Origin of the sequence: Microvirga pakistanensis, from assembly GCF_004458765.1 — a bacterium.
Classification (GTDB): domain Bacteria; phylum Pseudomonadota; class Alphaproteobacteria; order Rhizobiales; family Beijerinckiaceae; genus Microvirga; species Microvirga pakistanensis.
On record NZ_SPJX01000167.1, the window covers coordinates 111,854 to 337,746 of the forward strand.

General features: G+C 64.1%; 207 protein-coding genes, 2 tRNA genes, 1 other RNA gene and 4 pseudogenes (2 of these 214 running past the window's edge). 95 read left to right on the forward strand and 119 right to left on the reverse strand.

Annotation, left to right across the window (positions count from 1 at the left end; all coding sequences use genetic code 11):
- Positions 1-184, forward strand: the 3' portion of a protein-coding gene (locus E4K09_RS06515) for a hypothetical protein (RefSeq protein WP_134495943.1). The gene continues 131 nt to the left of window position 1, outside the view; only the last 184 of its 315 coding nucleotides appear in the window; its start codon lies beyond the left edge, outside the window; it ends in the stop codon at positions 182-184.
- 164 nt (positions 185-348) lie between these two features.
- Here E4K09_RS06515 and E4K09_RS06520 read toward each other — a convergent pair whose 3' ends face one another.
- The 4 genes and pseudogenes from E4K09_RS06520 to E4K09_RS06535 all read right to left on the reverse strand — a co-directional run bounded on the left by E4K09_RS06520 (position 349) and on the right by E4K09_RS06535 (position 4,746).
- Positions 349-1,257 carry a hypothetical protein gene (locus E4K09_RS06520; RefSeq protein ID WP_134495944.1) on the reverse strand — a complete coding sequence of 303 codons (909 nt, stop codon included), beginning with the start codon at positions 1,255-1,257 and terminating at the stop codon, positions 349-351.
- 4 nt (positions 1,258-1,261) lie between these two features.
- A pseudogene (locus E4K09_RS06525) lies at positions 1,262-3,263 on the reverse strand (protein-L-isoaspartate(D-aspartate) O-methyltransferase).
- A 69-nt stretch (positions 3,264-3,332) separates the two neighbouring features.
- Positions 3,333-4,265: an NADP-dependent oxidoreductase gene (locus E4K09_RS06530; protein ID WP_134496143.1), complete on the reverse strand. Its 933-nt coding sequence runs from the start codon at positions 4,263-4,265 to the stop codon at positions 3,333-3,335.
- A gap of 76 nt (positions 4,266-4,341) precedes the next feature.
- Complete coding sequence (locus tag E4K09_RS06535; RefSeq protein WP_134495945.1) at positions 4,342-4,746, reverse strand: DUF6496 domain-containing protein; 405 nt, start codon at positions 4,744-4,746, stop codon at positions 4,342-4,344.
- A gap of 243 nt (positions 4,747-4,989) precedes the next feature.
- On the opposite strand from E4K09_RS06535, the gene E4K09_RS06540 reads away from it, so the two are divergent.
- Together E4K09_RS06540 and E4K09_RS06545 are read left to right on the forward strand one after the other, a co-directional pair.
- Positions 4,990-6,024 carry an SDR family oxidoreductase gene (locus E4K09_RS06540; RefSeq protein ID WP_134495946.1) on the forward strand — a complete coding sequence of 345 codons (1,035 nt, stop codon included), beginning with the start codon at positions 4,990-4,992 and terminating at the stop codon, positions 6,022-6,024.
- A gap of 128 nt (positions 6,025-6,152) precedes the next feature.
- The gene (locus tag E4K09_RS06545) at positions 6,153-6,551 is read left to right on the forward strand and encodes a cupin domain-containing protein (RefSeq protein WP_134495947.1); all 399 of its coding nucleotides are present in this window, start codon (positions 6,153-6,155) and stop codon (positions 6,549-6,551) included.
- A gap of 47 nt (positions 6,552-6,598) precedes the next feature.
- Here E4K09_RS06545 and E4K09_RS06550 read toward each other — a convergent pair whose 3' ends face one another.
- Positions 6,599-6,832, reverse strand: coding sequence for a hypothetical protein (locus tag E4K09_RS06550; RefSeq protein ID WP_134495948.1), 234 nt, complete (start codon positions 6,830-6,832; stop codon positions 6,599-6,601).
- Positions 6,833-7,009: 177 nt separating this feature from the next.
- On the opposite strand from E4K09_RS06550, the gene E4K09_RS06555 reads away from it, so the two are divergent.
- Positions 7,010-7,195 carry a hypothetical protein gene (locus tag E4K09_RS06555; RefSeq protein ID WP_134495949.1) on the forward strand — a complete coding sequence of 62 codons (186 nt, stop codon included), beginning with the start codon at positions 7,010-7,012 and terminating at the stop codon, positions 7,193-7,195.
- 388 nt (positions 7,196-7,583) lie between these two features.
- Here E4K09_RS06555 and E4K09_RS06560 read toward each other — a convergent pair whose 3' ends face one another.
- Positions 7,584-8,243, reverse strand: coding sequence for a YoaK family protein (locus E4K09_RS06560; protein ID WP_134495950.1), 660 nt, complete (start codon positions 8,241-8,243; stop codon positions 7,584-7,586).
- 139 nt (positions 8,244-8,382) lie between these two features.
- Between E4K09_RS06560 and E4K09_RS06565 the strand changes: the two genes are divergently transcribed.
- The 6 genes from E4K09_RS06565 to E4K09_RS06590 all read left to right on the forward strand — a co-directional run bounded on the left by E4K09_RS06565 (position 8,383) and on the right by E4K09_RS06590 (position 16,183).
- Entirely contained in the window at positions 8,383-10,635 is a 2,253-nt protein-coding gene (locus E4K09_RS06565; RefSeq protein ID WP_166802197.1) for a xanthine dehydrogenase family protein molybdopterin-binding subunit, read from the forward strand.
- Between the two features lie 667 nt (positions 10,636-11,302).
- On the forward strand, positions 11,303-11,626 hold the full coding sequence (locus tag E4K09_RS06570) for a hypothetical protein (protein WP_134495952.1): 324 nt from the start codon (positions 11,303-11,305) through the stop codon (positions 11,624-11,626).
- Between the two features lie 305 nt (positions 11,627-11,931).
- Positions 11,932-13,692: a thiamine pyrophosphate-dependent enzyme gene (locus tag E4K09_RS06575; protein WP_134495953.1), complete on the forward strand. Its 1,761-nt coding sequence runs from the start codon at positions 11,932-11,934 to the stop codon at positions 13,690-13,692.
- Between the two features lie 90 nt (positions 13,693-13,782).
- Positions 13,783-13,992, forward strand: a complete 210-nt coding sequence (locus E4K09_RS06580) for a hypervirulence associated TUDOR domain-containing protein (RefSeq protein WP_134495954.1) — start codon at positions 13,783-13,785, stop codon at positions 13,990-13,992.
- Between the two features lie 121 nt (positions 13,993-14,113).
- Positions 14,114-15,298, forward strand: coding sequence for an SMP-30/gluconolactonase/LRE family protein (locus E4K09_RS06585; protein WP_134495955.1), 1,185 nt, complete (start codon positions 14,114-14,116; stop codon positions 15,296-15,298).
- Positions 15,299-15,322: 24 nt separating this feature from the next.
- Positions 15,323-16,183: a glucose 1-dehydrogenase gene (locus tag E4K09_RS06590; protein ID WP_134495956.1), complete on the forward strand. Its 861-nt coding sequence runs from the start codon at positions 15,323-15,325 to the stop codon at positions 16,181-16,183.
- A gap of 102 nt (positions 16,184-16,285) precedes the next feature.
- On the opposite strand, the gene E4K09_RS06595 is transcribed toward E4K09_RS06590, so the two are convergent.
- The 10 genes from E4K09_RS06595 to E4K09_RS06640 form a co-directional block, all read right to left on the reverse strand.
- Entirely contained in the window at positions 16,286-18,523 is a 2,238-nt protein-coding gene (locus E4K09_RS06595) for a xanthine dehydrogenase family protein molybdopterin-binding subunit (protein WP_134495957.1), read from the reverse strand.
- An 11-nt stretch (positions 18,524-18,534) separates the two neighbouring features.
- Positions 18,535-19,551 (reverse strand): FAD binding domain-containing protein, encoded by a 1,017-nt coding sequence (locus E4K09_RS06600; protein ID WP_134495958.1) that lies wholly within the window; start codon positions 19,549-19,551, stop codon positions 18,535-18,537.
- The gene (locus tag E4K09_RS06605; RefSeq protein ID WP_134495959.1) at positions 19,548-20,063 is read right to left on the reverse strand and encodes a (2Fe-2S)-binding protein; all 516 of its coding nucleotides are present in this window, start codon (positions 20,061-20,063) and stop codon (positions 19,548-19,550) included. Before E4K09_RS06605 ends, E4K09_RS06600 begins: the two co-directional genes overlap by 4 nt.
- Before the next feature lie 196 nt (positions 20,064-20,259).
- Positions 20,260-21,057 carry an SDR family NAD(P)-dependent oxidoreductase gene (locus E4K09_RS06610; protein WP_134495960.1) on the reverse strand — a complete coding sequence of 266 codons (798 nt, stop codon included), beginning with the start codon at positions 21,055-21,057 and terminating at the stop codon, positions 20,260-20,262.
- 20 nt (positions 21,058-21,077) lie between these two features.
- Positions 21,078-21,527 (reverse strand): DUF1440 domain-containing protein, encoded by a 450-nt coding sequence (locus E4K09_RS06615; protein ID WP_166802198.1) that lies wholly within the window; start codon positions 21,525-21,527, stop codon positions 21,078-21,080.
- Between the two features lie 404 nt (positions 21,528-21,931).
- Positions 21,932-22,207 carry a hypothetical protein gene (locus E4K09_RS06620; protein WP_134495962.1) on the reverse strand — a complete coding sequence of 92 codons (276 nt, stop codon included), beginning with the start codon at positions 22,205-22,207 and terminating at the stop codon, positions 21,932-21,934.
- A gap of 271 nt (positions 22,208-22,478) precedes the next feature.
- A complete protein-coding gene (locus E4K09_RS06625) occupies positions 22,479-24,167 on the reverse strand; it encodes a hypothetical protein (RefSeq protein ID WP_244610390.1) in 1,689 nt (562 codons plus the stop codon).
- A gap of 544 nt (positions 24,168-24,711) precedes the next feature.
- Positions 24,712-25,800 carry a sensor histidine kinase gene (locus E4K09_RS06630; RefSeq protein WP_134495963.1) on the reverse strand — a complete coding sequence of 363 codons (1,089 nt, stop codon included), beginning with the start codon at positions 25,798-25,800 and terminating at the stop codon, positions 24,712-24,714.
- 1 nt (position 25,801) lies between these two features.
- Positions 25,802-27,298 (reverse strand): ATPase domain-containing protein, encoded by a 1,497-nt coding sequence (locus tag E4K09_RS06635; RefSeq protein WP_134495964.1) that lies wholly within the window; start codon positions 27,296-27,298, stop codon positions 25,802-25,804.
- Complete coding sequence (locus E4K09_RS06640; protein ID WP_134495965.1) at positions 27,288-27,638, reverse strand: HigA family addiction module antitoxin; 351 nt, start codon at positions 27,636-27,638, stop codon at positions 27,288-27,290. Before E4K09_RS06640 ends, E4K09_RS06635 begins: the two co-directional genes overlap by 11 nt.
- Before the next feature lie 455 nt (positions 27,639-28,093).
- On the opposite strand from E4K09_RS06640, the gene E4K09_RS06645 reads away from it, so the two are divergent.
- Positions 28,094-28,321, forward strand: a complete 228-nt coding sequence (locus E4K09_RS06645; RefSeq protein ID WP_134495966.1) for a hypothetical protein — start codon at positions 28,094-28,096, stop codon at positions 28,319-28,321.
- A 31-nt stretch (positions 28,322-28,352) separates the two neighbouring features.
- Here the strand turns inward: E4K09_RS06645 and E4K09_RS06650 are convergent, their stop codons facing one another.
- Together E4K09_RS06650 and E4K09_RS30130 are read right to left on the reverse strand one after the other, a co-directional pair.
- Positions 28,353-28,892: a sulfite exporter TauE/SafE family protein gene (locus E4K09_RS06650; protein WP_244610399.1), complete on the reverse strand. Its 540-nt coding sequence runs from the start codon at positions 28,890-28,892 to the stop codon at positions 28,353-28,355.
- Positions 28,787-29,056, reverse strand: a complete 270-nt coding sequence (locus tag E4K09_RS30130; protein ID WP_244610407.1) for a hypothetical protein — start codon at positions 29,054-29,056, stop codon at positions 28,787-28,789. Before E4K09_RS30130 ends, E4K09_RS06650 begins: the two co-directional genes overlap by 106 nt.
- 251 nt (positions 29,057-29,307) lie before the next feature.
- Here E4K09_RS30130 and E4K09_RS06655 point away from each other — a divergent pair, with 251 nt between their 5' ends.
- Both E4K09_RS06655 and E4K09_RS30135 read left to right on the forward strand, forming a co-directional pair.
- Positions 29,308-30,039 carry a Crp/Fnr family transcriptional regulator gene (locus E4K09_RS06655; RefSeq protein ID WP_134495968.1) on the forward strand — a complete coding sequence of 244 codons (732 nt, stop codon included), beginning with the start codon at positions 29,308-29,310 and terminating at the stop codon, positions 30,037-30,039.
- A 92-nt stretch (positions 30,040-30,131) separates the two neighbouring features.
- Positions 30,132-30,260 (forward strand): annotated as a pseudogene (locus E4K09_RS30135) (type II toxin-antitoxin system ParD family antitoxin); the annotation flags it as partial.
- Positions 30,261-30,502: 242 nt separating this feature from the next.
- On the opposite strand, the gene E4K09_RS30140 reads toward E4K09_RS30135, so the two are convergent.
- Positions 30,503-30,760, reverse strand: coding sequence for a DUF2934 domain-containing protein (locus E4K09_RS30140; RefSeq protein WP_244610400.1), 258 nt, complete (start codon positions 30,758-30,760; stop codon positions 30,503-30,505).
- 1,168 nt (positions 30,761-31,928) lie between these two features.
- On the opposite strand from E4K09_RS30140, the gene E4K09_RS06670 reads away from it, so the two are divergent.
- Positions 31,929-32,906 (forward strand): SDR family NAD(P)-dependent oxidoreductase, encoded by a 978-nt coding sequence (locus E4K09_RS06670; RefSeq protein WP_204985701.1) that lies wholly within the window; start codon positions 31,929-31,931, stop codon positions 32,904-32,906.
- Position 32,907: 1 nt separating this feature from the next.
- On the opposite strand, the gene E4K09_RS06675 is transcribed toward E4K09_RS06670, so the two are convergent.
- Positions 32,908-33,297 (reverse strand): response regulator, encoded by a 390-nt coding sequence (locus tag E4K09_RS06675; protein WP_134495970.1) that lies wholly within the window; start codon positions 33,295-33,297, stop codon positions 32,908-32,910.
- A 220-nt stretch (positions 33,298-33,517) separates the two neighbouring features.
- Between E4K09_RS06675 and E4K09_RS06680 the strand changes: the two genes are divergently transcribed.
- The gene (locus E4K09_RS06680) at positions 33,518-33,847 is read left to right on the forward strand and encodes a hypothetical protein (protein ID WP_134495971.1); all 330 of its coding nucleotides are present in this window, start codon (positions 33,518-33,520) and stop codon (positions 33,845-33,847) included.
- Here E4K09_RS06680 and E4K09_RS06685 read toward each other — a convergent pair.
- From E4K09_RS06685 to ftsH (E4K09_RS06700), 4 genes are all read right to left on the reverse strand, one after another.
- A complete protein-coding gene (locus tag E4K09_RS06685) occupies positions 33,813-34,364 on the reverse strand; it encodes a sigma-70 family RNA polymerase sigma factor (protein WP_134495972.1) in 552 nt (183 codons plus the stop codon). The two genes, E4K09_RS06680 and E4K09_RS06685, sit on opposite strands and share 35 nt — an antisense overlap.
- The gene (locus E4K09_RS06690; RefSeq protein ID WP_134495973.1) at positions 34,354-34,593 is read right to left on the reverse strand and encodes a NepR family anti-sigma factor; all 240 of its coding nucleotides are present in this window, start codon (positions 34,591-34,593) and stop codon (positions 34,354-34,356) included. The genes E4K09_RS06685 and E4K09_RS06690 overlap by 11 nt, the downstream gene beginning before the upstream one ends.
- Before the next feature lie 190 nt (positions 34,594-34,783).
- The gene (locus E4K09_RS06695; RefSeq protein WP_134495974.1) at positions 34,784-35,038 is read right to left on the reverse strand and encodes a DUF2934 domain-containing protein; all 255 of its coding nucleotides are present in this window, start codon (positions 35,036-35,038) and stop codon (positions 34,784-34,786) included.
- 470 nt (positions 35,039-35,508) lie between these two features.
- Positions 35,509-37,413, reverse strand: coding sequence for an ATP-dependent zinc metalloprotease FtsH (gene ftsH / locus E4K09_RS06700; RefSeq protein WP_134495975.1), 1,905 nt, complete (start codon positions 37,411-37,413; stop codon positions 35,509-35,511).
- A 418-nt stretch (positions 37,414-37,831) separates the two neighbouring features.
- On the opposite strand from ftsH (E4K09_RS06700), the gene E4K09_RS06705 reads away from it, so the two are divergent.
- The 8 genes from E4K09_RS06705 (at position 37,832) to E4K09_RS06740 (ending at position 42,303) form a co-directional block, all read left to right on the forward strand.
- The gene (locus E4K09_RS06705) at positions 37,832-38,326 is read left to right on the forward strand and encodes an Hsp20 family protein (RefSeq protein WP_134495976.1); all 495 of its coding nucleotides are present in this window, start codon (positions 37,832-37,834) and stop codon (positions 38,324-38,326) included.
- 95 nt (positions 38,327-38,421) lie between these two features.
- The gene (locus E4K09_RS06710; RefSeq protein ID WP_134495977.1) at positions 38,422-38,946 is read left to right on the forward strand and encodes an Hsp20/alpha crystallin family protein; all 525 of its coding nucleotides are present in this window, start codon (positions 38,422-38,424) and stop codon (positions 38,944-38,946) included.
- A gap of 74 nt (positions 38,947-39,020) precedes the next feature.
- Positions 39,021-39,413 (forward strand): hypothetical protein, encoded by a 393-nt coding sequence (locus E4K09_RS06715; protein ID WP_134495978.1) that lies wholly within the window; start codon positions 39,021-39,023, stop codon positions 39,411-39,413.
- 92 nt (positions 39,414-39,505) lie between these two features.
- Positions 39,506-39,796 carry a hypothetical protein gene (locus tag E4K09_RS06720; protein ID WP_134495979.1) on the forward strand — a complete coding sequence of 97 codons (291 nt, stop codon included), beginning with the start codon at positions 39,506-39,508 and terminating at the stop codon, positions 39,794-39,796.
- Between the two features lie 15 nt (positions 39,797-39,811).
- Positions 39,812-40,144: a hypothetical protein gene (locus E4K09_RS06725; protein WP_134495980.1), complete on the forward strand. Its 333-nt coding sequence runs from the start codon at positions 39,812-39,814 to the stop codon at positions 40,142-40,144.
- Between the two features lie 12 nt (positions 40,145-40,156).
- Positions 40,157-40,903, forward strand: coding sequence for an NADH dehydrogenase ubiquinone Fe-S protein 4 (locus tag E4K09_RS06730; RefSeq protein ID WP_134495981.1), 747 nt, complete (start codon positions 40,157-40,159; stop codon positions 40,901-40,903).
- Between the two features lie 345 nt (positions 40,904-41,248).
- The gene (locus tag E4K09_RS06735; RefSeq protein ID WP_134495982.1) at positions 41,249-41,971 is read left to right on the forward strand and encodes a Crp/Fnr family transcriptional regulator; all 723 of its coding nucleotides are present in this window, start codon (positions 41,249-41,251) and stop codon (positions 41,969-41,971) included.
- 68 nt (positions 41,972-42,039) lie between these two features.
- Complete coding sequence (locus E4K09_RS06740) at positions 42,040-42,303, forward strand: DUF6894 family protein (RefSeq protein ID WP_193557258.1); 264 nt, start codon at positions 42,040-42,042, stop codon at positions 42,301-42,303.
- Between the two features lie 44 nt (positions 42,304-42,347).
- Here E4K09_RS06740 and E4K09_RS06745 read toward each other — a convergent pair whose 3' ends face one another.
- The 5 genes and pseudogenes from E4K09_RS06745 to E4K09_RS06765 form a co-directional block, all read right to left on the reverse strand.
- Positions 42,348-42,593, reverse strand: coding sequence for a molybdopterin-binding domain-containing protein (locus E4K09_RS06745; RefSeq protein ID WP_134495983.1), 246 nt, complete (start codon positions 42,591-42,593; stop codon positions 42,348-42,350).
- On the reverse strand, positions 42,590-43,051 hold the full coding sequence (locus tag E4K09_RS30825; RefSeq protein ID WP_342211340.1) for a Crp/Fnr family transcriptional regulator: 462 nt from the start codon (positions 43,049-43,051) through the stop codon (positions 42,590-42,592). The genes E4K09_RS06745 and E4K09_RS30825 overlap by 4 nt, the downstream gene beginning before the upstream one ends.
- 2 nt (positions 43,052-43,053) lie before the next feature.
- Positions 43,054-43,335 carry a cyclic nucleotide-binding domain-containing protein gene (locus E4K09_RS30830; RefSeq protein WP_342211341.1) on the reverse strand — a complete coding sequence of 94 codons (282 nt, stop codon included), beginning with the start codon at positions 43,333-43,335 and terminating at the stop codon, positions 43,054-43,056.
- Positions 43,336-43,538: 203 nt separating this feature from the next.
- Positions 43,539-44,033, reverse strand: a pseudogene (locus E4K09_RS06755) (response regulator); the annotation flags it as partial.
- A gap of 561 nt (positions 44,034-44,594) precedes the next feature.
- A complete protein-coding gene (locus tag E4K09_RS06765) occupies positions 44,595-44,885 on the reverse strand; it encodes a hypothetical protein (protein ID WP_134495985.1) in 291 nt (96 codons plus the stop codon).
- A gap of 193 nt (positions 44,886-45,078) precedes the next feature.
- On the opposite strand from E4K09_RS06765, the gene E4K09_RS06770 reads away from it, so the two are divergent.
- The 5 genes from E4K09_RS06770 (at position 45,079) to gmtX (ending at position 55,182) form a co-directional block, all read left to right on the forward strand.
- Positions 45,079-46,872: a sensor histidine kinase gene (locus E4K09_RS06770; protein WP_166802200.1), complete on the forward strand. Its 1,794-nt coding sequence runs from the start codon at positions 45,079-45,081 to the stop codon at positions 46,870-46,872.
- Positions 46,873-47,209: 337 nt separating this feature from the next.
- The gene (locus tag E4K09_RS06775) at positions 47,210-48,793 is read left to right on the forward strand and encodes a DUF6351 family protein (RefSeq protein WP_134495987.1); all 1,584 of its coding nucleotides are present in this window, start codon (positions 47,210-47,212) and stop codon (positions 48,791-48,793) included.
- A 1,329-nt stretch (positions 48,794-50,122) separates the two neighbouring features.
- Positions 50,123-51,175, forward strand: a complete 1,053-nt coding sequence (locus E4K09_RS06780) for a hypothetical protein (protein ID WP_134495988.1) — start codon at positions 50,123-50,125, stop codon at positions 51,173-51,175.
- Positions 51,168-54,290, forward strand: coding sequence for a VPA1269 family protein (locus E4K09_RS06785; protein WP_134495989.1), 3,123 nt, complete (start codon positions 51,168-51,170; stop codon positions 54,288-54,290). Before E4K09_RS06780 ends, E4K09_RS06785 begins: the two co-directional genes overlap by 8 nt.
- Before the next feature lie 169 nt (positions 54,291-54,459).
- A complete protein-coding gene (gene gmtX / locus E4K09_RS06790; RefSeq protein ID WP_134495990.1) occupies positions 54,460-55,182 on the forward strand; it encodes a gamma-mobile-trio protein GmtX in 723 nt (240 codons plus the stop codon).
- Between the two features lie 365 nt (positions 55,183-55,547).
- Here gmtX and E4K09_RS06795 read toward each other — a convergent pair whose 3' ends face one another.
- The 4 genes from E4K09_RS06795 to E4K09_RS06810 all read right to left on the reverse strand — a co-directional run bounded on the left by E4K09_RS06795 (position 55,548) and on the right by E4K09_RS06810 (position 60,087).
- A complete protein-coding gene (locus E4K09_RS06795; protein ID WP_134495991.1) occupies positions 55,548-56,312 on the reverse strand; it encodes an adenosine kinase family protein in 765 nt (254 codons plus the stop codon).
- Positions 56,313-56,629: 317 nt separating this feature from the next.
- The gene (locus tag E4K09_RS06800; RefSeq protein ID WP_134495992.1) at positions 56,630-58,669 is read right to left on the reverse strand and encodes an ORC-CDC6 family AAA ATPase; all 2,040 of its coding nucleotides are present in this window, start codon (positions 58,667-58,669) and stop codon (positions 56,630-56,632) included.
- Complete coding sequence (locus E4K09_RS06805; protein WP_166802201.1) at positions 58,669-59,922, reverse strand: metallophosphoesterase family protein; 1,254 nt, start codon at positions 59,920-59,922, stop codon at positions 58,669-58,671. Before E4K09_RS06805 ends, E4K09_RS06800 begins: the two co-directional genes overlap by 1 nt.
- Positions 59,923-60,011: 89 nt before the next feature.
- Positions 60,012-60,087: transfer RNA gene (locus E4K09_RS06810), tRNA-Glu, on the reverse strand.
- 291 nt (positions 60,088-60,378) lie between these two features.
- Between E4K09_RS06810 and E4K09_RS06815 the strand changes: the two genes are divergently transcribed.
- Both E4K09_RS06815 and rpoH read left to right on the forward strand, forming a co-directional pair.
- The gene (locus E4K09_RS06815) at positions 60,379-61,377 is read left to right on the forward strand and encodes an RluA family pseudouridine synthase (RefSeq protein ID WP_134495994.1); all 999 of its coding nucleotides are present in this window, start codon (positions 60,379-60,381) and stop codon (positions 61,375-61,377) included.
- A gap of 197 nt (positions 61,378-61,574) precedes the next feature.
- A complete protein-coding gene (gene rpoH / locus E4K09_RS06820) occupies positions 61,575-62,474 on the forward strand; it encodes an RNA polymerase sigma factor RpoH (RefSeq protein WP_134495995.1) in 900 nt (299 codons plus the stop codon).
- 88 nt (positions 62,475-62,562) lie between these two features.
- On the opposite strand, the gene E4K09_RS06825 is transcribed toward rpoH, so the two are convergent.
- Positions 62,563-63,795, reverse strand: a complete 1,233-nt coding sequence (locus tag E4K09_RS06825; RefSeq protein ID WP_244610391.1) for a histidine kinase — start codon at positions 63,793-63,795, stop codon at positions 62,563-62,565.
- On the reverse strand, positions 63,792-65,084 hold the full coding sequence (locus tag E4K09_RS06830; protein ID WP_134495996.1) for an adenylosuccinate synthase: 1,293 nt from the start codon (positions 65,082-65,084) through the stop codon (positions 63,792-63,794). The genes E4K09_RS06825 and E4K09_RS06830 overlap by 4 nt, the downstream gene beginning before the upstream one ends.
- Positions 65,085-65,357: 273 nt before the next feature.
- On the opposite strand from E4K09_RS06830, the gene E4K09_RS06835 reads away from it, so the two are divergent.
- Positions 65,358-65,723, forward strand: a complete 366-nt coding sequence (locus E4K09_RS06835; RefSeq protein ID WP_134495997.1) for a hypothetical protein — start codon at positions 65,358-65,360, stop codon at positions 65,721-65,723.
- 38 nt (positions 65,724-65,761) lie between these two features.
- On the opposite strand, the gene E4K09_RS06840 is transcribed toward E4K09_RS06835, so the two are convergent.
- A complete protein-coding gene (locus E4K09_RS06840; protein WP_134495998.1) occupies positions 65,762-66,625 on the reverse strand; it encodes a type 1 glutamine amidotransferase in 864 nt (287 codons plus the stop codon).
- Between the two features lie 75 nt (positions 66,626-66,700).
- On the opposite strand from E4K09_RS06840, the gene E4K09_RS06845 reads away from it, so the two are divergent.
- Positions 66,701-67,603, forward strand: a complete 903-nt coding sequence (locus tag E4K09_RS06845; protein ID WP_134495999.1) for a DMT family transporter — start codon at positions 66,701-66,703, stop codon at positions 67,601-67,603.
- A gap of 135 nt (positions 67,604-67,738) precedes the next feature.
- On the opposite strand, the gene purU is transcribed toward E4K09_RS06845, so the two are convergent.
- The 3 genes from purU to E4K09_RS06860 all read right to left on the reverse strand — a co-directional run bounded on the left by purU (position 67,739) and on the right by E4K09_RS06860 (position 71,638).
- Positions 67,739-68,611: a formyltetrahydrofolate deformylase gene (gene purU, locus E4K09_RS06850; RefSeq protein ID WP_134496000.1), complete on the reverse strand. Its 873-nt coding sequence runs from the start codon at positions 68,609-68,611 to the stop codon at positions 67,739-67,741.
- A gap of 127 nt (positions 68,612-68,738) precedes the next feature.
- Positions 68,739-70,331: a phosphoglycerate dehydrogenase gene (gene serA, locus E4K09_RS06855; protein ID WP_134496001.1), complete on the reverse strand. Its 1,593-nt coding sequence runs from the start codon at positions 70,329-70,331 to the stop codon at positions 68,739-68,741.
- Between the two features lie 134 nt (positions 70,332-70,465).
- Positions 70,466-71,638 (reverse strand): phosphoserine transaminase, encoded by a 1,173-nt coding sequence (locus tag E4K09_RS06860; RefSeq protein WP_134496002.1) that lies wholly within the window; start codon positions 71,636-71,638, stop codon positions 70,466-70,468.
- A gap of 249 nt (positions 71,639-71,887) precedes the next feature.
- Here E4K09_RS06860 and E4K09_RS06865 point away from each other — a divergent pair, with 249 nt between their 5' ends.
- Complete coding sequence (locus E4K09_RS06865) at positions 71,888-73,138, forward strand: efflux RND transporter periplasmic adaptor subunit (protein ID WP_134496003.1); 1,251 nt, start codon at positions 71,888-71,890, stop codon at positions 73,136-73,138.
- Positions 73,139-73,198: 60 nt separating this feature from the next.
- Complete coding sequence (locus tag E4K09_RS06870; protein WP_134496004.1) at positions 73,199-76,348, forward strand: efflux RND transporter permease subunit; 3,150 nt, start codon at positions 73,199-73,201, stop codon at positions 76,346-76,348.
- 127 nt (positions 76,349-76,475) lie between these two features.
- On the opposite strand, the gene E4K09_RS06875 is transcribed toward E4K09_RS06870, so the two are convergent.
- The 6 genes from E4K09_RS06875 to pal all read right to left on the reverse strand — a co-directional run bounded on the left by E4K09_RS06875 (position 76,476) and on the right by pal (position 83,717).
- Positions 76,476-77,213, reverse strand: a complete 738-nt coding sequence (locus tag E4K09_RS06875; RefSeq protein WP_134496005.1) for an outer membrane protein — start codon at positions 77,211-77,213, stop codon at positions 76,476-76,478.
- A 220-nt stretch (positions 77,214-77,433) separates the two neighbouring features.
- Positions 77,434-78,789 carry a phosphoglucosamine mutase gene (gene glmM / locus E4K09_RS06880; RefSeq protein ID WP_134496006.1) on the reverse strand — a complete coding sequence of 452 codons (1,356 nt, stop codon included), beginning with the start codon at positions 78,787-78,789 and terminating at the stop codon, positions 77,434-77,436.
- A gap of 244 nt (positions 78,790-79,033) precedes the next feature.
- Positions 79,034-80,956: an ATP-dependent zinc metalloprotease FtsH gene (gene ftsH, locus E4K09_RS06885; protein ID WP_134496007.1), complete on the reverse strand. Its 1,923-nt coding sequence runs from the start codon at positions 80,954-80,956 to the stop codon at positions 79,034-79,036.
- A gap of 153 nt (positions 80,957-81,109) precedes the next feature.
- Positions 81,110-82,060: a tRNA lysidine(34) synthetase TilS gene (gene tilS, locus E4K09_RS06890; protein WP_244610392.1), complete on the reverse strand. Its 951-nt coding sequence runs from the start codon at positions 82,058-82,060 to the stop codon at positions 81,110-81,112.
- Positions 82,061-82,150: 90 nt separating this feature from the next.
- The gene (gene ybgF / locus E4K09_RS06895) at positions 82,151-83,110 is read right to left on the reverse strand and encodes a tol-pal system protein YbgF (RefSeq protein WP_134496009.1); all 960 of its coding nucleotides are present in this window, start codon (positions 83,108-83,110) and stop codon (positions 82,151-82,153) included.
- Between the two features lie 109 nt (positions 83,111-83,219).
- Positions 83,220-83,717 carry a peptidoglycan-associated lipoprotein Pal gene (gene pal / locus E4K09_RS06900; RefSeq protein ID WP_134496010.1) on the reverse strand — a complete coding sequence of 166 codons (498 nt, stop codon included), beginning with the start codon at positions 83,715-83,717 and terminating at the stop codon, positions 83,220-83,222.
- Between the two features lie 223 nt (positions 83,718-83,940).
- Here pal and E4K09_RS06905 point away from each other — a divergent pair, with 223 nt between their 5' ends.
- Together E4K09_RS06905 and E4K09_RS06910 are read left to right on the forward strand one after the other, a co-directional pair.
- Positions 83,941-85,452, forward strand: a complete 1,512-nt coding sequence (locus tag E4K09_RS06905) for a phospholipase D-like domain-containing protein (RefSeq protein ID WP_134496011.1) — start codon at positions 83,941-83,943, stop codon at positions 85,450-85,452.
- A gap of 71 nt (positions 85,453-85,523) precedes the next feature.
- Positions 85,524-86,144, forward strand: coding sequence for an HdeD family acid-resistance protein (locus tag E4K09_RS06910; RefSeq protein WP_134496012.1), 621 nt, complete (start codon positions 85,524-85,526; stop codon positions 86,142-86,144).
- 235 nt (positions 86,145-86,379) lie between these two features.
- On the opposite strand, the gene tolB is transcribed toward E4K09_RS06910, so the two are convergent.
- The 13 genes from tolB to ssrS all read right to left on the reverse strand — a co-directional run bounded on the left by tolB (position 86,380) and on the right by ssrS (position 96,652).
- On the reverse strand, positions 86,380-87,654 hold the full coding sequence (tolB, locus tag E4K09_RS06915; protein ID WP_244610401.1) for a Tol-Pal system beta propeller repeat protein TolB: 1,275 nt from the start codon (positions 87,652-87,654) through the stop codon (positions 86,380-86,382).
- Positions 87,655-87,741: 87 nt separating this feature from the next.
- Positions 87,742-88,890, reverse strand: a complete 1,149-nt coding sequence (gene tolA / locus E4K09_RS06920; RefSeq protein ID WP_134496014.1) for a cell envelope integrity protein TolA — start codon at positions 88,888-88,890, stop codon at positions 87,742-87,744.
- A 28-nt stretch (positions 88,891-88,918) separates the two neighbouring features.
- Entirely contained in the window at positions 88,919-89,362 is a 444-nt protein-coding gene (locus E4K09_RS06925) for an ExbD/TolR family protein (protein ID WP_134496015.1), read from the reverse strand.
- 17 nt (positions 89,363-89,379) lie between these two features.
- Positions 89,380-90,105: a protein TolQ gene (gene tolQ, locus E4K09_RS06930; protein WP_134496016.1), complete on the reverse strand. Its 726-nt coding sequence runs from the start codon at positions 90,103-90,105 to the stop codon at positions 89,380-89,382.
- A 281-nt stretch (positions 90,106-90,386) separates the two neighbouring features.
- Positions 90,387-90,845, reverse strand: a complete 459-nt coding sequence (gene ybgC / locus E4K09_RS06935) for a tol-pal system-associated acyl-CoA thioesterase (RefSeq protein WP_244610393.1) — start codon at positions 90,843-90,845, stop codon at positions 90,387-90,389.
- Positions 90,838-91,884 carry a Holliday junction branch migration DNA helicase RuvB gene (gene ruvB, locus E4K09_RS06940; protein ID WP_134496017.1) on the reverse strand — a complete coding sequence of 349 codons (1,047 nt, stop codon included), beginning with the start codon at positions 91,882-91,884 and terminating at the stop codon, positions 90,838-90,840. Before ruvB ends, ybgC begins: the two co-directional genes overlap by 8 nt.
- Before the next feature lie 97 nt (positions 91,885-91,981).
- A complete protein-coding gene (gene ruvA, locus E4K09_RS06945; protein ID WP_134496018.1) occupies positions 91,982-92,599 on the reverse strand; it encodes a Holliday junction branch migration protein RuvA in 618 nt (205 codons plus the stop codon).
- 230 nt (positions 92,600-92,829) lie between these two features.
- Positions 92,830-93,333 carry a crossover junction endodeoxyribonuclease RuvC gene (ruvC, locus tag E4K09_RS06950; protein WP_134496019.1) on the reverse strand — a complete coding sequence of 168 codons (504 nt, stop codon included), beginning with the start codon at positions 93,331-93,333 and terminating at the stop codon, positions 92,830-92,832.
- 105 nt (positions 93,334-93,438) lie between these two features.
- Positions 93,439-94,185 (reverse strand): YebC/PmpR family DNA-binding transcriptional regulator, encoded by a 747-nt coding sequence (locus tag E4K09_RS06955; RefSeq protein ID WP_134496020.1) that lies wholly within the window; start codon positions 94,183-94,185, stop codon positions 93,439-93,441.
- Between the two features lie 125 nt (positions 94,186-94,310).
- Positions 94,311-95,000 (reverse strand): exopolysaccharide biosynthesis protein, encoded by a 690-nt coding sequence (locus tag E4K09_RS06960; RefSeq protein WP_166802202.1) that lies wholly within the window; start codon positions 94,998-95,000, stop codon positions 94,311-94,313.
- A 74-nt stretch (positions 95,001-95,074) separates the two neighbouring features.
- The gene (locus E4K09_RS06965; RefSeq protein WP_134496022.1) at positions 95,075-95,896 is read right to left on the reverse strand and encodes a TIGR00282 family metallophosphoesterase; all 822 of its coding nucleotides are present in this window, start codon (positions 95,894-95,896) and stop codon (positions 95,075-95,077) included.
- Positions 95,850-96,491, reverse strand: coding sequence for a 5-formyltetrahydrofolate cyclo-ligase (locus E4K09_RS06970; RefSeq protein WP_134496023.1), 642 nt, complete (start codon positions 96,489-96,491; stop codon positions 95,850-95,852). Before E4K09_RS06970 ends, E4K09_RS06965 begins: the two co-directional genes overlap by 47 nt.
- 4 nt (positions 96,492-96,495) lie before the next feature.
- A non-coding RNA gene (gene ssrS, locus E4K09_RS06975) (6S RNA) lies at positions 96,496-96,652 on the reverse strand.
- A 204-nt stretch (positions 96,653-96,856) separates the two neighbouring features.
- Between ssrS and E4K09_RS06980 the strand changes: the two genes are divergently transcribed.
- On the forward strand, positions 96,857-97,135 hold the full coding sequence (locus E4K09_RS06980; RefSeq protein ID WP_134496024.1) for a hypothetical protein: 279 nt from the start codon (positions 96,857-96,859) through the stop codon (positions 97,133-97,135).
- Positions 97,136-97,153: 18 nt separating this feature from the next.
- Here the strand turns inward: E4K09_RS06980 and E4K09_RS06985 are convergent, their stop codons facing one another.
- From E4K09_RS06985 to E4K09_RS06995, 3 genes are read right to left on the reverse strand one after another with little or no spacing between them, the layout of a single operon-like run.
- The gene (locus E4K09_RS06985) at positions 97,154-97,924 is read right to left on the reverse strand and encodes a GNAT family N-acetyltransferase (protein ID WP_134496025.1); all 771 of its coding nucleotides are present in this window, start codon (positions 97,922-97,924) and stop codon (positions 97,154-97,156) included.
- A 53-nt stretch (positions 97,925-97,977) separates the two neighbouring features.
- Complete coding sequence (locus E4K09_RS06990) at positions 97,978-98,358, reverse strand: cell division protein ZapA (RefSeq protein WP_134496026.1); 381 nt, start codon at positions 98,356-98,358, stop codon at positions 97,978-97,980.
- Between the two features lie 3 nt (positions 98,359-98,361).
- Positions 98,362-98,655: a DUF4164 domain-containing protein gene (locus tag E4K09_RS06995; RefSeq protein ID WP_134496027.1), complete on the reverse strand. Its 294-nt coding sequence runs from the start codon at positions 98,653-98,655 to the stop codon at positions 98,362-98,364.
- A 399-nt stretch (positions 98,656-99,054) separates the two neighbouring features.
- Between E4K09_RS06995 and tkt the strand changes: the two genes are divergently transcribed.
- The 9 genes from tkt (at position 99,055) to E4K09_RS07040 (ending at position 109,285) form a co-directional block, all read left to right on the forward strand.
- Positions 99,055-100,989, forward strand: a complete 1,935-nt coding sequence (gene tkt / locus E4K09_RS07000) for a transketolase (protein WP_244610403.1) — start codon at positions 99,055-99,057, stop codon at positions 100,987-100,989.
- A gap of 43 nt (positions 100,990-101,032) precedes the next feature.
- Entirely contained in the window at positions 101,033-102,040 is a 1,008-nt protein-coding gene (gene gap / locus E4K09_RS07005) for a type I glyceraldehyde-3-phosphate dehydrogenase (RefSeq protein WP_134496029.1), read from the forward strand.
- 14 nt (positions 102,041-102,054) lie between these two features.
- Positions 102,055-103,245 (forward strand): phosphoglycerate kinase, encoded by a 1,191-nt coding sequence (locus E4K09_RS07010; protein ID WP_134496030.1) that lies wholly within the window; start codon positions 102,055-102,057, stop codon positions 103,243-103,245.
- Between the two features lie 163 nt (positions 103,246-103,408).
- Positions 103,409-104,497 (forward strand): class II fructose-bisphosphate aldolase, encoded by a 1,089-nt coding sequence (gene fba / locus E4K09_RS07015; protein WP_134496031.1) that lies wholly within the window; start codon positions 103,409-103,411, stop codon positions 104,495-104,497.
- A gap of 104 nt (positions 104,498-104,601) precedes the next feature.
- Positions 104,602-105,252, forward strand: coding sequence for a thiamine phosphate synthase (locus E4K09_RS07020; RefSeq protein WP_134496032.1), 651 nt, complete (start codon positions 104,602-104,604; stop codon positions 105,250-105,252).
- Complete coding sequence (locus tag E4K09_RS07025) at positions 105,252-106,151, forward strand: tetratricopeptide repeat protein (RefSeq protein WP_134496033.1); 900 nt, start codon at positions 105,252-105,254, stop codon at positions 106,149-106,151. The genes E4K09_RS07020 and E4K09_RS07025 overlap by 1 nt, the downstream gene beginning before the upstream one ends.
- Before the next feature lie 237 nt (positions 106,152-106,388).
- Entirely contained in the window at positions 106,389-107,183 is a 795-nt protein-coding gene (locus E4K09_RS07030; protein ID WP_134496034.1) for an inositol monophosphatase family protein, read from the forward strand.
- Between the two features lie 117 nt (positions 107,184-107,300).
- Entirely contained in the window at positions 107,301-108,260 is a 960-nt protein-coding gene (locus E4K09_RS07035; protein WP_134496035.1) for a MotA/TolQ/ExbB proton channel family protein, read from the forward strand.
- Positions 108,260-109,285 carry a peptidoglycan -binding protein gene (locus tag E4K09_RS07040; protein WP_134496036.1) on the forward strand — a complete coding sequence of 342 codons (1,026 nt, stop codon included), beginning with the start codon at positions 108,260-108,262 and terminating at the stop codon, positions 109,283-109,285. The genes E4K09_RS07035 and E4K09_RS07040 overlap by 1 nt, the downstream gene beginning before the upstream one ends.
- Before the next feature lie 22 nt (positions 109,286-109,307).
- On the opposite strand, the gene E4K09_RS07045 is transcribed toward E4K09_RS07040, so the two are convergent.
- Positions 109,308-109,487, reverse strand: a complete 180-nt coding sequence (locus E4K09_RS07045) for a DUF3606 domain-containing protein (protein WP_134496037.1) — start codon at positions 109,485-109,487, stop codon at positions 109,308-109,310.
- 86 nt (positions 109,488-109,573) lie between these two features.
- On the reverse strand, positions 109,574-111,373 hold the full coding sequence (locus E4K09_RS07050) for an ABC transporter transmembrane domain-containing protein (protein ID WP_134496038.1): 1,800 nt from the start codon (positions 111,371-111,373) through the stop codon (positions 109,574-109,576).
- Positions 111,374-111,536: 163 nt separating this feature from the next.
- Between E4K09_RS07050 and rpmE the strand changes: the two genes are divergently transcribed.
- The gene (gene rpmE, locus E4K09_RS07055; RefSeq protein ID WP_193557260.1) at positions 111,537-111,776 is read left to right on the forward strand and encodes a 50S ribosomal protein L31; all 240 of its coding nucleotides are present in this window, start codon (positions 111,537-111,539) and stop codon (positions 111,774-111,776) included.
- 153 nt (positions 111,777-111,929) lie between these two features.
- On the opposite strand, the gene rcdA is transcribed toward rpmE, so the two are convergent.
- The gene (gene rcdA, locus E4K09_RS07060; protein WP_134496040.1) at positions 111,930-112,463 is read right to left on the reverse strand and encodes a protease adaptor protein RcdA; all 534 of its coding nucleotides are present in this window, start codon (positions 112,461-112,463) and stop codon (positions 111,930-111,932) included.
- A gap of 267 nt (positions 112,464-112,730) precedes the next feature.
- Positions 112,731-112,937, reverse strand: coding sequence for a DUF1192 domain-containing protein (locus E4K09_RS07065; protein WP_134496041.1), 207 nt, complete (start codon positions 112,935-112,937; stop codon positions 112,731-112,733).
- Positions 112,938-113,036: 99 nt separating this feature from the next.
- Between E4K09_RS07065 and E4K09_RS07070 the strand changes: the two genes are divergently transcribed.
- Both E4K09_RS07070 and E4K09_RS07075 read left to right on the forward strand, forming a co-directional pair.
- Positions 113,037-114,038 carry an NAD(P)H-quinone oxidoreductase gene (locus tag E4K09_RS07070; protein ID WP_425293820.1) on the forward strand — a complete coding sequence of 334 codons (1,002 nt, stop codon included), beginning with the start codon at positions 113,037-113,039 and terminating at the stop codon, positions 114,036-114,038.
- A 150-nt stretch (positions 114,039-114,188) separates the two neighbouring features.
- A complete protein-coding gene (locus E4K09_RS07075) occupies positions 114,189-114,902 on the forward strand; it encodes a DUF1013 domain-containing protein (RefSeq protein WP_134496043.1) in 714 nt (237 codons plus the stop codon).
- A gap of 125 nt (positions 114,903-115,027) precedes the next feature.
- Here the strand turns inward: E4K09_RS07075 and E4K09_RS07080 are convergent, their stop codons facing one another.
- Positions 115,028-116,941 (reverse strand): propionyl-CoA synthetase, encoded by a 1,914-nt coding sequence (locus tag E4K09_RS07080; protein ID WP_134496044.1) that lies wholly within the window; start codon positions 116,939-116,941, stop codon positions 115,028-115,030.
- A gap of 107 nt (positions 116,942-117,048) precedes the next feature.
- Between E4K09_RS07080 and E4K09_RS07085 the strand changes: the two genes are divergently transcribed.
- A complete protein-coding gene (locus E4K09_RS07085) occupies positions 117,049-117,807 on the forward strand; it encodes a sulfite exporter TauE/SafE family protein (RefSeq protein WP_134496045.1) in 759 nt (252 codons plus the stop codon).
- Between the two features lie 73 nt (positions 117,808-117,880).
- Here the strand turns inward: E4K09_RS07085 and E4K09_RS07090 are convergent, their stop codons facing one another.
- Positions 117,881-118,063, reverse strand: a complete 183-nt coding sequence (locus E4K09_RS07090; RefSeq protein WP_134496046.1) for a YdcH family protein — start codon at positions 118,061-118,063, stop codon at positions 117,881-117,883.
- Between the two features lie 187 nt (positions 118,064-118,250).
- On the opposite strand from E4K09_RS07090, the gene E4K09_RS07095 reads away from it, so the two are divergent.
- From E4K09_RS07095 to E4K09_RS07115, 5 genes are all read left to right on the forward strand, one after another.
- A complete protein-coding gene (locus E4K09_RS07095; protein WP_134496047.1) occupies positions 118,251-118,451 on the forward strand; it encodes a YdcH family protein in 201 nt (66 codons plus the stop codon).
- A 98-nt stretch (positions 118,452-118,549) separates the two neighbouring features.
- Positions 118,550-119,041: a 5-(carboxyamino)imidazole ribonucleotide mutase gene (gene purE, locus E4K09_RS07100; RefSeq protein WP_134496048.1), complete on the forward strand. Its 492-nt coding sequence runs from the start codon at positions 118,550-118,552 to the stop codon at positions 119,039-119,041.
- Positions 119,042-119,047: 6 nt separating this feature from the next.
- Positions 119,048-120,127 (forward strand): 5-(carboxyamino)imidazole ribonucleotide synthase, encoded by a 1,080-nt coding sequence (locus tag E4K09_RS07105; RefSeq protein ID WP_134496049.1) that lies wholly within the window; start codon positions 119,048-119,050, stop codon positions 120,125-120,127.
- Between the two features lie 167 nt (positions 120,128-120,294).
- A complete protein-coding gene (rpsU, locus tag E4K09_RS07110) occupies positions 120,295-120,528 on the forward strand; it encodes a 30S ribosomal protein S21 (RefSeq protein WP_134496050.1) in 234 nt (77 codons plus the stop codon).
- Positions 120,529-120,871: 343 nt separating this feature from the next.
- On the forward strand, positions 120,872-121,738 hold the full coding sequence (locus E4K09_RS07115; protein WP_134496051.1) for a tetratricopeptide repeat protein: 867 nt from the start codon (positions 120,872-120,874) through the stop codon (positions 121,736-121,738).
- A 51-nt stretch (positions 121,739-121,789) separates the two neighbouring features.
- On the opposite strand, the gene E4K09_RS07120 is transcribed toward E4K09_RS07115, so the two are convergent.
- The 8 genes from E4K09_RS07120 to E4K09_RS07155 form a co-directional block, all read right to left on the reverse strand.
- Complete coding sequence (locus E4K09_RS07120) at positions 121,790-122,269, reverse strand: GNAT family N-acetyltransferase (RefSeq protein ID WP_166802203.1); 480 nt, start codon at positions 122,267-122,269, stop codon at positions 121,790-121,792.
- Between the two features lie 96 nt (positions 122,270-122,365).
- Entirely contained in the window at positions 122,366-123,793 is a 1,428-nt protein-coding gene (locus E4K09_RS07125) for an NAD(P)(+) transhydrogenase (Re/Si-specific) subunit beta (RefSeq protein WP_134496053.1), read from the reverse strand.
- A gap of 4 nt (positions 123,794-123,797) precedes the next feature.
- Positions 123,798-124,238, reverse strand: coding sequence for a proton-translocating transhydrogenase family protein (locus E4K09_RS07130; RefSeq protein WP_134496054.1), 441 nt, complete (start codon positions 124,236-124,238; stop codon positions 123,798-123,800).
- Positions 124,239-124,259: 21 nt separating this feature from the next.
- Positions 124,260-125,396 carry a Re/Si-specific NAD(P)(+) transhydrogenase subunit alpha gene (locus E4K09_RS07135; RefSeq protein ID WP_134496055.1) on the reverse strand — a complete coding sequence of 379 codons (1,137 nt, stop codon included), beginning with the start codon at positions 125,394-125,396 and terminating at the stop codon, positions 124,260-124,262.
- Positions 125,397-125,458: 62 nt separating this feature from the next.
- Positions 125,459-125,752 (reverse strand): aa3-type cytochrome c oxidase subunit IV, encoded by a 294-nt coding sequence (locus tag E4K09_RS07140; RefSeq protein WP_134496056.1) that lies wholly within the window; start codon positions 125,750-125,752, stop codon positions 125,459-125,461.
- Positions 125,753-125,863: 111 nt separating this feature from the next.
- A complete protein-coding gene (locus tag E4K09_RS07145) occupies positions 125,864-127,081 on the reverse strand; it encodes a glycosyltransferase (RefSeq protein WP_166802204.1) in 1,218 nt (405 codons plus the stop codon).
- A 60-nt stretch (positions 127,082-127,141) separates the two neighbouring features.
- Complete coding sequence (locus tag E4K09_RS07150; RefSeq protein ID WP_134496058.1) at positions 127,142-128,509, reverse strand: ABC1 kinase family protein; 1,368 nt, start codon at positions 128,507-128,509, stop codon at positions 127,142-127,144.
- Between the two features lie 88 nt (positions 128,510-128,597).
- Positions 128,598-130,442: a M3 family oligoendopeptidase gene (locus tag E4K09_RS07155; protein WP_134496059.1), complete on the reverse strand. Its 1,845-nt coding sequence runs from the start codon at positions 130,440-130,442 to the stop codon at positions 128,598-128,600.
- 169 nt (positions 130,443-130,611) lie between these two features.
- Between E4K09_RS07155 and E4K09_RS07160 the strand changes: the two genes are divergently transcribed.
- From E4K09_RS07160 to E4K09_RS29625, 3 genes are all read left to right on the forward strand, one after another.
- Entirely contained in the window at positions 130,612-131,646 is a 1,035-nt protein-coding gene (locus tag E4K09_RS07160) for a sigma-54-dependent transcriptional regulator (RefSeq protein ID WP_134496060.1), read from the forward strand.
- 106 nt (positions 131,647-131,752) lie between these two features.
- Positions 131,753-133,531: a L,D-transpeptidase family protein gene (locus E4K09_RS07165; protein ID WP_134496061.1), complete on the forward strand. Its 1,779-nt coding sequence runs from the start codon at positions 131,753-131,755 to the stop codon at positions 133,529-133,531.
- 139 nt (positions 133,532-133,670) lie between these two features.
- Positions 133,671-135,362 (forward strand): peptidoglycan L,D-endopeptidase MepK, encoded by a 1,692-nt coding sequence (locus E4K09_RS29625; protein ID WP_342211342.1) that lies wholly within the window; start codon positions 133,671-133,673, stop codon positions 135,360-135,362.
- Between the two features lie 33 nt (positions 135,363-135,395).
- Here the strand turns inward: E4K09_RS29625 and E4K09_RS07175 are convergent, their stop codons facing one another.
- A complete protein-coding gene (locus E4K09_RS07175; RefSeq protein ID WP_134496062.1) occupies positions 135,396-136,256 on the reverse strand; it encodes an urea carboxylase-associated family protein in 861 nt (286 codons plus the stop codon).
- 281 nt (positions 136,257-136,537) lie between these two features.
- Here E4K09_RS07175 and E4K09_RS28915 point away from each other — a divergent pair, with 281 nt between their 5' ends.
- Positions 136,538-136,678, forward strand: a complete 141-nt coding sequence (locus E4K09_RS28915; protein ID WP_166802205.1) for a hypothetical protein — start codon at positions 136,538-136,540, stop codon at positions 136,676-136,678.
- Between the two features lie 124 nt (positions 136,679-136,802).
- Positions 136,803-138,515: a PAS domain S-box protein gene (locus E4K09_RS07180; protein WP_134496063.1), complete on the forward strand. Its 1,713-nt coding sequence runs from the start codon at positions 136,803-136,805 to the stop codon at positions 138,513-138,515.
- Positions 138,516-138,580: 65 nt separating this feature from the next.
- Here E4K09_RS07180 and E4K09_RS07185 read toward each other — a convergent pair whose 3' ends face one another.
- The 9 genes and pseudogenes from E4K09_RS07185 to E4K09_RS07225 all read right to left on the reverse strand — a co-directional run bounded on the left by E4K09_RS07185 (position 138,581) and on the right by E4K09_RS07225 (position 150,168).
- A complete protein-coding gene (locus E4K09_RS07185; RefSeq protein WP_134496064.1) occupies positions 138,581-140,344 on the reverse strand; it encodes an ABC transporter substrate-binding protein in 1,764 nt (587 codons plus the stop codon).
- A gap of 90 nt (positions 140,345-140,434) precedes the next feature.
- Positions 140,435-140,716, reverse strand: coding sequence for a DUF2160 domain-containing protein (locus tag E4K09_RS07190; protein WP_134496065.1), 282 nt, complete (start codon positions 140,714-140,716; stop codon positions 140,435-140,437).
- Positions 140,717-140,728: 12 nt separating this feature from the next.
- Positions 140,729-141,505: a carbohydrate ABC transporter permease gene (locus E4K09_RS07195; RefSeq protein ID WP_244610405.1), complete on the reverse strand. Its 777-nt coding sequence runs from the start codon at positions 141,503-141,505 to the stop codon at positions 140,729-140,731.
- A 104-nt stretch (positions 141,506-141,609) separates the two neighbouring features.
- On the reverse strand, positions 141,610-142,506 hold the full coding sequence (locus tag E4K09_RS07200; RefSeq protein ID WP_134496067.1) for a carbohydrate ABC transporter permease: 897 nt from the start codon (positions 142,504-142,506) through the stop codon (positions 141,610-141,612).
- On the reverse strand, positions 142,503-143,603 hold the full coding sequence (locus E4K09_RS07205) for an ABC transporter ATP-binding protein (protein ID WP_134496068.1): 1,101 nt from the start codon (positions 143,601-143,603) through the stop codon (positions 142,503-142,505). Before E4K09_RS07205 ends, E4K09_RS07200 begins: the two co-directional genes overlap by 4 nt.
- Positions 143,604-143,613: 10 nt before the next feature.
- The gene (locus tag E4K09_RS07210) at positions 143,614-144,702 is read right to left on the reverse strand and encodes an ABC transporter ATP-binding protein (RefSeq protein WP_134496069.1); all 1,089 of its coding nucleotides are present in this window, start codon (positions 144,700-144,702) and stop codon (positions 143,614-143,616) included.
- Positions 144,703-144,713: 11 nt separating this feature from the next.
- Positions 144,714-146,241 (reverse strand): annotated as a pseudogene (glpD, locus tag E4K09_RS07215) (glycerol-3-phosphate dehydrogenase).
- 155 nt (positions 146,242-146,396) lie between these two features.
- Positions 146,397-147,182 (reverse strand): DeoR/GlpR family DNA-binding transcription regulator, encoded by a 786-nt coding sequence (locus tag E4K09_RS07220; RefSeq protein WP_134496070.1) that lies wholly within the window; start codon positions 147,180-147,182, stop codon positions 146,397-146,399.
- A 142-nt stretch (positions 147,183-147,324) separates the two neighbouring features.
- On the reverse strand, positions 147,325-150,168 hold the full coding sequence (locus E4K09_RS07225; protein ID WP_134496071.1) for a sensor domain-containing protein: 2,844 nt from the start codon (positions 150,166-150,168) through the stop codon (positions 147,325-147,327).
- Positions 150,169-150,431: 263 nt separating this feature from the next.
- Between E4K09_RS07225 and E4K09_RS07230 the strand changes: the two genes are divergently transcribed.
- Both E4K09_RS07230 and E4K09_RS07235 read left to right on the forward strand, forming a co-directional pair.
- Positions 150,432-152,498: an NAD(+) synthase gene (locus E4K09_RS07230; RefSeq protein ID WP_134496072.1), complete on the forward strand. Its 2,067-nt coding sequence runs from the start codon at positions 150,432-150,434 to the stop codon at positions 152,496-152,498.
- Between the two features lie 135 nt (positions 152,499-152,633).
- Entirely contained in the window at positions 152,634-153,998 is a 1,365-nt protein-coding gene (locus E4K09_RS07235; RefSeq protein WP_134496073.1) for an aminotransferase-like domain-containing protein, read from the forward strand.
- 39 nt (positions 153,999-154,037) lie between these two features.
- Here the strand turns inward: E4K09_RS07235 and E4K09_RS07240 are convergent, their stop codons facing one another.
- The 7 genes from E4K09_RS07240 to E4K09_RS07265 form a co-directional block, all read right to left on the reverse strand.
- Positions 154,038-155,003, reverse strand: coding sequence for an alpha/beta hydrolase family protein (locus tag E4K09_RS07240; RefSeq protein WP_134496074.1), 966 nt, complete (start codon positions 155,001-155,003; stop codon positions 154,038-154,040).
- A 9-nt stretch (positions 155,004-155,012) separates the two neighbouring features.
- The gene (locus tag E4K09_RS07245) at positions 155,013-155,801 is read right to left on the reverse strand and encodes an isocitrate lyase/PEP mutase family protein (protein WP_134496075.1); all 789 of its coding nucleotides are present in this window, start codon (positions 155,799-155,801) and stop codon (positions 155,013-155,015) included.
- Positions 155,802-155,860: 59 nt separating this feature from the next.
- Entirely contained in the window at positions 155,861-156,259 is a 399-nt protein-coding gene (locus tag E4K09_RS07250) for a VOC family protein (protein ID WP_134496076.1), read from the reverse strand.
- An 18-nt stretch (positions 156,260-156,277) separates the two neighbouring features.
- Entirely contained in the window at positions 156,278-156,427 is a 150-nt protein-coding gene (locus E4K09_RS28920) for a hypothetical protein (RefSeq protein ID WP_166802206.1), read from the reverse strand.
- Positions 156,428-157,158: 731 nt separating this feature from the next.
- Positions 157,159-157,419, reverse strand: a complete 261-nt coding sequence (locus E4K09_RS07255; RefSeq protein WP_134496077.1) for a DUF2312 domain-containing protein — start codon at positions 157,417-157,419, stop codon at positions 157,159-157,161.
- A 63-nt stretch (positions 157,420-157,482) separates the two neighbouring features.
- A complete protein-coding gene (locus E4K09_RS07260) occupies positions 157,483-157,788 on the reverse strand; it encodes a DUF1244 domain-containing protein (protein ID WP_134496078.1) in 306 nt (101 codons plus the stop codon).
- A 15-nt stretch (positions 157,789-157,803) separates the two neighbouring features.
- Positions 157,804-158,637, reverse strand: coding sequence for an N-formylglutamate amidohydrolase (locus E4K09_RS07265; protein WP_134496079.1), 834 nt, complete (start codon positions 158,635-158,637; stop codon positions 157,804-157,806).
- Between the two features lie 104 nt (positions 158,638-158,741).
- On the opposite strand from E4K09_RS07265, the gene E4K09_RS07270 reads away from it, so the two are divergent.
- The 3 genes from E4K09_RS07270 to pyk all read left to right on the forward strand — a co-directional run bounded on the left by E4K09_RS07270 (position 158,742) and on the right by pyk (position 161,781).
- The gene (locus tag E4K09_RS07270; RefSeq protein WP_134496080.1) at positions 158,742-159,677 is read left to right on the forward strand and encodes a DMT family transporter; all 936 of its coding nucleotides are present in this window, start codon (positions 158,742-158,744) and stop codon (positions 159,675-159,677) included.
- Between the two features lie 203 nt (positions 159,678-159,880).
- Entirely contained in the window at positions 159,881-160,348 is a 468-nt protein-coding gene (locus tag E4K09_RS07275) for a DUF1036 domain-containing protein (protein ID WP_134496081.1), read from the forward strand.
- On the forward strand, positions 160,345-161,781 hold the full coding sequence (pyk, locus tag E4K09_RS07280; protein ID WP_134496082.1) for a pyruvate kinase: 1,437 nt from the start codon (positions 160,345-160,347) through the stop codon (positions 161,779-161,781). The genes E4K09_RS07275 and pyk overlap by 4 nt, the downstream gene beginning before the upstream one ends.
- Here the strand turns inward: pyk and E4K09_RS07285 are convergent.
- From E4K09_RS07285 to cpdR, 5 genes are all read right to left on the reverse strand, one after another.
- Positions 161,772-162,755 carry an alpha/beta fold hydrolase gene (locus E4K09_RS07285; protein ID WP_134496083.1) on the reverse strand — a complete coding sequence of 328 codons (984 nt, stop codon included), beginning with the start codon at positions 162,753-162,755 and terminating at the stop codon, positions 161,772-161,774. The genes pyk and E4K09_RS07285 overlap by 10 nt on opposite strands.
- Before the next feature lie 13 nt (positions 162,756-162,768).
- Positions 162,769-163,380, reverse strand: coding sequence for a tetratricopeptide repeat protein (locus E4K09_RS07290; RefSeq protein WP_134496084.1), 612 nt, complete (start codon positions 163,378-163,380; stop codon positions 162,769-162,771).
- Positions 163,381-163,449: 69 nt separating this feature from the next.
- Complete coding sequence (gene ykgO, locus E4K09_RS07295; RefSeq protein WP_009763379.1) at positions 163,450-163,575, reverse strand: type B 50S ribosomal protein L36; 126 nt, start codon at positions 163,573-163,575, stop codon at positions 163,450-163,452.
- 43 nt (positions 163,576-163,618) lie between these two features.
- A tRNA-Val gene (locus tag E4K09_RS07300) sits at positions 163,619-163,693 on the reverse strand.
- A 91-nt stretch (positions 163,694-163,784) separates the two neighbouring features.
- Positions 163,785-164,141: a cell cycle two-component system response regulator CpdR gene (gene cpdR / locus E4K09_RS07305; protein ID WP_134496085.1), complete on the reverse strand. Its 357-nt coding sequence runs from the start codon at positions 164,139-164,141 to the stop codon at positions 163,785-163,787.
- A gap of 174 nt (positions 164,142-164,315) precedes the next feature.
- Between cpdR and E4K09_RS07310 the strand changes: the two genes are divergently transcribed.
- Positions 164,316-165,206 carry an N-formylglutamate amidohydrolase gene (locus tag E4K09_RS07310; protein WP_134496086.1) on the forward strand — a complete coding sequence of 297 codons (891 nt, stop codon included), beginning with the start codon at positions 164,316-164,318 and terminating at the stop codon, positions 165,204-165,206.
- 291 nt (positions 165,207-165,497) lie between these two features.
- On the opposite strand, the gene E4K09_RS07315 is transcribed toward E4K09_RS07310, so the two are convergent.
- Complete coding sequence (locus tag E4K09_RS07315; protein WP_134496087.1) at positions 165,498-166,757, reverse strand: MFS transporter; 1,260 nt, start codon at positions 166,755-166,757, stop codon at positions 165,498-165,500.
- A 113-nt stretch (positions 166,758-166,870) separates the two neighbouring features.
- Here E4K09_RS07315 and hisN point away from each other — a divergent pair, with 113 nt between their 5' ends.
- Positions 166,871-167,653, forward strand: a complete 783-nt coding sequence (hisN, locus tag E4K09_RS07320; RefSeq protein ID WP_134496088.1) for a histidinol-phosphatase — start codon at positions 166,871-166,873, stop codon at positions 167,651-167,653.
- Here the strand turns inward: hisN and E4K09_RS07325 are convergent.
- Entirely contained in the window at positions 167,573-168,646 is a 1,074-nt protein-coding gene (locus E4K09_RS07325) for an alpha/beta fold hydrolase (RefSeq protein ID WP_134496089.1), read from the reverse strand. The genes hisN and E4K09_RS07325 overlap by 81 nt on opposite strands.
- Positions 168,647-168,824: 178 nt before the next feature.
- On the opposite strand from E4K09_RS07325, the gene E4K09_RS07330 reads away from it, so the two are divergent.
- Entirely contained in the window at positions 168,825-169,283 is a 459-nt protein-coding gene (locus tag E4K09_RS07330; protein WP_134496090.1) for an Hsp20 family protein, read from the forward strand.
- Between the two features lie 191 nt (positions 169,284-169,474).
- Here the strand turns inward: E4K09_RS07330 and E4K09_RS07335 are convergent, their stop codons facing one another.
- A complete protein-coding gene (locus E4K09_RS07335; protein WP_134496091.1) occupies positions 169,475-170,551 on the reverse strand; it encodes a threonine aldolase family protein in 1,077 nt (358 codons plus the stop codon).
- A 617-nt stretch (positions 170,552-171,168) separates the two neighbouring features.
- Here E4K09_RS07335 and gltB point away from each other — a divergent pair.
- On the forward strand, positions 171,169-175,869 hold the full coding sequence (gene gltB / locus E4K09_RS07340; protein WP_244610406.1) for a glutamate synthase large subunit: 4,701 nt from the start codon (positions 171,169-171,171) through the stop codon (positions 175,867-175,869).
- 18 nt (positions 175,870-175,887) lie between these two features.
- The gene (locus tag E4K09_RS07345) at positions 175,888-177,309 is read left to right on the forward strand and encodes a glutamate synthase subunit beta (RefSeq protein ID WP_134496093.1); all 1,422 of its coding nucleotides are present in this window, start codon (positions 175,888-175,890) and stop codon (positions 177,307-177,309) included.
- Between the two features lie 71 nt (positions 177,310-177,380).
- On the opposite strand, the gene E4K09_RS07350 is transcribed toward E4K09_RS07345, so the two are convergent.
- From E4K09_RS07350 to galE, 3 genes are all read right to left on the reverse strand, one after another.
- On the reverse strand, positions 177,381-178,616 hold the full coding sequence (locus E4K09_RS07350) for an SGNH/GDSL hydrolase family protein (protein ID WP_166802207.1): 1,236 nt from the start codon (positions 178,614-178,616) through the stop codon (positions 177,381-177,383).
- Positions 178,617-178,670: 54 nt separating this feature from the next.
- Complete coding sequence (locus E4K09_RS07355; RefSeq protein WP_134496095.1) at positions 178,671-179,903, reverse strand: lytic murein transglycosylase; 1,233 nt, start codon at positions 179,901-179,903, stop codon at positions 178,671-178,673.
- 94 nt (positions 179,904-179,997) lie between these two features.
- The gene (gene galE, locus E4K09_RS07360; RefSeq protein ID WP_134496096.1) at positions 179,998-180,984 is read right to left on the reverse strand and encodes a UDP-glucose 4-epimerase GalE; all 987 of its coding nucleotides are present in this window, start codon (positions 180,982-180,984) and stop codon (positions 179,998-180,000) included.
- A 317-nt stretch (positions 180,985-181,301) separates the two neighbouring features.
- On the opposite strand from galE, the gene E4K09_RS07365 reads away from it, so the two are divergent.
- Positions 181,302-182,168, forward strand: coding sequence for a UTP--glucose-1-phosphate uridylyltransferase (locus E4K09_RS07365; RefSeq protein WP_134496097.1), 867 nt, complete (start codon positions 181,302-181,304; stop codon positions 182,166-182,168).
- Between the two features lie 49 nt (positions 182,169-182,217).
- Entirely contained in the window at positions 182,218-183,213 is a 996-nt protein-coding gene (locus E4K09_RS07370) for a KpsF/GutQ family sugar-phosphate isomerase (protein WP_134496098.1), read from the forward strand.
- A 69-nt stretch (positions 183,214-183,282) separates the two neighbouring features.
- Here E4K09_RS07370 and E4K09_RS07375 read toward each other — a convergent pair whose 3' ends face one another.
- The 3 genes from E4K09_RS07375 to E4K09_RS07385 are packed head-to-tail and all read right to left on the reverse strand — an operon-like array spanning position 183,283 to position 185,390.
- Positions 183,283-183,936, reverse strand: a complete 654-nt coding sequence (locus E4K09_RS07375; RefSeq protein WP_134496099.1) for a glutathione S-transferase family protein — start codon at positions 183,934-183,936, stop codon at positions 183,283-183,285.
- Positions 183,937-183,954: 18 nt separating this feature from the next.
- Positions 183,955-184,404, reverse strand: a complete 450-nt coding sequence (locus E4K09_RS07380; RefSeq protein ID WP_134496100.1) for an NfeD family protein — start codon at positions 184,402-184,404, stop codon at positions 183,955-183,957.
- Positions 184,401-185,390, reverse strand: coding sequence for an SPFH domain-containing protein (locus tag E4K09_RS07385; protein ID WP_134496101.1), 990 nt, complete (start codon positions 185,388-185,390; stop codon positions 184,401-184,403). The genes E4K09_RS07380 and E4K09_RS07385 overlap by 4 nt, the downstream gene beginning before the upstream one ends.
- 116 nt (positions 185,391-185,506) lie before the next feature.
- On the opposite strand from E4K09_RS07385, the gene E4K09_RS07390 reads away from it, so the two are divergent.
- Positions 185,507-186,223, forward strand: coding sequence for an alanyl-tRNA editing protein (locus E4K09_RS07390; protein ID WP_134496102.1), 717 nt, complete (start codon positions 185,507-185,509; stop codon positions 186,221-186,223).
- On the opposite strand, the gene hemH is transcribed toward E4K09_RS07390, so the two are convergent.
- The 3 genes from hemH to E4K09_RS07405 form a co-directional block, all read right to left on the reverse strand.
- Positions 186,224-187,285, reverse strand: a complete 1,062-nt coding sequence (hemH, locus tag E4K09_RS07395; RefSeq protein WP_134496103.1) for a ferrochelatase — start codon at positions 187,283-187,285, stop codon at positions 186,224-186,226. It abuts the gene before it with no gap.
- Positions 187,286-187,408: 123 nt separating this feature from the next.
- Positions 187,409-189,628 carry an HWE histidine kinase domain-containing protein gene (locus tag E4K09_RS30145; protein WP_244610396.1) on the reverse strand — a complete coding sequence of 740 codons (2,220 nt, stop codon included), beginning with the start codon at positions 189,626-189,628 and terminating at the stop codon, positions 187,409-187,411.
- 154 nt (positions 189,629-189,782) lie between these two features.
- A complete protein-coding gene (locus E4K09_RS07405; protein WP_244610397.1) occupies positions 189,783-191,291 on the reverse strand; it encodes a bifunctional metallophosphatase/5'-nucleotidase in 1,509 nt (502 codons plus the stop codon).
- Between the two features lie 178 nt (positions 191,292-191,469).
- Between E4K09_RS07405 and ung the strand changes: the two genes are divergently transcribed.
- Together ung and E4K09_RS07415 are read left to right on the forward strand one after the other, a co-directional pair.
- Entirely contained in the window at positions 191,470-192,177 is a 708-nt protein-coding gene (gene ung, locus E4K09_RS07410) for a uracil-DNA glycosylase (protein WP_134496104.1), read from the forward strand.
- A gap of 97 nt (positions 192,178-192,274) precedes the next feature.
- A complete protein-coding gene (locus E4K09_RS07415; RefSeq protein ID WP_134496105.1) occupies positions 192,275-193,474 on the forward strand; it encodes an amino acid aminotransferase in 1,200 nt (399 codons plus the stop codon).
- Positions 193,475-193,534: 60 nt separating this feature from the next.
- Here E4K09_RS07415 and E4K09_RS07420 read toward each other — a convergent pair whose 3' ends face one another.
- Entirely contained in the window at positions 193,535-194,290 is a 756-nt protein-coding gene (locus E4K09_RS07420; RefSeq protein ID WP_134496106.1) for a DUF2243 domain-containing protein, read from the reverse strand.
- 96 nt (positions 194,291-194,386) lie between these two features.
- Positions 194,387-197,890: an indolepyruvate ferredoxin oxidoreductase family protein gene (locus tag E4K09_RS07425; RefSeq protein WP_134496107.1), complete on the reverse strand. Its 3,504-nt coding sequence runs from the start codon at positions 197,888-197,890 to the stop codon at positions 194,387-194,389.
- 214 nt (positions 197,891-198,104) lie between these two features.
- On the opposite strand from E4K09_RS07425, the gene E4K09_RS07430 reads away from it, so the two are divergent.
- The 3 genes from E4K09_RS07430 to E4K09_RS07440 all read left to right on the forward strand — a co-directional run bounded on the left by E4K09_RS07430 (position 198,105) and on the right by E4K09_RS07440 (position 200,509).
- Entirely contained in the window at positions 198,105-198,755 is a 651-nt protein-coding gene (locus E4K09_RS07430; protein ID WP_134496108.1) for a DUF1007 family protein, read from the forward strand.
- Positions 198,746-199,774, forward strand: a complete 1,029-nt coding sequence (locus E4K09_RS07435) for a nickel/cobalt transporter (RefSeq protein ID WP_134496109.1) — start codon at positions 198,746-198,748, stop codon at positions 199,772-199,774. The genes E4K09_RS07430 and E4K09_RS07435 overlap by 10 nt, the downstream gene beginning before the upstream one ends.
- Before the next feature lie 114 nt (positions 199,775-199,888).
- Entirely contained in the window at positions 199,889-200,509 is a 621-nt protein-coding gene (locus E4K09_RS07440) for a YitT family protein (RefSeq protein ID WP_134496110.1), read from the forward strand.
- Between the two features lie 17 nt (positions 200,510-200,526).
- Here the strand turns inward: E4K09_RS07440 and E4K09_RS07445 are convergent, their stop codons facing one another.
- Positions 200,527-202,122 carry a gamma-glutamyltransferase family protein gene (locus tag E4K09_RS07445; RefSeq protein ID WP_134496111.1) on the reverse strand — a complete coding sequence of 532 codons (1,596 nt, stop codon included), beginning with the start codon at positions 202,120-202,122 and terminating at the stop codon, positions 200,527-200,529.
- Between the two features lie 156 nt (positions 202,123-202,278).
- Here E4K09_RS07445 and E4K09_RS07450 point away from each other — a divergent pair, with 156 nt between their 5' ends.
- A complete protein-coding gene (locus E4K09_RS07450) occupies positions 202,279-202,461 on the forward strand; it encodes a hypothetical protein (protein WP_134496151.1) in 183 nt (60 codons plus the stop codon).
- Between the two features lie 15 nt (positions 202,462-202,476).
- Here the strand turns inward: E4K09_RS07450 and E4K09_RS07455 are convergent, their stop codons facing one another.
- The 3 genes from E4K09_RS07455 to E4K09_RS07465 form a co-directional block, all read right to left on the reverse strand.
- A complete protein-coding gene (locus E4K09_RS07455; protein WP_134496112.1) occupies positions 202,477-202,839 on the reverse strand; it encodes a DUF1850 domain-containing protein in 363 nt (120 codons plus the stop codon).
- Entirely contained in the window at positions 202,836-205,136 is a 2,301-nt protein-coding gene (locus tag E4K09_RS07460) for a TRAP transporter permease (RefSeq protein ID WP_134496113.1), read from the reverse strand. Before E4K09_RS07460 ends, E4K09_RS07455 begins: the two co-directional genes overlap by 4 nt.
- A gap of 92 nt (positions 205,137-205,228) precedes the next feature.
- Complete coding sequence (locus tag E4K09_RS07465) at positions 205,229-206,194, reverse strand: TAXI family TRAP transporter solute-binding subunit (protein WP_134496114.1); 966 nt, start codon at positions 206,192-206,194, stop codon at positions 205,229-205,231.
- Positions 206,195-206,351: 157 nt separating this feature from the next.
- On the opposite strand from E4K09_RS07465, the gene E4K09_RS07470 reads away from it, so the two are divergent.
- The 8 genes from E4K09_RS07470 to E4K09_RS07505 all read left to right on the forward strand — a co-directional run bounded on the left by E4K09_RS07470 (position 206,352) and on the right by E4K09_RS07505 (position 214,052).
- Positions 206,352-207,929 (forward strand): OpgD/OpgG family glucan biosynthesis protein, encoded by a 1,578-nt coding sequence (locus tag E4K09_RS07470; RefSeq protein ID WP_134496115.1) that lies wholly within the window; start codon positions 206,352-206,354, stop codon positions 207,927-207,929.
- 253 nt (positions 207,930-208,182) lie between these two features.
- On the forward strand, positions 208,183-208,932 hold the full coding sequence (gene aztA, locus E4K09_RS07475; protein ID WP_134496116.1) for a zinc ABC transporter ATP-binding protein AztA: 750 nt from the start codon (positions 208,183-208,185) through the stop codon (positions 208,930-208,932).
- Positions 208,907-209,809, forward strand: coding sequence for a metal ABC transporter permease (locus tag E4K09_RS07480; protein WP_134496117.1), 903 nt, complete (start codon positions 208,907-208,909; stop codon positions 209,807-209,809). The genes aztA and E4K09_RS07480 overlap by 26 nt, the downstream gene beginning before the upstream one ends.
- A gap of 23 nt (positions 209,810-209,832) precedes the next feature.
- Positions 209,833-210,759, forward strand: a complete 927-nt coding sequence (locus E4K09_RS07485; protein ID WP_134496118.1) for a metal ABC transporter substrate-binding protein — start codon at positions 209,833-209,835, stop codon at positions 210,757-210,759.
- 151 nt (positions 210,760-210,910) lie between these two features.
- Positions 210,911-211,873, forward strand: a complete 963-nt coding sequence (locus E4K09_RS07490) for a CobW family GTP-binding protein (protein WP_134496119.1) — start codon at positions 210,911-210,913, stop codon at positions 211,871-211,873.
- Positions 211,874-212,226: 353 nt separating this feature from the next.
- Positions 212,227-213,231 (forward strand): WD40 repeat domain-containing protein, encoded by a 1,005-nt coding sequence (locus E4K09_RS07495; RefSeq protein ID WP_134496120.1) that lies wholly within the window; start codon positions 212,227-212,229, stop codon positions 213,229-213,231.
- Between the two features lie 8 nt (positions 213,232-213,239).
- Positions 213,240-213,512 carry a hypothetical protein gene (locus E4K09_RS07500; RefSeq protein ID WP_134496121.1) on the forward strand — a complete coding sequence of 91 codons (273 nt, stop codon included), beginning with the start codon at positions 213,240-213,242 and terminating at the stop codon, positions 213,510-213,512.
- Between the two features lie 21 nt (positions 213,513-213,533).
- Positions 213,534-214,052, forward strand: coding sequence for a DUF2937 family protein (locus E4K09_RS07505; RefSeq protein ID WP_134496122.1), 519 nt, complete (start codon positions 213,534-213,536; stop codon positions 214,050-214,052).
- Positions 214,053-214,054: 2 nt separating this feature from the next.
- Here E4K09_RS07505 and E4K09_RS07510 read toward each other — a convergent pair whose 3' ends face one another.
- Positions 214,055-214,393 (reverse strand): hypothetical protein, encoded by a 339-nt coding sequence (locus E4K09_RS07510; protein ID WP_134496152.1) that lies wholly within the window; start codon positions 214,391-214,393, stop codon positions 214,055-214,057.
- A gap of 112 nt (positions 214,394-214,505) precedes the next feature.
- A complete protein-coding gene (locus tag E4K09_RS07515; protein ID WP_134496123.1) occupies positions 214,506-215,936 on the reverse strand; it encodes a homospermidine synthase in 1,431 nt (476 codons plus the stop codon).
- Between the two features lie 251 nt (positions 215,937-216,187).
- Between E4K09_RS07515 and E4K09_RS07520 the strand changes: the two genes are divergently transcribed.
- Complete coding sequence (locus tag E4K09_RS07520) at positions 216,188-217,396, forward strand: MFS transporter (protein WP_134496124.1); 1,209 nt, start codon at positions 216,188-216,190, stop codon at positions 217,394-217,396.
- 24 nt (positions 217,397-217,420) lie between these two features.
- On the opposite strand, the gene E4K09_RS07525 is transcribed toward E4K09_RS07520, so the two are convergent.
- Together E4K09_RS07525 and E4K09_RS07530 are read right to left on the reverse strand one after the other, a co-directional pair.
- A complete protein-coding gene (locus E4K09_RS07525; protein WP_134496125.1) occupies positions 217,421-217,993 on the reverse strand; it encodes a GNAT family N-acetyltransferase in 573 nt (190 codons plus the stop codon).
- 128 nt (positions 217,994-218,121) lie between these two features.
- Complete coding sequence (locus E4K09_RS07530) at positions 218,122-219,276, reverse strand: type III PLP-dependent enzyme (RefSeq protein WP_134496126.1); 1,155 nt, start codon at positions 219,274-219,276, stop codon at positions 218,122-218,124.
- 634 nt (positions 219,277-219,910) lie between these two features.
- Here E4K09_RS07530 and E4K09_RS07535 point away from each other — a divergent pair.
- The 7 genes from E4K09_RS07535 to E4K09_RS07565 form a co-directional block, all read left to right on the forward strand.
- Positions 219,911-221,485, forward strand: coding sequence for an OpgD/OpgG family glucan biosynthesis protein (locus E4K09_RS07535; RefSeq protein WP_134496127.1), 1,575 nt, complete (start codon positions 219,911-219,913; stop codon positions 221,483-221,485).
- Positions 221,486-221,597: 112 nt separating this feature from the next.
- The gene (locus tag E4K09_RS07540) at positions 221,598-222,608 is read left to right on the forward strand and encodes an ABC transporter substrate-binding protein (RefSeq protein WP_166802208.1); all 1,011 of its coding nucleotides are present in this window, start codon (positions 221,598-221,600) and stop codon (positions 222,606-222,608) included.
- Between the two features lie 34 nt (positions 222,609-222,642).
- Entirely contained in the window at positions 222,643-223,419 is a 777-nt protein-coding gene (locus E4K09_RS07545; protein ID WP_134496128.1) for an ABC transporter ATP-binding protein, read from the forward strand.
- Positions 223,416-224,231, forward strand: coding sequence for an ABC transporter permease (locus E4K09_RS07550; RefSeq protein WP_134496129.1), 816 nt, complete (start codon positions 223,416-223,418; stop codon positions 224,229-224,231). The genes E4K09_RS07545 and E4K09_RS07550 overlap by 4 nt, the downstream gene beginning before the upstream one ends.
- Before the next feature lie 91 nt (positions 224,232-224,322).
- Positions 224,323-224,850, forward strand: a complete 528-nt coding sequence (locus E4K09_RS07555; RefSeq protein ID WP_134496130.1) for a MarR family winged helix-turn-helix transcriptional regulator — start codon at positions 224,323-224,325, stop codon at positions 224,848-224,850.
- 103 nt (positions 224,851-224,953) lie between these two features.
- Positions 224,954-225,259: a TfoX/Sxy family protein gene (locus tag E4K09_RS07560; protein WP_134496131.1), complete on the forward strand. Its 306-nt coding sequence runs from the start codon at positions 224,954-224,956 to the stop codon at positions 225,257-225,259.
- 17 nt (positions 225,260-225,276) lie between these two features.
- On the forward strand, positions 225,277-225,893 hold the 5' portion of the coding sequence (locus E4K09_RS07565; RefSeq protein ID WP_134496132.1) for a 2-hydroxyacid dehydrogenase. 361 nt of this gene lie beyond the right edge of the window; only the first 617 of its 978 coding nucleotides appear in the window; it begins with the start codon at positions 225,277-225,279; the stop codon falls past the right edge of the window.

The following is a 225,893-nucleotide window of genomic DNA, read 5'->3' on the forward strand; positions in this document are numbered from 1 at the left end:
CATCGTGGCTGCCGCTGGCGCTGTCGCATCTGTCCTGATGAAGAAGCGACCGAGTGCCGATCAGGTAACCCAAGCCGGTGAAACGATCGTCAATACGGGGGCTGAGGCCGCCTCAGCCACAAAGGATCTCGCCCAGACGGCCGCGGGAGCTGTCACCGAAGTCGTGGCCGACGCTGCGCGATAGATCCTACCCGGCTCGCTCACAGGATCTGCCAAGAACCCGACCAGCGCTCGTGCCCGCAGGCAAACCCGTTGCGGGCAACAGTCAGATGAGGAAACCTGAAGGATCAAGCGAACACCGACCCACGAAATATGGGAGATGAGTTCCGCGTTTCGGCATTCCTCAGCTCAGCGCGGTCCTCCCGCTGGACTAATGAATGCACCCGGAAGATGGGACGTACACGCCATCACCCAGGTGATCGCCTCGCGATCGTATTCATCCCCCGAGCGCCAAGCCTCGAAGAAGGCGTTGAGGCGCTCGACACGCTCCGGCCAGAGCCCTGCTGCCTGCAAGCCTAAGGAAATCCCGTAGTTGGTAAAGGCGAACCTGGTGTTCGGCAACCATGGGGCACGGCAGAAATAGCCGGGTGGATCGATCCACATCGTCTCCAGCGTTGCCAACGCACGTTTCGTCTGCACCTTGGCCCATGGCTCGCCGGGAAAGAAATGGGCCAGCCACAGCATCATCCCGAGACCCAGATCCTGATCGATCTCCAAGGTGCGCCAGTCCCGCTCCATCAGGTCATGCATCTGCGCGACCTCCGGCGCCAACGCCTCTTGGTCCAGCATCCGGTAGGCGACATAGCCGTCATAGGCATCCATCGCCCCAAGGCCGTAACCCGGGTACGGTTCGCTCAAATCCTCCTTCAACTTCCAGATGACGCCACGCCCAGGACGCACGAACGCGGGGTGGATCTCCCGCACAAGGGCGATGCCACGCTGGCGGTATTCGGGCTTGAGATCGCCCAACCGTGCCAGTGCGAACAGCCACATGGCGAGATAGTGGAAGTACTGCCCGTCCCGGTCCGGCGCCTCGCCGATGCGAAGCCCGCGCGGACGCCCGAGCACTCGCTCGACCTCGGCGACCAACCGTTCGGCTTCGTCCAGCCAGCGTTCCTCACGAAGTTCATGGTAGAGTGAGACATAAAGAACGAGGCCAAAGGCATCGGTCCAGAGATAGCGCAGGCCGTTGGGCCAGATCCGCTCGGTTTGCATCCAGTCGAGTTTGTTCAGGACATATTCGACCTGCCGGAGCATGGCGCTAGAGCCCGAACGGGTAAGTCTCGGGCATGCCGGCTTTGGCATGCTCCGGCCCCAGCGGCGTCACAGCCGATGTCTCATCAAACCAGACATAGGCATCGAACTGCTGCGGCATGGACGCATCGGAGTAGTGGCTCAACAGCTCGGTGTCAGGCCGGTAGATCACCCCGATAAACCGCTCCAGCCGGGGTTCGAGCAGACGACGGCGCAGCGCCTCGTGCTCGCCAGGGCGAAGATCCAGGAGGAAATGGACAACGTCAGCCTCATGACAGAGCTGCTCGTAGCTGTCGCGGTGGGACGGCCGCACACGTTTGACCTCCATGTCGCCACCCCAATCGGATGCCGCGGCAACCGTGCCGGTATGCGTGCCGAAGCCGATCAGAGCCGCCTCGCCGCCGAAGCGCTCCCGGCAGAGCTGGCCGATGTTGAGCTGCTCGCGCACCACGCCCATGTGGGTATGGCGGGCATCGCCAATGTGGGAGTTATGCGCCCAGACGATTGCCTTGGATTGGAGTCCCTTCGCCTCCAGCAGATGCTCGAGCGTCTCAAACATGTGCGTGTCACGCAGGTTCCAGGATTCCGCGCCCCCATAGTACATGATGCGGTAGTAGCGCTCGGCCGAGGCAATCAGCCGGGCATTCTGCGCCGCATCCAGGAAGCTCTCGCCGTCCTGACCGGCATAGTCCAGCCGCCGCTGCAGCAGTTCCCGGCATTGGTCGATCACGGCCTGCTCGCATTTGGCATAGCTCGCCCGCAGCACCGCGCGCCCATAGGTGGCGGGGTTCTTCTGCCAGGGCGTCAGACAGCCGTAGCGCTCCCGCGCCACGGCCGCGGCTTCGGGATCGGTCCTGTCGAGGTATTCGAGCACGGCGGCAATCGAGCCGCTCATGTTGTAGATGTCGAGGCCATAGAAGCCTGCCCGAGCGCTGAGCTCGGGAATGGTCTCGTTGTGCTCGCGCATCCAGCCGATGAGGTCTGCGATGTCGGTGTTGCGCCACATCCAGGTCGGGAAGCGCTGAAACGGCGGCTCGGCGCGGTCCGGACCGGGGCGAAGCCGCACATAGCGGTCCACAACTGCGGCATCGGGCCAGTCGGCCTCGACGGCAACAATCGTGAAGCCGTGCTCTTGGATGAGGTGGCGGGTGATCGCGGCTCGCGCCCGGTAGAACTCGGAGGTGCCGTGGCTGGCCTCGCCGAGCAGCACGACGCGTCGTCCGGCAAAGCGGTCGAGCAACCGCCCGAAGGCAGGATCGTCGAGATCAGGCAAGGGTTCAGCCGCCTCCGCGATCAGTTCCGGCAGGCTCTGCCCACGTGACTGGCCGGGCACGTGATTGGAGGCTGAGCGCCGGCCATCCTCGGCCCAACCCTGCTCGCCGATCAGCGGCACGAACATGACGCCGCCGAGATTCTCCTCCTCGTATTCCGTCTGGCTTGTCCGCGTCACCTTGAGTAGGGTCTGCTCTCTTTCTTCGCCACCGACCGGAATCACCAGCCGACCGCCGATCGCGAGCTGCTCCTTGAGTGCCTGCGGCACTTCGGGTCCACCAGCCGCCACCAGAATGGCGTCGAAGGGAGCAGCATCCGGCCAGCCGAGCGTGCCGTCACCGACGCGCAGGTCAATATTGTCGTAATCCAGCCGCCTGACCCGCTCCTGGGCGGATGCGCCCAGGGACGGGTGTCGCTCGATGGCATGAACTCGCTCGACAATCCGGCTCATGACGGCGGCGGCGTAGCCCGACCCTGCGCCCACTTCGAGCACACGCTCACCGGGCTTGACTTCAGCGGCTTCGATCATCAGGGCGACGATGTAAGGCTGTGAGATCGTTTGGCCTTCGCCGATCGGCAGCGGCCCATCCTCATAGGCAAATTCCTCGAAACCGGGCTGAACAAAGGCCTCGCGCGGTACCTGGCGCATGGCATCCAGAATGTGAAGGGTCACGAATCCCGCGCTTTGCGATCTGGACATCAACCATACGGTCACGAGCACGGGAGAGGTCAGGCATGGGAGGCTGGCTCCATTCTATCGTGTTCCTGGTTGCCGAGGCTTTCAGCGTCAACCCTCAGGGGCCTCATCAGGTCTCATCAGAGACCCGCAGGACGACCTTCCCGCGGACGTGTTCCTGCTCGAGGTAGTCCTGGGCCACTCCTGCTTCAGTAAGTGGGAAGATCCTGTCAACCACAACCCGCACCTGACCATCATCGATCAGCCGTCCGATCTCGCTCAGCTGCGCCGGGTTCGGCTGCGCTCGATAACCGGTGGCTTGGACGTTGTGCTGGGCTGCTTTCCCGGCTGGGGGCTGGCCCAACGTCGAGACCAGGATGCCGCCCTCCTTCAAAACACCCCAGGAGCGATCCTGCGTGTCCCCGGAGACCAGATCAAACACCAGATCAACATCGCTCACGCGGTCCTCAAAACGCTCGGCCTCGTAGTCGATGACTTCGTCGGCTCCCAACCCGTGCACGAAATCAAGATCCGAGCCTGACGCAGTCGTCAGAACATCTGCCCCTTTCGCCTTAGCGAACTGCACCGCCAGATGCCCCACGCCTCCGGCTCCACCGTGAATGAGAACGCGCTGTCCTGCCTGCAAGTGGCCATGGTCGAACAATCCCTGCCAAGCCGTGAGGCCCGCAAGCGGCACGGCGGCCGCCTGCACGTGGTCGAGCGAGTCTGGCTTGGCGGCCATCTCCATCGCCTTGACCACGACATACTCGGCGTAAGCTCCCCGATCCATGCCAATGAAGGCAAAGATCGGATCGCCTGCCTTGAGGGTGTGAGCGCGTGTTCCTAGAAGCTCGACCGTGCCCGACAGATCGCGACCAAGCGTGTACGGAAGTTGATCCTCCTTCACCGAGTAGGATCCGCCTCGGATCTTGTAGTCGACCGGGTTCACGCTCGCCGCGTGCACCCGCACCAGGACCTCATCGTCCTTCGGCTGCGGCCAAGGCACGTCGTCGAGCGTCAGAACCTCAGGTCCGCCGAAGCGATGAATGCGTATCGCCTTCATTGTTGTCATGGAGATCTCCGGAACGAACTGGCACTCCGAGGTGCGCTGATCTCAGGTGTGGGCTGTTACGCCATCGCTACCGATCAAGGGAGCGCTCCAGTTCACCCTTGCTCATCCGGGAACGGCCTGGCAGATCCCGCCGCTTGGCCTCGGCATAGAGTTCTGCACGAGTCTGTGCCCGGCCGGCTTTTGATGCTTTGCCGCCAAGCCGTTCACGAGGTGACGCCGTTTTCTTGGAAGCGCTCTTCTTCGATGCTGTCTCGCCACGATGCTCTTTGGCTTTGGTCTTGCTCAAGTTCTCCCGGTTTTTCTTTGGGCTCTCCTGGTTCGAAGCACCCGCCTCACGTAAGGCGATGGCAATCGCTTGCTTTGGGTTCTTAACCTTGGGACCAGAGCCACGGATCTTGAGCTTGCCCTCTTTGAACTCGTGCATCACCCGATGCACCGTGTCCTTCTGCGCCTTTGACTGCTGCCGGGCCATACTCCTGCTCCTTCACTAGAGGATCAAAAACCTGAGAGCGTTCGGGCTCTGTATGCAACGCCTGAGCCTCGGGAGCGTTCAAGCGGTGAGCGGAACCTAACAAAACGCAGCTCGTGCCTATCCAGGCGGGATCCTCCGCTAGTGCTAAAATCTCTCCGGACAGGCTTCTCTTCGAAGGAAAGCAAGCAGCCGCATCGGCAGCGGTTGTGGTTCTCACGACAATCGGATTTACAGGAGACAACTATGGACCAGAAGGATGCACCTTCGCGCCGCTTCTTCGTCAACGGGTTAGGAGTCGGTCTGGTCGCAGCGCCAGGGGTGCTGACAGCCATCGGGCCGGCTCTCGCCCAGCAAAGTAGCGCATCTTCCAGTGCCTCAAGTCAGGCGGCTGGCACACCTGCCCTGCAGAACCCGGTCACCGAATACCCCAAGCCGCCCTTCCCCCGCCAGACGCAGGAATGGCCAGGCTTGGCTTCGAAGATGGATCCGAGGCCGGACCACGGCGAGACGAGCTACAAAGGCTCTGGCCGGCTAGCGGGCCGCAGGGCGCTGGTGACCGGTGGGGATTCCGGCATCGGTCGGGCAGCCGTCATTGCCTACGCCCGTGAAGGTGCAGACGTTGCGATCAACTACCTGCCAGCCGAGGAGTCGGATGCCCGGGAAGTTGTCGGTCTCATCAAGGCCGAAGGCCGCAAAGCGGTGGCCATTCCTGGAGACATCCGGGACGAAGCCTTCTGTCAGCGTCTGGTTACGGATGCCGTGGCTCAACTCGGTGGGCTCGATATCCTGGTCAACAATGCGGCGCGGCAGGCGGCCCAGCCTTCCATCGAGGCAATTACAACCGAGCAGTTCGATGCGACGCTGAAAACGAACCTCTATGCCATGTTCTGGATCACGAAGGCCGCCGTGCCGCACCTTCCAGCCGGTGCGACGATCATCAACACGGCTTCCGTCGTTGCCTACAATCCGCCGGAGGCCCTTCTCGATTATTCCACCACCAAAGCCGGCATCGTGGCGTTCACAAAATCCTTGGCCAAGCAATTGGCCCCAAAGGGCATTCGCGTCAACGCCGTCGCTCCCGGGCCGTTCTGGACACCGTTGCAGCCGAGTGGTGGGCAGATGCCGGACAAGCTGCCACAGTTTGGCGCCGACTCTCCCATCGGACGCCCTGGCCAACCGGTCGAGTTGGCACCTGTCTACGTGATGCTCGCCTCACAGGAGTCCAGCTATGCGACCGGTGGTGTCTTCGGTAGCACCGGAGGCAATGTCGGTCCCTAATCGCCTCCTAGGCTGCCGTGATACCTCGACATCGGCTCCGACCCACTCCGGTATAAAGACGGGCTGTCGACGCTTTCGGAGCGCGGCAGCCTCTCCTGGATTTGAGCCCGACAGAAACGGACAGGACCATGCGCTACAAATATCAGCTGAACGTCAATGAGGAGATCGGCCGTCCGAGCGTCCGCGGCCATCCCTATGTGAGCGCATCCGATTTCGAGCGGCTTGGTTGCGGGCTGTTCGTGACGGAGACACGCCACGGCAAGATCAAGAATGTTGCCTCGGACCGTCTGTATCTCGTCCTTGAAGGTCAGGGCCGGTTTACGGTCGGTGATGATACCTTTCCGGTCGCGCCCGGAGACGTCGTTATTGTCCCACGCAACACGCCTTACGATTATGAGGCGCGCCCTCACTCTCAGCTCAAGGTTTTCCTGGTGCATGCGCCGGCAAACATCGACGAGGCCGACATCAGCCTTGAGGATCCGCCAGAGCCCGATCAGGCGCCGGAAGCATCTGACAGAGCCTTGTAGAATGCCTGATGGCGATGCATACGCCCACAGAACCGCTCAGGACAATCCTAGTCTTGGGTTGAACCGAACACAGCCAGTCTGACGAGCTCTGCCGCAGTATTGCGAACGTCATCCTCGGAATAGTCTGAAGCAGTCGTCTGAGCCTGTGATACGGTTGGCTCCGAGATTTGCCCATTGGAGTCGCGTGAGAACGTATAGGTGCAGCCTGTAGGCGTGAACGTCACGACGACATCATCGCTCTGCTTCTCCAACCGGAAATCATCGGTCTTTGGTGCGTTCATCATGTCTCTCCTTCACACAGAGACACAACGCATGCATTCGGCGATGGACCAAAGCGGTTTGCCGCTACGCTCCAGCCGGCAACGCCCAGGCTCCCTCGAATCTGGTGTCATCCGACGTTTAGAGAGGAACCACTGCTCAGCGTGCTCGTTCGGCTTGTATCCTATCTGGAGGTTCTCATGGCCGAGAAGCGTGACACCAAGCACGATCCTGCTGCCAGCGGCCGCCCAGCCGCTCACCGTCCTGATCATCAGGGTGGCGATGCCGTTCAAAACGCCGAGAAGTGGGGCGGCGGCAGTTCCGGATCCAAGGGTGGAGCCAAATCGTCGCGCCATCAGAATCCGAATTCGAGCCAGAAGACCTGAGGTCGGCACAGGGCTCCTCGCGCCGGGCTTTTCTGGCTGTGTTGCGGCCTCCGAGCTCAAAGGCTTGCTGTACGGCCGCGACATGGTTCACAAATAAGGAGCGGGTCGTAGCCCGCTCCGTATCATGCATGAATCAGTGTCAGCGCTTGCCGCTGCATCGAGAGGTTTGCAGCGGTGCCTCAGTTGCTGCATAGGTTTTGTCTCGACCGACCTCCCATCGAACGCGCCGAAGACCGAGTACCGACATGCGAGCATCCAAGCGGTGTGCCGGCACTGCTCCTGACTGTCCGCCAGTCGAGCCTGAATGTTTCCGCTGTCGGTTGTTGTTGCTGAGGCACGGGGATCCCGACTGGGGAGATCGCAAGCCCTGTGACTGAACCTCGTGTACCTAGGGCTGGTGGATGGTTTCGGTTTTGGAGCTCTCCCACCACTTCCGCATCAATGCCAAGCCGGTTAGCAAGACCGCCGCTGCCAGCGGAATAGCAAGCGCCCAGCGGCTGCTTTGCCCGTGCATCACGACACCCCCTGCTGCCCCTGCCATCAGGCACAGCCAGACCAGGAGGTGCAGAAGCCATTTCCAGCGAGGTCCCCGGCCCAGCACGGCCGCTGCAAGATCCTGGCCTGCACTGAACAGCGTGCCTGTGACATAAGTCGTACCCGCACGAACGCCATTGACCTGCAGCAAGGCTGCATTCTGAGCTCCCATAGCCCCGGCTAAGATCAAGCTCGGGCCATGGAGGCCTCCCCCCTGGTCGAAGAACCAGAATGCAATTCCCAGGAGGGAAGAGACTGTTCCGAGGACTGCCGGCAGGCACCAGCGCCCTGCCAGCAAAGACAGCAGATTGCCTGTGAAGGCTCCGGCAAAGAATGCAGCCACAAGGCCCAAGGGCAGGATGATCGCGGCTTCATCTACCTGCCCGAGGCCGACACCAAGCTGAGTGGTGTTGCCGCTCATGAAGGACGTGTAGAATCCACCAAGCTGCAGAAAGCCGATGGCGTCGACCCAGCCTGCTACGGCCGTAAGAAGAAGTCCGAAGAAAAGCCGCATGACACCTCAGTTCTGCACGAGCGCTTCCCGATCCCGGCCTGGCAACGGTCAGCCATCCTAGGGAACATCCGGCAGCGGCCCTGGTTCTCAGACGGCGCACGGGAGACCGTTTCCAAATGCTTATGCCCAGGAGATGCGGATGCCCGACCGCCCGTTCACCGCACCTCTGATCGGTCCGCCGCTCAACCGGCTTGACGGGCATGCCAAAGTCACGGGATCCGCCCGGTATGCAACGGATCAGGTGTTCGAAAACCTGGCGCATGGCGTCTTTGTCGAGAGCTCGATCACGGCTGGCCGGATTAGGTCCATTGACATAGCACCCGCCCAGGCCGTCGCCGGGGTCCTGGCGATCCTCACTCACGAGAATGCACCTCGCTTGCAGCAGGTTGGCCAGCAAGGCCAGTCCGGACGCCCTGGGCAGTCCCACATGGTCCTGCAGGACGAGCGCATCTTCCATGCCGGCCAGTATGTCGCGCTCGTGCTTGCGGAGAGCATTGACGTTGCAGAATATGCGGCCACGCTCATCCGGGTTGCGTACCAACCTGAAGTCCACCAGGTTCTGTTCGAGGATCATCTCGATCAAGCCTATGAAGCCCCCCGGATCCCCCTCATCGGGACGCCACCGGTCACCTCAGAGCGTGGTGATCCGGACACGATCTATGGCCGAGCGCCTGTTCGCCTCGATCTCACCTACAGGACTCCCGTTCAGCACCACGTGCCGCTGGAAGCGCATGGGACCACGGCCGTTTGGAATGGCGACGAGGTGACGATCCATGACTCGACCCAGCACGTCTATGGCGTGCGAAGCGTCGTGGCGAAGTATCTTGGGATCCCCGAGGACAACGTGCGGGCGATCAGCACCTTTACGGGCGGAGCGTTCGGCTCAAAGGGATCGTCTTGGCCGCATATCACGTTTGCGGCTGTTGCGGCCCGGCAGGTCGGCAGACCGGTTCGGATATGGCTCAGTCGACGACAGAGCTTCGTTGGAGCGGGCCACCGTGCGCCGACCCTGCAGCAGATCCGGATCGGAGCCGACCGGGATGGGCGCCTGCTTTCCCTGGTCCATGAGGCGACGGCCCATACATCGCCTTACGACGAGTTCTGCGATGCCATCGCCGTGACGACACGGACCCTCTATTCGTGCCCCAACCTGCGCACGGCCCATCGTCTCGTGAAGGTGAATATCAACACGCCTACGGCCATGAGGGCTCCAGGTGAGGCGCCAGGCCTGTTCGCGCTTGAATCTGCCATGGACGAGCTCGCACACGCGGTCGATCTCGATCCGCTGGAGCTACGTCTGCGCAACTATGCCAAAACCGATGAGGACGAGGGAAAGGCCTACACCAGCAAGGCCCTGCTTGCCTGCTATGGGGCGGCTGCCGAGCGGTTCGGCTGGTCGGCGCGCCCACGGCAGCCGCGCTCCCTGCGCGACAGCCGCTGGCTGATCGGCCAGGGCATGGCAAGCGCCGTCTATCCTGGGAAGCAGTCCCCGGCGTCCGCCCGCGTCAGACTGCTTCCCGATGGGCGCGCCGAGGTGGCCAGCGCCACGCACGAGCTCGGCACGGGCGGCTGGACAGCCATGACAATGATTGCGGCCGAGACGCTCGGCCTTCCGGTCGACAAGGTCACCTTCCGCTATGGCGACACACACCTGCCCAACGCACCGGTCTCCGCCGGCTCGCAAAGTGTTGCCTGCGTCGGATCGGCCATCAAGCTCGCGGCGGACAAAGCACTGGCGCAGGTGATCGCGTTGGCGGTTGCCGATCCTTCATCGTCACTCTATCAGGCTGATCCTGCGACAGTCGAAGTACGGGGGGCTGACCTCATCGCAAGAGGCTCAACCCAGAAAGAAGCATGGCCAGTCATCCTGACGCGGCTCGGCTCCCGTGGCGCAATCGAAGGGGTCGAAGCGAACGCCACCTACCAGCCACCCAAGCCCGACGAGCGGCCCAACTCGGCTCATGCCTTTGGCGCCCACTTCTGCGAGGTTCGAGTGGCGGAGGACACCGGCGAGGTCCAGGTGTCGCGCTGGACAGCCGGGTTCGGCTGCGGCCGGATCATCAATGCCAAGACGGCGCACAGCCAGCTCATCGGAGCCATTGTCTGGGGGATCGGGATGGCGCTGCACGAGGAAACCAGCCTGGATCCACACCTCGGCCGGTTCATGAATCGGGATCTTGCTGAGTACCTTGTACCCGTGAGCGCGGACATCCCACTCATCGATGCCTTCTTCGTCGAGGAGGACGGTCCGGCGGTTGATCCCATCGGCGCCAAGAACGTTGGGGAGATCGGAATCTGCGGTGCAGCCGCAGCCATTGCCAATGCTGTTTATCACGCAACAGGCAAGCGGGTGCGCGACCTTCCCATCAGGATCGAGAGCATTCTCGGATGACCTATGGACGTACTGGCAATCGTGGGCGCTAGGGCGAAATCCTGGAACATCTGCACGAGGCATCCGTTGGGCCAGTGCTTTTCTTCACTCCACGGCAGGCAGACTCGGAGATCGGCGATGAAGCGATCCGAATTCGACAAGCAAGGAAAAGGTCCCGAGGACTCCCAAAAGGCCAAGCATGGTGGCAATCGCGCAGGCGATCACATGAAGAGTTCCGGTGAAGGGGCAGCCAAGAGCAGCCAGGCGGCTGGAAAGGATCCGCACCGTAGTAGTCGCTAAAGGCATGCTATTATTGCCATGCCGATCCTACCACGACTGGGCGTGATCATGATCACAGCTCCTGCCTTGCGGCAGAACGGCTCGGCGAGACGTGCATGAGGTTGCCGTCATCGCAGCAAATCCGGCGAGCACTGGTTTCCAAGCACACTGAAGGTGCCCCTTCGAAGGAGAACTCCAATGTTCAAACTTATCAGGAATATCGTTGTCCTGAGGCAGGTCTGGAAACTCCTCAGGCGCAAGCATTGAACGCTTGATCTTAGGAAACTGCCGCCTTTCGATGCGACGACTGCTCGAACTCGGGGAACTATGCCATTCTTCCCCTCGCTGAGTCGCAGCCTTCATGACAGCTGATCTTCAGCCGCGGCTACAATATAAAAGGCTTAGTGACATGGGAGGCCAAGGACGGGAAACGCTGGAGCTGGCCTACAAGGAACTTGAGCATGAGCTGCCGGACCGTACGACACGAGCGCTCCGATGGCTGCGGGATCCGAACTCCCGCTGGATCCGCATTCCCATCGGAGGCCTGCTGATTCTGTCCAGTGCCTTATGGTTCCTGCCCGTGCTCGGTATAGAGTTCCTGACGCTTGGTCTCCTGCTCATCGCTCAGGACGTCCCGTTTCTACGAAAGCCGGTGGGACTTGCGGTGATCTGGCTGGTGCGGAAGTGGATCGCCTTGAAGCGGTGGTGGCAAGGCAAACGAAGCCCTGGTTAGATGCCGTGAGATCGAGGCATTGTCACCCTGCTACGTCAAGCCCAATCAAGCGCTGCGCCCCTCGTTCGTCTCAGGACCGCCAACCAATCGGGACGCCTGATCCGATGGCACATCCGCGTGATCAAAGATGAGATAGGCAGCGATGACAGATCTATTCCTCTGGTCCTGCCAGACGGACTCGATCCAAGGACCGGAACAACGCAAGTGCGCACGAGTTCAGCTGTGACGTGACAGGGTCCTTCAAGGGTCTCTCGGCCCATCCTACACCAGTCGAGCTGGCCTACATTTCCAACACGGAGCCTACGATGTCCCGCAACGGAGCCGATGTTCTGGTCGAGAGCCTGATCGCCTGGGGAGTTGACGTGATATTCGGGATGCCGGGAGATGGCATCAACGGGGTGATGGAAGCGATCCGGACGCGGTCCGATCGCATCCGCTTCATTCAGGTCAGGCATGAGGAATCCGCCGCCTTTATGGCCTGCGCCTATGCCAAGTTCACAGGTAAGCTCGGCTGCTGTCTCGCCACCACCGGCCCAGGCGGCATCCACCTGCTCAACGGGCTCTACGATGCCAAGTTCGACAAGGCTCCCGTGCTTGCGATCACCGGCCTGCCCTATCACGATCTCATTGACACCTTCACGCAGCAGGATGTTGACCACACCAAGCTGTTTCAGGATGTAGCTCTCTATACGGCTCGGATCATGAGTCCCATGCAGGTGGAGAACACCGTCGAGCTGGCCTGCCGCATGGCCTTGGCCCATCGTGGTGTTGCCCATGTGGCAATCCCCGTGGACGTGCAGGAGGAGCCGGAGGCGACGGTGAAACCCTCCGACCGCAACGTTCCGCACCACGCCTCCTTCGCGCAGACGCAATCGACCGGGATCCCTGATCCCGACGCCATCGCCCGCGCGGCGGAGATCCTGAACGCGGGGCGAAAGGTGGCGATCCTGGCCGGTCAGGGTGCCTATCAGGCCCGCGACGAGTTGATCCGAACGGCGGAGCTTCTGGGCGCACCTATCGTCAAGGCCTTGCTCGGAAAGGCTGTGGTGCCGGACGATCACCCCCTAACCACCGGCGGCATCGGTCTCCTGGGTACCCGCCCCTCGCAGGAGGCCTTCGAGCAATGCGATACGCTCCTGATCGTGGGCTCGACCTTCCCCTACATCGAGTACTATCCCAAGCCGGATCAGGCTCGTGGCGTGCAGATTGACAGAGATCCGACCCGCATCGGCCTGCGCTTCCCGGCGGAGGTGGGGCTCGTGGGAGACGCCCGGGCTGCACTCGAAATGCTCAACGCGCAGCTCACCCGCAAGGAAGATCGCAGCTTCCTGGAGCAGGCCCAGCAGGGTATGGCCGAGTGGCGTAGGCTGCTGCACGATGCGGTCGAGAAGGACCAGCGCCCCATGAAGCCGGGCCGGATTGCCCGCGATCTCAACGAGCGTCTCGACGACAATGCCATCGTGGCGTGGGACTCGGGGCACAACACCGGCCTCCTGGCACGCTACGTGGAAGCGCGCGGGGAACGGATGTTCTCCGGCTCGGGCCTTCTCGCCTCCATGGGCTGCGGCATTCCCTACGCCATTGCGGCGGCGCTGGCTTTCCCCGGCCGGCAGGTGGTGGCCTTCGTCGGTGACGGCGGCTTGAGCATGCTGTTGGGCGAGCTTGCGACCGTGGTCCGCTACCGGCTTCCGATCAAGATCGTGGTGGTGAAGAACAACACGCTTGGTCAGATCAAGTGGGAGCAGATGATGTTCCTCGGCAACCCCGAATACGAATGCGATCTCACCCCTATCGATTTCGCCAAGGTAGCGGAAGGATTCGGCATTCGCGGCTTCCGGGTCGAGGATCCGCAGCAATCCGGTCCCATTCTCGATCAGGCCTTGGCCGAGCCTGGACCGGCGCTGGTGGAGGCGATCATCGATCCCAACGATCCGCTCCTGCCACCCAAGCGCATGGAGAAATACGCCAAGAACCTGGAGAAGGCCCTGCGGGCCGGCACGCCCGGCCGCGAGGAGATCGAGCGGGCGTTGGCCGAGGAGCCAGCCCACACCATGCTGCAGGGCTGAAAACCCTAACCCCTCGCCACCATGCTCGTCGGAACGCAATCGGCGGGCCTGAGTTGCCGATGGATATCGCTCATCCGGAAGGAACTCGTTATGGCAAAGTCATTGAAGGCCGGCGACAAGGTCTCCTGGGATTCGTCGGGAGGGCACAGCACCGGCAAGGTGGTGAAGAAGCAGACCAGCTCTACGCAGATCAAGGGCCACAAGGTAGCTGCCTCAAAGGACAATCCCGAGTACATCGTGAAAAGCGACAAGTCGGGGAAGATTGCGGCCCACAAGCCGGATGAACTCAAGAAGGCGTGAACGGATCCTGGGCTGCCAATGTGGCACGGCTCCTTTTGGAACGAGGAGGTCCTCACCCGGTTGATGGGCCATGGGAGATGTGCGCGGCACCTCCCCTCCACCGCATCTCACGGGAGGCTCCATGCGCTACGCCCCTCTTCACGCGACGCTTCTGCTTGGCGTCTGCTTATCGGCTTCCGCAGGCTTTGGTTCCGCCATGGCCCAGACATCCCCATCCCAGCCCTTCGAGCAGGTCGCCGCCTTCGAGCATCAGGTGACAGGCGTGGCCGTTTCGCAGGATGGACGCATCTTCGTGAACTTCCCCCGTTGGACGGAGGATGCGCCTGTCTCAGTCGCCGAGGTGATGAAGGACGGTTCCCTTAAGCCTTACCCGGACCAGCGCTGGAACGAGTGGCGCAATGCGAAGAAGGACGAGATGGCGCCGCAGGACCACTGGGTCTGCGTGCAGAGCGTCGTGGCGGACCAACAGGGCAATCTTTGGGTGCTTGATCCGGCAGCCCCGGCTCAGGACAAGGTCGTCGCTGGCGGCCCCAAGCTCGTGAAAATCGACCTGAAGACGAACCAGCCGGGCCAGACGATCTCTTTCTCCGAAGACGTTGCGCCGCAGGGTTCGTATCTCAACGATGTCCGCTTCTCCCCCGACGGGCGCCACGCCTACATCACGGATTCTGGCGTCAAGGGCGCACTCGTTGTGGTCGACCTGCAAAGCGGCAAGGCGCGCCGCGTGCTCGACGGCCATCCGAGCACGCAGGTCGAGAAGGACGTGCAGGTAAAGGCAGACGGTCAGGTGCTGCGTCGCCCTGACGGACGCGGTGTGGAATTTGCCGCCGATGGCATCGCCCTCACCCCCGACGGCCGCCATCTCTACTGGCAGGCAATCAAGGGCAAGACGCTCTACCGGATTGCGACCGACACTCTGGAGAATGCCCAGGCCTCCGACCGCGATGTTGCCGCCAAGGTCGAGACCGTGGGCGAGAACGGTGTCGCTGACGGCCTGCTGATCACGCGTCGCGGCGACAGGATGATCGTGACGGCACCGGAAGAGGATGCCCTCAAGGTGCGTGTCCTCAGCGGCCAGCAGGGCAGCCGCCCGACCATCCTCGTGCAGGACAAGCAGCTGCGCTGGCCGGACAGCCTCGCCGAAGGACCGGACGGCATGCTCTACTTCACCACGTCGCGCATCCAGGACTCGGCCACCTACAAGCCGGATGCCCCCAAGAGCCTGCCGACTCAGCTCTGGCGCATGAGGCTCGACAGCGCCGAAGCGACCGGCTCCCTCAACTCGCCGACGCAGCCGCAGCAATAACGCCCATTTGTAAGGACCGCCACGATGACTCAGGACTTTCCAAAGCCGCCTTTCCCCGACCAGAAGCAGCCTATGCCCGGCAGCAGTGCCGCCATGGACCCGCAGCCGGATTATGGCGAGGAGAGCTACAAGGGCTCCGGCCGGCTGGCTGACAAGAAGGCGATCATCACCGGCGGGGACAGCGGCATCGGACGCGCCGTGGCTCTGGCCTATGCCCGCGAAGGGGCCGACGTGCTGATCAGCTACTACAATGAGGACGAGGACGCCCGCGAGACCCAGCGCCTTGTGGAAGCGACTGGTCGCAAGGCCGTGCTCATGTCCGGCGACATCAAGGATCCGGCCCATTGCCGCGCTATCGTGGACCGCGCCGTGAAGGAATTTGGGCGCATCGACATTCTCGTCAACAATGCTGCCCACCAGGCGAGCTTCACCGACATCGAGGAGATCAGCGACGAGGAGTGGGACGTCACCTTCCGCACCAACATCCATGCGATGTTCTATCTCTGCAAAGCGGCCGTGCCGCACATGCCGGAGGGCAGCGCCATCATCAACACCACCTCGGTGAACGCCGACACGCCGAGCCCGCAACTTCTGGCCTATGCCACGACCAAGGGCGCCATCCAGAACTTCACCGGCGGCTTGGCACAGCTGCTGGCTGAGAAAGGCATCCGCGTGAACTGCGTGGCGCCCGGCCCGATCTGGACACCGCTCATCCCCTCCACCATGCCGTCTGAGAAGGTGAAGGAGTTCGGCTCGCAGGTGCCGATGAAGCGTCCTGGCCAGCCGAAGGAACTCGCATCGGCCTATGTGATGCTGGCGGAGCCGAATTCGAGCTACGTGTCGGGCGCGACCATCGCGGTGACCGGCGGTAAGCCGATCATCTAAGCTCCACAGAGGCGGGCGGATCCAGATCAGTTCGGATCTGCCCGCTTGGTCTGCGATGCCTTAGGATCCACACAAGGTCAGAGCTTTTTCACTGCAAAGACTTCACCCGAGCAGCTTGTCGACGGTGATTGGATACTCGCGGACGCGCTTGCCGGTGGCGTGATAGATGGCGTTTCCGATGGCCGCTGCCGTTCCGACGACGCCGATCTCGCCCAAGCCCTTGATCCCCAGAGGGTTCAGCATCTCCTCATGCTCGGACACGAAGATCACGTCGATATCGTAGACGTCGGCATTCACCGGCACATGGTACTCGGCCAGATTGTGGTTCATGAAGCGCCCGAGATTGTGGTCGAGCATGGACTCCTCCTCCAGCGCCATGCCGATCCCGAACACGACGCCACCGATGATCTGGCTGCGCGCCGTCTTGGGGTTCAGGATGGTTCCTGCCGCGATTGCGTTCACAATGCGGGTCACCCGCACGCGGCCCAGGTCTTCATCGACCTTCACCTCGACGAAGACGGCGGAATGCGAGTAGCCGGAGTGCCGCAGGCTCGTCAGCATGCCGGGACTGGCCTTTTCCTCCGCCTCGATCCGCTCGACGCCACCTGATTGCATGGCTTCGGCAAAGGTGACACCGGCGTTCGGATCGTTCATCAAACAGACTCGCCCATCGGCGAACATCACCTGCTCGATGCTGGCATTGGCGAGAGGCGAGTTGTCCATCTGGCGGGCGTATTTGAAGAGCTGCTCCCGAACCGAGAGGCAGGCATTCTGCACGGCGGAACCTGCGGAGGCCGCTGTCCATGACCCGCCCTGAACGGGTGATTTCGGCAGACTTGAATCGCCGATCTTCGTCGCCACCGCGGCCATGGGCAGGCCGAGGGTCTCCGCGGCGATCTGCGTCAGGATCGTGTAGGTGCCGGTGCCGATATCCGTGGTGGCGGACGCGACCTCGAGGTTGCCGTCCAGGGTGAGAACCGCGCGTGCAGCGGTCTTCTGCATGATGGCTTCCCACACGCCGCTCGCCATGCCCCAGCCGACGAGTTCGCGCCCGTCGCGCATGGAACGGGGCGCGGGGTTGCGCCCGGCCCAGCCAAAGCGCTCGGCCCCGAGCTGGTAGCAAGCGCGGAGTTCCTTGCTGGTAAAGGTCTTCTTGTCGGCTTCGTCCACCTCCGCATAATTCCTCAGGCGAAGCTCGACCGGGTCGATGCCGGCCGCATAGGCGAGTTCGTCCATGGCGGTTTCGATGGCCGTGACACCTAGGGCAGCACCGGGCGCACGCATGTCGATAGGGGTGTAGGTGTCCACCTGTGCCAACTGGTAGGTCAGCTTGACGTTGTCGCAGTGGTAGAGAAGGTTGGACCAGTTCACGACCACCTCCTGGTAATCCTCCCAAGGCGAGGTCGTCTGAATGGCATCGTGCATGATCGACACGAGCTTCCCGTCCGGGTTCGCTCCTAGGGAGATCGTTTGGATCGTCAGCGGCCTGTAGCCGAAGGTGAACATCTGGTCGCGGGTCAGCACCACCCGAACCGACCGCTTGAGTTCGAGCGCCGCCATGACGGCAAGAAAAAGCTGGTACTGAGGCCGCAGACCCGAACCGAAGGCGCCGCCGATATAGGGGGACACGACGCGCACCTGACCGGTGGAGAGGCCGAAGACACTCGACACGTAACTCTGGCTGTTCTGAGCCCCTTGGGTCTTGTCGTGGATGGTGAGCGTGCCGTCTTCCTCGTAGACCACCGTCGAGGCATGGGTCTCCATCGGGTTGTGATGCTCGATGGCCACTCGGTACTCGGCATGGACCTTGACGGGCGCCTGCGCGAAGGCGCCCTCGGCATCGCCGCGCGGACTCGGAGGCGGCTTCACGTTGGAACGTTTCTTCGGCGGCACATAGGCCTCGCTGCGCCTGAGGTCGAGATCCGTCATATGGGCATCGGTCTCGTACTCGACGCGCACGAGGGAGGCCGCATGGGCGGCAAGCTCGAACTCCTCGGCGACAACCAGCGCGATGGGCTGGCCGCTGTAGACGATCTTGTCATCGTAGAGCGGCCGGAACGGTGAGCCTGGAGGTGCGGTCTCGTCGCGGAAATTGCGGTCGAACCACGCCGTCCGGGCCCGGTTCTCGTGTGTGAAGACCTGCAGCACGCCCGGCACGGCGAGCGCTGCGGATGTGTCGATGGACGCGATGCGGCCCTTGGCAATGGCGCTTGAGATGACGATCCCATAGGCGAGATCCGGAGCCTCGAACTCCGCCGCGTACTTCGCCCCGCCCGTGACCTTGGCTCGCCCGTCCACCCGGTTCTGCGGCGTGCCGATGTAAGCGTTTGTCTGCTGCATGGCCTCGTTCCTCACTGAATCCGCTTGTCGGTTTGGGACTGGGGTGTGCCAGCGGCCGCTTGGGACAGAGCCCGAATGATCGCCCGCTTGGCGAGGTCGATCTTGAAGGCATTGTCTTCGTAGCCTCTGGCATCCTTCAGGATGTGGTCGGCGACAGCGGCAAACCGGTCTTCCGAAGCCGGATGCCCGTGCAGCAGGGTTTCGGCTTCAGGATCGCGCCACGGCTTGTGAGCGACGCCGCCCAGCGCCAGCCTTGCCTCCGCAATGGCGTCTCCATCTATCCGCAGAGCGACCGCGACCGAGACGAGCGCAAAGGCATAGGAAAGGCGGTCGCGCAGCTTGAGATATGTGTAGTTCCGGCTGAAGTCGGCCGCCGGAAGCTCCACCGCCGTGATGATCTCACCATGCCGGAGAGTGGTGTCGATCTCAGGATGGTCACCCGGCAACCGGTGGAAGTCGGACAACGGGATCGCCCGCTCGCCATCGGGACCCGTCACGTGAACGACCGCCTCCAAGGCCGCGAGCGCGACCGCCATGTCGGAGGGATGCGTGGCGATGCAGTGCTCACTTGTGCCCAGGATAGCATGAATCCGATTGCGTCCGGTGGCCGCCGGGCAGCCTGTGCCCGGCTCACGCTTGTTGCAGGGCGTGCCCGGGTCGTAGAAGTAGTAGCAGCGGGTGCGCTGGAGGAGATTGCCACCAGTCGTCGCTGAATTACGCAATTGCGCTGAGGCGCCGGCCAGGATGGCGCTGGAGAGCAGAGGATACCGGTCCTGAACGCGAGGATCGTAGGCCGCCTCGTCATTGGTCACCAGAGCGCCGATCCGTAGACCGCCGCTGTCCGTCTCGTCGATCTGGTTCAGCGGCAGGTGCGTGATGTCGATGAGCCTTGCCGGCTGCTCCACATTGTACTTCATCAGGTCAATGAGATTGGTGCCGCCGGCGATGAAGCGGGCCGCCGGATCGGACGCTGCCTCACGCACGGCTTCATCGACGCTTGAGGCCCGCAGGTAAGAAAAGCGGTTCATCGTGCAGCCTCCTCGTTCGATCCGATCACCTGCTCGATGGCATCGACGATGTTGGTGTAGGCTCCACAACGGCAGATGTTGCCGCTCATGAATTCGCGGATCTCGTCGCGCGTCCGTGCCCGGCCCTCTTCGATGAGGGCGACCCCGGAGCAGATCTGTCCCGGCGTGCAATAGCCGCATTGGAAGGCGTCGTGATCGATGAAGGCCTGCTGCAGGGGGTGCAGCACTCCATCCTTCGCCAGACCTTCAATTGTGGTGACGTTCGCGCCATCCTTCATCACTGCGAAGGCCATGCAGGAATTGATCCGCCTGCCGTCAACGATCACCGTGCAGGCTCCGCATTGCCCGTGATCGCAGCCCTTCTTGGTACCGGTCAGGGCCAGATGATCCCGCAGCAGGTCGAGCAGAACAGTCCAGGGCAGCACGTCCATCTGCCTGGCCTCGCCATTAACCGTGAGGGTGATAGCAATTCTCTCGGGCAGGGCTGCCGCGCCACCTTGGCCTGCACTCATCCGGACCTCCTTCGGAACAATGAGCCCAACGGCTCTCACTGGGGATACACTAGGCTGAGGCACAACCGCCGCCTCGCTGAATCGCGGCCGGTTGGCGGCCACACAAGCAGTACTCAGCACGGGAGGTTGTCTAACTACTCGGCTTAGCCAAGGTTCCTGCCGGTCCGCAGGCCACGGCGGACCAGTATGTTGCCGCTCACGCGCCGGCGGAGCCAGGCTCTGCCCTCTTTCGATGCTGCTCGGCCTTGGTTGTCTCCGGCAGGATTTTGTTCAAGGCGCCTTCGAGCTTGGTCTTCATAGAGGCGGCGATCACATGGTCTTTTCCGGCCATCAGCGCCTCAAACCCCTGCCGGGCGACATCAGCCGGATCATTGGTGTGCTTCTCCTGCGAGCCGACCTTGGTGTCGTCCATGCCGGCGCGATGAAAGAAGTTCGTGTCCGTCGGGCCGGGCATGAGAGCCGTCACGGTGACACCCGTATCCTTCAGCTCATTACGCGTCGCCTCGGCAAAGGACAGCACGAAAGCCTTGGAGGCGCCGTAGACGGCCTCGTAGGGAGTCGGAAGCGTGGCCGAAATGGACGCCGTGAACAAAACCCGCCCCTGGCCGCGCTCCACCATGTCCTTCATGATGCGCTTGGCCAGGTGAACGGTCGAGACAACGTTCAGCTGAATCAAGTGAAGCTCGTCCTTGAGGCTCGTCTCGTGGACGAAATCACCGCCGAGGCCGACACCGGCATTGATGGCGATGGCGTCAACCGGACGTCCCGTGGACTTGATGGCCTCATAAAGCGCTTCGACACCCTCGTAGGTGGACAGATCCGCCTGAACGGTTTGCACATCAGCTCCAACGTTTCGAAGCTCCACGGCAGCGGCGTCGATGGCGGGACCGGTTGCGGTGATGAGCAGGTCGAAACTGTTTTGCGCAAACTGCCTGGCAAGCTCCAAGCCGATGCCTCTTGATGCGCCTGTCACGACAGCAAAAGGTTTATTCATAACTCGATTTCCAGGCAGGCTCAGGCCAACAGATTGCGTGTATTGCGCCGCACGACTTCTGCCGTCAGACCAAAGACAAGGTGGGAAGCCAGCGAATAGAGGTGTGTCGAAGCGGGAGACTCCCACGGCGGTCCCGACAAGCCAGCGGCAGGGACGACAGCTTCATCCAGCACGGCGGCGACAGCAACTCCGAAGGGGACACCCGTGCCCGTTGTCACGCGAGGCTCAAGCTCGGCGGCTACGCCATAGAACCCGCCGAGCATCGCGCCGACAACATAATGCACCGCCGGATCGGCTATATCCTTTTGACGCGGAGAGAGGCGATGACGGAGAACATTCTCGGACAACATGGAGGCAGCTTTGACCGTGGTCGGATCGGCGTCGTCATACCCTTGTGTCCTCCTCTTGGGCTTTCGCCGAGGCTCAGCAGGCTGCGTCAGGCGGCCGGCAGCTGACTGGAAGACGTTCATTGCATAGGATGCCGCGAGTCCCGCCACGAGACCAGCCGCGAGACCTCGCAAGATGTCGCCATCTGGATGGTGACCAGCTCTTCCGTCCATTGTCATAAGACTTTCCTTACGAACGCGCCGTTCTGGCAAACGCCATCGCGACAGATCGGTTTCGACGCCTGCTTATCGGCGAAATGCCTGGCACCGCCTCAGACCTTCCCGGTGCATATGATCGAGAAGGTTCCCGCCAATCGTCTTGGCTGAATCGATCAGAACAAGAGAAACAGGAGAATGATGATAGGGATCGGAATGCCGATGAGCCAAAGGAGTGCGCCTTTGAACATGGTAGTCTCCTGGTTTCGTGCGCTGGGGCTGTGGATGCAACTCCGACGCGACCTCTTGGTTCAAGCCGGTGATCTATCGCCTCACTTTGTCTTCAGGTTGGAGAACATCAGCACCTTGCGCTCAAGGTCAAAAGTCGTGTGATCACTCAGACGAAACAGCCTCAACATCGGCTCAAGGTCGTCGGCGTCTGGCTGAAGGATGTATTCCTCAACGCCATTGTCGAGAATAAGCTGGACCGTGAACTTACCCGCCTCGCCGCGCCCCTGCTCGGTCCAGGACGCCTGGATGTCCGTGACCTGCCGCACCTTATAGTGCCGCTCCAATTGCTCCGATTGCCTCTCGTTCTGGTCTGCCATGGTGGGCTCCGTTTGCTGCTGACTGTTGCGAGTTGCGAGGTAGGGCTCGCCAGCCTGTAAAGAGGTGTACATCGGCCGTGTTCCATTAAGTTTTTTCTGACGCCCTTACAGCTCCGACACCGCCTGGTCGTCTCAATGTGCTCACCGAGGGAAAGGTCCGGGAATGGGCAAACTCCCTGGCCTCCAAGACAGGGGATCGCGTTCTGACCGCGACGGACCAGCCTCGCTCCGACAAATCTGCGCGATGCTCATATCATCTGCTCGTCGCGGTTCAGATCGAGAGCTCCTCGATGCTTCGCGGCTCCGTTGCGGGGCGGCCGTTCTCCTGGCGGCGTGCATTGCCTCGGATCTCGTACGCCTTCAGGCGCGCGCGCATGATTGAGCCGAGCGGCCGGTGAGCGGCCAGGCTGTGCGAGGGACAGAACAGCAACTCCTCGTCCAGGGATTGGCGCTTGGCGTCGAAGGCATCCTGCGGTGGCAGGACCAGGCGGGCGACGGGCCGATACGGGCTCTCCTCCTCCGGCCACTCGACATTGGCATTCTCCACCGGCATGCGCTCCAGATCGGTGCAGAGCTGAATGCCGACTTCGTATTCGGCCGGGTTGTCGCGGAAGTACTCCACAACGGCCGTTCGAAGACCGTTCTCGTCAGCGGGCGTGAAGCCTGCTCTCACCAGTTCGTTCAGGCGGGGCATGTCGGGCCGGACCCGGAGCTTGGCGATGTAGTCGCCATAACGGAACGGGCATTGGCTGTAATAAGCCTCTGCCAACGGATGGTTGAATGGGTGACCGTAAAAGTCGAGGTTGGCGCTGTCCAGTCCGACCGCGTTGAGCGCTGCATTGGCCACGCGGGATGTCGTTGAGACCGCTTGCTTCACGCCCTCCGGCAGCGGCATGGCCGCTTCTGTCGCGGTGATCTGGGCCAAGAACACCTTGGCGGTGGGAGCGATGAACACCTTGCCGGTGTCGAGCACCCAATCCTGGGTCACCTCACCCTGATGGCCGGGCAGCATCTCGCCTTCCACACCGATGACTTTGAGCGCCATGCCGCGCGGGGTGGACACCCGGCGGTCGTCGAGGAACTCGCCCGGCACCTGGGCGAGGCGCACAACAACCGGGTAGGTCCGAGGTGCCGCAAACAACCCCTGACGCAGCTCGGAGGGTAAATTCTCCAGAACCCGCAACTCGCCCCGCACAATCCCGTGCGCCTTGGCATGCGAGGTGCGGACAGAACGGCCGTAGCGCTCCCGCGTGGTCCGGCCACCGCTGGCCATCACCTCGATGATCCTGTCGGTTGTCTCCTGTTCGTCCGGCCCGATCTCCTCGACATCGTCTCGGTAGCGAACGAAGGAGGGCTTTGCCGTGGAGCGTCTCTGATCATGCCCTTTCCTTGAAGGCAGCCGTGGGTCGCGAGTGTCAAAGGATACGGTGAAGGCCCGGCAGAGGGCATCGGTCACAAGGCCATAGGCCAAGTGGGCGACAAGGCCGCGGGCGTGGGCGGTCCAGGGATAATCCTGCGGCCTGCCGGACAGGCCCAGAGCGGCATTGATCCCTTCGTCCTTGATGAGAAACAAGCCCAGCCCGAACAGGCTGCCCCTGCCCGCATCGAGGTAGCCGATGCGCCCGCGCAGGGCGCCATAAAGCGCCCCGGGCACCATGCCCAGCCCGTAGTGCACGGCGAGGCCGGCCGTATCGAGCTGGCGTCGCGTCAGGGTCTGTCCGGCCCGGTCTGCGGTTTCCACGGCCACAACTTGGGCCGGATCCATGCCTCGGGGACGGGCCCGCCGGGTCTGCTGGCGTGTCCGGCTGTTGTCGAGGCCACCCCGGAAGTTGAACCAGTCGATGCGGTCCATCACCCAGACGGCCGCCAATCCTGCCGCCGCGCCTGCCAGGGCATCCAGAACGATGTCCGCGGATCCGGAAGAAGGTGCGTCGGCTCGGTCTCGTGCGGGTTGTGGCATGACAGGTCCTTCCCGTGGTGGTGCGCCTGTGAGCGAGGACCACGCGTGGGTCTCGCGCCCTGACCTCCAATCGGAAAACGCATCGAGTGTTCCAGCTTCGCCATTCGTCAGTATGCCTGTTCGCACAGCACATGGTGTCGGAACCGAGGCTGCGGCCGGTCATTGACGACGGAGGCAGCCTCCGGCCCGATCCCGGCAAGCAGTTCCGGATCGCTTCGATGGTCCAAGAGACGATGTATCAGTGACAGTTTTAGATCCAGCGTCACCCGCTCATAGGAGGAACTCCCTCTGGGCCGCAGTTGATCGTGCTCCGGCCGATCTAACGACTCCAATGGATCATCCACTGCCAATCCCATGACCTCTAGGAACGTCCGATATTCCTGGCGAGAACAGACTCTGGATTTGCTTCCGAGAGATGCCAGGAGGCGACATTTGGATTTTACGCCGTATCTCCTCCCGTCTCTCCCCCAAGTTCTTTAGAGCGACTTTCGAAGACGGGCATCGAACGGAACCGTTGCACAGGTTCCAGCCCGCAGTCGCAGATCTACGCCACAGGGGCTTCGACAGTGCACACGACGCCGGTGGGAGGAAAGGCAATCGCCACCTGACCATCCAGATCCTGCGCCAGGGTGCGTTCGATCAGACGTGACCCGAAGCCCCGCCGGCTCGGAGCCACCACCGCCGGCCCCCCGGCCTCGATCCAGCGCAAGCTCAGGCGCGGTGGCGCGGTTCCGTTTTGCAGATCCCACGACACCTCAATGGTGCCGGTCTTGTTGGACAAGGCCCCATACTTCACAGCATTGGTCGCCAGCTCATGCAGCGCCATCGCCAGCGCCAGCGACATGCGCGGCGTGATCCGCACATGCGGCCCTTTGATGTGGAAACGGCTCTCCCCTGAGTTCTCATAAGGTCTAAGGGCATTTGCGACCACTTCGACCAGGTCTGCGCCTTCCCAGCTCTCGCGGGTGAGCACGTCGTGGGCCCGGGACAGAGCCAGCAGACGCTTCTCCAACGCCTCACGGGCGTCCGCTTTCGTTTCCGCGGTACGCAAGGTCTGGGCTGAGATGGATTGTACGGTTGCGAGCGTGTTCTTCACCCGATGGTTCAACTCATTGATGAGTACCCTCTGATGCTCGGCCGCGCGCCTTTCCTTGTCGAGCGCCGCTCTCAGCCGCTCCTCGCCATCGTGCAACTCCTCCAGCCGGGCCCGTGCCTCGTATTGCCGACGCCGTCCCCGCAAGGCGGAGCGGGCGACGCTCACCAGCGTGCCGGCATGAAAAGGGCGTTCCAGAAAGATCACGTTGCCGAGAACGTCGGAGAGACGCGCCAGGGCCGGATTGCGCTCAACCCCACCGCCGCGACGGGTGAGGAGCACGAAGGCGAAGTCAGACCAGGGGGGTTGGTCCGACAGCCAACGGGAAAGCTCCTTCAAATCGGTGGTGCGGAAAGCTTCGTCGGTGATGAGCGCAAAGCCCGCACCCCGCGCGATCTCACGTACCAGCGCGGGCAGGTCGGGGCAGATCTCGGCCGCGAGCCCCGCAGCTTGCAGGATGTCCGCCGCAACAGCCGCATCCCGTCCATGCGGCGCCAGGATGAGCGCCCGCTCCGAATGGAGGTGAAGTGTTTCGCTCATGTCAGCGGTCTTCGAGCAGCCGGGCGCGGTCCCCATTGGCCAAGACCGGAGTGCCGCGCAGAACACCCTGGAAGCCCTCCAGGGGTCCGCCGATGGCAATGCCTCTGCGGTCGATCCGGATCTCCCGGATGGTGTTCTCGTGCGTGCCGAACCGCTTCTTGATGATCGAGATCGCCCGACGAACCTGGCCGAAGGCCTCGAAATAGCGCAGCAGGATCACCGTGTCGGCCAGGTAGGTGATGTCGACGGAGGACTTCATGTCGCCGACAAGGCCATGCTGGGCGAAGGTCAGGAAGGTCGAGGCACCCTGCCGGTTCAGGTACTGCAACAGCTCATGGATATGCAGGATGAGAAAGTTCTCGTCCGGCATGGCGGATTGGTAGCCGTTGAGGCCGTCGATCACGACCGTCTTGACGCTGTTGCGATCAACCCTTGCCCTTACCCTGTGGGCAAATTCTCCCGGCGATAGCTCGGCGGCGTCAACCTGCTCGATGAACAGGTGCCCGCTGGCACGCAACGCGTCGAGGTCGATGCCCATCAGTTTGGTCCGGTCGATCAGGAGACCGAGTTCCTCGTCGAAAATGAACAAGGCGGCCTTCTCTCCACGTAATGCGGCAGCGACCGCGAACTGCACGGTCAGCAGGGATTTGCCCGACCCGGCCGGCCCCATGACCAGCGTGCTGGAGCCCTGCTCGATGCCGCCGCCGAGGAGTTCGTCGAGTTCACCGATGCCGCTGGTGAGCACGTTGCGGGCAAAGCCGGTCTTGTGCTCGCCGGAAACCAGCCGCGGAAAGACCTGGACGCCACCCTCAGTGATGATGAAGTCGTGGAAGCCGCCCCGGAACGACTGGCCGCGGTACTTGATCACCCGCAGGCGGCGGCGCTCGGCTCCATAGGTTGGGGTGAGCTCCTCCAGGCGGATCACCCCATGGGCGAGGCTGTGAACAGTCTTGTCGTTTATGTCGGTGGTCAGGTCATCCAGCATCAGCACCGTCGCACCCCGCTGCGCGAAGTAGTGCTTCATGGCCAGGATCTGACGGCGGTAGCGCAGGGAGCTCTGCGCCAGGAGCCGGATCTCGGACAGGCTGTCGATCACGATCCGGACCGGCTGGGTCCGGTCGATGGCTTCGAACACGGCCTTGGTGGTCTCGCCGAGCTCAAGATCGGACGAGTAGAGCAGGCTCTGCTGGTGCTCGTCATCGAGCAGGTTCTCCGGCGGCACGAGCTCGAACACCTGAACGCCGTCGCTGATGGTCCAGCCATGCGAGGCCGCACCCTCGCGCAACTCCCGCTCCGTCTCCGACATGGTGATGTAGAGCCCGATTTCTCCGGCCCTGGCGCCTTCAAGCAGGAACTGAAGCGCAATGGTGGTCTTGCCGGTACCGGGGCTGCCCTCCAGCAGGTAGACATGTCCAGGGGACAAACCTCCAACGAGGATGTCGTCTAGCCCCGCAACCCCGGTCCGTGCTTTCGGGGAGGCCTGCGGTTTAGCGGTCATGACGAAGTCCAATCTCTTTCTGAAGAGCGGCCGGAAGAGTGTGGGTCGGGATCAACCCGAGCACGCCAGCGAGCGCCTGTTCGGCGTGCCAGAGGTCGTACTGTTGCTGGCGGCCAAGCCAGAAGTGCGGTGTCGTGCCCGAGAGCCGCGCCAGACGGGTGGCCATCTCGGGACTGACCGCAGCCGTGCCAGCGAGAACCCGGTGCAGCGTTTGACGTGCGATGCGAAGCTCGCGAGCGGCTTGGCTGACGGAGAGGCCAAGGCCAGGCAGAACCCGGTCACGCAGGATCCACCCCGGATGAGGCGGAGCGACGGGGAGAGACTCTCGGGAGCGAACCATGATCTTGGCCTAGCCTATTCAACTGTAGCGTTATGGGCGACAGGCCTCCAAAAACAAGAGCTGCCACAGATCTCAGCAGAGTCAATCTGGCCGCTTACCCCGCAGACCGTTCAAAAAGGCCTCGTGCCCCCTCATCATTCCAGGGGCGGGAAGGTCGGCAGCGGGTCATCCTCTGCCGATCCCCTGACCTCCAGGAACGTCCGGTGTTCCTCGCGAGAGCAGACTTTGGGTCTACTTCCGAGAGGTGCCATTTTGAGGCGTTCCGGTCTCACAGCATGTCGTAGTCCGAATCCTCGGCTGCTTGCCTTAGAATTTCGCAGAAGCCCGTCTGCGGAATGGCCAAGCCCGATCTATGTGAAAGACCCTGAGCTCCACCAAGCATATTGTGGAGATCTATCCCCTGGGTGTCGGCCATTTGGCAATTGACCTTTCGCCCCAATCGGAAGGCGAAGTTTATGCCTCTCGACATCTCGTTTATGCCTATGAGCGTGCTCATCGACGGCTATGATACTGACGGCAGGCTCGTCCTCGCAGACAACCAGCTTGCCGCCGTGTTCGTGCGCCTCGACGGGACGCACCATGACGCCCAGCACAAGGGGTGGTGGCACCTGGAAGCCGGGTTCGGCAAGTGCAACAGCCAGAGAGCGCTCCTGTTCAGGACGCCTGAGGAGGCCGCAGCCTGAGTGGGACAAACCCTGATGGGCAGGACCCCAGTCAACACCTAAAGGACGACGGGGCTGGTGACCTCAGCCCTCGATCTCGCCACCGAAGAGATACTGCTGGCGAATGGGGAGCGGCGAGCGCTCCACCAATGATCAGGCCGAGAACGACGGTTCCATAGCGGCTCAGATCGAGACTGAAGAGGAACGTGACCGATACCGCCATGGTCACGAAGAACTCGCAGACACTGACCGAGCCGATGCTGTGGCGGGCGCTTTCGCCACGGGCGATCAGGGTCGAGTTAACCATCGGTCCCCAGCCACCGCCGCCGATCGCATCCAGGAAGCCGCCACCGAGTCCAATCGGGAGGATGCCGATGAAGCGTATCCCGGCTGACTTCCCGGTGAAGATCCGCCGCGTGATCAACAGGGTCATGCCAGCCAGGTAGACTACCACAAACACCTTGACGGCATTCTCCGGCAGTCCCGTCAGGATGAAGGCTCCGACGATCCCACCCGCCACGCCAGCCGGAGCCAGCCGCATGACCAGCCCCCAATCCACGTTGCGGTTCCACGCATGGGACGCACCGGCCAGCCCGGAGGTGACACACTCGGCGGCATGGACGCTGGTGCTGGGGAGGCACCGGAGGCCAGGAGAGCCGAGGTCGCAATCAGGCCGTAGGCCATCCCGAGCGCCCCATCGATCAACTGGGCCACGAAGCCGAGCACGAGATAGAAGCCGAAATCGTAGGACAGCATCACGTGCTCCGCGCAAGGTCGACATCGCGGCACAACGTACAGCCTGGACCTTGGTTGCAGCGCAATGGAGAACAAGAGTGTTTAGGGACACACCTGTCATAGGAGGGGCTAACCGCCTCTCCAGTGGCTGGGCTTCGAGCGGCGAGAGATGGGCGTGTCCAAGAACGCTTCGCCGTCTACCCACTACGAGAGGATGATGGGACAAAGGCGCCCTCCGGACGTTCTCTCCGGCGGAACCCGGAGAACCTGCCATGGCGTTTTCGGCGTTGACGGCAGACCATCGCAGAAACTGGCTCCTCGCAGCTCTGGAGCCTGAGGATCTTGCCTACCTCGAGCCGAACCTAGAGGTCGTGATCCTGCCGAAAGGGACGATCCTCTATGAGCCTGGTGATCGCATCCGCTACACCTACTTCCCGCACGACTCCATTGTCGGCCTGATCAACATCCTGGAAGAGGGCCAGTTCGTCGAGGTGGCGTCCTTCGGGCGCGAGGGGCTGTTCGGCCTGATCAGCGCCATTGTCTCGCGCGAGGCCTTCGGGCGCTACAAGGTGCAGGTGCCGGGCACCGCCTCCCGGATCGCCATCGACCGGATGCAGGAGGTGATGCGCGCGTGCCCTAAGATCCAGCGGCTGGTGCTCAGCTACAGCGAAGCGCTCTTGGCCCAGACCTTCCAGACGGTGTCCTGCAATGCCATTCACACAGTCGAGGCGCGCTGCTGCAACTGGATCTTGAGCACGCGGGACCGAATTGATGAGGACCTCCTGCCCCTGACCCATGCGGATCTAGCCGAATTGCTCGGGGTGCAGCGTTCCACGGTTAGTACCATCCTGCGGACGTTCCAGACGCAGGGGCTGATCACGCAGCAGCGCGGCGGCATTGTCATTGCAGATCGCCCTGGCCTCCAGGACCTCGCCTGCGAATGCTACGGTAAGATCCGCCAGACCTTCGCACGCTTGCTGCCCGTGCCGTCATCCTGGACCTGACTGGGTTCCGTGGCATTAATGCCGGAAACCTAGCCTACAAGTCGGCACGTGTGACACAGCTTGACACTCTTCCTTCTCCTAGCTGGCAGGTTATGCCAGTCCGCAGAACCGTGAATGTTTCCATTACCCCGGAGCTGGAACAGTTCGTTGCAGCCCGTGTGGCCTCAGGACGGTATCAGAGCGCAGGTGAGGTCGTCCACGCGGCTCTGAGGCTGCTGGCGCCGGAAGAGATGATCAAGAAAGCTCCCGCCGAGCGCCCGGTCATGCACGACAAAAATCCTGAGTCGTTGGACCGGAGCGCCCCGCTTCAGCGCCTCGAAGAAACGCTCCAGCGTCTTGAAAGGATGAAGCAGGAAAACCAAAGCCTGCGAGCTCAGCTGAAGGCGCAGCGCACCCAAAGCGACGCCACTGGTGGAATTTCCGTAAGCGTTTGTGGAACGCTGGAGACCATCAAAGGCTGCGGTCAACCCTTCGACGACCGGGGTGAACGCTTGCCTTTCGCAGGGCTGCCGCTGGCGGCCTCAAGGGCTTCCACAGCCTCAACAGGAGGTGCCTCCTCAACCGTCGCTTCAGAGCGATCCGCTGAGGTCTCTCTCGGCTGCCCCTCGGCCTTGAGCTCGCGCTCGCCCTCAAACCAGTGATCGTCCGGACTGCCAGAGTGCCCCTGACGCTCCCAGATCTCATACGCCCTCGTCCGGATCTTCTCTTCTTTGTCGTCCATGACTCGCCTCCTGTCGGCAGTTGTCTCTAGTCGTATCCACTCTGAGGTATCCGCTGGCCAGCGGAACCACGCACTGACTGAAGGGCACAGCCGTCTAGCCCTTTCAGGCAAGGTGCTGGGCGATCCGTCCCGAACGTCTGTCTTGCCTGGGCAAAAAAATAGCGCCTCCTCTTCCTGAGGGGCGCTAAGGTCCGATCCGTAGGGGCAAAAAGGTATCGGTGCAGCCTTCGTACGCAATCCGGCCCCTCTTGTCTGTCGGATACCCTACCAACAAACCGTGACAACTCGTACCTGTCTGCGTCGTCGGCATGAAGGGCTCTCACGGCCCCGGCTCAGCCTGTGAAAGCGGACCATCGCACGAACCGGCTTCTGGCCGCACTGGTGCAAAATCCGACGCGACGATCCGGTCCGAAACTGCCGCCACGTTTCACTTGGGTGGAGGCCATGCTCCTGCGGAGAGCACATTCTCATGATTGCAGATTGGTTCCTTTTGGCCACTGGCATCAATCCGCCTCCAGGATCGGTGAAGTCTTGGATCGAGAGAACTCCCTCGTCGGTTGCCCCCCGGCGGGGGAGTTTTTACGTCGGCCGCAGGTCCGAGCACGGATCCGGCCACTATCTCCTGTCACGTTTAACTTAGGTGATGAGGCATTGGGCGCAGAGACATAGGCTTCCGAGTGTTCCTCCAGTGCATCCTCCCTCTGGCTCTGGACCCTGCTCCCTCCTGGCTTCCAGCCGGCGAGGGAGCTTTTTTTGCACAGAGGTGAGAGGGTGGCGCCAACGGCATGCCGAGGCATCCCAGCACCGAGCCAACCACCAGATGATCCGAAGTGGGTGCCAGGTGGAAGGTCTGTTCAGGGTCAAAATTTCACGTTCCAGCCTATTAGCGAATATCGGCCCTTGAATGTCAAAGCGGACTAAGCGCTTACGTCTTAGGAGTGCCATAAGCAGCCCGTTGTCTGTCTGCCACCCGCACTTGCCGCTGCCGTGCCGGTGAAGCTTGCCGTGGGACTCAGGTATCCTTTAGCGTTGTTGGCTCTGGGTGTCTGGCCGCGCGGTGAGTCGTGCCACAACACGTCCGGCTGCCACAAGCCATGCATCGCTGCACGATGAGGGTCGAGCGGCCATGTTCCGACGAGAGACGTTTCTGGCAGTCCTGGCGATGGTAATGCTGGCTGCATCTGTAGGAGGATGCGCGGCCCCGACACAGCTCATGCACCCCGAACGGCAGTGGTTGGTGGGCCGCACCTACGTAGTCACCGGCGCCTCCAGCGGATTTGGACGCGGCGTTGCCCTCAAGCTGGCCAGCCATGGCTCCAACGTCGTCCTTGCTGCCCGCCGGACGGAGGTTCTCAAGGAGGTTGCGGCCGAGGTTCGTGCCGCAGGCGGCACGCCGCTGGTTGTGACCACAGACGTCAGCCAATCGGCGGATATGGATCGGCTCGCCAGGGCTGCGGTCGACCGGTTCGGTCACATCGATGTGTGGATCAACAATGCAGGCGTTGGAGCAATCGGCCGGTTCGAGGACGTGCCGCTTCGGGATTACGACCGGGTGATCGACGTCAACCTCAAGGGGGTGGTCTATGGCAGCCACACGGCGATGCGCCTGTTCCGCCAGCAGGGCTTCGGCACGATCGTCAACATCTCCTCAGTGGAGGGCGAGGTGCCGCTGGCCTATCAGGCGATCTACTCGGCGTCGAAGCATGCCGTGAATGGTCTTGGTGCGGCTCTGAACCAGGAGATCAGGCTCAATCGCCTGGATAATATCAAGGTTGTGACAGTCATGCCCTGGGCTGCCGATACGCCGTTCTTTGAGCATGCGGCGAACTATAGCGGCGGCACGCCTCGCATGGTTCTGATGGACGATGCCCAAAAGGTGGTGGACACCATCGTCTGGGCCTCGATCCACCCGACCAAGGAGGTTGCAGTCGGGTGGAAGGCTCAGACGGCCGTCACGGCCCACCGGCTCCTGCCCGATCTGACCGAGCACGTCGCCGGGGATATCTACCACAGGGTCCAGATTGAGACGGCGCCCCCGGCTCCTCCGACATCAGGGACGTTGCACCAGCCAATGCGCTCCGGCACGACGGTGGAAGGTGGCGTCAGGGAACGGATGAGACGAGAGGACCAGGGAAGAAGCCGATAAGTCACGAACCACAACGATCCGCAGCATCCTGGTGGCACGCTGCCGCTACTGCTTCAGCAAAGTCCTGCTGGCTGAAGGGCTTCTGGAGCGTTGGGCAGTCGCTGAACCTGTCGAGCAGTCCATCTGTGCCGTAGCCAGTTGCAAAGATCACTGGAATGCCGCGCTCGCGGATCACTTCGGCAATGGGATAGCTGAGGGTACCATTCAGGTTGAGGTCGAGAACCGCGACCTCGAACTCTGCCTGATGAGCAAGCTCAAGAGCATCATCAAACTTGGCGACCGGACCTACGATCTCGGCGCCACAGTCCAGAACCATGTCCTCAAGCAACATGCTGATCATCGCTTCATCCTCCACAACGAGAATGTGGCGCTTACGCTCGCTGGTCGGCATGGACGGGCTTCCGAGGCTATAGATCACTGTGCTTCCTGATTTCTGATACTTAAGGCGAGGCACAGTGGAGTTAACAGATTGTTAACTTTTATTCGGGCGGCTGACTTCAGGCATTAACCCATGTAACCGAGCCTCGGCCTTTGCTGGCGGCTGTTCACAGCGAAACCGGCCGAATAACAACGATCAGACCCCTCTATCCCGGCGTCTCATGGGGAGCGAAATGGACGACAGCTTCTCCCGGACTGGCTTGATCTATGGCATGGCCTTGGTGCTGGCGATCGGCAAGGCCTGCACCCTGCTGATCTGGCGTACGCTTCCGAAGCCCAGACCGCCCGTGCGGCAGGAACTGGCTGAAGCGTGGCGTCGTCGCAGAACCCGCATGCAGGTTGACGCGAAGGCTGCGTCAGCACCCCAAGATCCGCATCCTGTTGCCAATGACGGAATGGCCGATACCAGTCAGACCGAGAACATGTTCAGGCCAAGCACCTCTGCTCCCGGCCAAGCTCTTCACGGGACTACGAAGCTGAGTGCACGAATAGCGCCGCCTTGACCAGACGGTCAGGGCCAAGGTCCTCCTCAGCATCGAGGGACAGGAGTTCCGCCAGGCGGGTGCGGGCCCGGTTGATGCGGCTCTTGATCGTGCCCAGGTTAGTGCCGCAGATCTGGGCCGCCTCCTCGTAGGACACGCCCTCGGCACCCACCAGCAGCAGCGCCTCGCGCTGCTCCACGCTGAGCTTGGCAAGAGCCACCTGCATGTCGGTGAAGTCCAGCCGTGCGCCCTGCTCCGGCATGATCGCCAGCTTGCCGGCAAGCGCCCCTTCCGGGTCGTCCACCTCCCGGCGACTGCGGCGCATATCGGTGTAGAACTGGTTGCGCAGGATCGTGAAGAGCCAAGCCTGCATGCTCGTGCCGGGCTGGAACTTGTCGAGGTTCTCGAGCCCACGCAGAAGCGCCGCCTGCACGAGGTCATCGGCGTAGATCACGTTGCCGGTGAGCGAGATGGCGAAGGCGCGCAGGTGCGGAATGGCATCCAGCATCGCCTGGCGGACAGGATCCTCACTCGCCATCGTGGCTCTTCTTTTTCCCATCCAGTTGCTGAAGGAGCTGGACGAAGCGTTCAGGCACCGGCTCGTTCATCAACTGGGCGTAGTAGGCCTGGAGTTGCTCACCCAGGAAGGTCGCCACATCAGGCGGCAGGGTCGGCTCCGGACCGGGATCACCGGTGACGGTCAGGAGGTCCTCAAGCGTGTCTGGCTCTTCCAGCGCAGTGCTGTTGGTGAGGTTGTTTGTGGTCACGCTCGTTTTCTCCAGACGCAGCCAGGCTGCCCTCCGGCCTTGTGGCGTGTGGAGGACGTCCTGGCTTTACGTCACCGGAGGCGTGCTGCCATTAACCTGTGATAGTCGTATGTGGAGGCGCAGGACAGGCTGAGGCATGTCCTACCACCTCAGGAGGATACGGTCAGGCTTTCCTAAGGTGTCCGAACGGCTATTCCGCAAACCGCTCGTCAGGGATTTCGCCAGAGGCAGCAGAGCTAGCTTCAGCCGCAGCGGCCGGGGGAGCATTCTGCACCGTCGCATCCGAGCGTTCCTGCCCCTGATCATCAAGCTCCCGCTGCGCCCTGAACCAGTGGTCCTCGGGATTGCCGGTGCGGCCTTCCCTCTCCCAGATCTCGTAGGCGCGTTGGCGGATCTTCTCATCCTGGCTTGTGGCGATGGCTGCGGCAGACAGCGTGTCAGACATGATCGTCTCCCTTTGCTTCGACTAGGAGATCAATAATCAAGCCGGGAAGAGGTTCATGCAAACGTCAGGGACGAGCATGGCCCACCGGTGCTCTCGGTAGCAGCTTCGATGACTGTGCGCCTGGAGGACCTGGCGACGCACCGGCAATCCAGAGTCAGCTCAGGGTCATGCAGTAACGATCCCCTGCCCTCCGGGAATGTCCGCTGTTCCTTGCTAAAGCAGACACTCGGTCTACTTCCGAGAAGTGCCATGAACGGACCTACGCACATCAATTGCTGAGGGCCGCTGGTGCTCCCTGAGAGAAGACGTGGCGGCAGCACGACGAAGCGGCCACATAAGTCATAAAAAAGTGGCATGATGTCAGGCATGATCTCGCAGGCCTCCCAGCGGTCCGAATTGATGGAGGTGTGCGAGCCCGCCGCGGGTGCGCCCGAAGGCTGCTGGTGCCATCCTACCGCTCTCCGCCACGGTCATGTGTGGTCGGATTCCGAAGCGATGCGTCCACCCCGCACCCGCTGGTCCCGGTCGATCTCGACGACTGAAGCTGGGCGCCGGGACAGCGATGCGCCTGCAAGCTGCTGAAGTTCGGCCTCGTCGAGGGTTTCCTTCTCCAGCAGGCGCCGGGCTGTCCGCTCCAGGACATCCCGCCTCTCCCGCAGGAGCGCAACGGTCCGCTCGAACACCCGGTCCACAATGGCCCGCACCTCGTCGTCAATCGCGGACGCCGTCTCGTCCGAGTACGAGCGCTCCTGAGCGCCGTTGGCGAGCGGGTTCGGGCTCAGGAACGAACGGCTGTCCTTTTCCAGCGCCACGTTCCCGAGCTTTTCCGACATGCCGTAGCGGGTCACCATCGAGCGGGCGATGTCAGTCACGCGCACCAGATCATCCGACGCGCCGGTAGAGAGATGATTGAAGACGATCAGCTCGGCGGCGCGCCCGCCCAGCAGCACCGCCATCTTGTTCTCAAGCTCCTCGCGGGTCATCAGGAAACGGTCCTCGGTCGGCCGCTGGATCGTGTAGCCCAGCGCCCCCACCCCTCGCGGGATGATCGACACCTTGTGCACCGGATCGACGCCGGGGAGCGCCAGGGCGACGAGAGCATGGCCCATCTCATGGTACGCCACCACCTCGCGCTCCTTCGGGTTCAGGAGCCGGTTGCGTTTTTCCAATCCCGCGACGATGCGCTCGATGGCGTTGTTGAAGTCCGCCATCGTGACCGCGTCCGCTCCGCGCCGGGTGGCGAGCAGAGCCGCTTCGTTGACGAGGTTGGCCAGATCCGCACCCGTGAAGCCCGGGGTAAGGGCCGCCACGTTCTCGGCATCCACATCGGGCGCCAGCTTCGCCTTGCGCATGTGCACCTGCAGGATCTGGACGCGGCCCTTCTTGTCGGGCCGGTCCACCAGCACCTGGCGGTCGAAGCGCCCGGCGCGCAGCAGGGCCGGATCCAGGATCTCGGGCCGGTTGGTGGCGGCAAGCAGCACCAGGCCAGTGCGGGAGTCGAAGCCGTCGAGTTCCACCAGGAGCTGGTTCAGCGTCTGCTCCTTCTCGTCGTGGCCTCCGGCCAAGCCGCCCATGCCGCGGGCACGACCAAGGGCATCAAGCTCGTCTATGAAGATGATCGCAGGGGCTTTCTCGCGGGCCTGCTGGAAGAGGTCGCGCACGCGCGCCGCGCCGACGCCGACGAACATCTCGACAAACTCCGAGCCCGAGATGGAGAAGAACGGCACCTTTGCTTCACCGGCCACTGCCTTGGCGAGCAGGGTCTTGCCGGTGCCGGGTGGGCCGACGAGCAGCACGCCTTTGGGCATGCGCCCGCCCAGCCGGCCGTACTGTTCCGGGTTCCTGAGGAACTCGACGACCTCCCGCAGCTCGTCCTTGGCTTCATCAACACCCGCGACATCCTCGAAGCGCACGCCTGTATCCGCCTCGACATAGATCTTGGCCTTGCTCTTGCCGATCTGCATCAGGCCGCCGCCCAGCCCGCCCTTCCCAACCATCCGGCGCATCAGGAAGGCCCAGACGCCAAAGAAGATGAGGACAGGAAGGACCCAGGACAGGATGTCCCGCAGGAACGTGCTTTCGATCTGACCCGTGTAGGTGACACCATACGGCTGGAGTTCCTGAGCGAAGGTCGGATCAACCCGCGTGGTCGCAAAGCGGGTCTGGCCGCTGGGCAGGGGTTCCTTCAGCCGTCCCTGGATGAAGTTCTCCGAGATCCCGATCTCGGCCACCTTTCCGTTCCGGAGCAGTTCCTGGAACTGGCTATAGGGAATGGGCGCGATCTGCTGGGCTGCACTGAAGAAATACTGGATCAGCAATATGCCAAGGAACGCCGCGACCCAGTACCAAGTGTTGAACTGTTTGCTCTTGTCCATCGGGGTCTCTCCGCAGCAGATCGCCCACCGGGCTCAAGCCCTCAGCCGGATCAACGCGAGGCGGCAGTCCTGGTTCGATCAGAACCGCGGCGGTGGCGCCACGCGTCCCGGTCACTGCCACCTGCATCACCCCAAGGTCCAAGACGGCCGTCTGCGATGCATCATCGGCAGGGCTCACGGGACCCGTGTCTCCCCGCGCGCCAGTCGTTCCATCATGGTGGCGCCTTGTTGCGCTGCCTTGGAAACCCTCTGCCAACTGGGCTCTCGAACAGTGCAATCAGGAGCGCTCGGAAGGGTCTTGACGACGCAAAATCTCGTTCCTAACTCGAAGGGTGCCAAGGCTTAAATGAGCTTGGCACTCGGGCGCCGGCGGTGTCCGGCGCTCTCGGATCCATGTTGCTCTCAAGAGGATGTGGCTATGAGAACTTTCGACATTTCCCCCCTGTATCGCTCCACGGTTGGCTTTGACCGCCTGTTCGACATGCTCGACCAGATGGGCCGGGTGGAGCCGATGACCAATTGGCCGCCCTACAACATCGAAAAGTCAGGCGACGACCAGTACCGGATCACCATGGCGGTGGCGGGCTTTTCCCCTGACGAGATCGAGCTCACCCAGCACGAGGGCACCTTGCTCGTGACCGGCAACAAGCATTCCGAGTCTGAGGGGACGCAGATCCTGCATCGCGGCATCGCGACCCGCGCCTTCAAGCAGACCTTCAGCCTTGCCGATCATGTGAAGGTGAAGGGGGCAAGCCTGGAGAACGGCCTGCTGATGATCGAGCTCGTGCGCGAGGTGCCTGAGGAGCTCAAGCCTCGCCGCATCGAGATCTCAACCGGCAGCCAGCCCAAGGCTCTGGCGCAGGACAACGCCAAACAGATCGAGCACGAGGCCAAGACCAGCAAAGCCGCGTAACACCAGGAACGTGCGGAGGTATGGCGGTGCCGAGGGGATCCTTGGCACCGGACGCTTGCGTGCGTCCGGTTCAACCGAACAGACAGGAGGTATCCATGAACATGCGTGATCTCATTCCGTGGGGCCGCAATGAGCGGTCCTCTTCGGTCCCGGGTGCTTACCGCGGTGAAGAGGTCAGTCCGTTCCTCACGCTGCACCGTGAGATGAACCGGCTGTTCGACGACGTCTTCAGCCGCTTTGACAGCACCATGCCGTCCGTCTTCAACCAGATGTCGGCCTGGCCAAGTGTGGAAGTGGTCGAGACGGACAAGGACATCCGGATCGCGGCGGAGTTGCCGGGTATGGACGAGAAGGATGTTGAGGTCAGCGTCAGCGACGACGTCCTCACCATCCGCGGCGAGAAGAAGGCTGAGATTGACGACAGGGAGCGCGCCTTCAGCGAGCGCTACTACGGCCGCTTCGAGCGCCGCATTCCGCTACCCTTCGAGGTGGAGGACGACCGTGCAGAGGCTTCGTTCGAGAATGGCGTCCTGACCGTGACCCTGCCGAAGTCACCCAAGGCTGAAGCCAAGACGAAGCGCATTGCCATCAGCGGCAAGGCCAAGGACAGCAAGCACTGATCATCACGCAGTGCCTCCGGGCAGGCCCTCCGTGGCTGCCCGGAGCTATCTTCGCTCACCTGAGGGAGGTCAGTATGGAGATTGCAACCCAGCACACCCTTGAGCGCCCAGTGGCTCGTCTCCGAGATGAGAGCCAATCCGCTCCTTCATTTGTCGAGGCGCTGGTCGATCCCGTGACCGTCTTCGATCACCCGCGCGAGGTGGTGGAGCATCCGGGGTTCACGCACCAGGAGAAGCGCACGATCCTGCTCTCCTGGGCACGCGACGAGCTCGTAGCGGAGCAGGTTACGTCCCGGCTTGCGCCCGAGTTGGGAATTCGGTCGCGCATCGATGCCGTGGTGGAGGCGCTCGCCACCTTCGATAGCGCCGCCGCTGCCGAGTACACTTCCGCCGTGGCGCTGATCCGCTCCAGGCGCGGCAAGCGTCGTCTTGCACACCACTCGGAAGGTCGGGAGGTGCTGTCATGACCCCACAGGCTGCTGATTACCCAACCGGCTTGCGTCCTGAGCTGCTCCCGCCGAGTCCTTCGCCTTGGGAGGTCCTTACTAGGGCAAGCCAGGTGTTTGCGCATCCGCACAACGTTGTCACAGCGCCTGATCTGAGCCGGGAGGAGAAGCGGGCCATCCTGGCCTCCTGGGCGTCCGACGCCTGGGCCGTTGAGTCGGCGCCTGGGCTGCGGCACTGCCCCGGACTGGCTGGCCACATCGTGCCCGTCGATGCTGTGCTCGACGCACTTCGGTCCCTCGATCCTGAGGCGGCCGAACAGGCCTGTGAGCGGCCCGAACCGGCTCGCGGCACGCGGAAGGCGGGCGTGCGCTGGCTCACCCAGAGGCTATCGCGAATGGCCTGAGAGCGGGAGGCTGCGATGGCTGTCTTTGATCCGAATGATTGGTGGGAAGGTGGATCCTGGCTCAAGCCAGCGGATCAGGATCGCCGCCCGCCGGAGGAGATCAATCGCGAGGTGGTCTCGCGCTGGCTGGCTGCAGTCGCGCTCTGCCTGTGCTTTGCGGCGCTCGCACCTGTCGAGCACCTCCAAGGTGCCTTTGCGGTCTTGCTCGTTGGGGCGGGCGTGGCATCGGCTGGGCTGGCACTGATCCGCCGGGAAGCCTTTTACAATCCCCATCATCTCACGGCTTGGGATGAAGCGATGCTGTCGCTGGCAGCAGGGCTCGCGCTCTTTCTTTGGAATGGCTCATAGGAGAGGACTGCCATGAACGAACACATTGCCGGGATTGGGCACAACAACCCGCCGCAGCCGGTGTGCCCGCCGTGGCTTGCAGGAGCCGAGGCGCGCATTGCCCGGCGCGAGCGGGCGGTCACGACCTCCGGGCGGGCACGCACGCATCAATGGGTGCTGCGCTTTGAGCGCCGCTCACCTCCTGTGATTGAGCCGCTGATGGGCTGGACAAGTGGGGACGACACGCTCGCAACCCAAGTCGAGGTGACGTTCGATACGTTGGAAGAGGCTCTGAGCTATGCGGAGCGGCAGGGCCTGTCCTACCGCATTCAGAACGAGCCGTTGCGAGAAACCTCTCGGCAGCAGGATACACGTGGTCGTGAAATCAACGACGGCCCCTCCTTCGATGAGGACCAGGTCAGGGCCATCATCTGGCTCACTTCGTTACAGGCGGCTTACGGGCGCTGCGAGCTGTCGAGCATGCCTGATCTGGAGAAGGCGCTGGTCCATCCGGCAGCGGTGTTCGCAGATCCGGATCATGTTGTGCGCCATCCCTTGCTCTCACTCGATTGCAAGCGCGAAATCCTCTGGCGCTGGGCCTGGGACGAGTACCTCGTCGACCTCGCCGCCGCTGAGGGCATGGCTGACGGACCGCCCTCCCGCCTGGATGAAGTCAGGTCTGCCTTGGTTCGTCTCGGCCATGACTGGCGCCCTCATCCGGCGGCACCGGCAGCGTTTGTGGTTCGCTATGAAGTCCAGGAGAATGCCTTGGCGGCATGAGGAGGTGGCGAAGGCATGAACATCGGCATGATCCGGATTAACCGACCTCATTTCCTCGCCGATGATGCACTGCTGTACTTTCTAGGTCAGGCAACAAGTTCCTCTGCCCTCCGGGAACGTCCGCTGTTCCTTGCTGGAGCAGACCCTCGGCCTACTTCCGAGAAGTGCCAATTTGAGACCTTCCGAGCCCGGATCCCATTGCATGCTATATCCATCAATGGCTTGCGACGCGAATTCCGGGTAAGGCCGTGTGGAACGGAGTTAGGGCATAGCTCAGCCCTGCTCGTCATCCCGTGCCATCTAGGCTAGGCTATTGCCAGCTCCGACGCTTCCTCAGGAAAACTCATGCCAGCCGCTGCTCTGATCCGGAAGTTTGAACAGTTTGACCGCATCTCAGACAGGGAGCGACAGCTCCTGGAGGAGATCATTGTCCGCCAAAGGGCCGTGAGCCGGGGCGAGGACATGCTCCGGGAGGGGGACCGCCCAACCGAAAGTACGGTCCTCATCACGGGCTTTGCTGTCCGTTACAGCCTCCTGCGGAACGGCAAGCGCCAGATCACGGCCCTTCACGTGCCCGGCGACTTCGTCGACCTCCATAGCTTCCTGGTGAAGAAGATGGACCACGCCGTCATGGCGATCACACCCTGCACGGTCGGCATGGTCCCCCACGAAACTCTCCATGGTATCTCCGAGAGCCACCCTCATCTGGCTCGTCTGCTGGCGGTGAACATTGCCGTGGATGGAGCCATCCACCGCCAGTGGATCGTGGCCATGGGCCGCCGCTCGGCCCTGGAACATACCGCTCACCTGCTGTGTGAGCTGTTCCTTCGCCTTCAGGTCGTCGGTCTCACCGAAGGCTACAGCTTCAAGCTCCCTCTGACCCAGGCAGAGCTGGGCGACTCTCTTGGGCTCTCAACCGTCCACGTGAACCGTGTGCTCCAGGACCTCCGGAAGGAGAACCTGATCACATGGCGTGGGGAAACGGTCGTCATCACGGATTGGCCGCGCCTGCAAGAGGTCGCCGAGTTTGACCCGACCTTCCTGAGCCTGGAAGTCCAGCCGCGATAACGCGCAGGATGGAATGGCATACAAACCATTCCGCCCTAGGTGGTAGTCACCAGCTTGAGGAGGTCAGGGTGCCTCGTTTCTACTTCGACGTGCGGGAGGGGGCGCGCTTCGCCCCCGATGAAGAGGGCCTTGAGTTCGACGGCTTGGACAAGGCTGAATATGAGGCCGCCTGTATGGCGGCTGAGGTCGGACGGGACCGGCTGCCGACGGGTGACAGCCGCGCGATCACGGTCGAGGTGCGCAACGAGCATCGCCAGCGGGTGCTGACCATCACGGTGTCGATGCAGGTCGACCGCGTGGAGCCTCCGCCCCCCGCGCACGTGAGCAGATAGTCCGCGACTTGCGCGTAAGGCCGTTCATGGAGTTGCAGGCCGTCTCAGTGCCGTCTGCCAAGGCGCTGGGCGATGGCTTCTTGGGCGGCATCCAGATCGCGGTATGTGGGCTGACCCAGCCCTTCCAGCACGCCGAACTTGGCTTCCAGGAACCAATGCCCGGATAGACCGTCATACCGGTCCGAGAGATGCGTCAACACCGCCACCAGCCGCTGCTCCTCGTCGAAGACCAGCATACCTTCCTCGTCGAATCCGGTCGCCACGCGGGTGGGATGAAAGGTCAGGGTCATGCGGCGGCCCGATCGCTCTCCAGGTGCAGGTAGGTCGGGTCGAACTCGCCCACTTCCTTCAACTTCTCCCAATCGGGAATGTTCAGCCGCTCGCCGCTCAGCTCGATCAGGCCCTCGGCCCGCATCTGCTGCAGCACCCGGTTGACGTGAACCGTGGTGAAGCCGAGCGCGTCGGCGAACTCGCGTTGAGTGATGGGCAGGTCACAGGCATGGTCCTCGACCAGGTCCACGGCCCTTAGGCGCACCATCAACTCACCGAGCACATGGGCCATGCGGCTCACGCCTTCGCGGTGACCGACATTCATCACCCACTCCCGGAAGATCGAAGCGTCGATCAAGGTCTCGCGCCAGAAGGCGGCGGTGATGCGCGGATAGCGGATACAGAGATCCCACAAGGCCTCATGGGTAATGAACCCCACCCGGCATTGGCTGATAGTGCCGACGCTGTTGTCGAGCACCTTCAGGTGCAGGCTCTGGAGGTCGGGAATGTCACCGGGCAGTTGAAGGAGACGATCTGGCGCTTGCCGGCTGCGGTGACCTTGTAGGTGCAGGCAAAGCCGCTGAGAAGCAGGCAGGACCGGGAGGGCCGGTCGCCTTCGCGCACGATGTCCTGGTCGGCCTTGAGGACGGCTATCTGCATCGGCAGACTTTGAAGAGCCTGCCGCTCGTCGTCCGTGAGCGTAAACACGCTCTCCAGCTTGCGGATCATCGGGTTGTAGTCGGAATGAAACGGTGAGTGCATGACGGCGCTCCCTCAGTTGCAGGCGGGAGCACGTCGTATCTCTCAGGTATCAGCGCCCAAGATCAGTGGCTGATAATGAGACCACCTTGGCATACAAACGAACGCCCATCACAGATCCTTCTGAGCAAGAAGCCATAGACTCGATCTGCGCTGAATATCATGCCACGTTTCACTTAGATGATAGGTAGTGCTCCTAAAGCGGGCTATCCAGAGAATGGATCTGATGAGGATCCGCTCCTGAGAACTGAAGTCAATCTCTTCTTCCTTCTGAGACTGTTGCTGATCATCTCCAAGGCTCCCTGCCCCTCTTCGGCCAGAACGTGGCTGTAGCCGGAGGTCAGCACCACGGGCAGGTTCGGGTACAGCCGCCGGATTTCACGTCCGAGCTCGACGCCACTCATACCCGGCATCACCACATCCGAGAACACCACGTCGAAGCGGGCGTGGTCCTCCTCCAGCAGCTTGAGGGCCTCCGTGGCGTTGGCCGCCCAGGTGGTCTCGTAGCCGACGTCCTGGAGAAGCTGGGTCGAGAACCGACCAACCTCGATGTTGTCCTCGACCACCAGCACGCGACGGCCGCGACCGTCCTCGTGCTGTCCGCCTCCTCGGGCATCGTTCTCAGCCGCTTCTGAGGCAACATCTCGCTCGACCTTGGGCAGGTAGAGGGTGAAGGTGGTGCCCCTCCCGGGTTCGCTCTCCGATGCTTGTGCACGAGGATCTCGGCATAGGCATCATTGTAGAGCAGCGTGCGGTCCGGCCCCCAGGCGATGAACATCGGCTGGTTCGATCCCAGCATGACCCCGACCAGGGTCTTGAGCCCATGCGACCAGCCGTCCGGCGGACCGAGCGGCGTCGTCGCCCAGTCGTGGGCGCGGATGAGTGCGCCCATCTCGCCGCCGCCCATGAGGAAGTCCAGTCTGCTGTTCGGTCCAAGGCTGCCGTGCATCGTGTTCGGTCTCGTTGGTGGGACTCATGACAACGGGTCATGGCCTGCCCCTCGAAGGGTCAGGCACGGCGTTTGGGATGACTTCGTAGGAAGGAACTGTGAGATAGGGACCCTGCGGGCTGCCGTAAAGACTGCAAGCCGATCAATGGACCCAGGCAATCGATCACCCTGCGCAAGCGCCTGAGCTGCCTGAGGAGCGGTAGTCGGAGACCATGAGGCAGTATGCCGACCCGAAGCCCGCACGGCAGTCATTGGGCCGTCAGGACCTGGATGATCCGGATGACCTCGGACATCCGGCATAGCGCCTGCGGGCTCAGGACGCGCCGGGCGGCGCGAAGAAGCAAAGAATCCGCCCGGCCGTGGTCTCGCACAGGTGAAACCGCCCGTCCGGCGACGGACGGGCCTTCTCCCGGTCGACGGTCCGGCCGTCCCAGAGCTCGAACCGCCCTGCCGCGTCCAGGACGGTCTCGCCCATGGCCTCGACCAGGGCACGGCAGTCCCGCTCGCTACAGCACGATGCCGGGTACCAGTCGTGGGCGAGCGACGGTGTTGAAGGGATGACGAGCAGGGCGAGTACGAGCAGCGGTCCGGGCGAGCGGGGCATGGCAACCTCCGGCGGGATCGATCATGGTTGCGCGGGAGCGCGGCCTTTGTTTGTCGGTGCACGACCCGTGAGCCAGGTGTCGCGAGCGGGAACGCCGTTGCCCTCACGGATGGCATGGATGTCATTGTTGCAGGCTATCGCGAACCCAACCGATGCCTTAAACTCTGCCGTGTTCAGTTAAAGGGGTATGCGGATGATTGCGGGCCACAGGCTGTCGCTGAGGCTGGTGTTCGCAGTCACCATTGCGGCCATCGCGCTCCTGGCCACGGCTTTCGTCACAGTTCTGGCCAGTCGGGAGACCAGCGAACGCCTGCGCCGCGATATCGGGGCCGACCTGGCGGAACTCGCAACCCACATGGCCGACAAGCTCGACCGGGGCATGTTCGAGCGCTGGCGCGACATCCAGGTTGCCGCCTCCCTTGATACCATGCGCGACCCGAACGTCGCCATGGACGCAAAGAGCATCGTGATTGAGCGCCTACGCTCGACCTATCCTGAGTATGCGGCCGTCGCCTTCATGAGCCCGGACGGACAGGTCAGAGCGGCCACGGTCCCGCAGATGGTGGGCGCCAATATCGCGCAGCGCGACTTCTTTGTGGAAGGGAGCAAGGCGCCGTTCGTGGGTGACGTGCATGACGCCATCCTGCTGGCCAAGATCCTCGGCAACGATCCCGCGGACCCGCCGCGCTTCGTCGACCTTGCTGCACCAGTGCGCGCTGCTGATGGATCCCTTGTGGGCGTTATCGGTGCTCATCTGTACTGGACCTGGGCTCAGGAACTGGAACAGGCGCTGCGCAGCGCCGCACGGGAGCGCTACCCCGGCATCGAGGTGCTAGTCCTGGCTCGCGATGGCACGGTGCTGCTCGGCCCCAAGGATCTGTTGAAGACCTCACTCCAGACCGCTGGAGCAAAGAGTGCCACAGGCGGAGCCCGCGGGTCGAACGTCGAGACTTGGCCTGACGGACGCGAGTACCTGAGCGGCTTCACCAGGACGACGGGGCACCGGGACTACCCGGGATTGGGATGGTCCGTTCTCGTCCGACAGAATGCCGACACCGCATTCGCACCCGTCAGTGCAATCCAGCGGAGGATCGCCGGATGGGGGGCTCTCGTGGCGCTTCTGATTGGCGTCCTCGCCTGGTTTGCGGCGGAGTTGGTCGCTCGCCCTCTGCGGGTCCTCGCCGGTTCGGCGCAAGCGCTCGGGCGGGGAGAACCGATCCGGGTGCCGCAGCGTGCCCCAAGTGAGGTCGGGCAAGTGGCCGACGCTCTGGCGGCAGCCTCGCGGAAGCTTGCCGAGAAGGACCGGCGTCAGACCCTTCTGATCAACGAATTGAACCACCGGGTGAAGAACACACTGGCCACCGTGCAGACGATGGCGCGGCTGACGGCGCGGTCAGCACCGGATCATGAGGCTTACAAGGAGAGCCTTGAGGCGCGGATCCTGGCGCTTTCGAAGACCCACAACCTGCTCACTGAGGCGGCCTGGGAGACGGTGTCCCTGCGGGACGTTATGCGGGCCGAGCTGGAGCCTTACGATGACGGTTCAGGCACTCGGGTTGTGCTGGACGGCCCACCGGTGCCGCTGGCGCCTCGGGTGGCGGTTGCGCTCGGGATGGCCGCGCACGAGCTAACGACGAATGCCGCCAAGCACGGCAGCCTCTCCGTGCCGGAAGGCAGGGTTCGCGTACGCTGGGAGGTGACCACAAGCGGGGACGGCACCCATCTGCACCTGAGCTGGAAAGAGACAGGTGGCCCCACTGTGAGGCAGCCGTCCCGCACGGGCTTCGGCTCGCGCCTGCTCCAGCAGGGAATTGCCCGCGATCTGGATGGTGAGACCCATCTCGACTTTGCCGTTGAAGGCTTGGGATGTCGGATGCTGGTGTCGCTCCACGAGCTTCAGGCGGTCTCACCCCCTGCTGATGTGGATCCCCCGAAACCATCCATGCCGATTTACGCGAGTGCCGCCTCGGGTACCAGGGTAGGATGAGGAAAGTCTGCTCAGGGTCATTCTCTGCCGATCCCCTGCCCTTCGCGAATGTCCGGTGTTCCTCTCTTCTGCGGACCCTCGTCCTACTTCAGCTCCGTGCCAACAGATCACTGTTAGGGGCTCCACTTGGATCGGCTCAGGGAAGATTTGAAACATCATTCGGATGGTCATACCTCTCCGCTTCATGGGGTAGTGGTGTGATACCCAGCCAAATGTGCGGTTTGTCCAATCCATTGCGTATTTGATCCATTGAGAAGCATACGCAGCCCTCTACCCTCTTTCCTCCTGAATATGGACAAGCGGCGATGATGGCTGCAGCCAAGGGAGAGAAACGCGCATGAACGCCTTCGAACGCCCGCTTCTCACGGCCGCTGTGCTTTGGGCTGGCATCATCCCGGTTCACGCACAGAACGCCTCCAGCTTCACCGCGGCACCGTCCGATGCCCCATTTCGCTCCACGCCGGTATCCCCGCAGGTGGCCTGCACGGCCATTGAGCGGCTGGTGCTTCCGGAGGTGTCCTTCCTCAAATCGAGATCTGTGGAGGCGACCGACCGGCACCCTGCTCATTGTCAGGTCACGGGCGTGATCCAGCCGGAGATCCAGTTCGAGATCACTCTTCCGGATACCTGGAACCGGCGGCTCTACATGTTCGGCAATGGCGGCTATGCTGGCGAGAATCTGGCAGAAGCCAGCCGGCAGGACACCCGCAACGCCGCTCTGCGGCAGGGCTTTGCCGTGGTGCAGCAGAACAGCGGACACGATGCCCGGGCTGAACCGCTCGGCAGCTTCGCCGAGAACAACCTTGGCAAGCTCGTGGACTATGCCTCCCGCGGGGTCCACGTGACCGTCACCAGGGCGAAGGACCTGATCCAGGCCTACTATGATCGTCCTCCCTCCTACTCCTACTGGGATGGCTGCTCCACGGGTGGGCGTCAGGGGCTCATGTCCGCTCAGCGCTACCCGAGCGACTTCGACGGCATCCTCGCCGGCGCCCCCGTTCTCGATTTCACCGGAACCCAGCTCTGGGGCGTGTGGAACGCTCAGGCACTAGCAAAGGCGCCGATCTCGATCCGGCAACTCCCCGCGATTGCCAAGGCCGTGCTGGACAAGTGTGACGCCGTAGACGGTGCCAAGGACGGTCTGTTGACCGATCCGCGCCAATGTCCCTTCACCCCAGCTCAGGACCTGCCGAAATGCACCGAAGGCCAGACCGGTGATCAGTGCTTCACCCAAGCCCAGGTCGAGACGCTTCAGACCATTTATGGCGGCGTGAAGAGCAAGGGCGAGGTCATCTTCCCGGGCCAGCTTCCGGGTGCGGAGCCGGCGGATGCCAGCGGCGCGAGCGGGTGGAAGGAGTGGATCGTCTCTGAGGGACCAAAGAGCCGTCAGCTGGCCTATGGCGAGAGCTTCCTCAAGTACTTTGCCAATGCTCCAAGCTCGCAGCCTAACCTGGATTGGAAGCAGTTCAACTTCGACCGGGATGTCGAGCCCATCTCCCGGATCCGGGAGATCCTTGATGCCACCAACCCGGATCTGTCAGAGTTTGAGAAGCGCGGCGGGCGCCTCATCACCTACTTCGGCTGGGCCGACCCTGCCCTGAACCCGATGATGGGGGTGAACTACTATGAGCGGGTCCGTCGGACGATGGGAGAGGACCGGACGAGCAACTTCTACCGGCTGTTCATGGTGCCTGGCATGTTCCATTGCCGCGGTGGCTTCGGCCCCGACCGCTTCGACGCCATGACGCCGCTCATCAACTGGGTCGAGAGCGGCAAAGCCCCGGGTTCCCTTCAGGCGCGGCAGATGGCAGGCTCGCAGGTCGTGCGATCCCGCCCGCTGTGCCCGTATCCGCAGGTGGCGAAGTACTCTGGCACCGGGAACATCGACGAGGCTGCGAGCTTCAGCTGCGCCCACCCATAGGAGATCACAGAAGGTCGCGGCGCTTCTGTTAAGCCCGCTAGGCCGTGATCATGGCCTGCATCATTGAGATACCCACGCACACCGCCGTTGGAGATCCAGAGTGGATCAAAGCCACAGGTCGGTGAGCCCGCAGCAATGTCCGATAATCCCTACTTATCGGACATTGGCCGGACATCGACGTTCAAATCACCAATTAGTTCCGTCCGTAGTGGACAGCTTAAGCAACTAACCATTCAGAAAACCAGGCGATCCACACCAACTCGCCCTTGTCACAGTTAATCACGAACCTAGTCCAGCGATTTCTCTTTCCTTCAAATGCAGGGATCCGGCGCTCAATCCATGCGCAGCGATGACAAATGAAGGATTACACTTTCAATCCTTTCTCGTTTCCTTTCAATGGGTTAGCCCGCTTTGAGACTCGACATTTCACACATCTCGGTCTAGCTTCAATTGACCGAGTTCGGGTCCAGGATCCAAGGGATATGGACGTGGGCGCGTATGGAAAGGACCCCGCAAGTTGGAGAGGTGGGACTTGAAACAGAAGTTTTCAGCACGCCCTCATTCACGGACGGAGCCACCACGCGGGCTTCCGTTGCCAACGACACCCACTCCAATCACTCAACTACGTTTTCGAATGATGGTGGAGTCGATTCTCACCGGGTATGGGACTTCGCAGCCTGAACTGCGGCAGGTCATATTTTCTCAATTATTCGCAAAACCCAATTCACGCCCGGATGCGGACCCATCTCGCCATCAGACGGTACATCGGCATCGCACTGACATGTGAAAGCCTCGGAGTGACAAGTGAGAGTTCCTCAAGCGCTATACCACGCTTCGATGGCCATGTCGGTCGACGGAATGCCTCACGGGTGGACAGCCCGAGTACTGATACTTCGAAAGCAGGACGGCTCTACCGAGCCATATGCCCGCCTAATCGAATACATGAAAGCCTTTCAACATCGGGGACCGACTTGGCAAGACACAGTTGTTCGTGGACTTGGCCTACTGTGGGATTTTTGCCAAGCAGTAGGCCCAAAGATTGCAGCAGAGTCACCCGCGAACTTCCAAAGGACTCTGTTTCGGCGGTTCGCGCACGCCCTACAAAGTGGGACTATCAGCCCGGACGGCATCGATGAATCTGGCCTCTACTGGCCAATGATGGGTTGGCGTCGGACCCGAGAATTGGTCCATAGCATCGAGCACTATGCTCAGTGGTGCTATGAGGAAATTGATCCAAATCCATTTGAGCCAGCCGCTCATAAGAGAGCCCCATCCAAAGGGATCGACATCACCGCGACCTTGGTCTGGAGCCGAATCCGACAGGTATCGATGTTAGTGCACATCGATCAGGAACCTAAAGAGAAACGGCGCAAGAGCTGGGTTGAAACCGGACGCAATCCCGTCGGAGTTAGCGTTGAGCCTGTCAAATACTTTCCACCGGAGTACGTGGAAAGCCTTCTCTGGGAGGGATATAAGCGACCAGGCCGCGACCGCGAGATCAACCCCTTCTTGCGGTACAACAGCAGGGACATGATGGTGGGCCTGCTAGACGGCTGGGGTGGTCTACGCCGCGCTGAAGGCTTCCACCTCTGGATTCAGGATGTCGTCGAGGAGCCTGGTAAACCGGGACATGCACTGGTAGTATTAAATCACCCTTCAGAGGCGATGCTACAGTACTTCGATAAAGTTACCGGTCGCGAATTGAGGCTCTCTCGTCAAGAAGTCCTAAAGCGCCGTTACCCACCATACATGCCACGGCATAAGGTAACCCGAGGACGCTACCGAGCGGGTTGGAAGGGTATAGATCTTAACCGAGAGCATCAGGCCTTCGTCTTTTGGATTGATCCCAATGCAGCCGCTCTCTTTTGGATTCTTTATCTCGGCTACATCCGATATGTTCGGACACCTATAATGAAACACCGCCGAGCGCTCGGCGGCGCCGACCATCCATTCCTATTCGTCACCGAGGGTGATGATCGGCGCGAGGGAACCGCTATGATCGGTGACCCATATACGCCGAAAGCTTATGAGCGGAACCATGAAGCAGCAGTTCGCAGAATTCAGGTCGACGGTGGCACCTATCTCGAGCACAGCAAATACCACGGCACCACAACGCATGGTTTGCGGCATCTATACGGTCAGACCTTAGTGAGTCTTGGCGTCGCCCCTCAAGTGATCCAAAAAGGCCTTCACCACAGACATTATCTTTCCCAAGCTCCATACACCGCACCTGATCGCGATCGAACGAACCAAGTCCTGAACAATGCATATGCTCAATTAACGGGTCGGCATGTCGAGCCGCTAGCTCCGTTGGGACACGAGTCGTCGCAAGCAATTTTGCGGCTCAAGGAGTTCATTGCCAGCGGAGGTCCGCGTGTCTGAGTTTATCCATTCGATCGCGGCAAGTACTCAAGTAGCAGGTGAATGGTTCAACATACATCCAGAAAAGTTCGCCTTGGTACCGAATGAGGATGGCACAATTGATGATGAGATTGGGCACCTTGTCGACGATCTTGTCGAGCAATACACAACCGTGAGAGAACGCAACGGCGGTTCGTCAAATGCACTTGGAGAGCTGCTTGAACTTCATGCGGCAGGGTTGATCCTCTGGCCAATAGCCTTCCTTTGGGATCAATCGGGCCTAGGGAAGATGCATGAGAAGAGATTCAATCGGATTGCAGCGGAATACAATGAAGATTTAGTCGCGATGCAGGTAGAGATCCAAGAGTTGGAATCTTTCAAGAGAGCTGTTCCTAGGGACGGAGGGGGCCGGGATTTTCGGGCTCGCAGCTTCGCTTACTGGAAGATCGCCGCTAGCATAGCGCTGTCCTCAACTAACGTGACGTCTATAGACGACCTCAAGAGTGATCATTTCGACTACATTGCCTCGGTTTTTATGCCAGAGGGTGAATGGGCTGATTGGGCTGCGGGCTGGACCCGGAAGACGTTTCGGTGGTTCGTGGACATTCTGGGCAAGGAGCGACAGGATCCAAACTTGGGGAGAAGCTTGCTTGCCAATCCTCTAAAGCAACTGCGTAGATCTACTCGCAACATTAGCATCGTCGCTTCCAAGCCGCATTTGAGTTGGATTGATACTGAGTACGAGCGTTTTCTCGATGAGGGGAGATATCTGCAGAAAAGAGCTCCCCGCTATGGGAAAAACCTTCTTCTCGACTATTTTGGTCAGCTTTCAACTGAGGCGGGATCAAGCCCTGAGAAGGCATTTTCGCGATCCAATATGTTAGGCCTCCTAACATACGTGAAGATATGGAGCACTGCACCAAAGCAGCAACTTTTCGTAATTGGAAAGGTTCGCGATTTCGCACAGTGGATGGTCGAGGAAAGTCGCGATGAGAATGGGTATCCGACACTGCACACCGGCATCACGGATAAAGATGTTGAGAAACTAGCAAGAGAGATGCCGCCCCAAGGCGGAACATCCAAGCACACCGATGTCGCCGCGCGTCCTATGCCTACTAAATATCACCTCGCCTTGAAGCAACTGATAAAGGAGGATGATTTTGCGTGGCCGAAATCTCTAGTTGATGGGAAAACTGGTCGGCCGTTGCACTGGTGTACCTACACCAAGCCCGATAGCTCAACAGGTCTCGTTTTTTGTGAGGTACTCCCCCGCCTTTTACTGCTTCTACTCGACTTGCCCCTGAGGACCGTGCAAGCCCGCCGCCTTGATAGTGGTGAGGGCGACGCGCGAACATGGCAACCGGGAAAAGGTTGGTCGGCTAGTATCAACGCAAATGCCAATTACTGGGAAAGGATGGGAGCAAGAAACCCAACCCGAGGTGTCTTCCGCGAAATCACAAGCCGCAATGGAGCTATCACGGGCTTCTGGATCAACTCTAATAAGACCGCCGACGCTGCCACACGCTTCGACGAAACTTCTGGTTATTTGATCTCGTGGCAACTTGATGAGCAGCTTGAAAACCTCTTCGAAATGAGGAAATGGCAGGAGACCTACAATCCCGTATCCGCGCCATTGGAGTTCGATGATATTCCCTCGGGGATATTCGAAGACGATCCCTCGGAAAGTCTGAAACACCTGATTCCGGCGCGCTTCTTTCTATTTCGTTATCCTCAGAATTCTGGCGCACGAGGAAAAGAGGCTCCCCCAACTTACAAGGTTCTTCTGCAATTCTTCTATGACGCACTTGATGAATTGGAAAGGCGCCTGAACAAAGAAGATCCTGAGAACAAAATCTGTTTGATCACACAGCGTGACAAATCTGGAGCACCCAAGAAGGCGATCTTCAATATGCACGGCATGCGGTCCGCAACTTTGACCGCCCTGTATGAGGAAGGTGTGTCGGTCGAAGTTCTTAGTAAGATTGTGGCGGGTCATGCGAGCATTCTGATGACACTCAAGTACCTTAAATTCGACCCGGCACATGTTAGCCAAATCCTCACGGACGCACGGCGGAAGGCGCTAACCAAAGCACGCTCGGAGTTTCCGAACTTCCTTCGGAACGCCACCTACGAGCAGGCGGCTCGCATGACCGCCCGGCTCAGCGACGATGGCTTGCACCAGTTGTACGGGAAGTTTTCGGAACCCAGCGCTTGGCTCCAAACTGACTGTGGCATATGCCCAAACGGAGGAACTCTATGTAATATAGGTGGGAAACTCAAAATTAAGCGGCATGACAAAGGTCGGGACAAGTCTACATATGGACCAGTACCGGGCGGTCCGCGAAACTGCACTCGGTGCCGGTTCTTCATCACTGGCGTGCCGTTTCTTATCCCACTCTGGACCCATGCTAATGTGCTCTCGGCTATTTGCGATCAGCTAGCTCTCCGGATCGATGCCGGTCAGCGCACCGTCGAGCGGCTTAAGCAGGAAAGACGAGAGCTTACTTCAGTTGGATCACCTGTCCCACCTGAACTCCGTGAGGCCATCATGATCAATGAGGAGGTGTGGCTCGCTGATATTGAAGCGCGAGACCAAGTTCTCGCAAATTTTCATTCTACCATGATTTTAACTGATAAGATCAGAGCAATCCGAGCATACCTAAAGTCAGCGAAGCAGCAGATTGATGAAAAGATCAGCATCCCAATACTTTTGGCTGATGAGGAATTTCCTGAGATGACAGGGCGGGAATCTACACGATTTGAGCTCATTGATGCGGTAGTTCAAGCGTCGCGTTGGTTTCCGTCTATCAACGCCGACGACCTCGAACGAGAGCGAGACGAATTCCTCGACAAAGTTTTATATGGAAATGGCTATCAACCCATCAGACTTGCCCCTCTTACTCCCGAGGAACGCCGCGACTCCGCAGATGCTATGGCTGCATTTCTTCTAATCAAGTTAGGAGCTGAGGAAACACAAAATGTAATCGAAGGCCGGAAGTCGCTTTCGGAACTTGGCCTTGACTACCCTCTTGAAGAAACATACCGACGCTATGTCGGAAAAGAACTACCCCGTAGCGTTTTACCAACTGTTCGACCGCCACCACGGCCTCCTGTACTTGAAGGCTCTTTGGCTTAGCTAGTTGAAAGTCATCCAGCTGCTTAGTCTTGTGGCACTGGCGTTATAAGCTCTCAACCGCGGCGGTGCAAGGCACCCCGGCGTCAGTCCGCGGAGTGAAGATTATTTCCGCCCAAAAGCGGATCGAAATAGCTCATTACCTTAGATCGAGCCCGACGGGACCTGGAAAATGAAGCCTGAGATTAAGGAAGCGCTAGAGCACATGGAACGGAGGCTCAACCAATATACTCTCGATGCTCATACTGTTGTAATCTCGACGAAGCTCCGCAATCTGAGCCAAATTTGCCGGGAGTTGATCGTCGACGCACGGCAACGCCTCACGGTGCCATCTGTTCTGCGTCGTTATACGGCCCGATTTCCGGATCCCTCTGTGAGCCTCGCGGAGTCTTCAATCCGCAACAAACGTGCGGGTGCCAATAAGTACAAGTTGCTCTATGACGACTGGGACCAAATTGCTGAAGTGATCCTCCAAGCTCAGGCGACTCCCTCGAGGCGTGAGTTTGGCGCCGAAATCATCACTGATGCGGAGATCCGGAGGATCGATGACGATATCGTGCGGCACCAAGTTAGCCTGCTTAAGGTAAGAGCTAGGAGTCTGGAGAGTCAGATCAACATCTTACAAAGATACCGAGGTGGACCAGTCATTCAGATCAAGGGTGAATTCCCATGCGGTGGTGAAATTCCATTGCTGCCTCAGGAAGCAAATGATCTCGCTCTAAACGAGGCCGAGGTAGAGTCACTAAAGAATTTCATAGATGCACGCCTTATCAAAGTCCGCGGGCTCAGACGATCCTCCGACGGCTCTATCGAGAGCACGAATGGACGCCGCCTCTCGGACCCATGCTTCCTCGACGCAATCGAAAAAATTATAAAGAGCTACAGGGACTCCTAAAGTACGGGTCGCATTTGAATCCGTGAATCTCGGATGTATCATCTGTCGACTCCAATTATCCATGCTTAATCGCAGGGACGCTCACTGCGAGAAGATGAACAACTAGACCTGTCTGATGGCCTGATTGTCCGCAGGTCTTGACGCAAGAACGCGATCTTCACCACTGTAGCGAAGTCCAGGGCCAGCTTTTCGTGCCTGGTCCATCTGACTTGCATCGAGGAGCGGGTGCGCCGCAGCCCAAAAATTTGTTTAAATCGGCTCGGCTAAAGGGGCTTGCTTTCACAGCCGGACGCATGGAAGCCGAAGAACCCTTGTAGGCTTAGCCGCCTTTTGCTGATATGCCATTCGAGGTGGTTCATAGTATTTCAAGCCAACTCCGCGAACGCTGATGTTTCCAATGTTAGATCCAGTGAACTGCGGTCTTGAATTCTGAACACCCATGAAGACCCTGTAGCCGCCGTTTCATTCTCGGGGTATTGGGCTGGCACGCGGCAAATCACGGTAGCCCGCTTATTAATCAGTGCATGCACTCCCATTCCAACGGCGTGGGGTTTTGTCCCTAGACTCATCAACGTGTCGCTAAACCCCTTCGGAGTTTTAAGCTCCGTATCGAGTAGTCGAGCCATGTTTGAAGCACTGCCTGCCGGACAGTGGTAGATCTCAGTTTCTGGGACATCTAGCTCTCTTGCCAGCATCTCACCATCCCGAGTGCCAATTTCCTCGTATTCCGGGCTATGACTTGGGAAGGGTAGGATCACTGCATACTTATCGGCTTGGTAGGTTCGAATAAATTTCCGAGCCTCTAAAGTCTCAAATCCAAGTGAAGCAACAATCCGGCTCTTGTTTTCAAGTGCGAGCTCACCTTCGAAATAGGGAATCGCTAAAGGCCGCCATTCACCCATTGAGAATCTATAGGCATTACTCCCCTCGTTCCCGTTCGCGCCGAGATGTACGGGGCTATATAGCCCCTCGGCGTAGAAAAGTTGCATCTCGCTTACAAGTGAGTTCTCAAAGGAAAGCCCGATGAGGTACAAAATATAATGCTTTGGCAGGCATGAAGTATCGATCGCTACTCTAACAGGCCGGCCGAGTTGGGATCTAATACTGGTTAGCAAGCTTTCAAACTGCACAGTCCATCCTCGAAAATCGAGGATGGATAGTGGGCCAAAGTCGATTAGCTGCGTGTTATCATTCGAAAGAATGGATACGGCTTGACTATCATGAAGCTCTCTCCGCCCGGTTACACCGCGTTCAGAGAATCTGACTACGGCACCAAAACGGAACTTGTCCCGAGCCGCACGAAAGACCTCTAAGCACCTCGGCTCAGAACTTGTAGTCGCGATTATCAAGTCGCCGCCCAAGCGTAGCCTTTCAGTAGCGGCTCGTCGCTCCACCAACTGAATGAAAGCACGTGAGTAATGATCGTTCGCTTGGTCCATCTCGAAACTCACAGCAACAGCGTTGATTGTCCAGGAATGGAACTACCGATCTTACCGTAGACTCGCTCAACCCACTCGTTTGCAGCGATCCCTGAGGGACGCTCACATAGTGCTGCAAAATCCTCCATCGGCATAGTCACGGGCTCATAAGGTCCACGCTGCGAGAAGCGAAACAGCGCCGCAAACCTTCTATGTAACCTGTAAGAGAGAGTGCTCGGCACTTTCCTGCCCGCGATGTCGCCGCTTTCATCAGCTTGAGGACTGGACGCCCGAACTGGCTCAGGACGCAACAAACCGTCGGCCTCACATCTTTGGAAAATGCGAACGATCTGCGCCTTCCGATCAGCAATGTGCTTCTCACTTGAGCCCGGTATATTACTCAAGTTGAAAACGAATATTCCCCGCTCCGGCGTCGCAAGACTGTCGGTGTTTCGATGATCAGACTGCAGTTTCGCGCAGAGCATCCCGAGGCATTCAATGACTTTCATCACCTCGATCCAATCCTGCTCAAGATTATTCTTGATCCCATCAAACTTGCTTCGGCTGGCAGCCTTGATGCCCTCTCTCTGAGAGACAAGCGATAGAGGAGTTCTGCGGTAGGCGAAACCATCCGCCGAAGAAATCTCCCTTCGCTTCAGAGCCTCTTCTAGTATTGCTGCAGCAATCTCAAGATAATCGCGAACACACAGATCGCTCATGGATATGATAGTGCTTGCCCCAGCATATGGCACATTTGCGATCCTGAACTCCGAGCAGATATTCAACAGGGCCGCACGCTGCTTGCGACGTAGGTATGCTTGAATATTTCTCGACCGGCGACGGCTATGCATGTCAGCATGATTAATACCCAATTTTTCAATCAAGTATGCCTGCCATATCGGAGGAACGTCTTCCGAATCAACGTCGCTTTCGCCATCAATCTTTTGCCGAATAGCACTCGCCCGTTCCTTTAGCTGGGAGAAAGCAGGAGAAATGCTATTCTTTGTCGTCTCGATTAGGAGTGTATTGATGCTTCTGGCGCCAAATACTTGGTCGAGTGTGAAGAAGTTTGACGGCAATTCACGAAATGAGGTAGCGCTACTCAGCTGTGTGTTCGAGTAATATAGCCTAAGCGCCGAAACCTCCTCACAGAGCCGTCGGAAATCCTTCTCGCTTTCATTGTTCAGGTCAATTTGCCGACGGTCCGCATCTGTGAGGCTCTGGTTTTGAATGATGGTTGATGTCGAGTCATAGTCAGTAGACACATAGCTGACGACCCAGAAAAGAGGGTTCTTCGAAGTCCTGACCAAGGTATTTAGAAACCTCTGCTGACGCGGATGCAAAGTTTCACAATCGTCTATACACACCTTGATATGAAAGTGCGGGGGGCACATGTCGTGACCGCTTTCGCAGGCAAGTGTGCGCACTCTCGCCGCTAGATCGTTGACGAACACTCCCGGCTCTGTCTCAGGAAGCGCCCCATCAAGCCTATCAATCAAACCACGGGTGACGGCGAGATTCATTTTTCGCTGAAGACCTCTGAACCATTTGGATAGCTCGTCCAGTCCGATCAGCCGATCCGCTCCGTCAAACACGTTTGGATGTTCGGAGCACAATTCCTGGACCACCTCCGCTTCCTGTGTGGGCGAGTAGCCGAACTTTCCAGCTGAACGTAGTCCGGCAAACGCCTCACAGATGAGCTGCGCCGAAATCACCTCAATCAACTTTGAGAAATAATCATGCTCTACCCGCTCAAGGTCCGGAGCGCGCGGGAACCAGTGTTCCCAATCGACTGAGCCAAAGGCGCTAGATATGTAGTCAGGCAAGCGGAAGTATACAGCTACATAATCCGGTTGATCATCATCCGAAATTTGATCCCGCAGGGTTTTGTTATTTAATCTCTCGCGCCAATTAACGGCCTGTAGAAGACTGGTTTTTCCGCTTCCACGTGTCCCGGCGATATAGAGTGACTTCAGCCCCTCCAAATACTTTACGTTTGGCGACAGCCAAATAAGTGGATGTTCCTGATGCTCGAATCGTGTCGGGCGGAATGGATTGTTATCAGCCATTAGATTGCTCGCGTCACACGCCAAAGATCCGGCGCGCTTTCTGCGTTAAGAATTTCAACCAATCCAAGCCACCGAAGCTCGATGATGGAAGCTTGCATTTCTTCCCGACTACACCCCACAGCGCGGGCGAGATCCGAGCAGTAGTGAATATTGTTTGAACCTAGCTGTGCCATCAGCTCTCGGCTATGCCGGGTTGCATTCTCAATACCGGCCAGGGTCGTCCAAAAGGGGATATCAATAGCGGCCTTCTTCTCGATCTGATTACCCGTACGGCGATATGGAGTTACGTTGATGCCGAGAGGAAATCCCGCGTCGTTATAGGCGATCTCGACCACATTGAAGCCATCCCGTAGGAGCGGAGCCGAGATCGAGATGATGCCGGACTTTCGCCAGACGGGAGATCTGATCACCTCATACGGATCTTGATGAATGTGCCCGTGGAGGAACACCACAGGTCTGTTGAGGGACAAGAGACTGCCTCGGAAGGAGCCCCCATTTAACAGCTCCGCATAAGGTGCGATCCGGGGCGTAGCCTGAGGCAGCAGATTGTGATGGGCGCAGATAATCGGCACTGCTGTATTAGGCAGCGCTGCAGCACGTTCTAGAAGCTCAGCAATGGCTTCTTCACTGACAGCTGGCGTATCAATGCTCTCTATCAGCTCGTCGAGCAGATGAGGGTTGGCCCCATTCGCAACAAGCTCGTCCAAGGCCCTGCTCACAGGCTCCTTGATCGTCGCTGGCAGGAAACGCGTCTCCCCACAACCGAGGCAGCTGTTTATGCCAAAAACCTCCGCTCTCCCGACCGTACCATTCCATGTCAGCCTCGTAGGTTTTGAGGCAGCGGCCTCTGGAAAGCCGATATTTCGGAGGGCCGCATTCACATCCTCAAACCGTTGTTCAGGGCTAGCTTTGCTGAACCGGTCTATGTCGTGATTTCCGATGAGGAACACGGAGCTGGATGCGACCTTGCCGCTCCACGAGACGGGGATCACCCGCTGAACATAGCTCAAACAGTCTGACAGGCCAGTTGCATCGCCTCGGGTCGTGTAATCCCCCATAAACGCAAGGACGTGCGGATCCTGCTCCTCGATCAACGTCGAGAGTTTTTTCGTAACAGTCTGAAGAGGAGCTATGCCAACCGTGCCTGTGACTCTGCTTGGGAATGCAGAATCCTTGTCATCAACGGGTGGTGTTGAATTTTCTTTGTCGGGGTAGTGAACGTCGCCCACTTGCAGGAGGCGGAAGATCTCCAAGGCTCTCCCCAACGTCGCGGCTTATAAGGAAAAACCAGCGACAACATCGCTGCCCAGGCGCCGCACCTGAAGCTAAGTTCTTGAAACTTTGGCGCTCCCTAGGGGACTCGAACCCCTGTTTTTGCCGTGAGAGGGCAACGTCCTAGACCGCTAGACGAAGGGAGCAACTTTGTTACATATCGTACTCGTATGACCTATTACCAGCTGTTTTCCCTCCTGCCTAGAGGCACCGAACAGAAACCTACCACCCCGCTCATTTCTGAGCTTGTTTGGTAGGCCTACCACTCTCGAACCCTTATCACCACTCGCGTGGTAGGGTTGGAGGGGGGTCCTGACGTCCTAGACCGCTAGACGAAGGGAGCTAGCAAGGTTGAGGCCGCTCGTATAACCACCATTGCGAATCCCTTCAAGCCCTTTCTCCGAAAAAAGAGCGGGCCAGGCAGAAACGAGGACGTGGTGGACGACAGGACCCTGCAGGAATGGACCCTTGACGATGGAACGGCGGCCGAGCGGCTCGACCGCGTGCTGGCGCGGCTCGCGAGCGATCTGTCGCGCAGCCGCCTGCAGGCCCTGATCCGCGAAGGCCAGGTGACCGTCGACGGCGCACCCGTGCTCGATCCGGGCCGCAAGGTCGGCGCGGGCGCGCGGATCGCCCTGCAGGTTCCCCCACCCGTGCCCGCGGAGCCTCAGGGCGAGGCCATGGACCTGTCCATCGTCTATGAGGACGATGATCTGATCGTCATCGACAAGCCGGCGGGGCTCGTGGTCCATCCGGCGGCGGGTCATGAATCCGGCACGCTGGTGAACGCGCTCATCGCCCATTGCGGCGAGAGCCTGTCGGGCATCGGCGGGGTGAAGAGGCCCGGAATCGTGCACCGGCTCGACAAGGACACCTCGGGCCTTCTCGTGGTGGCCAAGAACGACTTGGCCCATCAGGGGCTGGCGGAGCAATTCGCCGACCATGGCCGCACCGGCCCCCTGGAGAGGCTCTATATCGCCCTCGTCTGGGGCGTTCCGGAGCGCCGGCGCGGCACGGTGGAAGCCGCGCTCGCCCGCAGCCAGCACAACCGCGAAAAGATCGCCATCGTGTCCGATGAGAACGAACGGGGCCGTTACGCCATCACCCATTACGAGGTCCTGGAGCCCCTGCCCTCCGCCAATCCGATCGCCTCTCTCGTCCAGTGCGAGCTCGAGACCGGGCGCACCCACCAGATCCGCGTTCATATGGCCCATATCGGCCACCCGCTCCTCGGCGACGCGGTTTACGGTTCCGGGTTCAAAACGAAGGCGAACCGCCTGACACCGGACCAACAGCAGGCTCTGAGGGCTCTGGACAGGCAGGCCTTGCACGCGGCGGTCCTCGGGTTCGAACATCCCAGGACAGGCGAGTTCCTGCGTTTCGAGAGCCCTGTGCCGGCGGACTTGGCCGCGCTCCTGGAGAGCCTGAAGGCCTAGGCGCTGAGCGTCAATGCGTCGCAAAATTCTGCCACGCTGGCACCCTTGCGATCGTGGAGCGTTCACCAGGTCTTGAACCCTGGCGCCTCTATCCGGACAAGGTTGAACCGCTTATATAAGGATGTTGGGCGGCCGGCCATCGAGGGGGCCGCCTCAGGCTTGCCTCACGGAACGAGGGAGCCAAAGGAGGAGAAGATATGGCTGCAGCGCTTCCAGTGCTTGCCAATGAAGGGGGCCTTTCCCGCTATCTCGACGAGATCCGTCGATTCCCCATGCTTGAGCCGCATGAGGAGTACATGCTCGCCAAACGCTGGCGTGAGCATGGAGATCGCGAGGCTGCCCACAAGCTCGTGACATCCCACCTGCGCCTCGTCGCCAAGATCGCCATGGGTTACCGCGGCTACGGCTTGCCGATCAGCGAGGTGGTCTCCGAAGGCAATGTCGGCCTCATGCAGGCCGTCAAACGCTTCGAGCCCGACAAGGGCTTCCGCCTCGCCACCTATGCCATGTGGTGGATCAAGGCGGCGATTCAAGAATACATCCTGCGGTCCTGGTCGCTCGTGAAGATGGGCACCACCGCGAACCAGAAGAAGCTGTTCTTCAACCTGCGCAAGGCCAAGGGCCGCATCTCGGCTCTGGACGAGGGCGACCTGCGCCCGGACCAGGTGAAGCAGATCGCCACTCAGCTCGGCGTGACCGAGCAGGACGTGGTCGACATGAACCGCCGCCTCGGCGGCGACGCCTCCCTGAATGCGCCCCTGCGCGACGAGGGCGAAGGCGGCGGCGAGTGGCAGGACTGGCTGGTCGACCAGAGCGAAAGCCAGGAGCAGGTGCTCGTCGAGGAGGAGGAAGGCCAAAACCGGCTGACGGCGCTGCGCAACGCCCTCACGGTTCTCAACTCGCGCGAGCGACGGATCTTCGAAGCCCGTCGCCTCTCGGACGACCCGATCACGCTTGAGGAACTCTCGACCGAGTTCGGGGTCTCCCGCGAGCGCGTGCGCCAGATTGAGGTCCGGGCCTTCGAGAAGGTGCAGGAAGCGGTGAAGAAGAACCTTACCCAGATCGAGCAAACCCCGTCGGCCGAGGCTTCGGCCTGAGGGCGATTACGGCCTCATGAAAATGCCGGCCCCATGAAGAATGCCGCGCCCTTCAGCGCGGCATTTTTGTCGGCTTGCTGGCCTCGCCTCACTGCCACTGGCTGAAGGCGTTGTTCAGCACCTGCTCGCCCGAGGCGCCCTTCTCGAAGCTCAAAATGGCGCGCTGGCCCGAGGCCATGCGGACCGGCAGGTCGATCCAGTTGCGGCGCACGAAGAGTTCGGTGTTCCGCTCCACGTCGCCCTGCAGGTTGGAGAGGCCGATCAGGAACAGATTCTCGCGGACGGGAACGGGGAGACCGGCGATCGGCGTGCCGCGTGCCGCCTCCTCGTTCTTGAACTGCAGGAGCCCCACGTCACGGATCACGCGTCCGCTGTCGCCCTGGCGCGTGGTGAACGTCAGCTCGACCGTGTGCGAAGCCGGTAGCGTCGTATCCAGGTTACGGCGCAGCACCAACCTCATGGCCAGCCCTGCATCGGCGACCTCGACATTGGCCGTGACCGCTTTCTCGAGCGGCTGTCCTTGTCCGGGATTCACATCCTCGAGCCGCCAGACCACGCGTCCCACATGAGCCTTCGGTGTCTGAGGGTTGGTGGCGTCCTCCTCGTAGAAGACGGCGCGATGCGCCACGCCGATCGCCTGGCCGGCGTTGGGAGAGACGGCCGGTGCCTGTCCCCCGACCCGCTCGTCGATCTTGGTCTTCTCGTTGTTGGCCGGCGCCTCCCGAGGAGCTTCGGCGACGGGCGTCTCGGGGATGGGAGCATCGGAGCGGCTCTGCCACCAGGCCAAGCCCCCGATGACCAGGATCACCAGGATGATGGCCGCGCCAAGCAGGATGGACCGCATCTGCCGGTTGCTCTGCATGGCCGGATGCGGGCGGCTGTCGACCCGCGGACGGACGGTCGTGGTGTCCTCAAGGGCCTGGGGGTCCGGTCGGCGCTCAGGCTCGCTCTGAGAAGGCGCCCGAAGGCCCTGCCGCGGCGGCACCACGCTGCGCAGACGATCGGCCGGACTTTGCGGCGGCTGATCCTCCGCCAGCATCTCGGCGAAGGCATCCGGGTCGAAACCTGCCGGAGGCGGCGCATGATCGGCCTCGACGCGGGTGATGGCCTCGTCGAGGGCAGCGCATTCCCTCTGAATATCCGCTTCCTGCAGAGGGGGATCGAGAGAGCGCAATTGAGCGACCAGAGCCGTCCGGGCCCGCTCGTAAACGGCGTGCCGCGAGGCCGGCGTCTTGTCTGTCAGGCCTTCGACGGCCCTTGCGATAAGTGGGTAATAATCTGCCATTTCCTTGGGAATGACCCGGAGCGGCTTCGCCGTCAACCCTCAAAGGGGTTCTTCATGAGGATTGTATCCTCGCGCTCGGGCGAAGTGGAAAGCACAGCGACGGGCGCGCCGATCAACTCCTCGATGCGGCGGACATACTTGACGGCCTGCGCCGGAAGATCCGCCCAGGAACGCGCGCCCGCCGTGGAGCCGCTCCACCCCTCGAACTCCTCGTAGACGGGCTCGACCCTCCCTTGAGCGCCCTGGCTCGCCGGGAAATAGTCGATAATCTGCCCATCGAGCCTGTAGCCGACGCCGATCTTGATGGTGTCGAAACCGTCGAGGATGTCGAGCTTGGTGAGCGCGATGCCGTCGATGCCGGAGGTGCGCACCGTCTGGCGCACCAGGGTGGCGTCGAACCAGCCGCAGCGGCGCTTGCGGCCCGTCACGACGCCGAACTCCTTGCCCTTCTGGCCGATCAGCTCGCCGGTCTCGTCGTTGAGCTCGGTCGGGAACGGCCCCTCGCCCACGCGGGTGGTGTAGGCCTTTGCGATCCCGAGCACGTAGCCCACGCCGCCCGGACCGAGGCCCGAACCCGTGGCCGCTTGGCCCGCCACCGTGTTGGAGGAGGTGACGAAAGGATAGGTGCCGTGATCCACATCGAGCAGCGCGCCCTGTGCGCCTTCGAACAGGATGCGCTTGCCGGCCCGGCGCTCCTCGTCGAGGAGGCGCCACACGGCGTCCATGTAGGGAAGCACCTTCGGGGCGACCGAGGACAGCTCCTCGTAGATCTCCTCCGGCTTGAACTCGTCGAGGCCGAGGCCGCGACGAAGCGCGTTGTGGTGCGTGAGCAGGCGGTCGATCTTGTCGCGCAGCGAGGGGAGATCGGCGAGATCCATGAGGCGGATCGCGCGGCGGCCGACCTTGTCCTCATAAGCAGGGCCGATGCCGCGCTTGGTGGTGCCGATCTTCGTGCCGGCGCTGCCGCTCTCGCGCAAGGCGTCGAGCTCCCGGTGGATGGAGAGGATCAGCGTGGCGTTCTCGGCCACGCGCAGGTTCTCGCGGGAGATCGCCACGCCCTGCTCCGACAGGCGCTGCACCTCGGCCGCCAGCGCATGAGGGTCGAGCACGACGCCGTTGCCGATGACGGAGAGCTTGTTGGGGCGCACCACGCCGGAGGGCAGCAGCGACAACTTGTAGACCTTGTCGCCGATCACGAGGGTATGGCCGGCATTGTGCCCGCCCTGGAACCGCACGACCACGTCCGCCTGCTCGGACAGCCAGTCGACGATCTTGCCCTTGCCTTCGTCGCCCCATTGGGCGCCCACGACAACCACGTTCGCCATCGCTCAAGCCTCACATGAAAAAACCCCGGCGCAAGGCCAGGGTTGGGGAAAAACCTTGCAGACCCTCATGGTGGATCACGCGCGTCAGGTCAAGCCGGAATGAGCCCTGTCCCATGCACCGCGCTCCTCGCCTGTGTGCACGAGATGTCTCCGGGTGCCGGCTTTTCAAGAGACCCACACGAAGGCATGACGGTGCAGCTTCCCTAACGACAAATACTTATCTAGATCCTCCCCTTACAGGCGGGAGATTTCTGTCCCATCATTGGGGGAACCATGAAAAAGATTGCTGTGACTGTCGGCCTGGCGCTCGGCGCCGCGGGATGCGTACCGACAGTCCATGAGACCATGGCGGTCTCGTGCTTCGACTATATCGGCCGGCCGATCTCGGAGCGTATCGCGGCTTTCGGTCCACCGCAGGCGATCTACCGGATCAGTCCGACGGAGCTGGGATACGTTTTCGAGACGAAGGACACGACCTTCGTCGGCGGACACACCTATTACACGGTCAATTACCTGACCGGGTCCGACCGGCACCGCACCCCGATCCATCCGGTCACCACCAGGTGCCGGGGCTTCGTCGTGCGCACCCCCTCCTCCACCGCTCCGGTCTCCGAACGCGTCATCGTGGATGTGCTCTGAGGGCCCCGAGAGGGCCCTCTGGGCCACTCCGGGGGACGTCAGGCTCGTCCCCGCGCGCTCTTCTGCACCTTCACCCGGTGCTCGATGAAGTTGCGGATCTCGCGGGTGCGGCGGGCGGGTTCCAGCACTTCGGCGTCGACCCCGTGCCGCCACGCCAGGTCGGTCCGCGAGGGGTCCCGGTCGAGAGCCGTCAGATCGTCCGCGTAGGATTGAACCTCCTCGGGCGTCCGGCAGAACCCTTCGCGGATCATCAGCTCCGCTCGCTGGCGGATGATCGTGGCCAACTCCGCGAGGCTGAACTCCGGATGGTACTGCACGCCCCAGAACACGCCGCCGTCGCGACGGATCTCCGCCGCCTGAACCGCTGAGACCGGGTTGGTGGCGATCACTGTGGCGTCGTCCGGCACCGTCGTGACCATGTCGAGATGGATGGCAGGCGCATCGTAAACCTCCGGCCGTCCCTCCAGCATGGGATGTCCCTGTCCCGCCGGCGTGCGCCGCAGGCGCCGGGCGAAGCCCACCTCGCGGCCCAGCGGATTCGTCTGCACGTCCCCATCCGCCGCAACGGCCGCCACCTGCAAGCCCCAGCAGGACCCGAACGACGGAGTGCCGGAGGCATAGATCGCCCGCATCAGGTCGATCTGACGGAGGATCTCAGGCGTGCGGTCGTAGATGTTCAGGTGCGAACCCGTGAGCACGATGCCGTCGTAGGATTCGAGCCCCGCCCGATCAGGAAGGTTTGCGCCCTCGTCCGTCGGGAAGGCGATGTCGCAGACCGCATTCCGCTCGATGTCCTGAATCACCTGGGCATAGGACTCCGACAGCATTTGGCCATAGGCGGCCTTGTGGGCCTGCCTTGCACCACGCGTATTGCCCTCGACCACCAGAAACCTTAAGCCCATAACCGTCACCCGCTCTTTGGGCGCTGGTTTACCGAAACTGCGCATGGCGGCAAGAGGCACGAGGTCCCGCCTGCTATGAAAATCCTGCAATCTCTTTGGACGGGTCTTTGGGGACAGGCCTATCTGCTCCTCATCCTGACCACGCTCATGTGGGGCGGCAACGCGATCGCCGGACGTCTTGCGGTCGGCGAGGTTTCGCCCATGCTGCTCACCTGCATCCGCTGGATCATCGTGGTCGCCATCCTGGGGCCTCTCGTGGGACGGCAGGTGGTCTCGGAATGGGCGAAGATCCGGCCCCGCTGGCTCTACACGATCCTGATGGGTGCATCCGGCTTCACGGCCTTCAACGCGCTGTTCTATGCGGCCGCCTATCATACGAGCGCGGTGAACCTCACGATCTTCCAAGGCGCCATTCCGGTTTTGGTGCTGATCGGCACGATCCTGTTCTTCGGCGCGCGCGTGATCCCGCTGCAGGTGCTCGGCATGATCGTGACGATCCTCGGCGTGGTGCTGGTGTCGGTGAAGGCGGATTGGGAGGTGCTCAAGACCCTGTCGCTCAATATCGGCGACGTGTGGATGCTGGTCGCTTGCGTGTTCTATGCGGGCTACACGCTGGGCTTGCGCCGCCGTCCACCCGTGTCGGGGCTCGTCTTCTTCGCGGCCCTGGCCGGCGTGGCGTTTCTCACGTCCCTGCCTCCCCTGGCGGTGGAGATCGCGCAGGGAGCCGCCCAATGGCCGACCGGGAAAGGCTGGCTGATTCTGCTCTATATCGGTCTGTTTCCGTCCCTGCTGTCGCAGATCTTCTTCATCCGGGGCGTCGAGCTGATCGGCCCGGCGAGAGCCGGCCTGTTCGTCAATCTCGTGCCGGTCTTCGGCGCGCTGCTCGCCGTGCTGCTGCTCGGCGAACCCTTCGCCTTTTATCACGCGCTCGGCCTGTTCCTGGTGCTCGGCGGCATCTGGCTCGCGGAGCGGAAGTGACCCTTTCTCATAGTCCCCTCGTCATCCCCGGCCTTGTGCCGGGGATCCACGTCTTCAACGCGCCGGGTCTCCCAAGACGGGGATGGCCGGATCAAGTCCGGCCATGACGACGGAAGCGTTCAGTCATCTGCAGCTCTAATCCGCGAAGACCACTGTCTTGCGGCCGTTGAGCAGGATGCGGTCTTCCAGATGGTAACGCACCGCGCGGGCGAGGACGCGCCGCTCGATGTCCCGGCCCTTGCGCACGAGGTCGTCCGCACTGTCGCGATGCGTGATCGGCTCCACGTCCTGCGCGATGATCGGCCCTTCGTCGAGATCGGACGTCACGTAGTGCGCGGTGGCGCCGATCAGCTTCACGCCCCGGATATGGGCCTGGTGATAGGGCTTGGCGCCCTTGAAGCTCGGAAGGAACGAGTGATGGATGTTGATGCAGCGCCCGGCGAGCTTCGCCGCAAGCCCGTCGGACAGGACCTGCATGTAGCGCGCGAGTACCACGAGGTCGGCCTGTGAATCGCGGATGATCGCCCAGACCTTCGCCTCCTGCTCGAGCTTCGTATCCTTCGTGACCGGCAGGTAGTGAAACGGCACGCTGCCCAGATCCACATGGCTGTAGGCTTCGACCGGATGGTTGGCGATGACGCCGACAGGCTCGAAAGAGAGCTCGCCGATGCGCCAGCGGTAGAGCAGGTCCGCGAGGCAATGGTCGAACTTCGACACCATGAGCATGACGCGCCGGCGCTCGCCCTCGTTGCGCAGCGCCCATGTCATGTCGAAGCGCTCGGCGAGCGGTCCGAAGCCGTCTTTGAGCGCGTCGAGCTCCACCTCTCCGCTCACCGGATTGAAGACGACACGCATGAAGAAGCGGTTCGTCTGCGTGTCGTCGTATTGCTGGGCGTCGAGAATGTTGAGGCCCGCATCCGACAGATGCCCCGCCACGGCAGCGACGATGCCGGGACGGTTCGCACAGGCGAGCGTCAGGACGAAGCGTTGTGACGGGGAAACTGCCATGACTTTGACCTTGTTGTTTTTGCGCTGTGCTCCCGGCGAACCGACACCCGCTTCGCCGGAAAATGCTTTGCTGGCTTACCGCATTTTCTATCCGGCGAACCGGTGGCCACTTCGCCGGAAAATGCTTCTAGAAGCGAACCGCGCGGGCGCGCTTGACCTGCGGGATCTCCTCGATCTTGCGCAGGAGTTCCTCCGACACGGGCTGATCGACCGACACGAAGCAGATCGCATCGCCGCCCGGCTTGTCGCGGCCCAGGGCGAAGGTTGCAACGTTGACGCCGGCCTCGCCGAGCAGCGTGCCGAAGCGGCCGATGAAGCCGGGCTTGTCGTCGTTGCGCACATAGATCATGTGCGGCGCGAACTCGGCATCCACGGCGATCTCACGGATCTCGGTGACGCGCGGCTTGCCGTCCTGGAACACGGTTCCGCCCGCATGGCGCGGCATGTCCTCGGCATCCACGACGATGCGGATGAAGCTCTCGTAATCGCGCGCGGCGCTCTCGCGCTTGACCTCTTCCACCATGATGCCGCGCTCGCGCGCCACCACGGGCGCCGACACCATGTTGATGTCCTGCAGGAAGGGACGCAGAACGCCGGTCACGGCCGCCGACGTCAGCGCCCGGGTGTTCATGTCGGCGACGGCGCCTTCGTACTCGATGCGGATGCCCTTGATGGACGATTCCGTCAATTGGCCCAGGAAGGATCCGAGCTTCTCGGCGAGCGCCACGAAAGGTTTGAGGCGCGGCGCCTCCTCGGCGGTGATCGAGGGGAAGTTCACGGCGTTCTGGATGGCGCCCTGGAGCAGGTAATCGGACATCTGCTCGGCGACCTGCAGCGCCACGTTCTCCTGCGCTTCCGTGGTGGCGGCGCCCAGATGAGGCGTGCAGACCACGTTGGGATGGCCGAAGAGCGGGTTGGTGAGAGCGGGCTCCTCGACGAACACGTCGAAGGCCGCGCCCGCCACATGTCCCGAATCGAGCGCCGCGCGTAACGCGCCCTCGTCCACGAGGCCGCCGCGGGCGCAGTTGATGATGCGCACGCCCTTCTTCGTCCTGGCGATATTCTCCGCCGACAGAATGTTCTTCGTCTTCTCGGTCATCGGCACATGCAGCGTGATGATGTCGGCACGGCGCAGCAGATCGTCCAGCTCCACCTTCTCGACCCCGAGCTCGATCGCGCGCTCCGGCGAAAGGAACGGGTCGAAGGCGATCACCTTCATGCGCAGGCCGATGCCGCGGTCGGCCACGATGGAACCGATGTTGCCGCAGCCGATGATGCCGAGAACCTTGCCCGTCAGCTCGACGCCCATGAAGCGGTTCTTCTCCCACTTCCCTCCTTGAGTGGAGGCGTCGGCCTGCGGGATCTGGCGCGCGAGGGCGAACATCATCGCGATCGCATGTTCGGCGGTGGTAATGGAATTGCCGAAGGGCGTGTTCATGACGATGATGCCCTTCGCCGTGGCGGCGGGGATCTCGACATTGTCGACGCCGATTCCGGCGCGGCCGATCACTTTCAGGTTCTTCGCCTGTTCGAGGATCTTGGCCGTCACCTTCGTGGCGGACCGGATGGCAAGGCCATCGTAGTTGCCAATGATCTGGCTGAGCTTCTCCCTGTCCTTGCCGAGGTCGGGCTGGAAATCGACCTCTATGCCGCGATCCTTGAAGATCTGCACGGCGGCGGGTGAGAGAGCGTCGGAAATGAGAACGCGGGGAGCGGGCATGGGGAAAACCTCATGGCGTCATGGCGGGGCTCGGCCCGGCCATCCATGTCTGCCGGGTGGACAAGCTCACGTGCCAGAAAAGTCGTGGATCCCCGGGACGAGCCCGGGGATAGCGGTTCGGAGAGAATTGTGCCTCAAGCCGCTTTCGCGAGCTTCGCCTTTTCCTGCGCGAAGGCCCAGTCGAGCCACGGCGTCAGGGCTTCCAGGTCGGATTGCTCGACCGTCGCGCCGCACCAGATGCGCAGGCCCGGAGGCGCATCGCGATAGGCACCGATATCGAGAGCCACGCCCTCCTTCTCCAGGGCCGACGTGATGCCCTTGGCAACCTGGGCCACGGCTTCCGGGCCCCTGGCGATCACATCCGGATCGGCCACGACCAGGCACACGCTGGTGTTGGAAGCATTGGCCGGATCCTTGGCGAGGTTGGCGATCCACGGCGTCTTCGCGACCCAGTCCTGGATGACCTTCGCGTTCGCGTCGGCCTTGGCGACGAGCGCGTTCAACCCGCCGATGGACTTCGCCCATTCGAGCGCGTCGATGTAGTCCTCGACCGCCAGCATCGACGGGGTGTTGATGGTCTCGCCCTGGAAGATGCCTTCGATGAGCTTGCCGCCCTTGGTCATGCGGAAGATCTTCGGCAGCGGCCAGGCGGGCTTGTAGGTCTCGAGCCGCTCCACGGCGCGCGGCGAGAGGATCAGCATGCCATGCGCCGCTTCGCCGCCCAGCACCTTCTGCCAGGAGAAGGTGACCACGTCGAGCTTGGCGAAGTCGAGCTTCTGCGCGAAAGCCGCCGATGTCGCGTCGCAGATGGTGAGGCCTTCGCGATCGGCCGCGATCCAGTCGGCATGCGGCACGCGCACGCCGGAGGTGGTGCCGTTCCAGGTGAAGACCACGTCCCGGTTCTTCGTATCGACCTGCGAAAGATCAGGAAGCTCGCCGTAGGGCGCGCTGATCACGCGGGCATCGTCGAGCTTGAGCTGCTTGACCACGTCGGTGACCCAGCCCTCGCCGAAGCTCTCCCAGGCCAGCATGTCGACCGGACGGGCGCCCAGCATCGACCACAGGACCATCTCCACCGCACCCGTGTCGGAGGCGGGCACGATCCCGATGCGGTAATCGGCCGGCACCTCCAGCACCTCGCGGGTGAGGTCGATGGCGAGCTTCAGGCGCGCCTTGCCGAGCTTGGCGCGGTGCGAGCGGCCGAGGCTTTCGGTCTTCAGATTCTGGAGGGACCAGCCGGGGCGCTTTGCACAGGGGCCGGACGAAAAGAAGGGCGCGCGGGGACGCGCGTTGGGCAGGTCTGTCATGATATCCATCCTTACAGATGGGCGCCTCTCGGTGGGGAGAGGTGTCCCGCCGACCGGTATGGCGGAACCCGGGCCCATGGTCAAGGCAGGTGCCGCAAGGTTAGGCAGCAGGAAAATCATCAGATTACGAAAACGTAATACAAAACACCGCGCTTACTGCGTTATAGTCACTGAGCCTGACCGATGATGTGTTAGGCCTCATCAGATCATTGGTAGCTGAAAAGACTTCCGAGCGTTCAAGGAGCGAGCATGCGTGTGTCCGGTCAACTCGCCGTCATTGCCTTGCTGGGGGCAGCAGGGTTTGGCGGGTGGTATGCGTATCAGGGCGGATACCTAGGAAACCTGTCGGCGGCGCAGCAGGATTCTCCCTCCGGAGCGCGTGGCAACCGTGGCGCCGGCGCTGGTCCGGCAACGGTGGAGGTCGATACGGTCAAGACCGGGCGCATCGTGGAAACCCGCGAGGCTGTCGGGACCGTGCGCGCCTTTGAATCCATTACGGTGACCGCCAAGGTGGCGGGCGTGATCACCGAGATCGGGTTCGAGGAAGGCCAGAAGGTCAAAGCGGGCGACGTGCTGATCCAACTCGACGCCGCCGAACGCCAGGCCGACATCGACCAAGCCATCGCGGAAGCCAATCGCGCGGTCGCCCAGCGCAACGAGATCGCGATCAAGCTCGAGCGCGCCCAGGCCCTGAGCCGCACCGGAGCGGGCACCAGCGCCCAGGTCGAGGACCTGACCGCGCAGATGAAATCGCTCGAGGGGGCCATCGCCTCGGCTCAGGCGCAGCGCAAGGCCGCCGAGGCGCGGCTGGAGGACCTGACGCTCCGGGCACCCTTCAACGGGCGCGTTGGGACGCGCTCCGTTTCCCTGGGTGCCTATGTCGCTCCCGGCACCCGGATCACCTCCCTCGACGATCTCTCCAGAATCCGCCTCGACTTCGCCGTGCCCGAGAACCTCCTCGGCCGCCTGGAGCCGGGTCAGCCCGTGACGGCGATCTCCGCGGCCTACAAGAGCCGCACCTTCAGCGGCAAGGTGTCCACCATCGATCCCAGGATCGATCAGGCAACCCGCACCGCACGCCTGACCGCCGAGTTCGACAACCCGGACGAGGCCCTCAAGCCCGGCATGTTCCTGGCGGTGAAGCTCGAGGTCTCGTCCAACGACGAAGCCGTCGTGGTGCCGGAGGAAGCTATCGTCAGCGAGGGCCTGCGCCACGTGGTCTATCCGGTGAAGGACAACAAGGTCGAGCGCCGCGTGGTCACTCTCGGCCAGCGCCAGGGCGGCAAGGCCGAGGTGGTCGACGGGCTCAAGGCCGGGGAGACCATCGTGGTCCTCGGCGTTCAGCGCGTGCGCCCCGGAGCCGAGGTGATCGCCCGTCCGCTCGGCTCGGGCGGCAGCGAGCCGCGGCAGGGCACTCCGGCCGCCGACCGCCAGCAGCCCTCGCGCTCCTCGCTGAACCTGCCGCATGCGATCGGCACGGCGCAGGCCGCCGAACGCTGAATGTTTCCCTCCCGCCCGGCGGGAGATTGTATCAACGACTGGCCCCAGAGCTGAACCGTCATGCAGGTTTCCGACCTCTTCATCCGCCGTCCCGTCTTCGCCGTCGTGGTGAGCCTGCTGCTGATCGTGGGCGGCTTGTCCGCGCTCATGAACCTGCCGATCCGCGAATACCCGAGCGTCGATCGCCCGGTCGTGTCCATCTCCACGGTGTATCGCGGCGCCTCGAACGAAGTCATCGAGAGCCGCGTGACCGAGGTGATCGAAGGCGCCGTGGCAGGCATCGAGGGCATCAAGCAGATCCGCTCGCAGAGCCAGGACGAGCGCTCCTCCGTCTCGATCGAGTTCGACGTGTCGCGCGATCCCGAGGGCGCGACCTCCGACGTGCGCGACGCGGTGTTCCGGGTGGTCGGCCGCCTTCCGGACGGCGTCGATCAGCCTGTGATCCGCAAGGTGGACGACAATGCATCCGCGATCATGTGGGTTAGCGTCACATCATCCACCTATGACGCGCTGGAGCTCAGCGATTTCCTGAAGCGCGTCTATGTGGACCGCCTCTCGACCGTGCCGGGCGTCGCCAACGTCTACCTCGCCGGCGAGCGCCGCTATTCCATGCGCGTCTGGGTGGACCGCGCCGCCCTCGCGGCGCGCGGCCTCACGGTGCAGGATCTGGAAACAGCCATCAAGCGGCAGAACGTGGAGCTTCCGGGCGGACGCATCGAGTCCTCGCAGCGCGAGTTCACCGTGAAGACGGATTCCCGCCTCTCCAACCAGCAGGACTTCGAGCAGCTCATCGTCTCCAACAGGAACGGCTATCTCGTGCGCCTGGGAGAGGTCGCCCAGGTCGAGGTGGGTCCCGAGGACAACCGCTTCGAGTTCTATGAAGGCGGCAAGGTCGCCATGGGTCTCGGCGTGGTGCGCCAGTCGACCGCCAACACCCTTGCGGTGGCGGAAGGCGTGCGCGCGGAGCTGGAGAGCCTGCAGTCTTCGCTCCCGCCGGGCACCACGGCCCAGATCTCCTATGATGAAAGCCAGTTCATCAGCGCCTCCATCGAGGGCGTGCTGCATACGCTGATGGAAGGCATCTTCCTCGTGGTTCTGGTGATCCTCGTGTTCCTGCGCGACTGGCGCTCCACCATCGTGGCCATCGTGGCGATTCCGGTCTCGATCATCGCGGCCTGCATGGTGATGGCGTTCTTCAGCGCCTCCATCAACGTGCTGACCCTGCTCGCCGTGGTGCTCGCCATCGGCATCGTGGTGGACGACGCCATCGTGGAGATCGAGAACGTCCACCGCCGCATCGAGGAAGGGCAGCCTCCGCTGCTCGCCTCCTTCGACGGCGCCCGCGAGATCGGCTTCGCCGTGATCGCCACCACCGCCACGCTGATGGCCGTGTTCGTGCCGCTCGCCTTCATGAGCGGCAATACCGGACAGCTCTTCCGGGAGTTCGGCATCACGCTCGCGGCCGCCATCTTCTTCTCCGGCGTCGTGGCGCGCACGCTCACTCCGATGATGTGCTCCAAGCTGATGGTGCCGGCCCATGGCCGCATCCAGACGATGACCGAGCCCTTCTTTACCGGCATGAACAATGTCTATCGCAAGATCCTGACGCGAGTTTTGAAGGCGCCTCTCGTCATCCTGGCCATCGGGTTCATGGTGTGTCTCTCGGCCTACAGCCTGTTCCAGATGCTGCCGAAGGCCTTCGCCCCGACGGAGGATCGCGGCGCGATCATCGTGCGCATCGAGGCGCCCGAGGGCTCGAGCCTCGACTATACCCGCGAGCGCGTGAAGGAGGTCGAGAAGATCCTTCTGCCCTATCAGGAGCAGGGCATCGTCTCGTCCATCACCAGCCAGGTGGCGCCGGGCTTCGCGCGTCCCTCGCCGGTCAATTCCGGCATGATCATCGTGCGCCTCGTGCCCTGGGATCAGCGCACCGTGAAGCAGCAGGACCTCGTGCAGGAGATCAACCGCAAGGTCGCGAATTTCCCCGGCGCCCGCGTGGCGCCGATCAGCCCCGGTTCGCTCGGCCAGCGCGGCCCGTCCAAACCCATCCAGTTCGTGCTGGGCGGACCCGACTACAACACCCTGCGCGAGTGGCGCGACATCGTCATGCAGAAGGCGCAGGAAACGGGCATGTTCGTGAACATGGACTCCAACTACCGGGAGTCGCAGCCCGACATTCGCGTCCAGATCGACCGGCAGCGCGCCGCCGACCTCGGCGTCTCGGTGGAGGACATCGGCAGCACGCTCGAACTGATGTTCGGCGAGCGCGAGGTCTCCACCTTCGTCAACCGTGGCGAGGAATATTCCGTCATCATGCGCGGCCGCGCCGAGGACCGCGCGACGCCGAACGATCTGGCCAACACCTTCGTGCGTGCCACGAACGGCGAGCTCGTCCCTCTCTCCTCCTTCGTGACACTGACGGAAGCCGCAGCTCCGCAGACGCTCAACCGCTTCGACCGGATGCGTTCGATCACGATCGATGCGGGCCTTCAGGGCAATGCCTCCATCGGCGAAGGCCTTGCGGCTCTCGAGCAGATCGTGCGCGAGAACCTGCCGGCCGACGCACGCATCGGCTATACCGGTCAGTCCCAGGACTTCCGTGAATCGTCCAACGCGATCTACGTCACCTTCGGCATGGCCCTGCTGGTGGTGTTCCTGGTGCTGGCGGCGCAGTTCGAGAGCTGGATCAACCCGTTCATCATCATGCTCACCGTGCCGCTTGCCGTCACGGGCGGCCTGGCGGCGCTTGTGATCACCGGGCAGACGCTCAACATCTACAGCCAGATCGGCATGATCCTTCTCATCGGCCTGATGACGAAGAACGGCATTCTCATCGTGGAGTTCGCCAACCAGCTTCGCGAGCGGGGCCTATCCGTGTGGGATGCGGTGATCGAAGCCTCCGTGCTGCGCCTTCGCCCGATCCTCATGACGTCCATCGCCATGATCGGCGGCGCGATCCCGCTCGCCTGGTCCACGGGCGCGGGCGCGGAAGCCCGCAGCGCCATCGGCACGGTGATCGTCGGCGGCGTGACGATGTCGACACTGATGACGGTACTCGTGGTGCCCGCGATCTATCTCCTCATCGGCGGCTACACCAAGCCCGCCACTTACGTGAGCGAGATGCTCGACAAGCTGCGTGCGCAGACCGGCCAGCGTCCTCACGGCGAAGATGGGCCCATCGCGCAGCCGCCGGCTCATCCGGCGGAGTGAGCGAGGTAAAACCTTCCATGGCAGAAGCCCCGGTCGGAAGCCGGGGCTTTTTCGTGAAGGAGGTTGCGCGCCGGTTGAGGCGGAGCCTGAAGGACCCCGCTTCTGCCCGAGGAGAGAGCCTGTTGGCTTATGGGAAGGCGTAGCGCACGCCCAGACGCACCTCGTGCGAACCGATGGATTCCACATCGGCGCCCGCGCCTTCGTCGTAGCCGCCCGTCTTCACGTCTCCGAGGCCGACATAGCGGTACCCGAGATCCAGCGTGAAGCCGTTCGAGAGCTTGTAGCCGACACCTGCCATGAGAGCCCAGGCCAGATCGTAATCGTCCTCACCGGGCAGATGCTCCACCGTTCCCAGAACGGCGTCCGTGCGGGTGTAGTGATCGAGGGTGTTGCGCGCGAAGCCGATACCTGCGCCCAGGTAAGGCGTAAGGCCTTTATCGGTGCCGAGATCCGCATAGGCGTTGAGCATCAGGGTCGAGGACTGGAAGCGCCCTCTGTCGACCACGGATCCGGTCGCGATCCCCGCATCGGACGGCAGACCCTTGAAATGCGTCCTGAGGCGATGATCCAGAGTCACGTCCGCGCGAAGCAGCGGACTGAAGCGATAGCCGATACCGGCACCGATGACGGCGCTGTCGCGAAAGCCTTCACGGGCCATGCTGCCTTCGAGAGCCGCCAGAGCGAAATCCGCCTCGGGGCGCTTGTAATGGGTGTGGCCGACATCGCCGCGCAGGTACCAGTTTTCGGTGGTATCGAGGACAGGAGCGCGCGGGAGGAGGATACGGCGCGGAAGATCGGCAGCCGTTGCAGCCGAAGCGGTCAGGCCGGCGAGGCCCGCAAGGATCGCGATCTTGACGGAATTCATCGTACTCTTCTTCACTCAACAAGCCATTTGCCGCGAGATCTTCGACGGCTATGATACTGAATATCATTGCTTAATGAAGAGAGTGTTAAGCTTAATTCTTCACCTTCGTGGCACCCCGGATGCCATGGGCATCAGGATCTGAGGCAGGAGGACGGCTCTCAGCAAAAAGGCATGGATGCGTGCATCCATGCCTTTCAACGTTTGAGAATGGGTTGTGCCCTTAGGCGGCCACCCGTGAGGCGGCGTGGGTGACGGCATCCACCACGTCGTCGACCACACGGGCCACGAGCACCTCGTTGTCGCCCTCGCCCATCACACGGATCACCGGCTCGGTGCCGGAAGGCCGGATGACGAGGCGCCCGGAGGCTCCCAGGCGCTCGCGGCCGGCCTCGATGGCCTTGATCACGGAGGCGTCCTGCAGCGGCTTGCCCGCCTTGTAGCGCACATTCTTCAGAACCTGCGGCACGGGCTCGAAGCAGTGGCAGACCTCCGATACGGGCTTGCCCATGCTCTTGACCACGGCGAGCAGCTGCAGGGCCGCGACGAGGCCGTCGCCGGTCGTGGTGTAATCCGACATGATGATGTGGCCGGACTGCTCGCCGCCGAGATTGAAGCCATGCGCGCGCATGTGCTCGAGCACGTAACGGTCACCCACGGCGGTGCGTACCAGGCTGAGATCAAGGCCGTTCAGGTACCGCTCGAGGCCCAGGTTCGACATGATCGTCGCGACGATGCCGGGCTGGGCGAGGCGGCCATCCTCCTTCCAGGAGCGGGCGACGACGGCCATGAGCTGATCGCCGTCGACCTTCTGGCCCTTCTCGTCGACGATCAGAACGCGGTCCGCATCCCCGTCGAGCGCGATGCCCACATCCGCCCGCAGCTCGCGCACCTTGTGGACCAGGGCCTCCGGTGCGGTGGAGCCGACCTCGTGATTGATGTTGAAGCCGTTCGGCTCGACGCCGATGCTGACCACTTCGGCGCCGAGCTCCCACAGGGTTTCGGGCGCAACCTTGTAGGCGGCGCCATTGGCGCAATCGACCACCACGCGCATGCCTTCGAGATCGACCTGGCGCGGCAGGGTGCGCTTGGCGAATTCGATGTAGCGGGCATGGACGCTCTCGGGCCGCTTGGCGCGCCCGAGGGCGGCCGAGCCCGCAAGCTTGGCGGTCAGGTCCGAGTCGATGAGGGCCTCGATCTGCTTCTCGAGATCGTCGTTGAGCTTGAAGCCGTCCGGGCCGAAGAGCTTGATACCGTTGTCTTCGTAGGGGTTGTGCGAGGCGGAAATCATCACCCCGAGATCGCAGCGCATGGAACGCGTGAGCATGGCCACCGCCGGCGTCGGCATGGGCCCGAGGACCAGCACGTCCATGCCGACCGAGGTGAAGCCCGCCACCAGCGCGCTCTCGATCATGTAGCCGGACAGGCGCGTATCCTTGCCGATGACGACCCGGTGACGGTAATCGCCGCTCCGGAGGAACATGAGGCCGGCCGCCTGGCCGACCCGGAGGGCCAGATCGGGCGTGATGATCCCGTTGGCCCGCCCCCGGATCCCATCGGTTCCAAAGTATTTCCGCATGGGTTTAGTCTCCCCGCTTCGTTGCGCGACGGCGCGCTTTGCTTTTTTCAAAGCATTCCCCTCCAATCCGGGTCAAGACATCGCCCTGCCAAGCCCCATCACAAGTGATGAGCAATTGTTACAGAATGCGAGAATCCTCTTGCCGAAATGAAAGTAGAGCCGGCAGGTAAACAAAAAAGAACGCTCGCCGGAAGGCGAGCGTTCTGGGTAATACGCAAGAGCGTGGCTGTCAGGAGCCCCGCTGTCAGGCCTGGGGCTGCGGCTCCATGCCGCCGTCGTTCTCCCGCGGCCGGCCAGGGCGGGTGGTCGGGACGGCGGAGCCGCGGGCCGGGGTCACCGGATCGCCGCCCGCATCGCGCACCGGCGGCTGGCCGCTGAGCAGGTTGCGGATCTCCTCGCCGGTCAGGGTCTCGTATTCCAGGAGTCCACGGGCCAGAGCCTCGAGATCGTCCTGCTTCTCGGTGAGGATGCGGCGGGCGTCGTTGAGGCCCGTCTCCACGAGGCGGCGCACTTCCGAATCGATCTTCTGCGCGGTCGCCTCGGACACGTTCTGCTGGCGGCCCATCTGCATGCCGAGGAAAACCTCGTCCTGGTTCTCGCCATAGGCCACGGTGCCGAGCTCGGGCGAGAAGCCCCATTTGGTCACCATCATGCGGGCCAGACGCGTGGCCTGCTCGATGTCCGACTGGGCGCCGGAGGTCACCTTCTCCTTGCCGAAGATCATCTCCTCGGCGATGCGGCCGCCCATCATGATGGCGAGCCGCGAGGTCATCTGCTCGAAGCTCATGGACAGCTTGTCCCGCTCGGGCAACTGCATGACCATGCCGAGCGCGCGGCCGCGCGGGATGATGGTGGCCTTGTGCACCGGATCGGTGGCCGGAACGTTGAGTGCCACGATGGCGTGGCCGGCCTCGTGATAGGCGGTCAGGCGCTTCTCGTCGTCGGTCATGACCAGGGTGCGGCGCTCGGCGCCCATCATGACCTTGTCCTTGGCGTCCTCGAATTCGCGCATCGTGACGATGCGCTTGCCGCGGCGGGCGGCCAGCAGGGCCGCCTCGTTGACCAGGTTCATCAGGTCCGCGCCCGAGAAGCCGGGCGTGCCGCGGGCGATGACCTTGAGGTCCACGTCGGGAGCCAGCGGAACCTTGCGCACGTGAACGCGCAGAATCTTCTCGCGGCCGGTGACGTCGGGGTTCGGCACCACGATCTGACGGTCGAAGCGGCCGGGACGCAGGAGCGCCGGATCGAGCACGTCGGGCCGGTTGGTGGCCGCGATGATGATGATGCCCTCGTTGGCCTCGAAGCCGTCCATCTCCACGAGGAGCTGGTTGAGGGTCTGCTCGCGCTCGTCGTTGCCGCCGCCGAGACCGGCGCCGCGATGGCGACCGACCGCGTCGATCTCGTCGATGAAGATGATGCAGGGGGCGTTCTTCTTGGCCTGCTCGAACATGTCGCGCACGCGGGAGGCGCCCACGCCCACGAACATCTCGACGAAGTCGGAGCCCGAGATGGTGAAGAAGGGCACGTTGGCCTCGCCCGCAACGGCGCGCGCCGTCAGGGTCTTACCAGTGCCGGGAGGGCCGACGAGCAGCACGCCGCGCGGGATGCGGCCGCCCAGGCGCTGGAACTTCTGCGGATCGCGCAGGAACTCCACGACCTCCTGCAGGTCCTCCTTGGCCTCGTCGATGCCCGCCACGTCATCGAACGTCACGCGGCCATGCGCCTCCGTGAGGAGCTTGGCCTTCGATTTGCCGAAGCCCATGGCGCGACCGGCGCCGTTCTGCATCTGGCGCGACAGGAACACCCAGGCGCCGATGAAAAGCGCGATGGGCAGGATGTTCATGAGAACGGCGATGAACCAGGGGGTCGAGTCGGATTGCGGACGGGCCGTGATCTGGACGCCCTTCTGCTGCAGCTTCGTGACCAGGTTGGGATCATTGGGCGCATAGGACGAGAAGGTCCGGCCATCGTTATAGGTGCCGCTGATCTCCGGTCCGGAGATGATGACGCTCGTGATGCGCCCGGCATCGGCGTCATTCAGAAGCTGGCTATACGCGATGTCGCTGCCGCCGCCCCTGTGGCCCGGGCTCTGGAAGAGGGTCACGAGCGCCAGCACCAGCAGGAAAATGACAACCCACAAGGCGAAGTTGCGGAAATTTGAATTCATTGGATCAGGTTCTGCCCCAGAGGGAGATGAAGCACGAGAAAGATACGGAATCCCCCCATGCGGCTAAACTCAATGTAGGCACACCCTTCTCCATTGCCAAGGGAATGAGGCGTGCATACGGCATCATCCGAGGGACTTGGCTAAGAGAATTGGCTAACGGCCTCGTGAGCGGGGCGGTTCCGGCCTGAGATTCAGGCGCCCGCTCCGATCGAGATGAAGGAGAGCGCCCGCGATCGTCAGACGCAGGCCCTCCCGTACGGGAACCGCCGCCCGTAGGCGCTCCAGGCATCCTTCCAGCCGCTGCAGGCGGGTGCTCTCGAGCCCGATCCGGCCCAAGGCCTGGTCCAGAATCCGCAGCCCGATCTCGAAGGGCTCCTCGACAAGGCAAGCGGCCCGGAGACAGAGCTCCCCCTCCCCTGACTCCAGGATCGCGGCCTCCAGAGCCTGCCGGGCCTTCACGTCGAGGGCGTCGTCCGCCTGAGCCAGCCGCTCGGCCAATCGGGCCAGGCGGTCGGCGGTCAACCCCTCCTCGGCCAGAAGAGGCATCAGCCTGCGCCAGCGCACCCGGGTGAAGCGCTCGTCCTCGTTGGAGGGATCGCTCACGAAAGCCCAGCCGTTGCGCCGGCACAGGCCCACGAGGGCCGTCTTGGGCCAGTCGAGCAGGGGCCTGGCATGGATGATGCCCTCCCGTTCGTGCTCCCGGCGCATGCCTTTCAGGCCCTTGAGCCCTGACCCCTTTGCCAGGCGCATGAGGATGGTTTCGGCCTGATCATCCTGGGTGTGGGCGGTGACCAGATGCGAGGCTCCAGCCTCGCGGGCCTGCCGGATGAGCAGGCGGTAGCGCGCCTCCCGCGCGGCTTCCTGCAGTCCAGCGGCGGGCTTGTCGCCGGTCCAGACGAGGGTGCGGTGGGGCAAGCCCAGGGCCGCGGCCTCCCGGGCCACGAAAGCGGCCTCCTCCGCCGCTTCGCGTCTCAGGCCATGATCAACGGTGACGACAAGAACGGAAGGGCGGCGCTCGGAAGCCCAGCGGGCGAGCAGGTGCATCATGGCCATGGAATCGGGCCCGCCCGAAACGGCGGCCACCACGCCCGTGGCATGATTCAAACTCGAAAAAAGCAGCTCCGGATCACAGGTCGGGAGCGGATCGGGAGGCGTAGGAGCGGCCACGGTTCGGGTGCTCGACTTGAACGCCTGTCAGGTGCACTTGTTGCGCTTCTGCTCGCGCTCGGACCCCTGGCGCACATTGGCGGAAGCCTGCGGGTACTTGCGGTCGAGCTCGGCGAAGACGGCGCAGGCCCGGTCACGGGCGCCCAGTCCGTTGAGAGCCATGCCGAGGCGCAGCATCGCATCGGGGGCCTTGGCGGCGTTCGGATGGTCTGCGGAGACGCTCAGGAACTGCTCGGCAGCCTCCCGGTAGCGGCTACGCTGCAGATAGGTTTCACCGAGCCAGAACGTGGCTTCGGGCACCAGCCGGTCGCGGGGATTGGACTGCAGGAAACGGCGAAAGCCCATTTCGGCCTGATCATAGTTCTTCTGCGCGAAGGCGCCGTAGGCCATTTCGAAATCGGCCCGGGGATCGCCCACGCTGGTGGCCGCCACGCTCGGACTGGACCGACCCGGCAGCGCCCCCTGAGGCAGCGGCATCCCGTCGCCCAGGGCTTCGTCACCTAGGGCACCGCCGGGAACAGCCTGCTCCTCTTCCTCGATCAGCTCGCCGATGCCGGCGAATTGCTCGCCCTGCCCGTCCGCTTCCGCCAAGGGCGCGGAGGGAGGGGTGGTGCCCAGCGGGCGCGGGGCGCCCGGGGCAGAGGGATCCTGCGACGGATCGAACACGTCGCTGCGACGCTGGGGCGTCGTCTGGGGCTGGGCCTGCGGCTGCACGGGACGGGGCGCCGGCGTGGTGGACGGCGAAGGCTTGGCGCCGCCGCGACCGCCAACCTCCTGGAAGCGGAACTCCACGTCCTCCTGGAACTTGCGGAGCTGATCCTTGAGCTGGCGGTTCTCGTACTGAAGCTGCTCGAGCTGGCCGGAGATCTGGCGCATCTGGTTCTCGAGGCGGTTGAGACGCACGATGGCGTCGGCCGCGTCCTGGGCGGCGGCAGGCGCCGCCGCGGCAAGCGCCAGGGCGAAAAAGACAAGAAGGCGTCGTAACATGCTGGATACCGTATGGGGTCGGATGCGAGGCGTTCCGATAACACAAAAGCGCCGCCACGGCGATAATGTGGCGACGCTCTGCGGTTTCACGACCTTTCGACCCGAAGGTTTACGAGCTGGCGCCACCGAGCACGGTGACCGCGCGGCGGTTCTGCGACCAGCAGGAGATGTCGTTGCAGACGGCCACCGGGCGCTCCTTCCCATAGGACACGGTGCGGAAGCGGTTGCCCGGAATTCCGCGCGAGATCAGGTAGTCCCGCACGGTCTGGGCGCGGCGGGCCGAGAGCGAGAAGTTGTACTCGCGGGTGCCGCGCTCGTCCGCATGGCCTTCGAGGATGAAGGTGTAGTTCGGATAGCGCTGCAGCCACTGGGCCTGCTTGTCCAGGGTGGCGACGGCGGTGGGGGTGAGGTCGGTCGAATCGGTCTCGAAGAACACGCGGTCGCCCACGTTCACGACGAAGTCCTGGGCGCTGCCGGGGGTTGCGGCGCCACCGGACCCGAAGCCGCCGGACCCATCGGCCATGCCATCTTTATTGGAGGAACACGCTGCCGCCCCGAGGGCGAGGACAAGGGCAGCGGCGAATTTGACGGCGCGTAGCGACATCATTGGCAATACTCCTTACACACACGTTTGCCGAACGTTGTGTCTTTCATATCGGGCGGATGGTTAAGGGAGAGTTCCGTCAACCTCAGGGGAGGCAGCCGGGATTAAGGTGAATTATGGCCAAGTTGTGGAACATGCGCTTAAGGTTAACAGGATGTGAAGCCAGGTTCGGGCTCCGTTGCGCCTGCTTCGTGAGCCGAATGCGTGCTTCACGCGTTGAAAGGTCATGAATCTCATGACGAACCACCCTGGACCGTCGGTTCAGCCCTACCGTGCTGCCCTGGACGAACTCCGCATGGAGCGCGCCTTCTCGCGCATCGCCGACAGCGACCTGCGCCACGGAAACGCGGTCCGGCTGCTCAAGGATTCCCGGGACAATTATCCGGCTTGGCTCGAGGCGATCCGCTCGGCGGAGCGTGTGATCCATTTCGAGAACTTCATCATCGCCAATGACGAGACCGGCCGCCGCTTCGCGGAGGCGCTCATGGAGCGGGCCCGCGCGGGCGTGAAGGTTCGGGTGCTCTACGACTGGCTCGGCTCCTCCTTTCGGGCCCTCCCGGCCTTCTGGCGGCGCTTGCGCGAAGCGGGCGTGGAGGCGCGGGTGTTCAACCCGCCCCGCCTGACGGATCCCTTCTGGATCCGGCGCAACCACCGCAAGCTGATCACCGTGGACGGCCGCATCGGCTTCGTGTCGGGCTTGTGCATCTCCGAGAGCTGGGAGGGCGGCAAGGAGGCCGAACCCTGGCGCGACACAGGGATTTCAGTGGAAGGCCCCATGGTGGCCGACCTCGACGCGGCTTTCGCGGAGAGCTGGGTGCTCGCGGGCATGCGGGCGATCCCGAAATCGGAACTGCCCTCCGCCGATGCGATCCCGCATGCGGGCAGCATGGCGGCGCGGCTGATCAGCGGCGAGCCCGGCATGTTCCGCACCTATCGGGTCGACCAGTTCATCGCCGCCACCGCCCAGCGCAATCTCTGGCTGACCGACGCCTATTTCGTCGCCACCACGTCCTATGTGCAGGCCCTCGGGGAAGCGGCGCGCGACGGGGTCGACGTGCGCCTGCTCGTGCCGGGCTCGAGCGACGTGCCGGCGCTGCAGCCCATTGTTCGCGCGGGCTATCGCTCGCTCATCGAGGCCGGCATCCGGGTCTTCGAGTGGAACGGCTCGATGCTGCACGCGAAGACCGCCGTGGTGGACGGGCGCTGGGCGCGGGTGGGCTCCACCAATCTCAACTTCGCCAGCTGGGCCACCAATTGGGAGCTCGACGTCATCGTCGAGGACAAGACCTTCGCCGAGGCCATGGAGGCGATGTATCTGGAGGATCTCGCCAATGCCACCGAGATCGTGCCCGGCTGGCAATCGCGCCGGAGACGGGCCCGGAACATGCGTTCGCGCCGCGCTCACCGGTTCAAGAGAGGCGGCGTGCGCAGGCTTGCCGCCGGCGCCCTCGCGCTCTCGAGCAGCATCGGCAAGGCCATGGGCTCGCGCTCGCTCACCGCGACCGAGACCAGCAGCATCGCCATCATCGGCTTCGCCCTTCTCGCCCTGGCGGCCCTGATCACCGCATTCCCGGTGGTGATCATCTCGCCCCTCGTGATCGCCCTCGTCTGGTTCGGCTTGGCCCTCCTCATCCGCGCTCTTCGCCTCAAGCGGCGCGTGCGGCTGAGGCGGCGCAAGATGGCGATCCGGCGCCGCTTGAGCAGAATCAAGGAGAAAACAGCGTCCGCTGGGAAATAAGGGAAACCTACCGCCAAGCCTGGCATTGACAGGGTGTCACCTTGTGAAGAGGTCTATCGAAGGAGACGACCATGGCGACCGGGACCCCCAACTCCGCTTCCTATGATCCGCTCGACCGCGCCGAATCCATGAGTGCGCTGCTTGCGCGCAACTGGTGGGCCCTGGCGCTCCGCGGCGTCTTCGCGGTCATCTTCGCCCTCATCGCGTTCTTCTGGCCGGGCGCGACGATCCTCTCCCTCGTGCTGTTCTTCTCGGCCTACATGCTGGTCGACGGCGTCTTCGGCATCGTGTCGGGCATTCGCGCCGCCTCCCGCCACGAGCGCTGGGGCCTGCTGATCCTGGAAGGCATCCTCAACATCCTCGTCGGCATCATCGCGTTCCTGATGCCGGGCCTGACGGTGGTGTTCTTCGTCACGCTTCTGGCCGTGTGGTCCTTGATCACCGGCATTCTGATGATCGTCGCCGCCTTCAAGCTGAATCCGGCCTTCGGGCGCGGATGGCTGATCCTGAGCGGTCTGGTGTCGGTTCTCTTCGGCGTGGCGCTTCTGATCGCGCCGCTCGTCGGCGCCGTGGTGCTGACCTGGTGGCTCGGCGCGTATGCGCTCCTCTTCGGCGTTGCGCTCATCGCCCTCGCGTTCAAGCTGCGCAGCCGGAAGGACGAGTTCACCGGAAGCGCCTCGCTGCGCGCGTGATCCAGAGCTCCCCTCTCCTGTTTAAGGAGGGGCAGGAGCGGTGCGAGGGGGTACGTTCTCCACTCGGCCGGACTCAGGCGCCCTCGTCATGGCCGGGCTTGACCCGGCCATCCACGTCTTCGGAACGGCTGCACCCTCAAGACGCGGATCCCCGGCACAAGGCCGGGGATGACGTGAAGGGAGCGGATGGAAAAAGCACTGCCCTGCAAGGGGGCGCCGGAGCGCCCCTTCGGTCTTACTGACGCGCCTCGCTGAGCAGCGGCGACCAGGTCGGATCCGATGCGAAGGACGGGGTCGGGACGGGCTGCTCCACCCGGCCCGTGATGTCCACCATGTAGAGCTTGCCGCCGGACTGCCCGCCCGGATCGCGGAAGAACATGATGTACTGGCCGTTGGGAGCCCAGACCGGGCTTTCGTTGTGGAAGCCTTCCGTCAGGATTCGCTCGCCCGATCCGTCCGGCTTCATGATGCCGATGGCAAAACCGCCGGAATGCTGCTTGGTGAAGGCGATGTAGTCGCCGCGCGGCGACCAGGCCGGCTGCGAATAGGAGCCGTCGCCGAAGGAGATGCGGCGCTGGTTCGAGCCGTCGGCGCCCATCACGTAGAGCTGCTGCTTGCCGCCGCGGTCGCTCTCGAAGACGATCTGCGTGCCGTCCGGCGAGAAGGACGGCGAGGTGTCGATGGCCCCCGTCGAGGTGAGGCGCGTGGTGGCCTGCGAGCCGAGATTCATCATGTAGATGTTGGCGTTGCCGCCCTGCTGCAGGCTCATGACGATGCGCTGACCGTCGGGCGCGAAGCGGGGCGAGGAGGTCATGTCCGGGAAGTTGCCGACCACCTGGCGCGAGCCGGTCTCGAGATTGATCACCTGAACGCGCGGCTGCTGGCCTTCCACCTGGGACATGAAGGCGATTTCCTGCGTCACCGGCGAATAACGCGGCGTCACCACGCTCGTGTCGCCCTGGGTGAGATAGCGCACGTTGGCGCCGTCCTGGTCCATGATCGCCAGGCGCTTGCGGCGGTTCTCCTTCGGACCGGATTCCTCGACGAACACGATGCGCGTATCGAAGAAGCCGCCGAAGCCCGTGATCTTCGTGTAGACCGCATCCGAGATGATGTGGCCGACGCGGCGCCAGAAATTGGCATCCGTCACATATTGCTGGCCGGTGAGCTGCTGTCCGGAATCGATGTCCCACAGGCGGAACTCGGCGCGCAGACGGCCCGACGGATCGCGCGAGACGCGGCCCGTCACGAGAGCCTGGGCGCCCGCCATCTTCCAGGCGTCGAAACGCGGCGCCGCATCGAAGGACGGACGCTCCGGAAAGCGCGACCGGTCGAGAGCGACGAAATAGCCGGAGCGTTGCAGGTTGTTGGCGATGATGCCGGACACGCGCTGGCCGAGATCGCCCTCGCCCGAAAAATCGGCGATGGCGATCGGCATCGGCTGGAACTGTCCGCCCGGTCCGACCCGGAACGAAAGCTGCGCATAGGCGGCGGGAGCGAGCGCCGCCATCGGAACGATGACGGAGAGCGCGATGAGGAAACGGGAAAGGAGGCGAGTGATCATGATGTCATGTCTCAAGCGTAATGGGCTTAAAGATCAGGAAAGGTCGAACTGGACGTTCAGGATTTTCCAGTCCGAATAGAACTGCATGTACTGGGAGGGTACGCGGTAGGGAGCGCAGCGGCGCACCGCGCGCAGAGCGGCGCCGGCCACGGCCTGGTCCGTGCTGCTGCTGCCGGCCCGGAGAACGGTCGGCTCGCTCGCGAGCGAGCCGTCCTGGTTCAGGCGGATGTCGAGCAGCGGCGGCGTTCCATCGCTTCCCGAGGCGCTGATCGGCGCGGTGTAGCAGCGCTGGATCTGCTCCTGCAGGATGCCCATGAGCGCGTCCCGCTGGCTCGGATTGAGCTTGGCGGCCGTGCCGGTCGCGGTGCCGAGAGACGCGGTCTTCTGGACCTCCGCCCCGGTCGCCCCGCTCGACTGACTCCTCTGCTTGTTGTCGAGGAACTGCTTGAGGTCGCCCATGTCGAGCTTCTTGGCGAGTTGGGCTTCCTTGCGGGCCTTCGCCTCCGCTTCGGCCTTGGCTTTGGCCTCCGCGATCTTCTTGGCTTCCGCTTCGGCTTTCGCCTTGGCCTCGGCCTCCGCTTTCGCCCTGGCCTTTTCCTCGGCCACGCGCTTGGCCTCGGCATCCGCCTTCGCCTTGGCTTCGGCCCTGGCTTTCGCCTCCGCTTCGGCCTTGGCCTGCTCGGCGGCCTTGGCCTTCTCGATGGCTTCGGCTTCCGCCTTCTCGACGGCTTTCTTCTCCGCCTCGGCCTTGGCCTCCGCCTGAGCCTTCGCGTCGGCGGCGGCCTTCGCGGCCGCTTCAGCCCTGGCCTGTTCTTGAGCCTTGGCGGCGGCAGCGGCGGCGGCGGCCGCCTCCTCGTCGGCGACCTTCAGGTCCTCGGGCCGCTTCGGGGGCGCGGGCGTGTCGAGCTTGTCTTCGCCGGGGGCGCGCTGCTCGGTCTTCTCGGCGATGCGGTCGGCGCGAGGCTTGGGCGTGGGCTGCACCGACTTGGCATCCGTCTCGCCCTTGGTGATCTGCGAGAACTGGTTGTCGGTGATGACCTCGACCGGGATGCCTTCCTGCGCTTCGGGAAACTCGGAGGCATAAGGCAATCCGATCAGGGCGGCCGTCAGCAGCGCCACGTGCGCGACGCCGGACACCCAGAAGCCCGGTTCGGAGGGGTTGAATCGATCCTTCAACGCCACGTGTCTGTGCCCCTTGCGTTCATCCCGTTCAGTTCTGGTCCATCGCGGTCACCAGCGCGACCCGCTTGTAGCCGGCCCTCGTGACGATGGACATGATCTGAGCGACGCGCCCGTAATCGACCTTCTTGTCACCGCGCACGAAGATGCGCTCGTCGAAGCCCGCCTTCGACACCTCGGCGAGCTTGCCCACGATGGCCTCGTCCGTCAGCTCGGTTTCCCCGAGGAACACCTGCCCGGTCGCCTTGATGGAGAGCGTCACGGGCTTGGCGTCCGAATTGAGAGGCGCGGCCTTCGTTTCCGGCAGATCGAGCGGCACGCCTGCGGTCATCATGGGAGCCGCCACCATGAAGATGATCAGCAGCACCAGCATGACGTCGATGAACGGCGTCATGTTGATCTCGTTGATCGCACCGCCCCGCTTGCCGCGCCTGCGGCGACGTCCGGCTCCGCCTCCTGCTGCAACCATGGCCATCGCTTAACGATCCTTCCTCAAGCCGCGCGCGACGACGAGAGACGCTCGTCGATCTGGCGCGACAGGATGGCGGAGAACTCGTCCGCGAAGCCTTCCAGCCGCGACTGCAGCTTGCCGACTTCCGACTGGAGCTTGTTGTAGGCGAGCACCGCCGGAATGGCCGCGAACAGGCCGATGGCGGTGGCGAACAGCGCCTCCGCGATGCCGGGCGCGACGACCGCGAGGCTGGTGTTCTTCGACGCCGCGATGGAGGTGAACGAGTTCATGATGCCCACCACCGTGCCGAAAAGGCCGATATAGGGACCGGCCGAGCCGATGGAGGCCAGGATCATCAGGCGGGAATCGAGACGCTCCACCTCGCGCTGGATGGTGACGTCGAGAACCTTGTCGATGCGCTGCGAGAGGCTCTGGAACGAGCGGCCCGAGCCCTCGAAGGAGCGCTTCCATTCGCGCATGGCCGCCACGAACACGGCGGCGAGACCGGTCGCCGGGCGGCTCTGCAGGGAGCGGAACAGCTCCTCCAGCGACTGGCCGGACCAGAACACGTCCTCGAAGCGGTCCATGGCCCGCTTGGTGCGGGCGTAGAGCAGGGTCTTGTCGATGATGATGGCCCAGCACCACACGGAGGCCGCGAGCAGCCCCATCATCACGAGCTTGACGACGAAATGCGCCTGCCAGAACAGGCTCAAAAAGGACATGTCGTGCGCCACAGGAGCGGCCTGGGCCACATCAGCCGGATTCATCAGTCTCGTCCTCGCTCTTCGAGCACCCCGGGAGAAGCCCGGGGTCCACCGCATTCGGTCTAGGAAAATCTTGTTGTGTTACCTTGCTCGTTCGCGCCTGAATCTGTCGAAAATAAGGGCACGGACTCGCAGGCAGCCAATGACTTCCCGACTGTGGTCTTTTAGGCACCCGGCGTGGTTAAGGCTTGGTTTAAGCGGGGGTTAAATCGCTCTAAACTCAACCTTATAGCTCGGCGGCGTCTTGGCAGCCATGCGCTGTAGGCAAGCTCGGCCACCTCCCCTTACGGCATGTCTCCGCTCCCGGAGAGCGCCGCCCGCAGCTCATCCGGGATCCGCACGGCGCGCCCGCCACGGACGCAGGCGACCATCACGTCGGCGGACACGAGCACCTCCTCGCCCCGCCGCACCTCCTGGGCCAGCGTCATCGAGGCCCCGCGCACGTCCTTCGGCCGGGTGACGACGGTGAGCACGTCGTCCATGAGGGCTGCGCCCAGGAAATCGATATTCATCTTGCGGACCACGAAGGCGAGCCCGCCCATCTCCGCGTGGAGGTTCGACTGCGCCACCTCGACAGCCCGCAGCAGCTCCGTGCGCCCGCGCTCCAGGAAGCGCAGATAGCTCGCGTGATAGACGCGGGCGGAGAAATCGGTGTCCTCGTAGTAGACGCGGATCGGCAGGACATGCGCGTCGCCGTCCATGCGTCCGGCAAGGTGGGGCCAGGGATGCTCCGCCTCAATCATCCTCGCCCCCGCTGAACAGGCCGAACTGCGCCGTGATCTCGCGGGTGGGCTCTGGGATGCCGAGATGCCTGAAGGCATGGGGCGTGAGGATGCGCCCGCGCGGGGTGCGCTGCACGAAGCCCTTCTGGATGAGATAGGGCTCGATGATGTCCTCGATGGCGTCGCGCGGCTCGGAGAGCGCGGCCGCGATGGTCTCGATGCCCACGGGGCCGCCGCCGAAGGAGCCCGCGATCATGGTGAGATATTTCCGGTCCATCAGGTCGAGGCCGATGGGATCCACATCGAGCAGGCGCAGCGACCGATCCGCGAGCTCCCGGGACACGATCTGCGCTCCCTCCACGATGGCGAAGTCGCGCACGCGGCGCAGGAGGCGGCCCGCGATGCGCGGCGTGCCGCGCGCCCGGCGGGCGATCTCGTTGGCGCCCTCCTCGCTCATGTTCAGGCCGAGCACCCGCGCGCCGCGCCGCACGATCAGCTCCAGCTCCTCGACGGTGTAGAATTCGAGGCGGATCGGGATGCCGAAGCGGTCGCGCAACGGCGTGGTGAGGAGGCCCGCGCGGGTGGTCGCGCCCACGAGGGTGAATTTCGGAAGCTCGATCTTCACCGAGCGGGCGGCCGGCCCCTCGCCGATGATCAGGTCGAGCTGGTAATCCTCCATGGCCGGATAGAGGATTTCCTCCACGGCCGGGTTGAGGCGGTGGATCTCGTCGATGAAGAGCACATCGCGCTCTTCGAGGTTGGTGAGCTGGGCTGCCAAATCGCCGGCCTTGGCGATCACCGGGCCGGAGGTCGAGCGGAAATTCACGCCGAGTTCGCGGGCGACGATCTGGGCGAGGGTGGTCTTGCCGAGGCCCGGAGGTCCCACGAAGAGCACGTGATCGAGGGCGTCGCCCCGGGCCTTGGCGGCATCGATGAAGACCTGGAGGTTGGCGCGCGCGGCGGCCTGGCCCGTGAAGTCGGACAGCGACAACGGCCGGATCGACGCATCGACATCGTCCTCGCGCTTTTCGGGGCTGAGCAGGCGGCGGGAATCGGTCAAAGAGAGTTACCTTCCAAGGGCTTCATATAGGCGCTGGGACCTTAATACGCCATTCTTAACGAGATCAAAACAGGAACGTCGCAGATCCTGCCCCGGGTCAGCGGGCCAGTTCCCGCAACCCCAACCGGATCAGGGTCTTCGCCTCGGCTTCGTCACCCGCCTGCTTCATGGCGGCCGCCACGGCGGCGGAGGCCTGGACCTGGGGATAGCCGAGATTGACCAGGGCCGAGATGGCGTCCGCCACCGGAGCGGGAGCGCTCTTGTCCTCCACCGCGCCGGTGAGGCGGATGAGGGCCGGATCGACGGGGGCGAAGGCCGGAGCCTTGTCCTTGAGCTCGGAGACGATGCGCTGCGCGAGCTTGGGGCCGACCCCGGGGCCGCGGGCCACGGATGCCTTGTCGCCCGTGGCGATGGCGGTGGCGAGAGCCCCGGGATCGAGCACCGAGAGGATGCCGAGCGCCACCTTGGAGCCCACCCCCTGCACGCTCTGGAGCAGGCGGAACCATTCGCGCTCCGAATCCGACCGGAAGCCGAACAGGCGGATCATGTCCTCGCGGACATGGGTCTCGATGGCGAGCGTGGCCGCCTCGCCGATGGGGGCCAAGTTCTGCAGGGTTCGGGAGGAGCAATGGACCACGTAGCCGACCCCGTGCACGTCGATGACGACGAAATCGTCGCCGTAGGAATCCACCACGCCTTTGAGTTTGCCGATCACGTTCGTTCTAGCTCCTGGTAGCCGCCTCGGGCGGCTTCACCTCTCCCATGGGGAGAGGTCGGACCGCAAGGTCCGGGTGAGGGGTACGCCGTTTCCGAAGAGGACGGTAACCCCTCACCCGCCGCGCTATCGCGCGTCGACCTCTCCCTCAGGGAGAGGTGGGAGCCACATCCTGCACCCGATCCTGGATCGGCTTCGCCGTCCGGGAACGGCTGTTCTTCTGTAACACCTCAGAGGCTCGCCGCCAAAGCGCGCGCTTTCCGGTGATGCGCATGCGCGATGGCGATGGCGAGCGCGTCCGCCGCGTCGGCCTTCTTGAAGTCGGCCTTGGGCAGCAGGATCTTCACCATGGCCTGCACCTGGTCCTTCTCGGCGTGGCCGACGCCCACCACAGTCTTCTTCACCTGGTTCGCCCCGTATTCCGCCACGGGCAGGCCGTGGAGCGCGGGCACCAGCAGGGACATGGCGCGGGCCTGACCGAGCTTGAGGGTCGCCTGCGCGTCCTTGTTGACGAAGGTTTCCTCCACGGCCACCTCGTCCGGGGTCCAGGCGCGGATGACCTCGGTGATGCGGTCGTGGAGCTGCTTGAGGCGCAGCGCGAGATCGAGATCCCCGTCCGAGGTCACGACCCCGCAGGCGACGTATGAGAGCCTGGTCCCCTCAACGGTGATGATGCCCCAGCCCGTGTTGCGCAGGCCGGGATCGAGGCCGAGGATGCGGACGCGTTCGCTCACTTTATGGTCTCCCGCGTCATGCCCGGGCTTGTCCCGGGCATCCACGCCTTGAGGCGGTTCAAAGACATAGATGGCCGGATCAAGTCCGGCCGTGACGACGCTGCCTTAGCCCGCGATCTTCTGCATGAGAGCGTCGGACAGCTCGAAATTGCCGTAGACGTTCTGGACGTCGTCGTGCTCCTCGAGCGATTCCATGAGCTTCATGAGCTTCTCGCCGGTCTCGTCGTCGACGGAGACGGGGGTCTGGGCCTTCCAGACGAGCTTGGAGGCCTTCGGCTCGCCGAACTTGTCCTCGAGCGCCTTGGTGACCTCGTTCAGAGAGCCCTGGTCGCAATAGATCTCGTGGCCGTCCTCGGTCGAGACCACGTCGTCGGCGCCCGCGTCGATGGCCGCCTCCAGCATGGCATCGGCATCGGCCGATTCCGCCGGAAATTCCACGAGGCCGACCCGATCGAACATGAAGGACACCGCTCCGGTTTCGGCGAGGTTGCCGCCGCTCTTCGTGAAGTAGGAGCGGATATCCGAGGCCGTGCGGTTGCGGTTGTCCGTCATCGCCTCGACGATGATGGCGGCGCCCCCGGGGCCGTAGCCCTCGTAGCGGATCTCCTCGTAGTTCTCGCCGTCGTTGCCCGCCGCCTTGTTGATGGCGCGCTGGATGTTGTCCTTGGGCATGTTTTCGGCGCGGGCGGCGAGGATCGCGGCGCGCAGGCGCGGGTTCATGTTCGGATCGGGCGTACCCATCTTGGCCGCCACGGTGATTTCGCGGGCGAGCTTGGAGAAGAGCTTGGAGCGCATCGCATCCTGGCGCCCCTTGCGATGCATGATGTTCTTGAACTGGGAATGTCCGGCCATCGGGGCCTCCGAGGTAACCGCCGAGAGCGGCCCGGGTGACAGGCGCTCGTCAGGCTCGTGAATGGTGACGATGGAGGGCTTATAAGGCGGCGAAGGGCCCGAGGCCAAGCCCCCCGGCGGCGAAACTAGAACCCGAGCCAGGACGGGAGGTTGGCGATGCCGGCCATGACGAGGTGATAGGAGGCCCCCAGCACCGTCGCCGTGTAGGCGAGCCCCGCGAGCCCGATCAGATAGCCGACGATCAGCAGATAGCCGTCCTCCTCCATCACCGCGATGGAGGCGATGACCAGGGCGATGGACGGCGGGAAATTGGTGCCCGGAAAGGGAATGAGAACCGAGAGAGCCACCAGGAACGCGAACAGCCCCACCATCCGGTCGCCCAGGGGGCCGAACAGGGCGGTCAGCCTCGGCCGACAATAGCTTTCGAGCTTCTGGAGCTTGGGCTCGGCAATGTCGATCAGGCGCTTGAACTTCGAGACCGAGACCGTCTGGCGCAGGATGAAGCCGGGCAGCCAGGGCCGCTTGTGGCCGAGCATCATCTGGACGCCGAAGATCAGCACCGGCGTGCCTACGATGCCCGCGATGCCGGGCACGTTCGGCACGCAATTGGGCAGGGAGAACAGGATCAGGACGAAACCGAAGGCGCGCTCGCCGAAGGCTTCGATGATCTCGCGGATGGAGATCGCCTCCCCCTTGGCGTTGTCGATCACTGCGCGCAGCACGACGGAGGCGCTGTGATGCTCGTGCGCCTGATGAAATTCGCTCTCCTCGCGATAGGGGCGTCTGGTCCTGACTGGCTCTGTCCTGGCGTCCACCGGTGTCCTCCGTGGCGCAAAGATGGGAATGGTCTGTGGCCAAGCCAAGGCTCGGCGCATGAGAATGGCTCCGGCTAGTCCCAGAAACGCGGCCAAGCCTCCTCGAGGTGCGGCCCGAGCCGGACCGCCGCGACCCGCACCGCGAGGCCGGTCCGGTCGTCCGTCTCCACCGCGATCCCTGAGAGCGTGCCCTCCCCGAGACCGGGCTCGAACCGGGTTCCAGGGGTCTTCTGGAGGAAGCGGCGGATCGGCTCCTCCTTCTGCATGCCGAGCACCGAATCGTAGTCGCCGCACATGCCCGCATCGGTCATGTAGGCGGTGCCGCCGGGGAGCACCCGGTAATCGGCGGTGGGCACATGGGTGTGGGTGCCGACCACGAGGGTCGCCCTCCCGTCGAGATAATGGCCCAGGGCCTCCTTCTCGCTGGTGGCCTCCGCGTGGATATCCACCACGACGGCGTCCGCCACCTGCCCCAGGGGGCAGGATTCGAGAGCCTGGTCGACCGCCGCGAAGGGATCATCCAGCGGGTCCATGTAGATGCGCCCCATGACGTTCACCACCAGGACCCGGGCCCCCGAGCGGGTATCGATGAGGTTCGCCCCGCGCCCTGGGGTGCCGGGCGGATAGTTCGCCGGCCGAATGAGCCTGGGCTGGCGCTCGATGAAGACGAGGGTCTCGCGCTGGTCCCAGGTGTGATTGCCGAGCGTGACGGCGTCGGCGCCCGCGTTCAGGATCTCGTCGCAGATCGCCTCGGTGATGCCGAAGCCCCCGGCGGAATTCTCTCCGTTGATCACCACGCAATCGAGGTTCCAGCGCTCGCGCAAGGACGGCAGCCGCTCGATCACAACGTTACGGCCGGCGCGCCCGACGATGTCGCCGAGGAAGAGAAGACGCATGGTTTTCCTTCTTGAGAGGCTTGGTCCGAATGAGCTCGGTTTCCGTGATGACAATGTCGAGCAGGCGGTCATGGTCCTCGACGGGAACCTGCTCGATCTCCTGAACCGCATAAGCCAGGCCGATGGTCAAGACCGGATGCTGCGCGTCGAGCGCCGCGATGGCCCGATCGAAATGGCCCTTTCCGTAGCCGATGCGCCCGCCCCTCCTGTCGAAGGCGACGAGGGGGACGATGAGGCATTTGGGAAAGACCTCCGGGGCATCGGGGCCGGGCTCGCGCACGCCGAAGCCGCCCTTGATGAGCACATCGCCGGGCTGCCAGAGCCGCCAGCTCAGGTGGGGATGCAGGATTTGGGAGAGGGCCACGTCCTGGCCGCGCTCCAGGAGCGCTTCCATGAGCGGGCGCGGATCGACCTCGCTGCGGATGGGCCAATAGCCGCCCAAAGGAGTCACGTCTCGAAGGTCGGAAAGGCCGAGGGCCCGGGCGGTGATCGCCTGGGACGCCTCCTCGCGGAAAGCCTTGTCGAGCTCGTCGCGGCGGGCGAGCGCTTCGGTGCGAAGCTGTTCTTTCAAGGCAGGAGGAGGAAGAGAATGCATGACGTGCGGAGCCACAAAAGCCGTCGGAGAAGCGATCCCGGGAACCTACAAAGTAGGTGGGCGCCGTATGTCCCGGTCCACGGACCGGGTCAGGGACAGCTCCCTTCAGGATCGATAAGGCCCCGGGGAATATGAACTCCTAACGCGCCCCGCAGCCCCGCCTTCCCTATGTAGGGAGGATGAGGGCCGGTTGAAAGGGGAAAAGTGAGCCCGGAGTCGATCTTCTTCGGCCCGTCCTCGTCGGTGGTCCAGGGTTGCCTACCTCCAACGGACTACGGTACCGGCACCGTGATTCTACGGATGGCTCCCCGCCGGTGCCCGATGGCATTCTCAAAGCTGAGGAACGCGCCATTACCGGAGAAAACATGCCCTCATCCGAGCAGAACGCCGCCAGCCTGCGGCCGGAAAGGTCCCAAGTTCATGCCCCGAGCATCGACGCCATGATGCGGGAAGTGCTGCACATGCTCGGCGATATTGATGCCGAGTACGAGATCCGGCTCGATCAAGCCGAGCAGAACACCGACGATCAGGCGCTGAAGGACCATATCAAGCGGAAGATCCGGGCCGCCCATCGCGAGCGCCGGGAGCCGTATGTGGAACTCCTGACCACCCTTAGACAGCGCCGGCACCGGCTGTCGTGCTAGAATTGGAGCCGCACCCCGTCAGACGCGTCTGCGACGGTAATGGTAGCGGTACATCTCGCGCGTGAATCCCAGGCGCGCGTACAGGGCGCGGGCGGGAGCGTTGTCGGCCACCACCGACAGGCAGGCGCCCGTTGCCCCGCAACGCTCCTCGGCCCAGGCGAGAACCGCTGAAACGGCCTTTTGCGCCAATCCCCGCCCTCTGAAGGCCGGATCGGTCACGACGGAATTGACGCAGACCAGCCCGTCGTGAACAGCCCCGAAGGCAATGGCCGCCGGAGTTTCCCCGACATGGCGAACTGCGGCGAAGACGGCGGGAAGCGACAGGCTCTCGAGGATCTTCCGGTGGGTTTTCTGCGCGTGCTCGTCCTGCCCGTGGAGGCGAGCGAGGGTTGCGAGCCACACCTCTCCCGCACTTCCTTCCTCCAGATTGACCTCGGTCGCCATCTGCGGCGGCGTTTCGGCGAAGTCCATGAAGAGCGCGCAGCTTTCATCCTCGGGCGCGTCATAGCCCCGTTCGTCGAGCCTGCGGTCGAGCGCCGGATCGGCGGTCGACGGAATGCAGAAGATCGCCGGCTGTCCCTGGCCCGCATAGATCGCTTCGCAATACCGGATCTTGCGGTCCAGCGGCTGCGTCCCCGGCGACAGAAGATGCACCGCGTTCGTGCGCCGCGTATGCCCGTCGGCCAACCGGATCAGCCAGCCGTCGAAAACGACCTCCCGCAGGGCGGGCCAGCCGTTGAGGCAGGCCTCCTCGACACGTTTGACAAGCGGATTTGTGGAAGGATCCATGGGCCGATGAGAGCAGAATCCCCCTCCCGGCCACAACCGGGGCGGCTGTCGTCTCACGCGGATCTCGGCTCCTGCTCCTGGCCGCCCGCATTCAGACTGCGCGCCAGCCACTCGATCCGCTCGGCGGCCCTGTGAACACCCTCCGCCAGCCTCGCCTCGATCATCCGGGCGCGCTCGTCCCCCGACGAGGATTTCAGGCGGGCGAGTTCCGCCTCCAGGCTCGCGAGGCGCTTCCTGGTCGCATCGAGCTCGTCGGCCTGGGCGATGGCCGCCATGACCTGGAGGCGCAGGTCGCCGATCTCGCCGAAGCTCCCGCGCATCTCCGCGATCTTGGCATCGTAGGATGCGGCGAGCCGCTCCAGATGCGCCTCCTCCCCCTCGGCGCACGCGATCCGATAGGCCTGTCCGGCGATGGTGACCGTGACCTGAGCCATGACCTATCCCTCTCCCGGCTCGCGCTGGCCCGCCTCGGTCAGCACGGTCTGAACGGCGAGAATCGCAAGCTGAACCCGCCTGGAGACATCGTCCGTGGCGGCCTCGAAGCGGTGGAGGCGGGTGAGAGCGCCGTCCAGCTCCTCCGCGAGACGGGAGCGGTCGTCCTCCATGAGCTGCAGTTCGGTCTCCAGGCTTCCCCGGCGCCTTTCGGCATCGAGACGGCGGGACGCCGAGGCTTCGAGAAGCCCCAGGGCCGCGTCGAGCCGTTTCATCGCGTCGTCGAGGGGGGACGTCATGCTGCCTCCGGGAATCGCCCTGGAGACTAGCGCATCGCGCGGAAAAGTGGACCCGGTTTTCACTGACGTGGCCCTACGGGTCGCTGACGCGGCCCCTCGGGTCCGCGTCGAACGATGCGCCCTCCCAGGAGTGGAGCATCGGATCGATCCCGAAAGTGGGCCCACTTTCGGGATCGATGCTCTAGGCGGCCCAAGCGGAAGGAGCAACGGTCCTTCAGAGGATTACACCCCGTGACGCCTTTGACTCAGACCCCCCGCGTGTTAAGGAGCCGACGCCTTTTCCAGACAGACCCGCCCCTTTGCGGGGCTACACAATTTGTGGATCTAGCCGTGCTGAACACCGTCCCCGCCGATCGCATCACCCATTCCGATCTGGCGAACGCCGTGCGCGTCCTCGCCATGGACGCCGTCGAACAAGCCAAATCCGGCCATCCCGGCCTGCCCATGGGCGCCGCCGACATTGCGACCGTGCTGTTCACCAAGTTCTTGAAATACGATGCCGCCGACCCGCGCTGGCCCGACCGCGACCGGTTCATTCTCTCGGCCGGCCACGGCTCCATGCTGCTCTACGCCCTGCTCCACCTGACCGGCGTGAAGGGCATGACCATCGAGGAGCTGAAGAACTTCCGCAAGCTCGACTCGAAGACCCCGGGCCATCCGGAAAACTTCATGACCCCGGGCGTCGAGACCACCACGGGTCCCCTCGGCCAGGGCATCGCCACGGCGGTGGGCTTTGCGCTCGCCGAGCGCATGCTGAACGCCGAGTACGGCGACGATCTCGTCGACCACTATACCTATGTGCTCGCCTCCGACGGCGACCTGATGGAAGGCATCAGCCAGGAGGCGATCGCGCTGGCCGGCCACCTGAAGCTCAACCGCATGATCGTCCTGTGGGACGACAACGAGATCTCCATCGACGGCCCGCTCTCGATCTCCGACTCGGTCGATCAGGTGAAGCGCTTCCAGGCCTGCGGCTGGAACGCCGTGCGCATCGACGGCCATGATCCCAAGGCGATCCAGCGCGCCATCGCCCGCGCGCAGAAATCGGACAAGCCGACCCTCATCGCCTGCAAGACCACCATCGGTCTCGGTGCCCCGAAGAAGGCCGGCACCTCCAAGGCCCACGGGGAGCCGCTCGGCGCCGAGGAACTCGCTGGCGCCAAGGCCGCCTACGGCTGGAGCCATGCTCCCTTCGAGATCCCGGACAATATCCGCGACGCCTGGGCGAAGGCCGGCAAGAAGGGCCGCCGCCTGCGCAAGGCCTGGGAGGACCGGCTGAGCGCCCTGCCCGCCGACAGGCGCGGCGAGTTCGAGCGCCGCGTCAAGGGCGTGCGCCCCGCAGGTCTCGGCGAGGCCATCGCTCGGCTGAAGGACCGTCTGGCGGCCGAGCCCCAGAACGTCGCCACCCGCAAGGCCAGCGAGATCGCCCTCGAGGTCATCACCGAGGCCGTGCCGGAACTGGTCCTCGGCTCCGCGGACCTGACGCCCTCCAACAACACCAAGACCAAGAACCTCACCGCCATCTCGCCCGGCAACTTCGCGGGCCGCTACATCCATTACGGCATCCGCGAGCACGGCATGGCGGCGGCCATGAACGGCATCGCGCTTCACGGCGGCTACGTGCCGGCCGGCGCGACCTTCCTGGTCTTCACCGATTATGCCCGTCCCGCCATGCGCATCGCCGCGCTCGCCGGGGTTCCGGCGGTCTACGTCATGACCCACGATTCCATCGGTCTGGGCGAGGACGGCCCGACCCACCAGCCGGTGGAGCACCTGGCGGCGCTTCGCGCCATGCCGAAGATGCGCGTGTTCCGTCCGGCGGACGCCATCGAGACGGCGGAGGCCTGGCAGCTGGCGCTCGAGCGCACGGACGGCCCGTCGACCCTGGCGCTCACCCGCCAGAACTTGGCCCAGGTCCGTAAGGACGGCGGCGCGAAGAACCTCTCGGCCACCGGTGCCTACGAGCTCTCCCCGGCTTCGGGCAAGGCCCGCGCCACCATCTTCGCCTCGGGTTCCGAGGTGGAGATCGCCTTGGCGGCCCAGAAGCTGCTGGCCGAGAAGAACTTTGAGGCCCGCGTGGTCTCCGTGCCGTCGCTCGATCTGTTCCTGGCCCAGCCCGAGAAGGTGCGCCACGAGATCATCGGCGATGCGCCGGTCAAGGTCGCGGTGGAGGCGGCGGTCCGCTTCGGCTGGGATTCGGTCATCGGTCCCGACGGAATTTTCGTCGGCATGCATGGGTTTGGCGCGAGCGCGCCCTACAAGGACCTCTACAGGCACTTCGGCATCACCGCCGAGGCGGTAGCGGAAAAAGTTCTCAGGACGCACAATCTCTGAGACCGAAGGAGGCCCAAGGCCTCGTCACAAGGGAGTTAAGACTATGACGGTGAAGGTCGCGATCAACGGTTTCGGTCGCATCGGACGCAACATCCTCCGCGGCATCGTGGAGAGCGGCCGGAAGGATATCGAGGTGGTTGCCATCAACGACCTCGGCCCGGTCGAGACGAATGCCCACCTGCTTCGCTTCGATTCCGTCCATGGCCGCTTCCCGGCCGATGTCGCGGTCGAGGGCGAGTTCCTCGTGATCAACGGCCAGCGCATCCGCGTGACGGCGATCAAGGATCCGGCGACCCTGCCGCACAAGGATCTCGGCGTCGACATCGCGATGGAGTGCACGGGCATCTTCACGTCCAAGGACAAGGCCTCCGCCCACCTGGCTGCCGGCGCCAAGCGCGTCATCGTCTCGGCTCCGGCGGACGGCGCCGATCTCACGGTCGTCTACGGCGTGAACCACGACAAGCTCACCAAGGAGCACATCGTCATCTCGAACGCCTCCTGCACCACGAACTGCCTCGCCCCCGTGGCGAAGGTGCTTCACGAGACGGTGGGCATCGAGAAGGGCTTCATGACCACGATCCATTCCTACACCAACGACCAGCCGACGCTGGATCAGATGCACAAGGACCTCTACCGCGCCCGCGCGGCGGCCCTGAACATGATCCCGACCTCGACGGGCGCCGCGAAGGCCGTGGGCCTCGTCCTGCCGGAGCTCAACGGCAAGCTCGACGGATCCTCGATCCGCGTGCCGACCCCGAACGTCTCCGTGGTGGACTTCAAGTTCCTGGCCGGGAAGTCGACCACGAAGGAAGAGATCAACGCGGCCATCAAGGCGGCGGCCGACGGCCCCCTCAAGGGCGTGCTCGGCTATACGGACCAGCCGAACGTCTCCTCCGACTTCAACCACGACCCGCACTCCTCCGTGTTCCACCTCGACCAGACCAAGGTGATGGAGGGCAACTTCGTGCGCGTGCTGTCCTGGTACGACAACGAGTGGGGCTTCTCGAACCGCATGGCGGACACCGCCATCGCCATGGCGAAGCTGATCTAAGGAGGGCTGCTTCGATGACCGCCTTCCGCACGCTCGACCAAGCCGACGTCAAGGGAAAACGCGTTCTCGTCCGGGTGGACCTCAACGTCCCCATGGAGAACGGCCGGGTCACGGACGCGACGCGCATCGAGCGCGTCCTGCCCACCATCCGGGAAATCGCCGACAAGGGCGGCAGGGTCATCCTTCTCGCCCATTTCGGACGCCCGAAGGGCCGCGACCCGAAGGAATCCCTGAAGCCGGTCGCGGAGGCGGTCTCGCAGCATCTCGGGAAAACGGTGGCCTTCGCCGATGACTGCATCGGCGAAGCCGCCTCCGGCGCCGTCTCGTCCCTGAAGGACGGCGAGGTGCTTCTTCTCGAGAACACCCGCTTCCATGCGGGCGAGGAGAAGAACGACCCCGCCTTCGTCCAGGAACTGGCGAAGCTGGGCGATCTTTACGTGAACGACGCCTTCTCGGCGGCCCACCGCGCGCATGCCTCCACCGAGGGCCTCGCCCGCGTGTTGCCGTCCTACGCCGGCCGCACCATGCAGGCGGAGCTCGACGCGCTCACCAAGGGCCTGGAAGCTCCCAAGCGCCCCGTGGTCGCCATCGTGGGCGGCGCGAAGGTGTCCACCAAGATCGACCTGCTCGAGAACCTCGTCGCCAAGGTCGATGCCCTCGTCATCGGCGGCGGCATGGCCAACACCTTCGTGCATGCGACGGGGCTCAACGTCGGCAAGTCCCTGGCAGAGAAGGATCTCGCCGCGACCGCCATGCGCATCATCGAGAAGGCGCGCGCCGCCAACTGCGCGATCATCCTGCCGGTGGACGGCGTCTGCGCCTACGAGTTCAAGGCCGGCGCCCACAACCAGACCTATGGCATCGACGCGATCCCCGAGGACCAGATGATCCTCGACGTGGGCTCGCAATCGGTGGAGCGCGTCTGCGCCGCCATCAACGATGCGGCGACGCTGGTGTGGAACGGCCCGCTCGGCGCGTTCGAGATCCCGCCCTTCGATCAGGGCACGGTCGCGGCCGCCCGCCATGCGGCCCGGCGCACCCAGGAAGGCAAGCTCGTCTCGGTCGCCGGCGGCGGCGATACGGTTGCCGCCCTCAACCATGCCGGCGTTGCGGACAGCTTCACCTACGTCTCAACGGCAGGCGGCGCCTTCCTTGAATGGCTCGAGGGCAAATCGCTCCCCGGCGTGGACGCCCTGAGAGCCTGAGGTCTTGCCTGGCAGAGTGGGTGCCCGCCCTGCCAAGCGAAACCGTGGCGCATCGGCTGGTCCCCGAAAGCGGGATCCACTTTTGGGCCCGACGCTCTAGATGACTTAAGCTGAGGTTCAGCTTCTGCGCTGTTTAAAAACCAAGACCAATACGGAGGACTAAATGGCCCGCATCACCATGAGGCAGCTTCTGGATCACGCCGCCGAGCAAGGCTACGGCGTGCCTGCCTTCAACATCAACAACATGGAGCAGGCGCTCGCCATCATGGCGGCCGCCAGTGAGGTCGATGCGCCGGTGATCATCCAGGCGAGCCGCGGCGCACGCTCCTACGCCAACGACGTCATGCTCAAGCACATGATGGACGCCGTCACCGAGATCTATCCGCACATTCCGGTCTGCGTGCATCTCGACCACGGCAACGAGCCCGCCACCTGCATGACCGCCATCCAGGCCGGCTTCACGTCCGTCATGATGGACGGTTCGCTCAAGGCCGACGGCAAGACCCCGGGCGACTGGGACTACAATGTCGCTGTCACCAAGAAGGTGGTCGAGATGGCCCATCTCGGCGGCATCTCGGTGGAAGGCGAGCTCGGCGTGCTCGGCTCTCTCGAAACCGGTGAAGGCGAGGCCGAGGACGGCCATGGCGCCGAGGGCAAGCTCTCCCACGACCAGCTTCTGACGAACCCGGACGAGGCGGTGAAGTTCGTGGCCGAGACCAAGGTCGACGCGCTCGCCATCGCCATGGGCACCTCGCACGGCGCCTATAAGTTCACCCGCAAGCCCGACGGCGCGATCCTGGCCATGCACGTGATCGAGGAGATCCACAAGAAGCTCCCGAACACCCACCTGGTGATGCACGGCTCGTCCTCCGTGCCGCAGGACCTGCAGGACATCATCAACCAGTACGGCGGGCAGATGAAGCCGACCTGGGGCGTTCCGGTGGAAGAGATCCAGCGCGGCATCAAGCACGGCGTGCGCAAGATCAACATCGACACCGACAACCGGATGGCGATGACCGGCCAGATCCGCAAGGTCCTGACCGAGAACCCGGGCGAGTTCGATCCCCGCAAGTACCTGAAGCCCGCCATGGAGGCGATGACGAAGCTCTGCAAGCAGCGCCTGCAGGAGTTCAACACCGCCGGCCAGGCCTCGAAGATCAAGCGGGTCTACACCCTGGCCGAGATGGCCAAGCGCTATGCGTCGGGCGAGCTCGACCCGACCTTCGGTGCAAGCCGTCAGGCGGCGGAATAACCGAACGGGTTTTCGCCTTAATCCTCATCGACAAGCGGGGCCTCGCAAGACGGCCCCGTTTTCGTTATGGGATGCCAGTCTCACTTTTCCGAGTGCCGCAACCGATGTCCGAGCCCACCCGCCTCTATCTCATCACCCCCGTGCTGGAAGACACCTCCTTCGCTCCCACGCTGGCCGAGGCCTGCAAGGACGGTGCGGTGGCGGCCGTGCTGCTGCGCCTGCCCGCGGCCGACGAGCGCAGCCTCGTCAATCTGGTGAAGGCGGTTGCCCCCGCGGCCCAGGAGCATGGAGCAGCCGTCATCGTCTCCACCGAGGGCGAAGCGGATCTCGCCAACGTGGCCGTTCGCGGCGGCGCCGACGGAGCCCATGTGTCGGGCCAGGACCTGGACCTCGTCCGGGAGCTGCGCGAGCGCCTGAAAGCCGAGCGCGCCGTCGGAGTGGGCGGGATCCGCACCAAGGACGACGCCATGACCATGGGAGAGGCCGGAGTCGATTACCTGCTCTTCGGCGAGCCGCGCCCCGACGGCTCCCTGCCCTCCCTGGACAGCGTCGCCGAGCGTGCCGCCTGGTGGGCGGAGATCTTCGAGACGCCTTGCGCGGCCTTCGCGCCAGACCTCGCGGCGGTCGAGACCCTTGCGGCCACGCAGGCCGAGTTCATCGCCCTCGGGGACGCCGTGTGGCACCACCCGGACGGTCCGGCCGCGGCCGTCAAGGCGGCGGCCGAGATCCTCGGCCGGTTGGAGGCCTCGCGCTGATGCGGATCCACGGATTGATCGGCGGCGTCCTGCTGCTGGCCTCCGCTGCGGGGGCCCACGCGGCCGGGCCCGATCTCGCCTATGGCGCCTATCAGCGCGGCCTCTATCAGACGGCCTTCCGCGAGGCGACCCTGCGGCTGGAGAAGGACAGGAACGACACCGCCGCCATGACCCTCCTCGGCGAACTCTACAACCAGGGCCTTGGGGTGAAGTTCGATCCGAAGAAGGCCGCCGAATGGTACCTGCTGGCGGCCCAGCGCGGCGACCCGAATGCCATGTCGTCCCTCGGGCTCATGGCCCTCGACGGACGCGGCGTCGAGAAGAACCCCGTTCAAGGCAAGGCCTGGCTCGAAAAGGCCGCCGCCAAGGGCAATGCGGTCGCCTGCTACAATCTCGGGCTCCTGCTCATCACCAGCGGCTCCGACATGGACCTGGAGCAGGCGGTCGCGCTGCTGCGCAAGGCGGCCGATGCGGAGATTCCCGACGCGCAGCACGCGCTCGGCGTGCTCTACCTCCAGGGCCGAGGGGTGGCCAAGAACCCCTCCGAGGCCGCCCGCCTGTTCGAGCGCGCCGCCAAGAACGGCAGCTCCGTGGGCGAGGTGGAATACGCCATCCTGCTCTTCAACGGCGAGGGCGTCGCGAAAAGCGAGTCGCAGGCGGCGCGCTATTTCCGCCGCGCCGCCGCCAAGGGCAACGCCATCGCCCAGAACCGCCTGGCGCGCCTGCTGGCGGCCGGGCGAGGCGTCCCGGCCAACAAGATCGATGCGGCCGCCTGGCACATCCTCGCCGCCGCCCAGGGCCTCACCGATCAGTGGCTCGACAACGCCCTGAAGGACCTCACCGCCGACGAGCGGACCCGCGCCGAGAGGCTCGCCGCCGAGCGGCTCGGGATGAGATAGTTCTGGCGCCGATCGTCATGCCCGGCCGTGTGCCGGGCATCCATGTCTTGGAACCCGGCGATCAAAGACGTGGATGGCCGTGACAAGCACGGCCATGACGAAGAACGTTCGCTCGCACGAAAACGCCGAAGCAGGGATCAATTGAGCACCGGCTCGGTTATCTCCCGCTTGACGCCGTCACTCCCGTGGTTCATCGACCACTGTCTCGAAATTCGCTCTTTGCCAGGACTTAGCCCTATGATCCGCTCGCCCCTCATGACCGTCATGACCGATGCCGTGATGAAGGCTTCGCGCTCCCTCAAGCGCGATTTCGGCGAGGTGGAGAACCTGCAGGTCTCCCGCAAGGGCCCCGGCGACTTCGTGTCCGCCGCCGACCGCAAGGCGGAAAAGATCCTCCGCGAGGCGCTCGAGAAGGCCCGCCCCGGCTACGGCTTCGTCATGGAGGAGCAGGGCATCGTCGAAGGCACCGATACCAGCCACCGCTGGCATATCGACCCGCTCGACGGCACCACGAACTTCCTCCACGGCCTGCCGCAATTCGCGATTTCCGTCGGCCTCGAGCGCGACGGCCAGATCGTCGCGGCCGTGATCTACGATCCCGCGAAGGATGAGCTGTTCATCGCCGAGAAGGGCAAGGGCGCCTATCTCAACAACCGCCGCATCCGCGTGGCGGCCCGCACCGAGATCCCCGACGCGGTCGTGGGCTGCGGCCTGCCGCATATCGGCAAGGGCGACCACGGCCTTTTCCTGCGCGAATGCGCCTCCGTGATGGCCCAGGTGGGCGGCATGCGCCGCTGGGGCGCCGCCTCCCTCGACCTTGCCTATGTGGCCTGCGGCCGCTTCGATGCCTACTGGGAGCGCGGCCTGAGCTCCTGGGACATGGCGGCGGGCATCCTCATGGTGCGCGAGGCCGGCGGCTTCGTGTCCGATGCTGACGGCGGTCCGAACCCCCTGGCCATGGGCTCCATCGTCTGCGGCAACGAGACCATGCATCGCGAGCTCCTCAAGCTCCTGAAAAAGGCCAGAGGCTGATTGGCGCCGGCCGATATTTTTGTTCGTGTCCCCAGGGGAGGGCGTGCTCGCGCTTGATCCCCGCCGCCGGGGCGGTCACATTAGACCCGTCCCGAAGCACATGAGCACAGGATAACGATGGCGGACCAACCTCTTACCCCACCGCGGATCTATCTCGTCCGCATGGCGGTCTTTCTGGTTCTGACAGGGTTCATCGCCTTCATCCTGTACCGGCAGATCTGGGAGGCCTTCCAGGCGAATCCCGGGCTCAACGCCTTGATCCTGGGCGTGATGTTCATCGGCATCATCCTGGCGATCCGCCAGGTCTGGCGCCTGTTCCCGGAGGTGCGCTGGGTCAACACCCTGCGGCAGACCGAGGAGGGGCTCGTCGCCCCCACCCCGCCCGTGCTGCTCGCCCCCATGGCGGCCTTCATCAGCAACCGGTCCGGGAACTCGCTGTCGATCGCCGCCATGCGCTCGCTTCTGGACTCGGTCGGCGCACGCCTGGACGAAGGCCGCGAGATCCTGCGCTACATGGCGGGCCTCCTGGTCTTCCTCGGCCTTCTCGGCACCTTCTGGGGCCTCATCGACACCGTGGGCTCCGTCGGCGACATCATCAAATCCCTGCGGACGGGCCAGGACACCGCCGCGCTCTTCGACGAGCTGAAGAACTCCCTCGCCGGCCCGCTCCAGGGCATGGGCCTGTCCTTCTCGGCCTCGCTCTTCGGCCTGGCCGGCTCGCTCATCCTCGGCTTCCTCGATCTCCAGGCCGGCCAGGCCCAGAGCCGCTTCTATACGGAACTTGAGGATTGGCTCGCCACCACCACCTCCGATACCAGCGCCGGCGCTCCCATGCACGCGGCCGCTCCGCAGGATCTCGCCCTGGCTCTCAACCGGCTCACCGCCGCCGTGAACGACGGCGCGGGCGGCCGCGCGGCGACCCAGGCCATGGCGAACCTCGCCGAGGGCGTCCAGGGCCTCGTCCAGCACATGCGCGCGGAGCAGCAGATGATCCGCGACTGGGTGGAGGCCCAGGCCACCCGCGAGAAGGAGCTGAAGCAGGTGCTCGACCGCATTTCCCGTGAAAGGCTGCCCTGATGCCCACCTCGAGCTCAGGAGGACGCCGCCGGGGCATGAGCCAGATCAATTACTGGCCGGGCTTCGTGGACGCCCTGTCCACCCTGCTGCTCGCCATCATCTTCCTGATCTCGGTGTTCACGGTGGGCCAGTTCTTCCTGTCCACCGAGATCTCGGGCCGCGACACGGTGCTCGAGCGGCTCAACCGGCAGATCGCGGAACTGACCGATCTTCTCTCCCTGGAACGCTCCGGCCGTCGCACGACCGAGGAGAGCCTCGCCTCCCTCCAGAGCACCCTCAGGGCCAACGAGGCCGAGCGCGCCCGCCTGCAGGGGTTGCTCGATTCCGGCAGCGCGGCGCAGAGCCAGGCCGGAGAGCTGAACGCGGCCCTGGAAGCCGAGAAGCAGGCCACGGGACGGGCCTTAAGCCAGGTGGAGATCCTCAACCAGCAGATCGCCGCCATGCGCCGCCAGCTCGCGGCCCTGGAGGAGGCGCTCGCGGCCTCCGAAAACCGTGACCGGGAAAGCCAGGCCCGCATCGCCGATCTCGGCAGCAGGCTCAACGTGGCGCTGGCCCAGCGGGTGCAGGAGCTCGCCCGCTACCGCTCGGACTTCTTCGGGCGGTTGCGCCAGATCCTCGGCAACCGGCCCGACGTGCGCATCGTGGGCGACCGCTTCGTCTTCCAATCGGAAGTGCTCTTCCCCGTCGGCCAGGCGAACCTGCGCCCGGAAGCCTCGGGCGAGATCGATCGCATCGCGAGCGCGCTCATCGAGCTGGAAAAGCAGGTTCCGCCGGATATTCCATGGGTGATCCGGGTCGACGGACATACGGACCAGCGCCCGATCAGCACCCCGCAATTCCCGTCGAACTGGGCTCTCTCCTCCGCCCGCGCCATCGCGGTCGTCCAGGCCCTGGTCGCCCGGGGCGTCCAGCCCCAGCACCTCGTCGCAGCCGGGTTCGGCGAGTTCCAGCCCCTCGACAACACCACGACGGAAGAGGCCTATGCGCGCAACCGGCGCATCGAGCTCAAGCTGACCGAGCGGTGAGGCTAAAGACGCGCTTGCGCGGTCAGGCGCTCTTGCCGAGCGCGCGGGCGACATCCTTCACCTGCAGGCCGACACGCTTGACCGTGTCCATGATCTGCTGGCGCGGAACGCCCCATTTGTCGGACCAGTAGCGCATCTCCCAATCCTCGTGGAGATTGATGCGGGCAGAGTCCTGCGGGTGCCTTCTGAAGGTGGCCGCCATCCCTGACCTCCCTCGTCCTGTTCGAGAGCCGATCTGCGTCGGCCTGAAACCAACACCAGGGCGAGGGATTGGTTCACCGCGAGGCGCTACTCGGCGGCGAGACCCTGCTCCCGCTCGCCCGTGAACTGAAGCCGGGCAAGACGCGCATAGAGGCCGCCCCTGTGGAGCAGGACATCGTGGGTCCCCTCCTCCACGATCCGGCCGTTGTCCATGACGAGGATGCGGTCCGCCGAGCGCACGGTGGCGAGGCGGTGGGCGATCACGAGGGTGGTGCGGCCCTCCATGAGCCGGTCGAGAGCCTCCTGGACCTTGCGCTCGCTCTCCGCGTCCAGCGCCGAGGTCGCTTCGTCGAGAAGCAGGATCGGCGCGTCCTTGAGGATGGCGCGGGCAATGGCAAGACGCTGGCGCTGGCCGCCGGAGAGGGTCACCCCGCGCTCGCCGATGAGGGTGGCATAGCCCTGCGGCAGAGCCTGGATGAAGCCATGGGCGGAGGCGAGTTCCGCCGCGCGGCGCACCTCGTCCTCCGAGGCCTCCGGACGGCCGTAGCGGATATTGTCGAGAACGCTCGCGGCGAAGATCGTGGGCTCCTGCGGCACGAGGGCCATGCGGGCGCGCAAGGAGAACGGATCGGCCTCGGTGACCGGCACCCCGTCGACCCGGATCGTGCCGTCCTGAGGATCGTAGAAGCGCAGCAGCAGCTGGAGGATGGTGCTCTTGCCGGCCCCTGAGGGACCGACGATCGCGACCCGCTCTCCCGGCGCCACCGTGAAGCTCAGGCCATGGAGCGCGCGCTGCTCGGCACGGGTGGGATAGGCGAAATGCACCTCCTCGAAGGCCACGGTGCCGAGGGAGGGCTCCGGCAGGGGTTTCGGCTCCCGCGGTCTTTCGATGGCGGGCTTGGCCGCGAGGATCTCGCCCAGGCGCTCCGCGGCGCCGGCTGCCTGCGACAGTTCGCCATAGACCTCGGAGAGCTGGCCCAAGGAGCTCGCGGCGAAGACCGCATACAGCACGAATTGCGAGAGCCGGCCGCCCGTCATCTCGCCGGCGAGCACGTCCTGAGCGCCGTACCAGAGCACGGCCACCACGCTGGCCGAGACCATGAAGATGCCCGCGCCCGTCAGGAACGCCCGCATGGTGGTGGACAGGCGCGCGGCGTCGAAAGCCCCCTCGGCAGCGAGCGCGAAGCGGGAGGCGGTGAGGCTCTCCATGCCGAAAGCCTGCATGGTCCGCACCGCCCCGATGGCCTCCGCCGCATAGGCCGAGGCATCGGCGAGCCTGTCCTGGGCCGCCCGCGAGCGCCGCCGCACCGCCCGCCCCGAGAAGACCAGGGGCAGCACGATCACCGGAATGGCCAGCAGCACGAGGGCCGAGAGCTTCGGGCTCGTGATGATCATGAGCACGACGGCGCCCAGGAACAGGAAGACATTGCGCAACGCGATCGAGATGCTCACCCCGAAGGCGGCCTTCACCTGGGTCGTGTCGGCCGTGAGCCGCGAGACGATCTCGCCGCTCTTGGTCTGGTCGAAGAAGGCCGGGTCGAGGGATGTCAGGTGCCGGAACACGGCGGACCGCAGATCCGCCACCACCCGCTCGCCGAGGGTGATGACGAAGTAATAACGAAGGGCGCTTGAGACCGCGAGCACGGCCACCACCACGATCAGAAGCGCGAAATAGGCGTTGATGTAGGCCCGCCCCTGCTCCGAGAACCCGAAATCCACCACCCGGCGCACGGCGATGGGCACCACCAGGGTCGCCGCCGACGCCAGGACGAGCGCCGCCAGCGCCGCCGCGATCCGGCCCTTGTAGGCGAGGCCGTAGGGAACGAGCGGTGTCAGGGCGCTGAGCGCGGCCTTGGGGCGGGCTCGAGAGTTTGGCAGATCGGCCATGGCAGCCTTCATTGGCGGAATTCGCGGTTGGGAGCGGTTTAACACCTTTGCCCCGGCTTGTTTCAAGGTTCTAAGTGAGGTATAGGCGCGCATTCACCAATTCAGGCTCGATCTTACGCTGCGGGCTGACCAGATGTGGCTGGCCGCGAGAAGGACTATGGCAATGGCGCGCAAAGAAACCGATCATCCCGACTACCACTTCATCAAGGTGGTCATGACCAACGGCACCGAGTACACCACTCGCTCGACCTACGGCAAAGAGGGCGACACCCTCAACCTCGACATCGACCCGAACACCCACCCGGCCTGGACCGGCGGCCAGCAGCAGCTGCTCGACCGCGGCGGCCGCGTGTCGCGCTTCACCTCGAAGTTCGGCAACCTGGGCATCGGCGGCAAGAAGTAATCCGCCTCCCCGGATTGTCCCGGAATGCAAGAAGCCCCGCTTTCGCGGGGCTTTTTCGTGAGAGCATCGGACCCAAAAGCGGAGTCCACTTTTCACTGACGTGGCCCTTCGGGTCGCTGACGCGGCCCTCTGGGTCCGCACGATGCGCTAGGGTCATTCGGCTTGGGCGAAGGCCCGTTCCAGAAGGCCGATCTGGGCCGCCACCGGGTTCTGTCCCTGCGGCTGCGGCGGGGCCGCTTCCACCTCCGAAAGCAGGCGCTCGAGATGGAGGATGCGCGCGTGGAGACGGGTTGCGAGCCCGATCAGCTCGCGCAGACGTATCGGCAAGGCCTCGTATTCCACCAGAGTCGTGGCCGTTTCCGTCGAGTTCAGACGCACCCGAGCCTTCTCGGCGCGGGCCTGGTCGGGAGTGATCTCGCCCTCCGCGACGGCGCGCTGGAGCAGAAGCCACGAAGCAATCTGCATGAGGCGCGTGGTCAGGCGCATGCTCTCGCTAGCATAGGCCACGCTCGCCTCGCGCCGAAGGAGGCGCGAGTCCTCGCGGCCCTGGCCGTCGAGATAGGCGGCCGTTTCCTCGACCAGTTCCATCCCTTCCTGGAACAGGGCCGTGAAGGCCTCCGACCCCACGAAGCTCTGCCCGAAGCGGACAGGATCGACGTCAAGTTTGATCACGTCGGGTTCGCTCACCCACCGTCTCCCAAGGCGTTCTGCCTCGCTCCAAGCCAGGCAATGTTCGATGTCGGAGGGGAATATAGAACGGGCTTTTGCAGGATGCTCTGGTAACCTCTTCTTAAGGTTAAGCGCGAGAAGCCGGGCAAAAATCGAGCCGCCAGGGGCGGCTCTTCAAGTCGAACAGGGACGCGTCGAACAAGAGTGGGAGGAAGAACCACTCAGCCCGTCCAGTGGGAGAAAACCGGACGCCTTCATGAAGCGCCTGGAGCCCTTAAAAATGGGTTAACCTTGACCGAGCCGGAAGAAGGCGCTGGCGGCGGCGCGGGAATCCTCCTTGGCGGCCTTCGCTTCCTTCAGGCGGGCGATTTCCTTTTCCAGCAAGGCAACACGCTCGTCGAGCTCATCCACGGAGAGCATCGACAGGTCCTGACCGATCTCATGGGCACTGACCGTTATCCGCGGCTCGTCGGCAAAGGGATCGAAAGCCATGGCATTCTCCTCCTGAAGAGATTTCTCTCGAACGTTAATCCGGCATGCACGCCTTGCCAACTTCGCCCTATATGAGCGGAGCTTGACCAAAGGAGGGAAATTATGGAGCCGATTCCGGGCACGATGCGCGCGGTGATCGCCGAGGGCAGCGGCGGTCCGGACGTCCTGACCATGGTCGAGCGGCCGGTGCCCCAGCCCCGCGAAGGCGAAATCCTGGTCCGGGTGAGAGCCGCGGGCGTGAACCGCCCGGACGTGATCCAGCGCCAGGGCGGCTATCCCCCTCCCCCCGGCGCGCCCGACATCCTCGGCCTCGAATTCGCCGGCGAGGTGGTGGGCTCGGATCCGAACGCCAATCGCTTCCCGCTCGGAGCCAGGGTCATGGCTCTGGTGGCCGGCGGCGCCTATGCCGATTATGCCGTCGTCCACGAGAGCAACGCCCTGCCCGTCCCCGAAGGGCTGTCCTTCGAGGAAGCCGGCGCGATCCCGGAAACCTATTTCACCGTCTGGACGAACGTGTTCGAGCGCGGTGGCCTGAAACCCGGCGAGACGCTTCTCGTCCATGGCGGCACCTCGGGCATCGGCACCACCGCCATCCAGCTCGCGAAAGCCTTCGGGGCGACCGTGATCGCCACGGCGGGCTCTCCGGAGAAATGCGAGGCCTGCCGGCGGCTCGGAGCCGACGTGGCGGTCAATTACCGCTCGGAAGACTTCGTCGCCGTGGTGAAGGACAGCACCGGGGGACGGGGCGCGGACGTGATCCTCGATATGGTCGGGGGCGGCTACATTCCGCGCAACCACGAGGCGGCGGCCCAGGACGGGCGCATCGTGCAGATCGCCTTTCTCGAGGGCAGCAAGGTCGAACTCGACTTTCGCCGCCTCATGCTCAAGCGCCTCACCCATACCGGCTCGACCCTGCGCTCCCGCTCGGTGCCGGAGAAGGCCGCCATTGCCGAGGCGCTGGAAGCCAAGGTGTTGCCACTGCTGGAGGAGGAGCGGTGCAAACCCGTGATGGACTCAACCTTTGCGCTGGACGACGTGGCCAAGGCGCATGCCCGCATGGACGCCGGCGAGCATATCGGGAAGATCGTTTTGCGCCTTTAAAGTTTGCAACATCGCCCCACGCTCCCTATAATCATCTCGTTTCCCTCACAACGTGAGACGAGATGCTCCGGTCCGGACCGGTTCGGAGCGCAAGAGAGTTTTGCCGTGCGGCGCCGATGGCCGGTGCCCGGCTCGAAGGAGGTTCGCCCCATGTCCCAGGGACCGCTGATGCCGAAGGCGACGGCCGTTTGGCTCGTCGAGAACACATCCCTGTCGTTCGACCAGATCGCCGATTTCTGCAAGCTCCACCCGCTCGAGGTGAAGGGCATCGCGGACGGCGAGGTTGCGGCAGGCATCAAGGGCCTTGATCCGATCACCACGGGCCAGCTGACCCGCGAGGAGATCGAGAAGGCTCAAGACAACCCCAACCACCGCCTGCGCCTCGCCGAATCCCGCGTGAAGCTGCCCGAGCAGAAGCGCGTGAAGAAGGGTCCGCGCTACACCCCCGTTTCCCGCCGTCATGACCGCCCCAACGCGATCCTCTGGCTCGTGCGCAACCATCCCGAGCTCAAGGACGCTCAGATCATGCGCCTGGTGGGCACCACCAAGACCACGATCCAGCAGGTCCGCGAGCGCACCCACTGGAACTCGGCCAGCCTCACCCCGATGGACCCGGTGACCCTGGGCCTGTGCTCGCAGATCGATCTGGATTTCGAGGTGCAGCGCGCCGCCAAGGACCGCCCGCAGGTGGAGCCGCAGGATCAGGGCAGCACCCTGATGCCGGCCGAGATCACCACGGCCGAGCCCGCGCGCGACGAGCCCTTCGCCGACATGAGCCGCCCGAAGCCGCAGGAGGAAGACATCGACGTCAACTCGGTCTTCGCCAAGCTCAAGCAGCTCAGGCGCTCGGACGACGAGGAATAAGACACGCAAAAGGCCCGGATCGCTCCGGGCCTTTTCGTTTGCGGGCATTTCGTCTTTCACGCGCCGTGCGTCTCAAGACGTGGATGGCCGTGGCGAGCACGGCCATGGCGGAGGAAGCCGGGCCGTCAGCCCGTCACCCCCCTGCTTTTCAGCACGTCGCCGATCTCGTCGAGAATCGCAGGATCGTCGATCGTGGCCGGCATGCTCCATGTGTCGCCGTCGGCGATCTTCTTCATGGTGCCGCGCAGGATTTTTCCCGATCGCGTCTTCGGCAGGCGCGGCACGGTGATGGCGAGCTTGAAGGCCGCCACGGGGCCAATCCTCTCGCGCACCAGGCCCACCAGTTCGCTCTCGATCTCAGGAGGTGTCTGCTGCACGCCGGATTTCAGCACGACGAAGCCGCACGGCACTTCGCCCTTGAGCTGGTCCTTCATGCCGATCACGGCGCATTCGGCGACGGCGGGATGGGAGGCCAGCACCTCCTCCATGCCTCCGGTGGAGAGACGGTGGCCCGCGACGTTGATGATGTCGTCCGTGCGGCCCATCACCCAGACGTAGCCGTCCTCGTCGATATAGCCCGCATCCGACGTGTTGTAGTAGCCCGGATAAACGGTGAGATAGGATTCCTTGAAGCGCTCCTCCGCCTGCCAGAGGGTCGGGAGGGCGCCCGGAGGCAACGGCAGCTTGAGGACGATGGCTCCCATGGTGCCGGGCGCCACCGCCTTGCCGCCCTCGTCCAGAACCTCGACCGTGTAGCCCGGCAGCGGCACGGTGGGCGAGCCGTGCTTGATCGGCAGCGCCCCGAGCCCGAGCGGGTTGCCGACCACGGGCCAGCCGGTCTCGGTCTGCCACCAATGGTCGACCACCGGCACCTTCAGGATGTCCTCGGCCCATTTGACCGTGTCGGGATCGGCCCGCTCGCCCGCAAGGAACAGGGCCCTGAAGCCGGAGATGTCGTATTTCCTCAGAAGCTCCGCTTTCGAATCGTCCTTCTTGATGGCCCGGAAGGCGGTGGGTGCGGTGAACAACGTCACGGCCCCGTGCTCGGAGATCACCCGCCAATAAGCCCCCGCATCCGGCGTTCCCACGGGCTTGCCTTCGTAGAGGATGGCCGTGCAGCCGTGGAGCAGCGGGCCGTAGACGATGTAGGAATGGCCCACCACCCAGCCGACATCGGATGCGGCCCAGAACACCTCCCCCGGAGCGACGCCGAAGAAGTTGCTCATGCTCCACTTGAGCGCGACCATGTGCCCGCCGTTGTCGCGCACGACGCCCTTGGGCTTGCCGGTGGTCCCCGAGGTGTAGAGCACGTAGAGCGGATCGGTGGCGGCGACGGGAACGCAATCGGCCCTCTTGCCGGAGGCCCTGGCCCTGGCAACCTCCTGCGCCCAGTCGAGGTCGCGTCCCTCCAGGCGCGAGCATTCGAGTTGCGGGCGCTGATGGATCAGGCAAGCGTCGGGCTTGGACGCGGAAAGGTGGATCGCCTCGTCGAGCAGCGGCTTGTAGGGGACGACTTTGGCGCCTTCGATCCCGCAGGAGGCGGAGAGAATCACCTTCGGCTTGGCGTCGTCGATGCGGGTCGCCAGTTCCTTCGCGGCGAAGCCGCCGAACACCACGGAATGGATCGCCCCGATGCGGGCGCAGGCCAGCATGGCGAACGCGGCCTCGGGGATCATCGGCATGTAGATGATGACCCGGTCGCCCTTGCCGACTCCCATGTCCTGCAGCACGGCCGCGAGCGTTGCCACCTCGTCCTGCAATTCGGCGTAGGAGATGGTGCGCTTCGACTGCGTGACCGGGCTGTCATAGATGATGGCGGCCTGATCGCCGCGCGTCGCCGCGTGCCGGTCGACGGCGTTGTGGCACGTGTTGCACTCGGCCCCGACGAACCACCGACCATAGGCTCCCGCGTGGGGATCGAATATTTTTTCGGCGGGCTTGAACCAGTCGATCTCCCGGGCGGCGTCGCGCCAGAAGGCCTCCGGATCGGACTTCCAGCGCGCATAGACCTCATGATAGCGGCTTTGGGTGGATGGCATGGCGTTTCCCCGTTGCTGTCACTGCATGAGACGCGTGTTCGCAATTGTGGTAGCAGGCAGCGCAGCCGTGGTCAGCGGCGACTTTCGACGAGTTCTCAAGGCTTCGAATGATCACCAATCCGCTTTTCTATGCCGCCGCCGTTCCGGCGGTCACGCTCCTGGGACTGGCCAAGGGCGGCTTTTCGGGGCTGGGACTTCTCTCGCTGCCCCTGATGGCGCTGGTGGTCTCTCCGGTGCAGGCCGCCGCCATCACGCTGCCGATCCTGATCGTTCAGGACGTGGTCTCCGTCTGGGCCTACCGGCACGCTTGGGACAAGCGCAACGTGGTGCTGTTGGTGGCGGGAGCTCTCGCAGGCATCCTCACGGGCTATCTTCTGGCGGCCCAAGTCTCGGACGCGGCGATCAAGCTCGCCGTGGGCGTGATCTCCATCGGCTTCGCCGTTCGCCGGATGGCGCTGGAGCGCAGCGCCACACCGCCGGCCGCCACGCCGGCCGACACGCCGCGGGGGCTCTTCTGGGGCTGGGCAACCGGCTTCACCAGCATGATCGCGCATGCGGGCGGGCCGCCCTTCCAGGTCTACGTGATGCCGCAGAAGCTGCCGCGGAACGTTTTCGTCGGCACCGGCGCGGTCGTCTTCGCGATCCTCAACTGGCTCAAGGTGCCGCCCTATGTGGCGCTGGGCCAGTTCACGGCCGAGAATCTCGCAACCGCGGCCGCTCTCTTTCCGGTGGCCATCGTCTCCACCTGGGCCGGCGTCCTGCTCGTGCGGCGGGTGTCGGGCCAGAGCTTCTACACGGCAGTCTACGTCCTGCTGGTGCTGGTTGGTGCGAAGCTCATCTATGACGGTGCGAGCGGTCTCATCTAAGCCGCTTCATGAAAAAGCCGCCGCTCCATGGAGGAAGCGACGGCTCTTGGTGGAAATGTCCTGAGGACGGCCTTTAATGCACCGCCGTATCTGAAGTTCTCAGCCGGGTAATCTCATCCTTCAGTTGGAGTTTCTTCCGCTTCAGCTCCGCGAGTCTCATGTCGTCCGAGGCTGGCCTGTTGAGGGCATCCTGGATCTCGCGTTCGAGGGCCCGATGCTTCCGTTCGAGCTCCGTCAGATGGTTCTGTAGCGGCATGTCAGTTCCTCCTGTCTGATTACTGACGGGGTTATTTTGCCAACCACAGTGTGGCGAGTCGAAGGCGAAAAGTCACAAAATCGAGAGTAGAAGATGATGCCTCCGGCTTGCCCTTCAGAAGCCTTGATAGCATAATCCGACCCTCTCGCCGGGTCCCTCGCGACACGGACATTTGGATTGATTTTCAATGACCGAATTGGCCGAACTGGAAGCGGAATTGGCACGCCTCAAGCAGGAGCACCGCGACCTCGACATGGCGATCGATGCTCTCGAGAGCATGATCGCCGGGGATCAACTCCAGGTTCAGCGCCTCAAGAAGCGAAAGCTTGCCCTGAAGGATCAGATCATCCGGCTCGAGGACCAGCTCACGCCCGACATCATCGCCTGACAAGGCCGCGCTTTCTCTCCGCTGCGGCCTTGCCTGCCGGAGGCGCGTTCGTTATGTCCGGCTGACATCCCTCGAGGCCTTCGAAGCCGGAGCACATCATGGCGAGCGTCCCCGTTGCCATCATCATGGGCAGTCAGTCGGACTGGGCGACCATGCGTCATGCCGCCGAGACGCTCGATGCCCTCGGCGTCGCCTACGATGCGCGCATCGTGTCGGCGCACCGGACACCGGACCGGCTCGTCGCCTTCGCCAAGGGCGCCAAGGCGGAGGGCTTCCAGGTGATCATCGCGGGCGCGGGCGGCGCGGCGCATCTTCCGGGCATGACCGCCTCCATGACCCCGCTGCCCGTCTTCGGCGTTCCCGTGGAATCGAAAGCCCTCTCGGGCCAGGACAGCCTTCTCTCCATCGTGCAGATGCCCGCCGGGATCCCGGTGGGGACGCTGGCCATCGGCCGGGCCGGGGCCGTGAACGCGGCGCTTCTCGCCGCCGCCGTGCTCGCCCTCCACGATTCCGCTCTGGCCGACCGGCTCGACGCCTGGCGCAGGCGCCAGAGCGAGAGCGTGGCCGAGCGCCCCTCCAACGAAGGCTGAACGCCCATGATCCGTCCCGGCTGCACCATTGGAATCCTCGGCGGCGGCCAGCTCGGCCGCATGATCGCCATGGCGGCGGCGCAGCTCGGCCTGAGAACCCATGTCTACGCACCGGATGAGGGCAGCCCGGCCTTCGAGGTGGCGGCGGACGTGACCATCGCCCCTTATGAGGACGAGGCGGCCCTCGTGCGCTTCGCCAGGGCCGTGGACGTGGTGACCTACGAATTCGAGAACGTGCCGAGCGAGACCGCCTCGATCCTGAGCGCTCATACGCTGCTCGCGCCCAATGCCCAGGCGCTCGCGGTCTCGCAGGACCGGTTCCTGGAAAAGACCTTCATATCCGGCCTCGGCATCCCGGTCGCGCCCTTCGCGGCCTTCTCCAGCGAGGCGGAGCTCGCCGAGGCGGCCGAGCGCCTGGGGCGGCCCGCCGTGCTCAAGACCCGGCGCTTCGGATACGACGGCAAGGGCCAGGTGATGATCCGCCCGGAGACCGACCTGGCCGCCGCATGGGCCGAGGTGGGTCATGCTCCCGCCATCGTCGAGGGCTTCGTGCCCTTCGAGCGGGAGGTCTCCGTCGTTGCGGCCCGCACCGCCTCCGGGGCCTTCGCGGCCTATGATCTGTGCGCGAACGAGCACCGGCACCATATCCTCGACACCACCCGGGTCCCGGCGGGCGTTGCGGCGGCAACCGAGGCGGACGCCGTGCGGATCGCCCGAACCATCGCCGATGCCCTGGATTATGTCGGCGTGCTGGCGGTGGAGCTGTTCCTGGTCACGGAGAACGGCCAGGAGCGCCTGGTGGTCAACGAGATCGCCCCCCGGGTGCACAATTCGGGCCACTGGACCCTGGGTGGCGCCGCGACCTCGCAGTTCGAGCAGCATGTGCGCGCCGTCTGCGGCTGGCCCCTGGGAGAGACCGCGCGCCTGGGCCGCGTGGAGATGAAGAACCTCATCGGCCACGATGCCGACGAGTGGGAGCGCATCCTGGCCGAGCCTGGCGCCCACCTGCACCTCTACGGCAAGGCCGAGGCCCGGGCCGGCCGCAAGATGGGCCACGTGACCCGGGTTTTTCCGGACAAGGCCTGAACCTTTCGGATCGAGCGGCGTTATCGCCCTGGTTCGGCGCTTTTGTCGGAAGGAACCCTGGACAGGCAAGGCTTCTTCTGCTATCGACGCCAGCCAATGGAGGTGCGCAAGACGCGCCTCGTTTTTCTTTTACACAATCGAAACGGCTCAAAATACGAGGAATTCGCGTGCAGGTTCTTGTCCGGGATAACAACGTCGATCAGGCGCTCCGCGCTCTCAAGAAGAAGATGCAGCGTGAGGGCATCTTCCGCGAGATGAAGCTCCGTGGCCACTACGAGAAGCCGTCGGAGAAGAAGGCCCGCGAGAAGGCCGAGGCCGTCCGCCGTGCCCGCAAGCTCATCCGCAAGCGCATGCAGCGCGAAGGCCTTCTGCCTTCCAAGCCGCGCACGACGGCTCGCTAAGATCTTGACGCAGGCCCTTTGAGGCCATTCCGTCGATTGTGAATCAGCGCCCTCTGCGCGAGCAGGGGCGCTGTTTGCATGTTGTGGCTAGCGCATCGTGCGGACCCAGAGGGCCGCGTCAGCGACCCGAAGGGCCACGTCAGTGAAAAGCGGACCCGGTTTTCCGGTCCGACGATGCGCTGCCGATACTCTAGGCCGGCGGCGACCTTTTGCCCCAAGCCTTTGGCAGGTCTCTGACTTTTTCCTCTCGACCGCCTTTCTGTTGCCGTGTTTCACGGCTGTTAAGGTTTATCCCCTAAACCTCCCCTCAATCGTGTTTGAGTCAAAGAAGTTGGAGACAAAGGTGATCGCCCTATCGATTCGCCGTTTTGCGCCCCTGAGCCTCGCCCTGACCGCCGTGAGCCTTGCCGCCTGCAGTACGGTGGGTGGCGGCGCCCCCACCCAGCGCATCGCTGTGGTGGAGGAGGATACGCAGGGCACGAGCCAAGTGAACATCGCTTCCCTGTCCGACGTCATCCAGCGCAATCCGAACGATCCGAGCGCCTACAACACCCGTGGCGCGGCCTATGCCCGCGTCGGCCGCTACAGCGACGCCATGGCCGACTTCTCCAAGGCCATCCAGCTGGATCCCAACTACGCCCCGGCTTATACGAACCGGGCCCTCGCCCTGCGCCAGACGAACCGGAACGACCAGGCGCTGGCGGATTTCAGCCGCTCGATCCAGGCTGATCCGAATTACGGTCCCGCCTATATCGGCCGCGCCAACCTGCTGCGCGTCCAGGGCAACTACCAGGAAGCCCTCAACGACCTGAACATGGCCACCCGCCTGCTGCCCGAATCCGCCGAGGCGCTCCATTCCCGCGGACTGCTCTACCAGCGCCAGGGCATGCACCAGCAGGCGATCCTGGACTTCGACGCCACCATCGACCGCAATCCCTTCGTCGGGGCTCCCTACGCGGCCCGCGGCCAGAGCTACGTGGCTACGAACCAGTTCGACAAGGCCATCGAGGACTTCAACGCGGCGCTCAACGTCAACAACCGGGACGCCGATTCCTGGGCTTGGCGCGGCGTGGCGCTCGAGCGCAAGGGCGACCGCCAGCAGGCGATCGAGAGCTACCAGCGCGCGCTCGGCATCGACAGCTCGAACGCGGTGGCCCGCCAGGGCAGCTCCCGCCTCCAGGGCGGAGTGGCGAGCCTGTTCCGCGGGTAGCCGGACAACCCCATCGGTGTTCTTCAAAGCCGGCGCACTGCGCCGGCTTTTTCACAGCTCCTTCTTCAGGAACGACACATAGGGCTCGAAGCCAAATCGGGTGTAGGTTCCGACGGCGCGCTCATTCGCCACGAGGGCGCCGATCATGAGGCGCGTCAGACCCGCCTCCTTCGTGAGGCGCTCCGCTTCGTTCAGCAGCATCTGCCCGATCCCCCTGCCTCGCCATTCCGCGTGAACGATGAGGTCCGTGACCGTGCCGTGTTGGCGGACCTCGTCCGCCACATAGGCCGCATCCTGGTCGAGCGAGAAGCCCATGGCGCCGACGACGATTTCGGTTTCTTCGGCCAGGATGATCCGCCCTTTGCGCCGGGCGAGCCGCATCATCAGCTCGTCGTAATAGGCTTCGGCGCCGCCGTAGTCCCGTCGCCGGTCGCCGACGAGGTCGGCCTCGAACACATTGAGCTGGTGGATCAGCTCGACGACCGTGCTGCGATCCTGGGGCAAGGCGGTGCGAAGGGTGATCGGGGGCATGAGGGTCTTCCGAGCTTTCATGCGTTTCGCGCTATCATGAAGGGCAAAACGCCCGGCACGAAGCCGGGCATTGCTTCCATGCCTGCTGCGGTTGCCTCAGAGGTTCTTGAGGATCTCGTCGACCACTTTCTTGGCGTCGCCGAAGAGCATCATGGTGTTGTCGCGGAAGAACAGCTCGTTCTCGACGCCCGCATAGCCGGAGCCCATGCCGCGCTTGATGAAGAGCACGGTCTTGGCCCGCTCCACGTCGAGAATCGGCATGCCGAAGATCGGCGAGCTCGGATCGGTCTTGGCCGCCGGGTTGGTGACGTCGTTGGCGCCGATCACGAAGGCCACGTCGGCCTGCGCGAACTCGCCGTTGATGTCCTCGAGCTCGAACACCTCGTCATACGGAACGTTGGCCTCGGCGAGCAGCACGTTCATGTGGCCCGGCATGCGGCCCGCCACCGGGTGAATGGCGTATTTGACCTCGACGCCTTCGCTTTTAAGCTCGTCCGCCATCTCGCGCAGGGCGTGCTGCGCCTGCGCCACCGCCATGCCGTAGCCCGGCACGATGATCACCTTCGCGGCATTCTTCATGATGAAGGCGGCGTCGTCCGCCGAGCCCTGCTTCACGGGCCGGGTCTCGACGGCGCCGGCCGCAGCGCTTGCGGTCTCGCCGCCGAAGCCCCCGAGGATCACCGAGATGAAGGAGCGGTTCATGCCCTTGCACATGATGTAGGACAGGATCGCGCCCGAGGAGCCCACCAGCGCGCCCGTGATGATGAGCGCGAGGTTGCCCAGGGTGAAGCCGATGCCCGCCGCCGCCCAACCCGAATAGGAGTTGAGCATCGACACCACGACGGGCATGTCCGCGCCGCCGATGGGGATGATCAGCGTCACGCCCAGCACGAAGGACACCAGCACGATGAGCCAGAAGGCCACGTGGTTGCCCGACGAGATGAAGGCGACGAGCAGCACCAGCAGCAGCAGCCCGAGGCCGATATTGATCAGGTGCCGGCTCGGCAGCAGGATCGGCTTGCCGGACATGCGCCCGTCGAGCTTCAGGAACGCGATCACCGAGCCCGTGAAGGTGATGGCCCCGATGGCGACGCCCAGCCCCATCTCGAACAGCGAGCCGCCAGGGATCCGGGCCGCGGGACCGAGGCCCTGCCCCCCGGGTCCGTCGTGGAACAGGCCGAAAGCCTGCGGCGCATACAGGGCGGCGGCGGCGACGAACACCGCGGCAAGGCCGACGCCCGAGTGAAAGGCCGCCACCAGCTGCGGCATCGCCGTCATGGGAACGCGCCGGGCGATGACGGCACCGGCGCCGCCGCCGATGGCGAGGCCCAGGATGACGAGACCCCAGCCGCCGAGACCGGCAGGCGTCGTGAAGGCGAGCGTGGTCAGGATGGCGAGCGCCATGCCCGCCATGCCGTACAGGTTGCCCCGTCGCGAGGTGGTCGGGTGGGACAGGCCGCGCAGCGCCAGGATGAAGAGGACGCCGGACACCAGATAAAGAAGGTTCGAGATGTTTCCCGACATGGCCTCATCCCTTCTTCTTGTACATGGCGAGCATGCGCTCGGTGACGAGGAAGCCGCCGAAGATGTTGATGCCGGCGAGCACCAGGGCGATGAACCCGAAGATCCGTGCCAGGCCCGTTCCCTCCACCGTCAGCGGAACGCCGACGGCCAGGAGCGCGCCGACCACGATCACCGACGAGATCGCGTTGGTGACCGACATGAGCGGCGTGTGCAGCGCCGGCGTGACCTGCCAGACCACGTAATAGCCGACGAAGATCGCCAGCACGAAGATGGCCAGGCGGAACACGGTGGGGTCCACCGCGCCGTGGGTCACGACCGCGGCGGCGTTTCCTGCGGCCTCCGCCACCTGGTCTGCGATGGTCTGCGCGGCTTCGGCCGATCGCCGGGCGGCTTCGGCCGCCGCTCGGGCCTGCTCGACGGCCTGTTCGGGCGTAAGCGTTGCCATGGTGTCCTCCCCTGGACGGTTTTAAGCGGTCGGCTGGAAAGCGGTGTGGACGATGGCGCCGTCGCGGGTCAGGCAGGTGGCCTTGACCAGCTCGTCGTCCCACTTCACGGCCAGTGCCTTCGTGTCCTTGTTCACCAGCGTCTCGACAAAGGCGTAGAGGTTCTTCGCGTAGAGGCTGGAAGCGGTGGCGGCGAGGCGCCCGGGCACGTTGAGGTGGCCCACGATCTTCACGCCGTTGTGGGTCGTGACCTGACCCGGCTCGGCGAGCTCGCAATTGCCGCCGCGCTCGACCGCGAGATCCACGATCACGGAGCCGGGCTTCATGGATTCGACCATGGCGCGGCTGACGAGCTTGGGCGCGGGGCGGCCGGGGATCAGGGCCGTGGTGATGACGATGTCCTGCTTGGCGATGTGCGAGGCGACCAGCGCCGCCTGCTTCTCGCGGTACTCGGCCGACATCTCCTTGGCGTAGCCGCCGGCGGTCTCGGCCTGCTTGAACTCCTCGTCCTCCACGGCGACGAACTTGGCGCCCAGGCTCTCCACCTGCTCCTTGGCGGCGGGGCGCACGTCGGTGGCGGTGACCACCGCGCCGAGGCGGCGGGCGGTGGCGATGGCCTGGAGGCCGGCGACGCCCGCGCCCATGACGAAGATGCGGGCCGCCGGTACCGTGCCGGCGGCCGTCATCATCATCGGCATGGCGCGGCCATATTCGGCGGCGGCGTCGATCACGGCGCGGTAACCGGCGAGATTGGCCTGGGAGGACAGGACGTCCATCACCTGGGCGCGGGTGATGCGCGGCATCAGCTCCATGGCGAAGGCGGCGACGCCCGCATCGGCCATGCTCCTGAGCGCCTCGTCCTGGCCATAAGGGTCCATGATGGCGATGACGAGCGCGCCGGGCTTGGCGCCCGCAAGCTCTCCTTGAGCCGGGCGGCGCACCTTGAGGACCACATCCGCGTCCCGCAGGGCCTCCTCGCGGGAGGACGCGATCGCGGCGCCCGCCGCCTCGAACTCGGCATCCCGGATGCCGGCCTTGTCCCCTGCCCCCGCCTGGACGGCCACGTCCGCCCCCAGGCCCTTGAACTTCTTGACCGTCTCAGGGGTCGCGGCGACGCGGGTCTCCGCTCCCTCGGTCTCGGAAAGAACGGCGATGCGCATGATGCTCCCCTGCGATCGTTGGGACAAAGAAAAGGCCCTGAAAACAGGGCCTTGTTGCGAAGTCAGTAGAGGATGAGTGCAAGCAGAAGAAGAACACCCACGGCCACCGGGGCCCGAACCCCGATCGACGGGGCGATGGCCCCGATCGCGCCGGACGCGAGCGAGAGGATGACCCCGAAAATCGCCGTCAGCCAGGCATGCTTGATGCCGCCGACCGCCAGGGCCAGCACGTGGCAGACGACGACGGCAGTGCCGATCTCGGCAAACCGCACGAATCCGTTGTAAGTCACCTCATGGGTAGGGCCATCCATATCCGGACTGTAGCCCCCATGCGGCGCATGTTTTGTATCGGCCATGATTCAACGCCCTGTTAGCATCGGTTGTTAATTGCTGCGTTTAACGCATGCGGTGAGGAGCCGCAATCACTCGAAGCAACTCCGGGAAAACTTTATGAACGCGCGGGTTTCTTATTCTATCCCCAGGAACTCCCGCCATTGCGGCAGGCAGACAGTTTCATAGTCGTAGCGCTCCACCGCGATCTTGCGTGCCTCCCTGGCCATGGCGGTGGATTTCTCCTTTTCCATCAAGGTCTCCCGCACCCGCTCGGCGAGGGCCCGATGGTCGAAGAAGGGAAAAAGGCGACCGTTCACTCCGTCCGTGACGATCTCCCGAACCGGCTCCGTATCCGACGCAACGATCCTGCATTCCAGCGCCATGGATTCGATGGAGGACCAGGATAGGACGAAAGGATAGGTCATGTAGATGTGGGCGGAGGAGACCTGGAGCACCCTCACGAACTGGTCGTAAGGCAGGTTTCCGACGAGATGGACCCGCGACCAGTCCACCGGCCGGTCGATCTTGTCCTTGAAGTGCTCGTACCAGGAGCGCCCTCCGGGGGCCGCCCCCGAATAGCTGTTGCCCTTGCCGCCGATGACAACGACCTGGAGGTCGGGGTCGATGTCCAGGAGATAGGGCAGGCTCTTGAAAACGATGTGGCCCCCGCGCATCGGCTCGATGTTGCGGGTCACGTAGGTGACCACCGGCCTCTGGCGGCTCAGGCGCGGACCATCCGGGCCGACCTGGAGGCTGATCGCCGGATCCGGCACGAGGCGCTTGGTGTCGATGCCGTCATGGATGACGGCGAGCCTGTCCCGGAGGTAGCCGGGAAAGGTATCGCGCTGATAGCGCGTCGGCGCGACCGCCAGGTCGGCCGCGTCCAGCGCCCCGAGCTGCATGGCGTTCTTCAGGCGAAGGCGCCAGATCACCTCCTCGTTGGTGACGGGAAACTCGGGATCGAAATCGAGGTCCTGCCCCTTGGCGTGGTAGTAATATTCGAAATAGGCCACGTGCTTGGCCTTGGGCCAGACGTCCTTCAGGAACAGGTTCTCGCCCCAGCCCGTATTGACCACCACCACGTCGGGCTCGAACCCCTGCCTGGCGAGCTCGCGCGCCTTGTGCGCCACGCCATAGGCTCGTCGCAGACGGGGGATGACGGGAGAGTAACGGGCCTCGTGCTTCGGATCGTCGGGACCCGGAGCCGGGTTATAGGGGTAGTACTTGACGCCCGGCAGGGCGCATTGCTTCACCATGCCGAGCGCCACGACCTCGTGCCCTTCGGCGACGAAGCTCTGCGACAGGCGCAGGAACTGGCCTGGAAAATTCTGATGGACGAAGAGGATCTTCATGGATTGCCCCTGACGCTGGGTTAAGGCCTGTAAGGCCATTCCGCGAAAGATGCAACCTCATTACACAGGAGCCGGCAAACCGGAAGCGGCCAGGACCTCGCCCTGGCGCTGCGCGAGGCCCTCCAGGGAAAACCGGTCGATCTCGGTCTCGAACAGCCGATGATAGTTCAGCTCGGCCTTGAGGTGGAGGAAGACCGCCCCGAGTCCGACCGCCGCCCGGTCCATGAAGACGAATTCGCGCGGGACCGTCACTGGTCCTTTCTCCTTGAGGGCCCTGTGCACCTCGAAAGCCTGCCGGCGCCCGTACTCGCCGGGCTTGACCCCGTCCGCCACCGTACGGACCCGGTCGTCGAGGAGCGGGGCATAGATGAAGCGCGCCCAGATGTTGAGGATGTCGATCAATTCGTTCGACAGGCTCCGGAAGCCCCAGGTCTCGTACGCATGGACGATCCGGGCCCGGTCGTCCGTCTGGAGGCCCCGGTAGAGATCGACCACGCCGCCGACGAAGCGCGGGTGGAAGATGCGGATGCAGCCGTAATCGAGCAGGTTGATGCCCTGCGCCTCGCGCCCCTCGGAGAAGACCGTGTAATTGCCCAGATGCGGATCGCCGTGGATGACGGCGGCATGACTGAAGGGATGCCACCAGGCCTTGAACATGGCGATGGCGAGCCGGTTGCGGATTTCGACCGGGCTCTCGGTGAATTGCAGGATCTTCTCACCCTCGAGCCATTGCAGCGACAGGAGCCGCTTCGTGGAGAGTTCCAGGTGCACCTTCGGCACGCGCACGTCCTCCACATCCGCGAGCGTCTCGGCATAGAGCGATGCGTGCTTGGCTTCGCGTTCGTAGTCGAGCTCCTCGCGCACGCGCTCACCGATCTCCTTGGCGATCTCGCGTGTGTCGATGGCGGGATCCATGCGCCTGTGCAGGGCGAAGACGAATTCGAGCTGCTTCAGATCGGCCTCCACGGCCGATTGCATGTCGGGGTATTGCAGCTTGCAGGCGAGCGCCTCGCCGTCCCTCGTGGTGGCCCGGTGGACCTGGCCCAAGGACGCCGCCGCGGAAGGATTAAGGTCGAAGGATCCGAACCGCCCCTGCCATTGCGGGCCCAGCTCCGCCTGCATGCGCCGCTTGACGAAGGCCGCACCCATGGGCGGCGCCTCGCTTTGCAGCCTCTGCAATTCGGCGGCGTATTCCGGCGGAATGAGATCGGGAATGGTGGCGAGCAGTTGCGCCACCTTCATGATCGGGCCCTTCAGCCCCCCGAGGGCCTGCGCGAGCGCGGCCGCATTGGAGGCGTCGCGCGCATCGCCGCCGAAGAGACGCGCGCCCGCCATGCGGGCGGCCACGCCGCCCATGTTCGCGCCGACGCGCGCATAGCGCGCCGCGCGGGCCGTGAAGCGGTTCGCTTCGTTGTCGCGATCAGCCATCAGGAGAGGTCTTTCCGATCATGTTGCGAATGTGCCGACGTGCCTTCTCGTCGAAGAAGCACCTCGGCACATAGCGCCAGAGCAAGCATCATGCCGTCTTTTCCATCGCCTCCAGCTCGCCGATCAGCCGCTCGATCATGGAGAGGCCGATCTGCCAGAAGGACGGATCGCGCGCATCGAGTCCGAACGGCACGAGCAGCTCCGGGTACGGCTTGGAGCCGCCCGCGGAGAGCAGGGCGAAATAGCGATCCACGAAGCCTTCGTTGGATCGCTCGTAGATTCCGTAGAGAGAATTCACCAGGCAGTCGCCGAACGCGTAGGCGTAGACGTAGAACGGCGAGTGGATGAAATGGGGAATGTAGGTCCAGAAGGTTTCATAGCCGGGACCGAGGCGGATTGCAGGCCCGAGGGATTCGTCCTGCACGGACATCCAGAGCTCGCAGAGCTTCTCGGAGGTCAGCTCGCCGTTGCGGCGCTCCACATGCACCTTGCGCTCGAAGGAATAGAACGCGATCTGGCGCACCACGGTGTTGATCATATCCTCCACTTTCGCGGCCAGCATCGCCTTGCGCTGCACCGGGTTGGTGGTCTGGTCGAGCAGCCTGCGGAAGGTCAGCATCTCGCCGAACACGCTCGCGGTCTCCGCCAGGGTCAGCGGCGTCGGCGCCATGAGCGCTCCGTTGGGCGCGGCGAGCACCTGATGGACGCCGTGACCGAGCTCATGCGCAAGGGTCATCACGTCGCGCGGCTTGCCCTGGTAGTTGAGCAGCACATAGGGGTGGGCCGACGGAACGGTCGGATGCGCGAAGGCGCCGGGAGCCTTGCCGGGACGCGTCGGCGCGTCGATCCAGCCCTCGTCGAAGAAGCGCCGCGCGATATCGGCCATGCGCGGCGAGAAGGCGGAATAGGCGGACAGCACGGTCTCGCGCGCCTCATCCCACGGAATGGTACGCTGCTCCACCTTGGGCAGCGGCGCGTTGCGGTCCCAATGGTCGAGCTTGTCCTTGCCGAACCACCGCGCTTTCAGGGCATAATAGCGGTGCGAGAGACGCGGATAGGCCTCGCGCACGGCAGCCACCAGCGCGTCCACCACCTCGCGCTCGACCCGGTTGGCGAGGTGGCGCGAATCCGCCACGTCCTGGAAGCCGCGCCAGCGATCCGAGATTTCCTTGTCCTTGGCCAGCGTGTTCGTGATCAGCGTGAAAGTGCGAAGATGGGTCTTGAACGTTCGGGCGAGCGCGTCGGACGCATCCTTGCGCACGCTCTCGTCCGGATCCTGCAGCTTGTTGAGCGTGGGCTCGATGGGCAGTTCCTCGCCACGCACCGTGAAGCGCAAGGACGCGATGGTCTCGTCGAACAGCCGGTTCCAGGCGGAGCGCCCGGTCACGGATTTTTCGTGGAAGAGCTGCTCGATCCTGTCGTCGAGCTGATAGGGCTTGTCCTTGCGCAGATCCTCGATCCAGGGCCTGTAATGCGAGAGCGGCGCCTGAGCCACAGCGCCGTCCAGCACCGCATCGTCGATGCGGTTGAGTTCGAGGCTGAAGAACAGAAGCTCCGTGGAGGCGGTGGTGAGGCGCTCCTGGGTGTCGCCATAGAACTTCGCCCGGACCGGATCGGTGGTATCGCCCGAATAGACCAGGCCCGCATAGGACATGATCCGCCCGAGGAGATCCTCCAGGGCCTCGTAGCGCCGGATCACCTCGGTCAGCGCCTGGGGAGCGTTTTCGCCCCGCGCCATGGTGTCGAGCTTGCCGCGATAGGCCTCCGCGAAGACCTTGCACTCCTCCTCCGCCCTGGCGAGATCGCCTTTGAACGCCTCGCTGTCCATGCCCGGATAGAGATGGGACAGGTTCCACTCCGGGAGCGAGCCGAGAGCGACCTGAGCGGCGGCGGTTGAGGTGGTCTGATGCACGGAAGGAGCTTTCTGAGACATTGCTGGAAGCGGGGTTGATCGACGGTGAACCACATATTGGCTGCCTAGCCTGCCGGATCAACCCGGACGGCGGGCTCCAGGTCCCTTCAAAAGCGCAGGACGTTAAAGCCCAGTTTACCCTTATCGCCCAGCATCGCCGGAGCGATTCCCCCTCAAACGCGTCCACCCCATGCTCCTCTCCCGCTTCTTCGCAGACGACATCCGCGCCTTTCGCCAAGGCACGGCCGGCCTGGCCGCGGGGTCCGAACGGGAGAGGACGGCCCGGCTCGCCGACCGGGCGGCACGCTCGACCCTGCCCCTCCTGATCGAGGCGGAGGCCGGAAGCGGCGCCAAGGCACTGGCCCAGGCGATCCACGCAAGCGGCGAGCGGAAGGCGCGCTCCTTCGTCGTCATGCGGGCAGACGAGGCCCTTTCAAGTGGGGAGACTCAGGACACCGCTCTCCTCCGCCACCTGAGAGCCGCCCATGGCGGCACGCTGTTCATCGACGGGGTCGAGCACCTGACCAACAAGGCGCAGGACCGGTTGATGGACATCCTGCTCCCGTCGGAGGCCGGCGTGCGCGCGGGCCGTCGCTTCGACGTCAGGTTCGTCGCGAGCGCGGGTTTCGATCTCCCGTACAGGGTACGGGAGGGTCGGTTCAACAGCGATCTCTACTACCGTCTCCAGGCCATGCCTCTGTCCTTGCGTCCTTTGCGGGCCCGCAGAGAGGCCATCGCCGAATGGGCGGTGTTCTTCGCCGAGCGCTTCGCCGCCGAGGAGGGCAAGAGGATCCGGGGGGTGTCTGCGGATGCGTTGGCCCTGCTCGCCCGTTACGACTGGCCGGGCAATCTCCGGCAGCTCGAGAATGCGGTCTATCGCGCGGTCGTTCTGGCCGATGGAGCTTCCTTGACGCCTCGCGAGTTCCCTCAGATCGCCGCCCATGTGGAAGGCTTCCGCATCGACATCCCGCCCGTTCCAGCGGCACGGGCGCTTGCGCCCGTTCACCAGCCGGCGCCCGCTCCCGTGCACGATCCCCACGCGCTGCCGCTGATTCGCGAGAGCGGAGAGATGTTGACGCTGGCGGAGCTGGAAGAGCGCGCGATTCGCTTCGCCCTCGTGCATTATCAAGGACATATGTCCGCGATCTCGCGCCATCTCGGGATCGGACGCTCGACTCTTTACCGAAAATTGAAGGAACTTGGCTTAAACGATGCAGCCGCATGACGCCTTCGTGCGTTAAGCGTGGCAGAGGTGTGGCTGCACACAGACCAAATCATTTGATGTGGAGGATGAAACATCCTCCAACCCCATTGCGAGAAGGAGATGGGTCATGCGTGACTTGCGCAAGACGGCGCTTTGGCTCGGCCTTGTCGGATCGGCTTCTCTCTGGTCTCTTTCCGCAGCGGCGCAGACGCTGGCGAGCGAAGCCTCGGACGTCTCCCAGCCCGTCCTTGCACAAAGCCCCGTCGAGCCCGCGCTCCACCCTGTGAGCACGCAACCCGCAGCGGTGCGGGACGATCCGGTGATCGAGCCGATTCCCCTGCCCGAGCCTGCGCCCGTGAGCTTTGAGACGGCTGATCGGACACCTGAGCCCGCCATCGACATTCCGTTGCCGGACGCGGCTCCCGTCGCGGCGCTCATGCAGCAGGATGTGCTGCGCATGTCCGTCGAGGGCCTGCTCTCGGACGACGGGACGATGCGCCACCTTCGTCTCTCGCAGAAGGACCGCGATGTCCTGAGGGCGTTTTACGCGCAAGCCGAGCGCCCTCTCGCCTGGGCGCGGGACGGCGCCTTCACGCCGGCGGCCTTGAACGCGATCGCACGGCTGAAGGCTGCGGATGAGGATGGCCTCGATCCGACCGATTATCCCCTGCCTGACGTGAAACTGCGCAAGGAGGCCTCGCCCGCGCAATGGGCCGAAGCCGATCTCAAGCTCTCGGCCTCCGTAATCCGCTATGCGCGCGATGCGCGCGGCGGACGTCTCGAGCCGTCCCGCCTCTCGCCCCTGGTCACACCGAAACTGGCGCTGCCCGAGGCGGATGAGGTTCTCAGGAAAGTCGGCGCCGCGAAGGACGCGAATGCGGCGCTGGCATCCTACAATCCGCCCCATGCGGGCTACCGGGCCCTGAAGGAACAGCTCGCGGAGCTGCGCGCCAGCCATCCTTCCGCGCCGAGCGTGCATGTGCCCAAGGGCCCTGCCCTGCGCGTGGGCATGAAGGATCCGCGCGTTCCGCTGATCCGCGCGCATTTCAAGCTGAAGGACGAGGACGACAACCAGAACGTCTACGACAAGCGTCTCGCTTCGGCGGTGGCCGCCTTCCAGAAGGAACAAGGCCTGCCGACGAACGGGGTCCTCACGGCGCAGACGGTGGCTGCCCTCTCAGGTCCTTCGCTGGTCCGGCGCGAGGCCGATCTGATCGCCAACATGGAGCGCTGGCGCTGGCTGCCGGAGGATCTGGGTTCACGCCACATCCTGGTGAATGTCCCCGAGTTCCGCCTGCAGCTCGTGGAAGGCGGCGAGGTTGCCCACGAGACGCGGGTGATCGTCGGCAAGGAGCAGTCGCAGACGCCGATCTTCTCCGAGGACATGAAGTACCTCGTGGTCAACCCCTCCTGGACGATCCCGCCGTCCATCATGAAGAAAGAGATCCTGCCGGGCCTCGCGAATGACCCGTACTATGCCGCCAGGAAAGGCTACAAGGTCATCCGCAAGGACGGCCGCCTCATCGTTCAGCAGCCTCCGGGCGAACGCAACGCCTTGGGATACGTGAAGTTCATGTTCCCGAACCAGCACGCGGTCTATCTGCACGATACGCCCAACCGCAATCTGTTCTCGGCTGCCAAGCGCGCCTTCAGCCATGGCTGCGTGCGCGTGGAAAAACCCTTCGAGCTGGCCGAATTCATCATGGGCGAGGACAGCAAGTGGACCGAGCAGAGGTTGCGCGGCCTGATCGGCAAGGGCGAGCGCACGGTCTTCCTGCCGAAACCGCTTCCGGTGCACCTCGCCTATTTCACCCTCAGGGTGGACGAGAGGGGATCTCTCAAGTCCTATCCGGATCTCTACGGGCTGGACCAGAAGGTTCGAACGGCCCTGAACCTCTCCCGGTAACCATCCTCGAAAAGCGGCCCTCCGGGCCGCTTTTTTGCACCTCACTTAACCTGAAGGTAACCGTCTTCGGCAAAGATCCTTTCACTATGAGCGAGTACCCCACTTCCGCGGAAGTGTGGCGAGTAACACGAGTATCCCAGTGAGAGTATTGCGTTCGGACGGCTTGGTGCGTCGCGCCGGGATTGGTCTTGCGGCCTTTGTGGCTGTCATGGTCGGAGGCGTGCGCGGCACGCAGGATGCCGTCGCCAACGGCGATACGCGCACCCTGACCTTCTATCACAACAACACCAAGGAAACTCTCACCGTCACGTTCCGGCGCAACGGCCAGTACGATTCCGCCGCCCTGCAGCAGCTCAACTGGTTCCTGCGCGACTGGCGGCGAAGTGAGGCGACCCGCATGGACCCGCGCCTGTTCGACACGGTGTGGGAGGTCTACCGCGAGGTAGGCTCGAGCGCGCCCGTGCATGTGAACTCGGCCTATCGCTCGCCCCAGACCAACGCCATGCTGCGTCGCCGCTCCAGCGTGGTGGCCAAGAACAGCCAGCACATGCAGGGCAAGGCCCTGGACTTCTACCTGCCCGACATATCCGCCGGGCAGCTCCGGGCCGTCGGCATGAAGCTTCAAAGAGGCGGCGTCGGCTATTATCCCAATGCCTACACGCCCTTCGTGCATCTGGACGTAGGCAGCGTGCGCGCCTGGCCGCGCATGACCCGCGACCAGCTCGTGCGCCTCTTCCCCGACGGCAAGACGGTGCACATCCCCACGGACGGCAGGCCTCTTCCGGGCTATGATCTCGCCAAGGCGGAAGTGCTCGCCGGCGGCGGCACGGTGGCTGGCTACAGCGCCTATGCGGATGCCGAGGAGGCCATCGCCGCGCAGCAGCCGCGCCGCAAGAGCTTCTGGGCCACCCTCTTCGGCCTGGGTGACGACGAGGAGGAGGACGTGGCGGAAATCCGCACGGCGTCGCGTCCCAGCAGCACGCTCATGGCGTCCCGCAGCGCGCCCAGCGACAATTACGCGGATGACCGCAACGCGTCGCCCCTGGCGGCCCTGCGCCAATACGACAACAGGAATGCGGCGGTCGCGCGCCAAGCCCCCGTGGCCGTGGCGCAGGCCCGGCCCGAGCCCCCACCCGCCCCTGCGGTGGTGGCCGCGATGGCGCCCGCTCTGCGCGAGGATCTTTCGCCGCCGGCAGCGGCTCCGCTCCCGCCCACACGGATCAGCGGCCAGCCGAGCACCGTTCAGACCGCAAGCGGCCCGACGCTCGCATGGCAACAGGGACCGGGCGTGCAGAACGATCTCTCGATCGGCAAGGGCATGGCCTTCGCGCCGATTCCGCCGCGCCGCCCGGGCGCGGACATGGATGAACCGACAGAGACCGCCGCGCTCGCCTATGCGCCGCTGCCGCCCGCACGCCCCGGCTCGCTCGCGGCGACGAATCCGATCCCGGTGCTGAGCGAGCCGCGCGGCGTCACGGAGGTTGCGGCGGCAAGCTCCGCCCCCCTGCCGCCGCCGCGGCCTGACAGCGCCATCGTCGTGGCTGCCGCGAGCGCCGTCGACATTCCCGTCACGGGATCGACGCCGAAGAACCCGGCCAAGGACACGAGGACGAAGACGGCCACCCTTCCCGAGGCCAAGATCCCTGGGGCTCAAGCCCCTGCCGCCAAAACCCCGGTAGCGAAGACGCCGCAGAAGCCGATGACTGCACTCAGCGCTCTCATGTCCGCGGAACCCAGCATCCACATGGGCTTCTCCCACAAGCCCGTGGGCGATCTGGCGACGAACAAGTTCACGGGACCGGCGATCAAACCGCTCCCGGTGGCGCAATGAAAGAAGGGCCCCATTGCGGGGCCCTTTTCATGGTCAGTCGCCGTGTTTGCGGCTGTAGCCATTGCAGGGCGGAGACGTCCACCCTTCAGGTGCCGCCTTCGGCCTGTAGACCTCGACGAGCAGCGGATGGCACAATGCCACGTCGCTCGAATGCTCCGCGCTGCAATCGCCCCCGGGGCAGGCCGACAGCGCGCCGAGGAGATCGATCTCCGCGAAGAATTCCAGATAGTCGCCGGGCCGCACGGGGCTCGCCTTCATGAAATACTGGCCCGTATCGCGGGTGAAGCCCGTGCACATGAAGACGTTGAGCACATCGTGCACGGCAGGTTCCACGGACTCGCGCGGGCGGCCCGTCTTGTCGGCGAGGGCGCGCGTGAGGTTCGAATGGCAGCAATGGTGATAGTCCTGGCCGGAGAGAAGCCTGTGCGTGTAGGGGTCGCAGCGGGTCCCGATCACGTCGTGCACGGAGCCGCCGAACTCGTCGAATCCGTACCAGTCGAGCGTGTCGTGCGTGATGGTGGCCATGGGCCGCAGATAGGGCAGGCATGACCAGAGCTGGTCTCCCGTGGACAGATGCGTCCCGTGAAGAGCGCGTGTCTTGCCGGAGAAGAAGCGCTCGCCGAGGTTGTCCGCCGCCCACAGGTTCAGGTCTCCGACCTGGGGCCCTTCGATGCTGACGATGCGGAAGAAGCAGCCGGCCGGCACGGAGAAGCAGCGTGCCTCACGCGGGGGAACCACCACCTCATCCACCTTCTCCCACCCGTTACGGGCCGCCTGATAAGCGCCAAGGTTCGGGCGCGGGAGGGTGTCGACCGGATAGCAGATGACCGGAGGGATTTTCCGGCGCTCCTCGGCATCCGGGGGCGGAGTGACTTCGTTGCGCGCTGTCTTCATTCACCTCTCCTGGCGGTCCGATTGCTGGTCGTGACGGTATAGAAGGGTGGCGCAGACGGCCACAACACAAGAGTTTCGCAAGGAGGAGGCCTTTCGCCGTCGCGGAGCGCCGTCTCTTTCGATCGGCCAACCCGCCGCGGCGTGGAAAGCCAGCGGAATCGCCTTGATGGTACTCCTTCCGGGCTCATCCGCTCCGTCCGACCTGCCGACCGCCTGCTTAAGGGTGATCGATTCAGGGACTCTCCCGGCCTAGAAAACACACGTGATGCGTGGAGCAGGCCATGGACGACGAGGACGGCGACGGACCTTTCGACAGTCAGCCCCAATCTCCTGCGACCGATGATCTGGCCCGAATCATGGATTGGGTCGGTCTGTCGGCGGCTGTCGGCATGATCGTGTTCGCCGTCGTCCTGGCGGCATGATCGCCGCCTGCAAGCACGGCCTGCGATCAGAACGAACGATCGCGCCTGCCTTGGAACATTGATCTCACCCGGCAATTCCTAACCCATCAGTCTCTAAAACGGGCCCGATCAGGAGCGGAATTCTGTGGATGCGCTCTTCAACCAGGCGACGGTCGGTCTTGCCGAGTGCGATCTGAGCGGATGCATTCTGCGAGCGAACGACTACTTCTGCGACATGCTCGCGCGCCGCCGCGACCAACTGCTCGGGCGCCATCTCAGCGACATTGTTCATCCGGACGATCTGCCACGCACCGAAGCGCTGCTTGCCGGGCTCCTGACGGAGGATCGCTACGAAGTCGAGAAACGATACCTGCGGCCGGACCATACCGTCGTGTGGACCCGCACCGCCGCGAGCCTGATCCGCGATGAGACCGGCCGGCCCAAGAAGGCACTAGCGGTATGCATCGATATATCGGCCAACAAGCTACACGAGCAGATCCTGCGGGAGAGCGAAGAGCGCTTCCGCCTGCTGGCGAATTCCGTGCCGGACCTCGTATGGATCAGCAATGCCGAGGGTCAGGTCACCTATACGAGCGAGCGCTGGACCAAGTATACGGGGTGTCCAGCGGAAGAGGCCCTGGGCGACGGATGGCTCAAGACGGTTCATCCCGACGATATCGAGCAGACATTTCGGATATGGGGGGAGGTGCGCGCCCGCGGCACCTGCTACGAAACCGAGATCCGGTATCGGCGCCATGACGGCGTCTATCGCTGGCACGTCGTCCGGGCCAATCCTTACCGCCACTCCGTGAGTGGCGAGATTTTGGCTTGGTTCGGCAGCTCCACCGACATTCATGAGCGCAAGCTGACCGAGGCGGCGCTGCGCGAGAGCGAGCAGAGGCTTCGCGCCACCTATGAGCAGGCGGCGATCGGGATCGCCGAGATCGCCCCGAGCGGCCGATTGCTTCGCGTGAACGAACGGCTTTGCGCGATCAGCGGCCATGCTCGCGACGAGCTGCTCGCCATGACTTTGGAGGACATCACCTATCCGGAGGACCGGAGTTCCGAGATCGAGATGTTTCGCAAGCAGATGTCCGGAGAAATCGCGTCTTACTCCCTTGAAAAGCGCCTCATTCACAAGGACGGGCATCCTGTCTGGATCGGAGTGTCCGCGTCGCGCGTGGACGATCTGAACGGACGTCCGCTCTACGGCATCCGGGTCATTCGCGACATCTCGGGCAGGAAGCGCGCGGAGGCGAGCCAGGACCTGCTCATCAACGAGTTGAACCACCGGGTGAAGAATACGCTGGCGACCGTGCAGTCGATCGCGCGGCAGACCCTGAACAATGCACGCTCGCCTGTGCAAGCCGTGGAGGATCTTGAAAACCGCCTCCTGGCCCTGTCCCGGGCTCATGATGTCCTGACGCGCGAGAACTGGGAAGGAGCGCGCTTTTCGGATATCGTCGCGCAGGCCATTGCCCCATATCTTAGCCGCGGCAAGGGACGGTTCCATGTGAAGGGACCGGAGACCCGCCTGACGCCGCAACAAGCCCTGGCGCTTGCCATGGCGCTCCAGGAGCTTGCCGTGAACGCCGCCAAGTACGGCTCCCTCTCCAACGACGGCGGCCTGGTGAGCATCGAATGGCACCATGAGGCGGCTGCGGATGGATTGCATCTGCACCTCACGTGGAAGGAAAGCGGCGGTCCGCCCGTGGAGCCTCCGACCCGGCGAGGCTTCGGTACGCGGCTGATCGAGCGCAGCCTCGCCCGCGAGCTCGAAGGGCAGATGAAGATCGACTTCCGACCGGAAGGCGTCGTCTTTACGGCGAACATCCCCGACATGCGCGAGGACGGATAATTTCTCCAGCCGGCACAGGCCTTTTTAACAGGTCCCGCCCTCGCGAGGGCGGGACCTGTCGTTCGTCAGCTGCGCTTCGGCGGGGAAGCGGGCCAGCTCTTGATGAGCGTGTCGTAATCGACCGTCTCGCCCTTGGGTTTCTCGTTCGCCAGTTTGCGCTGGGGCGCGATGGTGCCTGCGGCTTCGGCCTTCTTGAACCATTCCTCGGCAGAGGTTCTCGGGTTCAGTTTCGGTCCGCACTCGCCCTGCACGTTGGCGCGCTCGAGACGGCCGAGCACCTCGTCCTGGGCGGCGGCGAGCGAGTTCATGGCTTCCTGCGGCGTCTTGGCGCCGGAGGCCGCATCACCGATGTTCTGCCACCAGAGCTGCGCGAGCTTCGGATAGTCCGGCACGTTGTTGCCAGTCGGAGTCCATTGCACGCGGGCGGGCGAGCGGTAGAACTCCACGAGGCCGCCGAGCTTGGGCGCGCGCTCGGTGAAGCTCTTGTCCCAGATGTCGCTTTCGCGAATGAAGGTGAGACCCACATGGCTCTTCTTCAGCGAGACCGTCTTCGACGTGACGAACTGGGCGTAGAGCCACGCGGCCTTGCGGCGCTCGACGGGCGTTGACTTCAGGAGTGTCCAGGAGCCCGCATCCTGGTAGCCGAGCTTCATGCCCTCTTTCCAGTAGGAGCCGTGCGGCGAGGGAGCCATGCGCCACTTGGGCGTGCCGTCCTGATTCATCACCGGCAGACCGGGCTTGACCATGTCGGCCGTGAAGGCCGTGTACCAGAAGATCTGCTGCGCGATGTTGCCTTGAGCCGGAACCGGCCCGGATTCGGAGAAGTTCATGCCGTTCGCCTGAGGCGGCGCATATTTCTTCAGCCAGTCGATATACTTGGCGATGGAGTAGACAGCAGCCGGGCCGTTGGTGTCGCCGCCGCGCTCAACCGAGGAGCCGACCGGACGGCAGCCTTCCATGCGGATGCCCCACTCGTCCACCGGCATTCCATTCGGAATGCCCTTATCGCCGTTACCGGCCATGGAGAGCCATGCATCGGTGAATCGCCAGCCGAGCGACGGGTCCTTCTTGCCGTAATCCATATGGCCGTAGACCTTGACGCCGTCGATCTCCTTCACGTCGTTGGTGAAGAATTCCGCAATGTCCTCATAGGCCGACCAGTTCACCGGCACGCCGAGATCGTAACCATACTTGGCCTTGAAGCGCTCCTTCAGATCCGGGCGCTGGAACCAGTCGTACCGGAACCAGTATACGTTCGCGAACTGCTGATCCGGCAGCTGGTACATCTTGCCGTCGGGTCCGGTCGTGAAGGACCGGCCGATGAAGTCGGCGACATCGAGGGTCGGCGAGGTCACGTCCTTGCCCTCGCCCGCCATCCAATCGTCGAGCGCGACCGCCTGCTTGTAGCGGAAATGCGTGCCGATGAGGTCCGAGTCGTTGACCCAGGCGTCGTAGATGTTGCGTCCGGACTGCATCTGCGTCTGGATCTTCTCCACAACGTCGCCCTCCTGAATGAGGTCGTGCGTGAGCTTGATACCGGTGATCTCGGAGAAGGCCTTGGCGAGAGTCTTCGCCTCGTATTCATGGGTCGTGATCGTCTCGGAGACCACGTTGATCTCCATGCCGGCGAACGGCTTCGCGGCGTTCACGAACCATTCCATCTCCTTCAGCTGCTCGTCCTTGGACAGCGTGGAGGGCTGGAATTCAGCGTCGATCCAGCGGCGGGCCTCCTCCATGCCCGCGAAGGCTGCGCTGGAGCCGAGCGCCACGGCGATGACGCTTGTCGAGACGAAAAGTCTCAAGCGCCGGTGAGTTTGGGTCCGATTCATTTGTTCCTCCCAAATGGTGCCCTGGTCGGCGTTGTGCCGTTGTCTCCTTCGGCCGGGCAACCCGAAGGAATTGTTGGAACCGGCCTTCCCTCAAACCGTGCGGAACACCAGCACGGCATAGAGGAGCGACAGGCCCGAAGCCCACCACAGATCGGGCCCGACGAGCCCAAGCCACGCGAGGTGGATGAAGGCGGAGCCCAGGAGAGAAATGAACAGGCGATCGCCGCGCGTGGTCGGAATGCGCAAGGCCCCGATCCGCTCGGCCTCGGGTCGGTAGATCGCCAGCACGGTCATGACGACGAGAAGGCCCGCAATGCCGCCGAAGAAGAGACCCGTCTGCCAGGTCCATGCCATCCAGCTCAGATCGGGCATGGGAGCCTCCCTTCAGACCCGGCCCAGGGCAAAGCCCTTGGCGATGTAGTTGCGGACGAACCAGATCACGAGCGCGCCGGGGATGATGGTGAGCACCCCCGCCGCCGCGAGCAGCCCCCAATCCATGCCGGAGGCCGACACCGTGCGCGTCATCGTGGCCGCGATGGGCTTGGCGTTCACGGTCGTGAGGGTGCGGGCCAGCAGCAGCTCCACCCAGGAGAACATGAAGCAGAAGAACGCCGCGACCCCCACGCCCGATGCGATCAGCGGCATGAAGATCTTGATGAAGAAGCGCGGAAACGAGTACCCGTCGATGGCGGCGGTCTCGTCGATCTCGCGCGGCACGCCCGACATGAAGCCTTCGAGAATCCAGACCGCGAGAGGTACGTTGAAGAGGCAATGCGCCAGCGCCACGGCCCAGGGCGTGTCGAACAGACCGATGGCCGAGTAGAGGTTGAAGAAGGGCAGCGCGAAGACCGCGGGCGGTGCCATGCGGTTGGTGAGAAGCCAGAAGAACAGGTGCTTGTCGCCGAGGAAGCGGTACCGCGAGAACGCATAGGCCGCCGGCAATGCGAAGGCGATCGACAGCACCGTGTTGATCAGCACGTAGGTGAGCGAGTTGATGTAGCCGGAATACCAGCTCCGGTCCGTGAAGATCGTGACGTAGTTGTCGAAGGTGAGGTTCTGCGGCCAGAGCGTGAGGCCGGACGTGATCTCCGTGTTCGTCTTCAGGCTCATGATCACGAGCCAGTAGATCGGCAGCATCAAGAACAGGAGATAGAGCGTCATCACCACCACTCGCCCGTTCACGCGCGGGCCGGCAACGGCCTTGTTGGCGGTAAGCGGCGCTGCGGTCGCCTTGACGTCGGACGACCTGATGGCGACGGAATCTGTCATGCCTCAGCTCTCTCGTTCTTCGCATCCACGTTGGTCATGATGGTGTAGAAGACCCAGCAGATGGCGAGGATGATCAGGTTGTAGACGAGCGACATGGCAGCCGCCTTGCCAAGATCGAACTGGCCGAGGGCGAGCTTCACCAGATCGATGGACAGGAAGGTCGTGGCGTTGCCGGGGCCTCCTCCCGTGAGCACGAAGGGTTCCGTGTAGATCATGAACGAGTCCATGAAGCGCAGGAGCACGGCGATCAGCAGCACCCGCCGCATCTTCGGCAGCTGGATGGTGCGGAACACAGCCCAGCGGGAGGCGCCGTCGATGCGCGCGGCCTGATAATAGGCATCCGGAATGGACTTCAGACCGGCATAGCACAGAAGCGCAACCAGACTCGTCCAGTGCCATACGTCCATGACCACGATGGTGATCCACGCATCCAGCGGATCGCCGGTATAGTTGTAGTCGATCCCGAGATGGTTCACGAGCCAGCCGAGCAGGCCGATGTCGCCGCGGGCGAAGACCTGCCAGATCGTGCCGACCACGTTCCACGGGATCAGAAGCGGCAGGGCCATGAGCACGAGGCTGAGCGCGACCGTCCAGCCCTCGCGCGGCATGGACAGGGCCACCAGGATTCCGAGCGGCACCTCGATCAGCAGGATGATGGCGGAGAACAGGAGCGTGCGCCAGAGCGAGTCGAAGAAGCGCCCGCCCAGGTCCGTCGTCGGATCGAGCAGTTCCTGGAACCAGCCCACCCCGTTCCAGAAGAACTGGTTGTTCCCGAAGGTGTCCTGCACGGAGTAGTTCACCACGGTCATGAGCGGCAGCACGGCCGAGAAGGCTACGATGAGGAACACGGGCAGGACCAGGAACCACGCCTTGTTGTTGAGGGTCTTCGTCATGCGGCCCGCCCCTCCAGCGGCTCTCCAGCGACCAGGTGCCCGTCGGCATAGATGTGGATGTGGCGGGGATCGAGATGAAGCGAAGCCTCGTCGCCGCTGACGGAGAGGTTCTCCGGAACGCTCGCGGCGATCGTGCGCCCGTCCAGGTCCACGCGCGCGATTCGCGCGCGGCCGATATCGTCGATCCGGCGGATCCACACGGGCAGACCCGCGCCCCGCGGCTGAAGCCGGACGAACTCGGGCCGGATCCCGAGTTCGATGCGTTCGCTCTTCGGCAGGTTCAGATAGCCGCGCTGGAGCGCAACGCGTTCCTTGCCCAGATAAGCAGCGGCGCCCTCCACGCGACAGGGAAGGATGTTCATGCCGGGGGAGCCGATGAAATGGCCGACGAAGGTGTGAGCGGGGCGCACGAAAAGCTCTTCCGGCGTTCCGGTCTGCACGACGGCGCCGTCATGCATCACCACGACCTTGTCGGCGAAGGTGAGCGCCTCGGTCTGGTCGTGCGTGACGTAGATCATGGTGATGTCGAGCGCCCGATGGATCTCCTTGAGCGTGGAGCGCAACTGCCATTTGAGATGGGGGTCGATGACGGTCAGCGGCTCGTCGAACAGGATCGCCGCCACGTCGGGACGCACGAGACCGCGACCCAGCGAGATCTTCTGCTTCATGTCCGCCGTGAGATTGCTGGCCTTGCGGCTGAGAACGGGCGTCAGGTCGAGCAGGTGCGCGATCTCCTCCACCCGCTTGGTCGCCCTGTCTTTCGGAACACGGCGGTTCTTGAGCGGGAAGGCCAGGTTCTCGCGCACCGTCATCGTGTCGTACACGACCGGGAATTGGAACACCTGCGCGATGTTCCGGGCCTCCGTGGCCAGGTCCGTCACGTCGCGGTCGTCGAACAGGATGCGCCCGCGGGTCGGCCGCACGAGCCCCGAAATGATGTTGAGCAGAGTGGTCTTGCCGCAGCCGGATGGGCCCAGCAGCGCGTAGGCGCCCCCCTGGCTCCACACATGGTTGATCTCCTTCAGGGCGTAGTCCTGCGGGGTCTGCGGGTCGGGTTTGTAGGCGTGGGCGAGATGGTCGAGAGTGATGCGCGCCATGGCTCTCTCCTCACGCGGCTTTCTGCGCCACGCTGGTCGCGACGAGATGGCCGGTCCGGTCGAAGACGAAGAGATGGCGCGGGTTCACGTAGGCCGTGACGGAAGCGCCCGGCTCCCAGCGCCTCACGCCCGGCATGAGGGAAACGAAGCGGTGATCGCCCGCATCGAGATGCACGAAGCTCTCTGAACCCGTGATCTCGGCCACCGACACCTGTGCCGGAATGGCAATCTCCTCCGTGCCCGAGGGCTCGAGGCTCAGATGATGCGCGCGAAAGCCCACTGTATACTCCCCGTCCGGCACGTTCGCGAGAGCCTCGATCGCCCGGACCTGTCCGCCGGTGCTCAAGGCTGCGCCGCCGTCAGCCTTGCGGATCGTCAGCGTATTGAGCGGCGGATCGGAGAACACGCGCGCCGTGACGAGGTTTTCGGGATGGCGATAGACCTGCGGGGTCGGACCGAACTGGGTCACGCGGCCCTGGTACAAGGTCGCCGTGTGACCACCGAGCAGCAGCGCCTCCGATGGTTCCGTCGTCGCATAGACGAAGATGGCGCCGGATGCCGCGAACAAGCGCGGCAGTTCCTCCCGCAGCTCCTCGCGCAGCTTGTAATCGAGATTGGCCAGCGGCTCGTCGAGCAGCACGAGATCCGCGCGCTTCACGAGCGCTCGTGCGATGGCGGTGCGCTGCTGCTGTCCTCCGGACAAATTCAGTGGCTTGCGGGCGAGATAGGGTTCGAGTTTGAGCAGCTTCGCGGCATCGCGGACGCGGGACTCGATCTCGGCACGCGGCAGGCCCGCGACGCGCAAGGGAGAGGCGATGTTCTCGTAGACGCTTAAGGACGGATAATTGATGAATTGCTGGTACACCATGGCGACGCTGCGCCGCTGCACGGGCCAGCCGGTCACGTCCCTCCCGTCGACGAGAACGCGGCCGCTCGAAGGCGCGTCGAGACCGGCCATCAGCCTCATGAGAGAGGTTTTTCCCGCAAGCGTCGCTCCCAGAAGAACGTTGAGGGAGCCTCGCGCCAGCGTCATGGAGACATCGTCGATATGCATCGACGCTCCGACCCGCTTCGACACGCCTTCGAGAACAAGCGTCATCGGCAATCCCTTCAAGCCACGCTGGAGGTGACGGCGTTGCGCATGAACACGTCGAGAGCCTCGCTCTGAGCACCCGAGAGTTTCAAGCCGAGTTTGCTGCGCCTCCAGAGCACGTCATCGGCGATGACGGCCCATTCCTGCTCCATGAGGTACTGGACCTCGCGCTCCGTGAGGCCGGCGCCGAAGTCCTGGCCCAGATCCTGCATGGAACGGGCGCTTCCGACCAGGTCACGGGTCCGGGTGCCGTAGGCACGCACGAGCCTGGCGATCAGGGCGCGATCCATAAAGGGATATTCGGCGCAGAACGCGTTCGTCAAAGCCTCGTAGCCCGTCCGCGGGAAGTCACCGCCCGGCAACGGTGCGTCGCCCGTCCAGGAGGGCTTGCCCGCCGCCGGAAGATGATCTTTCAGCTTGTCGAGCGCGGCTTCGGCGAGACGGCGGTAGGTGGTGATCTTGCCGCCGAAGATCGACAGCAGCGGCGGCTGACCGTTCGGCGCATCGAGCACCAGTACATAATCCCGCGTGGCTTCCTGCGCCTTCGACGCGCCGTCGTTGTAGAGCGGGCGAACGCCGGAATAGGTCCAGACCACATTGTCCCGGCGGACGGGCTCCTTGAAGTACTCGCTCGCGGCGTTGCAGAGATAGAGGATCTCTTCCTCGGTCGCCTTCACGTGAGTCGGGTCGCCGTCGTAGTCCCGGTCGGTCGTGCCGATCAGCGTGAAGTCGTCCTGATAGGGAATGGCGAAGATGATGCGGTTGTCCCGGTTCTGGAAGATGTAGGCGCGGTCGTGCCGGAACAGCTTCCTCACCACGATATGGCTGCCTTGCACCAAGCGCACCGATGCCGGGCTGTTGGATTGGGCGACGCCATTCAGGACCTTTTCCACCCAGGGACCTGCGGCATTGACCAGCACCTTCGCCCGGACACGCTCCTGGTATCCGGTCCGCATGTCTTCGGATGTGACGATCCAGTGATCGCCGCTGCGCTCGGCTCTTGCAACCCGGGTGCGTGTCCGGATCTGCGCCCCCCGCTCCGCCGCATCCCGCGCGTTCAACGCGACGAGACGCGAATCCTCAACCCAGCAATCGGAATATTCGAAGCCCCTCACCAGGTCCGGCTTGAGAGGCGATCCGGCCGGATCGCCTCTCAGGTCGAGGGATCGGGTTGGAGGAAGGAGCTTGCGCCCGCCGATATTGTCGTAAAGCGCCAGTCCCAGGCGCAGCAGCCATTGCGGGCGCAACCCCCGGTGATGGGGCAGAACGAAGCGGAGCGGCCAGACGATATGAGGCGCGATCTTCCATAGCACCTCACGCTCCATGAGAGCCTCGCGAACGAGACGGAACTCATAATGCTCGAGGTAGCGCAAACCGCCGTGGATGAGCTTGGTCGACGAGGAAGAGGTGCCGCTGGCAAGATCGCTCTGCTCGAAAAGGACCACGGAGGCGCCTCGGCCGGATCGCATCCCTTGCGATCCCGCACCCATTCACGCCACCACCGACGATCGCGACGTCGAACGTCGCTCCCTCGAGCGAGTCCACTGGCGTTCTCCTGGCCCCTGGTACTTTTTCGTTTTTATGTTCGTTTCAGGCTACTCACTCGCCAAAACGAAAGCAAGTCCTCCGGAAGCTCTCAAAAGGAAGTAGGTCTGGCAGGGCGGAAGAACAGCCGCAGCCCATCGGACGGCCCATGTTCATTAAGCCTGCTCACTGAACCGCCCCACCTCGACCACCTGAACCTGGGCATCGTGGCACACCTCCCGCAAGGGGGGAGAAACGAGCGCGTCGGTCACGAAGATGTCGACTTCCCGCAAGTGCCCGATCCGAACCGGCGCGGAGCGCTCCGCCTTGAGATGGTCGGCCACGAGAACCACGTTCCGGGCATTGTCGATAATCGCGCGGGATACCCTGACCTCACGCACGTCGAAGTCCAGGAGCGAGCCGTCCTCGTCGATGGCCGAGGTGCCGATCACCGCATAATCGACCTTGAACTGGCGGACGATATCCACCGCCGCCGCACCGATCACGGCACCGTCCGCGCGCCGCACGGGCCCACCCGTCACGATCACGTCGATCTTGGGGTGGCGGTAGAGAAGATTGGCGACGTTGAGGTTGTTGGTGATGACGAGCAGGCCCTCGTGATCCTGCAGCGCCCGCGCGACCTCCTCCGTGGTCGTGCCGATATTGATGAAAAGGGAGCTGTTGTTGGGGATGAGGCGGGCCGTGGCTGCTCCGATCGCCTGTTTCTCCGCCTGGGCGATGAGGCGCCGCGCCTCGTAGGCCACGTTCTCGACGCCCGAAGCGATGATGGCACCGCCATGGACCCTGGTCATGAGCCGCAATTCACACAGCTCGTTCAGATCCTTTCGGATGGTCTGCTGCGTGACCTCGAGCCGGGCGGCTAGATCATCCACGTTCACCCGCCCCTGCAGGCGAGCGAGATCGACAATTTCCTGCTGCCGTGGCGTGAGCGTCTGATCCATCGACGGGTCTTCGCTTGAACATCGCTTCGATCATGAAGCGAATTCAAATCGAAACACGCCGCCGCCTTGGCCGTCAAGGCCATGGGTCTCCGAGGGCGGAACCGTAAAAGGATTAATCCGGGCGTACACAGCCCCGATGTCGTCAGGCTGCCGGCCCCGTCCCGGCCTGCCACGAGGCGAGCAGCTCGGTGATCTGCGCCGCCGGCATAGGCTTCGCATAGAAATACCCCTGGGCGCTGTGGCAGCCCATATCCCGCAGCCGAAGCGCCTGCCCTTCCGTTTCCACACCCTCCGCGGTGACGTGCAGACCCAGGCTGTTGCCGAGACTGATGACGGCTGCCGCAATGGCGGCATCATCCTCGTCGCGCTCCAAATCGTCGACGAAGCTGCGGTCGATCTTGATGTGATTGACAGGGAACCGCTTGAGATGGGTGAGGGACGCGTAACCTGTTCCGAAATCGTCAAGCGCAATCCGGACGCCGCGCTCGTGAAACCGCTGCAGGATATGCGAAACGAGCTCGAACTGCCCGTCGAGCAGGACCCTTTCGGTCACCTCGACCTCGAAACGGCTCGCCGGCACCTTCACCAGATGGAGAATGCGCGTGACCTCATCCGCCAAGTTCGGCTCGTTGAACTCCATGGATGAGAGATTGAAAGCCACACGGCCGAACTCATGTCCTCCGTCCAGCCATCGACGCATGTCGGACGCAATCTTGCCGATCAGTCTCTTGCCGATCGCGGGCGCGAGTTCAGGATCGTCGAAGACTGCCCCAAAGGTGCTGGGCGTGAGAATGCCCTTGTCCGGGTGCTGCCAGCGTGCAAGGGCCTCCAGGCCGACAATTTTGCCGCTCGAAAGGCATATTTTAGGCTGATAGAAAGGCACGAACTGGTCTTGAGAGATCGCCTCGCGCATATCGCGTCCCAGCGCAATCCGTTGCTCCGTAACCAGCCGCATCTCGGGGGTATAGGTCACGACGCGGGCGCGCCCCTCCGCCTTGGCGCGGTACAGCGCGATGTCGGCATCCTTCATGAGTTCGGCTGGCTCGGAATCGTGATCGGGATAGGCGGCAACGCCGATGCTGGCCCGGCTCATCAGGGCTCTCCCGGCATACATGAACGGCTGGCGCAGTCTTGTGAGGATAATATCTCCCAAATTGGCTGCGTGGCTCAACCGCAATGGCTCCACGACAAGCACGGCGAATTCGTCTCCGCCAAGCCTGGCGACCGTATCCTGCTTGCGGATCATCGTCGACAACCGGTTCGCCGTTTCCTTCAGGAGCCTGTCACCAGCGTCGTGGCCGAGTGTGTCGTTGACATCCTTGAAATCGTCGAGGTCGATCATCAGAAGGCTGACGCTGGTGCCGTTCCGCTTCGCTTCCTTGAGGGCGTGCTCCAGACAGCGCTGGAACAGAACGCGATTGGGGAGCCCCGTGAGCGCATCATGATTGGCGGCTCGCCAGACCTCCTCCTCCGCAGCCTTGCGTTCCGTGATGTCGAATGTGACGCCGACCACACGATTAGGACCTGCCCGCTCCCCGCGTGACGCCAGCCACAGCGTCTGTCCGTTCGGAAGAGTGTAGCGAAACTCCATGGTATCGCAGCCTGTGGCGTTGATCTTCCCGATGAATTGATCCCGCGCGAGCCGATCCTCGGGCGGAACCCTCTCGAGGAACTCCGACAGGGGACCGGAACCGATCCCGAGCAGTTCGATGGAATTGACGGAACGGGTGACATAGCCCGTGCCGAGATCGTTCTCCCAGGCAATCATGCGCCCCGCCTGCATGGCCAGCCTCAGGCGTTCCTCCGTCGCGAGGAGCGCATCCTCGGACAGCTTGCGCTGTGTCACGTCCTGGATCATCCCGACCTCACGGACCGGTTGGCCGCTCGCGCCGAGCACCGTTCTGGCGGTGGCGGCGACCCACCGCACCTGTCCATCGTCTGCGCGCACGATCCGAAATATGCCGCTGTACCGCAGACCTATGCCGGGCACGTCGACGAAGGCCTTGCTCCTGACGCCGGCGAGATTCTCGGGATGAACACACTCAAAGAATCGTTCCGGGGTCGCGGGAACGTCCGGCGCGATGCCCAGGATCTTTCGCACCTCGGCGGTCCATTCCAGCGAACCGGTGACGAGATTCAGATCCCAGATGCCTGCGGAGGTCGTCTCCGTCGCAAGACGCAGCCGCTCCTCGCTGGTCCTCAACGTGTCCTGCGCCTGTCGCTGGTCGTGGATATCCGTGATGGTTCCGACCCACTCCCGAAGAGAACCGTCCGCATTCTTCAACGGGATCGCCCGTGACAGAACCCAGCGATACTCTCCGCTCCTGTGCCGGACCCGAAACTCCTTCTCGACGGTTCGGCCCGACGACCGGGCGTTGAGCCAGACGCTCGTGACGGAATCGTAGTCTTCCGGATGGATGACATCCAGCCAACCATGACCCTCGTACTCTTTCGGCGCCTGGCCGCAGAATTCCTCCCAGCCCCAGCCTCTCAGGATCGCTCCGTCGGACGAGGCGCGCCAGACCATCGAGGCCGTCGCCTCGACGAGCGCACGATAGCGCTCCTCGCTTTCGACCAGGGCCCGCTCGACCTGTTTCAAGGAATGAATGTCGGTATAGGTGCCGACCCAACGCTCGATCTGGCCTCGCGCGCCATGCACGGGGTTCACGCGGCCCAGAACCCAGCGGTACTCGCCCGAGCGATGAAGAAGCCGGTGCTCGATCTCGCACTCCGTTCCTGTGTCGAAGGCATTCTTCCAGATCGCGAGAGCGGTCTCCCGGTCGTCGGGATGGACAAGGTCGATCCATGCCTCTCCGATATTCGGCCGGGAGAGACCGGTGAATTCGTGCCAACGCTTGTTGTGATAGCTATTGTGACCGTCTGCGGAGACGACCCAAACCATGTGAGGCACTGCGTCGATGGTGATCTGAGGAGCCTCCCCGCTGATCCAGGCACGCGCCTCTGTAATATTATGCTGCCCCACCATTGTAAAAATTCTGCCGGTCACAACTACACTATAACAATTCGAAAACTGGAAACTTCGATCCTGTTGTATACAACAATAGTTCTTTCGAATTGAAGAAAGACTGACAGAACAGGCGGGCTGCCTGCAAGCGAGCCGATCATCCTATCTCAAGGATCGCGCCCTGAACCCACCCGATCCTTGAAGAAGGAACTTTCTTTGGTATCGGTACTATCTCTGCCTGTGCGACGAACGCTCGGTCGGCGCCAATCTGGATCGGATGTGGAATGGTCTCGTTCTTCTCACCCTACAGTCACGATTTCGTTCGCGTTGCGGCCTGCGTCCCCCGGATCGATGTGGCAAACCCCCGGTTCAACACGGAGCGTACGCTGGAGCTTCTTCGTCAGGGAGACCGGGAGCGCATCGCCCTCATGGTCTTTCCCGAGCTCGGACTGTCGGCCTATTCCATCGATGATCTTCTGCATCAGGAGGCGCTGCTCGAAGCGGTCGAACAAGGCATCGGCCACTTGGTGGAGGAGAGCGCCGATCTGTTCCCGGCCTTTGTGGTAGGGGCGCCGCTGCGCAGGGAGAACCGCCTCTACAACGCCGGAATCGTGATCCACGCGGGGCGCATCCTGGGCGTCGTTCCCAAGGCATATCTGCCGAATTACCGGGAGTTCTACGAGCGCCGCTGGTTCGCCCCGGGCGCCACGATCCGGGGGCAGGAGATCCGCGTCGCGGGTCATACGGTCCCGTTCGGCGTCGACCTCCTCTTCCGATCCGGCGGCACCTGCGCGTTGACCTTCCATGTGGAGATCTGCGAGGACATGTGGGTGCCTCAGCCTCCGAGCACGGCGGCGGCGCTCGCCGGAGCCGAGGTTCTTCTGAACCTGTCCGCCAGCAACATCACCATCGGAAAGGCGGACGACCGCCGGCTTCTGTGCGGCTCCCAATCCATGCGCTGCATCGCGGCTTATGCCTATTCGGCGGCAGGGCCCGGTGAGTCCACCACCGATCTTGCCTGGGACGGCCACGGCGGCATCTTCGAGGACGGGCTGCGGCTCGCCGAGACCGAACGCTTCCCCTCCCAATCCGCCATGGCCGTCGCGGATGTCGATCTCGGCCGCCTGCGGGCCGAACGAATGCGGCGCGTCACCTTCGGCGATTGCGGACGCGCCCTCGGTGTCACCCCGGGCGATTTCCGCACCGTTTCGCTCACCCTCGATGCACCGGAGGAAGCCCTCCCGCTTCGCCGCCCGGTCGAGCGGTTTCCCTATGTGCCGTCCGATCCGTCGAAGCTCGCGGAAAACTGCTACGAGGCCTACAACATCCAGGTCCAGGGCCTGGCCAAGCGCTTGCAGGCGACCGGCACCGAGAAGGTGGTGATCGGCATTTCGGGCGGCCTCGATTCCACGCAAGCCCTTCTCGTCTGCTGCCGCGCCATGGACAGGCTGGCGCTGCCGCGCACCAACATCCTCGCCTATACCCTCCCGGGCTTTGCCACCAGCGAAGGCACGAAGGGCAATGCCTGGGCGCTCATGCGCGCGCTGGGCGTCAGCGCGGCCGAGATCGACATTCGCCCCGCCGCGCGCCAGATGCTGAAGGACATGGGGCATCCCTTCGCCGAGGGGCAGCCTGTCTACGACGTGACCTTCGAGAATGTTCAGGCCGGCCTGCGGACGGATTATCTGTTCCGCCTTGCCAACCACAACAGAGGCATCGTCGTCGGCACGGGCGATCTCTCCGAACTCGGACTCGGCTGGTGCACCTATGGCGTCGGCGATCAGATGTCCCACTACAACGTCAACGCATCGGTCTCGAAGACTCTCATTCAGCACCTGATCCGCTTCGTTGCGGCATCCGGCGATGTGGACAAGCCAACGGCCGACATCCTTCACGCCATCCTGGCCACCGAGATCTCTCCGGAGCTCGTCCCGCAGGATGCCGCAGGACAGATTCAATCGACGGAAGCAATGATCGGACCCTACGCCCTGCAGGATTTCAACCTCTATTATCTCACGCGCTTCGGCTATCGCCCGTCGAAGATCGCGTACCTGTCCTGGCATGCCTGGAGCGACGCCGAGGCGGGCCCATGGCCGCCGCACCTTCCTGCCAGCGCGCACCGGTCCTACGATCTGGGCGAGATCAAGCGCTGGCTGCGCGTGTTCCTGTCCCGGTTCTTCACCAGCCAGTTCAAGCGCACCGCCATGCCGAACGGGCCGAAGATCTCATCGGGCGGCTCCCTGTCGCCCCGCGGCGATTGGCGTGCGCCGTCGGATGCAGGGCCGCAGGTGTGGCTCGAGGACCTGGAGAGCAACGTGCCCGATGAGGAACCCGCATCGGGCACGCATTGATCGTGCATGGAATCGTGCGCCAGGCGCAGCCCGGTGCGGCAAAAGGATGCCGATCCTCTGGATTGTATTTGTTGATGTGACAGTCGATCGATATAATTCCCGCGCCCGTGAACGCGTCCATGAAGAGGGTTCTTCTTGTCCGGCAAAGTCCTGAGTCTCGGTCACCTGCCCCTGCCCAATACCGATCTCCCGCTTCACGAGCGTCTGGCCGACGCCATAGAGACGGCCATCCTGCGCGGCAACGTCAAGCCGGGCCAGCGGCTGCCGACCCATCGCGAGATCTCCAGGAGCTTCGACGTCGCCATCGGCACGGTCACCAAGGCGATCGACTCCTTGAGCCGCCGCGGCATCGTTCGTGGCGAGATCGGTCGGGGCACCTTCGTTCAGGACACGAAGCCGTCGCGGGAAACGCGGATCATCGATCTGAGCGTCAACGGACCTCCACAGGTGGTGAAGCCGGAGATCATGGTGGCCGCGGCCGAGCGCGCGGCCCGTTCCGTCGCAGGGCTGCCCAATGGCGGTTATGCCAGCCTGACCGGGCCGGCGGACCAGCGGGCGACGCTCGCCGCATGGCTCGGCCGCACCAGGCTCGAGGGTGTCACGCCCGACGACTTGATTCTCTGCGTCGGCGCCCAGCAGGGGATCTCCCTCTGCCTTGCGGATCTCGCCGAACTCTCGCCTGCGGTCGCGACGGAAGGGGCGACCTTCAACGGCGTCATGTCGGCTGCCGCGAGCCTCGGCATGACGGTGCTGCCCGTCCGCTACGACGACGACGGAATGGTCCCGGACGATCTCGACCGGGTGCTCGGGCAAGGCCTGTGCAAGATCGTCTACACCACGCCCGTCTGCCAGAACCCTCTCGGCTTCGAGACCAGCCTCCAGCGCCGGAGAAATATCCTGGCCGTATGCAGGAAGCACGAGGCCTTCATCGTCGAGGACGACATCTACGGCTTCTACGGCGCGAAGGGTGCGCCCACTTACAAGGCCCTCGCGCCCGACACGGTCTACTACGTCACTAGCCTTTCCAAGATCCTGTCGCCCGTCCTGCGCGCCGGCATGGTCGTTCCGCCCGGGGACCGGCGGAGACGCGTCGCCATGCGGCTGCGCGCGGAGGTCTGGGGGGCCTCGTCGCTCGCACTCGGCACCGGATGCGCGCTGATCGAGATGGGCGCCGACGTCTCAGCGGCCGCGTTCCTGAAGGCGGAGGCGACGGAGAGGCTCAAGCTGGCTGCCAGCATCATCGACCTCCCGCCCCTGCCCATGCCCGAGGGAGCGCCGCATGTCTGGTTGCCGATGCCGATGCTGGAGGCCGAGAAGCTGGCGCGCCGGGCCGCCGAGCACGGCGTCCGTCTGACTCCGCCGGACTCGATGGTGGTGGAAGGATCGGAGGCAGGCGGCATCCGTCTGTGCGTTCTGGCGCCGCTCGGACGGACCGACCTCGAGCGGGCGCTCCGGACGCTCGCGGGCCTCATCGCCAATCCCGAGGAAACCGTGATCTGACGACCATCCGAACGGCGCATGGCGGCAGGGTGGCGCCTCTCAGGGCGCTCCGCCAGGGGATGACAGTCGTGGGCCCGCCCTCTGTCCGCCGGCGAGATCCAGCGCTCGTCCGTCCATCCGCCGGGCTTCCACCTGCCAGGGGTTCCGGCCCTCCGCCAGCCAAACGAGCGTCTGCCTCCAGAACCCATCCGCGTGCCTCGCATGGAAGAGGCCGAAATGCCCGATGGATTCATGACCGAGATCGCTCGGATCGAGATGAACGAGGGCTCGCTCGGAGTGCGTGTAGTAGGACAGTCCACGCTTGACGGCGACCGGAGGCGCATACTCGTCGTCCGACAGGGTGACGGCAAGAATGGGCGCGGAGACAGCAGCGAAGCGGCGGAGCAGGACGTCCCGCTTCCCGGGCGGGTGGTTGAGTTCCATCCGCTCCTTCCTGAACGACCATTCGTTGGCCACGCCCGCCGGCATGTCCTCGAGCCAGCCGAGGCGACGGCCCGGGAAGTAACCGCACAGGGCGGTGATTGCGGGCATGAGGACGTGCCACTTCAGAAGCAGCGGAACGCGCCTGTGGGCCGCGTAGTCACGCCACCAGGCGTACTGCGCTCCCACGGTCAGCATGCGCTCGACCAGGACAGCGCTCTCGGCCAGCCCCGGCAGGAAACCGCCGAAGCTGTGACCCACGACCAGAAGCGATCCATCCGGGTCGTGCGTCTTCGCGAACCGCACGGCGGCATCGAAGTCCAACTCGCCCCAGTCGCTCCAGCGGAAGCCGCACCCGCGCAGCCGCTCCGGCCGCGATAGACCGATGCCGCGGTAGTCGTAGGTGAGCGCGTCGAAGCCGTTCTCCGTCAGGAAGCGGGCGTAGAAGTGATAGTACTTCGCGAGCACCGCCGTGGCCGGATTGACGATCACGGTGCCCCGGCTTGCTCCGTCGGCGCGCCACAGATGCCCGCGTAGCTTGTAGCCGTCAGCGCAGGCGATCTCGACCGCTTCCGGTTCCCGCATCCCTCCCTCCTAGTGTCGGAAATAGACGAAGGTGCCTCGCTCGCGAATCCAGCTCGCCGCATGGACCATGGCGGCCTCGGCCGTGCGCGCGAGCGCACTGCCCATGCTGATGCGGGCGACGCCGATGGCGGCGAGATCCGCAACCGACAGCGGCGGCGCGTCGAGACCCATGAGCACGTTCACGGGCTTGTCCACGGCCTCGCACACGGCCTTGATGGATCGCAGATCCGGCAATCCGGGCGCGTAGAGCACATCCGCGCCCGCTTCCGCGAAGGCGTTCAGCCGCGCGATGGTGTCGTCGAGATCAGGTCGGCCATGCAGGAAGTTCTCGGCCCGCGCCGTGAGGACGAAATCCGATCCGCTGCTGTGCGCTTCCTCAGCGGCGGCGCGCACGCGCGCGACGGCAAGCTCGAACGGATAGATCGGATCGTCCGGGCGCCCGGTCGCGTCCTCGATGGATCCGCCCGCAAGGCCGATGTCGATGGCGGCGTGGATGGTCGCGGCGCAGCCCGCCGGATCGTCCGCGAATCCGTTCTCCAGGTCCGCCGACACGGGCAGGTGCGTCGCACGAACGATCGCGTGGGCATTGGCCAGGGTCTCGTCGCGCCCGACCTCGCCCACTCCGTCCCGCAAGCCCAACGAGAGTGCGAGGCCGGCGCTCGTGGTGCCGAGAGCCTCGAACCCGAGCGCCGTCAGTTGACGGGCGGAGCCGATGTCCCAGGCATTGGCCATGACGAAAGCCCGCCTCTCCTCGTGCATCCTGCGGAACAAGGCCGCCTTCTCGGTTTGCGTCGTCATTTTCCAATCCTTTCATAGAGAGACGTCCTTGTGCCGGAACATCCGGCCGCCCGAGCCGATCAGCCCGTTCCGCCCGCGGCTGACCCGTGCTCGGCGATGTGCCAGAGCACTCCCGACGAATCGAACACGTAGGCCACCTTGGCTCCCCATGGCTCGGTGCGCGGAGGCCTGGGCTGGCGGACGCCGTACCGGTTTGCGAGATCGGCCGCGGCGATGCGGTTCCACCAGACATCGATGTCCGTCACGTGGAGGTGCATCATGAAGTTCGATGCCCAGTCCTCGACGTAGAAATTCTGGAGAATGAACGAGAAGTCCTTGAGCCGCACATCGGCGAGATCCGATGTGATCGGCCGGATCTCGAAGCCGAGGTCCCGATAAAAGTCCTGGCTTGCCTGGAAGTCCTTGGCTGGAACGAAGGGTCTCATCGAAACGACGGTTTCGGGGAGGCTTGAAGTCATGGCTCCGATTCTCGTTGGTCACGTCGCTTCCACGGACGATCCGCTCACAATCCGCCCGGCACCCGTGAGATCGGCGGCACGCCTCGCGACCACCGCTTCATCAGGCAGGCAGGTGAAGTAGACGGCATGATTATCTCCACCTGCCGGCACCAGCAGGACATGCTGCATCCCATGCTCCTCCCGGATCCGTGCTCATCGACGAGACGGGCGACCTCAGTACATCATACGAACAATACAAATACAATTGCCGGGTTTACCGATATACACCATTGACGACAATGTGTACCCCGTCCGTCGGGCCGGACTCGAACAGGGATCGGAATGCCGAGAATGCCGGCGCAGCTGAGGTCCTGGGGTCCTGGGGGAGACATTTTCAGGAGACACACGGAGGCCGTGCCGCGTGCGCTCTCCGAATTCGCTTTCGCGATTCATGACATCGCTGCGGGCTGCGGCAGGGTCGGCAACCGCTTGTCGAAATGGGGAGCCCGCTGCAGTGAGCGGACGGGGATCGATCGCAGGGCGTCGCCCGCGATGACACCGACATGCGCTCTCTGATCGCCGGATCAGTGCCGGTATATCGGAGCGGCCGCTCAGCCCGACGGCGCATGGCGTCACAAGGACAATATCGTCCTCAAAGCCACCCGGCCCCTCCGAACAGGGTGCGCGACTCGCCTGTTCCACGGCCTATAGGGGTCGCCTCGCAGGAGCCTAGAGCTGTTTCCACTGGCGTGGAATCATCTCTCTTCTGGGGTGTGCCGCATTTTTCGGCGAAGTGGCTCCACTTCGCCGAAAAATGCTCTCGTGCCACGTCGCAGGTCGAATGCGCTGAATCCGTTTCGGATAAGATTTCGTCACGGGTGTGTTGCGCATGAGAGGTCCCGCGCGCAACACGCGTGGAATCAGACAGGCATCCCGAGAGCCTGCATGTAGAGTTCGAGGATCGCCTCCTCCTCCTGGCGCTCGGCATAGTCGCGCTTGCGCAGGGAAATGATCTTGCGAAGAACCTTGGTGTCGAAGCCGTTGCCCTTGGCCTCCGCGTAGACGTCCTTGATGTCGCCGGCGATGCCGGCCTTTTCCTCTTCGAGGCGCTCGATGCGCTCGATGAAGGCCTTCAGCTGGTCGGCTGCGACGGATTCTGTGTTGAAAGCTGCGTCATCCATGATGATGCCCCTTGGATCGATGGCGTTGGCGCCAGTGTTACGGTTGATTTGGTTGAAGCGGGTTTAATGTCCGGGCTTGGATTGCTCGAAGCGGCCGAGCTGGGAGGCGGACGCCTCCTTCTGGTGGCGTGCTTTCCAATCGTCGTAAGGCATTCCGTAGACGTAGGTCCGGCTCTCCTCCTTGGAGAGAGGCACGCCCCTGGCATCGGCGGCGTCCTTGAGCCAGTTGGACAGGCAGTTCCGGCAGAAGCCCGCCAGATTCATGAGATCGATATTCTGGACATCGGTGCGTTCGCGCAGGTGCTCCAGCAGCCTGCGGAAGGCGGCGGCCTCCAGTTCCGTCCGGGTCGCGGCGTCGAGGTCCTTCATGATCCCTCCTCTTCTTTAGTGTTGGCGCAGGCGCTCCCGGGTCCGGGTCCCGAAGATCGTCGGCTTGCGCAGGTCCGCCCGCGCCGCCAGGGGCTTCAGAAGCCGGGCGAAGCGCCCGGCCCATTCCTCTGCCCCGTCGTCCGAGGCGATCAGGTCCTGCCGGATCTCGATGAGCGCGTTGGCGAGGCCCCTGATCGTGGCGTGCCGGTCGACGGTATCGCCGGCGAGCGCCCCATCATAGGGCTCGTTGTCGCCCACGACGAGTCCCTCCTCGGCCATGAGCCCCTCCAGGAGGGGCTTGGCATAGCGGTCGTCCGCATCCCACAGGATGCCCACGTGCCAGGGGCGCGGCCAGCCCCGCCAGACCGGCGTGTAGCTGTGCACGGTCACGATGGCTGGCGGATGACCCGCGGCCATGGCCCTGTGGATCGCCTCCGCAATGGCGGCGTCGTAGGGGTCGTAGAAGCGTTCGATGCGCCGTTGAACCTCCGCCTCGTCGACCTTGGCGTTGCCCGGCACGACCGCGCCGTCCGATAGGCGCATGACCAGCGTCGGGTCGTCACGCCCCCGGTTGGGATCGATGATGAGGCGGGAGAATTGTGTGAGGATCGCCGGGGCATTCAGCCGGCGGGCCAGCGAGCGGGTGACCGCGGCGGCTCCGATATCGTAGGCGATGTGGCGCTGGAACTCGGTTTCCGGCAGGCCCAGGTCGCCCAGATCCGGCGGCACCGCGTTGGAGGCATGGTCGCAGAGGAGGAGAAGGCCGGATTCGAGGGCGCCCTCGATGATCTCGACAGGATGGGGCTCAAGGGCGGACTCGGCGCTCTTGAGCGCGGCAGAGGAGGACATGGCTGACGGCTGAAACAAGACATTGATTGGCGGAGGAAAATCCTTACCCTGCACGCCGCTCCCTGACAACGCGACGATCCGCGCAACCATCCGGCGATACGACGATGTCCTCCCTTTCCACCTCGGCACGTCCCGGGATCGGCTTTGCCTCCGCGTTCGCAGCCCTCTGCCTCGGCGCGGTGGCCATGGGCATTTCTCCCATCTTCGTGCGCTTTGCCTCCGCCGGCATGGGCGGGGCGCCGGCCGATGTGGGCCCCTTCGCCAGCGCTTTCTGGCGCGTGTCCCTCTGCCTCCCGCTGCTTTACGCCTGGATGCGGATCGAGGAGCGGAAGGCGCCCGCCGGCGCGCCGCGGGTGCCTTTTTCCCGCGCAGCCATTCTCGGAGGACTGGTCTTCACGGGCGACCTCCTGGTCTGGCACCTCGCCATCCTCAAGACCACCGTGGCCAATGCCACGTTCTTCGCCACCATGGCGCCGCTCGTGGTGGTGCTGGTGGTCTGGCTCGTGCTGCGGCAGAGGGTCTCGCGCGGCACCTTCGTCGGGTTGGGCTTGTGCCTTCTGGGCGGCGCGGCCCTGATCGGCCAGAGCCTGCAGGCCGATCCGGCCCGCCTCACGGGCGACCTTTTCGGCCTCGCCACGGCTTTTTTCTTCGGCCTGTACTTCATCGTGGCCAGCAAGGCCCGTAAGAGCGCGGGCGCCGCGCGGGTGACGTTCGAGACCAGCCTCATCACGGCCGCTCTTCTCCTTCCAGTGGCGCTCGTCTTCGAGAACCGCCTCATGCCGCAGACATGGCACGGAGCGGCGGCCCTGTTCGCCATGTCCTATGTCAGCCATGCGGGCGGCCAGGGCCTGCTCTCGGTCGCGCTGGGCATCCTGCCCCCGATCTTCTCGTCTCTCGTCATCTTCCTCGAGGCGATCGCGGCAGCTGTGTTCGGCTGGGTGATTCTGGGCGAGCCGCTGACCCTGGTCCAGAGCCTGGGAGGCGCCCTGATTCTGCTGGGGATCTGGGTGGCGCGGCCGGAGGACGAGCCTGCCGCGTGAGCACGCAATCCCCTCTTCGGATGGAGGGGAGAGCTGGGACGCGGCGGCTGTCCGGCACCTCTCCGGGAATTTTTAGCGGACTCGGTGTCGTCCGAGCCGCCTTTTGGCCTTGATGCAGCGCGTCTTCTGACCGACAAGGAATCGACATAGTTCTCGAAGCATTGTGCGATTTCATTCCTGACCCGTTGACTGAATCGACATCCATGAAGGTTCCGACCCTCTCCCACGCCCCGCGCTGGCAGCGAAGTCTCGCGCTGACCGCATTCCTGCTCGGCGGCCTCTTCCTTGCGGCCTCGCCGGCGCACGCCGACCTGCGCCTGTGCAACATGACCTCGAGCCGCGTCGGCGTGGCGCTCGGCTACCGCGACCCGCAAGGGTGGGTGACGGAAGGCTGGTGGAACCTGAATTCCCGCGGCTGCGAAACCCTGCTCAAGGGGCAGCTCGGCGGCCGCTTCTATTACATCTACGCCATCGACTATGACCGCGGCGGCGAGTGGAGCGGCCGGTCCTTCATGTGTACCCGCGAGCGGGAATTCACGATCCGCGGCACGGAAGATTGCCTTGCGCGGGGCTTTGATCGCAGCGGCTTCTTCGAAGTCGATACCGGTGAACAGAAGAGCTGGACCATTCAGCTGACAGAGACGAATCGCCCAGGGGGGGCACAGCCATGAGGCGCTCACGCCGTACGAAAATTCTCGCCACTCTCGGGCCGGCTTCCGAATCCCAGGCGATGATCGAAAAGTTGTTCAAGGCAGGTGCGGACGTGTTCCGCCTGAACATGAGCCATTTGCCGCGCGAGCGGCTGAAGGAACGCGTGGCGATGATCCGCGCCGTGGAGGCGAAGTTCAAGCGTCCGATCGCCATTCTGGCGGATCTACAGGGTCCGAAGCTGCGCGTGGGCGCCTTCCAGGACGACAGCGCCATGCTGGAGCCGGGCCAGACTTTCACGCTCGACGCCGACACGGCGCTCGGCGGCAGGGACCGCGTCCATCTCCCTCACCCGGAGATCCTGTCCTCCCTCGAGCCCGGGCACACAGTGCTCATCGACGACGGCAAGCTGCGCCTTCGCGTCAAAAGCGTGAAGCAGGGCTCCGCCGCGACAACCGTCGAGGTCGCGGGCAAGATCTCCAACCGCAAGGGCGTGAGCCTGCCGGATACGACGATTCCCGTGGCGGCCATGACGGACAAGGACCGGTCGGATCTCGAAGCCGCGCTCGATGCGGGCGTCGACTGGATCGCGCTGTCCTTCGTGCAGCGCCCCGAGGACGTGGCCGAGGTGAAGAAGGTGGCGCGCGGCCGGGCCCTCGTCATGTCGAAGCTCGAGAAGCCTCAGGCGATCACGCGCCTCGACGAGATCATCGAGATCTCGGACGCCGTCATGGTCGCCCGCGGCGATCTTGGCGTGGAGATGCCGCTCGAAAAGGTGCCCGGCATCCAGAAGCGCATCGTCCGCACGGCGCGCCGCTACGGCAAGCCCGTGGTGGTGGCGACCCAGATGCTGGAATCCATGATCACCTCGCCGGTGCCCACCCGCGCCGAGGTCTCCGACGTGGCGACCGCCGTCTATGACGGGGCCGATGCGGTGATGCTCTCCGCCGAGAGCGCCTCCGGCCAGTACCCGGTCGATGCAGTGGCCACCATGAACCGCATCGCCGAAGAGGTGGAGCAGGATCAGAATTACTGGTCGATCGTGCGCACACTCAACGCCGAGCCGGAAGCCACGGGATCGGACGCCATCGCGGCGGCCTCCCACCAGATCGCCGACACGCTCAATCTCAAGGCGGTGGCGGCCTGGACCTTCTCGGGCTCGACGGCGTTCCGCATCGCCCGCGAGCGGCCGAATTCCACTGTGATCGCACTCACCCCCAGCATCGACACCGCCCGCCGCCTCGCCCTGGTCTGGGGCGTGCACTCCATCCGCACCAAGGACGCCAGCAACATCGACGACATGGCCTTCCGCGCCTGCAAGTTCGCCGTCCGGGAAGGTTTCTCGGATGTCGGCGACCGCATCATCATCGTGGCGGGCATGCCCTTCGGCACGCCGGGAGCCACCAACATGGTGCGCATCGCGTTTGTCAATCAGGAGCACGCGGCTCAGGCCTGACCCGGCACCGCCCTGGCCGGTGCGACCTGCTCGGCCAGGGCCTCGATCGCCGCAAGAACGGTTCGTCCGTCCGCATATTGCGGCATGTGGCCGATGCCCGGGAGCAGGATGAGCTGCGCTCCCGGCACCGCATTCGCGAAGGAGCGGCTGTGCAGATCGCTCCAGACGATCTCGTCGCACTCTCCGGCGATCACCGTGGTGGGCACGCGAATCTCGCCGTAGCGGGGGCTTTGCCGCGACACCGCCTCGAACATGACCGCGAAATCCTGCATGTTGGCTTCGTAGGCGCGAGGCCGGAACGCGAGGGGGATGAAGCCCTTGCGCACGATGCCCGGGGTCGGCGGCTGAGGCGCGTAGGTCTTTCGCTTCATCCAGGGCCGCAGCGCGAGGGTGACGGGCAGCGCGAGGCTGCGCATGGCGAGCCACCCCGCCCAGGACGAGACGAGCCGCCGGTACCAGCCGATATAGCCCCCAGGCCATGGCGTGGTGATGCCCGACAGGATGAGGATGGCGCCCGTCACGTCCCGGTGGTCCAGGGCAAAGTGCGGCACCACGGTGCCGGACCAGGAATGGCCGACCACGACGGCGTTGTGCACGTCGAGCCGGCGCAGGGCCTCGGCCATCACGGCCGCCTGCCGGGCGGGTTCGGCCGCGCTCAATCCCCCTGTCCGCTCGCTCCAGCCGTGGCCGGGCCGGTCGAAGGCGATGACCCGGTAGTGGCGCGCGAGGTGCGAGCCGAGGCCGAACATGGATTCGACGAGGTTGGACGACGCCCCATGCAGGAGCACGATGGTGCCGCGCGGCTGCCCTGTGGGTTGAATGTCCTGATAATGCAGCCTGCAGCCCTGGACCGCCATGAAGCGGCCCGTCGGCGGGTAGCGACGCCCGACGAACCAGCCATAGGTGTAGGTGAACGCCGCTCCGGCCGCGACGAGAAGAAGAAAAGCAGCCAGGAGGCCGAAGACGAAGCTCATCGTGAACCGTGGATCAGAGATCCTGCCCGTCTACATCGGGGACCAGACGGTTCACAATGGTTTGGACGCTCGATTGTTGCGGATTGATCTTCAGCACGCGCCGGTAGGCCTTGAGCGCCCGCGTCTTGTCGTCCGAGGCCATCAGGATATGGCCGAGTCCGGTCCAGGCGTTGAAGTGGCGCGGCTCGATCTTGAGGGCGCGGTGGAGGTCGGCCATGGCCCCGACCGGATCGTCGATCTGGTAGAACACCGTCGCCCGGCGGTACCAGGCCTCCGCCCAGTTCGGCCGAAGGGCCAGCACCCGGTCGAGGAGTTCGATGGCGAGCGGAAAATCCTTCTTCTCGAAAGCCTGGGTGGCCCGGGTAAGGAGCAGGTCCGCGGTATCGGAGCCGGAGCGGGCGAACCGCCGTTCGATGAGGTTCGAGATGCCCTCCGCCTCCCGCTCCGAGCCGGCCTTGGAGAGACGCTCGAAGAGATCGTCCAGGGTGACGGGCTTGGGCGGAGGCGGCTGCTCCTTCGCGGGAGCTTCCTTGGCCGGAGCCTTGGGCCGAACGGCCTCCTGCGCATGCGAGGAATACGCGGCCAGGCTCAGCAATGTGGTCAGCAGGAACGCAAAAAAGCGCATGCCGGGATTTTAGGGTCCCGGCATGCGCGGTCAATTCATAAAAGCGTGCGCGGCGTTGCCGCGGGCCGATTAGCCCTGGCGAGCCTTGTAGCGCTTCTGGGTCTTGTTGATGATGTAGACCCGGCCCTTGCGACGCACCAGCTGGTTGTCGCGGTGACGGCCGCGGATCGACTTCAACGAGTTGCGGATCTTCATATCCGGTCTCCTGCGGCCCTTCGGGAAGGCCGGAAAAAAGAAATGGTGGGCGCGGCTGGGATCGAACCAGCGACCCCTACGATGTCAACGTAGTGCTCTCCCGCTGAGCTACGCGCCCGGGAAACGGTGATGTTTGATGTCCCGTCTCGGCTGTGGGGGCGATATACCCACAAGTGGGCATATGCGCAAGTCATGATGAGCAACCTTTTTTAGGCTGCCATCATTTTCTCGACCTCGCTCACGAGATCGCGCAGGTGGAAGGGCTTGGACAGCACCTTCGCATCCTTCGGGGCCTGCGAGTCCGGATTGAGGGCCACGGCGGCAAAGCCGGTGATGAACATCACCTTGATGTCCGGATCGAGCTCGGTCGCCCGGCGGGCCAGCTCGATTCCGTCCATCTCCGGCATGACGATATCCGTCAGGAGAAGCTCGAAAGGCTCCTCCCGCAGGCGGTTGTAGGCGGAAAGGCCGTTGTCGAACGGGGCCACCTCGTAGCCCGCGTTCTCAAGCGCCTTCACCAGAAAGCGCCGCATGTCGTTGTCGTCTTCGGCGAGAAGAATCTTCATCGGCTGCCAAGCCCCGAATCGTGGCGAATGATCTCAAGAGACTTTCATGCTCCCGACGGGTAAATAACCCGTGAAAGAACGACGCAGCGCCCCCACCATATTGTCATGGACAGGCGGCACGGCTGCCTTACACTAGCGAAAAAGTTGATTTCCTCTCCAGAACAGCCAGTTTTCATGCGGCCAGCTATCGTCGACGAGTTCGATCCCCCCTTTGTCTTGACGGAACCTGCGGCGCAGACGATCCCATTCGTCTTCAACGCCCCTCACGCCGGCGCCATCTACCCCGCCTCTTTCCTGGCGGCGTCACGCCTCGATGCCGTGGCCCTGCGCCGCTCCGAGGACGCGTATGTGGACGAGCTCTTCGCGTCGGTGACCGGGCTCGGCGCCCCCTTGATGGCGGCGCGCTTCCCCCGGGCCTATCTGGACCTCAACCGGGAGCCCTACGAACTCGACTCGCGCATGTTCGACGGCAGGCTCCCGCCCTTCGCCAACACCCGCTCCATGCGCGTGGCCGGGGGCCTGGGAACCATCCCCCGCATCGTCGCCGACGGGCAGGAGATCTACCATTCGCGCCTTCAGGTCGACGAGGCGCTGCACCGGATCGAATGGCTCTACAAGCCCTATCATCGGGCGCTGCGCCAGCGCGTGCGCCGCACGGCGGACCTGTTCGGCCATGCGATCCTCATCGATTGTCATTCCATGCCCTCCTCCAGCGTGAGCCGGGACGACGGCACCAAGGCCGACATCGTCCTGGGCGACCGCTACGGCACCTCCTGCGCGAGCCTGCTGATCGATCTCGTCGAGGCTGCGTTGCGCGGGCGCGGCTATACGGTGGTGCGCAACAAGCCCTATGCAGGCGGCTTCATCACCGAGCATTACGGGGAGCCGGCCGTCGGGCGGCACGCGCTTCAGGTGGAGATCAACCGGTCGCTCTACATGGAGGAGCGCAGCATGGCGAAAAAGCCGGGCTTCACCGTCCTGATGGGGGATTTGTTCCAGGCATTCCGCCAGGTTGTCGCGGATCTCGAAGGCGAGTTGACGGCCCGCCGCATCGCGGCCGAATGAGAGACTAAAGCATCGGACCCAAAAGTGGATTTGCACTTTTGGGGTCGATCCGATGCTTTCCTCCTGAGAATGAGAGCATCGCCTTAGCGGAAAACCGGGTCCACTTTTCGCTTGCGCGGCCCTTCGGGTCCGCACGATGCTCCAAACAAGAAAAAAGGCCGCCGTTGCCAGCAGCCCGAAGTTTAGGGAGGAAACGCCCAAGAAGGGCTACGACAAGGCGACGCCATCGCCATATCGCAGTGCAATATTGCCTTCGCGCTGCACAAGAATCAAGGGGAAAATCGCGCCACGTTATGCTTTAGACGCATATCTGCTTGGATGCGGATCGATAGCCCTGATGTAGAACAGGAGGCTCAGGAGCAGCCATCCGCACAGGGACCCGAAAACGAGCCGGTAGCCTTCCGGCGAATAGCCTCCCGTGCTCGAACGCCCCATCAGGTCGATCAGAACACCGGTCACGCTCTGCGACAGGAACGCTCCCCCCATGGTGCCGATATTCATGAGCGTGATGCCCCGTCCGGTCAGGTAGGGCGGGAACAGGGACTTGCCGTGTGAGGTCAGGATGGGCGTGTAGGACACGCTCACCCCGAACAGGACAAACCAGACCGGCACAAGAGCCATGTCCAGGGGCACGAGGACCATGCACGCCATCATCAGAACGGCGGCCACGCCCCCGGCCAGAACCGGCTTCTTGTAGCTGCCCCAGAACCGGTCGGTCGCTCCCCATAGCAGCATGCCGCCGATCTGGGCCCCGGCGCCGAGGAGCAGGATGCGCCCCCTGGTGGCAAGGTCCGCCCCGTGGACATCCGTCAGCCAGGGCCCGCCCCAGAGACCGACGATGGACACGAAGCACGAATAGGTGGTCAGGTGCATGAAGAAGACCGCCCGGAAGGAGGGCACCCGCACGGCGGCGGCCACGCCCCGGAAGGCCTCCGACCAGCTCTCCCGTCCCTTGGCGTTGTCGGCGTCCCTGGGGACCGCGACAATGATCGCCAGCGCCAGAACGACGGTAATCGCCGCGACGACCAGGAACGAGTCCCGCCAGCCGATGGCGGCGGCCGAGGCGGCGAGCGGCGCGGTCGCCGCAAGGGTGCCCAGATTGGCGCCTCCCATCTGGATGCTGGTGAGCCCCGCGAAGCGCTCGGGCGGGAAGCGCCGCGCATAAATGACGAGGGGCGCCATGAAGAAGGTGGAGCAGCCGAGCCCCATCAGGGCGCGGGCACCGATCAGCACGGAGGCTGAGGGAGCCATGGCGAACAGGACGATGCCGGCCACGGCGATGACGGCGGTGGCCAGCATGACCTGTTTGGGCCCGTAGCGATCGATGAGGATCCCAATCGGGATCTGGACCGCCGCGAACGTGAAGAAGAAGGCGCTCGACAAGAGCCCGGTCTGGGTGGCGGAGAGGGACAGCTCCCGCGCGAGATCATTGGCGATGACCCCGATCGAATTGCGCAGGAACTGGCTGACCGCGTAGATCGCGACCAGCGCGGCAATGAGGATGACGGCCGTTTCCGAGCGGGTCGGGGAAGCCTTGGCTGCAGAATCCATGGATGTCTTGCCCTTCCTGTGCCGCTGCTCCCTTGCCGCGCGCCAAACGCTTGATAAAAGCGGAGGGACAACAGGCCAAGGCCAACAGCCACGTTAAATGAGGAAATCCAGGCATGGGGCTCATCGACTTCACGCATTTCGTCAACGAGCTCGCCACCTCGTCCGGCCAGGCGATCCTGCCGTTCTTCCGCACCGCCATTGCGACGGAGGACAAATCCCGCGGGGGCGCCTTTGATCCGGTCACGGAAGCGGACCGGGCGAGCGAGGCCACCATGCGTCACCTCATCAAGCGCAGCTTCCCCACCCACGGCATCATCGGCGAGGAGTTCGGAGCCGAGAACGAGAATGCGGATTACGTGTGGGTGCTCGATCCCATCGACGGAACCCGGGCCTTCATCGCGGGCCTTCCCACCTGGGGCACCCTGATCGGCCTTACCTACAAGGGCCAGCCGGTTTTCGGCATGATGCACCAGCCCTTCACGGGCGAGCGCTTCTTCGGAGATGGCGGCAGCAGCACCTTCCGGGGCCCGGGCGGCGAGCGCAAGCTCATGACGCGCCGCTGCGCCTCGCTGAAGGACGCGGTGATCTCCACCACGAGCCCGCGTCTGTTCGCAGGCGAGGAACTGCGGGCCTATGACCGCGTGGAAAGCGTGGCGCGCCTCGCCCGCTACGGCTGCGATTGCTACGCCTATTGCATGCTCGCCGCGGGCCACATCGACCTCGTCGTGGAGTCGGGCCTCAAATCCTACGACATCGCGGCCCTGGTCCCGATCATCGAGGGCGCCGGCGGCATCGTCACCACCTGGGACGGGGAATCAGCCGCCCATGGCGGGCGCATCGTCGCGGCCGGCGACCGCCGGGTCCATGCCGCCGCCGTCGAGCTGCTCAGCCGATAGGCCGAGTGCGGCAAGATCGGCCTGCTGCCCGAACACCGGATCGGGCGTGCCGGGGATGAAGGCATCGAACGCCGCCCAGAACTGCTCGCGGATCTCGTCGCGTTCCATGAGGATCTCGTGCCGCGCGCCGGGGATGACGATGGCGTGGCCGGCCTTGAGGCGTGCGGCGAAACGCTCCGTCGCGGGCGTCGCGCAGACCGGGTCCGCGCCCGCCGCCAAGATGAGCGTCGGCAGCCGGATCTTCAGCGCGTAGTTCGGCGCGGTAAAGCACCGCATGAACCGGAAGGCGGAGTCCATCCACGCCACCGTCGGCGCGCCGATGGCTCCGGGCCCGATGGCGGTCGCGGCATCCGCGTTGCGGGCATAGCGGACGGGATCGCTCGTGAGGCGGTTGCCCTTGAACGGCAGGGTGGAGATCGACGTCTCTCCGCCGCCGGGCACGAACATTGTCCCGAGTCCCAAAAATCGCAGGAGGCGCGCCAGAAATGCCGCGCCGCGGGTGCGCCTGACGATGGCCAGGGCGATCATCGGCGTGGTGGTGACGAGCCGACGGAAGGGCAGCCAGCTCTCATAGGCGGCGTTGAGCGCAATGGCCCCGCCCATGGAATGGGCGAGCGCGAAATGGGGTTGGGGCATGTGCGGCATCAGGATCTGATCGCGCACGGCCTCCAGGTCGAGCCGGTAATCGGCGAAACGTCGCACATGACCCTTGCGGGGGTTCTGCACCTGCCGCCCCGAGAGCCCCTGCCCGCGCCAGTCGAAGGTCACGACCGCAAAGCCACGCTTCAGCAGGTCGCCTACCGTCTCGAAGTACTTTTCAATGAACTCCGCCCGGCCGTGCAGGATGCAGACGGTCCCCTTCGGCTGGCTGGTTTCGGCCTTCCAATAGGCGACCCGCAGGGCAAGGCCGTCGGCGGTGGTGATGCTGGTGAGCACCGGCTCGCCGGGCACCGGATTATCGGGAGTGGGGAAGAATTCCACGGCAGGTCTCATGAAACGATGTGACCCCTTTATAGGGCGCTTTGGCCCGGTTGGGCGAGCCTCTTGAATGCAAACGTATCTATTCCCACATGGAAGCCGTGACGGCCAGACGGCGTCACGAGACCCAGATCCAGCCTCAAGAGAGGTGGATCTTCATGAGATGCATGTTGCTTCTGAAGGAGGATATGCCATGCGACAGTTCGATCTTGCTCCCCTGTACCGCAACACGGTCGGTTTCGACCGTCTGTTCTCGATGCTCGACCAGATGGTCGGTGTCGACGCGGCTCCGAGCTACCCGCCCTACAACATCGAGCGCACCGGCGAGAATGCCTATCGCATCTCGATCGCGGTTGCCGGCTTCACCGATAGAGACCTCACCATCGAGGTGAAGGAGAACACCCTCTCCGTGCGCGGCGAAAAGAAGCCCAACGAAGAGCGCAAGGCTGAAGTGCTCCATCAGGGTATCGCGGCCCGCAGCTTCGACCGGCGTTTCCAGCTCGCCGACGGCGTCCAGGTGACGGGCGCCTCGCTCGAGAACGGTCTGCTGCACCTGGACCTCGTGCGCGAGACGCCCGAGGCCAAGAAGCCGAAGCTGATCCCGATTTCTACGAACGGCGCCCAGGTCCTCGAGGCCAAGCAGGCCGCCTAAGGCCTTTTCCGAAAGCCTGAAAACAAAAGAGCGCCCCGGTTCGTCCGGGGCGCTTTTCTTGTTCGATTCCTGGTCCTGGTCGTCCCGCCGGGGCTGGAGATGAACCCCGTTGGTCAAGGTCTCGTAGAAACAGACATCGCGGGTGAATGCGGCAGGGTTAGGGCAAGGCCCGGCGCAAGGATGCAGGAAAATCACTCCGCCGCCTGCCGCGAGGCCGCCGAGCGCGCGATGTCGAGCACCCGGCGCACATCCTCCTCCTGCGTGGCGAACGACAGCACGAGGCGAATCAGGGCCTCGTCCGGCCCGACCGTCTCACCGGCCGGCAGGCTCAGCTCCGTCCAGGGATGATAGACGATTCCCGCGTCCTTGAGCGCCTTGTTCATGGCTGCCGGGATGATCGGGAAAACCTCGTTGGCCTGGGTTTCCCAGGCCAGACGCACGCCCGGGAGCTGGACAAGCCCATCCGAGAGGAGCTTTGCCAGGCGGTTGGAATGGCGGGCATTGTCATACCAGTGGCCGCCGGCGAAATAGCCCTCGAACTGCGCCGAGATCAGCCGGCCCTTGGAGACGATCTGGCCAGCGCGCTTGGAACGGTAATCGAGCGATTCGGCGAGCTCGGGCCTGAACACCACGATGGCCTCCGCCATCAGGCACCCGTTCTTCGTTCCGCCGAAGGAGAGAATGTCCACGCCCTGCTTCCAGGTCATCTCCGCCGGGGTGCAGCCGAGGGTCACGAGGGCATTGGCGAAGCGTGCGCCATCCATGTGGAAGGCGAGCCCGTGCTCGCGGCAGACCTCCCCGAGTTCGGCGAGCTCGTCGAGGCCGTAGACGAGGCCGCATTCGGACACCTGCGAGATCGACACGGCCTTGGGGGGCATCTGCTTCACGGCCCGGGAGAGCCCCCTCAGATAAGCCGAGACGCCCTCGGCCGTGAGCTTCGCGCCCACGCCCGGCAGGCCCACGAGCTTGGCTCCGTGCATGAAGAACTCCGGCGCGCCGCATTCGTCGTCGATCACGTGCGCCTCCCGGTGGCAGACGCACAGACCGTAGGGCGGCACGGCGGAGGAGAGCGCGAGCGCGTTGGCGGCGGTGCCGGTGGTGACGAAGAACACCGAGACCTCCCGTTCGAAGATCTCGTTGAACTGCGCTTTCACCCGCTTGGTGATCTCGTCGCCTCCATAAGCCGCCATGGCGCCCGCATTGGCTGCCATGAGCGCCTGCAGAACCTGGGAGCTGGCCCCCACGATGTTGTCGCTTGCGAAATTCATCAATTGTCTCCTGCGGCACCGGCCTCAGAGGGAATACCGATCTCCGGTTGGGCGCTCCCTACTACAAAGCGCGCTGCCGTGCCAGAAAACTGGCTCCCTGTCTCCGGACGATGCATCGAGCGGGGCACCAGCCCTCCCGTGGCAGGGAACATGTCAAGATCGTTGACCCATCGGCGAAGACTTTCGTTTCGGGATTACAAAAATCTGTTTTGTTACATTCCCGGCTGGCGGCTTGTAACTTTTGTCTAAAATTTTTCTAAACCCTCTTGTGCCGTTTCTTGTTCTCTGGCACTTTGCCCGCATTAGGACAGCGATGCTGTCCCATTTGGGGTGTCTCACCCTTTCTGCCCTGAGGTTTTCTTGATGCTTCGCCAGACGCGAACGAAACGAGATACCACGAAAGCTGCCCGCAAAACGTGGGCGGAACGGGCGACTCTGGGCTGAAGACAGCCTGAAGGATGCCCGCGAGGCGCGGGCTCCCCTGCCGGACCCACTCCTCGACGACCCCTGAAGCGGCGGGCACTCCGGACGATCCCCTTATCCGGCGACCCGAGAACCGCCTCAAAGACCCTAGAAGACGTGTTCGGATGTGAGGATCTGATATGAGCGACGAGCCGATGAAGAGCCCCGGAGTGAAAGTCTCGAGCCGCACGGCCGTCAAAACGACCATCAGGGCCGTGCGCGATCCGGGGCTGCCCACTCCCCAGGGCCTCTACGATCCCTCCAACGAGCAGGATTCCTGCGGCGTCGGCTTCATCGCCGACATGAAGAACCGCAAGTCGCACGACATCGTCGAGCAGGGCCTGTCGATCCTGCACAACCTCGATCATCGCGGCGCGGTCGGCGCGGACCCGAAGATGGGCGACGGCTGCGGCATCCTGGTCCAGGTTCCGCACAAGTTCTTCGCCGCCGAATGCGCCAAGCTCGGCATCTGGCTGCCGGATGAAGGGCAGTACGGCGTCGGCCACCTGTTCATGCCGCGCGATCCGGAAGGCTTCAAGCTCGTCGAGGAGATCGTCTCGAAGGCGATCGCGGACGAGGGTCTGCAGGTTCTCGGCTGGCGCGAGGTGCCGGTCGATTCCAGCGATCTCGGCGAAAGCGTGAAGGTCACCGAGCCCCTCCACCGCCAGATCTTCATCGGCAAGGGCAAGGGGATGGACGACCAGGAGACCTTCGAGCGTCGCCTGTTCATCGCCCGCAAGGTCATCTCCAACGCCGTCTACGACATGAAGGACGGGCGCACGGCCGGCTATTACCCGGTGAGCCTGTCCTCGCGCACCATCGTCTATAAGGGCATGGTGCTGGTCACGCAGCTGCGGGACTATTACCTCGACCTGCAGGATCCGCGCTTCGAGAGCGCCATCGCCCTCGTGCACCAGCGCTTCGCCACCAATACCTTCCCGACCTGGCAGCTTGCGCACCCGTACCGCATGGTCGCGCATAACGGCGAGATCAACACGCTGCGCGGCAACGTGAACTGGATGGCCGCGCGCCAGGCTTCCGTCGATTCCGATCTCTTCGGCAACGACATCTCCAAGCTCTGGCCGATCTCCTACGAAGGCCAGTCGGACACCGCCTGCTTCGACAACGCCCTCGAGTTCCTGGTACGCGGCGGCTACTCGCTGTCGCACGCCATGATGATGCTGATCCCGGAAGCATGGGCCGGCAACCCGCTCATGAACGACGACCGGCGCGCGTTCTACGAATATCACGCCGCGCTCATGGAGCCGTGGGACGGCCCGGCCGCCGTGTGCTTCACCGACGGCAAGCAGATCGGCGCCACCCTCGACCGCAACGGTCTTCGCCCCGCGCGCTACCTCGTCACCGATGACGGCCTCGTGGTGCTCGCCTCCGAGATGGGCGTGCTGCCGATCCCGGAGGAGAAGATCGTCGAGAAGTGGCGCCTGCAGCCGGGCAGGATGCTCCTCATCGACCTGGAGGAAGGCCGCATCATCTCCGACGACGAGATCAAGCAGCAGCTGTCCAATGCCCATCCCTACAAGGAATGGCTGAAGCGCACGCAGATCGTGCTGGAGGATCTGAAGCCCGTTCAGGCCCGCGAGTCGCGCACCGACGTGTCGCTCCTCGACCGTCAGCAGGCCTTCGGCTACACGGCGGAAGACCTCAAGCTGCTCATGCAGCCGATGGCCGTGACGGGCCAGGAGGCGGTGGGCTCCATGGGCTCCGACACCCCGATTTCAGCGCTCTCCGACAAGCCGAAGCTGCTCTACACCTATTTCAAGCAGAACTTCGCGCAGGTGACGAACCCGCCGATCGACCCGATCCGCGAGGAGCTCGTCATGAGCCTCGTGTCGTTCATCGGACCGCGCCCGAACATCCTCGATCTGGAGGGGACCTCGCGCCGCAAGCGGCTTGAGGTGCGCCAGCCGATCCTCACCAACGAGGATCTGGAGAAGATCCGCTGCATCGGCCATTTCGAGGACCGCTTCGACACGAAGACGCTAGACATCACCTACGATGCCGAGCTGGGCGCTGCCGCGCTCGACGGCGCGCTCGACCGCCTCTGCGACCGCGCGGAAGCGGCGGTGCATGGCGGCTACAACATCATCATCCTGTCCGACCGCATGGTGGGGCCGGACCGCATTCCGATCCCGGCGCTGCTCGCCACCGCCGCCGTGCACAACTACCTGATCCGCAAAGGCCTGCGCACATCGGTCGGCCTCGTGGTCGAGAGCGGCGAGCCGCGCGAGATCCATCACTTCGCGTGCCTGGCCGGCTACGGTGCGGAAGCGATCAACCCCTATCTCGCCTTCGAAACCATCGCGGCGATGCACGAAGCCGGCGAACTGCCGCAAGAGGTGGACGCCGACGAGGCGATCAAGCGCTACATCAAATCCATCGGCAAGGGTCTGCTGAAGGTGATGTCCAAGATGGGCATCTCCACCTACCAGTCCTATTGCGGCGCGCAGATCTTCGACGCGATCGGCCTCAAGTCCGACTTCGTGGCGCGCGATTTCTTCGGCACCGCAACCACCATCGAGGGCATCGGCATGGACGAGGTGGCGGAGGAGAACGTTCGCCGCCACCGGGACGCCTTCGGCGACGCGCCGATCTATCGCAACGCGCTCGATGTCGGCGGTGAATACGCCTTCCGCCAGCGCGGCGAGGTGCATGCCTGGAATCCCGACACCGTCGCCACGCTCCAGCACGCCGTGCGCCTGAACGCGCAGGATCGCTATCGCGAATTCGCGCGCCTCGTGAACGAGCAGGACACCGAACTGAAGACCATCCGCGGCCTCTTCCGCATCAAGACGGCGGACGAGACCGGCCGCGCGCCCGTCCCGGTGAGCGAGGTCGAGCCCGCGCAGGAGATCGTCAAGCGCTTCTCCACGGGCGCCATGTCCTTCGGGTCGATCTCGAAGGAGGCGCACGAGACGCTGGCGCTCGCCATGAACGCCATCGGGGGCAAGTCCAACACGGGCGAAGGCGGCGAGGAGCCGGAGCGCTTCCGTCCGCTGCCGGACGGACGCTCCAAGCGCTCCGCCATCAAGCAGGTGGCCTCGGGCCGCTTCGGCGTCACGACGGAATATCTCGTCAACGCGGACATGATGCAGATCAAGGTCGCGCAGGGTGCCAAGCCTGGCGAGGGCGGTCAGCTGCCCGGCCACAAGGTCGACGCCAAGATCGCCCGCGTGCGCCACTCGACCCCGGGCGTGGGCCTCATCTCCCCACCGCCGCACCACGACATCTACTCCATCGAGGATCTCGCCCAGCTGATCTTCGACCTGAAGAACGTGAATCCCCAGGCCGACGTGTCGGTGAAGCTCGTGTCCGAAGTGGGCGTGGGCACGGTCGCAGCCGGCGTCGCGAAGGCGCGCGCCGATCACATCACCGTCTCGGGCTTCGAAGGCGGCACGGGCGCTTCTCCCCTCACGTCGCTCAAGCACGCGGGTTCGCCGTGGGAGATCGGTCTGGCCGAGACGCAGCAGACCCTCGTGCTCAATCGTCTGCGCGGCCGCGTGGCGCTGCAGGCCGACGGCGGCCTGCGCACCGGCCGTGACGTAGTGATCGCGGCCCTGCTCGGCGCCGACGAATACGGCTTCTCGACCGCCCCGCTGATCGCGGCCGGCTGCATCATGATGCGCAAGTGCCACCTGAACACCTGTCCGGTGGGCGTGGCCACGCAGGATCCGGTTCTGCGCAAGCGCTTCAAGGGCCTGCCGGAGCATGTCATCAACTACTTCTTCTTCGTCGCCGAGGAAGTGCGCGAGCTGATGGCCGAGATGGGCTTCACCTCCATCGACGAGATGATCGGCCAGTCCGACCTGCTCGACAAGAACGCCGCAATCGACCACTGGAAGGCGAAGGGCCTCGACTTCACGAAGCTCTTCCACAAGCCGGATGTTCCTCCCCATGTGGCGATCCGCCATCAGGAGCGTCAGGTCCACCCGATCGCGAACGTGCTCGACCGCGAGCTCATCGCGCAGGCTGGTCCTGCTCTGGAAAAGGGCGAGGCCGTCACCATCGAGGCGCGGGTGCGCAGCTCCGATCGGTCCGTGGGCGCCATGCTCTCGGGCGAGGTCGCCAAGCGCTACGGCCATGAAGGCTTGGCCGACGACACGATCACCGTGAACCTGAAGGGCACGGCCGGTCAGAGCTTCGGCGCGTGGCTCGCCGCCGGCGTGACGCTGAACCTCGAAGGTGAGGCGAACGACTATGTGGGCAAGGGTCTGTCGGGCGGCAAGCTGATCATCAGACCGTCGCTGGACTCGAAGGCCATCCCCGAGCGCTCGATCATCGTGGGCAACACGGTGATGTACGGCGCGATCTCCGGCGAGGCTTATTTCCGCGGCGTGGCGGGCGAGCGTTTCGCCGTGCGCAATTCCGGGGCTATCGCGGTAGTGGAAGGCACGGGCGATCACGGCTGCGAATACATGACCGGCGGCCTCGTGGTGGTTCTCGGCCAGACCGGCCGCAACTTCGCGGCGGGCATGTCCGGCGGCATCGCCTACGTGCTCGACGAGGACGGCACGTTCGGCAAGCGCTGCAACCTGTCCATGGTCGATCTCGAACCCGTCGAGGAGGAGGAGGACCTCATGCGTCGTCTCCACCACCATGGCGGCGATCTTGAGACCAAGGGCCGCATCGACATCATGGCCAATATGTCCGGTCCTGACGAAGAGCGCCTGATGCAGCTCATCACCAATCATCACACCTATACGGGTTCGGCCCGCGCGAAGGAGATCCTCGACAACTGGGCGACCTTCCGCACCAAGTTCGTGAAGGTGATGCCAGTTGAATACCGCCGCGCGCTCCAGGAGATGGATCGTCTCCGGAACCTGCAGGCAGCGGAATAAGGATTAAGGGGCAAACCGATGGGTAAGGTCACAGGCTTTCTCGAATACGACCGCCAGGAGCAGAAGTATCAGCTCGCCGGTGAACGCGTGCGCCACTTCCGCGAGTTCACCCTGCCGCTCGACGACAACGATCTGAAGAAGCAGGCGGGACGCTGCATGGATTGCGGCATCCCCTTCTGCCACGGGCCGACGGGCTGTCCGGTGCACAACCAGATTCCCGATTGGAACGATCTGGTCTGGCAAAACGATTGGGAGGAGGCAGCCGCCAACCTCCACACCACCAATAACTTCCCGGAGTTCACCGGCCGCATCTGCCCCGCCCCGTGCGAGGAAGCATGCACGCTCAACCTCGAGAACCAGCCGGTCACCATCAAGACCATCGAGCAGGCCATCGCCGACAAGGCGTGGGAGATGGGCTTCATCAAGCCTGAACCCGCGGGCTTCTCCACCGGCAAGCGCGTCGCCGTCATCGGTTCGGGCCCTGCGGGTCTCGCCGCGGCGCAACAGCTCGCCCGGGCGGGCCACGACGTGCACGTGTTCGAGCGCCAGGCGAGGCCCGGCGGCCTGCTGCGCTACGGCATTCCGGACTTCAAGATGGAGAAGTACCACATCGACCGCCGCGTGAAGCAGATGGAGGCCGAGGGCGTCACCTTCCATTGCGGGGTCAATATCGGCGTGGACCGCAGCTTCGCCTCGCTTCACAACGAGTACGATGCGGTGCTCTTCGCCGGCGGCGCGGAAGACCCGCGCAACCCGAACCTGCCGGGACAGGACCTGAAGGGCGTGCATTACGCGATGCCGTACCTCACCCAGTCCAATAAGCGCGTGGGCGGCGAAGAGGTCACCGACGAGCCGATCCTCGCAGGCGGCAAGCACGTCGTCGTCATCGGCGGCGGCGACACGGCCTCCGACTGCGTCGGCACCGCCTTCCGTCAGGGCGCTCTGTCCGTCACGCAGCTCGACATTCGCCCGAAGCCGCCCGAGCGCGAGGACAAGCTGACCGTGTGGCCCTATTGGCCGACGAAGATGCGCACCTCCTCCTCGCAGGCCGAGGGTGCGGAGCGCGAGTTCCAGGCCGCGACCCTCGGCATCGTCGGCAAGAAGGGCCAGGCGACCGGCGTCCAATGCGCCCGCGTGGACGAGAGGCGCCAGCCGATTCCGGGCAGCGAGTTCACGCTCAAGGCCGACCTGGTCTTCATCGCCATCGGCTTCGCGGGCTCCGTGAAGGAAGGCCTCCTGGAGCAGTCGGGCGTCGCGATCGACCGGCGCGGCAACGTGGTGGCGGACGATAGGAGCTACAGGACCTCCAACGACAAGGTCTTCGTGGCCGGCGACATGCGCCGCGGCCAGTCCCTTGTGGTCTGGGCGATTCGCGAGGGACGCCAGGCCGCGCGCGCCATCGACACCTATCTGACGGGCGAGAGCAGCCTGCCGGTCTGATCATCAGATCCTGGCAAAGAGACAGGCGGCCGATCCGGGTGATCTGGCCGCCTTTTTCGTGTTTGCTGCCGTCAGGACCTCGGCCAGCGGAAGTCGTCCGCCCGTCCTGGACGGGAACTCGGCGGGATGCCGGTGCGCAGGGCGCGCTGCACCGGATAGGCCTGGTCGCCGTTGAGCTTCAGCGGGCCGGAGACAAGGGTGCCGCCAGGCGTCACAGGCTGCCGCGTCAGAGGCAGGACAGGGCCGACGAGGGGTTTGAGGGGGAGTGAGACCGGGGCGGCGGCATCGGGCGGCGCCGGAAGGGCGGCTTCGATGTTCTGGCCATCCGTCGAGGCGGTCGCCACCGGCCCGCCGGTTCGAATCGATTCCAGGATCTTCTTGATCTCCACATCCGCGAAGAAGCCGATCTTGCGTGCACCCGCCTTGGTGAAGGACACGCCGTCGTCGCTGCGCAGGCGGGCAGGCTCGCCGTCCACGTCGGGTCCGCTGGAGGTATAGCGGTTCTCGTCATCCACGAAGCCGGGGAAGATGTCCACGTAGGCTCCGCCGTGGCGTTGCACGCTCTCGCGATAGACATCGTTCATGGCCAGCAGGTCCTCGGAGAGCTTGCTGCTCTTCATGGGCGGCAGACCGATCCACACGACGGGGATGTTGCGCTCCTTGAAGGTGGTCAGGATTCCGTCGATCCTCTTTGCGTAGACATCCTTCCACCGGTCGGACAGAAACTCGACCCGCTCCTCCCCTTCCTGGAGGCTCTGGCGGTCGCTCAGGCCCAGCATGACGACGGCAACGGTCGCGCTCTGGCCGGAATCGAGGGTCGCCCGGATGAAGTTCGGCCACTCCGCCGGATCGCTACGCACCAGGTTGCTGCCGCTCCTGGTCTTGCCCACCACGGCGACATCCTGGTTATCCGCATAGACCGCATCCAGGCCTTGGCGAGCGAACTCGGCCAGGGAATCGCCGAAGACCACGACGTGGGTCCCGGGATTGACCTTCGGTTTCTCAGGGCGCGCGACATTCACGGATTGCGGCGCCTTGCGCGGCTTGGCGACAGGGGCCCGCGCGGGACGGGGCGGGTCGTCGGAGCCGCCGAAGAAGCGGCGGAAGCTGAAGCCCTGCTGGGGCTGCGCCGGCTGAACGAGTTTTCCAGGGTAGTAGCCGGGCGGATAGGCCCGGGGATCGCGGTAAGGCCGCTGCGGCTGTTGCTGCGGATAATAGTAGGAACCCTGCGCCACGGCCGGCGCGCCGCTTCCCAGGGCAAGAAGCAGGCTCAAGGCGAACAGACAAGGAATCGTCAGCAAACGCATGGTGGTTCCACGTTGGTCCGGACCACCCATGTTATAGAGCTTCCGCCGGACCTGTCAGCGGGCCGCGCGCAATTCACGCAAGACCGCATTATCGGCATACCCATCAGGAATTAAGCCGCGCCTGAGCTGGAAGTTCCGCACGGCCTCCCGAGTCTTGGAACCGAACTTGCCGTCCGTCTCGCCCTCGTAGAAGCCGAGCCGCGCAAGACGGAGCTGCAACTCCTGGCGCTCGTCCTTGCCGAGCAGGGGCTCGTTCTTGGGCCAGGCTCCCTGGATCGGCGGCCCGCCCATGATCCGGTCGCCGAGATGGGCGACCCCCATGGCATAGGCATCGGATGAGTTGTAGCTCTTGATGACGTCGAAATTGCCGGTGACCAGAAAGGCCGGTCCACCCGCTCCGCCGGGCAGGAAGAGGCTCGCTTCCCCTGTCCGCGGCATCGCCTCGCCGTCAGCCCGGCGCAGGCCGAGGGTTTGCCATTGGGCGAAGTTCAGCTTCAGGTGCCTGAAATCGAAGCGCGGCGGCAGCTTGACCTCGAAGCCCCAGGGCAAGCCCGGCTCCCAGCCCTGCTGGCGCAGGTAATTGGCTGTTGACGCCATGGCATCGGGCACCGAGGCCCAGATGTCGCGCACCCCGTCCCGGTTGCCGTCGACGGCGTATTTCATGAAGCTCGACGGCATGAACTGGGTCTGCCCCATGGCTCCGGCCCAGGAGCCCAGCATCTTGTCCCGGCCGATATGCCCCTCATCCAGGATCTGGAGCGCGATCAGCAGCTCCTCCCTGAAGAAATCGCCCCGGTAGCCCGTATAGGCGAGCGTCGCGAGAGCCCGCACCACATATATGGAACCGGTGAAGCCGCCGAAATTGGTCTCCATGCCCCAGACGCCGAGGATCACGGAGCGCGGTACGCCATAGGTTTTCTCGATGGCCGTCAGGGTCTTGGGCCATTCGGCCGCCATCTCGCGGCCGCGCTCGAGGCGCTGGGCCGAAATTGCACCGTTGATGTAGTCCCAGATGGGGCGGACGAACTCCGACTGCTTCCTGGTGAGCGCGATGATCTTCGGATCGGGCTCGACGCCCCGGAACGCCTCATCGAAGGTCGCGCGCGAAATCCCGCGTGCCTTGGCGGCGGGCCACAGGCCCTGCACGAAGCGCTGGAATCCTGCCTCCGAGACGCCCTGCGCCTGGGCGGGGACAGGCCGCACCCAACCCAGGACGCCAAGGGTGACGCTCAGACCGAGAAGGAGGGCACCGCAGAAGCGGCGCACCGGGAGAAGCGGCAGGTGCATGAATGTCGCTCACCGAGACAGGGCCGAATTGACCCTGCCATGCGACACTAAGAGAGTTAACAGCCGGTTGACACCTAGCCTTATAGGTAGGGGGCTATGCGGCTTTGCGCCCCATCAAGACCCGTTCCCAGCGCAGGGCCTGATCGACGATCTCGGCCAGATCGTCATGCTGCGGCTGCCATCCGAGGCTCCGGATACGGTCGACCTTCGCCACGAGCCGGGCCGGATCGCCCGGGCGGCGCGGGCTGAGGCGTACCTCGAAATCGACGCCGGACACCCGTTTGACCACGTCCACGACCTCCAGCACCGACGCGCCATGCCCGTAGCCGCAATTCATCACAGCGCAGTCGCCGCCCTCGCGCAGGGATTTCAGGGCAGCCAAATGCGCCCGGGCCAGATCGTTCACCTGAACGTAGTCGCGGATGCAGGTGCCGTCGGGCGTCTCGTAATCCGTGCCGAACACGTCGAGATAGGGCCTTTGGCCGAGGGCTGCCTGAGCCGCCACCTTGATGAGATGGGTGGCCTGCGGCGTCGATTGGCCCGACCGGCCCTTCGGATCCGCGCCGGCCACGTTGAAATAGCGCAGGATCGCATAGCGCAGACCGTGGGCCGCGCAGGCATCCTGCAGCATCCACTCGCTCATGAGCTTGCTGCGCCCATACGGATTGATGGGGGATAGGGGCATGTCCTCGGCGAGGAGGGGCGCATCGGCGTTGCCGTAGACAGCCGCCGTGGAGGAGAAGACGATGTTCTTAACGCCCGTCCGGACGGCCGTCTCGACGAGCGCCCGGGTCTTCACCGTATTGTTGAAGTAGTACCCAAGGGGGTCGGTGACCGATTCGGGTACCACGATCCGGGCTGCGAAATGCATGATGCTGTCGGTTCCATGCTCCTCGATGACCTTGGCCACCAGAGCCTGATCGCCCACATCCCCTACGACGAGGGTCGCCTCCGGAGGGACCGCCCAGCGAAACCCGGTGGACAGGTTGTCGAGAACCACCACCTGCTCGCCCGCCTCCAGCAGCTCGAGCACCATGTGGCTGCCGATGTAACCCGCGCCGCCCGTCACCAATATCGCCATATCCGCTCTCCTCAAGGCTCGCCTGACCGGACGCATCATGCGGACAACCGGACCGGCTCTCCGCTAAGTCCATGCGCCGTATGAAAAAGAACACCGGAGCCGAAGCTGCAAGCCGTTGCCGGCCCGGCGCCCGCACAGCTTAACCACAACGCTTCAGCTTCAATTCAGGTCCGGAGCTTCAAAGAAGATGCAGGATTGATGCAACAAGGCAGCGTCTCCGGCGTTAAGATGAACCCAAGCTTGACGGTGAACGGTTTCCTTTTCCTCGTCCTGCCTTAGATTGTCCTCCCTCTCCCTGCTCAAACATGGCTTGATCGATGAAGCGCATCCGCAAAGCAGTCCTCCCTGTTGCCGGTCTCGGCACTCGTTTCCTTCCCGCCACCAAGGCCGTGCCGAAGGAAATGCTGTGCGTCGTGGACCGTCCCGTGGTGCAGCATGTGGTGGACGAGGCCCGAGCCGCCGGGATCGAGCATTTCATCTTCGTTACCGGCCGTAATAAGGCGGTGATCGAAGACCATTTCGACATTGCCTACGAGCTGAACCAGACGCTGCAAGCACGCGGGAAGACGAAAGAGCTGGAGCTCCTGGCCAAGGACCAGCCCCGGGCCGGCCAGACGAGCTTCACGCGCCAGCAGGAGCCCTTAGGGCTGGGCCATGCCGTCTGGTGCGCCCGTGAGCTCGTGGGCGACGAGCCCTTCGCGGTGCTTCTCCCCGACATGCTCAGCCGCGGCTCCATGGAGCAGATGATCGCGGCCTATGAGAAGCATGGCGGCAACATCATTGCCGTGGAGGAGGTGCCGGAGGACCAGACCCACCAATACGGCATCGTCTCCGTGGGGCAGGAATTCGGCCAGACCTTCGAGATCACCGGCATGGTGGAGAAGCCCCCGAAGGGTACCGCGCCGTCGAACTACATCATCTCCGGCCGCTACATCCTGCAGCCCGAGATCTTCGACCTGCTCTCCAACCAGGAGCGCGGCGCGGGCAACGAGATCCAGCTCACGGATTCCATGATCCGCCTGATGAAAGATCAGCCGTTCTTCGGCATGAAATACCAGGGCAGCACCTACGATACGGGCTCGAAGATCGGCTTCCTCATGGCCAACGTGGCCTATGCCCTCGAGCGCGAGGACCTGAAGGACACGTTCCGGCAGGAGCTGGAAGCCTTGCTGCGCCAAAAGTAGTCAGGGCCGAGGGTTCCGCGTGGCCGCCCGAATATGCTAGAGGGCGGCCATGGTACTCGCACAGATCAAAACCGCTTCATCCGACCAGGCCATCACCTCGGCCCTTCGCACGCTCGATGTCGAGCGCGAGGGTCTGACCGTGCTGATGGAGGCCATCGGCAACGGGCTCGGCCCCGTCTTCACCGCCGCCGTCGAGACGATCGCATCCGCCAAGGGGCGGGTCATCGTGACCGGCATGGGCAAGTCCGGCCATGTGGGCCGCAAGATTGCCGCCACCTTCGCGTCCACCGGCACCCCCGCCTATTACGTCCACCCGGCGGAAGCGAGCCACGGCGATCTCGGCATGGTGCAAACCGACGACGTGATCCTCGCCCTATCCTGGTCCGGCGAGACCACGGAGCTTGCCGACGTCATCGGCTATGCCAAGCGCTTTCGGGTGCCGCTGATCGCCTTCACGTCGAATGCCCGCTCGAGCCTGGGCCAGGCCGCCGACATCTGCCTGACGCTTCCCAAAGCCAAGGAAGCCTGCCCCAACGGGCTGGCGCCCACCACCTCCACCACCATCCAGCTCGCCCTCGGCGACGCGCTCGCCATCGCGCTGCTCGAAAAGCGCGGCTTCACGGCGGAGAACTTCCGCGTGTTCCACCCGGGCGGCAAGCTCGGGGCGCGCCTGAAGCTCGTGCGCGACATCATGCATCGGGACGAGCACCTGCCGATCATCGGGGTCGATGCCCTGATGGATCAGGCCATCGAGGAGATCGGCCGCAAGGGTTTCGGCTCGGTCATCGTGATCAACGCGGACGGGACGCTCGCCGGAATCGTCACCGACGGCGATCTGCGACGCAACCTTCGCCCCGATCTCGGCACTCTGCCGGTGACGGCCATCATGAGCCGGACGCCGCGCACCATTGCGCCGGACGCCCTGGTGGCCACCGCGCTCGAAATCGAGGAAACCGCGCGGATCACAGCCCTGATCGTGGTCGAGAACGACAAGCCCGTCGGCCTCGTGCATTACCTCGACCTGCTGCGGGCGGGAGCGGCTTAGAGCCTTTTTCGCGAACCGACGAAAAGAGATGATTCCATGCACGTGGAATCGTCTCTAAGTCTCCCGCCTTCAATCGCGGTCGGGCGCACCCAACGGAAAGAAATGCCGATAGGGCCTGGCCTCGTCCACCGCTCTTGCGAACGACGCCCGAGCCAGCAGTCGCTTGCGGTAGGCGTGGACATTTCCGTGCTCCGCGCCGATCGGATGCGCCCAATCGGCGTAGAACAACGATGGGGCAGCCGCACAATCGGCCATGCTGAAGGAAGGGCCCGCCGCCCATTCACGCCCGGACATCGCCTGATCCAGCCATGCATAGGCCGTGTCGAGCATGCGCCTCGCCTCAGTGACGCCATAAGGATCGCGATCCGTCTCGACGCGGAGGCGATCGAACACGATCCTCTGCATCGGCGTCATGACGTAATTGTCGAAGAACCGATCCATCATCCGGACATCGAGAGCGACGCGCGGATCGTCCGGAAGGAGCCTCACCGGCCCGGGATGCCAAAGCACGAGATGCTCGATGATGATGCTCGCCTCAGGGATGGTGCGGCCGTTATCGACCAGAACCGGAAAGCGCTTGATCGGCCAGAGAGCCGCCAGCTCGCCATTCGCCTGCTTGCTGTCGAGCATGCGGTACTCGAAAGGGGTGCCATTCTCATAAAGCGCAATGAGAACCTTCTGGCAGTAGGACGAGAACGGATGCGCATACAGCTTCAACGTCATGCATTCCGCTCCTGATGATCAAGCATCGTCCACCACCAGCGTCGAGCCTTCGACGCGCACCACGCGGACCTTGGCGCCTGCAAAGCGGTCCGCCCCGATCACACGCCATGAACTGTCATCGACGCGGATGCGTCCTTCGCCGTCCTTGATCGGCGTTTCCAGCGTGAAGACCCGCCCGACGAGCGCCTGACCACGCTGATTGAGGCGGGACGCCGACGGTTCGGGCGGCTCCTTCGAGCGGGTGACGAACCGCCCCAGGACCACCGCCCCCACGGCGAGCAGCGCAAACAGGATGGAAGCGGCCTGCCAGGAAAGATCGAGCACGCCATCGAGCAATCCGGTCACGATGGCCGCGAGCCCGAGCCAGAGAAAGAAGGTCCCTGGCGCCAGGAGTTCGACGCCGATCAGAACGAGGCCGAGGATGATCCAGCTCCAGGCTCCCAGACCGATGAACGCGTCGCGGATCATGGGCGCTCCGCTCCTTTCGTGACGGCGGGTACGCTGCGCCCGGGCTTCGAGGCCGGTGCGCCGCCGGTGCCGCCAAATACGGATTTTGTGAGTTCCGCGATGCCGCCGAGGGTGCCGGCAAGGCCCGCCGCTTCGATGGGCACGATCACGACCTTCTGGTTGGGAGCCGTGGCGAGGCTGCGGATCGCATCGATGTATTTCTCCGCCACGATGAAGTTGGCGGCCGCAATATCCCCGCGGGTGATCGCCTCGCTGACCATGCCGGTGGCTTTGGCTTCCGCCTCCGCGAGGCGCTCACGGGCTTCGGCATCCCGGAACGCCGCCTCCTTGCGTCCTTCCGCCGAGAGGATCTGCGCCTGCTTCTCGCCTTCCGCCCGCAGGATTTCCGCCTGCCGCGATCCTTCCGCCTCCAGCACGGCGGCGCGCTTCTCGCGCTCGGCCTTCATCTGGCGCGCCATGGCGCCCGCGAGATCGGCGGGCGGAATGATGTCTCTGATCTCGATGCGTGTCACCTTCGCGCCCCAGGGCGAGGCCGCCGCGTCGACCACACGCAGCAGGCGCTCGTTGATCTCGTCGCGATGGGACAGAAGCTGATCGAGGTCCATGGAGCCGACGACCGTGCGGATATTCGTCATCGTCAGCACCATCAGGGCCTGATTGAGATCCGCCACCTCATAGGAGGCCCGCGCCGCATCGAGCACCTGAAAGAATGCCGCCGCATCGATGGTGACGCCCGCATTGTCCCGGGTGAACGCCTCCTGGCTGGGAATGTCGAGCACCTGCTCCATGACGTTCACCTTCTTCCCGACCTGCTCGATATAGGGGATGATCAGAGCGAGGCCCGGCGTGAGCGTGCGCGAATAACGGCCGAAGCGCTCCACCGTGTATGCGTAACCTTGCGGCACCGTTCTCACGCCCATCGCGATCGTCACCACGACCACGAGAACGAGAACGATCACGAAGATATCGAAACCACCGAACAGCATTCATTCCCCCAGGCAACGAAGTTGCAGAGCCGGCAGGCTACCCGATCGAAGCAAAAACTCCTAGAGGAAGCCTCCCGAGCTGCTATTCTGCACCTGTCACTCCTGAAAACCACACCATGACGCGTTATTTTTGCCAGGATCATCCTGATCAGCTGGAACTTGAGATGCCCGTACTCGATGCACGTCCCGGCGCGGCTCTGCTGGCCCGGTCGCCTTTCTTTCCGGGCGGCGGGGGACAATTGGCCGACAAGGGTTTTATCGAATGGTCAGGCGGTGTGCTAAACGTAGAGAGGCTAGAGCCCGATCCCCGCGGGCTCTGGCATGTGTTCGCCGAGCCCATCGCTATTCAGGGAGTGGTGCTGGCCAAAGTCGAGCCTGAGTTTCGCCGTCTCATGTGCGAGTTGCACACATTGGCGCACGTGCTCAACAGCATCGTCTATCGGGACTTCGGCGGCGCCTTGCTGACTGGCGCGCAACTGGCGGCGGACGGCACCTTCCGCGTCGATTTCGATATGCCGGGAATTTATCCAGACTGGCTGCGGTCCTTGGACGGCCCCATCAACGATGTGATCCGACAAGACCTCCCGATTCACACCTTCTCCATGCCATGGACAGAGGCTGAGGCGGAACCGGGCATGTTCCGCAGCAAATCCGTCTCACCTCCGCCGCAGGAGGATGGGTCGGTGCGGATCGTAGAGATCACCGGTCTCGACCGGCAGGCCTGTGGTGGGACGCACCTGACCTCTACTGGCCAAGCACGTCCCATCCGGATTCTGAAGGTGGACAACAAAGGCAAACAGAACCGGCGTATCCGCGTCGGTTTCGTCGATTGATCAGATCCAGCCCTGAAGCTCGCGCTCGACGATGTGGTTGATCACGCGCATGCCGTCCGGGCCGTCGTTGAGGCACGGCAGATAGGCGAAGTCCTCGCCGCCATTGTGCATGAAGATCTCGCGGTTCTCGCCGTTGAGCTCCTCCAGCGTCTCCAGGCAATCGGCGGAGAAGCCGGGCGCCACGATGGCCATGCGCTTCACACCGCTTTTCGCCAGGGCCTCAACGGTCTTATCCGTGTAGGGCTGGAGCCACTCCGCCGTGCCGAAACGCGACTGGAAGCTCATGCGGAACCTGTCCGCCGGCCAGCCGAAGGCTTCACGCATCAGGCGCCATGTCTTCACGCATTGGCAATGATAGGGATCTCCCTTGAGCAGGTACTCCTTCGGCACGCCATGGAAGGACACGAGGATGACCTCCGGCTCGAAGGTGAGCTTCGTGAGTTCCTGCTTCATCGAAGAGACGACGGATTCGATATAGACCGGATCGTCGTGGTAAGGCGGTGAGACGCGCACCGTCGGCTGCCAGCGCATGTCCATGAGGGCGCGGAAGGCCTGATCGCAGGCCGTCGCGGAGGTCGCCGCGGCATATTGCGGGTAGAGCGGCACGAGCAGGATCCGGTCGCAGCCCTGATCGAGGAGCGCCTGGATGCGCTCGCGCACTTCCGGCTTCCCGTAGCGCATCGCCCAGTCGACGGTGATCCTGTCGCCGGCGATGGCCTTCAGATGCGCGGTCACCTTCTCGGCCTGGTTGCGGGTGATGGTTTTCAGCGGGCCCTCATTGAGCTCGTTGTTCCAGATCGAGGCGTAATCGCGGCCCTTCGCGCTGGGGCGTTTGGTCAGAATGATCAGGTTGAGGATCGGCCACCAGAGCAGGCGCGGGGTCTCGATCACGCGGCGGTCGGACAGAAACTCCTTCAGGTAGCGCCGCATGGGCCAGTAGGTGGTGCCCTCCGGCGTCCCGAGATTCATCAGAAGCACACCGATCCGCCCTGCCTTCACGGGCGGGTGGTCCACCGGACGCCCGCCCTGGACGGTTTCGGTCATGCTCACACGTTCATTCATCGGTTGAAGTCCCTTGGCAGCGGGATCCGGGGCGGATCGCGCTCAGAATGGGCCCTAGATAGTGGCATTTTCTGCGTGACGCCAAGGCGTTCCGCTTCAATTCGACGTGGGTCGAGCCAGCGCTCAGATCGGCGGGCTCAAGTTTGCCGTCGCCTTGAGGGGCGCATCGATGGCGACCCGCAATCCGGCCGGATCGTAGTCGACGTCAACCTTGGCATTGAGCTGCGTCGTCAGAACGCGGTGCAGCAGGCGCGAGCCGAAGCCTTGCCGCTCCGGCTGGGAGACGGCGGGTCCCCCCCGCTCATGCCAGGTCATCGTCAGCCGCTTCCCGTCATCGCCCTCATGCACGTCCCACGTGACCGAAACTTTGCCGTTGCGCACCGAGAGCGCGCCGTATTTGGCGGCATTCGTCGTGAGCTCGTGGATGGCCATCCCGATGGGGACCGCGATCTCCGACGGCAGTTCCACCCCGGGGCCGCGCAGCGTGATCCGCTCGCCCCTGGCGTCGTTATAGGGTTTCAGTTCCTTTTCCAGGATATCGCGCAGGGGCGCGGTCTGCCACAAGGCTTCGGTCAAGAGGGAATGGGTGTTTGCCAGCGAGACGATGCGCCCGACGAAGGCTTTGTAGAAATCGTCGATGCTCGATGTCGAACGCGCCGTAGCGCCGACCACCGCCTGCACGGTCGCCAGGGTGTTCTTCACCCGGTGGTGGAGCTCGCGGATCAGGAAGGATTGCTGGTTCTGCGCCTGCTTGCGCTCCTCGATCTCGTGCTGCGCTTCGCTGTAGAGGCGTCCGTTCTCGAGCGCGATGGCGGCTTGCGCGGCAAGGCCCGTCACAAGGCGCTCCGCACGCTCCGTGAAGGCTCCCGCCCGCTCGTGCGCAAAGAGAAGCAATCCCTGAGTCTGGCCGTTTCGCGAGGCAATCGGAACGGCCATGACGCTGCGCACCCTGGCTCCCTCGGGAGCATGGGCATCCTTTACCGCTGCTTCGAACTCCGGATCCTTGGTGATGTCGTCGAACCGAATGGTTCTACCCTGGTCGAAGACGGCTCTGCAGATTTGATCGCTGGGCAGCTTGGTGAAGGCCGTGCGAGCCCCACCGGAATTATAGAGCCCGTAATCCTCCGTCCGCGCATCCTCTCCGGAGGCATCGTCACGGTTCGAGAAATAGGCTCCGGCCTGCGCCCCCGTGAGAAGCACCGCCGCCTCGACCACGTTCTCGACGAGCCGATCCACATCGAGCTCGGCCGCCAGCGCCCGGCCTGTCCGGTTCAACACCTCCAGCGCCGCTGTTTCCGCCTGCAGCTCGCTGGTCCGAAGCGTGACTTCCTTTTGCAGGAGGGCCTCATTGGCGGCCTGCTCCCGAAACTGCTGCGATGCCAGCGACGTGAGCGCGGCCAGGGCCAAAAGGGCAATCAGCGCAAAGGCGCCGTAGAGCTTCATCTGGACCGTCCAGGGAACCCAATAGGCATCGTCCGGAATGCTGACATTGATGTAGAGCGGCATATTGCCGACCCGGCGATAGGCCCCAGTCCGCTCCTCGTCCATGCTTCGAAAGCGGTAGATGCCGGCATTACGGTTCTGCCTGATCGCCTGGTCGAGGGCCGCCTTGTCGATGGGAGCGAACGACAGGCCGTCGGGCGGCAGGGGCAATTGAGCGATGACGGCGCCGTCGGTGGCGCGCAGCAGCGTGACGCGATTTCCCTTCGGCAGGCGCAGCTTGCCCCAGTAGGTCTCGAAATAGGATAACGCGACGGTGGCCGCGATGATGCCCTGGAAGCTGTTGTTCGGTCCATTGAGACGGCGGCTGATCATGAAGGTCGGCACCTTGGTGACCCGGCCGATGATCGGTTCGCCGACGAAAAGCCCCTGGTTCGGTCGGATCTGCGCCTTGAAGGCATCCCGGTCCGGCACGGTCGAGGGCGGCGCGGGAAACTGCGCCGTGGTGAGCCGCAGGCGGCCCGTCGAGTCGTTGAGCCAGAGGTTGTCGAAATACGGCAACGTTTCCTTGGCCTTCTTGAGATTGTCCCAATGTGGCTTGGAGGCCTCGATCAGATCCCAATCGGCCCCCTCGGCCTGCATGGCCAATTGCTTGAGAGTCAGGTCGGTGACTTCGAGAAGGCGCGCCGTATGGTCCGCCAGGAAGTAGGCGTTGCTCGCGATATCCTCCTCGTTGCGCTGGATCAGCCGGTTGCGCTGCTCCCAGGCGATGTAGCCGAAGGTGAGCAGGATGAAGGCTACGCCGAAGAGGCCCATGACGAGGGTCAAACGCCCCCGCGCCAACCGCTGGCGGCGGCGCTTGACGGACAGGCTTGTATGCTCTGAGCGCGGTTTGAACTGCAATGCAACTGATCGTGTTAGGGCTGCGATTCGCTTTGAGCGGGCAACCATGGCACAGCGATGGCAGGAGATGGAGGGGAAATTGTATCCTCTCCCCCCTTGAAAAATCAACGCCGGGGCCTCTCGAACCCCGGCGTGCGTCAGTTCCGCCGCTGGATCAGCGCAGGACGATGCGTCCCTCGACTTTGGGCGCGACCTTTCCGGCCTTGGCGACATAATCGATCACCTGGCTGGCCATGAGCTGGCTGGCCGAGACGTCGATGAGGGACTTGGCATCCGTGAAAGCCCGATAGCCGTCGCCGCCTCGGCCCATGAAATCGTTGGTGGCGAGCTTATAGGTTCTGGCCGGATCGAGCGGCTCGCCGTTGATCTTCACCGATTTCACGCGGCTGCCCACCGGTTCCTTCAGGTCGACCTCGGCCATGATGCCGGCGACCTGCGGAAACCGGCCGCCGAGCTCGCGCACCTGGCTCACGCCGTTCTCCAGCGCCGCCTTGATCTGCTCGCCTTTCACCTCCAGCAGCACGGTGGTATTGCCGAAGGGCATCTCGGCCAGGATGTCGCGGCGGGTCAGCTTCTGTCCGGCCGCATACTGCTTGTCAGCGCGGATGCCGCCGCCGTTGGTGATCGCCACGTCGGCTCCGACGGAGCTTTTCAGCGCATCGGCGATCAGATTGCCGATGGCGGCCTCGCCGCCGCGCACCGTCGCACGGCGGCTGTCGAGGGGCGTCTCCGTCACGCCGATCTCCACGTCGAGCTCCTTGGAGAGTTTGTCCTCATAGCCCTTGACGACGGCCTCGATCTCCGGATCCGGCTTCACGCTGGCGCTGTTGACGATGCGGAAATTAGGCGCCCAGGTCACACTGGTCTTGCCGTCCTTCGTCGTCTTGGTGACGGCCAGTTCGACCACGTTGATGTAGTTGCCCTGCGATTCCGATTCCGAGAGCACCACCTTGCCGTCGTAAAAAGCCAGGAGATGCTCGTCATGGCCGCCGATGATCACATCGACCCCGGCGGAGCGGGCGATGATCATGTCCACCTCCAGCGGCGTATGGGCAAGGGCGACCACGATGTCGGCGCCCTTCTCGCGCAGTTCCTTGGCCTTCGACCTGGCGGTGTCGATTGTGGAGGCGAACTTGATGTCGCCGGGACTCGATGCGATCGGCGTGTCCTCGGTGGTCAGGCCGAAGAAGCCGACCTTCACCCCCTGCACCTCGACCATCTTGTCGGGCTTGGTGTTGGCTGGAATTCCGTTGCCGTCGATGATGTTGGTGGCCAGCACGTCGAACTTGGCCTCCGCCATGCGCGCCCGGAAGGCGTCGGGGCCGAGGTCGAATTCATGGTTGCCGGGCACCATCGCATCCACGCCCATGCGGTTCAAGATGTCGATGACATGCGCGCCCTTGTCGAAGCCGGACAGCAGCGAAGGCGAAATGGTGTCGCCCGCATGCACGAAGAAGGCGTTGCCCTTCGCCTTCTCCTCCTTGATCACCGCTGCCAGCCGGGCAAAACCGCCCCGGCCCTTCTCGGCGCTCATGCGGTCGATATCATTCGTCTGGACGAAACGCAGGGTTACGGCTTCCTGCGCCAGGGCGGTGCCGGACAGGAGCAGGGACAATCCCAGGAATCCGGCGCGCAGGGCAGCGGAGGGTCGTCGATTCAACATCTTCACAGATCCTCATATCGGGCGGCGCCCAGAGCAGACGTCCGGAAGCCTAGGCCGGAAACGTGTCACAGAAGTAACATCCTGTCGATGACCTCCGTGCCTGGAAGGATGGTATGGGGTGATGCCATTTTCATCGATGTCGGCTAGACATCCTCCCATACCTTGAGCATGCGCTTCCATGACCGGTCCCATCAGCCAAGCCCTTGCAGAGTTCCGCCGCAACGAGCAGGCCGCATCCTGGCTCACGCTTCCCTTCTTCCAGGATGGCAGCGCCGACCGGGTCGCCGGAAAGGTCGATGCTGTGATCGCTGCCGGAGGCCAGGTGCTTCCGCCGCCCGAGGCGGTCTTCACGAGCATCACGCTGACCCCCCTCGACCGGGTCAAGGTCGTGGTCCTCGGGCAGGACCCCTATCCCACGCCGGGGGATTCCCATGGGCTTGCGTTCTCCTATCGCGGTTCGCGGCGGCTGCCCGCTTCGCTGCGGACGATCCTCGCCGAAATGTCGTCGGATCTGAACGTCCCCATGCCCAAATCCGGCGATCTGACGAAATGGGCCAAGCAGGGCGTTCTGCTCATCAACACGGCCCTCACGGTCGAGGCCGGACAATCCGGCGCGCACATGAAATTCGGCTGGTCGGACCTGGTCGATCAGGCCGTGGCTGCGATCTCCGAACGCCAACCTGCCGTGGCCTTCCTGCTCTGGGGCGGTCCCGCCCGCAGGCGCGCCGCGCTCATCGACCGCACGAAGCATCTGGTGATTGAATCGGGCCACCCCTCGCCGCTCAACCGCCTCAACGACTTCAAGGGCACCCGGCCCTTCAGCCGCGCCAATGCCTGGCTGGTCGAGAAGGGTCTGGAGCCCGTCGACTGGCAGCTCGAACCCTGATCATCCCTGACGTGCGGTGTGGCGAAGAACCTTGTCCAAGACCCTGCCGGGGAGTAGGTCTCTCGCGAAAAACAACCGTGAAACCTTGGAGATCAGCATGGCGGAATCCCTGTTTGGACGTGTGGAGCCCTTCGCGGGCGACCCGATCCTGTCCCTCAACGACAGCTTCAAGGCCGATCCGCGCCCCGAGAAGGTGAACCTCAGCATCGGCGTCTACACGGACGAGAAGGGCCGCATTCCGGTGCTGGGTTCCGTTAGGTCCGCCTATGAGCAGATCGGCTTTGCCAAGCGGCCCTATCTTCCCATGGACGGCCACCCGGGCTACCGCGACGGCGTGCAGAAGCTGGTTTTCGGTAAGGCGCATCCGGCTCTCGCGGAGAAGCGCGTCGCGACGATCCAGACCATCGGCGGCACGGGCGCCGTCGGCATCGCGGCCGACTTCCTGGCCAAGCACCTTCCGGGCCGTCCCGTTCTCGTCAGCGATCCGACCTGGGAGAACCATCACGGGCTGTTCCAGCGGGCGGGCTTCGAAACGACGACCTATCCTTATTGGGACCGCGCCAACCGGTCCGTCGACTTCGCCGGCATGGTCAAGGCGCTGGAAGCCGCCGAGAGCGGCTCCATCGTGGTGATCCAGCCCGTCTGCCACAATCCGACCGGCGTCGACCTGGGCGAGGAGCAGCAGGCTGCCGTGACCGACGTGCTCGTCGCCAAGGGTCATGTCGTGGTGTTCGACATGGCCTATCAGGGCTTCGGCACCAGCGTCGACGCGGATGCCGCTTTCGTGCGCCGCTATGCGGAGCGCGCGAGCTGCCTCGTGGCCAATTCCTTCTCGAAGAACTTCTCGCTCTACGGTGAGCGCTGCGGCGGCTTGAGCGCCGTCTGCCGTGACGCGGACGAGGCGGAGCGCGTGCTGGGGCAGCTGAAGCTCGCCGTGCGCCGCAGCTATTCGAGCCCGCCGATGACGGGCGGCCTTCTGGTCGCCACCGTGCTCGGCAACGACGACTTGCGCGCCCAGTGGACCCGCGAGGTCGACGAGATGCGCACCCGCATGGATGCCATGCGCAAGCTCCTCGCCGAGCACATCCGGGCGCTCTCGAACGAGGCCGACGTGAATTTCCTGTTGAGCCAACGCGGCATGTTCAGCTATACGGGCCTGCGTGAGCAGCAGGTCCACGACATGCGCGAGAACGACGGCGTTTATCTCGTGGGATCGGGCCGCATGTGCGTGGCGGGCCTCAACGAGGAGAACGTGCCGAAGGTCGCCCGGAGCTTCGTCGCGGCACGCCAGGTGTGAGCCCCCATCCCTCCCTATCGCACTTCGTCGTCACCGCCTTGTGCCGGTGACGACGGCTGATCAACTGCGTATGAAATTGAAGCATCCGGGCGGCAAGCCCGCGCCGCTCACCAGAATGGCTCCGTCCCCGAACAGCCGCCATGGCGACGCTCCGTTGTCGAGGCGCATCACCACGAGCTCTCCGGTTCGATCCGTCCAGACCATCTGCCCTTCGGCGGAGGCGACCGCTCTCATTATATCGGCCTGTCCGGTTCCTGGAGCAAAGAGCACGGTCGTGAATCCACCCTCCTGAGGTCGCATGGCCTGAAAGCCCGCACCGATGACCAGGAGCGCCATCAGCACACGGGTCTGCGCGGCGGATGACCGCGCATGATCGTCACCGGACCTGCGCCGCGTCAGCACGCCTAGGCCCAAGGGAAGAAGCCCGAAGACGGCAAACCACAGGAGATCCCAGACCAGGGGATTGCCGCTGTCCATGCGAATCCGGTGGATGCCGAGCAGCCAGTGGGAGAGAACGCCGTCCACCACATGCCAGACGCCGAACCCGATCAGGGCGTTTGCCACGAGCAGGCGGGGCGATCCCTGTCTCGACGTGGTAAGCATCCAGAGGCCCGCGCCTGCGATCACATACATCAAGGCATGAAAGTAACCGTCGGCCGCCACCTGGAACCGTACGTCGTCGCCATCGATGGCGCTCAACAGATGATGCCATTGCAGGATCTGATGCAGCAGGATGCCGTCGAAGAAGCCCCCAAGAGCGAAGCCGAGGCAATAGCCCGCCCATCTGTAACGCGAGGCGGTCTCGGTTGCGGCCATGGTTGCCCTCCATCGTGAATCCTGCCCCGTCAAGACCGGGACCGTCACGATGTTCCGTACGGTCGGGCCCCGTGCATTGGTCGGGGCCCTTCTGGCTTACTCCGCCGCGATCGGCAGCCGAGGCTGCGGCACGGCGCGGAACTTGGCCAGCAGGTCCGCCTCCTCGGCCTTGGCCTTCTCAAGATTCCGCTCCTTGATGTGACCGAAGCCGCGAATCTTTTGCGGGATGGTGGCGAGACCGACGGCGAGCGCGTGATTGTCCGCGTCGAGCTTGGCCAGGATGTCCTCGATCCGCCCCTCGAACGCGCGGATGAGCTGACGCTCGGTGCGGCGCTCGTGCGTGTAGCCGAACACGTCGAGCGGCGTGCCGCGCAGGCTCTTGAACTTCGCCAGAACGCGCATGGCCTTCATCATCCATGGACCGAAGCTCATCTTCTTCGGAACGCCGGTCGCCGGGTCCCTGCGCGCCAGAACGGGCGGAGCCATGTGGAACTCGTAGCGAAGGTTCTCCCCCTCGAAGGTGGCGGCCACCTGGCGTTCGAAATCACCGTTGGTGTAGAGGCGCGCGACCTCGTATTCGTCCTTGTAGGCCATCAGCTTGAAGAGCGAGCGCGCCACCGCGTCGGTGAGAGCGGTGGAACCCGGCACGGCCTTCGCCTCCGCCTCCCGCACGCGGTCCACGAGCGTGCGGTAACGCTTGCCGTAACGCTTGCTCTGATATGCGGACAGGAACTCCTGGCGGCGGGCGATCGCCTCATCCAGCGTTTCGGAAAGTCTGCGCGACTCCGTGGGCGCCTTCAGCTCGCCCGTCATGGAAGCGATGAGCTCGGGCTCGGCTGCCGCGCGGCGGCCCCAATGGAAGGCGGCAAGATTCATCTTCACCGCTTCGCCGTTAAGTTCGATGGCCTTCTCGATGGCGGCCGCCGACAGCGGCACGCGGCCCGTCTGATAGGCATAGCCGAGCATGAACATGTTGGCCGCGATCGCATTGCCGAGAAGCGCGGTCGCGATCGCCGTCGCATCGACGAAGGCGACGCCCTCATCGCCCGCAGCGCCCTTGATCGCGCGCTTCAGGCGCTCGGTAGGCAGCGAGAAATCGGCATTGCGCGTGAACTCGCCGGGCATCACCTCGGCCGTGTTCACCACGAGCGCCGTCTGTCCCTGCTTCACGGAGGCGAGCACTTTCTTCGTGCCCGTGACCACGAGATCGCAGCCGAGAACGAGGTGGGCCGATTCCGCGCTCACGCGAATCGCATGAATCTCGTCCTGGTGGTTGGCGAGGCGCACGTGGCTGTAGACCGCCCCGCCCTTCTGCGCGAGGCCCGCCATGTCGATCATGCCGAGCCCCTTGCCCTCGAGATGCGCCGCCATGCCGAGGATCGCGCCGATCGTCACGACGCCCGTGCCGCCGACGCCCGTGACGATCACGTTGAAGGTGCGGTCGATGGCGGGCAGCACCGGATCGGGCAGCGGCGCGAGCGCCATGCCGTCCGTCGAGACCGTCTCCGGCGCCACCTTCTTCACCTTGGCCCCGTGCACCGTCACGAAGGACGGACAGAAGCCCTTCACGCAGGAGAAATCCTTGTTGCAGTTGGACTGGTCGATCTGCCGCTTGCGGCCGAACTCGGTCTCGACCGGCTGCACGGCGACGCAGTTCGACTGCACGGAGCAATCGCCACAGGCCTCGCAGACGAGATCGTTGATGATCACGCGCTTGTCCGGGTCCGGGAACTCGCCGCGCTTGCGGCGGCGGCGCTTCTCGGAGGCGCAGGTCTGGTCGTAGATCATCACCGTCACGCCGGGGATTTGCGCCAGCTCGCGCTGCACGGCGTCCAGCTCATCGCGGTGATGGATCGTCATGCCGGCGGGCCAGCGGATCGATTTCGGATACTTGTGCGGCTCGTCGGTGACGAGGGCGATGCGTTCCACGCCTTCTTCCCGCACCTGACGGGCGATCATGTCGACGGTCAGCCCGCCCTCGTGCTTCTGCCCGCCGGTCATGGCGACCGCGTCGTTGAAGAGGATCTTGTAGGTGACGTTGGTCTTGGTGTGGATCGACCAGCGCAGGGCCAGGACGCCGGAATGGTTGTAGGTGCCGTCGCCGAGATTCTGGAACACGTGGCCGCGCTTGGAGAACGGCGCCTCGCCGATCCAGTTCGCACCCTCGCCGCCCATCTGGGTGAAACCGTCCGTGGAGCGGTCCATCCACTGCACCATGTAATGGCAGCCGATGCCCGCATAGGCGCGCATGCCCTCCGGCACCTTGGTGGAGGTGTTGTGCGGGCAGCCCGAGCAGAAATGCGGCACGCGGGTCGCAACGTCGCCGGTCACCTTCAGGATCTCCTGCGCATGGCGGAGCCGCGCCACGCGGCCGCGCAGGTCGTCGTTGTTGTGATAGGCGAGCAGGCGCTCGCCGATGACGATGGCGATGTCGTTGGGATCGAGCGCGCCCTTGACCGGGAACAGCCAGTTTCCGGCCTCGTCCTTCTTGCCGATGCAGAGCGGCTGGTTGGCGGTGCCGTAGAGTTCCTCGCGCAGCTGTACCTCGATCAGGGAGCGCTTTTCCTCGACGACGATGACCTTGTCCAACCCTTGCGCGAATTCCAGAAGCTCGCGCTGCGAAAGCGGCCAGGGACAGGCGACCTTGTAGAGGCGCAAGCCCATGTCGTTGGCCTTCACCTCGTCGAGACCGAGCTCGTTGAGCGCCTCGCGCACGTCGAGATAGGACTTGCCGACGGTGATCACGCCGATCTTCGGGTTGCGCCCGCCGGACAGCACGATGCGGTTGAGGTTGTTGGCGCGGACGAACGCCAGCATGGCATCGCGCTTGAAATCCTGAAGGCGCGCCTCCTGATCTAGCACGCCGTCGCGGCTGCGGATGTTGAGCCCGCCCGGCGGCATGACGAAGTCCTCGGGCATGACGATCTTCACGCGGTCGAGCGACCCGTCCACCGAGGCGGTGGACTCGATGTTGTCCTTCACGCACTTGAACGCCACCCAGGTGCCGCAGAAGCGGCTCATGGCGTAGCCGTAAAGGCCGTAATCGAGGATCTCCTGAACACCCGCCGGGTTCAAGATCGGGATCATCACGTCGACGAAGTGGAATTCGGATTGATGAGCGACGGTGGAGGATTCCGCCGTATGGTCATCGCCCATCAGGGCGAGCACGCCGCCGTGTTTCGAGGAACCCGCCATGTTAGCATGACGGAACACGTCGCCCGAGCGGTCGACACCCGGGCCCTTGCCGTACCAGAGACCGAACACGCCGTCGTACTTGCCGTCGCCGCGGAGCTCGGCCTGCTGCGAGCCCCAGATAGCGGTGGCCGCGAGTTCCTCGTTGAGCCCGGGCTGGAAGACGATGTTCGAGGCGTCCAGCCATTTCCTGGCCCGCCAGAGGTTCTGGTCCAGGCCGCCGATGGGCGAGCCGCGATAGCCCGACACGAAGCCCGCCGTGTTGAGGCCGGCCAGCCTGTCCCGCTCGCGCTGCATCAGCAGCATGCGAATGACTGCCTGGGTGCCCGTGATGAACACGTGATCCTTGGTGAGATCGTACTTGTCGTCGAGCGTAACGCTGCGCAGCGCCACATGACCTGCGGCCATGCCGTTCCTCCTTGGAGCCCTCTGCCCCGCCCGCCGGTTGCTCCGGTTCTGGTAGGTTTCTGGAATTTATGTCAGTAATGCTGACATATTCTCTAGGTCACGTCAATCAAGCGATTCGGCCCGCAGCCTTCGTTTCGCCTCCATTAACCCTGAAGCGTCTAGATCCTGGTTCGGCTCCCGGACACCCCGGAAGCGTCGCTTTAGAAGTCAACGCATGAACGTCCGCCTTGGTCCCATCCTCTGCCTCGTGCTCCTTCTGACAGGGCTCAGCGCCCCGGCCCTCGCGCATCCCCATGTGTGGATCACCGCCAAGGCGGAGGTGATGTTCGGTCCCGACGGCAAGGTCGCGGGCATTCGCCACCAATGGACCTTCGACGAGGCCTATACGGCCTATGTCACGCAGGGGCTGGACAAGGACGGCGACGGCAAGCTGACGTCGGAGGAGCTGCAGGACCTGGCCAACGAGAACGCGGGCAGCCTCTCGGATTTCGAGTACTTCACGACCCTGAAGGTGCATGGCAAGCCGCAGGCGTTCAGCGACCCGCGGGACGCTCGGATGACCATGAGCGGGAATCAGGTCACCATGACCTTTCTGCTGCCGTTGAAGGCCCCCGCCCCGGTGACCGGAGTCATGGCCGTCGAGATCGACGACCCCACTTTCTTCGTCTATTTCAGTCTCACCGATCAAACCTCCGTGACCCTGGCCAATGCCCCTCAAGGCTGCGTCACGAATATCGCCAAGGCCAAGCCGCTCGATTCCGCCATGCTCAAGATCCTGCAGGACGAGGGCGCGATCCAGCAGGCGGCGCCGGGCGCGAATTTCAGCGTGGAGTATTCCAACAAGGCGATCATCGCATGTCCGTGACGTCCGCTTCGCTTGTCTCGTCCGCCCCGGGTCAGACGCGGTTCTGGCAGAGGCTCGTCCTGATGGCGCTGGCAACCGCCACCGTGGCGGCAGCCATGGGGCTGCTCGCGCTCTGGCTCGGTCCCATCCATGCGCCGGCGCCTCGCAGCCCCTTCGGCATGGGCATTCGGGAGGCCGCGCCGTCAGGCGATCTCGGGACCTGGCTCCTGTCCGTGCAATCCGGCTTCTACGCCAGCCTTCAGGCGAGCGTGCGCGCCATGAAGGAGAGCGGCGGAGCCCTCGGCTCGCTCCTCGCCGTCGGCTTCGCCTACGGCGTCTTCCATGCGGCCGGTCCGGGGCACGGGAAGAGCGTGATCTCGGCCTATCTGGTGGCCGACGAGAAGGCCCTACGCAAAGGCTTCGCCTTGAGCTTCGCGGCGGCCTTCGTGCAGGCGGCGGTCGCCATTCTCATCGTGGGCGCGGTCAATCTGGTCCTGCGCGCCACGGCCTCCACCATGAACAAGCTCGCCATGAACGTGGAGCTCGCGAGCTTCATCGCGATCGCGGTGCTCGGGCTCGTGATCACATGGCGCAAGAGCGGCAAGGTCCTGGGCGTGCTGGCGCTCGCACGCAATCCTCTGGCCCCAGCGCAGGAGGATGGCTGCGACCATGTGCACATGCCGCCGCCCGACGAGATCAGCCGCCTCACCCGCTGGCGCGACATGGCGGGCGTGGCGCTCGCCGCTGGCATCCGTCCCTGCTCAGGGGCACTGATCGTCCTCGTCTTCTCCCTGGCCCAGGGCCTCTTCGCGGCGGGCATCGCCGCCACCTTCGCCATGGCCCTCGGCACCGCGCTCACCACCAGCGCCATTGCGGCGGTCGCAGTCTTCGCCAAGACCGTGGCCCTGAGGATCGCCGGTGGACGGGGAGCTTCGGGGGCCATCGCGGTCGCCGGGCTCGAATTGCTGGCAGCCGCCTTCGTCCTGGTGCTGGGCGCAAGCCTGCTCATCGGTCTTTGGAGCACGACAGGCCGCTTCTGAGGGTCCCGGGAGGGTTGCGCCGGAAGCAAAGCTGCGGCTGCGCGCCTGCCCTCCGGTGCGTTGCTGCACCTGCGAAGGACCGCTATAGCGGGCCGATCCCTCGGAGGTTGGAAATTGAGCGCGTCCGCCCCATCGTCGACCCATGCCCATCGCCTGCACGAGGATGTCGTCGCCGGGCTCACGGGCACCCTGATCGTGGCCCTCGGCATCGCCTTTCTGTCGAAAGCCACGCTGCTTACCGGCGGCACGGCCGGGCTTGCGCTGCTGCTGCAATACGCGACCGGCTTCGAGTTCGGGCCGCTCTTCCTCGTCGTGAACCTGCCCTTCTATGCCCTCTCCATCCTGCGGATGGGCTGGAAGTTGACGATCCGGACCTTCGTGGCCGTTCTGCTGGTCTCCTCCCTGACCAAGTTGACATCCCTGTGGATCGGGATCGCCTATCTCGACCCGATCTATGCGGCCGTCGTCGGCGGCATGCTGATCGGCTTGGGGCTTCTGATCCTGTTCCGCCACCGGACGAGCCTCGGCGGGGTGAATATTCTCGCCCTCTACGCCCAGGAGCGTTACGGCCTGCGCGCCGGATACGTCCAGTTCGCCGTCGACGGCCTGATCCTGCTGGCCTCCCTGTTCGTGGTGAGCCTGGAGCAATTCGGCCTCTCGCTCCTGGCGACCACGATGATCAATCTCGTGATCGCCACCAACCACAAGCCCGGCCGCTACATGGGCGTGAGCTGAGCACCGCGCGAAGCAGGTCACAGCCCCAGAGCGCCACCATCCGAGCGCGGATCGTGCACGGCCTCGACGCGGCCGTTGCGCGGGTGCTTCACGAGCATGCCCGCATGCCCCATGGCGTCGGCATAAGGTTTGCCCAGCTCCACGACCGGATGGCCATAGCTCGAAAGCGCGCGCAGGACGCCAGGGTCGAAACGATCCTCGACCCTCAGCGTTGCGGCGGGAGCCTTCCAGGTCTTGCCGAAGAGCCAGCGCGGTGCGTCGACGGCATCGGCGAGGCCCATGCCGAAATCGGCATAGCGGGTGAAGATCTGCCCGAGGATCTGCGGCTGTCCCTCGCCTCCCATGGTGCCATAGGACAGCACCCGTCCGTCGTCGAACACCGCAAGACCCGGGCTGAGCGTGTGGAAGGGCTTCCGCCCCGGCTCCAGCGGATTGCGGCCCTTCGGATCGAGCGAGAACCCGAGACCCCGGTTGTGCCAGTGGATGCCGGTGGCCGGCAGCACGCAGCCGGAGCCGAAGGCCCAATAGACCGACTGGATGTAGGAGACCGCCAGGCCGTCCTTGTCGATGCAGCCCATCCAGATCGTGTCGCCCTCGGCCGGGCGCGGCGGATAGGGCGCGGCGCGACGGGACTCGATCATCGCCGCCTCCTTCTCGAACACGGAGGGCGTGAGAAAGGAGGCCGGATCCTGGGTGGGCTCCCGTGGGTCGGCCACGACTCTGTCGCGGATCGCGAACGCGCGCTTGGCGGCCTCGATCAGGCCATGGTGATGCTCCGGCGTCTCGCCGTGCTTCACGTCGAGCCGATGGAACAGGCCGAGCATCAGCAGCGCGGCAAATCCCTGACTCGGCGGCGGCATGTTGTAGACGGTCGCGTGTTTCAGCTCGACGGAAAGCGGCTTCACCACGCGGGCCTGGTAGGTTTCCAGGTCCTTGCGGGTGATCGGGCTCTTGATGCGTTCCAGGTCTGCCGCGATCTCGCGCCCCACGTCGCCGCGGTAGAAATCGGCCAAGCCCGCATGGGCAAGCTGCTCGAGGGTATCGGCGAGCGTGAGGGACCGCCGCGTCTCGCCCGCAGGCGGCAGCTTGCCGTCCTTCAGGAAAGCCTCGGCGAAGCCGGGGGCCGAGAAGAGGGCCGCTTCCTCCAGCATGGGATTGCGCCCCTCGGCGGCGCCGATCCGGTATCCCTCGCGGGCGAGACGAACGGCATCGGCCAGCAGCATGTCGCGCGGCAACCGTCCCCCGAGGGCTTTCGCCAGCTCCAGGGCGAGCCCCCAGCCGCTGACGGCTCCCGCGACCGTCAGCGCCGCGTCGGGGCCGCGCGGCGGAATGGCGTCATAGCCCTTGTCCCGATAGCGCTTGATGGTTGCGAGCGACCCTGCCGGCCCCGAGGCGTCGAGGGCATGCACCCGCCCCTTCGCCTCGCGCACCAGCCAGAAGCCGTCGCCGCCCAGGCCGTTCATATGCGGGTAGACCACGGCGATGGTGGCCGCCATGGCGACCATGGCTTCCACGGCGTTGCCGCCGGAGGCCAGGATCGTCTGGCCGGTCTCGGCGGCGAGCGTGTGAGGGGCCGCGACGGCGGCGGTCGAGAAGACAGGCGTTTCGGACATGGATCTCGGGAACAGCGCGACGGAATGGATTTTCAGGCAAACCTTGCACCGGAGGGGGCGTTTAGGGTAGTCCCTTCCGGCAGAGAATGGAGTACCCGAACCGTGGCTCAGGCGAAAAGCACCAACTGGCGCAACCTAATCACCGTGATCAGCATCATGATTCTGGTCGGTGCGGAGGTGTTCGGCGTGGCCATCGCCGCCGGCTGGGCCATCGCGGGGCTCTTCGAGCTGGGCCATATCGTCGGCTACGTGCTCATGGGCCTTTTCAGCCTGCTCGCCCTCTATTTCCTCGTGAATCTCTGGCGCCGCTGCGTCGCCGTGGAGCCCCTGGCCGAGTAACCCGGCCGAGTCTCATCAGGGGCACGCCTTCATGACGATCGGGTCGGCGTCCGGGGGGACATAGGCCTCCATCGGACGGCATTGCCCGTCGATGCAGACCCGCCAATCCGCCGTCGCGCCCGAACGGCGCATGATCACCTGCTCCTGAGGCGGCAAGTCCGGCCCCCAGGCCCAGGCTCCGTCGACGAGTCTTGCCTCGGGCGGCGGCTCCATTCCGGCGCCCGAGCCCCTCACCCGTGCCTGCACGAGTTCCAGCCCCGCTGGCGTCGCGCGCCAATCCTCCTCCCACACGATCTTCTCGACCGAATGCGTCCAGGCCAGGGTCATCGCACCCGCCATCAGAGGCGCGACGATCTTGCCTGCGACGAGACAGATCATGGGCGGGCCGCTTCGAGCGGCGGCGTGGTCTTGCGCGTTTTCCAGACATGGAAGCCGACGAAGAGGGCCGCCAGCAGGAAGCCGATCTCATCGGTGAGCGGAACGGCCGCGACCAGGAAGGCAGCAGCCGCAGCCGCCCAGAGACGCTCCCACCACGCCAGCGGCTTCAGGAAATATCCGACCGCGGCCGTGCCCCACAGGACCATCGCGAGGGACGCCTTGAAGACGATGTAGACCACCGCAAGCCAGTAGCCCGCCCCTTCAAGGCCCGGCACGGGCTGCAGCATGAGGGTCGGATCGTAGACGGCCATGTAGGGCACGACGAACCCCGGCAAGGCGATCTTGACCGCCTGCATGCCGATCTTCAGTCCCGATTCCTTGGCCATGGGTGCCGCCGCGAAGGCGGCGAGCGCCACCGGCGGCGTGAGGTCGGCCATGATGCCGAAGTAGAAGACGAACATGTGCGAGACGATGAGCGGCACATCGAGCTGCAGCAGAATGGGCGCGGCGAGCGACGAGGTGATGATGTAGTTCGGGATCGTCGGAATGCCCATGCCGAGGATCAGGCTGAAGATCATGGTGAGCACGAGAGCGGCGAAGATGTTGTCCTTGCCGATCGAGATCATCCAGGTGCCGACGATGGTGCCGAGACCCGTGAGCGTCATCGTGCCGATCACGATGCCGACCACCGCGCAGGCAAGTCCCACGGGCAGCGCCTGGCGCGCGCCGTCGGCCATGGCATCGACGCAGGCCTGAAGGGTCGTGCGGCCGCGTCCTGAGAAGGCGTTCCAGAGCGACAGCAGGGCAACGACGACGACGACGAGCGTCACGCTCGATGCCAGCGAATAGGCGGACACGAGGGCAAGGCCCACCCAGAACGCGACGCGCAGAGCGGGAACGGCAAGCCCCGCCGCGATGGCCGTGCCGAGGATGAGCGCCACCGTGAGCGACAGGCCGACCGCACCCGCGAAAAGCGGCGTGTAGCCCGCGAAGAGCAGATAGACGAGGACGCCCAGCGGAGCGATGAGGAACCACTTGGTCTTCAACTCGGTCCATGCGTTCGGCAGCTCCGCCTTGGGCAGTCCCCGCAGATGGCGCTTGCCGGCCTCGAGATGCACGGCGAGATAGCAGGCCGCGAAATAGAGCACCGCAGGAACGATCGCCGCTTCGACGATCTTCGCGTAAGGCACGTCGATGGTCTCGGCCATGATGAAGGCGACCGCGCCCATGACCGGCGGCATGATCTGCCCGCCCATCGACGACGTGGCCTCGACCCCGCCCGCGAAGGCGGACGTGAAGCCGAAGCGCTTCATCAGCGGGATCGTGAACTGCCCGGAGGCCACCACATTCGCGACGCCCGAGCCCGACACGGTGCCCATCAATGCGGAGGATGCCACGCAGACCTTGCCCGGACCGCCCTGCTTGTCGCCGAACACCGCCATCGAGATATCGTTGAAGAAGTCGATGACGCCCGCCTTCTCCATGAAGGCGCCGAACAGGATGAACAGGAAGATGTACGTGGCCGACACAAGCGTCGGCGTCGCATAGATTCCTTCCGTTCCGAAGGACATGTGCTCGATCACCTGCTCGAGCGAGTAGCCGCGATGATCGAGAGGCGCGGGCAGGTAATTGCCGAAAAGGCAATAGGACAGGAACAGGCCTGCGACGATGGGAAGAGCAGGCCCCATCACCCTCCAGACGAGATAGATCAGGATGGCGAGCGCCGCGATGCCCGTCACGAGATCGCCGGTCGTCAGCTCGCCCGCGCGGATCACGAGTTCGTTGTAGAGCGCCCATTGATAGAGACCGACGCCGAAACCGGCGAGCCCCACGATCCAGCCGACTATCCGCAGCACCGACGTGCCCGAACGGTGATTGGCGATCATGGCTCCCGCCACGAGGCAGAGGAAGCCGACATGCAGGGCGCGCACGACCTGGCTCGGAACGCTGCCGCCGAATCTCAGGATGAGCCCGAAGGCGAGCGCCACGCAAAGCCAGGCGAGAACGCCGTTGGCGATGCTTCGACGCCGCACGGCGAGAACGACCAGCCATGCGGCCCACGCCGCCATGACGACGGCCAGAATGTGGAAGAGGCTCGCGCCCGCGACGAACGGCTTGTCGAGAGGAATGCCGAAGGACGTGACGATCTGGAAGGTGGAGAACGCAACGGCGATCCAGAACAGAAGCCTCCCGAGCAACCCCTCCCCGAAGCTCTCGGGCAGGCCGTGCTCGGGATTGACGCTCTCGGCCGGAGCTTCCATCTGGGCAAGTTCGGACGTGTTCGCACTCTGGCTCATCGCGAGGCGTCTCCTCAAAGCTGACGGGTCCCGTCATGCAAGAGCCGGAGCAGTTCGACTGCCCCGGCTCGAATGTAAATCCGTCGAAGGGATTAAGACCCCTTCTTCACGCCCTTCTCGTCGAAGTAGCGCTGCGCACCCGGATGCATCGGGACCGGCATGCCCGAGAGCGCGCTCTCGAGCTTGATGTCCTTGGCGGCCGCATGCGCTGCGGTGAGATCGGGCAGGCTCTCGTAGATCGCCTTGGTCATCTGGTAGACCGTCTCGTCCTTCACGCCGGAATGGGTGACGAGATAGTTCACGACGGCGGCCGTCTGCACCGGCGCGGTCTGGCCCTCATAGGTGTTCGCCGGGATCGTGGCCTTGATGTAGGGGGTGCCGACCTTGGTCACGATGTCGGCCGGGATCTCCACGACCACGATCGGCACGGAGGTGGCGAGATCGCGGATCGAGGAGACGCCGAGACCGGCGGATTGCAGGGTGGCGTCGAGCTGGCGGTTCTTCATGAGCTCGACGGACTCGCCGAAGGGCAGATACTCGACCTTGCCGAGATCCTGATAGGACAGGCCGGCGCCCTGAAGGATGGCGCGGGCGTTGAGTTCGGTTCCCGATTTGGGGGCTCCGACGGAGAGGCGCTTGCCTTTGAGGTCGGCGAGCGACTTGATCCCGGATTCCTTCGTGGCGACGATCTGGATATAGTTGGGATAGATGGCGGTGATGCCGCGCAGCTTATCGAGCTTGCTCTTGAAGCCGGCCTCCTCGTTGCCCTCCCAGCCCATGGCCAGGCTGTCGCCGAGGGTGAAGCCGATCTCGCCCTTGCCCTGCTGCAGGAGGGTGAGGTTTTCCACCGAAGCCTTGGTGGCCTGGACCGAGGGCCGCGAACCCTGGACCTTTTCCGTGAACACCTTGGAGAGCGCCACGCCGAGCGGATAATAGACGCCCGAGGTGCCGCCGGTCAGAACGTTGATGAAGTCCTGCGCCTGAGCTGGAAGGCTCGCCCCTGCGAGGGCGAGAGCGGTGGCCGCGCCCACGAGGCGGCGCATGATGGATCGATGCATGGCGTACTCCCTTAATTTCGTACCAACATTACAGCGTTTGTAGGTTGGCTTAGTTTTGGCTGCTGACGAAGTTTTCTCAAGAGGCTATGAGGGACTTAATCCTGCCACCTTGGTCGGTAGGGGTCCGTACTCTCTCCACAACCCGATGCGTCGATCCATGTTCAACCGCCGCCAGTTTCTCCAGTCCGCCACCGCCACGGCCGCCTTGGCCGCCCAGGGCTTTTCCGGCCCCGCCCTGGCGCAGCAGGGTTTGAAGATGGGAGCGCCGGCCCCGTTTTCGTTCGAGGACCTGAAGAGGCAGGCCGAGGCGATGGCCAAATCCGCCTATACGGCCCCGCCAAGCCCCTCGCCGGACATCCTCTACCAGATCGACTACGACGCCCACGGCAAGATCAGGTTCAAGACCGACCTCGCCCTCTGGGCCAATGGTCCGAGCGAGTTTCCGGTCACCTTCTTCCATATGGGCCGCTTCTTCCAAAAGCCGGTGCGCATGCATGTGGTCGACGCAGGACAGGCGCGCGAGATCGTCTACGACACCGAATACTTCGACATGCCGGCGGATTCGCCTGCCCGCAAGCTCCCGGACAATACGGGCTTCGCGGGCTTCCGCTTCCAGGAGGCGAGAGGCGGCAAGCTCGACTGGAAGAAGAACGACTGGGTCGCCTTCCTGGGCGCCTCCTATTTCCGGGCCATCGGCGAGCTTTATCAGTACGGCCTCTCCGCCCGCGGCCTCGCCGTCGATGTGGCGGTGCATGGAAAGCCTGAGGAATTCCCCGACTTCACCCATGTGTTCTTCGAGACGCCTCGGCCCGGCTCGGACACGGTGACGGTCTATGCCCTGCTCGACGGACCGAGCGTGGCGGGCGCCTACCGCTTCGTGATGCAGCGCGCCGCGGCCGTCATCATGGATCTCGATTGCGCCCTCTTCCTGCGCAAGGACATCGCGCGCCTCGGGATCGCGCCGCTCACCTCCATGTACTGGTACTCCGAGAAGGCCAAGGCCACCGCCATCGACTGGCGCCCCGAAATTCACGATTCGGACGGCCTCGCCATGTGGACCGGGACCGGCGAGCGGATCTGGCGCCCGCTCAACAACCCGCCCCGGATCATCACCTCGGCCTTCTCGGACGAGAACCCGAGGGGATTCGGCCTGCTCCAGCGCGACCGCAACTTCGACCACTATCTCGACGGCGTCTATTACGACCGCCGCCCCGCGCTCTGGATCGAGCCGCAGGGCACCTGGGGCAAGGGAACCATCCAGCTCGTGGAAATCCCCACCGACGACGAGATCCACGACAACATCGTGGCCATGTGGGTGCCGGCCGAGCCCGCCCGCGCCGGTCAGGCGATGGAGCTCCGCTACCGCATGCATTGGGCGGCGGACGAGCCCTCTCCGACTCCGCTCGCCCGCGTCGTCGCCACCCGCTTCGGCAATGGCGGGCAGGCCGGAACGGCGCGCCCCAAGGGCGTGCGCAAATTCATGGTGGAGTTCATCGGCGAGCCGCTGACCAAGCTGCCCAGCGGCGTCATTCCAAAGCCGGTGCTCACGGCCTCGCGCGGCGAGTTCTCGAACATCCTCACCGAGGCCGTCCCCAACAACGTCCCCGGCCACTGGCGTACCCAGTTCGACCTGACGGCCACCGGAACCGACCCGGTGGAGATGCGCTGCTACCTGCGCAACGGGGATGAGGTGCTGAGCGAAACCTGGCTCTACCAGTATCACCCCACGTTCTAAGATTTCGCTTGCGCACCACGATGTTAACAGGGGCGTATAAAATACTATACGCCCCTAGAAACGGCCGCCGTTTCAAGCTATCTGTGGAGACATGTCGCACGGCCACCACCATCAGCACAGTCACCAGCACAGGGCCACCGCCGCAGCCCCCACGTTTTCGTTGTTGCGCCTCTCGATCTGGCAGCGTCTGGCAGGGGCCGCCCTCGTCCTGGGGGGTCTGTGGCTGTTGGTCTTCCAGGTCATGGGGTAGAGCATGGTCGTCCCCTCCACTGCCATCCGTTTCAAGGAAGTGACCCTCGGCTATGGCCGCAGGCCTGCCGTGCACCACCTCGACGGGACCATCCCGGCCGGGAGCCTGATGGCGGTGGTCGGCCCCAACGGCGCCGGGAAGTCGACGTTGCTCAAGGGGATCGTGGGCACCCTCAAGCCCCTTGAGGGTCATATCCGGCTCGACGGCCCTTCCGCGGAGATCGCCTATCTGCCGCAGGCCGCCGAGATCGACCGGTCCTTCCCGCTCTCCGTCTACGATCTCGTGGCCATGGGCCTCTGGTCCCGCTCCGGCCTCTTCGGCGGCATCTCGGCCACGGACCGTACGAAGGTCGAGGAGGCCCTGTCGGCCGTCGGCCTCATCGGCTTCGAGCGGCGCCCCATCGCGACCCTGTCCGGCGGCCAGATGCAGCGCGCGCTCTTCGCGCGCCTGCTCCTGCAGGATGCGCCGGTGATCCTGCTCGACGAGCCGTTCACCGCCATCGACGCCAAGACCACCGCCGATCTGCTCGATCTCGTGCGCCGCTGGCATGACGAAGCCCGGACCGTCATCGCGGTGCTGCACGATCTCGACATGGTCCGCCGCATTTTCCCGCAAACCCTGCTCATCGCCCGCGAGCCCGTGGCCTGGGGCGAGACGCCCGAGGTGTTGAGCGCCGACAATCTCCTGAAAGCCCGCCGCATGGTCGAGGCGCATGATCCTCATGCGCATGTGTGCCAGCGCGGGGCCGCATAAAGAATCGGCCGTGCTGGATCTCCTTCTCACCCCCTTCTCCGAATTCGAGTTCATGCGGCGCGCGCTCGTGGGCGTGATCGCGATTGCGCTCGGCGGCGGCCCCATCGGGGTCTTCCTGATGCTGCGCCGCATGAGCCTGACCGGCGATGCCATGGCTCACGCGATCCTGCCCGGCGCCGCCGTGGGCTACCTGCTCGCAGGCCTGTCGCTTCCCGCCATGACCATCGGCGGATTGGCGGCGGGCGTGATCGTCGCCATGGCCGCAGGTCTCGTCTCGCGCTTCACCGCGTTGAAGGAGGACGCTTCGCTCGCCGCCTTCTATCTCCTGTCGCTGGCGCTCGGCGTCACCATCGTGTCGCTCAGGGGATCGAACGTCGATCTGCTGCACGTTCTCTTCGGCACCGTGCTCGCGCTCGACGACAATACCCTGCTGCTGCTTGCCTCCATCTCGACGCTGACGATTCTGGCCTTGGCCGCGCTGTATCGCCCGCTCGTGCTCGAATGCGTGGACCCGATCTTCCTGCGCTCTGTCAGCCGCGCGGGAACGCCCACCCATCTCATCTTCCTCGGCCTCGTGGTGATGAACCTCGTCGGCGGATTTCATGCGCTCGGCACCCTGCTGGCCGTCGGCATGATGATGCTGCCCGCCGCCGCGGCCCGCTTCTGGACCAGCGACATCACCATGATGATGATCGCGTCTATTCTCATCGGCATCGCCTCAGGAGGCGCAGGCCTCCTGCTCTCGTTTCATGCGGAGCTGCCCGCCGGGCCCGCGATCATTCTCTCGGCCGGCACCGTCTACGTTGCCTCGCTGCTCATGGGCCGCGAGGGCGGCGTGGTCTGGCTCCTGTGGCCGGGCAAGCACCTGGAAGCCTAGAAACCTCACGGAAGGATATGATGATGTTGACCAGAAGAGCCGCTTTGTCCCTGCTGGCAGGCTCGCTGGCGTTCGCCGGCTCGCTCGTGCCCGCTCCCGCACAGGATCAGGGCAAGCTCAAGGTCGTGGCGACGTTCTCGATCCTCGGCGATTTCGTGCGCAATGTGGGCGGCGAGCGGGTGGAGGTGACGACCCTCGTCGGACCGAACGGAGACGCCCACGTCTACTCGCCCACGCCCGCCGACGGGCGCCGCCTGACCGAAGCCCGCATCGTCTTCACCAACGGCCTGAAATTCGAGGGCTGGATCGACCGCCTCGTCAAGTCCTCGGGCACCAAAGCCACCAGGGTCGAGGCATCGAAGGGCGCGAAGCTGGTCAGGGGGGATGACGATCACAAGGATCACGATCACGGCCATGGCCACGGCGTCGATCCCCATGCCTGGCAGAACATCGGCAACGCCAAGGTCTACGTCGCCAATATCCGTGACGCCCTGATTGCAGCGGATGCAGGCGGCGAGGCCGAGTACCGGGCCAACGCCGCCCGGTATCTCGCCGAGCTCGACGCCCTCGAAGCGGAGGTGAAAGGCCTCGTGGCAGGCATCCCGGCCGGGCAGCGCAAGATCATCACCTCCCACGATGCCTTCCGCTATTTCGAGGATGCGTACGGGATCGACTTCGTCTCGCCTCAGGGCGTATCGACCGAGTCGGAGGCCTCCGCCAAGGACGTGGCGCGCATCATCCAGCAGATCAAGCGCGAAAGGATTGCCGCCGTTTTCGTGGAAAACGTCTCCGACGCCCGCCTCATGGAACGGATCGCCAAGGAGACCGGAGCCAGGATCGGCGACCGGGTCTATTCGGATGCCCTTTCGGAGCCTAACGGCCCCGCTGGCACTTACATTGGCATGATGAGACACAATATGAGAGCCTTCAGCGCGGCTTTGTCGAGCTGAGCCGTTCTTTCTCGTCCGCCCGCCAGAGTGTCATTCCCGGCGAGCGAAGCGAGGGAAGGGAATCGATGGCGCAGCGCGCGATGGATTCCCTTTCCGGTCCTGACGGACCCCTGGGGATGACACCTGTAATTCTGCTTTCTGGAATCATCCGATGACCGACAAGATCCCCGTTACCGTCCTCACAGGCTATCTCGGCGCCGGCAAGACCACCCTTCTCAACCGGATCCTCACCGAACCCCACGGCAAGAAATATGCCGTCATCGTGAACGAGTTCGGCGAGATCGGCATCGACAACGAGCTCGTTGTCGGCGCCGACGAGGAAGTATTCGAGATGAACAACGGGTGCATCTGCTGCACCGTGCGCGGCGACCTGATCCGCATCCTCGACGGCCTGATGAAGCGCAAGGGAAAGTTCGACGCCATCATCGTCGAGACCACGGGTCTTGCCGACCCGGCTCCCGTCGCCCAGACCTTCTTCATGGATCAGGACGTGTCGGACACCGCCCGTCTCGACGCGGTTGTGACGGTGGCCGACGCCAAGTGGCTGTCCGACCGCCTGAAGGACGCGCCCGAGGCCAAGAACCAGATCGCCTTCGCCGACGTGATCATTCTCAACAAGATCGATCTCGTGACGCCCGAGCAGCTGGACGAGGTCGAGGCGCGCATCCGCGCCATCAATCCTTACGCCAAGGTCCACCGGACCCAGAACTGCGCCATCCCGATTGCGGAAGTGCTCGACCGCAAGGCGTTCGATCTGGACCGCATCATCGAGCTCGAGCCCGACTTCCTGGAGGAAGGCCATCACCATCATCACGACGAGGACATGCAGTCTGTTTCCGTGGCCATCGATGGCGAGGTCGACCCCGAGAAGTTCATGCCGTGGATCTCGAACCTGACCCAGGTCGAGGGCCCGAACATCCTGCGCTGCAAGGGCATCGTGGCCTTCCCGAACGAGCCGAAGCGCTTCGTCTTCCAGGGCGTGCACATGATCCTCGACGGCGACGTGCAAGGCGAGTGGAAGCCCGGCGAGAAGCACACCTCCAAGGTAGTCTTCATCGGCCGCGACCTGAACGAGAAGGCCATCCGCGAAGGGTTCCTGGCCTGCGCGGCCTGACGGGACCCTCATATCAGGAGCAGCCTTCCTGCTCCTGATACGGGGAACGGCTCATGGGGCGAACCCAGCCTTCGCGGGGCAATTCTGAATGTAGGCTTGGCGGGTGGCTCTGATCTGCTGCCGCCATTCCACCGTGATGTTGCTGCCGTTCACAGGTCGCCTTGTAGGCTGCCCGCTGATTTGAGGCGACCGCTCCTCCCTGGGCAGGGCCCATCGAGCCGGGCGCCGTCATCACGGCGGCCATGATCCGGAAGGCTTATCCCGGGGCCCAGGAGGTCTTGCTCCATGACCTCGCCTTGCCTTTCATCCCCGCAACCATGCTATGGAGAACCCCTCCTGAAGGGATCGCCTCGATGAGTACTGGAACCGCTCCGTCCTTGACCCAAAGCATCGCGCCTGTGGCTGCGGGCGCGCATGTCACCGCCATCGGCTGGCTGAAGGGCACCGCCGCCTTCGGTCTCGGAGACGGCGGCGTGCTGCTGGCGAAGGACGGCGAGACCCACCGCCTGGAAGCCCATCCCGATGCCGGTATTCTGGTGGGAGCAAGCGATGGCGAGCGCTTCGTGACCGGCGGCGACGACGGCCGCGTGGCCGTGACCGGGCCGGACGGCTCCACCAGGACCCTCGCGGAGGCCAAGGGCGCCTGGATCGACTCGCTGGCGCTCAGCGCCGGCGGAGCTTTCGCCTATGCCTCCGGCAAGCGTGTCTTCGCGCGTGACGACAAGGGCCGCGAGAAAATGCTCGAGGTGCCCTCCACCGCCCGCGGTCTCGCCTTCGCACCCAAGGGCTATCGCCTTGCGATCTCGCATTACAACGGGGCGACCCTGTGGTTTCCCAACGTGGAAGCGAAGCCCGAGGTGCTCGACTGGAAGGGTTCGCATCTCGACGTGACCTGGTCGCCGGACGCCCGCTTCGTGGTGACCTCCATGCAGGAGAATGCCCTCCACGGCTGGCGCCTGATCCCCGACAAGGGCCATATGCGCATGAGCGGCTACCCGTCGAAGACGCGCTCCTTCTCCTGGTCGCATGACGGCAAGTGGCTGGCCACGTCCGGCGCGGAAGCCGCCATCATCTGGCCCTTCGAATCGAAGGAAGGCCCGATGGGCAAGGCGCCGCGCGAATGCGGCGTGCGTCCCGCGAAGGTCAGCCGCGTGGCGTTCCACCCCAACACCCTGGTGCTGGCGGTCGCCTACGAGGACGGCTGCATCCTGCTCATCCGCCTGGCCGATGCGTCGGAGCTTCTCGTGCGCGCCGCCGTGGCGGGCAGCGGCGTCACGGCCATGGCCTGGGACAAAGGCGGCAAGCGCCTCGCTTTCGGTTGCGAGGACGGTCAGGCCGGCATTTTGACCCTGCCATGAGGTCGCCCATGGCTCTGTTCGGCGCCTTCATGAGAGGGACCTTCGGCCTCCCGAAACCTGACCGCGAGGCCATCGAGCGTGTCAAGGCGATCGCACGCGCGGCGCTTCGGGTTTCGCCAGAGACGGCCCTCGCCGTCAACGAGATTGCCTGCAACGATCCCGGGTGCCCGGGCATCGAAACCGTCATCCTGGTGATGGAGCCTGGGCAGAAGACCCGGGCGCTGAAGGTGCAGAAACCTCTCGATGAAGTCACGGAACAGGATATCCTTGCCGTGCTTTGATCCCTGAGGAGGCCCTCACGCGTGTCACGGATCGTTCGCATCGTCGCCTTCGGGCTTGGACTTCTCGGGGGCGTCGCGGCCTCGCAGGGGCCGGAATATGGCCAGCAGTACCGCCAGCGCCTCGGCGGCACGATCGACGAGCTCACGCGCGTGATCGCGCGGTTCGATGCGGATGCGGCGGCCAATGGGGAGACGCAGGAAGGCGCCATCGCGCGGCTGCGCTCCAATCCCGACGATCTCGTGAGCCGACAGGGCATCGCGATGCAGGGCAATGTGGAGCGCCTCGGCCGGCTCCAGACTCATCGCGAGACCATGATGCAGGCGGGTCCTTTCGCGCGCATCGCGCTCATGGCGCGCGACGGCGATCGGGATGTGATGGAAGCAACCTTTCGGGATTTCGAGCCGGCCATGCCGGTGACGGAAGAGGGCTTGCTCGCCACGGCCATCGGCTTCCTCGCGGTCTGGGGCGGCATTCTGCTGCTGGCGGGGTTCCTGCGTAGCCTTCGGCGCTCCCGTACGCGGTCCGCCGCGCGGGCGTGAACCTAGGCCCCCCGTTCCGGCTTCCCGGCGAGCACCACGTAAAAGCCCAGTCCATCCCCGGCGGGCAGAGTCTGGAGCCGGTCGATCCAGCCGCGCTTCTTGGCCTCCAGCAACGCCTTCCCGACGGGCTGGAACAGCGTTTCGCCGCCCCCTTCCGGCGGTGGGTCGAGGCGCACGGCCACCGATTTGGCATGGGCGAAACGGCTGCGCTCCAGCATGTCCTGAAGCGAGGCGGAAGCCTGCTCGCGGGACGTGCCGCGCAGGTCGAGAACGGCCTCGGCATCGACGACGCCAAGGCCCCCGCGCAGTTTGCTGGCGTAGAATTCATCGAAATGAGGCACCGCGACGTCTCCCGTTTCCGTCATGCCCGGTCTGCCCGGGCCCTCCACGTCTTTGGTCCGATGCTTTAGAAGACCGGCGTGGCCGGCTCAAGGCCGGCCACGATGTGCGATGTCAGCGCACCAGAATGTTCCGGAACTGCCACGGATCGGAGGTGTCGATGTCCTCCGGGAAGAAGCCGGGGCGGTCGTTCAGCGGCGTCCAATCCGTGTAGTAGCCCTTCACCGGTCCCAGATAGGGCATCTGCACCTCAAGGCAGCGGCGGAAATCGATATCGTCCGCCTCCACGATGCCCGCATTCGGGTTCTCGAGGGCCCACACCATGCCGGCGAGCACGGCGGAGGTCACCTGAAGTCCGGTCGCGTTCTGATAGGGGGCGAGCTTGCGGGTCTCCTCGATGGAGAGCTGCGAGCCGTACCAATAGGCGTTCTTGCCGTGACCGTAGAGCAGCACGCCGAGCTCGTCGACGCCGTCAACGATCTCGTCCTCGGTGAGGATGTGGTGCTTTTCCTGCACCTTGCCGGCGTTGCCGAACATCTCGTGCATCGACAGTACGGCATCGTTCGACGGGTGGTAGGCGTAGTGGCAAGTCGGTCGGTAGGCGACCTTGTCGCCCTCGCGCACAGTGAAGTAATCCGCGATCGAGATCGCCTCGTTGTGCGTGACCAGGAAGCCGTATTGCGGGCCGGGCGTGGGGCACCAGGTGCGCACGCGGGTGTTCGCGCCGGGCTGGAGCAGATAGATCGCCGCGCCGCAGCCCTTGTCGTGGGTCCGGGCGTTCTCGGGCAGCCATGTCTCGTGGGTGCCCCAGCCGAGTTCGGCCGGCTGCAGGCCTTCCGAAACGAAGCCTTCGACCGACCAGGTGTTGACGAACACGCCCATGGGCTTCGGCTTCTCCGCGCGCTGCGTGTCGCGCTCGGCGATGTGGATGCCTTTCACGCCCACGCGCTGCATGAGCCCGGCCCATTCTTCGCGGGTCGCCGGCACCTCGCCCTCAAGCCCCGTGTCCTTGGCGATGTTGAGCAGCGCCTGCTTCACGAACCAAGACACCATGCCGGGATTGGCGCCGCAGCAGGACACGGCCGTCGGGCCACCAGGCGATTCACGACGTGCGTCGAGGATGTTCTCGCGCAGCATGTAGTTGGTGCGCTCCGCAGGGCCCGCGTTCTTGTCGAAGTAGAAGCCGGCCCACGGCTCGGCCACGGTGTCGATGTAGAGCGCCCCGAGCTCGCGGCAGAGCTCCATGATCGCCCGGGAGGACGTGTCCACCGACACGTTCACGCAGAAGCCCTGACCGCCGCCTTCCGTCAGAAGAGGTGTCAGGATCCCGCGGTAGTTCTCGCGGGTCAGGGCCTCCTTCACCAGAGTGATGCCGCGCACGTCGAGCATGCTGCGGTCCGTGTCGACCGGATCGATGACCGTGAAGCGGTTCTTGTCGAACTCGAAATGCCGCTCGATCAGGGGCAGCATGCCTTTACCGATCGAGCCGAAGCCGATCATGACGATCGGGCCGGTGATGCGGCCATGAACGGGCCAATGGGTCATCGATACTTCTCCTTAACGAAGGCTTGAGATGAAAAGGGTGTCTCCGGGTAGAACGGTTCCGGGCGCATCTAGGATTGAGGGCCCCCCGGGGTCAATGCCTGCGCCTTTCGTCCTTGCCTCAAACGTAATTTCCCTGCGGATTGCGGCCGCCATGGAGATAAGAACGGCTTTCCTCATGGATTTAGGCCTCGACATTGGGAAACAAGGCTCCATGATCAGGCGTCACGATCATCCACCCCGGCTCCCGCCCGATGAAATTCCATGAACTCCTCATGCGCCACGGGCGCGTGATTGGCCTCGGCTTCGCCCTGACGTTCCTGTCGTCCTTCGGCCAGACCTTCTATATCTCCCTGTCGGGGCCCGATATCCGCAAAGCCTTCGGGCTCACGAACGGCACGTTCGGCCTCATCTACTCCACGGCCACCTTGTGCTCGGGCCTGCTGATGATCTGGCTGGGCGCCGTCATCGACCGCATCAATATCCGCCTCTATGCCACCATCGCCCTTGTGGGCTTGGCCGTTGCGGCGCTGAGTCTTTCTCTTGCGCCCAACATCGTCATGCTGGGCCTGAGCCTCTTTGCGCTGCGCCTCTTCGGCCAGGGCATGTCGAGCCATGCGGGCGTGATGAGCACCGCCCGGCTCTCGTCCGGCATTCGCGGCCGGGCGACAAGCGTGGCAGCCCTCGGTTTCCCGGCCGGCGAGGCCATTCTGCCCGCCATCGTCATCGTGCTGATCGCAACCTTCGGCTGGACCGGCATGTGGCGCGTCGCTGCGGCAGCCATCGTGATCAGCCTTTGTCTCGGCTGGGGCTTGAGCCTGTTCCTCGGCCCGAAGGATCCGGATCTCGACGGTGCCGTCCACACGGGCGGCGCTGCCGACGCGGGGCCGAGCTGGAGCAATATCCTGCGTGATTGGCGCTTCCTTGCTCTCGTCCCGACGATGATCGGATACCCAGCCATCGTGACGGCCTATTTCTTTCATCAGCGTCTCATCGCCGACCTTGAGGGTTGGCCCCTGGAATGGCTGGCGAGCAGCATCACGATCTATGCGCTGGTCTCCGTCACCGTGGCGATGTTGACGGGCAGCCTTGTCGACCGGTTCGGCGCGATTCGGCTGAGTCACTTTTATCTCCTAGGCCTCATTCTCGCATCCGCGGCCCTCGCAATCGCGAGCGGTCCGACCCTCGCGCCGGTTTTCTTCGCGTTGATCGGCCTGTCTGCCGGCGCCACCAACGTCATCATCGCGGCTGTTCTGGCCGAGCTTTTCGGCACCAAGCATCTGGGAAAAATCCGCGCACTCGCCGGTGCGATCATGGTGGTGGCGTCCGCAGCCACTCCGGGGCTCGTCGGCCTGCTGTTCGATGCCGGAATCGCTCTCGGAACGATCGCCCTGGGCTTTGCCGCCTATCTTCTGGTCGCAGCCGGCATCACCTTCGTGCTGCCCAACCCGAGGGTCCCCTGACGGGCCCTCGGTGAAGCATGGAGATCAGGCCGCCGGACGCATGCCCGGCAGCTGTCCCTGAACGGCAGCGGCCACGAGGGCGGCGAGGTCCGCCTTCTCCTCGAAGGCGCCCGTTGCGGAGACGAGACCGCGCGCACCGTCGAGATAACCGGCCTCGAGTTCGAGCGCCAGGAAGCGGTGGCGCTCATAAGGTCCGGGCAGCCAGAGGGATTCGGTTTTCTCGGTCGAGAAGCCGAATCGCTCGTAATAGGGCGCATCGCCCACCAGCAGCACGGCCTTGTGACCGAGAACGGCCGCACGGCCCAGGGCCTCGCGCATGAGCTTTCCCCCGAGGCCGAGGCTCTGCAGCGCGGGATCGATGGCGATGGGGCCGAGCATGAGCGCCGGACGGTCCGGGCCGGCAGAGACGTGCCACAGACGCACCGTGCCGACGAGCGCGCCGTCCTGCTCGATGGCGAGCGACAGGCCATCGGCAGCCTTGCGGCCCTCGCGCAGACGCTCGCAGGTCTTCTGGAACCGCGCAGGCCCGAAGCAGGCGTCGAGCAGCGCCTCGCGTGCTTCGACATCGTGGAAGGATTCTTCGCGAATCGTGATCATGGCCGTGGCCTCCCAAGACGTGGGGTGAGCGACAGCCCTCGCACCAGCACGAACAACGTGCCGGCCGTCCGGGACAACTTCCGTGAGGTTGGTGCCTGCCTCGCTCAGCGAGGCAGGCGGGACGTGAGTTAGATCACGTAGGACTTCAAAGGCGGGAAGCCGTTGAACGCGACCGCCGAGTAGGTTGTCGTGTAGGCGCCCGTTCCCTCGATCAGCACCTTGTCGCCGATCTCCAGCGAGACGGGGAGCAGGTAGGGCTCCTTCTCGTAGAGAACGTCGGCCGAGTCGCAGGTGGGACCCGCAAGCACGCACGGCACCATGTGGTCCTCGTCGCGCTCCGTGCGGATCGGATAGCGGATCGACTCGTCCATCGTCTCGGCGAGACCGCCGAACTTGCCGATGTCGAGATAGACCCAGCGCACCTCGTCCTCGTCGCGGCTCTTCTTCGAGACGAGCACGACCTCGGCCTCGATGACGCCCGCATTGCCGACCATGCCGCGGCCCGGCTCGATGATCGTTTCCGGAATGCGGTTGCCGAAATGCTTCGACAGCGCACGGAAGATCGATTCGCCGTAGGCTTCCACCTGAGGAACCGTCTTCAGGTACTTCGTCGGGAAGCCGCCGCCGAGATTGACCATCGACAGGTGGATGCCGCGATCGGCGCATTCACGGAAGATCGCCGAGGCAGAGCCGAGAGCCTGATCCCAGGCTTCCGTGTTGCGCTGCTGCGATCCGACGTGGAACGACACGCCGTAGGCTTCCAGACCCTGGCGAACCGCATGCTCGAGCACGTCGACGGCCATCTCCGGCACGCAGCCGAACTTGCGGGAGAGCGGCCACTCGGCGCCGGCGCCGTCGCACAGGATGCGGCAGAACACCTTCACCTCGGAAGCATCGACTCCAGCCGTCGCGGCGGCGCGGGCGATTTTCTCGACCTCGGCCTCGCAATCGACCGCATAGAGGCGCACGCCGATCTCGAGGGCACGCGCGATGTCGCGCTCCTTCTTGATCGTGTTGCCGAAGGAGATGCGGTCGGGCGTGGCGCCGGCGGCAAGCGCAAGCTCGATCTCGACGACCGAGGCCGTGTCGAAGCACGAGCCGAGATCGGCGAGCAGCTTGAGCACTTCCGGCGCAGGATTGGCCTTCACGGCGTAGAACACGCGCGTGTCAGGGAGTGCACGGGCAAACTTGGAATAGTTGTCACGCACGACATCGAGGTCGACGACAACGCACGGGCCGTCCTCACGTCGGGTGCGCAGGAATTCACGAATGCGCTCAGTCATGGCGCTCTCCCCACCAAAGGTTCAATGGAGGTCTTCAAGCCTCCGGATTGAAATCTGAACGGTCAGAGCCTTCTGCCGTCCGGCGTCAGCGAGGGAAGATGCATTCCGCTTCGTGCGATGGAGACACGACAAGCGCGAATGGGCTCTTCACCCGACGATGCTGCCTTGGATTGGATGGGGATCTCCCGTCCGCACGCCTGGCAATGAGAAACAAGCCTCTTCGGTGCTGACCTTTGGAGGGCCAACGAGACCAAAAAAGCCCGTTCGTCGTTGCTTTAAGCCACGTCCCCCGTTGAGAACGGGGTGCGCCGGTTTCGCCTCCGGCTGCCGGTTAGGGGTAGTCGAGAACTAGGTCGTTCTCGGGCGGCTGTCCGGCCTCTTGTCCGGATGCCCACCAACCGGCACGCGACCACAGGCACGTGCGAATTTGGGCAGGGGTGAAATAAGACTATTCGCCCCGGATCACAAGACCTTTTCGAACCTTCCACGAAATTTTTTAACCCTAGGGCCATAGGAGCGATGGCGACGCTTCCATTCAGCCCCTATTAAGCGGCCCACGCTCAACCATCTAAGGGGTGCGGCCTGCCCGGGGCCGCCTCCCTCTCACCGACTCAGGACCGACAGTCTCGCCGCCATGCTCCATCTCTCCCGCCGTACCCTCCTGCAAAGCCTGCTCGCCGCCACCGCGCTCTCCGCCTGGGGCGGGGACGCCTCGGCGCAAGCGCCGCAGAACGGTGTGCCGGCCCCCGACCCGTTTCAGTTCGAGGACGTGGTGCGTCGGGCGCGGGAGCTGGCGAGCGCTCCGTTCGAGGCCCCCCCTGGGCAGTTGCCCGAGCCGCTCAACCGGCTCAGCTTCGACGATTACCGCGAAATCCGCTTCCGCACCGACAGGGCGCTGCTCGCCAACGGCAACGGCCCGTTCCGGCTGCAATTGTTCCACCTCGGCTTCCTTTACCAGCGGCCCGTGACGGTCAACATCATCCGCGAAGGCGTGCCCACGCCGGTCGCCTACCAGCGCGAGCTGTTCGACTACGGCCGCAACAAAATCGACAAGCCCCTGCCGGTGAACCTCGGTTTCGCGGGCTTCCGACTGCACTATCCGCTCAACAATCCGAAAGTGCTCGACGAGCTGATCGCCTTTCTGGGCGCGAGCTATTTCCGGTTCCTCGGGCGGGATCAGAAATACGGCCTCTCGGCGCGGGGACTTGCCATCAACGTGGAAGGCGGGGAGCAGGAGGAGTTCCCGCATTTTCGCGAGTTCTGGATCGACATGCCCAGGCCCAACAGCGAGCGGGCAACGGTCTATGCGCTCCTCGACAGCCCGTCCGTCACAGGCGCCTACCGTTTCGAGATCTATCCGTCGCAGGAGACCACTCTCGACATCACGGCCACGCTCTTTCCGCGTCAGCGCATCGAGAACGTCGGTCTGGCGCCGCTCACCTCGATGTTCTTCGAGGGAGAGAACGACCGGAAACCCACGGACGATTTCCGCCTCGAGCTGCACGATTCGGATGGATTGCTCATGCAATCGGGCGCGGGCGAGTGGATCTGGCGCCCCCTGCGCAACCCGCGCGCCAAGTCGATTTCATCCTTCTCCGACAAGAATCCGCGCGGCTTCGGCCTGATGCAGCGCGATCGGGTGTTCGAGAACTACCAGGATCTCGAAGCCCATTACCACCAGCGCCCCGGCTATTGGGTGGAGCCGGTGGGCGATTGGGGCGAGGGATGGGTCGAGCTCGTCGAGCTGCCGACCCCAGACGAGACGCACGACAACATCGTGGCCTACTGGCAGCCCAACCGGCCCTACGAGCCCGGCCAGGAAGTCACCTTCTCCTACCGGCTGCGGGCGGCGGCCGCCATCGGTTCCATGCATCCGGGCGGAAAGGCGATCAACACCTTCCAGGCCCCGCCGCGCGCCAGCGGCTCGAACGGGCCGAGCGACCGCACCCATCGCCGGTTCATCATCGATTTCGCGGGCGGAGAGCTGGACTATTACTTCAATGCTCCCGATCAGGTGCAGCTGGTCCCATCCACCTCCACGGGCCAGATCACCAACACCTTCCTCATGCCCAACAATCATATCAACGGCTTCCGGGCCGCCATCGACGTGAAGCTGGAACCGGGCCAGTCCACGGACCTGCGCGCCTTCCTGCGGGCCGGAAACCGGGCGCTGACGGAGACCTGGACCTATCCTTGGGCCGTGGAGTGATCCGCGGCCCCTGGCCTCCGCCTTGCCCGATGCTTGCCAAGCGCGCCGGAACCGCGCAGAACCGAGCCCTGAACGCGCAGGGATCGTCTGCGCCAAGGCAGGGACGGGTACGATGAGGAAGGCTTGGGCAGCAGGGCTCGTGATGGTCGTCTCCGGCTGGAGCATCGGCTTTGCCGCGGCCCAACCGGCCCTGCGGGAGGTCACCTTCGGGACCAACTGGCTCGCGCAAGGAGAACACGGCGGCTACTACCAGGCGCTCGCGGACGGAACGTATCAGAAATACGGCCTGAAGGTCACCATCGTGCCCGGTGGCCCGCGCGCCAGCAACCGGATGCTCATGAGCGTCGGCAAGCTCGATTTCTACATGGGGGGCAACCTCATCCAGGCTTTCTCGGCCGTGGAGAAAAACATCCCGACCGTGGTGGTCGCCGCCCACTTCCAGAAGGAGCCGCAGATTCTGATGAGCCATCCGGGCCAGGGCCTCGACCGGTTCGAGGATCTCAAGGGGTCGAACGACATCCTGCTGTCGAAGGACGGCTCTGCCACCTTCTTCCAATGGATGAAGGCGGAGTTCGGATTCAAGGACGAGCAGGTGAAGCCCTACGGCTTCAGCCCGGCGCCCTTCCTGGCCAATCCCAAGGCGGTGCAGCAGGGCTACGCGACCTCCGACCCGCTGGTGATCGAGAAGGCCGCGGGCTTCAAGCCGAATGTGTTCCTGCTCGCGGACCATGGCTTCAGCACCTATTCGACCACTGTCGAGACCCGGCGCGACGTAGTGGAGAGGGACGCCGATCTCGTGCAGCGCTTCGTCGATGCCTCCACCATCGGCTGGTACAATTATCTCTATGGCGACAACCGATTGGCGAACGCGCTCATCAAGCGCGACAATCCGGAGATGACGGACGAGATCATCGCCTATGCGGTCGCGAAGATGAAGGAGCACGGGATCGTCGATTCAGGCGATGCGCAGCGGCACGGCATCGGCGCGATGTCGGATGCGCGCATGAAGGATTTCTTCGATAAGATGGTGAAGGCTGGCCTCCTCAAGCCCGATCTCGACTACACGAAGGCTTACACGCTCCGGTTCGTCAACAAGGGCGTAGGACTCGAGCTGAAGAAGTAGCCGCTATCGGCACGCCCCAAGCGCCGCGCACCCCATGAACGCTCCCCCGCTCGTCTCGCTCAACCATGTGGCAAAAGTCTTCGCCAACGGAGTGACGGCGCTCGACCGGTTCGCCCTGGATGTCCGCGAGGGCGACTTTCTCTCCCTCCTCGGCCCGTCGGGCTGCGGGAAATCGACGGTGCTGCGCCTCATCGCGGGCCTCGCCGAGCCGACATCGGGAGCCGTCCTCTGGCCGGGCGCCATCGATGCGGACCATCGCGGCGAGATCGGCTTCGTGTTCCAGGAGCCGACCCTGATGCCCTGGGCCAGTGTGGCGGACAATGTGTGGCTGCCGCTGCGCCTGCGCGGGGTCTCGCGGCACGACGCCAGGGACCTGATCGCGGAGAGCCTTGCTCTCGTCGGCCTGGAAGATTTCGCGAAGGCCTATCCGCGCGAGCTCTCCGGCGGCATGAAGATGAGGGTCTCGATTGCCCGCGCGCTCAGCGTGAAGCCGCGCCTTCTCCTGATGGACGAGCCGTTTGCCGCGCTCGACGAGATCGCGCGGTTCAAGTTGAACGACGATCTCCTCAGGTTGCAGAGAGAACTGCGCTGCACCGTCGTTTTCGTGACCCATTCGGTTTTCGAGAGCGCCTATCTGTCGAACCGCATCGCGATCATGTCGCCACGCCCGGGACGGGTCATCGCCGAGATCGCAGGTGCAGTCCCCTATGAACGTGATGGCGATTTCCGGACGAGTGTCGCTTATGCCGAGCTTTGCAGGCACGTGTCGCAGGTTCTGACGCGCAGCATGACGGACGGGAGGCTGGGATGATCCGCAATCCCCTCAAGCTCGTCCTGCCGCTCGCCGTTTTCGTGACAGTGATTGCCGCATGGGAAGTGTATGTGCGCGCTGCAGAGGTCCCGGCCTATGTCCTGCCGGCTCCGAGCCTGATCGCCGCGACGATGAGGACGGATTGGTCGCTCCTCTCGGCTTCTCTCATGGTGACGTTGAAGACCACGCTTGCCGCTCTCGCCCTTGCCGTTGTCGGTGGTGTCGGATTGGCCCTGGCGCTGAGCCTCTCGCGCATCGTCGAGTATTCGCTTTACCCGTTCGCCGTCGTGCTGCAGGTCACGCCGGTCATCGCCATCGCGCCCCTGCTGCTGATCTACATGCCGCAGGACGCCGCGGTGCTGGCCTGCGCCTGGCTCGTCGCCTTCTTTCCGATTCTCTCCAACACGATGCTGGGGCTTCAATCCGTCGACCGGAACCTGCTGGACCTGTTCCGGCTCTACGGCGTTCCGGCGCAGCGGAGTTGGAGAGCCCGGATCAGGTCTCGCCTGAAGGCCCTCTGGTATTTGCGCGGCCCCGCGGCATTGCCCGCTTTCCTTGCGGGCCTGCGCATCGCGGGCGGCCTGTCCCTCATCGGCGCCGTTGTCGCCGAAATGGCAGCCGGATCCGCGGGCGCGGGATCCGGCCTGGCCTATCGGATCATCGAAAGCCAGTATCGCCTCAACATCCCTCGTCTCTTCGCGGCACTCGTCCTCTTGGCGATGATGGGCGTTACTCTATTTCTCGCCCTGAGCGCTCTGACCACGGTCCTGCTGCGGCACTGGCACGAAAGCGCTCTGCCCCGGGAGGCGTGATGGGAGATCTGTTGACGGCAACAGATCTGTCATCGAAACGTCATGACTTCCTGCTCATGATGCTATCGTCATCGCACCAGAGGGGCATCGCATGGACAAGGACGTCATTCACCCGGGCGTGAAAAGCGTCGGCTGGGCCTTGGTCCAAGCAGCCCGCCTCCATCGCAGCCGCACGGGCGACAAGCTCTCCGAACTCGGTCTCTTCGCGGGTCAGGAACAGGTCCTCCAGGCCCTCGCCAGCTCCGGCCCCATGACCATGGGCGATCTCGCGGCCATGCTGCGCGTGCGTCCGCCGACGGCCTCCAAGACCGTGTCGCGCCTCTCCTCCCTCAAGCTGGTCGAACGGCACACGGAACCAGGAGACGCGCGCGTCGTGCGCGTGAAGCTGACCAAGGAAGGTAAGCGCAAGGCCGCCGCCATCGACGCTCTCTGGGACGAGGTGGAGGCCGAGCTTCTCGCCGATTTCGACAACAAGGACCGCAAGCGCCTCCGCAAGCTGCTGCGCCGGGCAGCCAAGAATCTCGCCGGCATCACGGGAGCCGATCAGAGCGGCTTCGAGGCCGAGGACGATCTCGAGGATCTGAGCGCCGACGAACCCGAGCTCACCGCGACCGCCTGAGCCATCCCAAGCTCATTTGCGCTGAAACGGCGCGGTCTATCGCGTCCGGCCGGAACTTGCCTTATCGTGACCGCACGAAGCAGCAGGAGCCGGATCCGTCCGTATGAGCGATGCGCCCATCAGCAGCCTTCCGGGCATCGGCCCCGTCACGCAGGGCCGGTTGGAGGAGGCTGGTATCCGCACGGTATCCGATCTCAGGGCCGTCGGCGCCGTGGAGGCATACCGCCGCCTTAAGTTCATGCTTCCGCGCCATGTCAGCCTCAACGCCCTCTATGGGCTTGAAGCCGCCCTCCGCGGTTGCCATTGGCTCGATCTGCCCCAGGATGTGAAAGCAGCCCTTCAGCGGGAGGCTCGCCTCGTCGATGAAGCCTTCCGCCGGGGGCCCGCATCGCGCTGCACGATTGGCTGAGGACCAGAGAAAGCACCATGAGCAAAGCCGAAATCCTGATGACCGCTCCGATGATGCCTGTGGTCGCCGATACGCTCGACAGGGCGTTCCATCTGCACCGGCTTTGGGAGCATGAGGACCGCGAAGCCTATTTGAGCGAGATCGGTCCCCGGATTCGCGGCGTCGCCACGAGCACCCTTTACGGCCGCATGGAGGCCCCCCTGTTCGAGCGCCTGCCCAATCTCGAGATCGTGTCGAGCTTCGGCGTCGGCTATGACAACGTGGATGTCGTGGAAGCCGCAAAACGGAACGTCATCGTCACCAACACGCCCGACGTGCTCAACGACGAGGTGGCGGATCTCACGCTCGGCCTGCTTCTCGCCACCCTGCGCAAGATCCCTCAGGCGGACCGCTACCTGCGCGAAGGCCGCTGGTTGAAGGCACCCTTCCCCCTCTCGCCCACCTTGCGCGAGCGAAACATCGGCATCGTCGGCCTCGGGCGCATCGGAAAGGCCATCGCGAAGCGCCTGGAAGGTTTCGATGTCAGCATTGCCTACCACGGGCGCAGCCGGCAGGAGGGTGTCGCCTATCCCTACCATCCGACCCTCGTCGGCCTCGCCGAAGCCTGCGACGTGCTGATCGTAATCACCCCGGG

Excerpts from the sequence above, each read along its gene's own strand:
- E4K09_RS06520 (WP_134495944.1), bottom strand. The coding sequence starts at position 1,257 with ATGCTCCGGCAGGTCGAATATGTCCTGAACAAACTCGACTGGATGCAA.
- E4K09_RS06530 (WP_134496143.1), bottom strand. The coding sequence starts at position 4,265 with ATGAAGGCGATACGCATTCATCGCTTCGGCGGACCTGAGGTTCTGACG.
- E4K09_RS06535 (WP_134495945.1), bottom strand. The coding sequence starts at position 4,746 with ATGGCCCGGCAGCAGTCAAAGGCGCAGAAGGACACGGTGCATCGGGTG.
- E4K09_RS06540 (WP_134495946.1), top strand. The coding sequence starts at position 4,990 with ATGGACCAGAAGGATGCACCTTCGCGCCGCTTCTTCGTCAACGGGTTA.
- E4K09_RS06545 (WP_134495947.1), top strand. The coding sequence starts at position 6,153 with ATGCGCTACAAATATCAGCTGAACGTCAATGAGGAGATCGGCCGTCCG.
- E4K09_RS06550 (WP_134495948.1), bottom strand. The coding sequence starts at position 6,832 with ATGAACGCACCAAAGACCGATGATTTCCGGTTGGAGAAGCAGAGCGAT.
- E4K09_RS06555 (WP_134495949.1), top strand. The coding sequence starts at position 7,010 with ATGGCCGAGAAGCGTGACACCAAGCACGATCCTGCTGCCAGCGGCCGC.
- E4K09_RS06560 (WP_134495950.1), bottom strand. The coding sequence starts at position 8,243 with ATGCGGCTTTTCTTCGGACTTCTTCTTACGGCCGTAGCAGGCTGGGTC.
- E4K09_RS06565 (WP_166802197.1), top strand. The coding sequence starts at position 8,383 with ATGCCCGACCGCCCGTTCACCGCACCTCTGATCGGTCCGCCGCTCAAC.
- E4K09_RS06570 (WP_134495952.1), top strand. The coding sequence starts at position 11,303 with ATGGGAGGCCAAGGACGGGAAACGCTGGAGCTGGCCTACAAGGAACTT.
- E4K09_RS06575 (WP_134495953.1), top strand. The coding sequence starts at position 11,932 with ATGTCCCGCAACGGAGCCGATGTTCTGGTCGAGAGCCTGATCGCCTGG.
- E4K09_RS06580 (WP_134495954.1), top strand. The coding sequence starts at position 13,783 with ATGGCAAAGTCATTGAAGGCCGGCGACAAGGTCTCCTGGGATTCGTCG.
- E4K09_RS06585 (WP_134495955.1), top strand. The coding sequence starts at position 14,114 with ATGCGCTACGCCCCTCTTCACGCGACGCTTCTGCTTGGCGTCTGCTTA.
- E4K09_RS06590 (WP_134495956.1), top strand. The coding sequence starts at position 15,323 with ATGACTCAGGACTTTCCAAAGCCGCCTTTCCCCGACCAGAAGCAGCCT.
- E4K09_RS06595 (WP_134495957.1), bottom strand. The coding sequence starts at position 18,523 with ATGCAGCAGACAAACGCTTACATCGGCACGCCGCAGAACCGGGTGGAC.
- E4K09_RS06600 (WP_134495958.1), bottom strand. The coding sequence starts at position 19,551 with ATGAACCGCTTTTCTTACCTGCGGGCCTCAAGCGTCGATGAAGCCGTG.
- E4K09_RS06605 (WP_134495959.1), bottom strand. The coding sequence starts at position 20,063 with ATGAGTGCAGGCCAAGGTGGCGCGGCAGCCCTGCCCGAGAGAATTGCT.
- E4K09_RS06610 (WP_134495960.1), bottom strand. The coding sequence starts at position 21,057 with ATGAATAAACCTTTTGCTGTCGTGACAGGCGCATCAAGAGGCATCGGC.
- E4K09_RS06615 (WP_166802198.1), bottom strand. The coding sequence starts at position 21,527 with ATGAACGTCTTCCAGTCAGCTGCCGGCCGCCTGACGCAGCCTGCTGAG.
- E4K09_RS06620 (WP_134495962.1), bottom strand. The coding sequence starts at position 22,207 with ATGGCAGACCAGAACGAGAGGCAATCGGAGCAATTGGAGCGGCACTAT.
- E4K09_RS06625 (WP_244610390.1), bottom strand. The coding sequence starts at position 24,167 with ATGCCACAACCCGCACGAGACCGAGCCGACGCACCTTCTTCCGGATCC.
- E4K09_RS06630 (WP_134495963.1), bottom strand. The coding sequence starts at position 25,800 with ATGAGCGAAACACTTCACCTCCATTCGGAGCGGGCGCTCATCCTGGCG.
- E4K09_RS06635 (WP_134495964.1), bottom strand. The coding sequence starts at position 27,298 with ATGACCGCTAAACCGCAGGCCTCCCCGAAAGCACGGACCGGGGTTGCG.
- E4K09_RS06640 (WP_134495965.1), bottom strand. The coding sequence starts at position 27,638 with ATGGTTCGCTCCCGAGAGTCTCTCCCCGTCGCTCCGCCTCATCCGGGG.
- E4K09_RS06645 (WP_134495966.1), top strand. The coding sequence starts at position 28,094 with ATGCCTCTCGACATCTCGTTTATGCCTATGAGCGTGCTCATCGACGGC.
- E4K09_RS30130 (WP_244610407.1), bottom strand. The coding sequence starts at position 29,056 with ATGCTGTCCTACGATTTCGGCTTCTATCTCGTGCTCGGCTTCGTGGCC.
- E4K09_RS06655 (WP_134495968.1), top strand. The coding sequence starts at position 29,308 with ATGGCGTTTTCGGCGTTGACGGCAGACCATCGCAGAAACTGGCTCCTC.
- E4K09_RS30140 (WP_244610400.1), bottom strand. The coding sequence starts at position 30,760 with ATGGACGACAAAGAAGAGAAGATCCGGACGAGGGCGTATGAGATCTGG.
- E4K09_RS06670 (WP_204985701.1), top strand. The coding sequence starts at position 31,929 with ATGCTGGCTGCATCTGTAGGAGGATGCGCGGCCCCGACACAGCTCATG.
- E4K09_RS06675 (WP_134495970.1), bottom strand. The coding sequence starts at position 33,297 with ATGCCGACCAGCGAGCGTAAGCGCCACATTCTCGTTGTGGAGGATGAA.
- E4K09_RS06680 (WP_134495971.1), top strand. The coding sequence starts at position 33,518 with ATGGACGACAGCTTCTCCCGGACTGGCTTGATCTATGGCATGGCCTTG.
- E4K09_RS06685 (WP_134495972.1), bottom strand. The coding sequence starts at position 34,364 with ATGGCGAGTGAGGATCCTGTCCGCCAGGCGATGCTGGATGCCATTCCG.
- E4K09_RS06695 (WP_134495974.1), bottom strand. The coding sequence starts at position 35,038 with ATGTCTGACACGCTGTCTGCCGCAGCCATCGCCACAAGCCAGGATGAG.
- ftsH (WP_134495975.1), bottom strand. The coding sequence starts at position 37,413 with ATGGACAAGAGCAAACAGTTCAACACTTGGTACTGGGTCGCGGCGTTC.
- E4K09_RS06705 (WP_134495976.1), top strand. The coding sequence starts at position 37,832 with ATGAGAACTTTCGACATTTCCCCCCTGTATCGCTCCACGGTTGGCTTT.
- E4K09_RS06710 (WP_134495977.1), top strand. The coding sequence starts at position 38,422 with ATGAACATGCGTGATCTCATTCCGTGGGGCCGCAATGAGCGGTCCTCT.
- E4K09_RS06715 (WP_134495978.1), top strand. The coding sequence starts at position 39,021 with ATGGAGATTGCAACCCAGCACACCCTTGAGCGCCCAGTGGCTCGTCTC.
- E4K09_RS06725 (WP_134495980.1), top strand. The coding sequence starts at position 39,812 with ATGGCTGTCTTTGATCCGAATGATTGGTGGGAAGGTGGATCCTGGCTC.
- E4K09_RS06730 (WP_134495981.1), top strand. The coding sequence starts at position 40,157 with ATGAACGAACACATTGCCGGGATTGGGCACAACAACCCGCCGCAGCCG.
- E4K09_RS06735 (WP_134495982.1), top strand. The coding sequence starts at position 41,249 with ATGCCAGCCGCTGCTCTGATCCGGAAGTTTGAACAGTTTGACCGCATC.
- E4K09_RS06745 (WP_134495983.1), bottom strand. The coding sequence starts at position 42,593 with ATGACCCTGACCTTTCATCCCACCCGCGTGGCGACCGGATTCGACGAG.
- E4K09_RS30830 (WP_342211341.1), bottom strand. The coding sequence starts at position 43,335 with ATGCACTCACCGTTTCATTCCGACTACAACCCGATGATCCGCAAGCTG.
- E4K09_RS06765 (WP_134495985.1), bottom strand. The coding sequence starts at position 44,885 with ATGCCCCGCTCGCCCGGACCGCTGCTCGTACTCGCCCTGCTCGTCATC.
- E4K09_RS06770 (WP_166802200.1), top strand. The coding sequence starts at position 45,079 with ATGATTGCGGGCCACAGGCTGTCGCTGAGGCTGGTGTTCGCAGTCACC.
- E4K09_RS06775 (WP_134495987.1), top strand. The coding sequence starts at position 47,210 with ATGAACGCCTTCGAACGCCCGCTTCTCACGGCCGCTGTGCTTTGGGCT.
- E4K09_RS06780 (WP_134495988.1), top strand. The coding sequence starts at position 50,123 with ATGTTAGTGCACATCGATCAGGAACCTAAAGAGAAACGGCGCAAGAGC.
- gmtX (WP_134495990.1), top strand. The coding sequence starts at position 54,460 with ATGAAGCCTGAGATTAAGGAAGCGCTAGAGCACATGGAACGGAGGCTC.
- E4K09_RS06800 (WP_134495992.1), bottom strand. The coding sequence starts at position 58,669 with ATGGCTGATAACAATCCATTCCGCCCGACACGATTCGAGCATCAGGAA.
- rpoH (WP_134495995.1), top strand. The coding sequence starts at position 61,575 with ATGGCTGCAGCGCTTCCAGTGCTTGCCAATGAAGGGGGCCTTTCCCGC.
- E4K09_RS06830 (WP_134495996.1), bottom strand. The coding sequence starts at position 65,084 with ATGGCGAACGTGGTTGTCGTGGGCGCCCAATGGGGCGACGAAGGCAAG.
- E4K09_RS06835 (WP_134495997.1), top strand. The coding sequence starts at position 65,358 with ATGAAAAAGATTGCTGTGACTGTCGGCCTGGCGCTCGGCGCCGCGGGA.
- E4K09_RS06840 (WP_134495998.1), bottom strand. The coding sequence starts at position 66,625 with ATGGGCTTAAGGTTTCTGGTGGTCGAGGGCAATACGCGTGGTGCAAGG.
- E4K09_RS06845 (WP_134495999.1), top strand. The coding sequence starts at position 66,701 with ATGAAAATCCTGCAATCTCTTTGGACGGGTCTTTGGGGACAGGCCTAT.
- purU (WP_134496000.1), bottom strand. The coding sequence starts at position 68,611 with ATGGCAGTTTCCCCGTCACAACGCTTCGTCCTGACGCTCGCCTGTGCG.
- serA (WP_134496001.1), bottom strand. The coding sequence starts at position 70,331 with ATGCCCGCTCCCCGCGTTCTCATTTCCGACGCTCTCTCACCCGCCGCC.
- E4K09_RS06860 (WP_134496002.1), bottom strand. The coding sequence starts at position 71,638 with ATGACAGACCTGCCCAACGCGCGTCCCCGCGCGCCCTTCTTTTCGTCC.
- E4K09_RS06865 (WP_134496003.1), top strand. The coding sequence starts at position 71,888 with ATGCGTGTGTCCGGTCAACTCGCCGTCATTGCCTTGCTGGGGGCAGCA.
- E4K09_RS06870 (WP_134496004.1), top strand. The coding sequence starts at position 73,199 with ATGCAGGTTTCCGACCTCTTCATCCGCCGTCCCGTCTTCGCCGTCGTG.
- E4K09_RS06875 (WP_134496005.1), bottom strand. The coding sequence starts at position 77,213 with ATGAATTCCGTCAAGATCGCGATCCTTGCGGGCCTCGCCGGCCTGACC.
- glmM (WP_134496006.1), bottom strand. The coding sequence starts at position 78,789 with ATGCGGAAATACTTTGGAACCGATGGGATCCGGGGGCGGGCCAACGGG.
- ftsH (WP_134496007.1), bottom strand. The coding sequence starts at position 80,956 with ATGAATTCAAATTTCCGCAACTTCGCCTTGTGGGTTGTCATTTTCCTG.
- ybgF (WP_134496009.1), bottom strand. The coding sequence starts at position 83,110 with ATGTTACGACGCCTTCTTGTCTTTTTCGCCCTGGCGCTTGCCGCGGCG.
- pal (WP_134496010.1), bottom strand. The coding sequence starts at position 83,717 with ATGATGTCGCTACGCGCCGTCAAATTCGCCGCTGCCCTTGTCCTCGCC.
- E4K09_RS06905 (WP_134496011.1), top strand. The coding sequence starts at position 83,941 with ATGAATCTCATGACGAACCACCCTGGACCGTCGGTTCAGCCCTACCGT.
- E4K09_RS06910 (WP_134496012.1), top strand. The coding sequence starts at position 85,524 with ATGGCGACCGGGACCCCCAACTCCGCTTCCTATGATCCGCTCGACCGC.
- tolB (WP_244610401.1), bottom strand. The coding sequence starts at position 87,654 with ATGGCGGCGCTCGCTCCCGCCGCCTATGCGCAGCTTTCGTTCCGGGTC.
- E4K09_RS06925 (WP_134496015.1), bottom strand. The coding sequence starts at position 89,362 with ATGGCCATGGTTGCAGCAGGAGGCGGAGCCGGACGTCGCCGCAGGCGC.
- tolQ (WP_134496016.1), bottom strand. The coding sequence starts at position 90,105 with ATGAATCCGGCTGATGTGGCCCAGGCCGCTCCTGTGGCGCACGACATG.
- ybgC (WP_244610393.1), bottom strand. The coding sequence starts at position 90,845 with ATGATTGAGGCGGAGCATCCCTGGCCCCACCTTGCCGGACGCATGGAC.
- E4K09_RS06955 (WP_134496020.1), bottom strand. The coding sequence starts at position 94,185 with ATGGCCGGACATTCCCAGTTCAAGAACATCATGCATCGCAAGGGGCGC.
- E4K09_RS06965 (WP_134496022.1), bottom strand. The coding sequence starts at position 95,896 with ATGCGTCTTCTCTTCCTCGGCGACATCGTCGGGCGCGCCGGCCGTAAC.
- E4K09_RS06970 (WP_134496023.1), bottom strand. The coding sequence starts at position 96,491 with ATGCATTCTCTTCCTCCTCCTGCCTTGAAAGAACAGCTTCGCACCGAA.
- E4K09_RS06980 (WP_134496024.1), top strand. The coding sequence starts at position 96,857 with ATGCCCTCATCCGAGCAGAACGCCGCCAGCCTGCGGCCGGAAAGGTCC.
- E4K09_RS06985 (WP_134496025.1), bottom strand. The coding sequence starts at position 97,924 with ATGGATCCTTCCACAAATCCGCTTGTCAAACGTGTCGAGGAGGCCTGC.
- E4K09_RS06990 (WP_134496026.1), bottom strand. The coding sequence starts at position 98,358 with ATGGCTCAGGTCACGGTCACCATCGCCGGACAGGCCTATCGGATCGCG.
- E4K09_RS06995 (WP_134496027.1), bottom strand. The coding sequence starts at position 98,655 with ATGACGTCCCCCCTCGACGACGCGATGAAACGGCTCGACGCGGCCCTG.
- tkt (WP_244610403.1), top strand. The coding sequence starts at position 99,055 with ATGGACGCCGTCGAACAAGCCAAATCCGGCCATCCCGGCCTGCCCATG.
- gap (WP_134496029.1), top strand. The coding sequence starts at position 101,033 with ATGACGGTGAAGGTCGCGATCAACGGTTTCGGTCGCATCGGACGCAAC.
- E4K09_RS07010 (WP_134496030.1), top strand. The coding sequence starts at position 102,055 with ATGACCGCCTTCCGCACGCTCGACCAAGCCGACGTCAAGGGAAAACGC.
- fba (WP_134496031.1), top strand. The coding sequence starts at position 103,409 with ATGGCCCGCATCACCATGAGGCAGCTTCTGGATCACGCCGCCGAGCAA.
- E4K09_RS07020 (WP_134496032.1), top strand. The coding sequence starts at position 104,602 with ATGTCCGAGCCCACCCGCCTCTATCTCATCACCCCCGTGCTGGAAGAC.
- E4K09_RS07025 (WP_134496033.1), top strand. The coding sequence starts at position 105,252 with ATGCGGATCCACGGATTGATCGGCGGCGTCCTGCTGCTGGCCTCCGCT.
- E4K09_RS07030 (WP_134496034.1), top strand. The coding sequence starts at position 106,389 with ATGATCCGCTCGCCCCTCATGACCGTCATGACCGATGCCGTGATGAAG.
- E4K09_RS07035 (WP_134496035.1), top strand. The coding sequence starts at position 107,301 with ATGGCGGACCAACCTCTTACCCCACCGCGGATCTATCTCGTCCGCATG.
- E4K09_RS07040 (WP_134496036.1), top strand. The coding sequence starts at position 108,260 with ATGCCCACCTCGAGCTCAGGAGGACGCCGCCGGGGCATGAGCCAGATC.
- E4K09_RS07045 (WP_134496037.1), bottom strand. The coding sequence starts at position 109,487 with ATGGCGGCCACCTTCAGAAGGCACCCGCAGGACTCTGCCCGCATCAAT.
- E4K09_RS07050 (WP_134496038.1), bottom strand. The coding sequence starts at position 111,373 with ATGGCCGATCTGCCAAACTCTCGAGCCCGCCCCAAGGCCGCGCTCAGC.
- rpmE (WP_193557260.1), top strand. The coding sequence starts at position 111,537 with ATGGCGCGCAAAGAAACCGATCATCCCGACTACCACTTCATCAAGGTG.
- E4K09_RS07065 (WP_134496041.1), bottom strand. The coding sequence starts at position 112,937 with ATGGCTTTCGATCCCTTTGCCGACGAGCCGCGGATAACGGTCAGTGCC.
- E4K09_RS07075 (WP_134496043.1), top strand. The coding sequence starts at position 114,189 with ATGTCCCAGGGACCGCTGATGCCGAAGGCGACGGCCGTTTGGCTCGTC.
- E4K09_RS07080 (WP_134496044.1), bottom strand. The coding sequence starts at position 116,941 with ATGCCATCCACCCAAAGCCGCTATCATGAGGTCTATGCGCGCTGGAAG.
- E4K09_RS07085 (WP_134496045.1), top strand. The coding sequence starts at position 117,049 with ATGATCACCAATCCGCTTTTCTATGCCGCCGCCGTTCCGGCGGTCACG.
- E4K09_RS07090 (WP_134496046.1), bottom strand. The coding sequence starts at position 118,063 with ATGCCGCTACAGAACCATCTGACGGAGCTCGAACGGAAGCATCGGGCC.
- E4K09_RS07095 (WP_134496047.1), top strand. The coding sequence starts at position 118,251 with ATGACCGAATTGGCCGAACTGGAAGCGGAATTGGCACGCCTCAAGCAG.
- purE (WP_134496048.1), top strand. The coding sequence starts at position 118,550 with ATGGCGAGCGTCCCCGTTGCCATCATCATGGGCAGTCAGTCGGACTGG.
- E4K09_RS07105 (WP_134496049.1), top strand. The coding sequence starts at position 119,048 with ATGATCCGTCCCGGCTGCACCATTGGAATCCTCGGCGGCGGCCAGCTC.
- E4K09_RS07120 (WP_166802203.1), bottom strand. The coding sequence starts at position 122,269 with ATGCCCCCGATCACCCTTCGCACCGCCTTGCCCCAGGATCGCAGCACG.
- E4K09_RS07125 (WP_134496053.1), bottom strand. The coding sequence starts at position 123,793 with ATGTCGGGAAACATCTCGAACCTTCTTTATCTGGTGTCCGGCGTCCTC.
- E4K09_RS07130 (WP_134496054.1), bottom strand. The coding sequence starts at position 124,238 with ATGGCAACGCTTACGCCCGAACAGGCCGTCGAGCAGGCCCGAGCGGCG.
- E4K09_RS07135 (WP_134496055.1), bottom strand. The coding sequence starts at position 125,396 with ATGCGCATCGCCGTTCTTTCCGAGACCGAGGGAGCGGAGACCCGCGTC.
- E4K09_RS07140 (WP_134496056.1), bottom strand. The coding sequence starts at position 125,752 with ATGGCCGATACAAAACATGCGCCGCATGGGGGCTACAGTCCGGATATG.
- E4K09_RS07145 (WP_166802204.1), bottom strand. The coding sequence starts at position 127,081 with ATGAAGATCCTCTTCGTCCATCAGAATTTTCCAGGCCAGTTCCTGCGC.
- E4K09_RS07150 (WP_134496058.1), bottom strand. The coding sequence starts at position 128,509 with ATGGCTGATCGCGACAACGAAGCGAACCGCTTCACGGCCCGCGCGGCG.
- E4K09_RS07155 (WP_134496059.1), bottom strand. The coding sequence starts at position 130,442 with ATGTCTCAGAAAGCTCCTTCCGTGCATCAGACCACCTCAACCGCCGCC.
- E4K09_RS07160 (WP_134496060.1), top strand. The coding sequence starts at position 130,612 with ATGCTCCTCTCCCGCTTCTTCGCAGACGACATCCGCGCCTTTCGCCAA.
- E4K09_RS07165 (WP_134496061.1), top strand. The coding sequence starts at position 131,753 with ATGCGTGACTTGCGCAAGACGGCGCTTTGGCTCGGCCTTGTCGGATCG.
- E4K09_RS07175 (WP_134496062.1), bottom strand. The coding sequence starts at position 136,256 with ATGAAGACAGCGCGCAACGAAGTCACTCCGCCCCCGGATGCCGAGGAG.
- E4K09_RS28915 (WP_166802205.1), top strand. The coding sequence starts at position 136,538 with ATGGACGACGAGGACGGCGACGGACCTTTCGACAGTCAGCCCCAATCT.
- E4K09_RS07185 (WP_134496064.1), bottom strand. The coding sequence starts at position 140,344 with ATGAATCGGACCCAAACTCACCGGCGCTTGAGACTTTTCGTCTCGACA.
- E4K09_RS07190 (WP_134496065.1), bottom strand. The coding sequence starts at position 140,716 with ATGCCCGATCTGAGCTGGATGGCATGGACCTGGCAGACGGGTCTCTTC.
- E4K09_RS07195 (WP_244610405.1), bottom strand. The coding sequence starts at position 141,505 with ATGACGCTCTATCTCCTGTTCTTGATGCTGCCGATCTACTGGCTCGTG.
- E4K09_RS07200 (WP_134496067.1), bottom strand. The coding sequence starts at position 142,506 with ATGACGAAGACCCTCAACAACAAGGCGTGGTTCCTGGTCCTGCCCGTG.
- E4K09_RS07205 (WP_134496068.1), bottom strand. The coding sequence starts at position 143,603 with ATGGCGCGCATCACTCTCGACCATCTCGCCCACGCCTACAAACCCGAC.
- E4K09_RS07210 (WP_134496069.1), bottom strand. The coding sequence starts at position 144,702 with ATGACGCTTGTTCTCGAAGGCGTGTCGAAGCGGGTCGGAGCGTCGATG.
- E4K09_RS07220 (WP_134496070.1), bottom strand. The coding sequence starts at position 147,182 with ATGGATCAGACGCTCACGCCACGGCAGCAGGAAATTGTCGATCTCGCT.
- E4K09_RS07225 (WP_134496071.1), bottom strand. The coding sequence starts at position 150,168 with ATGGTGGGGCAGCATAATATTACAGAGGCGCGTGCCTGGATCAGCGGG.
- E4K09_RS07230 (WP_134496072.1), top strand. The coding sequence starts at position 150,432 with ATGGTCTCGTTCTTCTCACCCTACAGTCACGATTTCGTTCGCGTTGCG.
- E4K09_RS07240 (WP_134496074.1), bottom strand. The coding sequence starts at position 155,003 with ATGCGGGAACCGGAAGCGGTCGAGATCGCCTGCGCTGACGGCTACAAG.
- E4K09_RS07245 (WP_134496075.1), bottom strand. The coding sequence starts at position 155,801 with ATGACGACGCAAACCGAGAAGGCGGCCTTGTTCCGCAGGATGCACGAG.
- E4K09_RS07250 (WP_134496076.1), bottom strand. The coding sequence starts at position 156,259 with ATGACTTCAAGCCTCCCCGAAACCGTCGTTTCGATGAGACCCTTCGTT.
- E4K09_RS28920 (WP_166802206.1), bottom strand. The coding sequence starts at position 156,427 with ATGCAGCATGTCCTGCTGGTGCCGGCAGGTGGAGATAATCATGCCGTC.
- E4K09_RS07255 (WP_134496077.1), bottom strand. The coding sequence starts at position 157,419 with ATGGATGACGCAGCTTTCAACACAGAATCCGTCGCAGCCGACCAGCTG.
- E4K09_RS07260 (WP_134496078.1), bottom strand. The coding sequence starts at position 157,788 with ATGAAGGACCTCGACGCCGCGACCCGGACGGAACTGGAGGCCGCCGCC.
- E4K09_RS07265 (WP_134496079.1), bottom strand. The coding sequence starts at position 158,637 with ATGTCCTCCTCTGCCGCGCTCAAGAGCGCCGAGTCCGCCCTTGAGCCC.
- E4K09_RS07270 (WP_134496080.1), top strand. The coding sequence starts at position 158,742 with ATGTCCTCCCTTTCCACCTCGGCACGTCCCGGGATCGGCTTTGCCTCC.
- E4K09_RS07275 (WP_134496081.1), top strand. The coding sequence starts at position 159,881 with ATGAAGGTTCCGACCCTCTCCCACGCCCCGCGCTGGCAGCGAAGTCTC.
- pyk (WP_134496082.1), top strand. The coding sequence starts at position 160,345 with ATGAGGCGCTCACGCCGTACGAAAATTCTCGCCACTCTCGGGCCGGCT.
- E4K09_RS07285 (WP_134496083.1), bottom strand. The coding sequence starts at position 162,755 with ATGAGCTTCGTCTTCGGCCTCCTGGCTGCTTTTCTTCTTCTCGTCGCG.
- E4K09_RS07290 (WP_134496084.1), bottom strand. The coding sequence starts at position 163,380 with ATGCGCTTTTTTGCGTTCCTGCTGACCACATTGCTGAGCCTGGCCGCG.
- ykgO (WP_009763379.1), bottom strand. The coding sequence starts at position 163,575 with ATGAAGATCCGCAACTCGTTGAAGTCGATCCGCGGCCGTCACCGCGAC.
- cpdR (WP_134496085.1), bottom strand. The coding sequence starts at position 164,141 with ATGAAGATTCTTCTCGCCGAAGACGACAACGACATGCGGCGCTTTCTG.
- E4K09_RS07310 (WP_134496086.1), top strand. The coding sequence starts at position 164,316 with ATGCGGCCAGCTATCGTCGACGAGTTCGATCCCCCCTTTGTCTTGACG.
- E4K09_RS07315 (WP_134496087.1), bottom strand. The coding sequence starts at position 166,757 with ATGGATTCTGCAGCCAAGGCTTCCCCGACCCGCTCGGAAACGGCCGTC.
- hisN (WP_134496088.1), top strand. The coding sequence starts at position 166,871 with ATGGGGCTCATCGACTTCACGCATTTCGTCAACGAGCTCGCCACCTCG.
- E4K09_RS07325 (WP_134496089.1), bottom strand. The coding sequence starts at position 168,646 with ATGAGACCTGCCGTGGAATTCTTCCCCACTCCCGATAATCCGGTGCCC.
- E4K09_RS07330 (WP_134496090.1), top strand. The coding sequence starts at position 168,825 with ATGCGACAGTTCGATCTTGCTCCCCTGTACCGCAACACGGTCGGTTTC.
- E4K09_RS07335 (WP_134496091.1), bottom strand. The coding sequence starts at position 170,551 with ATGAATTTCGCAAGCGACAACATCGTGGGGGCCAGCTCCCAGGTTCTG.
- gltB (WP_244610406.1), top strand. The coding sequence starts at position 171,169 with ATGAAGAGCCCCGGAGTGAAAGTCTCGAGCCGCACGGCCGTCAAAACG.
- E4K09_RS07345 (WP_134496093.1), top strand. The coding sequence starts at position 175,888 with ATGGGTAAGGTCACAGGCTTTCTCGAATACGACCGCCAGGAGCAGAAG.
- E4K09_RS07350 (WP_166802207.1), bottom strand. The coding sequence starts at position 178,616 with ATGCGTTTGCTGACGATTCCTTGTCTGTTCGCCTTGAGCCTGCTTCTT.
- E4K09_RS07355 (WP_134496095.1), bottom strand. The coding sequence starts at position 179,903 with ATGCACCTGCCGCTTCTCCCGGTGCGCCGCTTCTGCGGTGCCCTCCTT.
- galE (WP_134496096.1), bottom strand. The coding sequence starts at position 180,984 with ATGGCGATATTGGTGACGGGCGGCGCGGGTTACATCGGCAGCCACATG.
- E4K09_RS07365 (WP_134496097.1), top strand. The coding sequence starts at position 181,302 with ATGAAGCGCATCCGCAAAGCAGTCCTCCCTGTTGCCGGTCTCGGCACT.
- E4K09_RS07370 (WP_134496098.1), top strand. The coding sequence starts at position 182,218 with ATGGTACTCGCACAGATCAAAACCGCTTCATCCGACCAGGCCATCACC.
- E4K09_RS07375 (WP_134496099.1), bottom strand. The coding sequence starts at position 183,936 with ATGACGTTGAAGCTGTATGCGCATCCGTTCTCGTCCTACTGCCAGAAG.
- E4K09_RS07380 (WP_134496100.1), bottom strand. The coding sequence starts at position 184,404 with ATGATCCGCGACGCGTTCATCGGTCTGGGAGCCTGGAGCTGGATCATC.
- E4K09_RS07385 (WP_134496101.1), bottom strand. The coding sequence starts at position 185,390 with ATGCTGTTCGGTGGTTTCGATATCTTCGTGATCGTTCTCGTTCTCGTG.
- E4K09_RS07390 (WP_134496102.1), top strand. The coding sequence starts at position 185,507 with ATGACGCGTTATTTTTGCCAGGATCATCCTGATCAGCTGGAACTTGAG.
- hemH (WP_134496103.1), bottom strand. The coding sequence starts at position 187,285 with ATGAATGAACGTGTGAGCATGACCGAAACCGTCCAGGGCGGGCGTCCG.
- E4K09_RS07405 (WP_244610397.1), bottom strand. The coding sequence starts at position 191,291 with ATGTTGAATCGACGACCCTCCGCTGCCCTGCGCGCCGGATTCCTGGGA.
- ung (WP_134496104.1), top strand. The coding sequence starts at position 191,470 with ATGACCGGTCCCATCAGCCAAGCCCTTGCAGAGTTCCGCCGCAACGAG.
- E4K09_RS07415 (WP_134496105.1), top strand. The coding sequence starts at position 192,275 with ATGGCGGAATCCCTGTTTGGACGTGTGGAGCCCTTCGCGGGCGACCCG.
- E4K09_RS07420 (WP_134496106.1), bottom strand. The coding sequence starts at position 194,290 with ATGGCCGCAACCGAGACCGCCTCGCGTTACAGATGGGCGGGCTATTGC.
- E4K09_RS07425 (WP_134496107.1), bottom strand. The coding sequence starts at position 197,890 with ATGGCCGCAGGTCATGTGGCGCTGCGCAGCGTTACGCTCGACGACAAG.
- E4K09_RS07430 (WP_134496108.1), top strand. The coding sequence starts at position 198,105 with ATGAACGTCCGCCTTGGTCCCATCCTCTGCCTCGTGCTCCTTCTGACA.
- E4K09_RS07435 (WP_134496109.1), top strand. The coding sequence starts at position 198,746 with ATGTCCGTGACGTCCGCTTCGCTTGTCTCGTCCGCCCCGGGTCAGACG.
- E4K09_RS07445 (WP_134496111.1), bottom strand. The coding sequence starts at position 202,122 with ATGTCCGAAACGCCTGTCTTCTCGACCGCCGCCGTCGCGGCCCCTCAC.
- E4K09_RS07450 (WP_134496151.1), top strand. The coding sequence starts at position 202,279 with ATGATTCTGGTCGGTGCGGAGGTGTTCGGCGTGGCCATCGCCGCCGGC.
- E4K09_RS07455 (WP_134496112.1), bottom strand. The coding sequence starts at position 202,839 with ATGATCTGTCTCGTCGCAGGCAAGATCGTCGCGCCTCTGATGGCGGGT.
- E4K09_RS07460 (WP_134496113.1), bottom strand. The coding sequence starts at position 205,136 with ATGAGCCAGAGTGCGAACACGTCCGAACTTGCCCAGATGGAAGCTCCG.
- E4K09_RS07465 (WP_134496114.1), bottom strand. The coding sequence starts at position 206,194 with ATGCATCGATCCATCATGCGCCGCCTCGTGGGCGCGGCCACCGCTCTC.
- E4K09_RS07470 (WP_134496115.1), top strand. The coding sequence starts at position 206,352 with ATGTTCAACCGCCGCCAGTTTCTCCAGTCCGCCACCGCCACGGCCGCC.
- aztA (WP_134496116.1), top strand. The coding sequence starts at position 208,183 with ATGGTCGTCCCCTCCACTGCCATCCGTTTCAAGGAAGTGACCCTCGGC.
- E4K09_RS07480 (WP_134496117.1), top strand. The coding sequence starts at position 208,907 with ATGTGTGCCAGCGCGGGGCCGCATAAAGAATCGGCCGTGCTGGATCTC.
- E4K09_RS07485 (WP_134496118.1), top strand. The coding sequence starts at position 209,833 with ATGTTGACCAGAAGAGCCGCTTTGTCCCTGCTGGCAGGCTCGCTGGCG.
- E4K09_RS07490 (WP_134496119.1), top strand. The coding sequence starts at position 210,911 with ATGACCGACAAGATCCCCGTTACCGTCCTCACAGGCTATCTCGGCGCC.
- E4K09_RS07495 (WP_134496120.1), top strand. The coding sequence starts at position 212,227 with ATGAGTACTGGAACCGCTCCGTCCTTGACCCAAAGCATCGCGCCTGTG.
- E4K09_RS07500 (WP_134496121.1), top strand. The coding sequence starts at position 213,240 with ATGGCTCTGTTCGGCGCCTTCATGAGAGGGACCTTCGGCCTCCCGAAA.
- E4K09_RS07515 (WP_134496123.1), bottom strand. The coding sequence starts at position 215,936 with ATGACCCATTGGCCCGTTCATGGCCGCATCACCGGCCCGATCGTCATG.
- E4K09_RS07520 (WP_134496124.1), top strand. The coding sequence starts at position 216,188 with ATGAAATTCCATGAACTCCTCATGCGCCACGGGCGCGTGATTGGCCTC.
- E4K09_RS07525 (WP_134496125.1), bottom strand. The coding sequence starts at position 217,993 with ATGATCACGATTCGCGAAGAATCCTTCCACGATGTCGAAGCACGCGAG.
- E4K09_RS07530 (WP_134496126.1), bottom strand. The coding sequence starts at position 219,276 with ATGACTGAGCGCATTCGTGAATTCCTGCGCACCCGACGTGAGGACGGC.
- E4K09_RS07535 (WP_134496127.1), top strand. The coding sequence starts at position 219,911 with ATGCTCCATCTCTCCCGCCGTACCCTCCTGCAAAGCCTGCTCGCCGCC.
- E4K09_RS07540 (WP_166802208.1), top strand. The coding sequence starts at position 221,598 with ATGAGGAAGGCTTGGGCAGCAGGGCTCGTGATGGTCGTCTCCGGCTGG.
- E4K09_RS07545 (WP_134496128.1), top strand. The coding sequence starts at position 222,643 with ATGAACGCTCCCCCGCTCGTCTCGCTCAACCATGTGGCAAAAGTCTTC.
- E4K09_RS07550 (WP_134496129.1), top strand. The coding sequence starts at position 223,416 with ATGATCCGCAATCCCCTCAAGCTCGTCCTGCCGCTCGCCGTTTTCGTG.
- E4K09_RS07555 (WP_134496130.1), top strand. The coding sequence starts at position 224,323 with ATGGACAAGGACGTCATTCACCCGGGCGTGAAAAGCGTCGGCTGGGCC.
- E4K09_RS07560 (WP_134496131.1), top strand. The coding sequence starts at position 224,954 with ATGAGCGATGCGCCCATCAGCAGCCTTCCGGGCATCGGCCCCGTCACG.